This window comes from Streptomyces sp. NBC_00503 (genome assembly GCF_036346895.1).
Lineage (GTDB): Bacteria > Actinomycetota > Actinomycetes > Streptomycetales > Streptomycetaceae > Streptomyces.
In genome coordinates this window covers 6,640,971-6,867,192 of the sequence record NZ_CP107855.1, presented here as the reverse complement: position 1 = coordinate 6,867,192, position 226,222 = coordinate 6,640,971, and the positions used below count along the sequence as shown (strand labels likewise).

General features: G+C 72.2%; 203 protein-coding genes, 2 tRNA genes, 5 pseudogenes and 2 riboswitches (2 of these 212 only partly in view). Of the genes and pseudogenes, 96 read left to right on the top strand and 114 right to left on the bottom strand.

The features are described from left to right. On the top strand, positions 1-415 hold the end of the coding sequence (locus tag OG490_RS31290) for a class I SAM-dependent methyltransferase (protein WP_330299625.1). Its footprint begins 575 nt before the window's first position; only the last 415 of its 990 coding nucleotides appear in the window; its start codon lies off the left edge, out of view; it ends in the stop codon at positions 413-415. A gap of 49 nt (positions 416-464) precedes the next feature. Here the strand turns inward: OG490_RS31290 and OG490_RS31285 are convergent, their stop codons facing one another. After that, the gene (locus OG490_RS31285) at positions 465-1,073 is read right to left on the bottom strand and encodes a GNAT family N-acetyltransferase (RefSeq protein ID WP_330299624.1); all 609 of its coding nucleotides are present in this window, start codon (positions 1,071-1,073) and stop codon (positions 465-467) included. 87 nt (positions 1,074-1,160) lie between these two features. After that, positions 1,161-2,243 carry a magnesium/cobalt transporter CorA gene (corA, locus tag OG490_RS31280; RefSeq protein ID WP_330299623.1) on the bottom strand — a complete coding sequence of 361 codons (1,083 nt, stop codon included), beginning with the start codon at positions 2,241-2,243 and terminating at the stop codon, positions 1,161-1,163. A 125-nt stretch (positions 2,244-2,368) separates the two neighbouring features. Between corA and OG490_RS31275 the strand changes: the two genes are divergently transcribed. Beyond that, complete coding sequence (locus OG490_RS31275) at positions 2,369-2,953, top strand: hypothetical protein (RefSeq protein ID WP_330299622.1); 585 nt, start codon at positions 2,369-2,371, stop codon at positions 2,951-2,953. A 78-nt stretch (positions 2,954-3,031) separates the two neighbouring features. On the opposite strand, the gene OG490_RS31270 is transcribed toward OG490_RS31275, so the two are convergent. After that, complete coding sequence (locus tag OG490_RS31270; protein ID WP_330299621.1) at positions 3,032-3,424, bottom strand: TOBE domain-containing protein; 393 nt, start codon at positions 3,422-3,424, stop codon at positions 3,032-3,034. 146 nt (positions 3,425-3,570) lie between these two features. Here OG490_RS31270 and OG490_RS31265 point away from each other — a divergent pair, with 146 nt between their 5' ends. Further along, the gene (locus OG490_RS31265; protein WP_330299620.1) at positions 3,571-3,987 is read left to right on the top strand and encodes a VOC family protein; all 417 of its coding nucleotides are present in this window, start codon (positions 3,571-3,573) and stop codon (positions 3,985-3,987) included. Positions 3,988-4,167: 180 nt separating this feature from the next. Beyond that, positions 4,168-6,561, top strand: coding sequence for an excinuclease ABC subunit UvrA (locus OG490_RS31260; RefSeq protein ID WP_330299619.1), 2,394 nt, complete (start codon positions 4,168-4,170; stop codon positions 6,559-6,561). Positions 6,562-6,607: 46 nt separating this feature from the next. Here OG490_RS31260 and OG490_RS31255 read toward each other — a convergent pair whose 3' ends face one another. Beyond that, complete coding sequence (locus OG490_RS31255) at positions 6,608-7,504, bottom strand: LysR family transcriptional regulator ArgP (protein ID WP_330299618.1); 897 nt, start codon at positions 7,502-7,504, stop codon at positions 6,608-6,610. 70 nt (positions 7,505-7,574) lie between these two features. On the opposite strand from OG490_RS31255, the gene OG490_RS31250 reads away from it, so the two are divergent. From OG490_RS31250 to OG490_RS31240, 3 genes are all read left to right on the top strand, one after another. Then, positions 7,575-8,246: a LysE/ArgO family amino acid transporter gene (locus OG490_RS31250; RefSeq protein WP_330299617.1), complete on the top strand. Its 672-nt coding sequence runs from the start codon at positions 7,575-7,577 to the stop codon at positions 8,244-8,246. Between the two features lie 111 nt (positions 8,247-8,357). Further along, complete coding sequence (locus OG490_RS31245; protein ID WP_330299616.1) at positions 8,358-9,413, top strand: NUDIX hydrolase; 1,056 nt, start codon at positions 8,358-8,360, stop codon at positions 9,411-9,413. Positions 9,414-9,441: 28 nt separating this feature from the next. Further along, positions 9,442-10,368 carry an ADP-ribosylglycohydrolase family protein gene (locus tag OG490_RS31240; protein ID WP_330299615.1) on the top strand — a complete coding sequence of 309 codons (927 nt, stop codon included), beginning with the start codon at positions 9,442-9,444 and terminating at the stop codon, positions 10,366-10,368. An 11-nt stretch (positions 10,369-10,379) separates the two neighbouring features. Here OG490_RS31240 and OG490_RS31235 read toward each other — a convergent pair whose 3' ends face one another. The 4 genes from OG490_RS31235 to OG490_RS31220 all read right to left on the bottom strand — a co-directional run bounded on the left by OG490_RS31235 (position 10,380) and on the right by OG490_RS31220 (position 13,261). After that, entirely contained in the window at positions 10,380-11,033 is a 654-nt protein-coding gene (locus OG490_RS31235) for a DUF1326 domain-containing protein (RefSeq protein WP_330299614.1), read from the bottom strand. 169 nt (positions 11,034-11,202) lie between these two features. Beyond that, complete coding sequence (locus tag OG490_RS31230; protein ID WP_330299613.1) at positions 11,203-12,039, bottom strand: DUF2182 domain-containing protein; 837 nt, start codon at positions 12,037-12,039, stop codon at positions 11,203-11,205. Between the two features lie 108 nt (positions 12,040-12,147). Continuing rightward, the gene (locus OG490_RS31225) at positions 12,148-13,014 is read right to left on the bottom strand and encodes a PhzF family phenazine biosynthesis protein (RefSeq protein ID WP_330299612.1); all 867 of its coding nucleotides are present in this window, start codon (positions 13,012-13,014) and stop codon (positions 12,148-12,150) included. A 10-nt stretch (positions 13,015-13,024) separates the two neighbouring features. Then, entirely contained in the window at positions 13,025-13,261 is a 237-nt protein-coding gene (locus OG490_RS31220; protein WP_330299611.1) for a hypothetical protein, read from the bottom strand. An 88-nt stretch (positions 13,262-13,349) separates the two neighbouring features. Here OG490_RS31220 and OG490_RS31215 point away from each other — a divergent pair, with 88 nt between their 5' ends. Further along, positions 13,350-14,345 (top strand): ArsR/SmtB family transcription factor, encoded by a 996-nt coding sequence (locus OG490_RS31215; RefSeq protein ID WP_330299610.1) that lies wholly within the window; start codon positions 13,350-13,352, stop codon positions 14,343-14,345. Positions 14,346-14,679: 334 nt separating this feature from the next. On the opposite strand, the gene OG490_RS31210 is transcribed toward OG490_RS31215, so the two are convergent. The 4 genes from OG490_RS31210 to OG490_RS31195 all read right to left on the bottom strand — a co-directional run bounded on the left by OG490_RS31210 (position 14,680) and on the right by OG490_RS31195 (position 16,371). Continuing rightward, on the bottom strand, positions 14,680-14,841 hold the full coding sequence (locus OG490_RS31210; protein ID WP_330299609.1) for a hypothetical protein: 162 nt from the start codon (positions 14,839-14,841) through the stop codon (positions 14,680-14,682). Between the two features lie 13 nt (positions 14,842-14,854). Continuing rightward, on the bottom strand, positions 14,855-15,253 hold the full coding sequence (locus OG490_RS31205) for a hypothetical protein (RefSeq protein WP_330299608.1): 399 nt from the start codon (positions 15,251-15,253) through the stop codon (positions 14,855-14,857). Between the two features lie 11 nt (positions 15,254-15,264). Next, positions 15,265-15,849, bottom strand: a complete 585-nt coding sequence (locus tag OG490_RS31200; protein WP_330299607.1) for a DUF6585 family protein — start codon at positions 15,847-15,849, stop codon at positions 15,265-15,267. Between the two features lie 445 nt (positions 15,850-16,294). Beyond that, positions 16,295-16,371, bottom strand: a tRNA-Pro gene (locus tag OG490_RS31195). A 154-nt stretch (positions 16,372-16,525) separates the two neighbouring features. On the opposite strand from OG490_RS31195, the gene OG490_RS31190 reads away from it, so the two are divergent. Continuing rightward, positions 16,526-17,227 carry a transketolase gene (locus tag OG490_RS31190; protein WP_330299606.1) on the top strand — a complete coding sequence of 234 codons (702 nt, stop codon included), beginning with the start codon at positions 16,526-16,528 and terminating at the stop codon, positions 17,225-17,227. A gap of 11 nt (positions 17,228-17,238) precedes the next feature. Next, a complete protein-coding gene (locus tag OG490_RS31185; RefSeq protein WP_330299605.1) occupies positions 17,239-18,138 on the top strand; it encodes a transketolase family protein in 900 nt (299 codons plus the stop codon). A gap of 74 nt (positions 18,139-18,212) precedes the next feature. Here the strand turns inward: OG490_RS31185 and OG490_RS31180 are convergent, their stop codons facing one another. The 9 genes from OG490_RS31180 to OG490_RS31140 form a co-directional block, all read right to left on the bottom strand. Then, a complete protein-coding gene (locus OG490_RS31180) occupies positions 18,213-18,608 on the bottom strand; it encodes an MmcQ/YjbR family DNA-binding protein (RefSeq protein ID WP_330299604.1) in 396 nt (131 codons plus the stop codon). 114 nt (positions 18,609-18,722) lie between these two features. Next, positions 18,723-19,301 (bottom strand): GAF domain-containing protein, encoded by a 579-nt coding sequence (locus OG490_RS31175; protein WP_330299603.1) that lies wholly within the window; start codon positions 19,299-19,301, stop codon positions 18,723-18,725. A 20-nt stretch (positions 19,302-19,321) separates the two neighbouring features. Next, positions 19,322-19,933, bottom strand: coding sequence for a GTP-binding protein (locus OG490_RS31170; RefSeq protein ID WP_330299602.1), 612 nt, complete (start codon positions 19,931-19,933; stop codon positions 19,322-19,324). Further along, a complete protein-coding gene (locus OG490_RS31165) occupies positions 19,911-20,249 on the bottom strand; it encodes a DUF742 domain-containing protein (RefSeq protein WP_330299601.1) in 339 nt (112 codons plus the stop codon). Before OG490_RS31165 ends, OG490_RS31170 begins: the two co-directional genes overlap by 23 nt. Positions 20,250-20,359: 110 nt before the next feature. Continuing rightward, on the bottom strand, positions 20,360-20,788 hold the full coding sequence (locus OG490_RS31160; protein ID WP_330299600.1) for a roadblock/LC7 domain-containing protein: 429 nt from the start codon (positions 20,786-20,788) through the stop codon (positions 20,360-20,362). Between the two features lie 65 nt (positions 20,789-20,853). After that, on the bottom strand, positions 20,854-22,761 hold the full coding sequence (locus tag OG490_RS31155) for an ATP-binding protein (protein WP_330299599.1): 1,908 nt from the start codon (positions 22,759-22,761) through the stop codon (positions 20,854-20,856). Positions 22,762-23,085: 324 nt separating this feature from the next. After that, positions 23,086-24,297, bottom strand: a complete 1,212-nt coding sequence (locus tag OG490_RS31150; RefSeq protein ID WP_330299598.1) for an MBL fold metallo-hydrolase — start codon at positions 24,295-24,297, stop codon at positions 23,086-23,088. Positions 24,298-24,447: 150 nt separating this feature from the next. Beyond that, positions 24,448-25,233 (bottom strand): SGNH/GDSL hydrolase family protein, encoded by a 786-nt coding sequence (locus OG490_RS31145; protein WP_330299597.1) that lies wholly within the window; start codon positions 25,231-25,233, stop codon positions 24,448-24,450. Between the two features lie 204 nt (positions 25,234-25,437). After that, positions 25,438-26,463: a LysM peptidoglycan-binding domain-containing M23 family metallopeptidase gene (locus OG490_RS31140; protein ID WP_330299596.1), complete on the bottom strand. Its 1,026-nt coding sequence runs from the start codon at positions 26,461-26,463 to the stop codon at positions 25,438-25,440. 2 nt (positions 26,464-26,465) lie between these two features. Next, a riboswitch (cyclic di-AMP (ydaO/yuaA leader) is annotated at positions 26,466-26,676 on the bottom strand. Between the two features lie 314 nt (positions 26,677-26,990). Here OG490_RS31140 and OG490_RS31135 point away from each other — a divergent pair. Continuing rightward, the gene (locus OG490_RS31135; protein WP_330299595.1) at positions 26,991-27,797 is read left to right on the top strand and encodes a tyrosine-protein phosphatase; all 807 of its coding nucleotides are present in this window, start codon (positions 26,991-26,993) and stop codon (positions 27,795-27,797) included. A 47-nt stretch (positions 27,798-27,844) separates the two neighbouring features. Here OG490_RS31135 and OG490_RS31130 read toward each other — a convergent pair whose 3' ends face one another. The 15 genes from OG490_RS31130 to OG490_RS31060 form a co-directional block, all read right to left on the bottom strand. After that, positions 27,845-29,269 carry an aspartate aminotransferase family protein gene (locus tag OG490_RS31130; RefSeq protein WP_330299594.1) on the bottom strand — a complete coding sequence of 475 codons (1,425 nt, stop codon included), beginning with the start codon at positions 29,267-29,269 and terminating at the stop codon, positions 27,845-27,847. Continuing rightward, positions 29,266-30,294: an adenosyl-hopene transferase HpnH gene (hpnH, locus tag OG490_RS31125; RefSeq protein WP_330299593.1), complete on the bottom strand. Its 1,029-nt coding sequence runs from the start codon at positions 30,292-30,294 to the stop codon at positions 29,266-29,268. Before hpnH ends, OG490_RS31130 begins: the two co-directional genes overlap by 4 nt. A gap of 5 nt (positions 30,295-30,299) precedes the next feature. Further along, complete coding sequence (locus OG490_RS31120; RefSeq protein ID WP_330299592.1) at positions 30,300-30,980, bottom strand: phosphorylase family protein; 681 nt, start codon at positions 30,978-30,980, stop codon at positions 30,300-30,302. Then, positions 30,980-33,070, bottom strand: coding sequence for a squalene--hopene cyclase (shc, locus tag OG490_RS31115; RefSeq protein WP_330299591.1), 2,091 nt, complete (start codon positions 33,068-33,070; stop codon positions 30,980-30,982). Before shc ends, OG490_RS31120 begins: the two co-directional genes overlap by 1 nt. 115 nt (positions 33,071-33,185) lie before the next feature. Continuing rightward, positions 33,186-34,280: a polyprenyl synthetase family protein gene (locus OG490_RS31110; protein ID WP_330299590.1), complete on the bottom strand. Its 1,095-nt coding sequence runs from the start codon at positions 34,278-34,280 to the stop codon at positions 33,186-33,188. A gap of 95 nt (positions 34,281-34,375) precedes the next feature. After that, positions 34,376-35,749, bottom strand: coding sequence for a hydroxysqualene dehydroxylase HpnE (gene hpnE / locus OG490_RS31105; RefSeq protein WP_330299589.1), 1,374 nt, complete (start codon positions 35,747-35,749; stop codon positions 34,376-34,378). Between the two features lie 100 nt (positions 35,750-35,849). Continuing rightward, on the bottom strand, positions 35,850-36,818 hold the full coding sequence (gene hpnD / locus OG490_RS31100; protein WP_443065897.1) for a presqualene diphosphate synthase HpnD: 969 nt from the start codon (positions 36,816-36,818) through the stop codon (positions 35,850-35,852). Next, positions 36,815-37,726, bottom strand: a complete 912-nt coding sequence (hpnC, locus tag OG490_RS31095; RefSeq protein ID WP_330299587.1) for a squalene synthase HpnC — start codon at positions 37,724-37,726, stop codon at positions 36,815-36,817. Before hpnC ends, hpnD begins: the two co-directional genes overlap by 4 nt. 347 nt (positions 37,727-38,073) lie before the next feature. Next, positions 38,074-38,856 (bottom strand): ABC transporter ATP-binding protein, encoded by a 783-nt coding sequence (locus tag OG490_RS31090; RefSeq protein WP_330299586.1) that lies wholly within the window; start codon positions 38,854-38,856, stop codon positions 38,074-38,076. Then, a complete protein-coding gene (locus tag OG490_RS31085) occupies positions 38,849-39,778 on the bottom strand; it encodes an ABC transporter permease (RefSeq protein WP_330299585.1) in 930 nt (309 codons plus the stop codon). The genes OG490_RS31090 and OG490_RS31085 overlap by 8 nt, the downstream gene beginning before the upstream one ends. 96 nt (positions 39,779-39,874) lie before the next feature. Continuing rightward, positions 39,875-40,747, bottom strand: a complete 873-nt coding sequence (locus OG490_RS31080; protein ID WP_443065995.1) for a glycosyltransferase family 2 protein — start codon at positions 40,745-40,747, stop codon at positions 39,875-39,877. Positions 40,748-40,755: 8 nt separating this feature from the next. Beyond that, entirely contained in the window at positions 40,756-41,535 is a 780-nt protein-coding gene (locus tag OG490_RS31075) for a CDP-alcohol phosphatidyltransferase family protein (RefSeq protein WP_330299583.1), read from the bottom strand. Further along, on the bottom strand, positions 41,513-42,574 hold the full coding sequence (locus OG490_RS31070; protein ID WP_330299582.1) for an iron-containing alcohol dehydrogenase family protein: 1,062 nt from the start codon (positions 42,572-42,574) through the stop codon (positions 41,513-41,515). Before OG490_RS31070 ends, OG490_RS31075 begins: the two co-directional genes overlap by 23 nt. Then, positions 42,562-43,314 carry a phosphocholine cytidylyltransferase family protein gene (locus OG490_RS31065; protein ID WP_330299581.1) on the bottom strand — a complete coding sequence of 251 codons (753 nt, stop codon included), beginning with the start codon at positions 43,312-43,314 and terminating at the stop codon, positions 42,562-42,564. The genes OG490_RS31070 and OG490_RS31065 overlap by 13 nt, the downstream gene beginning before the upstream one ends. Beyond that, positions 43,311-45,104, bottom strand: a complete 1,794-nt coding sequence (locus tag OG490_RS31060) for a DUF5941 domain-containing protein (protein WP_330301138.1) — start codon at positions 45,102-45,104, stop codon at positions 43,311-43,313. Before OG490_RS31060 ends, OG490_RS31065 begins: the two co-directional genes overlap by 4 nt. 532 nt (positions 45,105-45,636) lie before the next feature. Between OG490_RS31060 and OG490_RS31055 the strand changes: the two genes are divergently transcribed. After that, positions 45,637-46,875 carry a bifunctional class I SAM-dependent methyltransferase/N-acetyltransferase gene (locus OG490_RS31055; RefSeq protein ID WP_330301137.1) on the top strand — a complete coding sequence of 413 codons (1,239 nt, stop codon included), beginning with the start codon at positions 45,637-45,639 and terminating at the stop codon, positions 46,873-46,875. Between the two features lie 167 nt (positions 46,876-47,042). Further along, positions 47,043-47,642, top strand: a complete 600-nt coding sequence (idi, locus tag OG490_RS31050; protein WP_330299580.1) for an isopentenyl-diphosphate Delta-isomerase — start codon at positions 47,043-47,045, stop codon at positions 47,640-47,642. Between the two features lie 29 nt (positions 47,643-47,671). Here the strand turns inward: idi and OG490_RS31045 are convergent, their stop codons facing one another. Together OG490_RS31045 and OG490_RS31040 are read right to left on the bottom strand one after the other, a co-directional pair. Further along, positions 47,672-48,193 carry an ATP-binding protein gene (locus OG490_RS31045; RefSeq protein WP_443065994.1) on the bottom strand — a complete coding sequence of 174 codons (522 nt, stop codon included), beginning with the start codon at positions 48,191-48,193 and terminating at the stop codon, positions 47,672-47,674. Positions 48,194-48,323: 130 nt separating this feature from the next. Then, a complete protein-coding gene (locus tag OG490_RS31040; RefSeq protein WP_330299578.1) occupies positions 48,324-49,055 on the bottom strand; it encodes an HdeD family acid-resistance protein in 732 nt (243 codons plus the stop codon). A 93-nt stretch (positions 49,056-49,148) separates the two neighbouring features. Between OG490_RS31040 and OG490_RS31035 the strand changes: the two genes are divergently transcribed. After that, positions 49,149-49,982 carry an enoyl-CoA hydratase/isomerase family protein gene (locus OG490_RS31035; RefSeq protein ID WP_330299577.1) on the top strand — a complete coding sequence of 278 codons (834 nt, stop codon included), beginning with the start codon at positions 49,149-49,151 and terminating at the stop codon, positions 49,980-49,982. Here the strand turns inward: OG490_RS31035 and OG490_RS31030 are convergent. Both OG490_RS31030 and OG490_RS31025 read right to left on the bottom strand, forming a co-directional pair. Beyond that, on the bottom strand, positions 49,957-50,595 hold the full coding sequence (locus OG490_RS31030) for a DJ-1/PfpI family protein (RefSeq protein ID WP_330299576.1): 639 nt from the start codon (positions 50,593-50,595) through the stop codon (positions 49,957-49,959). The two genes, OG490_RS31035 and OG490_RS31030, sit on opposite strands and share 26 nt — an antisense overlap. An 82-nt stretch (positions 50,596-50,677) precedes the next feature. Beyond that, a complete protein-coding gene (locus tag OG490_RS31025; RefSeq protein WP_330299575.1) occupies positions 50,678-51,640 on the bottom strand; it encodes a GlxA family transcriptional regulator in 963 nt (320 codons plus the stop codon). A gap of 168 nt (positions 51,641-51,808) precedes the next feature. Between OG490_RS31025 and OG490_RS31020 the strand changes: the two genes are divergently transcribed. The 3 genes from OG490_RS31020 to OG490_RS31010 all read left to right on the top strand — a co-directional run bounded on the left by OG490_RS31020 (position 51,809) and on the right by OG490_RS31010 (position 55,242). Further along, positions 51,809-53,095 (top strand): SLC13 family permease, encoded by a 1,287-nt coding sequence (locus OG490_RS31020; protein WP_330301136.1) that lies wholly within the window; start codon positions 51,809-51,811, stop codon positions 53,093-53,095. Positions 53,096-53,127: 32 nt separating this feature from the next. Continuing rightward, positions 53,128-54,765 carry an ABC-F family ATP-binding cassette domain-containing protein gene (locus tag OG490_RS31015; RefSeq protein ID WP_330299574.1) on the top strand — a complete coding sequence of 546 codons (1,638 nt, stop codon included), beginning with the start codon at positions 53,128-53,130 and terminating at the stop codon, positions 54,763-54,765. 240 nt (positions 54,766-55,005) lie between these two features. After that, positions 55,006-55,242 (top strand): hypothetical protein, encoded by a 237-nt coding sequence (locus tag OG490_RS31010; RefSeq protein ID WP_330299573.1) that lies wholly within the window; start codon positions 55,006-55,008, stop codon positions 55,240-55,242. A 71-nt stretch (positions 55,243-55,313) separates the two neighbouring features. Here the strand turns inward: OG490_RS31010 and OG490_RS31005 are convergent, their stop codons facing one another. The 5 genes from OG490_RS31005 to OG490_RS30985 form a co-directional block, all read right to left on the bottom strand. Further along, positions 55,314-56,099 (bottom strand): SDR family NAD(P)-dependent oxidoreductase, encoded by a 786-nt coding sequence (locus tag OG490_RS31005; RefSeq protein WP_330299572.1) that lies wholly within the window; start codon positions 56,097-56,099, stop codon positions 55,314-55,316. An 85-nt stretch (positions 56,100-56,184) separates the two neighbouring features. Further along, positions 56,185-57,366, bottom strand: a complete 1,182-nt coding sequence (locus OG490_RS31000) for an MAB_1171c family putative transporter (RefSeq protein WP_330299571.1) — start codon at positions 57,364-57,366, stop codon at positions 56,185-56,187. Beyond that, complete coding sequence (locus OG490_RS30995; protein WP_330299570.1) at positions 57,356-57,901, bottom strand: hypothetical protein; 546 nt, start codon at positions 57,899-57,901, stop codon at positions 57,356-57,358. Before OG490_RS30995 ends, OG490_RS31000 begins: the two co-directional genes overlap by 11 nt. Before the next feature lie 258 nt (positions 57,902-58,159). Continuing rightward, positions 58,160-60,688: a Tex family protein gene (locus OG490_RS30990; protein WP_330299569.1), complete on the bottom strand. Its 2,529-nt coding sequence runs from the start codon at positions 60,686-60,688 to the stop codon at positions 58,160-58,162. Positions 60,689-60,824: 136 nt separating this feature from the next. Continuing rightward, the gene (locus OG490_RS30985; protein ID WP_330299568.1) at positions 60,825-61,688 is read right to left on the bottom strand and encodes an SCO6745 family protein; all 864 of its coding nucleotides are present in this window, start codon (positions 61,686-61,688) and stop codon (positions 60,825-60,827) included. Between the two features lie 171 nt (positions 61,689-61,859). Between OG490_RS30985 and OG490_RS30980 the strand changes: the two genes are divergently transcribed. Next, positions 61,860-63,377: a M1 family metallopeptidase gene (locus OG490_RS30980; protein WP_330299567.1), complete on the top strand. Its 1,518-nt coding sequence runs from the start codon at positions 61,860-61,862 to the stop codon at positions 63,375-63,377. Positions 63,378-63,420: 43 nt separating this feature from the next. Here the strand turns inward: OG490_RS30980 and OG490_RS30975 are convergent, their stop codons facing one another. Then, positions 63,421-64,308: an oxygenase MpaB family protein gene (locus tag OG490_RS30975; RefSeq protein WP_330299566.1), complete on the bottom strand. Its 888-nt coding sequence runs from the start codon at positions 64,306-64,308 to the stop codon at positions 63,421-63,423. A 228-nt stretch (positions 64,309-64,536) separates the two neighbouring features. Here OG490_RS30975 and sph point away from each other — a divergent pair, with 228 nt between their 5' ends. Then, positions 64,537-65,535 carry a sphingomyelin phosphodiesterase gene (gene sph / locus OG490_RS30970; RefSeq protein ID WP_330299565.1) on the top strand — a complete coding sequence of 333 codons (999 nt, stop codon included), beginning with the start codon at positions 64,537-64,539 and terminating at the stop codon, positions 65,533-65,535. A 113-nt stretch (positions 65,536-65,648) separates the two neighbouring features. Here the strand turns inward: sph and OG490_RS30965 are convergent, their stop codons facing one another. From OG490_RS30965 to OG490_RS30945, 5 genes are all read right to left on the bottom strand, one after another. Continuing rightward, complete coding sequence (locus OG490_RS30965) at positions 65,649-66,443, bottom strand: alpha/beta fold hydrolase (protein ID WP_330299564.1); 795 nt, start codon at positions 66,441-66,443, stop codon at positions 65,649-65,651. A gap of 191 nt (positions 66,444-66,634) precedes the next feature. Beyond that, a complete protein-coding gene (locus OG490_RS30960) occupies positions 66,635-68,293 on the bottom strand; it encodes a bifunctional aspartate transaminase/aspartate 4-decarboxylase (RefSeq protein WP_330299563.1) in 1,659 nt (552 codons plus the stop codon). Positions 68,294-68,348: 55 nt separating this feature from the next. Further along, positions 68,349-70,052, bottom strand: coding sequence for an aspartate-alanine antiporter (gene aspT / locus OG490_RS30955; RefSeq protein ID WP_330299562.1), 1,704 nt, complete (start codon positions 70,050-70,052; stop codon positions 68,349-68,351). Positions 70,053-70,094: 42 nt separating this feature from the next. Next, positions 70,095-71,777 carry an aspartate-alanine antiporter gene (gene aspT, locus OG490_RS30950; RefSeq protein WP_330299561.1) on the bottom strand — a complete coding sequence of 561 codons (1,683 nt, stop codon included), beginning with the start codon at positions 71,775-71,777 and terminating at the stop codon, positions 70,095-70,097. A gap of 139 nt (positions 71,778-71,916) precedes the next feature. After that, positions 71,917-73,749 (bottom strand): AMP-dependent synthetase/ligase, encoded by a 1,833-nt coding sequence (locus OG490_RS30945; protein ID WP_330299560.1) that lies wholly within the window; start codon positions 73,747-73,749, stop codon positions 71,917-71,919. A gap of 119 nt (positions 73,750-73,868) precedes the next feature. Here OG490_RS30945 and OG490_RS30940 point away from each other — a divergent pair, with 119 nt between their 5' ends. Together OG490_RS30940 and OG490_RS30935 are read left to right on the top strand one after the other, a co-directional pair. Then, complete coding sequence (locus OG490_RS30940; RefSeq protein ID WP_330299559.1) at positions 73,869-74,597, top strand: MerR family transcriptional regulator; 729 nt, start codon at positions 73,869-73,871, stop codon at positions 74,595-74,597. Between the two features lie 10 nt (positions 74,598-74,607). Beyond that, positions 74,608-75,195 carry a maltokinase N-terminal cap-like domain-containing protein gene (locus OG490_RS30935; RefSeq protein ID WP_330299558.1) on the top strand — a complete coding sequence of 196 codons (588 nt, stop codon included), beginning with the start codon at positions 74,608-74,610 and terminating at the stop codon, positions 75,193-75,195. A 57-nt stretch (positions 75,196-75,252) separates the two neighbouring features. Here the strand turns inward: OG490_RS30935 and OG490_RS30930 are convergent, their stop codons facing one another. The 6 genes from OG490_RS30930 to OG490_RS30905 all read right to left on the bottom strand — a co-directional run bounded on the left by OG490_RS30930 (position 75,253) and on the right by OG490_RS30905 (position 82,639). Continuing rightward, positions 75,253-77,424: a 3-hydroxyacyl-CoA dehydrogenase NAD-binding domain-containing protein gene (locus OG490_RS30930; protein ID WP_330299557.1), complete on the bottom strand. Its 2,172-nt coding sequence runs from the start codon at positions 77,422-77,424 to the stop codon at positions 75,253-75,255. A 51-nt stretch (positions 77,425-77,475) separates the two neighbouring features. Continuing rightward, positions 77,476-78,690 carry an acetyl-CoA C-acetyltransferase gene (locus tag OG490_RS30925; protein WP_330299556.1) on the bottom strand — a complete coding sequence of 405 codons (1,215 nt, stop codon included), beginning with the start codon at positions 78,688-78,690 and terminating at the stop codon, positions 77,476-77,478. Between the two features lie 57 nt (positions 78,691-78,747). After that, a complete protein-coding gene (locus OG490_RS30920; protein WP_330299555.1) occupies positions 78,748-79,890 on the bottom strand; it encodes an acyl-CoA dehydrogenase family protein in 1,143 nt (380 codons plus the stop codon). Positions 79,891-79,899: 9 nt separating this feature from the next. Beyond that, a complete protein-coding gene (locus tag OG490_RS30915) occupies positions 79,900-80,925 on the bottom strand; it encodes an LLM class F420-dependent oxidoreductase (protein WP_330299554.1) in 1,026 nt (341 codons plus the stop codon). Beyond that, positions 80,925-82,130: a CaiB/BaiF CoA transferase family protein gene (locus OG490_RS30910; RefSeq protein ID WP_330299553.1), complete on the bottom strand. Its 1,206-nt coding sequence runs from the start codon at positions 82,128-82,130 to the stop codon at positions 80,925-80,927. The genes OG490_RS30915 and OG490_RS30910 overlap by 1 nt, the downstream gene beginning before the upstream one ends. 104 nt (positions 82,131-82,234) lie before the next feature. Next, positions 82,235-82,639, bottom strand: a complete 405-nt coding sequence (locus OG490_RS30905) for an MmcQ/YjbR family DNA-binding protein (protein WP_330301135.1) — start codon at positions 82,637-82,639, stop codon at positions 82,235-82,237. 311 nt (positions 82,640-82,950) lie between these two features. Here OG490_RS30905 and OG490_RS30900 point away from each other — a divergent pair, with 311 nt between their 5' ends. Further along, a complete protein-coding gene (locus OG490_RS30900) occupies positions 82,951-84,156 on the top strand; it encodes a saccharopine dehydrogenase family protein (RefSeq protein WP_330299552.1) in 1,206 nt (401 codons plus the stop codon). Between the two features lie 173 nt (positions 84,157-84,329). Here OG490_RS30900 and OG490_RS30895 read toward each other — a convergent pair whose 3' ends face one another. Continuing rightward, positions 84,330-85,010 (bottom strand): endonuclease V, encoded by a 681-nt coding sequence (locus OG490_RS30895; RefSeq protein ID WP_330299551.1) that lies wholly within the window; start codon positions 85,008-85,010, stop codon positions 84,330-84,332. Between the two features lie 26 nt (positions 85,011-85,036). Here OG490_RS30895 and OG490_RS30890 point away from each other — a divergent pair, with 26 nt between their 5' ends. After that, the gene (locus tag OG490_RS30890) at positions 85,037-85,336 is read left to right on the top strand and encodes a YciI family protein (protein ID WP_330299550.1); all 300 of its coding nucleotides are present in this window, start codon (positions 85,037-85,039) and stop codon (positions 85,334-85,336) included. Between the two features lie 66 nt (positions 85,337-85,402). Here OG490_RS30890 and OG490_RS30885 read toward each other — a convergent pair whose 3' ends face one another. Further along, positions 85,403-86,317, bottom strand: a complete 915-nt coding sequence (locus tag OG490_RS30885; protein ID WP_330299549.1) for an MBL fold metallo-hydrolase — start codon at positions 86,315-86,317, stop codon at positions 85,403-85,405. 99 nt (positions 86,318-86,416) lie between these two features. Between OG490_RS30885 and OG490_RS30880 the strand changes: the two genes are divergently transcribed. The 4 genes from OG490_RS30880 (at position 86,417) to OG490_RS30865 (ending at position 90,468) form a co-directional block, all read left to right on the top strand. Next, complete coding sequence (locus OG490_RS30880; protein WP_330299548.1) at positions 86,417-87,340, top strand: AraC family transcriptional regulator; 924 nt, start codon at positions 86,417-86,419, stop codon at positions 87,338-87,340. A gap of 216 nt (positions 87,341-87,556) precedes the next feature. Continuing rightward, positions 87,557-88,000, top strand: coding sequence for a (4Fe-4S)-binding protein (locus OG490_RS30875; RefSeq protein ID WP_330299547.1), 444 nt, complete (start codon positions 87,557-87,559; stop codon positions 87,998-88,000). Between the two features lie 166 nt (positions 88,001-88,166). Then, positions 88,167-88,583: an SsgA family sporulation/cell division regulator gene (locus OG490_RS30870; RefSeq protein WP_330299546.1), complete on the top strand. Its 417-nt coding sequence runs from the start codon at positions 88,167-88,169 to the stop codon at positions 88,581-88,583. A 202-nt stretch (positions 88,584-88,785) separates the two neighbouring features. Next, positions 88,786-90,468, top strand: a complete 1,683-nt coding sequence (locus OG490_RS30865) for an ABC-F family ATP-binding cassette domain-containing protein (RefSeq protein WP_330299545.1) — start codon at positions 88,786-88,788, stop codon at positions 90,466-90,468. Between the two features lie 11 nt (positions 90,469-90,479). On the opposite strand, the gene OG490_RS30860 is transcribed toward OG490_RS30865, so the two are convergent. Then, positions 90,480-90,959, bottom strand: coding sequence for an ATP-binding protein (locus OG490_RS30860; RefSeq protein ID WP_330299544.1), 480 nt, complete (start codon positions 90,957-90,959; stop codon positions 90,480-90,482). 271 nt (positions 90,960-91,230) lie between these two features. Here OG490_RS30860 and OG490_RS30855 point away from each other — a divergent pair, with 271 nt between their 5' ends. From OG490_RS30855 to OG490_RS30845, 3 genes are all read left to right on the top strand, one after another. Then, complete coding sequence (locus OG490_RS30855) at positions 91,231-92,082, top strand: helix-turn-helix domain-containing protein (RefSeq protein ID WP_330299543.1); 852 nt, start codon at positions 91,231-91,233, stop codon at positions 92,080-92,082. A gap of 58 nt (positions 92,083-92,140) precedes the next feature. Beyond that, positions 92,141-92,392 carry a hypothetical protein gene (locus OG490_RS30850; protein ID WP_330299542.1) on the top strand — a complete coding sequence of 84 codons (252 nt, stop codon included), beginning with the start codon at positions 92,141-92,143 and terminating at the stop codon, positions 92,390-92,392. Positions 92,393-92,559: 167 nt separating this feature from the next. Then, positions 92,560-93,531 carry an acyl-ACP desaturase gene (locus tag OG490_RS30845; RefSeq protein ID WP_330299541.1) on the top strand — a complete coding sequence of 324 codons (972 nt, stop codon included), beginning with the start codon at positions 92,560-92,562 and terminating at the stop codon, positions 93,529-93,531. Positions 93,532-93,644: 113 nt separating this feature from the next. Here the strand turns inward: OG490_RS30845 and OG490_RS30840 are convergent, their stop codons facing one another. Next, positions 93,645-93,893 carry a WhiB family transcriptional regulator gene (locus OG490_RS30840; RefSeq protein WP_330299540.1) on the bottom strand — a complete coding sequence of 83 codons (249 nt, stop codon included), beginning with the start codon at positions 93,891-93,893 and terminating at the stop codon, positions 93,645-93,647. A gap of 134 nt (positions 93,894-94,027) precedes the next feature. Here OG490_RS30840 and OG490_RS30835 point away from each other — a divergent pair. Further along, positions 94,028-94,663: pseudogene (locus tag OG490_RS30835) on the top strand (TetR/AcrR family transcriptional regulator); the annotation flags it as partial. 106 nt (positions 94,664-94,769) lie between these two features. Here OG490_RS30835 and OG490_RS30830 read toward each other — a convergent pair. Then, positions 94,770-96,227 (bottom strand): MFS transporter, encoded by a 1,458-nt coding sequence (locus tag OG490_RS30830; RefSeq protein WP_330299539.1) that lies wholly within the window; start codon positions 96,225-96,227, stop codon positions 94,770-94,772. Then, complete coding sequence (locus OG490_RS30825; protein ID WP_330299538.1) at positions 96,224-97,120, bottom strand: alpha/beta hydrolase; 897 nt, start codon at positions 97,118-97,120, stop codon at positions 96,224-96,226. The genes OG490_RS30830 and OG490_RS30825 overlap by 4 nt, the downstream gene beginning before the upstream one ends. Positions 97,121-97,278: 158 nt before the next feature. On the opposite strand from OG490_RS30825, the pseudogene OG490_RS30820 reads away from it, so the two are divergent. Further along, a pseudogene (locus tag OG490_RS30820) lies at positions 97,279-97,632 on the top strand (leucine-rich repeat domain-containing protein); the annotation flags it as partial. Positions 97,633-97,706: 74 nt separating this feature from the next. On the opposite strand, the gene ligD reads toward OG490_RS30820, so the two are convergent. Then, positions 97,707-98,726 (bottom strand): non-homologous end-joining DNA ligase, encoded by a 1,020-nt coding sequence (gene ligD, locus OG490_RS30815; RefSeq protein ID WP_330299537.1) that lies wholly within the window; start codon positions 98,724-98,726, stop codon positions 97,707-97,709. A gap of 75 nt (positions 98,727-98,801) precedes the next feature. Here ligD and OG490_RS30810 point away from each other — a divergent pair, with 75 nt between their 5' ends. Next, entirely contained in the window at positions 98,802-99,908 is a 1,107-nt protein-coding gene (locus OG490_RS30810; RefSeq protein WP_330299536.1) for an ATP-dependent DNA ligase, read from the top strand. A 46-nt stretch (positions 99,909-99,954) separates the two neighbouring features. Here OG490_RS30810 and OG490_RS30805 read toward each other — a convergent pair whose 3' ends face one another. The 4 genes from OG490_RS30805 to OG490_RS30790 form a co-directional block, all read right to left on the bottom strand. Further along, positions 99,955-101,379: an NAD(P)/FAD-dependent oxidoreductase gene (locus tag OG490_RS30805; RefSeq protein ID WP_330299535.1), complete on the bottom strand. Its 1,425-nt coding sequence runs from the start codon at positions 101,377-101,379 to the stop codon at positions 99,955-99,957. A gap of 179 nt (positions 101,380-101,558) precedes the next feature. Continuing rightward, positions 101,559-103,661: an MDR family MFS transporter gene (locus OG490_RS30800; protein WP_330301134.1), complete on the bottom strand. Its 2,103-nt coding sequence runs from the start codon at positions 103,659-103,661 to the stop codon at positions 101,559-101,561. A gap of 132 nt (positions 103,662-103,793) precedes the next feature. Then, the gene (locus OG490_RS30795) at positions 103,794-105,149 is read right to left on the bottom strand and encodes a 6-phospho-beta-glucosidase (protein WP_330299534.1); all 1,356 of its coding nucleotides are present in this window, start codon (positions 105,147-105,149) and stop codon (positions 103,794-103,796) included. A gap of 54 nt (positions 105,150-105,203) precedes the next feature. Continuing rightward, positions 105,204-106,193 (bottom strand): helix-turn-helix domain-containing protein, encoded by a 990-nt coding sequence (locus OG490_RS30790; protein ID WP_330299533.1) that lies wholly within the window; start codon positions 106,191-106,193, stop codon positions 105,204-105,206. A 223-nt stretch (positions 106,194-106,416) separates the two neighbouring features. Here OG490_RS30790 and OG490_RS30785 point away from each other — a divergent pair, with 223 nt between their 5' ends. The 3 genes from OG490_RS30785 to OG490_RS30775 all read left to right on the top strand — a co-directional run bounded on the left by OG490_RS30785 (position 106,417) and on the right by OG490_RS30775 (position 108,882). Then, positions 106,417-107,085 carry a helix-turn-helix domain-containing protein gene (locus tag OG490_RS30785; RefSeq protein ID WP_330299532.1) on the top strand — a complete coding sequence of 223 codons (669 nt, stop codon included), beginning with the start codon at positions 106,417-106,419 and terminating at the stop codon, positions 107,083-107,085. A 64-nt stretch (positions 107,086-107,149) separates the two neighbouring features. Beyond that, a complete protein-coding gene (locus tag OG490_RS30780; protein WP_330299531.1) occupies positions 107,150-107,707 on the top strand; it encodes a toxin-antitoxin system, toxin component in 558 nt (185 codons plus the stop codon). Beyond that, positions 107,704-108,882 carry an MAB_1171c family putative transporter gene (locus tag OG490_RS30775; RefSeq protein ID WP_330299530.1) on the top strand — a complete coding sequence of 393 codons (1,179 nt, stop codon included), beginning with the start codon at positions 107,704-107,706 and terminating at the stop codon, positions 108,880-108,882. Before OG490_RS30780 ends, OG490_RS30775 begins: the two co-directional genes overlap by 4 nt. A 64-nt stretch (positions 108,883-108,946) precedes the next feature. On the opposite strand, the gene OG490_RS30770 is transcribed toward OG490_RS30775, so the two are convergent. Together OG490_RS30770 and OG490_RS30765 are read right to left on the bottom strand one after the other, a co-directional pair. After that, positions 108,947-109,723, bottom strand: coding sequence for a bestrophin-like domain (locus OG490_RS30770; protein ID WP_330299529.1), 777 nt, complete (start codon positions 109,721-109,723; stop codon positions 108,947-108,949). A gap of 46 nt (positions 109,724-109,769) precedes the next feature. Then, on the bottom strand, positions 109,770-110,354 hold the full coding sequence (locus tag OG490_RS30765) for a hypothetical protein (RefSeq protein ID WP_330299528.1): 585 nt from the start codon (positions 110,352-110,354) through the stop codon (positions 109,770-109,772). Between the two features lie 400 nt (positions 110,355-110,754). On the opposite strand from OG490_RS30765, the gene OG490_RS30760 reads away from it, so the two are divergent. The 4 genes from OG490_RS30760 to OG490_RS30745 are packed head-to-tail and all read left to right on the top strand — an operon-like array spanning position 110,755 to position 115,648. Then, positions 110,755-112,122, top strand: a complete 1,368-nt coding sequence (locus OG490_RS30760) for a M20/M25/M40 family metallo-hydrolase (protein WP_443065993.1) — start codon at positions 110,755-110,757, stop codon at positions 112,120-112,122. Further along, a complete protein-coding gene (locus OG490_RS30755) occupies positions 112,119-113,654 on the top strand; it encodes a YfcC family protein (RefSeq protein WP_330299526.1) in 1,536 nt (511 codons plus the stop codon). The genes OG490_RS30760 and OG490_RS30755 overlap by 4 nt, the downstream gene beginning before the upstream one ends. A 39-nt stretch (positions 113,655-113,693) precedes the next feature. Beyond that, positions 113,694-114,989 carry a sensor histidine kinase gene (locus OG490_RS30750; protein WP_330299525.1) on the top strand — a complete coding sequence of 432 codons (1,296 nt, stop codon included), beginning with the start codon at positions 113,694-113,696 and terminating at the stop codon, positions 114,987-114,989. Continuing rightward, the gene (locus OG490_RS30745; RefSeq protein WP_330299524.1) at positions 114,977-115,648 is read left to right on the top strand and encodes a response regulator transcription factor; all 672 of its coding nucleotides are present in this window, start codon (positions 114,977-114,979) and stop codon (positions 115,646-115,648) included. Before OG490_RS30750 ends, OG490_RS30745 begins: the two co-directional genes overlap by 13 nt. Positions 115,649-115,664: 16 nt before the next feature. Here OG490_RS30745 and OG490_RS30740 read toward each other — a convergent pair whose 3' ends face one another. The 4 genes from OG490_RS30740 to OG490_RS30725 all read right to left on the bottom strand — a co-directional run bounded on the left by OG490_RS30740 (position 115,665) and on the right by OG490_RS30725 (position 121,563). Beyond that, positions 115,665-116,159 carry an isochorismatase family protein gene (locus OG490_RS30740; protein WP_330299523.1) on the bottom strand — a complete coding sequence of 165 codons (495 nt, stop codon included), beginning with the start codon at positions 116,157-116,159 and terminating at the stop codon, positions 115,665-115,667. Then, entirely contained in the window at positions 116,086-117,306 is a 1,221-nt protein-coding gene (locus OG490_RS30735; protein WP_330299522.1) for a glycosyltransferase 87 family protein, read from the bottom strand. The genes OG490_RS30740 and OG490_RS30735 overlap by 74 nt, the downstream gene beginning before the upstream one ends. A 194-nt stretch (positions 117,307-117,500) precedes the next feature. Beyond that, positions 117,501-119,216, bottom strand: a complete 1,716-nt coding sequence (gene metG, locus OG490_RS30730; protein ID WP_330299521.1) for a methionine--tRNA ligase — start codon at positions 119,214-119,216, stop codon at positions 117,501-117,503. 238 nt (positions 119,217-119,454) lie between these two features. Next, entirely contained in the window at positions 119,455-121,563 is a 2,109-nt protein-coding gene (locus OG490_RS30725; protein ID WP_330299520.1) for a hypothetical protein, read from the bottom strand. A 314-nt stretch (positions 121,564-121,877) separates the two neighbouring features. On the opposite strand from OG490_RS30725, the gene OG490_RS30720 reads away from it, so the two are divergent. Beyond that, positions 121,878-122,405: a sigma-70 family RNA polymerase sigma factor gene (locus OG490_RS30720; protein ID WP_330299519.1), complete on the top strand. Its 528-nt coding sequence runs from the start codon at positions 121,878-121,880 to the stop codon at positions 122,403-122,405. A gap of 854 nt (positions 122,406-123,259) precedes the next feature. Beyond that, positions 123,260-123,958 (top strand): annotated as a pseudogene (locus OG490_RS30715) (IclR family transcriptional regulator domain-containing protein); the annotation flags it as partial. Between the two features lie 417 nt (positions 123,959-124,375). Here OG490_RS30715 and OG490_RS30710 read toward each other — a convergent pair. Further along, positions 124,376-125,995 (bottom strand): serine/threonine-protein kinase, encoded by a 1,620-nt coding sequence (locus OG490_RS30710; RefSeq protein ID WP_443065992.1) that lies wholly within the window; start codon positions 125,993-125,995, stop codon positions 124,376-124,378. A gap of 224 nt (positions 125,996-126,219) precedes the next feature. On the opposite strand from OG490_RS30710, the gene OG490_RS30705 reads away from it, so the two are divergent. After that, entirely contained in the window at positions 126,220-129,423 is a 3,204-nt protein-coding gene (locus OG490_RS30705; RefSeq protein ID WP_330299517.1) for an NACHT domain-containing protein, read from the top strand. Between the two features lie 15 nt (positions 129,424-129,438). Here OG490_RS30705 and OG490_RS30700 read toward each other — a convergent pair whose 3' ends face one another. Then, positions 129,439-130,578: an agmatine deiminase family protein gene (locus OG490_RS30700; RefSeq protein ID WP_330299516.1), complete on the bottom strand. Its 1,140-nt coding sequence runs from the start codon at positions 130,576-130,578 to the stop codon at positions 129,439-129,441. A 331-nt stretch (positions 130,579-130,909) separates the two neighbouring features. Here OG490_RS30700 and OG490_RS30695 point away from each other — a divergent pair, with 331 nt between their 5' ends. The 4 genes from OG490_RS30695 (at position 130,910) to OG490_RS30680 (ending at position 135,385) form a co-directional block, all read left to right on the top strand. Further along, entirely contained in the window at positions 130,910-131,467 is a 558-nt protein-coding gene (locus tag OG490_RS30695) for a TetR/AcrR family transcriptional regulator (protein WP_371619860.1), read from the top strand. A 202-nt stretch (positions 131,468-131,669) separates the two neighbouring features. Continuing rightward, positions 131,670-132,848, top strand: coding sequence for an agmatine deiminase family protein (locus OG490_RS30690; protein ID WP_330299514.1), 1,179 nt, complete (start codon positions 131,670-131,672; stop codon positions 132,846-132,848). Positions 132,849-132,917: 69 nt separating this feature from the next. Further along, on the top strand, positions 132,918-133,625 hold the full coding sequence (locus tag OG490_RS30685) for an urease subunit gamma (protein WP_330299513.1): 708 nt from the start codon (positions 132,918-132,920) through the stop codon (positions 133,623-133,625). Then, on the top strand, positions 133,622-135,385 hold the full coding sequence (locus OG490_RS30680) for an urease subunit alpha (RefSeq protein WP_443065896.1): 1,764 nt from the start codon (positions 133,622-133,624) through the stop codon (positions 135,383-135,385). The genes OG490_RS30685 and OG490_RS30680 overlap by 4 nt, the downstream gene beginning before the upstream one ends. A 59-nt stretch (positions 135,386-135,444) precedes the next feature. Here the strand turns inward: OG490_RS30680 and OG490_RS30675 are convergent, their stop codons facing one another. Both OG490_RS30675 and OG490_RS30670 read right to left on the bottom strand, forming a co-directional pair. Further along, positions 135,445-136,014, bottom strand: coding sequence for a GNAT family N-acetyltransferase (locus OG490_RS30675; RefSeq protein ID WP_330299512.1), 570 nt, complete (start codon positions 136,012-136,014; stop codon positions 135,445-135,447). Continuing rightward, on the bottom strand, positions 136,014-136,586 hold the full coding sequence (locus OG490_RS30670) for a TetR/AcrR family transcriptional regulator (RefSeq protein WP_330299511.1): 573 nt from the start codon (positions 136,584-136,586) through the stop codon (positions 136,014-136,016). Before OG490_RS30670 ends, OG490_RS30675 begins: the two co-directional genes overlap by 1 nt. Before the next feature lie 315 nt (positions 136,587-136,901). Here OG490_RS30670 and OG490_RS30665 point away from each other — a divergent pair, with 315 nt between their 5' ends. The 7 genes from OG490_RS30665 (at position 136,902) to OG490_RS30635 (ending at position 144,623) form a co-directional block, all read left to right on the top strand. Then, positions 136,902-137,915 (top strand): agmatine deiminase family protein, encoded by a 1,014-nt coding sequence (locus OG490_RS30665; protein ID WP_330299510.1) that lies wholly within the window; start codon positions 136,902-136,904, stop codon positions 137,913-137,915. A 115-nt stretch (positions 137,916-138,030) separates the two neighbouring features. Next, a complete protein-coding gene (locus OG490_RS30660) occupies positions 138,031-139,785 on the top strand; it encodes an ABC transporter substrate-binding protein (protein WP_330299509.1) in 1,755 nt (584 codons plus the stop codon). After that, positions 139,782-140,741, top strand: coding sequence for an ABC transporter permease (locus OG490_RS30655; protein ID WP_330299508.1), 960 nt, complete (start codon positions 139,782-139,784; stop codon positions 140,739-140,741). Before OG490_RS30660 ends, OG490_RS30655 begins: the two co-directional genes overlap by 4 nt. After that, positions 140,738-141,592 (top strand): ABC transporter permease, encoded by an 855-nt coding sequence (locus OG490_RS30650; protein ID WP_330299507.1) that lies wholly within the window; start codon positions 140,738-140,740, stop codon positions 141,590-141,592. The genes OG490_RS30655 and OG490_RS30650 overlap by 4 nt, the downstream gene beginning before the upstream one ends. Next, entirely contained in the window at positions 141,589-142,584 is a 996-nt protein-coding gene (locus OG490_RS30645; protein ID WP_330299506.1) for an ABC transporter ATP-binding protein, read from the top strand. The genes OG490_RS30650 and OG490_RS30645 overlap by 4 nt, the downstream gene beginning before the upstream one ends. After that, positions 142,581-143,387 carry an ABC transporter ATP-binding protein gene (locus tag OG490_RS30640; RefSeq protein WP_330299505.1) on the top strand — a complete coding sequence of 269 codons (807 nt, stop codon included), beginning with the start codon at positions 142,581-142,583 and terminating at the stop codon, positions 143,385-143,387. Before OG490_RS30645 ends, OG490_RS30640 begins: the two co-directional genes overlap by 4 nt. Before the next feature lie 90 nt (positions 143,388-143,477). Continuing rightward, positions 143,478-144,623, top strand: coding sequence for an agmatine deiminase family protein (locus OG490_RS30635; RefSeq protein ID WP_330299504.1), 1,146 nt, complete (start codon positions 143,478-143,480; stop codon positions 144,621-144,623). A 129-nt stretch (positions 144,624-144,752) separates the two neighbouring features. On the opposite strand, the gene OG490_RS30630 is transcribed toward OG490_RS30635, so the two are convergent. Next, the gene (locus tag OG490_RS30630) at positions 144,753-145,847 is read right to left on the bottom strand and encodes a hypothetical protein (protein WP_330299503.1); all 1,095 of its coding nucleotides are present in this window, start codon (positions 145,845-145,847) and stop codon (positions 144,753-144,755) included. A gap of 168 nt (positions 145,848-146,015) precedes the next feature. Here OG490_RS30630 and OG490_RS30625 point away from each other — a divergent pair. Then, positions 146,016-146,237, top strand: a pseudogene (locus OG490_RS30625) (SDR family NAD(P)-dependent oxidoreductase); the annotation flags it as partial. 169 nt (positions 146,238-146,406) lie between these two features. On the opposite strand, the gene OG490_RS30620 reads toward OG490_RS30625, so the two are convergent. The 3 genes from OG490_RS30620 to OG490_RS30610 form a co-directional block, all read right to left on the bottom strand. Then, complete coding sequence (locus OG490_RS30620) at positions 146,407-147,303, bottom strand: phosphatase PAP2 family protein (protein ID WP_330299502.1); 897 nt, start codon at positions 147,301-147,303, stop codon at positions 146,407-146,409. A gap of 186 nt (positions 147,304-147,489) precedes the next feature. Beyond that, positions 147,490-148,176 (bottom strand): class F sortase, encoded by a 687-nt coding sequence (locus OG490_RS30615; RefSeq protein ID WP_330299501.1) that lies wholly within the window; start codon positions 148,174-148,176, stop codon positions 147,490-147,492. A 136-nt stretch (positions 148,177-148,312) separates the two neighbouring features. Beyond that, on the bottom strand, positions 148,313-148,804 hold the full coding sequence (locus OG490_RS30610) for a hypothetical protein (protein WP_330299500.1): 492 nt from the start codon (positions 148,802-148,804) through the stop codon (positions 148,313-148,315). A 552-nt stretch (positions 148,805-149,356) separates the two neighbouring features. Here OG490_RS30610 and OG490_RS30605 point away from each other — a divergent pair. Both OG490_RS30605 and OG490_RS30600 read left to right on the top strand, forming a co-directional pair. After that, entirely contained in the window at positions 149,357-150,106 is a 750-nt protein-coding gene (locus OG490_RS30605) for a hypothetical protein (protein WP_330299499.1), read from the top strand. Between the two features lie 152 nt (positions 150,107-150,258). Then, positions 150,259-150,408, top strand: coding sequence for a hypothetical protein (locus tag OG490_RS30600; protein WP_330299498.1), 150 nt, complete (start codon positions 150,259-150,261; stop codon positions 150,406-150,408). A gap of 70 nt (positions 150,409-150,478) precedes the next feature. Here the strand turns inward: OG490_RS30600 and OG490_RS30595 are convergent. Further along, positions 150,479-150,566, bottom strand: a tRNA-Leu gene (locus OG490_RS30595). A 169-nt stretch (positions 150,567-150,735) separates the two neighbouring features. Continuing rightward, a complete protein-coding gene (locus OG490_RS30590) occupies positions 150,736-151,197 on the bottom strand; it encodes a hypothetical protein (protein WP_330299497.1) in 462 nt (153 codons plus the stop codon). A gap of 228 nt (positions 151,198-151,425) precedes the next feature. Here OG490_RS30590 and OG490_RS30585 point away from each other — a divergent pair, with 228 nt between their 5' ends. Then, positions 151,426-152,643: a low temperature requirement protein A gene (locus OG490_RS30585; RefSeq protein WP_330299496.1), complete on the top strand. Its 1,218-nt coding sequence runs from the start codon at positions 151,426-151,428 to the stop codon at positions 152,641-152,643. Here OG490_RS30585 and OG490_RS30580 read toward each other — a convergent pair. Continuing rightward, the gene (locus OG490_RS30580; RefSeq protein ID WP_330299495.1) at positions 152,627-153,568 is read right to left on the bottom strand and encodes a beta-ketoacyl-ACP synthase III; all 942 of its coding nucleotides are present in this window, start codon (positions 153,566-153,568) and stop codon (positions 152,627-152,629) included. The two genes, OG490_RS30585 and OG490_RS30580, sit on opposite strands and share 17 nt — an antisense overlap. A 204-nt stretch (positions 153,569-153,772) precedes the next feature. Here OG490_RS30580 and fdhD point away from each other — a divergent pair, with 204 nt between their 5' ends. Beyond that, the gene (gene fdhD, locus OG490_RS30575; RefSeq protein WP_330299494.1) at positions 153,773-154,606 is read left to right on the top strand and encodes a formate dehydrogenase accessory sulfurtransferase FdhD; all 834 of its coding nucleotides are present in this window, start codon (positions 153,773-153,775) and stop codon (positions 154,604-154,606) included. Positions 154,607-154,742: 136 nt separating this feature from the next. On the opposite strand, the gene OG490_RS30570 is transcribed toward fdhD, so the two are convergent. The 3 genes from OG490_RS30570 to OG490_RS30560 form a co-directional block, all read right to left on the bottom strand. Further along, a complete protein-coding gene (locus tag OG490_RS30570; RefSeq protein WP_330299493.1) occupies positions 154,743-155,015 on the bottom strand; it encodes a hypothetical protein in 273 nt (90 codons plus the stop codon). Between the two features lie 167 nt (positions 155,016-155,182). Beyond that, positions 155,183-155,614, bottom strand: coding sequence for a (2Fe-2S) ferredoxin domain-containing protein (locus OG490_RS30565; RefSeq protein ID WP_330299492.1), 432 nt, complete (start codon positions 155,612-155,614; stop codon positions 155,183-155,185). Positions 155,615-155,623: 9 nt separating this feature from the next. Then, on the bottom strand, positions 155,624-156,697 hold the full coding sequence (locus OG490_RS30560; RefSeq protein WP_330299491.1) for a bile acid:sodium symporter family protein: 1,074 nt from the start codon (positions 156,695-156,697) through the stop codon (positions 155,624-155,626). A 170-nt stretch (positions 156,698-156,867) separates the two neighbouring features. Here OG490_RS30560 and OG490_RS30555 point away from each other — a divergent pair, with 170 nt between their 5' ends. The 7 genes from OG490_RS30555 to OG490_RS30525 all read left to right on the top strand — a co-directional run bounded on the left by OG490_RS30555 (position 156,868) and on the right by OG490_RS30525 (position 166,189). Continuing rightward, positions 156,868-157,719 carry a LysR substrate-binding domain-containing protein gene (locus OG490_RS30555; protein WP_330299490.1) on the top strand — a complete coding sequence of 284 codons (852 nt, stop codon included), beginning with the start codon at positions 156,868-156,870 and terminating at the stop codon, positions 157,717-157,719. Positions 157,720-157,928: 209 nt separating this feature from the next. Then, positions 157,929-159,752, top strand: a complete 1,824-nt coding sequence (locus OG490_RS30550; protein ID WP_330299489.1) for an AMP-dependent synthetase/ligase — start codon at positions 157,929-157,931, stop codon at positions 159,750-159,752. A 133-nt stretch (positions 159,753-159,885) separates the two neighbouring features. Beyond that, on the top strand, positions 159,886-161,148 hold the full coding sequence (locus OG490_RS30545) for an ABC transporter substrate-binding protein (RefSeq protein WP_330299488.1): 1,263 nt from the start codon (positions 159,886-159,888) through the stop codon (positions 161,146-161,148). Between the two features lie 16 nt (positions 161,149-161,164). After that, positions 161,165-163,969, top strand: coding sequence for an ABC transporter permease subunit (locus OG490_RS30540; RefSeq protein ID WP_330299487.1), 2,805 nt, complete (start codon positions 161,165-161,167; stop codon positions 163,967-163,969). Then, positions 163,966-164,757 (top strand): ABC transporter ATP-binding protein, encoded by a 792-nt coding sequence (locus tag OG490_RS30535; protein ID WP_330299486.1) that lies wholly within the window; start codon positions 163,966-163,968, stop codon positions 164,755-164,757. Before OG490_RS30540 ends, OG490_RS30535 begins: the two co-directional genes overlap by 4 nt. Positions 164,758-164,906: 149 nt before the next feature. Next, positions 164,907-165,755 (top strand): aldo/keto reductase, encoded by an 849-nt coding sequence (locus tag OG490_RS30530; RefSeq protein ID WP_330299485.1) that lies wholly within the window; start codon positions 164,907-164,909, stop codon positions 165,753-165,755. An 8-nt stretch (positions 165,756-165,763) separates the two neighbouring features. Next, a complete protein-coding gene (locus tag OG490_RS30525) occupies positions 165,764-166,189 on the top strand; it encodes an RICIN domain-containing protein (protein WP_330299484.1) in 426 nt (141 codons plus the stop codon). 46 nt (positions 166,190-166,235) lie between these two features. Here OG490_RS30525 and OG490_RS30520 read toward each other — a convergent pair whose 3' ends face one another. Together OG490_RS30520 and OG490_RS30515 are read right to left on the bottom strand one after the other, a co-directional pair. Then, entirely contained in the window at positions 166,236-166,976 is a 741-nt protein-coding gene (locus tag OG490_RS30520; RefSeq protein ID WP_330301132.1) for a class I SAM-dependent methyltransferase, read from the bottom strand. A 17-nt stretch (positions 166,977-166,993) separates the two neighbouring features. After that, the gene (locus OG490_RS30515; RefSeq protein WP_330299483.1) at positions 166,994-167,299 is read right to left on the bottom strand and encodes a 4a-hydroxytetrahydrobiopterin dehydratase; all 306 of its coding nucleotides are present in this window, start codon (positions 167,297-167,299) and stop codon (positions 166,994-166,996) included. A gap of 314 nt (positions 167,300-167,613) precedes the next feature. Between OG490_RS30515 and OG490_RS30510 the strand changes: the two are divergent. Both OG490_RS30510 and OG490_RS30505 read left to right on the top strand, forming a co-directional pair. Then, a pseudogene (locus OG490_RS30510) lies at positions 167,614-167,979 on the top strand (FAD-dependent oxidoreductase); the annotation flags it as partial. Between the two features lie 9 nt (positions 167,980-167,988). After that, complete coding sequence (locus tag OG490_RS30505) at positions 167,989-168,786, top strand: helix-turn-helix domain-containing protein (RefSeq protein ID WP_330299482.1); 798 nt, start codon at positions 167,989-167,991, stop codon at positions 168,784-168,786. On the opposite strand, the gene OG490_RS30500 is transcribed toward OG490_RS30505, so the two are convergent. Then, entirely contained in the window at positions 168,772-169,194 is a 423-nt protein-coding gene (locus tag OG490_RS30500) for a hypothetical protein (protein WP_330299481.1), read from the bottom strand. The genes OG490_RS30505 and OG490_RS30500 overlap by 15 nt on opposite strands. Before the next feature lie 303 nt (positions 169,195-169,497). Here OG490_RS30500 and OG490_RS30495 point away from each other — a divergent pair, with 303 nt between their 5' ends. The 4 genes from OG490_RS30495 to OG490_RS30480 all read left to right on the top strand — a co-directional run bounded on the left by OG490_RS30495 (position 169,498) and on the right by OG490_RS30480 (position 173,849). Next, on the top strand, positions 169,498-170,499 hold the full coding sequence (locus tag OG490_RS30495) for a hypothetical protein (protein ID WP_330299480.1): 1,002 nt from the start codon (positions 169,498-169,500) through the stop codon (positions 170,497-170,499). Continuing rightward, on the top strand, positions 170,496-171,056 hold the full coding sequence (locus OG490_RS30490) for a toxin-antitoxin system, toxin component (RefSeq protein ID WP_330299479.1): 561 nt from the start codon (positions 170,496-170,498) through the stop codon (positions 171,054-171,056). The genes OG490_RS30495 and OG490_RS30490 overlap by 4 nt, the downstream gene beginning before the upstream one ends. Before the next feature lie 103 nt (positions 171,057-171,159). Then, positions 171,160-172,668 carry an NAD(P)/FAD-dependent oxidoreductase gene (locus OG490_RS30485; RefSeq protein WP_330299478.1) on the top strand — a complete coding sequence of 503 codons (1,509 nt, stop codon included), beginning with the start codon at positions 171,160-171,162 and terminating at the stop codon, positions 172,666-172,668. After that, complete coding sequence (locus OG490_RS30480) at positions 172,665-173,849, top strand: MAB_1171c family putative transporter (RefSeq protein ID WP_330299477.1); 1,185 nt, start codon at positions 172,665-172,667, stop codon at positions 173,847-173,849. Before OG490_RS30485 ends, OG490_RS30480 begins: the two co-directional genes overlap by 4 nt. A 108-nt stretch (positions 173,850-173,957) precedes the next feature. Here the strand turns inward: OG490_RS30480 and OG490_RS30475 are convergent, their stop codons facing one another. Beyond that, positions 173,958-175,466 (bottom strand): peptide MFS transporter, encoded by a 1,509-nt coding sequence (locus OG490_RS30475; RefSeq protein ID WP_330299476.1) that lies wholly within the window; start codon positions 175,464-175,466, stop codon positions 173,958-173,960. Between the two features lie 148 nt (positions 175,467-175,614). Continuing rightward, on the bottom strand, positions 175,615-176,526 hold the full coding sequence (locus OG490_RS30470; RefSeq protein WP_330299475.1) for a bifunctional 5,10-methylenetetrahydrofolate dehydrogenase/5,10-methenyltetrahydrofolate cyclohydrolase: 912 nt from the start codon (positions 176,524-176,526) through the stop codon (positions 175,615-175,617). A gap of 28 nt (positions 176,527-176,554) precedes the next feature. Next, positions 176,555-176,648, bottom strand: a riboswitch (ZMP/ZTP riboswitch). A gap of 92 nt (positions 176,649-176,740) precedes the next feature. On the opposite strand from OG490_RS30470, the gene OG490_RS30465 reads away from it, so the two are divergent. Both OG490_RS30465 and OG490_RS30460 read left to right on the top strand, forming a co-directional pair. Further along, the gene (locus tag OG490_RS30465) at positions 176,741-177,502 is read left to right on the top strand and encodes a methyltransferase domain-containing protein (RefSeq protein WP_330299474.1); all 762 of its coding nucleotides are present in this window, start codon (positions 176,741-176,743) and stop codon (positions 177,500-177,502) included. Positions 177,503-177,714: 212 nt separating this feature from the next. Beyond that, positions 177,715-179,289 (top strand): RNA polymerase sigma factor, encoded by a 1,575-nt coding sequence (locus OG490_RS30460; protein ID WP_330299473.1) that lies wholly within the window; start codon positions 177,715-177,717, stop codon positions 179,287-179,289. Between the two features lie 18 nt (positions 179,290-179,307). Here OG490_RS30460 and OG490_RS30455 read toward each other — a convergent pair whose 3' ends face one another. The 5 genes from OG490_RS30455 to OG490_RS30435 form a co-directional block, all read right to left on the bottom strand. Further along, positions 179,308-181,113 carry a vWA domain-containing protein gene (locus tag OG490_RS30455; RefSeq protein ID WP_330299472.1) on the bottom strand — a complete coding sequence of 602 codons (1,806 nt, stop codon included), beginning with the start codon at positions 181,111-181,113 and terminating at the stop codon, positions 179,308-179,310. Next, positions 181,110-182,171, bottom strand: a complete 1,062-nt coding sequence (locus OG490_RS30450) for an ATP-binding protein (RefSeq protein ID WP_330299471.1) — start codon at positions 182,169-182,171, stop codon at positions 181,110-181,112. The genes OG490_RS30455 and OG490_RS30450 overlap by 4 nt, the downstream gene beginning before the upstream one ends. Positions 182,172-182,268: 97 nt before the next feature. Further along, on the bottom strand, positions 182,269-182,718 hold the full coding sequence (locus tag OG490_RS30445; RefSeq protein ID WP_330299470.1) for an SRPBCC family protein: 450 nt from the start codon (positions 182,716-182,718) through the stop codon (positions 182,269-182,271). Positions 182,719-182,761: 43 nt separating this feature from the next. Beyond that, entirely contained in the window at positions 182,762-184,840 is a 2,079-nt protein-coding gene (locus OG490_RS30440) for a phage holin family protein (protein ID WP_330299469.1), read from the bottom strand. A gap of 207 nt (positions 184,841-185,047) precedes the next feature. Further along, positions 185,048-185,452: a hypothetical protein gene (locus OG490_RS30435; RefSeq protein WP_330299468.1), complete on the bottom strand. Its 405-nt coding sequence runs from the start codon at positions 185,450-185,452 to the stop codon at positions 185,048-185,050. Between the two features lie 140 nt (positions 185,453-185,592). Here OG490_RS30435 and OG490_RS30430 point away from each other — a divergent pair, with 140 nt between their 5' ends. From OG490_RS30430 to OG490_RS30420, 3 genes are all read left to right on the top strand, one after another. Next, positions 185,593-186,378 (top strand): MBL fold metallo-hydrolase, encoded by a 786-nt coding sequence (locus OG490_RS30430; RefSeq protein ID WP_330299467.1) that lies wholly within the window; start codon positions 185,593-185,595, stop codon positions 186,376-186,378. 26 nt (positions 186,379-186,404) lie between these two features. Then, complete coding sequence (locus OG490_RS30425) at positions 186,405-187,040, top strand: DedA family protein (protein WP_330301131.1); 636 nt, start codon at positions 186,405-186,407, stop codon at positions 187,038-187,040. A gap of 147 nt (positions 187,041-187,187) precedes the next feature. Next, on the top strand, positions 187,188-187,913 hold the full coding sequence (locus OG490_RS30420; protein WP_330299466.1) for a DUF4232 domain-containing protein: 726 nt from the start codon (positions 187,188-187,190) through the stop codon (positions 187,911-187,913). 34 nt (positions 187,914-187,947) lie between these two features. Here OG490_RS30420 and OG490_RS30415 read toward each other — a convergent pair whose 3' ends face one another. The 3 genes from OG490_RS30415 to OG490_RS30405 form a co-directional block, all read right to left on the bottom strand. Continuing rightward, positions 187,948-189,126, bottom strand: coding sequence for an MBL fold metallo-hydrolase (locus tag OG490_RS30415; protein WP_330299465.1), 1,179 nt, complete (start codon positions 189,124-189,126; stop codon positions 187,948-187,950). A 109-nt stretch (positions 189,127-189,235) separates the two neighbouring features. Then, complete coding sequence (locus OG490_RS30410; protein WP_330301130.1) at positions 189,236-190,468, bottom strand: aminotransferase class I/II-fold pyridoxal phosphate-dependent enzyme; 1,233 nt, start codon at positions 190,466-190,468, stop codon at positions 189,236-189,238. 143 nt (positions 190,469-190,611) lie between these two features. Further along, positions 190,612-191,211: a TIGR03086 family metal-binding protein gene (locus tag OG490_RS30405; RefSeq protein WP_330301129.1), complete on the bottom strand. Its 600-nt coding sequence runs from the start codon at positions 191,209-191,211 to the stop codon at positions 190,612-190,614. A 281-nt stretch (positions 191,212-191,492) separates the two neighbouring features. On the opposite strand from OG490_RS30405, the gene OG490_RS30400 reads away from it, so the two are divergent. Beyond that, on the top strand, positions 191,493-192,329 hold the full coding sequence (locus tag OG490_RS30400) for a methyltransferase domain-containing protein (protein ID WP_330299464.1): 837 nt from the start codon (positions 191,493-191,495) through the stop codon (positions 192,327-192,329). Positions 192,330-192,380: 51 nt separating this feature from the next. Here OG490_RS30400 and OG490_RS30395 read toward each other — a convergent pair whose 3' ends face one another. Then, positions 192,381-193,199 (bottom strand): SGNH/GDSL hydrolase family protein, encoded by an 819-nt coding sequence (locus OG490_RS30395; protein ID WP_330299463.1) that lies wholly within the window; start codon positions 193,197-193,199, stop codon positions 192,381-192,383. Then, on the bottom strand, positions 193,186-193,755 hold the full coding sequence (locus OG490_RS30390) for a PadR family transcriptional regulator (protein ID WP_330299462.1): 570 nt from the start codon (positions 193,753-193,755) through the stop codon (positions 193,186-193,188). The genes OG490_RS30395 and OG490_RS30390 overlap by 14 nt, the downstream gene beginning before the upstream one ends. 132 nt (positions 193,756-193,887) lie before the next feature. Here OG490_RS30390 and OG490_RS30385 point away from each other — a divergent pair, with 132 nt between their 5' ends. Further along, positions 193,888-194,304 carry a nuclear transport factor 2 family protein gene (locus OG490_RS30385; RefSeq protein WP_330299461.1) on the top strand — a complete coding sequence of 139 codons (417 nt, stop codon included), beginning with the start codon at positions 193,888-193,890 and terminating at the stop codon, positions 194,302-194,304. Here OG490_RS30385 and OG490_RS30380 read toward each other — a convergent pair. Beyond that, positions 194,301-196,286, bottom strand: a complete 1,986-nt coding sequence (locus OG490_RS30380; protein ID WP_330299460.1) for a DUF5107 domain-containing protein — start codon at positions 196,284-196,286, stop codon at positions 194,301-194,303. The genes OG490_RS30385 and OG490_RS30380 overlap by 4 nt on opposite strands. A gap of 111 nt (positions 196,287-196,397) precedes the next feature. Here OG490_RS30380 and OG490_RS30375 point away from each other — a divergent pair, with 111 nt between their 5' ends. Further along, the gene (locus tag OG490_RS30375) at positions 196,398-196,952 is read left to right on the top strand and encodes a DinB family protein (RefSeq protein ID WP_330299459.1); all 555 of its coding nucleotides are present in this window, start codon (positions 196,398-196,400) and stop codon (positions 196,950-196,952) included. A gap of 69 nt (positions 196,953-197,021) precedes the next feature. Here OG490_RS30375 and OG490_RS30370 read toward each other — a convergent pair whose 3' ends face one another. After that, positions 197,022-197,921, bottom strand: coding sequence for an arginase family protein (locus OG490_RS30370; RefSeq protein WP_330299458.1), 900 nt, complete (start codon positions 197,919-197,921; stop codon positions 197,022-197,024). 4 nt (positions 197,922-197,925) lie between these two features. Next, entirely contained in the window at positions 197,926-198,501 is a 576-nt protein-coding gene (locus OG490_RS30365; RefSeq protein ID WP_330299457.1) for a GNAT family N-acetyltransferase, read from the bottom strand. 34 nt (positions 198,502-198,535) lie between these two features. Here OG490_RS30365 and OG490_RS30360 point away from each other — a divergent pair, with 34 nt between their 5' ends. Further along, entirely contained in the window at positions 198,536-199,255 is a 720-nt protein-coding gene (locus OG490_RS30360; RefSeq protein ID WP_330299456.1) for a hypothetical protein, read from the top strand. A gap of 19 nt (positions 199,256-199,274) precedes the next feature. Here OG490_RS30360 and OG490_RS30355 read toward each other — a convergent pair whose 3' ends face one another. From OG490_RS30355 to OG490_RS30340, 4 genes are all read right to left on the bottom strand, one after another. After that, positions 199,275-201,260: a dipeptidyl-peptidase 5 gene (locus OG490_RS30355; protein ID WP_330299455.1), complete on the bottom strand. Its 1,986-nt coding sequence runs from the start codon at positions 201,258-201,260 to the stop codon at positions 199,275-199,277. Continuing rightward, positions 201,260-202,603, bottom strand: coding sequence for a M20/M25/M40 family metallo-hydrolase (locus OG490_RS30350; protein ID WP_330301128.1), 1,344 nt, complete (start codon positions 202,601-202,603; stop codon positions 201,260-201,262). Before OG490_RS30350 ends, OG490_RS30355 begins: the two co-directional genes overlap by 1 nt. A gap of 49 nt (positions 202,604-202,652) precedes the next feature. Next, positions 202,653-203,486, bottom strand: coding sequence for a M55 family metallopeptidase (locus OG490_RS30345; RefSeq protein ID WP_330299454.1), 834 nt, complete (start codon positions 203,484-203,486; stop codon positions 202,653-202,655). Positions 203,487-203,664: 178 nt separating this feature from the next. Continuing rightward, positions 203,665-204,108: an SRPBCC family protein gene (locus tag OG490_RS30340; protein ID WP_330299453.1), complete on the bottom strand. Its 444-nt coding sequence runs from the start codon at positions 204,106-204,108 to the stop codon at positions 203,665-203,667. 253 nt (positions 204,109-204,361) lie between these two features. Here OG490_RS30340 and OG490_RS30335 point away from each other — a divergent pair, with 253 nt between their 5' ends. From OG490_RS30335 to OG490_RS30325, 3 genes are all read left to right on the top strand, one after another. Next, a complete protein-coding gene (locus OG490_RS30335) occupies positions 204,362-205,423 on the top strand; it encodes an Rv2578c family radical SAM protein (RefSeq protein WP_330299452.1) in 1,062 nt (353 codons plus the stop codon). A gap of 135 nt (positions 205,424-205,558) precedes the next feature. Continuing rightward, positions 205,559-207,136, top strand: coding sequence for an alpha/beta hydrolase (locus tag OG490_RS30330; protein WP_330299451.1), 1,578 nt, complete (start codon positions 205,559-205,561; stop codon positions 207,134-207,136). Between the two features lie 58 nt (positions 207,137-207,194). Then, entirely contained in the window at positions 207,195-207,722 is a 528-nt protein-coding gene (locus OG490_RS30325) for a RidA family protein (protein WP_330299450.1), read from the top strand. On the opposite strand, the gene OG490_RS30320 is transcribed toward OG490_RS30325, so the two are convergent. Beyond that, the gene (locus OG490_RS30320; RefSeq protein WP_330299449.1) at positions 207,715-208,272 is read right to left on the bottom strand and encodes a HEAT repeat domain-containing protein; all 558 of its coding nucleotides are present in this window, start codon (positions 208,270-208,272) and stop codon (positions 207,715-207,717) included. The genes OG490_RS30325 and OG490_RS30320 overlap by 8 nt on opposite strands. A gap of 415 nt (positions 208,273-208,687) precedes the next feature. On the opposite strand from OG490_RS30320, the gene OG490_RS30315 reads away from it, so the two are divergent. From OG490_RS30315 to OG490_RS30265, 11 genes are all read left to right on the top strand, one after another. Beyond that, a complete protein-coding gene (locus OG490_RS30315) occupies positions 208,688-210,523 on the top strand; it encodes a 3-hydroxyacyl-CoA dehydrogenase family protein (protein ID WP_330299448.1) in 1,836 nt (611 codons plus the stop codon). A 166-nt stretch (positions 210,524-210,689) separates the two neighbouring features. After that, positions 210,690-211,538: a TetR family transcriptional regulator gene (locus OG490_RS30310; protein WP_330299447.1), complete on the top strand. Its 849-nt coding sequence runs from the start codon at positions 210,690-210,692 to the stop codon at positions 211,536-211,538. Positions 211,539-211,963: 425 nt separating this feature from the next. Next, complete coding sequence (gene ccrA, locus OG490_RS30305; protein WP_330301127.1) at positions 211,964-213,301, top strand: crotonyl-CoA carboxylase/reductase; 1,338 nt, start codon at positions 211,964-211,966, stop codon at positions 213,299-213,301. A gap of 86 nt (positions 213,302-213,387) precedes the next feature. Then, complete coding sequence (locus tag OG490_RS30300) at positions 213,388-215,493, top strand: protein meaA (RefSeq protein ID WP_330299446.1); 2,106 nt, start codon at positions 213,388-213,390, stop codon at positions 215,491-215,493. Beyond that, positions 215,490-216,464 carry an HpcH/HpaI aldolase/citrate lyase family protein gene (locus OG490_RS30295; RefSeq protein ID WP_330299445.1) on the top strand — a complete coding sequence of 325 codons (975 nt, stop codon included), beginning with the start codon at positions 215,490-215,492 and terminating at the stop codon, positions 216,462-216,464. Before OG490_RS30300 ends, OG490_RS30295 begins: the two co-directional genes overlap by 4 nt. A gap of 4 nt (positions 216,465-216,468) precedes the next feature. Continuing rightward, entirely contained in the window at positions 216,469-216,981 is a 513-nt protein-coding gene (locus OG490_RS30290; protein WP_053681718.1) for a MaoC family dehydratase, read from the top strand. A 4-nt stretch (positions 216,982-216,985) separates the two neighbouring features. Further along, entirely contained in the window at positions 216,986-218,191 is a 1,206-nt protein-coding gene (locus OG490_RS30285) for an acyl-CoA dehydrogenase family protein (RefSeq protein WP_330299444.1), read from the top strand. A 185-nt stretch (positions 218,192-218,376) separates the two neighbouring features. Then, positions 218,377-219,033 carry a phosphatidylserine decarboxylase gene (locus tag OG490_RS30280; RefSeq protein WP_328301641.1) on the top strand — a complete coding sequence of 219 codons (657 nt, stop codon included), beginning with the start codon at positions 218,377-218,379 and terminating at the stop codon, positions 219,031-219,033. A gap of 70 nt (positions 219,034-219,103) precedes the next feature. Further along, positions 219,104-219,886: a CDP-diacylglycerol--serine O-phosphatidyltransferase gene (gene pssA / locus OG490_RS30275; RefSeq protein WP_443065991.1), complete on the top strand. Its 783-nt coding sequence runs from the start codon at positions 219,104-219,106 to the stop codon at positions 219,884-219,886. A 261-nt stretch (positions 219,887-220,147) separates the two neighbouring features. Continuing rightward, positions 220,148-221,629, top strand: a complete 1,482-nt coding sequence (locus tag OG490_RS30270; protein WP_330299442.1) for an AlkA N-terminal domain-containing protein — start codon at positions 220,148-220,150, stop codon at positions 221,627-221,629. A 19-nt stretch (positions 221,630-221,648) separates the two neighbouring features. After that, positions 221,649-222,176: a methylated-DNA--[protein]-cysteine S-methyltransferase gene (locus tag OG490_RS30265; protein ID WP_330299441.1), complete on the top strand. Its 528-nt coding sequence runs from the start codon at positions 221,649-221,651 to the stop codon at positions 222,174-222,176. A 10-nt stretch (positions 222,177-222,186) separates the two neighbouring features. On the opposite strand, the gene OG490_RS30260 is transcribed toward OG490_RS30265, so the two are convergent. The 3 genes from OG490_RS30260 to OG490_RS30250 form a co-directional block, all read right to left on the bottom strand. After that, complete coding sequence (locus OG490_RS30260; RefSeq protein WP_330299440.1) at positions 222,187-222,615, bottom strand: hypothetical protein; 429 nt, start codon at positions 222,613-222,615, stop codon at positions 222,187-222,189. Between the two features lie 55 nt (positions 222,616-222,670). Beyond that, on the bottom strand, positions 222,671-223,171 hold the full coding sequence (locus OG490_RS30255) for an NUDIX hydrolase (protein ID WP_330299439.1): 501 nt from the start codon (positions 223,169-223,171) through the stop codon (positions 222,671-222,673). A gap of 63 nt (positions 223,172-223,234) precedes the next feature. Then, positions 223,235-225,004: a BCCT family transporter gene (locus OG490_RS30250; RefSeq protein ID WP_330299438.1), complete on the bottom strand. Its 1,770-nt coding sequence runs from the start codon at positions 225,002-225,004 to the stop codon at positions 223,235-223,237. Positions 225,005-225,148: 144 nt separating this feature from the next. On the opposite strand from OG490_RS30250, the gene OG490_RS30245 reads away from it, so the two are divergent. Then, positions 225,149-226,222, top strand: partial view of a glycerate kinase gene (locus OG490_RS30245; RefSeq protein WP_330299437.1) — the 5' portion only. Its footprint extends 75 nt past the window's final position; 1,074 of the gene's 1,149 nt are visible here — the first part of the coding sequence; it begins with the start codon at positions 225,149-225,151; its stop codon lies beyond the right edge, outside the window.

The following is a 226,222-nucleotide window of genomic DNA, read 5'->3' as shown; positions in this document are numbered from 1 at the left end:
CCTGGTCGGAGCCGCCGGCACCGTGATCGGCGTCGACCTCACGCACGCCATGCTCACGGCGGCCGCCCGCGAGGGCCGCGGCGGAGCGGCCGCGGGGCTGCTGCTGGCCGACTGCGCGCGACTCCCGCTGCCCGCCGCAGCCGTGCACGGCATCTTCGCCGCCGGGCTCCTGGACCACCTGCCGCATCCGGACGCCGCACTGCGCGAATGGGCCCGGGTCACCGCGCCCGGCGGAGAACTGCTGCTCTTCCACCCCTCCGGCCGCGCGGAACGCGCCGCCCGCCACGGCCGCGCCGTCAGCCCCGACGACCCGCTGGCCGAGCCGAACCTCCGGCCGGCCCTCGAAGCGGCGGGCTGGCACCTGGCCACGTACGAGGACGCCGCCACCCACTTCCTGGCCCGGGCCCAGCGGTAGGGCCCAGCGCTAGGGGGCCGCGGTCACATCGCCGTCCGCCCCGCCCCGCTCAGGCGGTGGTGCGGCCCGCCGTCACGCGGGCCTGCAGCGCGCGCTTGGCGTCCGGCCATTCCGGGCGCGTGATGCTGTACACCGCGGTGTCGCGGATCCATCCGTCCGGCATGAGCATGTGGTGGCGCAGCACCCCTTCGTGCGTGGCGCCCAGACCGGCGATCGCCGCCCGGGACTTGGCGTTGCGCACGTCCGTCAGCAGCTCGACGCGGTTCATCTCCATCGCCTCGAAGGCGTGGGTCAGCATCAGCAGCTTCGCCTCCGTGTTCACACCGGTCCGCTGGCTGGACGCCCCGAGGAAGGTCCAGCCGATCTCCAGCCGCCGGAACTTCGTGTTGATCACCATCAGCCGCGTAGAGCCGAGGACCCGGCCCGTGCGCGCGTCCACCGTCGCGTACGGGATCTGCGTGCCCTCCGCGCGCGCCTGCGCGCCCTGCTCGATGAAGCCCCGCACCTCGTCCGGGTGCGGGACGATCGTCACCGCGAGCTCCCAGAGGCTCCCGTCACGGATCGCCTCGCACAGCCCGTCGTGGTGCCGCGGCTCCAGCGGCTCCAGCCGCACCCGCTGTCCGGCCAACACCGCGTTCGCCACTGCCTGCTGGTCCATGTCCCCGTCCCACCTGCCCGTTCACCGTGATCCCCTGTTCTGGCGGACCCTACCCGGCGGCGGGATCCGGCCACACGAGGATTTCGCTCAGAGCCAGCCGTTGCGCCTAAAGCCCCGGTGGATGACGAAGCAGGCGACGGCCATCACGGCGAGGGTGATCGGGTACCCGTAAGTCCAGTGCAGTTCGGGCATGTTGTCGAAGTTCATGCCGTAGACCCCGCAGACCATCGTCGGGACGGCGACGATCGCCGCCCAGGCGGTGATCTTGCGCATGTCCTCGTTCTGCGCGACGGTCACCTGCGCGAGGTGCGCCTGGAGGATGGAGTCGAGCAGGGCGTCGTAGGCGCTGATCTGGTCGGTGGCGCGGGTCAAGTGGTCGGCGACGTCACGGAAGTACGTGCGCATCTCCGGCGGGATGACCGCTATCGGCTGCGTGCTCAGCTGGTGGAGCGGCCGGCTCAGCGGGGCCACCGCGCGGCGCAGTTCCAGGAGTTCGCGCTTGAGCTGGTAGATCCGGCCCGCGTCGCCGCGGCCGTCGTACTCGCTGAACACCATGGTCTCGACGGCCTCGATGTCGCTCTGCACCGCGTCCGTGACGGCCACGTACTCGTCGACCACGTGGTCGACGATGGCGTGCAGGACGGCGACCGGCCCCTTGGCCAGCTGCTCGGGGGCGGCCTCCAGCTCCTCGCGGACCGACCCGAGCGTGCCGCGGCCGCCGTGCCGGATGGTGATGACGAAGCCCTCGCCGGCGAAGGCCATGAGCTCGCCGGTCTCCACGACCTCGCTCGTCGCGGTCAGCTCCACGTGCTCCACGTAGCTCACCGTCTTGAAGACGGCGAAGAGGGTGTCGTCGTAGCGCTCGATCTTGGGGCGCTGGTGTGCGTGGACCGCGTCCTCGACGGCGAGCGGGTGCAGGCCGAACAGCTCGGCGAGGCCTGCCAGTTCTTCCTGCGAGGGCTCGTGCAGGCCGATCCAGACGAACCCCTCACCCGTCTTGCGGACCCGGCGCAGTGCCTCGCCGGCGTCGGCGGTGCCGTCCTGGCGCTCGCCGTCCCGGTACACGATGCAGTTGACCACGGCGCTGCCGAGCGGGGAGCGGGCCGGGTGGCTGAGGTCGACGGCGCGGTGGTACCCGCGGCGCACGGCCCGGCGCAGATTGCTGAACATGGACAACGTCGTACTCCCCTTCGGCGGATCACCGGCCAGTCTGCCACCGGCTCCGCGGCGCCCTGCGTCCGGGCAGGTGCGGAAACGTTTGTGCGGCTCCCGTGCACGACCCCTATGCTGCCGCGGTGACCACACCCCCCGGCAGACCCGCACGCCTTCGGCCCGCCGCGCTGGCGAGCCTCCTCCTGATCGTGCTGGGTGTCCTGCCCATCTGCGGATTCCTCGGATGGAAGTACTGGCAGCTGGACCGCGAGGGCGATTTCACCGCCGACCCCCGCCCGTGCGCACTGCTGTCCCCGGAGACCGTGCACCGGCTGGTGCCCACCTCCTACGGCGGCCGGGACGAGAGCGGTTCGTGCAGTTGGTCCGCCCCGCGCGCGGAGGGCCCGAACCGGGGCGGAATCTTCCTCCAGCCCTTCCGCGTCACCGAGAGCCTCGCCGTCAAGGACCTGCGCGAAGAGCGCGAGAACCTGCTGGGCTGGGAGCAGACCACCCCGGCGGCCGTCCCGGGCGTGGGCGACGAGGCGTTCATCCGCTTCCGCACGCCCGATCCCGAGCACCGCGCGACCGCGCAGGTCTGCTTCCGCCTGAGCAACGTGATGGTCATCCTGACCTACACCCGGTCCGACTCCGACCGCGAGGCCGCCCGCACGGGAGCCGTGGACGCGGCGCGCGAGGCCGCCGCTCTGCTCCGGGAATCCGTGCGCTGAGCCGCCGGGAATCTGTGCGCTGAGCCGCCGTGGGGGGACGGCGGGACAGCGCACCCCTCTCGCCCGGAGCGCCGCCCCTTACGCCCGGTCGATGAACACGCTCGTCGACTTCACCCGGGCCGTCGCCCGCGCCCCGACCTCCAGCCCGAGCTCCTCCACCGCTTCCCGCGTCAGCAGCGACACGACGCGGTGCGGCCCTGCCTGGATCTCCACCTGCGCGTCGACCGTGCCGAGCTTGACCCCGGTCACGATGCCGGGGAAGGCGTTGCGCGCCGAGGTGTACGGGGCTTCGTCGCCCTCGGCACCCTCCTGCGCGACCTCCACGCAGAACGCGGCCAGGTCGGGGCCGTCCACCATGCGCCGCGTGCCCTCGCGGCGCGTCGGGAACCGGTCCGCGTCCGCCCATCGCCGGGCCGTGTCAACGCTGACGCCGAGCAGCCGAGCCGCCTGGCCGATCGTGTAGGACTCCATGTCAGCAGCCTATGCCCTGCGCGCGGGCTCTTCGCAGGCCAGGGGCGCCGGGACCAGTCGTCACCGTGATCTCCATGCGGCCGGCCGGGGCAAGCGGTCAGGAATGGAGAAGCCTTTCCGGACCGGCCGCCCGTAGCGTGAAACCCATGGAAATCAACCTTTCGCAGTGCTTCATCGCCGTCGACGACCACGACAAGGCGCTCGGCTTCTACCGTGACGCCCTCGGCCTGGAGGTGCTCAAGGACGTCGGGTTCGGCGGGATGCGCTGGGTGACCGTGGGCTCCCCCGCGCAGCCGGGCGTGGAGATCGTCCTCGAACCGCCGCTGGCCGACCCCAACGCCTCGGCCGCCGACAGGGAGGCCATGGCGGAACTGCTCGCCAAGGGCCTGCTGCGCGGCGTGATCTTCTCGACCGACGACGTCGACGCCACCTTCGACCACATCCGCGCCAGCGGCGCCGAGGTCCTCCAGGAGCCGGTGGACCAGCCGTACGGCGTCCGCGACTGCGCCTTCCGGGACCCGGCCGGCAACATGATCCGCTTCAGTCGGCCCCGCGCACAGTGAGCGGCTGCGCCACCGCGAACTGACACGCCACGACCGCTGGTTGACCCGACGCCCCGCCCTCGTGCAACCGCGGGACGGTGTCGGTCGTACGGGCGTTGCGCCGCCCCGGCCGACACCGCCGATCGGGTAAACAGAGGAATGTCGCCGCGCACGCGGCCCCGTCGAGCTGATGGAGAGACGATGAGCAAGGCCAGGAAGACGGACAGCCGGTCGGACAGCCACGACGTGATCCGTGTGCACGGCGCGCGCGTGAACAACCTCAAGGACGTCAGCGTAGAGATCCCCAAGCGCCGGCTGACGGTCTTCACCGGGGTCTCCGGCTCGGGCAAGAGCTCACTGGTCTTCGGCACCATCGCCGCCGAGTCGCAGCGGCTGATCAACGAGACCTACAGCGCCTTCGTGCAGGGGTTCATGCCCACGCTCGCGCGCCCCGAGGTCGACGTGCTCGAAGGGCTGACCACGGCCATCTCGGTGGACCAGCAGCGGCTGGGCGGCGACCCCCGCTCCACGGTCGGCACCGCCACCGACGCCAACGCGATGCTGCGCATCCTCTTCAGCCGGCTCGGGAAGCCGCACATCGGTGCGCCCCAGGCCTTCTCCTTCAACGTGGCCTCGGTCCAGGCGAGCGGTGCCTACAAGGTCGACCGCGGCACCGACCGGACCAAGACCGTCAAGCGGACCTTCAGCCGCACCGGCGGCATGTGTACGCGCTGCGAGGGCCGGGGCGCGGTCTCCGACATCGACCTCACCCAGCTCTACGACGATTCCAAGTCGCTCGCCGAAGGTGCGTTCACCATCCCCGGCTGGAAGTCCGACAGCTTCTTCACCGTGCGGGTCTACGCCGAGTCGGGCCTCCTCGATCCCGACAAGCCGATCCGCAAGTACACCAAGCGCGAGATGCAGGACTTCCTGTACCGGGAGCCGACCAAGGTGAAGGTCGAGGGTGTGAACCTCACCTTCGAGGGGCTGATCCCCAAGATCCAGAAGTCCTTCCTGTCCAAGGACAAGGAGGCGATGCAGCCGCACATCCGGGCGTTCGTGGAGCGGGCGGTCACCTTCACCACCTGCCCCGACTGCGAGGGCACCCGGCTCACCGAGGGGGCCCGGTCCTCGAAGATCGAGAAGATCAGCATCGCGGACGCCTGCGCGATGCAGATCAGCGACCTGGCCGCATGGGTACGGGGCCTCGACGAGCCCTCGGTCGCCCCGCTGCTCGACGCGCTGCGGCGGACGCTCGACTCGTTCGTGGAGATCGGCCTCGGCTACCTCTCGCTCGACCGGCCCTCGGGCACGCTGTCGGGCGGCGAGTCCCAGCGCGTCAAGATGATCCGCCACCTCGGCTCCTCGCTGACCGACGTGACCTACGTCTTCGACGAGCCCACCATCGGCCTGCACCCCCATGACATCCAGCGGATGAACGGCCTGCTGCTGCGGCTGCGGGACAAGGGCAACACGGTGCTCGTGGTGGAGCACAAGCCGGAGACCATCGTGATCGCCGACCACATCGTCGACCTCGGCCCCGGCGCCGGCTCGGCGGGCGGCACCGTCTGCTTCGAGGGCACCGTCGAGGGGCTGCGGACCGGCGGCACCATCACCGGCCGCCATTTCGACGACCGGGCCGCCGTCAAGGAGACGGTGCGCAAGCCCACCGGCACGCTGGAGATCCGCGGCGCCACGGCGCACAACCTCCAGAACATCGACGTCGACATCCCGCTCGGTGTGCTCGCCGTGGTCACGGGTGTGGCCGGATCCGGCAAGAGCTCGCTCGTGCACGGCTCGCTGCCCGGCCGGTCGGGGGCGCTCGGCGCGGAGGTGATCTCGGTCGACCAGGGCGCGATCCGCGGTTCGCGGCGGAGCAACCCGGCCACGTACACGGGACTGCTCGACCCGATCCGCAAGGCCTTCGCCAAGGCCAACGGGGTCAAGCCCGCCCTGTTCAGCGCCAACTCCGAGGGCGCCTGCCCCAACTGCAACGGCATCGGGGTCGTCTACACCGACCTGGCGATGATGGCCGGCGTGGCCACCACCTGCGAGGTGTGCGAAGGCAGGCGCTTCGACGCCTCGGTCCTGGAGCACCACCTCGGCGGCCGCGACATCAGCGAGGTACTGGCCATGTCGGTGGCCGAGGCCGAGGAGTTCTTCGCCGCGGGTGAGGCCGCCACCCCGGCCGCGCACCGCATCCTCGTCCGGCTCGCCGACGTCGGACTCGGCTACGTCACCCTCGGCCAGCCGCTCACCACGCTGTCGGGCGGGGAGCGGCAGCGGCTCAAGCTGGCCACGCACATGTCCGAGAAGGGCGGGGTCTACGTCCTGGACGAGCCGACGGCCGGCCTCCACCTCGCCGACGTCGAGCAACTGCTCGGCCTGCTCGACCGGCTCGTCGACTCCGGGAAGTCGGTCATCGTCGTCGAACACCACCAGGCGGTGATGGCGCACGCCGACTGGATCATCGACCTCGGCCCCGGCGCGGGCCACGACGGCGGCCGGATCGTCTTCGAAGGCACCCCGGCCGACCTGGTCGCCGCCCGCTCCACCCTCACCGGCGAGCACCTCGCGGCCTACGTCGGCGCCTGAGGCACGGCCGGGTACGGCCTGCTGCGGCGGGGGAAACTCACAAGACCTAGTGAAGTGCCCCCGCCGCCGCCTGCGCGATCACCGACGCCACCGTCGACAGCGCGGGCGAATCGAGCTTCCACTGCTGCCAGTACAGCGGTACGTCGAGCTTGCGCCCCGGCGCGATGACCACCAGCCGCCCCTGCTCCACCAACGGCCCCGCCTGCGGGTCCGGCACCATCGCCCAGCCCAGCCCGGCGACCGCGGCGTCGCAGAACCCCTCCGAGGTGGGCACGTAGTGCCGTACCTCCGAGGCGCCGGACCCCTCGTCCCCCGTCAGCATCCGCACGAAGCGGTCCTGGATCAGGTCCCGCCGGTCGAAGACGACCACCGGGGCCACCCGCAGGTCCCGGTCCACCCTCCCCTTCAGGTGCCGGGCCGCGAACCCCGGGCTCGCCACCGGCAGGTACCGCGCGAGCCCCAGCTTGCGCACCGTGCACCCCGCCACCGCCTCCGGCTGCGAGGTCACGGCCGCCATCACGCGGCCGTCCCGCAGCAGCTCGGTCGCGTGCCCCTCGTCCTCGCGGTGCAGTTCGAAGCAGACGGGCGGATCCTGCGGCACCCGGGTCAGCGCGGGCAGGAACCACGTGGCCAGCGAGTCCGCGTTGACCGCGATCGGCAGCCGCACCGGCCCAAGGCCCCGCGCCATCCCGAGTTCGGCCCGCGCGTCCCGCTCCAGCCGGGCCAGCTGCCGCGCGAAGCGCAGGACGACCTCCCCGGACTCGGTCGCGCGCACCGGTTTGGTCCGCATCAGCAGCACCCGCCCGGTCCGCTGCTCCAGCGCCTTGACGCGCTGGCTGACGGCGGAGGGGGTCACGTGCAGGGCGGCGGCCGCCGCGTCGAAGGTGCCCCCGTCGATCACCGCGAGCAGCGTCCGCACCTGGTCCACAGGCAGTTCATCCATCACAGCGGCTAATGCTAGATAAGAATCTTTAGCTGTACTATGCACGCCACGCCCGCCTACGGTCGAAGGCATGACACACGGCATCATCCCGGCGGGCCTCGCGGGCTTCGGAACCGGACTTTCCCTCATCGTGGCCATCGGCGCCCAGAACGCCTTCGTCCTGCGCCAGGGCGTACGCCGCCACTCGGTCCTCGCCGTGGTCGCCATCTGCGCCCTCTCCGACGCGGCCCTTATCGCCCTCGGCGTGGCCGGAGTCGGCGCGTTCGTCACCGCCTGGCCACCCGCGCTCACCCTGGTCGGCCTCGTCGGCGGGGCCTTCCTGATCTGCTACGGGATCCTCGCCGCCCGCCGGACGCTGCGCCCCGCTCCCGGCGCCGCCCTCGGGGCCGAGGGGGCGGACTCCGCCTCCGGTCCCGCAGCCGACACCGGTTCCGGCACCGGTTCCGGTTCCGGCACCACCCGGGCCGCCGTGCTGACCTGCCTGGCCATGACCTGGCTCAACCCCCACGTGTACCTGGACACGGTGCTGCTGCTCGGCTCCCTCGCTGCCGACCGGGGCGACCTGCGCTGGGCCTTCGGCATCGGAGCGGGTCTGGCGAGCCTGGTCTGGTTCGGCGCGCTGGGCTACGGTGCCCGGCTGCTCAGCGGCCTGTTCGCCCGGCCCTCGTCCTGGCGGGTCCTCGACGGGCTCGTGGCGGCGACCATGGTCACGATGGGCGGCCTGCTCCTGGCCCGGGCCTGAAGCCCGCCCGCCAGCCCGCCCACCCGCCCGCCGCAATCTCCGGCTCCGGCTCCCGCCTGGAACAGAATGGGGCTGCCCAGCAGAGCCGACCCCGTACCTCCAGGAGACCCCGTGCCGGACGCCCCCTCCCCACCCGACTCGGTCCGGGCCTACTACGCCGCGCAGTCCGCTCCCCTCATGGCCGCCACCGGGATCGTGCTGGACTCCCGCGGGCGGGTCCTCGTACTGACCACCTCGTACAAGACGGAACGGGAACTCCCCGGCGGGGGCGTCGAGGACACCGAGACCCCGGAGGAAGGGCTGGCCAGGGAGCTGAAGGAGGAACTGGACCTGAGCATTCCGGTCGGGCGGCTGCTCGCCGTGGACTCCCGCCCGCCGGGACCCCTCGGGCGCTCCCTCGTCGTCCACGCCCACCTCGTCGGACCACTGACGCCCGAGGAGGCCTCCGCGATCTCCTTCCCGGACGGCGAGGTCACCGAGGCCCACTGGCTCACCCCGGACGAGGCCTACGAGGCCCTGCCCGCCCGGGTCGCGCCCCGGCTCCGCGCCGGACTGGCCGCCCTGCACACGGGCTCCCTCGCACACCTGATCGACGGCGTCCCCCAGCCCGGATCCCCGGCCGGACTGGATCCGCAGCGCCGGGCGGCCCTGGAACACGCGGGCGCCTTCGACACCGCCGGCCACCGGGCCGCCCGCCCCAAGGCCCTCACGGCGGCGAGCGTGCTGTTCACCGATTCCGATGGCGCGGTGCTCCTGGTGCAGCCCGCGTACGGGGATCCGGACCACTGGCACCTGCCGGGCGGCGGCATCGACAGCGACCTCGGCGAGATCCCGCGGGCCGCCGCGCACCGCGAGGTCCGCGAGGAACTCGGCCTCGACGTCCCGCCGGGCCGGCTGCTGGCCGTCAACTGGTCCCACCGGCCCGGCTATCCGGCCCGCATCCGCTTCCTCTACGACGGCGGCACCCTCGACGCCCGCACCCTGGCCCGCATCCGGCTGCCCGCATCGGAGCTGCTCCAGTGGCGCACGGTCCCCCGGTCCGATCTCCGCTCCTTCGTGAAACCGGCCCTGCGCCGCCAGATCAAGGCCTGCCTCAAGGCCCGCGCCAAGGCCACCGGCCCCCTGGAACTCCACGCGGGCCGCCCGGTCGAAAACCCGGGTGCATGACCCGGAACCCCCCTGCCACCATGCGCACATGTCACTGTCCGACGAACCCGACCCGGCACGCGACTCCCTCGAAGGCCTGGCCCTCGGCGACGCCTTCGGCGAGCGCTGGTTCCCGCGCCTGCGCCGAGGCCAGACGGCCCTGGCCCAGATCCGGGAGCGCAGGACGCCCGAGGAGTCCCCGTGGAAATGGACGGACGACACCGCGATGGCGCTGTCGGTCCACCGGATCCTGACCCTCCACGGAGCCGTGCACCAGGACCAGTTGGCGGAGGCCTTCGCAGCGGCGTACCTCGACGACGCCTACCGCGGCTACGGGTACGGCATGCACCAGCTGCTGCCCGAGCTCGCGCGGGACCCGTCGAGCTGGCGCACCCGGGCACGGACCCTGTTCGGCGGTGAGGGCAGCCTCGGCAACGGAGCCGCGATGCGGGTGGCCCCGCTGGGTGCCTGGTTCCACGAGGACCTTGACGAGGTGGCGGAGCAGGCGGCCTTCTCCGCGGAGGTCACGCACGCCCACCCCGAGGGCATCGCGGGAGCCGTGGCCGTGGCCCTGGCCGCCGCACTGGCGGCCCGCAGCCGCGGCGCAGCCGCGCCCCTGCCCCCGGCTCTGCTGCACGAGGTCGCCGACCGCACTCCGGCGGGCCCCGTGGCCGAGGGGCTGCGCCAGGCCGCCGCCCTCCCCGGCGACACCGCCCCGAGCCGGGCCGCCGAAATCCTGGGCAACGGCCTGCGGATCCGCGCGAGCGACACGGTCCCCTTCGCCCTGTGGTCGGCCGCCCACCACATGGACAGCCTCACCGACGCCCTGTGGACCACCGCCGAGGGCCTCGGCGACGTGGACACCACCTGTGCCATCACCGGCGGCACGGTCGCCGCCCGTACGGGCACCGCCGCCGCCCCCGCCTCCTGGCACTCCCGCCGCGAGCCGCTCCCGTCCTGGCTCGCGGCCTCGTAGCCTGGTAGCTGCTAGTTCGGGCCGGTCCAGTCGAAGGTGATGTGCTTGCTGGACTGGCCCTCCCGGCTCCAGTGGAAGCCGAAGGCGTCGGCGCGGTCCGCGGTGGAGCGGCCCCAGGTCGCCACCTGTCCCGGGCCGGTCTCCGCGCCCGGCAGGTTGGTCGACTGGACCCGCGCGCCCTGCGGCGTCGTCGGGCCGGTGAGGGCCACGGCGCTCGCCTCGACCCGGCCGGGGATCGTGGCGCGCCAGCCGCCGAGGTCTTCGTCGACGTCGATCTGGATGGGGGCGAAGTCCATGCCCCGCATCTCGGCGTCCATCATGGTCACCATCTCGGCGGGCCAGCTGCCCGCCTGGCCACCGAAGATCATCTGTAGGGCTTCGCGCTGCCCGTCGTCGGCACGCTCGTCGAGGAACACCGCCGCGTACGTGTCGGTGTGCTCCGCCCAGATGTTGCCGGCGAAGGAGCCGAGCATCAGCACGTTGAGGCCGTCCAGGCGCACCTCGCCGTAGTTGCCCTCGCGGATGTGCCAGGCGAGGACGCCGTCGCATTCCCCGTCGGTGGGCAATTGGGCGAAGGAGCAGGGGCAGGGGATGTTGCACCTGCAGGTGTCGAACCAGTCCCCGGCCGCGTGCCATCTCGGGACGGTCACTGTCGTCGCGGACATCTCATCACCTCCGTACGGCCCTGCCCCGGGCAGGCAGTACGTGGTCGGCAATGCCCCGCCGGACATCACCACGGGCGCTCGGCGGCACGGGTCATCACATCGATTCTCCTCCTTTCCCCGAGATCGGAAAACCTGAGGGCGCTGGAGGCCGCGCGGACGCGGCCGCCGCTCAGAGCCGGCCCGCCATCCGGTTCATCTCCTCCATCGGGGGAGCGTTCTGCAGGCCCGGCAGCAGCCAGTCCTGGAAGGGGGCGAGAGCCGCCAGGACGAGGAAGGCGATCCCGATGGCCCGGGCGAGCCAGGGGCCCCGCCGCCACAGCTTCTCCAGGAAGATCACCACGGCGACGGCCGCCATGGCCGCCACGTTCATCACGCCGAGCGGGATCAGGACGAGCATCAGCCCCCAGCAGCAGCCGACGCAGTACACCCCGTGGTGCGCGCCGACCCGCAGGTCCTTCGCCCACGGCCGGAACCGCGAGTACCGCAGCAGCTGGAACATCGGATTGCGGCAGTGCCGCAGGCAGACCCGCTTCAGCGGCCCGAACTGGTGCAGCCCCGCGAGGAGGAAGGCTCCCGCCCCGATCCAGCGGCCCACCTGCGGATCACCGCGCACCAGGTCCCCGGTCAGCGCCAGGGCGCCGTACGCGAGCAGTCCGAAGCCGGTCCAGGCCAGCAGGTACCCGATGACGAACTCGGCGACGTACAGCGCGCGGACCGCCGGAGCCGCCGGGCGGCGGCTGATCCCCCGCACCCAGGTGATGGCGACCGGGGCCACCGACGGCAGCATCATCGCCGCCATCATCACGACCCACAGCAGCAGGAAGAGCGGGAGCGCCAGGCCCATGGTGCCGGGCTCCATCCCCATCTGCCGGGCCTGCCCGATCGTGAGCACCCACGCGAGTACGGCGATCAGCACCATCAGCGTCCAGCCGACCGCCAGATCACGCCGGGGCAGAAGGACTCCGGGCCCGGCCGGCACGGGCCCTTCGAGACGGACGTGCGGCATGGCGGGCCTCCCGGGGGCGCCGTTGCCCGAGGACACCTCCAGCTCAGCACAGAACCCGCGGGGCAGCCATGCAAGGGGATCGCGGCAGAGCCTTCGACTGGTCGGCTTCTACACCGGCGGGAGCTCGTGGAGGCGTCCCTCCGCGACGAAGGCGACGGTGCCCCCGACGCGCACGGAGCGGATGTCCTGGCCGTGGCCCTGCGCGCTGACGGCCATTTCACTGGGGCGCCCGGTGAAGCGTCCCTGATGCAGGAGGGTCCGCTCGCCCGCGCCGATGCGGCCGTGGCGGCGCAGATAGGCAGCGGCGCAGCCCGCGCCGCTTCCGGTGGCGACGTCTTCGAGGATTCCGTCGTTGTTCCAGTGCCGCCCCTCCAGGGCGGCGGCGTCGAGGAGGTAGGCGAACTGGGCGCCGAGGCGGGCCAGGGGCGCATCGAGCGGCGTGGTGACGCGGGCGCGGGCCAGGGCGGCGCCGCGTACGGGGAGCACCAGGTAGCGCAGGCCGGTGGAGACGATCTCCGGGGGCAGGGCGGGGTCCAGGTCGGCCGGTTCGAGGGCGAACAGGGCGGCGAGGCCGTGCGGGTCGGGGCGGCCGAGGAACTCGGCGCCGCCCTGGCCGAGGAGGCTCGCGTACTGGCCAGGGCCGCGTCGTTCGGTGGCGACCTCCACCGTCCGGACCGGCAGGCGCAGGGTCCAGGTCTCGTGGTCAGAAGTGCCGTGGAGGGCGTGCAGGACAGCGGCGGCGCCGATGAGGGGGTGGCCGGCGAAGTCCAGTTCCTCGGTGAGGTCGAAGACGCGCGCCCGCCGGGTGCGCTCCGATGCCCCGTCCCGGAACAGGAACACGGACTCGAAGTGCCGCAGTTCCCGGGTGATGGTCTGCATCTGTGCGCCGGTCAGCGCCTCGGCGTCGGGGAACACCGCGAGGCTGTTCCCGCTGTAGGGGCGGTCCGTGAAGACGTCGACATGGTGATAGCGCACGGGGCCGACGTTACCTGGGGAGTTCGCGTGCGGTCCGCAGCGGTGAGAGCAGGAGGGGGAGGGCGAGCAGGGTGACGGCCGTGCCGGCCTGGCTGACGGTGTCGCCGATCCAGAAGCGGCGGAAGTCCGCCAGTCGCCAGAGGGCGGGGCGGCCGCCGGAACCGCCCGTACCGCTGTCCTTGGTTCCTTCGCCGGTGTCGCCGGCGTCGTTGGCCTCGTTGGCGTCGTTGGTGAGAGAGATCGTCATGACGGCGAACACCATCACCCTGGGCGGGGCAGCCATTGTTTTAGTCTGGGTGAAAACGTCATCCAGGCGGGGCGGGCGGGGCGCGGGCATGCGCATGGGCATGGGCATGGGCGAGGTGCTCTTCGGGGTGGACGACATGGCCAACCTCAGGTTCGCGATGTCGCCGTTGTGGGAGACCGCCGCCAGTCTGCGAGCGGTGGCCGATCCCGGGCGGCATGCCGTCCATCTGCCGCGGATCAAGCAGGCGTTGGCTCTCCGGCAGGACCGGAGCCTCGCCGCGAAGACAGGGTCGCTGCACGCCCTGGTGGCTTCGGACGGCACGGTGCGCAGCTTCCTGACGCCGCCTCCACGCTGTCCGCTGGCCGAGATGGAGGAGGAGCTCGCCGTGCTCGCGTCCCTCCCGGCCGAGGGGGTGCGCGCCGGGCTCGAAGCAGCCGGTCGGCGCACGCCGCTGACCGACTTCGAGCGGCGGCTGGCCGAAGACCCCGGACGGGTCCTGCCCGAACTGGCCGACGCCGTGCTCGCCTGGTGGCAGGCAGCCGTACGACCGCACTGGCCTCGGATCCGTGCCGTACTGGAAGCCGATGTCGCATACCGGACCCGCCAGCTCGGCGAGGACGGCATCCGGGAGGTGCTCGCCCACCTCCATCCCGCGCTGCGGTGGGCGGACGACCGCCTGGTGTCCGCCGACCTGCCGGCCGGGGAACTCCGCCTGGCCGGGCACGGAATCACCCTGGCACCCAGCGCGTTCGCGGTCCGCTGCCACCTGCTGGCCGGACTCGGCGGGGCACCGCCGTGTGCGATCTACCCGTCGCGCGCAGTGGGCACCTTGTGGGAACGGCGTGACGCCGCCGGGGACGGCCTGGCGCGCCTGCTGGGCCACAGCAGGGCACGGATCCTCGCCCACACGAGCTCACCGTCCACCACGACCGGGCTGGCCGGACGGACCGGCCTGAGCCTGGGCGCGGTCTCGCAGCACCTCGCCGTACTGCGCGATGCGGGCCTGGTCACCAGCCACCGCTACCGGCGCGAGGTCCACTACAAGGCGAGCGACCTCGGCATCGCGCTGCTGGACCGGGCCTAGGTCGTCTCTTTCGGATCTTGTCGGTCTGGTCCGCGTCGTCCGGTGGCGTGCCTCGGCGCGCTGCCGTGGCTCCCGCGTACTGGACGTACTCGGGTGCCGCGGCAGTGCGCCGAGGTGCGGTGCCGGGCGGCGCGGACCCGGCAAGATCCGAAAGAGACGGCCTAGTGCTGAGGCCGGAAAGGTTTGCCTGCCCGTGCCGCCCGGTGCCGTGCCTCGCCGCACCCCGACGAATGGCGGACCAGCACGCCCGCCGGCACCCCCGATGAACAGGACGCCGAGCAGGCGATCCGCGACCACATGACCTCCATGCCTGCCACCTCTGGCGCTGTGGCCGCTACTGCCGGGCCACGAACAGCGCGCACACCCCGCCCAGTGTGATCAGAATCGGCAGCACCCATGCGGTGGTCAGCAGGAACGCCACCACCCCGAGGGCGATAGTGAGCACGGCCAGCACCATGCTCTGCACGTCGATGCCCGTCGTCGTCCCGTCGGTCATGTGGTACTCCCCCTCAGCTGATGGCAGGTCCGTCACCGCACAGGGCGCGGATCGAGCCGGTGGCCTTGTCCATGTCGTCCCGGTCGAGCCACTTCCAGCCCGAGCCTTGCAGGAGGTCGTCGCCGATCCGGTCGGCGTCGGCCCGGACAGCGTCCTGAGCCGTGCCGCGATAGTCCTCGGCGGCGTCCCGCAGATCCTTGATCTCGTCCTCGATCGAACCGCTCGCCGAGCTCAACGCGCTGAACTTGCCGCACACTTCAGCCCGGTCCGTCGGCCAGTCCACGAGCGCGGCGATGACGAAGAGCACCACCGCGAGCACGAAGATGAACCGGACGGTGGACCGGTTCTCCCGGACGGTGTCCCGGGGATCGCCCCAAGGCCGGGGCGACGAGGAATCCTGCTGGTCCGTCACGAACGGCCCACTCAACCCTGGGCCTTGAAGCGCTGGCACACATTGAGGAACAGATTCACGTTGGCGATGTTCTGCAGCCCCGAGCTGTCCACGGTGGTCCGCCGGAGCTTCTTGTTGAACAGCAACGTGCCGTCGTAGGCGGAGATGTCCGTGATCTCCGACCAGGCAGCCGCATGCTTCCGTCCGGCCACCCCCTGCCGGTCGACCTTGTACGGCCCGAAGTCCACCGTCTCACCGCGCTCGATCCGCGCGAGCACGCCGGGCAACTGCACCCGCGTGACGCACTCCTCGATGTGGTCCCCCCAGAACCTCGGCCAGAGGAACGCCGTGCCCTCGACCACCGAGGTGACCCCGAGAGCCTGCTTGTCCTCCTTGAGGAAGACCCGGATTCCGGGTCCGATGTTCAGTGCGACACCGCCCGGGTCCAGCAGGGTGTAACGCGCGTCACCCCGGGTGCTGAAGTACCGCAGGACCCGCAGGGTCCCCCAGTCGTACGCGGCCTCGAAGAGGTCGTCCCCCCGGGATACCCGCGCGGTCCGCGCGACCACACCGCCGTCGTACAAGTAGAGCCGTGACTCATTGTGCTTCTTGGCCACCCAGCTCTGCTTCCGCCGAAACGTCCGCCGCCACTCTCCGAGCCCACGCCCGGCGGCAAGCGCCGCCGCTTGCGGCGTCGGCTGTTCGTAAGTGTCCTTCTCCTCCACGAGGCCCCCCGATTACCGAAGTTGACGATGTCTCACGTTAGCCATGTTGCCATGGAGACGAAGAGCCGCCCTCTGACGGATGAGGGAACGGCCTGCGACCTGCGTTTCCGCACGGCCTACCCTTCAGTGCACGGTGCACGCCCTCGATACCCGGGCTGTCATGCAACGGCAGCGGCTCGGACAGGGCAGGCCACCGCCGGCCGGCCGCGCTGCCGCCCGCCCGCGCGGCCACCGGCTTCACCACAGAGGAGACCCGGCGGCGACCACCGGCGTTCCGGGCATGGAAAAGGCCGCCCTCCCACGGATGAGAGAACGGCCTCCGACCTGCGTTTCCGCATGGTCGGGACGACAGGATTTGAACCTGCGACCCCTTGACCCCCAGTCAAGTGCGCTACCAAGCTGCGCCACGTCCCGATACCCGTTGACCTGGGGTTTCCCCTGGTTGAACGCGCAGGAGAACGATACCGCACTTCACGGGGTGGTCGCGCGCACGTTTCGTCGCCGCGTCGGAGGAGGGCGGCGAGGGGGGGCTTGACCTCAATCGTGCTTGAGGTTGGACGATCGGTCCATGACACAGGCAACCGCGGACACCGGGTTCCGCTACGAGGACCTCGCACCGCTCATCACGCTCATGACCGGCGACGACAAGCACGGTCCCGCCGCCTCGTCCACGCTCGACGCCCTGTGGGTGCTCTACGACCGGGTGCTGCGGGTCGGGCCCGACCGTGTCGAGGACCTGGGGCGGGACCGGTTCCTCTTGTCCAAGGGGCACGGACCGATGGCCTACTACGCCGTCCTCGCCGCCAAGGGGTTCATCCCCGTCGACTGGCTGAGCGGTTTCGGCACCTACGGCTCCCCGCTCGGGCACCACCCGGACCGCACGCTGATCCCCGGGGTGGAGATCGGCAGCGGCTCGCTCGGGCACGGGCTGCCGCTCGCCGTCGGGAGCGCACTCGGACTGCGGGCGCAGGGCCTGACCGACCCGGCCGTGTGGGTGCTGATCGGCGACGCCGAGCTGGACGAGGGAAGCAATCACGAGGCCATCGCGTACGCCGGCCCGGCCGGGCTGGAGCGACTGCACACGATCGTGATCGACAACGACTCCGCGACCCACGGCTGGCCCGGTGGCATCGCCTCCCGTTTCGAGGCGGCCGGCTGGTCGGCCGTCACCGTGGACGGCCGGGACCACGCGGCGCTGCACGCCGCCTGCACCGCACCGCATCCGGGTCGGCCGCACGCCGTGGTCGCCCGCGTCGAGAAGAAGCAGTAGGAGGGGAAGCCATGGACACCATGCGCGAACGGTTCGTCTCGGTCACATCGCACGTACTCGACGAGGATCCCCGGCTGGCGCTCGTGCTCGCCGAGATCACGATGGACGGCTTCCGCCCCGCCCGGGCCCGTCACCCCGACCGGGTGCTCAACGTGGGCATCCGCGAACAGCTGCTGATCGGCGTCGGCGGTGGACTCGCGCTCACGGGCCTGCGGCCCGTCGTGCACACCTTCGCCAGCTTCCTCGTGGAACGCCCGTTCGAACAGATCAAACTCGACTTCGGACACCAGGGCACGGGCGGGGTCCTGGTCAGCGCGAGCGCCAGCTACGACTCGTCAGCCAGCGGCTTCACCCATATGGCACCCGGCGACGTGGCCCTGCTGGACACCCTGGACGGCTGGACCGTCCACGTCCCGGGCCACCCCGACGAGGCCGAGGCACTGCTGCGACACGCGTACGCGGCCGGGGACGAAAAGGTGTACGTCCGGCTCTCCGCGCAGTCGAACGCCACGGCCCGCCCCGTCACCGGCCCGGGCTTCCAGACCGTACGGGAGGGACGCGCGGGTGTCGTGGTCGCCGTCGGGCCGCTGCTCGACAACGTCCTCGCCGCGACCGAGGGCGCGGACGTGACCGTCCTGTACGCGCCGACCGTACGACCCTTCGACGACGCGGCGCTGCGCGCTGCCGCCGAGCGTGCCGGGACCGACGTGGTCCTGGTCGAGCCGTACCTGGCGGGGACCTCGACGGCGGCCGCCAACGAGGCGCTGGCAGAGGTCCCCCACCGGGTTCTCGGCCTGGGCGTCGCCCGCGCCGAGCTGCGCCGCTACGGCACGATGGACGAGCACACGGCTGCCCACGGACTGGATCCGGCCTCACTGCGTGCACGGATCTCCGCCTTCATCCGTACGTGAGCAGACCCGGTCCGCCAGGCCTGCCGGTCTGCCAGACCTGCCGGACCGCCGCGTCGCCGCCGCCGCCCGCCCGCCTACCCGCCTTCCGCCGCGCCCGCGCCCGAGACCAGTTCGGGGTGGGACGCGGCGAGGCGCTTCGGGGCCACCTGGAGCCAGGAGTCCGTGAGGATCGAGCGGAGCTCACGGGTGTTCTCCACAGCCGCGAGGCGGACCCGGACCCAGGCGTAGTTGTCGTCGTGGCCGGGCCGTATGAAGAACTTCTCCGGCTCCGCCTCGATCAGTTCGGCCCGGTCCTCCTTGGGACACTTCACCCCGATCGAGGTGTCGTCGTCGGCCAGCGAAACGAAGATCTTCCCGCTCTTCCCGTCCTTGCCCCCGACCCGGAAGGTCGGCATGCCCCAGGCGAGCTTCTCGCTGCTGCCCGGAAGCGACAGTGCGATCGTCCGGACGTCGTGCGCCGTCGTGGCCATCCCCTCGACCCCTCTCCAGTCCTCTCGAGCCCCTGGTGATCCCTCGTCTTCGACGGTAGCCCCCGCCACTGACAACGACCCGGCCCCCGCGCGCCCCCGCCCTCCGGGCCGCCCTCAACCGCACCGGTCGCCCCGGCGTTGCCCCTCCCCCGCCCGGTCGTCCTCCCGCGCCTGTACGAGCTCCACCAGCTCCGCGGCCAGCGCCTTCACCGTCGCCAGCCCCGCCAGCCCCCACCGCCTCGGCACCAGGTCCACCGCGCACACCGTCCCCAGGACGATCCCGCGCCTGTCGATCAGCGGCGCGCCCACGTAGGAGCGCACCCCGCTCTCGTCCACGACGGCGTTGCCCGCGAAGCGCGCGAAGTCCCGTACGTCCTCCAGCACGAGGGCGCGGCGCCGCACCACCACGTGCGGGCAGTAGCCCCGGTCCCGGGTGAGCACCCGCGCCGGGTAGCCGCTCGCCGGGGCGTCGGCGGCGTGGTGCAGTCCGGCGAAGAACTGCCGTTCCTCGTCGATGAAGTTGATCCCGGCGTAGGGGGCCGCGAGTGCGTCCGCGACCTGCCGGGCGAAGGCGTCCAGTTCGCCGTCCGCCCGCTCCCCCAGGCCCAGTTCGCGCAGCCGGACCACCCGCGCGGGCGCCTCCCGGTCCACCGGCGTGAGCAGCAGGTGCCCGGTCGATTCGTAGTAGGTCATGGTGTCTCCCCCGAATCCCGTTACTCCGAATATTTCGAAGCGTTCGAATGGTTCGCATCGTTCGACAGCAGGTGGTGGACCAGGGCGGCCAGTGCCCCCGTGCCGGAGCCCGGCAGCCGCGCGTCGCACCGTACGACCGGCACGTCCGGCCCGAGCCCCACCGCTTCGCGCACCTCGTCGGCGGCGTAGCGGTGGCCGCCGTCGAACTCGTTCACGGCGACGATGAAGCCGATCCCGCGCCGCTCGAAGAAGTCCACGGCGGGAAAGCAGTCGGCGAGGCGGCGCGTATCGGCGAGCACCACCGCGCCCAGCGCGCCCGCGCACAGCTCCTCCCACAGGAACCAGAAGCGCTGCTGGCCGGGCGTCCCGAAGAGGTACAGGACGTGCCGTTCGTCCAGGGTGATCCGGCCGAAGTCCAGGGCCACGGTCGTGGACCTCTTCGCCTCGACCCCGTCCAGCGGGTCGGCGGCCTCGCTCAGCCCGCTCAGCAGCTCCTCCGTGCTCAGCGGCTCGATCTCGCTCACCGCGCCCACGAAGGTGGTCTTGCCCGCCCCGAAACCGCCCGCGACCAGGATCTTCAGGGTCGCGGGAGCCCCGTGGGGGGCCGGTTCAAAGCCGTTTGCGCAGGCCATCGAGCACCGCCCGGAGCAGGGACTGGTCATCGGCGGCGAACGATCCGCCGCTCGGGAAGCGCGGCGCCCGCACCGTCACGGCCCCGTGTTCCATCAAGTCGGACAGGAGCACCTTGACCACCACCGCGGGCAGTCGCAGGTGCCCCGCCACCTCGGCGACGGTGACGGCGGCCGCGCCGGCGCACAGCCGGAGCGCGAGCGCGTGCTCGGCTCCCAGCGGTGCGCGCGGGCGCACGCCGGTCGCCGTCACCAGCGAGAGCAGGTCGAGGGCGACGGCCGCCCGCGTCCGCCCGCCGCTCGCCGTGTAGGGGCGCATCACCCGTCCCGCCGAATCGTCCAGCCACGGACTGTCACGCGGCGCCCCCGATGCCGTGGTCCCCTTGGTCCCGGTCCCCTGCGTCCCTGCCCCCCTCGTCCCGGCCCTCATCACTCCGCGTCGGCGGCGAGCCGCCTCGGCGGCGCAGCCAGGTACGGGCGCACGCTCTTGACCAGCATGGCCATCTCGTAGCCGAGCACGCCGGCGTCGGCCTCCCGGTCCGCCAGTACGGCCAGGCAGGTGCCGGACCCCGCCGCCGATACGAAGACGAGGGCGGTGTCGAGCTCCACCACCACCTGGCGGACCTCGGCGCCGTCCGCGAACCGGGATCCGGCGCTGCGGCCCAGCGAGTACAGCCCGGAGGCGAGCGCCGCCAGGTGGTCGGCGCTGTCCGCGTCGAGCCCGTGCACACAGGTGACGAGCCCGTCCGCGGTCAGCAGCACCGCGCTGCGCGTGTACGGAACCCGTTGGACCAGGCCGCTGAGCAGCCAGTCGAGGTCCGAGAGCCGACTGGTCGTGGTCGCCACTTCGCCGCCCATGGGGGTGCGCTCCTTAGCTGCGGGGTGAGTCGGGTGGGTTGAGCGGGTCGGATGAGAGGCCGGGGTCACGTCTGGTTCTCCGACTGGGCGAGACCGAAGCCCCGTTGGAAGGCGGCCATCAAACCGGGGTCGTGCACGGGCTGTTCTGCGCCGGATCCGTCGGCCGGCCGGGGTACGGGGGCCTCGCGCAGCTGGGGCGCGAGGTGGTGCTGGGCCCGCCGCCGGGGCAGTGGCGGCCGCTCCCCACCGACCCGGGCGGCCGGCACGGACGGCATCGCGAGGGTCGGCGCGACAACCGGCGCGGAGGCCGGAGCGGGGGCCGCGGCGACGCTCGGCGCCGGGGCGGCGGAGGCCGCCGGAAGCGCGGTCAAGGTCCGCTCGGCGAGGGTCTCGGCGGCCGCTTCCGCAGCCGCGTCGCCCACCCGAGGCGCCGTACGGGGCTTCGCGCCGGGCACCTCAACGGCCCATCCGGGCACGACCGGTGGGACGGCCCGGGTCGGTGCGACGGGACCGGAAGGCGGGACGGGACCGGACGCGGAATCGGGCCCGGACGCCGGGACGGGCCGGGGCACGGAGACGGGTTGGGGCCCGGAGACGGGTTGGGGCACGGAGACGGGCCGAGGCGCCGGGGCGGGTCGGGGCCCGGAGACGGGGGACGGCTCCGGCCTGGGCAGGCCCACCCGTACCGGCTCCAGCGGCGGCGGCGCGCCCGCCCCCTCGCCGGATCCCCACGAGGTGGCCCGCGAGCCGCCCAGCGCGTCGGCGGCGCTCGGGACCTCCGCCCCCAGCAGCTCCTGGGGCAGGACCAGGACGGCCAGCACCCCGCCGTAGATGTTGGACTTGAGCTCCACGGCGATCCCGTGCCGCCGCGCCAGCGCCGAGACCACGAACAGGCCGATCCGGCCGTCCGCCAGCAGGTGCCGGACGCTGATCTGGTCGGGGTCTCCGAGCAGGGCGTTCATCCGGTGGGCTTCCTCGGGCGGCATGCCGAGCCCCCGGTCCTCCACCTCGACCGCGATACCGGCGGTCACCCGCTCCGCGCGCACCACGACATCGGTGTCGGGGGCGGAGAACACGGTGGCGTTCTCGACGAGTTCGGCGAGCAGGTGCACGACGTCGGCGACGGCGTGGCCGCGTACGGTGCCGCCCGCCGGGGGCACCACCTTGACCCGGGTGTACTGCTCGACCTCCGCGACCGAGGAGCGCAGTACCTCGCTCAGGTCGATGGGCCGGGTCCACTGGCGGCGCGAGGCGGCGCCGCCGAGCACGGCGAGGTTCTCGGCGTGCCGCCGGATCCGGGTGGCCAGGTGGTCGACGTGGAAGAGCTCCTTGAGCAGGTCCGGGTCCTCGACCGTGTCCTCCAGGTCGTCCAGCAGCGAGATCTCGCGGTGGACGAGGGACTGGAGGCGGCGCGCGAGGTTGACGAAGACCTCGACCTTGCGGTCGCTGTCGGACGGGGCGACCGGGCCGCCGAGGCGGACCAGGGTCGCGTGGGCCTGTTCGCGGGCTCCGCGCAGCTCCTGGGAGAGCAGCCAGAACTCGTCCACGCCCGCCGTGTCGCCGCCCGGCCCCGAGCCGCCGGACCCACCGCGCACCGGCCGGGCGGGCACTTCCCCGCGCTCCAGCCGCTCGGCGGCCGTACGCAGCTCCTGGCGCCCGCGGACGCTGGAGCGGCGCAGGGCCTCGCAGCGGTCGCGGACGGAGTTCGCCGCGCGCTGCGCGCCGAGCAGAGCGGCGGCGAGCGCGCCGACCACGAGCAGGGCGCAACCGGTGAGCACCGGCCAGAGCCTGGCGTCGCGGGCGCCCGCGCCCCCGCCGAGCTGGAGCGTGAAGATCACCGCGGCCGCGCCGCTGAGCCCGGCGGCGAGGGTGGGGAGCACGGCGGAGCGGACCAGCTGGGGGCGTATCTGCCGGCCGGGACCGGTGACGGCGTGTCTCGACGGGGCGTGGCGGGCGGCGCGGAGTCCGGACATCTGCGTCCTCGGTCAGTGGGGCCCGGCCCCGGGCGTCCCGGGATCCGGTGTTGATCACCGGATACCCACGCTAGACCGCACGATCCCGCCCTGGACGGCCAGTTGGGGAACTTGCCCCGGGTGCTTCCCGCTCCCGATGGAGCGCTCGTACGCAAGCCCGAATGCGCCGTGGGCGCACACGCCCCGGCGCCGAAGGCGCACGCGACCGCCCCTCCAGGCGCACCCGTGCCCCCCCCCTGCACCCATGCACCCATGCACCCATGCACCGAGCGGACCCTCCCGCATCAGGAGGGTCCGCTCGGCGCGATCAGAGAACCCGCGGCCCTACGAGCCCACCGCCTCCGACTCCTCGCGGCCCGCCGCCGGGGCGACCGCCTTCGGGAGCTCCGGCTCGGCAGCGGGTACGGGCTCGGGGGCGGGAGCCGGCCCGGCCGCCACGAACGGCCGCCACCAGGCCCCGGCGGGCGCGTCCGCCGCGCCCGGTTCGAACGGCTGGCCCGGAATCGGCAGGGCGATCGCCGCCCCGGCCCCTTCGGCCGCGGCCACGGTGCCCTCGCCCGGCTCGTCCCACGGGTGCGGGGCCAGGTTGAAGGTGCCCCAGTGGATCGGCAGCATCGTGCCGTGCGGTGCCCCGCCCTGGAGGTCGAGGTGGGCGCGCATGCCCTCCTCCGGGGTCATGTGGATGTCGGGCCAGTACTCCGAGTAGGCCCCGATCTGGATCATCGTGGCGTCGAACGGGCCGTGCGCGGCGCCGATCTCCTTGAAGCCGGGGAAGTACCCCGTGTCTCCGCTGTGGTACACCCGGTGCTCGTCGCCCGCGACGACCCAGGAGGCCCACAGGGTGAACTGCTGGTTGCGCAGGCCGCGCCCGCAGAAGTGGCGGGCCGGGGTGGCCGTCAGCGAGAGCCCGGCGACCTCGGTGGTCTCGTTCCAGTCGAGCTCTCGCACCCGGTCTGCCGGGACGCCCCAGCGCTCCAGGTGGGCTCCGACGCCGAGCGGGACCGCGAAGACCGTGTTCGCGCCGGCCAGTTCCTTGATCGTCGGCAGGTCGAGGTGGTCGTAGTGGTCGTGTGAGATCACCACGACGTCGACCTCGCCCAGCGAGGCCAGCGGGACCGGCACCGGGTGCAGCCGCTTGGGCCCGGCGAAGGGGAAGGGGGAGCACCGGTCGCCCCAGACCGGGTCGAAGAGCACCCGGCGCCCGTCGATCTCGGCGAGCACGCTGGAGTGCCCCATCCAGGTCAGCCGCAAGCCGCTGACCGGCGGCTTCGCCAGCTCGGCGAGGGTCGTCGGGTAGACCGGGATGGGCGCGCCGGGGTTGCGCCGGAGCCGCTGCTCCTTGTGGAAGTAGATCTTGGCGAACTCCGCCATCGAGCCGGACGGCCTGGTCCGGGCACCGACGGGATTCTGGAACACGCCGTCGGCGAAGTTCGGCGAGCTCCGGATCCGGTCCAGCCGGGCACCGGAGGGGTCGGCTCCGAAGGCTTCGGGCCGCAGGGCGCGCAGCCGTGGACGCAAGGGACGGGAGCCGGTCAAGGCGCCTCCTGGGAGGGGTGGGGACAAGACGTTCTCATGGCTTACCACCATCCCAACGCACGGCACTGCCGAAGGATTCCATTTCGCGCCCCCGAACGCGCCCCGGCCCCAGCCCCCGTCCCCGCCCCGCCCGCGCACTGGCGCCCGTACCTACAGCGGCAGCAGGTCGGGCCGCTTCGGCTCCACGTGGTCCCCGGAGGACTCCCCGCGCAGCCGCCGCCCGATCCACGGCACCAGGTACTCGCGCGCCCACTGGATGTTGTCGCGGGTCACGTCCACCGAGCCGCGCGGCCGCATCGGCGGCCACGGCTGGTCCGGGTCGGCCGGGGTGTCCAGGCCGAGGACCTGGGCGGCGCGCAGGGCGACCCGCGTGTGCCCCTCGGGCGAGAGGTGCAGCCGGTCCTCGTCCCAGGCCCGCCGGTCCTGTACGGACTTCAGCGACCAGAGGTCGAGCACGGGGCACTCGTACCGGTCGGCGATGGAACGCACGTGCGCGCTGTACGTCGCGATCTTGCCCCGCATGTGCTTGAGGACCGGCACGTCCCGCGTGTCGAAACCGGTGGTGATCATGACCTGGCCGACCGATCCGGCGAGGTCGGCGACCGCCGTCTCGAACCGCTGCGCCACGTCGTCCGGGTCGCTGCCGGGCCGGATGATGTCGTTGCCGCCCGCGCAGAAGGTCACCAGGTCGGGGGCGAGCTCCTTGGCCCGGGGGACCTGCTCGTCCACGATCTGGTCCAGGAGCCGGCCCCGGACGGCCAGGTTCGCGTACCGGAAGTCGTGCTCTTCGCGCTGATCGGCCAGGAGTACGGCCAGCCGGTCCGCCCAGCCGAGAAACGTTTCCCCGGGTCCCGGGTCCCCAACGCCTTCGGTGAAGCTGTCCCCGATCGCCGCGTACGAGCCGATGGTCTTGAGTGTCGTCGTCGTCGCTGCCACGGGACCACATCCTTCACCCCGGCGCCCGACCTACGCGACCGTAGCCAAGGTTTGACGGACCGTGATCTTTACCACCCGCCGCACGAGGAATAGCCGGTGGAACGGCAAATGGACGGAGAACGGGACGGAAGAACGCGCGTGGGGCCGGGACCCCCCTCGGGTCCCGGCCCCACGCGTGTTCCCACCGGATGCGGCCAGGTGCCGTCAGATGCTGACGCCCTTGGACCGCAGGTAGGCCAGCGGGTCGATGTCCGAGCCGTACGAGGGGCCCGTGCGGATCTCGAAGTGGAGGTGCGGGCCGGTCACGTTGCCGGTGGCACCGGAGAGACCGATGTGCTGCCCGGCGGTGACGCTCTGGCCGACCGAGACGGACAGCTGGGAGAGGTGGCCGTACTGGCTGTACTTGCCGTCCGCGTGGCGGATGACCACCTCGTTGCCGTACGCGCCGCCCCAGCCGGCCGAGACGACCGTCCCGGCGCCGACGGCCTTGACGGTGGTGCCGGTGCTCGCGATGAAGTCCACACCCGTGTGGTAGCCGCTGGACCACATGGAACCGGCGAGCTTGTACGGGGTGGAGATGCCGCCGCCGACCGGGGCGACGAACCCGGCGGAGGCCGGGGCGGCCTGCTGCTGGGCGGGGGCCGCCTTGGGGGCGGGCGCGGCCGGGGCTTCGACCGCCGACCCCTCGGAGGCGCCCTCGTCCGAACCGGCCGCGTCCGAGGAGGACCCGCCCTCGGAGGAGTCGTCCTGCGCGGCGTCCGAGGAGTCGTCCGACGAGGTGTCAGCCGAGGCCTGGGAGGCCCCTTCGGCCGGCGCCGGCTCGGAAGCCCGGGCCGCGCCCGCGGCGCCGAGGGTCAGCTTGAGGCCCGGGTGGATCAGCGACGGGTTGGAGCCCACGGCCTCGCGGTTGTCCGCGTAGAGCCGCTCCCAGCCACCGGTGAGGTGCTGCCGCTCGGCGATCTTGGAGAGGTAGTCCCCCGGCACGACCGTGTAGACGGTGGAGGCGGCCTGCGCCGCGGCCGGAGCGGCCTGGAGCGTGGCCGGAACCTGGGCGACCCGCGCCGCCTGGACCGGCGCGGCGGCGGTCGCCGCGGCCGGGGCGCCGGCCGCGTGGGCGCCGGCGGCCCCGAGCAGCGGGAGCGCGAGGGCCGCGCCACCGGTGCCCGCAACGGCGAAACCGCGGGATATGGAGCGGGACTTCGGGCGGCGGTGCTTACCCGTTGCGGTCATGGCGAATTCCTCTCCGACGCCTGCGAGGTGAGCTGTCGGGTTCGGACGGGAGATGTCCGGCCATATCAGTGCCGGTGAACGGCGCATGTATGACTTCACCCCGAGCTGTCCCGTTGTAAAGATCCGATACGGAAAGATCCGATGCGGATCGGGAGCAGCGGCTTACCTGGTTCCCCCGCTCCTGCCTCGCGCGTGAATAGTCGGGTGCGGTTGCCGGACGGCGGCAGGATTAGGCGGTCCGTCCGGATCGATCGCGAACGTAATCGAGTCCGGCCGCACAGAACAAGTCACGAATTACCTGAATGATTCTCAGGAATGGCGGCCCGCAGGAATTCCGGTCACCCTGCGTCCATTCCGAGCCTTCAACAGCCGCCCCGACAGGGCAATTCGGCATTGACGATCAGGCACTCACGGTCACCGTATGATCTGGCTCACGGGGAGGCGTCCGATCTCGCCTCTCGCTATGGCAAGTTGTTCCCAACCAGCGTAATTCGGACACCCTCGACGACCACACAGAGGAGGCCCCTGTGACCCAGCGGATACCCCAGACCTCACAGTCGGACCCGGAACTGACCGGCGTGCGCAACTTCCGTGACGTGGGCGGGCTGCCGACCACGGACGGGCGGAAGGTCAAGCCGGGACGACTGTTCCGAAGCGGACATCTCGCACATGCCACCGAAACCGGGGCGGAGTTCCTCGGCTCGCTCGGGCTGCACACCGTCTTCGACTTCCGCAACGGCGCCGACCACGCGCTGGAGGGCCCGGACGTCGAGCTGCCCGGCGTGCGCAACGTGAACATCCCGCTGTCGGACCCGGCCGACGGCCGGGAGTTCTGGAAGATGGTCCGCGACGGGGAACTCGGCCAGCTCCACGAGGTGCTGGGGGACGGCAAGGCCGCCGAGCGGATGACCCGCTCCTACCGCGGGATCATCAGGACCCGCACCGCCGAACACAGTCGGGTGCTGCACGCCCTCGCCGAGGACAGCGTCCCGGCCCTGATGCACTGCGCGGCCGGCAAGGACCGGGCCGGCCTGTCGATCGCCGTCACCCTGCTCGCGCTGGGCGTGGAGCGGGAGGCGATCGTCACCGACTACCTGGAGTCGAACGCCCCGCACAACCGCTACCGGGTCCGCCGCAGCAGTGACGCGGCCGAGGCCCGCACCCCCGAGGTGATGGAGCTGCTCGCCCCGCTCTTCGACGCCCGCGCCCAGTACCTGACCGCGGCCTTCGAGACCATCGACGAGGAGTGGGGCGGGGTGGAGCGCTACCTCGCCGAGGGTCTCGGACTCACGCCCGAGACCCTCGACAGGCTGCGCGACCAGCTGCTGGACTGACGCCCCGCGAGGCGGGCCGTCGCGCCGACCGGATCACCTGAACCGGATCACCGGTTCGCGACGGCCTGCTTCACCAGCGTCCGGCCGAAGTCCCACATCAGCGCGCCCCCGCCGTGCGCCTCGTCCATGACCTCGCGGAAGGCCCCGACGAACCGGTCCACGTCCGCCTCGTCCACGATCAGCGGCGGAATGAGCTTGATCACTTCCAGGTGGTCCCCGGACACCTGCGTGAGGATCCGGTGCTTCTGCAGCAGCGGCACCACGACCATCTGCGCGAACAGCCCCTTGCGGGCCGCCTGCAGCATGGTCCACCGGCTCCGCAGCCCCAGTGAGGACGGCCGGCCGAACTCGATGCCGATCATCAGGCCGCGCCCCCGTACCTCGTGGAGCAGTTCGTACTCGTCCACGAGCGCGGCGAGCCGGCCGCGCAGCAGGTCGCCCATGGCGCGGGCGTTGGCCACCACCCCCTCGTCCTCCATGACCGAGAGCACCGCGAGCCCGGCCGCCATCGCCTGCGCGTTGGAGCCGAAGCTCGCGGAGTGCACGAGCACCCGGTCCATGGAGGAGTAGACGCGTTTGAAGATCCAGTCCTTGCCCAGGGTGGCACCGACCGGTACGTAGCCTCCGCTGAGGGCCTTGGCCACGCACACCAGGTCCGGTTCCACTCCGGCCTCGTGCTGGTAGGCGTAGAACTCCCCGGTGCGTCCGAGGCCCGTCTGCACCTCGTCCGCGATCAGCAGGGCCTTGTGCCGGTGCAGCAGCTCCTGCGCGGCGAGCAGGAATCCGGGCGGGGCGGCGAGCACCCCCTTGCCCTGGATCGGCTCGACCACGAGGGCCGCCACGTCCCCCTTGCGCAGTTCCCGCTCCAGTGCGGCCAGGTCGCCCAGCGCGATCCCGGTGTCGGGCAGCAGCGGGCCGAATCCCTCCCGGAAGCCGCCCTCCCCGTTCACCGAGAGCGAGCCGGCCGTGAGCCCGTGGAAGGCGTGGTCGCAGTAGAGGATCCTGGGCCGCCCGGTGGCGTACCGGGCGAACTTCAGGGCGGTCTCCACCGCCTCGGTGCCGCTGTTGCCGAAGAACACCCGGTCCAGGTGCGGGCTGTAGGAGAGCAGCTTCTCCGCCAGCAGCCCGGGCAGCGGCTGGCAGTCGAAGCGGGTGAGGTCGGCGAGCTGGGCGTCCAGGACGTCGTGCAGGGCCTGTCTGACCACCGGGTGGTGGCGGCCCAGGCCCATCACCCCGAACCCGGCGAGCATGTCGAGGTAGTCGTTGCCCTCGGCGTCCCAGAAGTGGGCTCCCTCGGCCCGCTCGTAGACCTTGTCGAAGCCGATGGTGTGCAGCATCCGGGGCAGTTGGTGGTTGAGGTGACGGGCGTGCAGCTCGTACCTTTCCCCACCGCGCGCGGCCAGCAGTGCGCCGAGGTCGAAGCCCCCGGCCCGGTCCGCCCGGCCTCCCTCCCCCGCCCGGCCCCCGCTCATGCCGAGGTGCCCCGGCCGCCCACCGTCTCCCGCGCCGCGCGCAGCGACTCCTTCAGGGAGCCCATGGTGGCGAGGACCGCCGTGGGCTCGTACCCGCAGTGCGCCATGCAGTTCGCGCAGCGCGGGTCCTTTCCGCGGCCGTACTTGCTCCAGTCCGTGTCCTCGACGAGTTCCCGGTACGAGGGCACGTAGCCGTCGCTCATCAGATAGCAGGGCCGCTGCCAGCCGAAGAGGGAGTAATTCGGAATGGCCCATGCGGTGCAGGGGAAATCGACCTTGCCTTCCAGGAAGTCCAGGAAGAGCGGGGAGTGGTTGAGCCGCCAGCGCCGCCGGTTTCCGCCCGCGAAGGCCTTCTTGAAGAGTTCGCGGGTCTGTTCCACGCCGAGGAAGTGCTCCTGGTCGGGGGCCTTCTCGTAGGCGTAGGCGGGCGAGATCATCATTTCGTCGACCTGGAGGTCGTCATTGAGGAAGTTGAGGACCTCGATGATGGTCTGCGGGGTGTCGGTGTTGAAGAAGGTGGAGTTGGTGGTCACCCGGAACCCGCGCTTCTTCGCCTCCTTGATGGCCGCGACCGCCTCGTCGAAGACCCCTTCCTTGGCCACGGACTCGTCGTGGCGTTCGCGCAGTCCGTCGATGTGCACGGCGAAGGCGAAGTAGGGGGACGGGGTGAACTTCTCGATCTTCTTGCGGAGCAGCATCGCGTTGGTGCAGAGGAAGACGTACTTCCGCTTCGCCACGAGCTGGCGCACGATCTCGTCGATCTGCGGGTGCATCAACGGTTCGCCGCCGGCGATGGACACCATCGGCGCGCCGGACTCCAGCACGGCGCCGACGGCCTGGGCCACGGGCATGCGCTGCTTGAGCACCCCGGCCGGGTGCTGGATCTTTCCACATCCCTCGCAGGCCAGGTTGCAGGCGTAGAGAGGTTCCAGCTCGACGATGAGCGGGAACTTCTCGCGCTTGCGGAGCTTCTGTTCGAGCAGGTACGTCCCGACCCTGATGGTCTGTCGCAGTGGCATGGCCATCTGGCTCACCTCCTGGGGAGCAGCAAAGAACGGTGCCAGTCATAAAACGCGGGCAGTACGGCACGCAGTACGCGAAAGGCCGATATTCCTCCGCGAACAGTGCCAATACGGACGAGCTCATGCTCCGGAGCGTCCACGATCACCCGGACGGCCGCAACCGGGCGGTCCGCGCCGGGTCCGCCGGGTCCGGCGGAGCCTCCCCGGGCCGCGGTCCACAGGGTGGCCGCCGATTCCATGTCGACCCCGATGGCGCCGGTGGCGCGCAGTTCCGCGCGCTCCTGGCCCCGGACGACGTGGTCGGATCCGGTCAGTGCACCGAGGTGTACGGTCCGGCCGGGTACGGCCCGGGCCAGCGCCTCGGCGAGCAGGGCGGTACCGGCGCAGGCGACCGTGCCGCGCGGGTCCCGGGTCTCCTCGGCGACGATCAGGTCGCCGGGGCTCATGCCGGGCAGCAGCCCGGCGCAGAATCCGGTGGCCAGCACCGCGGCCCCGCGCAGCGCGGGCCCGGCCAGGGCGCGGCCGACGGCGCGTTCGGCCGCGCGGGGGCCCATGCCGGTGCGCAGGACCTCGTAGCGCTCCGGCGCGCCGGCCGCGCTGCCGCTGCGCAGGGCCGTCCGCTCGATGCGCAGCGCACAGGCGACGAGCAGCGGGGGCGGGCCGGTGGCGGCTTCGCGGTCCGGGCGCATCAGGCCCCCTCGCCGGCCGGGGAGGCCGCGGGGTGCGCGTCCGGGGCTTCGGCGGGGTGTGCGGCCGGGGAGACGGGCACGGCCGGGAACACGCCCGGATCCGCGTACCGGCCGTCCGGGCCGAACGGCTCCCCGTACAGGTAGCGGCCGAGCGCCGTCAGCGGGAACACCTGTCGGTACAGGTGGTAGTTGATGGAGAAGTCCCAGGGGAATCCGGTCCCGGTGAAGTACGGCTCGTCCCAGGTGCCGTCCGCGCGCTGGGTCCCGACGAGGTACGCGATGCCCCGCCGGACCGCGTCCCCCTCGCGCTCCCCCGCCGACAGCAGGGCCATCAGCGCCCAGGCCGTCTGCGAGGCCGTCGAGGGGCCCTTCCCGGCCCAGGACGGGTCCTTGTAGGAACGCTGGTCCTCGCCCCACCCGCCGTCCTCGTTCTGTACGGATTCCAGCCAGCCCACGGCCCGCCGGATCGCGGGGTGCGAGGGGGCGAACCCGGCGGCGGTCAGGGCCGGGACCACCGAGCCGGTGCCGTAGACGTAGTTGGTGCCCCAGCGGCCGAACCAGCCGCCCTCCTGCTCCTGTTCGGCGAGCAGCCAGGCGATTCCGCGCCGGGTGCGGGCATCGCCCGCCTTGCCCTCGACGGCGAGCATCTCGACGACGTGGGCGGTGACGTCCGCCGACGGCGGGTCGATCACCTCGCCGAAATCGCAGAAGGGCAGCTTGTTGGGCAGGGGGCTGGTGTTGTCGGCGTCGAAGGCGCCCCAGGCGCCGTTCTTCGACTGCATGCCCAGATTCCAGGACACCCCGCGGGCGATGGCGGCTTCGAGGCGCGCCGGGTCGGGGTGTTTGACTCGGCGCAGCGCGAGGACCACCTCGGCGGTGTCGTCGATGTCGGGGTAGTTGTCGTTGTGGAACTCGAACGCCCAGCCGCCCGGGGCCAGTTGGGGGCGGCGCACGGCCCAGTCGCCGCTGCGCACGATCTCCTCGCCGAGCATCCAGTCGGCGGCCTTGACCAGGGCCGGGTGGTCGGGGCTCAGTCCGGCGTCGGCCAGAGCGATGGCGGCCAGGCAGGTGTCCCACACCGGGGACTGGCAGGCCTCGATCATCCGGGCCCCGTCCGCGCGCCAGACCGCGAACCGGTCCAGGGACTCCAGCCCGGCCCGCATCACCGGGTGGTGCAGGTCGTAGCCGAGCAGGTGCAGGGCGATGACGGAGTACACGGCGGGCGGCTGGATCCCGCCCCAGCAGCCGTCGTTCTCCTGGCGCTCCACGATCCAGCGGCCGGCGCTCGCCATGGCCGCCTTGCGCAGGCGGCGCGGGGCGAACCGGCGGTAGACGTGCAGGGCCTTGTCCATCCGCTGGAAAGCTCCGCCCCAACTCGCGAGCGGGGAGAGCCTCTTGACCGGGTTCGGGTTCCGCGCGTCGGTGTGCAGCTCGTCCAGCGCGAAGGGGGCCGGGCGGACCGGGCGCAGCGCGGAGACCACGGTGAGCGGGACGATGGTCTGCCGGGCCCAGCAGCCGAAGTCGTAGATGTTCAGCGGCACCCAGGGCGGCAGGAAGACCAGCTCGGGCGGGAGTTCGGGCAGGTGGTCCCAGTTCCACCAGCCGAACAGCGCCAGCCAGATGCGGGTGAAGACACGGGCGCCCGCGATTCCCCCGTGGGCGCGGATCCACGCGGAGGCGCGGGCCATGTGCGGGGCGCCCGGGTCGTCCCCGGCGAGGCGCAGGGCCACGTAGGCCTCGATGGTGGCGGAGAGGTCCGGGGGGCCGCCGTGGAAGGTGGCCCAGGTTCCGTCGCTCTGCTGTTCTCCGCGGATGAACAGTCCGGCGGCGTGCGTGGTCGCCTCGTCGCGGATCCCGAGGAACTGCCGCAGCAGCAGGTCCTCCGCGTCCATGGTGACGTTGGTCTCCAGGTCGCCCTTCCACCAGCCGGCCTCGTCCTGCCGGTCGAGCAGGTTGCGCACCGCCCTCGCCGTCGCCTCGTGCGCGTCGCGCAGCGGGCCCGGCGGGGTCCCCTCCTGTGTGGCGCCCTCGCGGATGGCGCTGTCCGATGCGGCTGCGGTGGGGCCGCCGCCGTCGGTCGTCGCTGTCATGGCTTCCCCTTTGTGTGCAGTGTCCTCTGCTGTCCTGGGGTTCGCCGTCGGCCGGTACTACTGGCAGGCAGTACCGGCCGGCGACTGGCGAGTCATATGCGCGTACGGGTGGCGATCACCTCTTGCGCACGACGACGAAGTCGGCGAGGGCCACGAGCTGGTCGCGCACCTTCTGGTCCATGTCCACGTCGTCGAGAGCCTTGATCGCCACCGCGTGCTGGCGACGTGCCTCGTCGGCGGTCCACTGGCGGCCGCCGGCCGCCTCGATGAGCGCGGCGCGGGCGGCGAACTCCTCCTCCGAGAAGTTCTCGAAGTCGTTGCTCTTGGCGTCGGCGGCGAGCAGTTCGGCGAGCTCTTCGCAGGCCGGTCCGCCGGCCGCGAGGGCGGCGACGACGGGCAGGGACTTCTTGCGCTGGCGCAGGTCGCTCCAGGTCTGCTTGCCGGTGGACTCCGGGTCGCCCCAGATGCCGAGGAGGTCGTCGACGGCCTGGAAGGCCAGGCCGAGGTGGTAGCCGTACTCCTCCAGCTTGTCGGCCGTACGGTCGTCCGCGCCGCCGAGCACGGCGCCGATGGAGACCGCGCAGGCGAGCAGGGCGCCGGTCTTGTTGCCCTCCATCTCCAGGCATTCCTCGACGCTGACGCTCTCGCGGTGCTCGTAGGAGATGTCCTGGGCCTGGCCGTCGATGAGCTTGCGGCTGGCGGTGGTCAGGCGCATCGCGGCGCGCCCGGCCTCGACGGTGCCGAGCTCCAGGAGCACCTCGTTGGCCAGGGCGAACAGGGCGTCGCCGACCAGGATCGCGAGGGCCGGTCCGTGGACCTTCCACACGGTGTCGCGGTGGCGGCGCTGCTCGTCACCGTCCATCAGGTCGTCATGGAGCAGCGAGAAGTTGTGTACGAGCTCGACCGCGACGGCTCCCGGGATGCCCACCTCGGCCGCGGCGCCCGCGGCCTCGGCGGAGAGCAGGGCGAGGGCGGGTCGGACGGCCTTGCCGCCGTCGCCGTCCGCCGGGTTTCCGTAGGCGTCGATCCAGCCGAAGTGGTAGGCGGCGACGGTGTCCATGGGCGCGGCGAGCCGGTCCACGGCGGCGCGGAGCACGGGCGTCGAGAGCGTACGGCCGCGTTCGAGGAGGGCGAGCGTGTCCGCCTTCTCCCCGCCGGCCGGGCCCGCACTGGCGTCCGTGTTCTCGACGGCCGGATTCCCCGGGTTCACTGGCTCTCCTCTGGTTCCTGTACGTACTGCGGTGCTTGGTGCTGCGGTGCCGGTAGCGGTGGTACCGATCGAGCCGGTGGTGCCGGCGGTGGTGGTCATGCCGCCTCCTGCAGGGGGTGTTCGCGGTGGCGGCCCAGCGCGGCGAGTGCGGCCTGGGCCGCGCTCAGTCCGCTGCGGACGGCGCTCTCCATGGTCGCGGGCCAACCGGTCGCGGTCCACGCACCGGCGAGGTAGAGCCCCGGCGTGTCGGTCCGCGGGCCGGGCCGCAGGCGGCCGACGCCGGGGGTGGGGGCGAAGGTGGCGGTGCGCTCCCGGGTGACGAAGAAGTCCCGTACCTTGGCGCCGCGCGCCGCCGGCAGCAGCCGTTCCAGCTCGGGCAGGTACTTGGCGCGCAGTACGGAGACGGGCTCGTCGATGTCCTCGTGGGCGACCGACTGGGACAGGGCCAGGTACTGGCCGCCGTCGGGGAGTCCGGAGGACTCGGTGCGGTCGAAGACCCACTGGACCGGGGAGCCGAGGGCCGCGAAGAACGGCTGCTTGACCACCTTGCGGTCGTAGACGACGTGGACGTTGAGGATCGGCGCGGTGCCGATGTCGAGGAGCTTGTCGGGGTCGGCGAGCGCGCCGGCCGGGAGCAGCCCGTGCGCCTCGCGCTGCGGGACGGCGAGGACCACGGCGGCGGCGTCCAGGGACCCGCCCTCCGTGTCGACCCGCCAACCGCCGTCTTCGGTACGGGAGATGCCCGTGACCCGGGTGCGCAGTTCGGTCCGTACCCCGGCGGCGTCGAGGGCGCGGCGGGCGAGGCCGTCGTGGAGGTCGCCGAGCGGTACGCGGGCCCAGCCGATGTCGGCCGCGCCGTTCTCGGAGAGCAGCCCGGTCTTGAAGACCATCGCGGCCAGGCCCAGCGAGGACTGTTCGGCGGTGGCGTTGAGGGTGGCGATGCCGACGAGGTCCCAGAGCGCTTCGATGGTGCGCGGGGACTGGCCGTAGCGGCCGAGCCAGGTCGCGAAGTCCAGGCCGTCGAGCGCCGGATCGGCGGGGTCGAGGCGGCGCAGGGCGAGGGCCGCGCGGCCGACGCTCGCCCGTTCGGCGAGGGAGAGGTGGGGGTAGCGGGCGAGGGAGCCGGCCAGGTGCAGGGGCACGGGCAGGGCGCTGCGGCGCAGCCGGCCCAGGCGGGGGCCGCCGGGGTGGGCCACGTCGAGCACGGGTACGTCGAGCCGGTCCTGGAGGGGGGCCAGGTCCGCACCTTCGATGCGGTCGAGGAACCACCGGTAGGCGGTGCAGCAGCGCAGGTAGACGTGCTGGCCGTTGTCGACGGTGAGGTCGCCGCGCTTGAAGGAGAAGGCGAGGCCGCCGAGTCGGGGCCGGCCTTCCAGCAGGGTCACGCGCAGGCCCGCGTCGGCGAGCTCCAGCGCGGCGGTGACCCCGGCGAGCCCGCCGCCGACCACGACGGCGTGGTTCGCTGTCATACGTCCTCCTCTGTCACCGCGACAGACGCGACCGGGGCGCGTCGGGTTGCCCCGGCCCGCGCCGCGGCCGCGCCCGGCCGCACCGGCCCGCGGGCCGCCATCAGAGCCGCCTCCGGTTGCTCTGGCGCGAGATGGTCCGTGCGTCGAGCCCGGAGAGCCCGCGGACGGCCACGTACGCCTTCTCGTGCGGCGGCAGCGAGACGCGGCCCCGGAGCACGGCCTCGGGCTCGCGCTCGATGCGGTCGAGCAGCCGCCGGTAGATCCCGGCCATCGCGGCGACGCAGGCGCCGCTGCGCCGGTCAAGCAGGGGCAGCAGCCGGTAGCCCTCGACGAACAGGGCGCGGGCGCGCCGGACTTCGTGGTGGACGAGTCCGGCGAAGTCGGCGCCGGCGGACATCCGCTCGCTGTGGAAGCCCTCCGAGCAGCCGAACTTGGCGAGGTCCTCGGCGGGCAGGTAGGTGCGCCCGTTGCCCGCGTCCTCGCGAACGTCCCTCAGGATGTTGGTGAGTTGCAGCGCGAGGCCGAGGGTGTCGGCGTACTCGCCGGCCCGGGCCGCGTCGGGTGCGCCGGGGGTGGTGCCGAACACGCCGAGCGAGAGCCGGCCGATGGCTCCGGCGACGCAGCGGCAGTAGACCTTGAGGTCGTCCCAGGTCTCGTAGGTCTCGCCGCGCACGTCCATGAGGACGCCGTCGATGAGTTCGTCGAGCCCTTCCAGGGGGATGGGGAAGCGGCGCGAGGCGTGGGCGAGGGCGACGGCGACCGGGTCGGTGTCGTCCTCGTCGATCTGCTCGGCGCGGATCCGGCCGAGCAGGGCGCGGGTCTCCTCCAGCCGGGCCAGTTTGACCTCGGGGGCGAGCGTGCCGTCGCCGATGTCGTCGACCCGCCGGGAGAAGGCGTAGAGCGCCGACATCGCTTGGCGTTTGTCGGCGGGCAACAGCCGGATTCCGTAGGCGAAGTTGCGCGCCTGCGAGCCGGTGACGGCCTCGCAGTAGCTGTAGGCCGCCAGTACGGGCGCGGTCGGAGCGCCGGGTGCGGACGCGTGTGTGGGGCCCTCCACGGTTGGGCTCACCCCTTTCTCGGCGCTGTGCGCAGGACGGCGGCCACCTCGCGGAGCAGGCCGCTCTTGGTGGGCTTGGGCGGGCCGGGGAGTACGTCGAAGCCGGCGTCGGTGACGGCTCGCAGGGCGGCGCGCCCTCCTCCCACGAAGCCGGCGAGCAGCAGCCGGAGTCTTCCGTGGACGCTACCCACGAGCGGCGTGCCCTCATTGAGGAGGTCCCGCGCGCGTTCGGTTTCGAAGGCGACGAGCGCGCGTACGGATGCTCCGGCGGTCGGGGCTCCCAGGTCGGATTCGGACACGCGGAAGCGCCGCATGTCCTCGCCCGGGAGGTAGATGCGGTCGCGGGCGAGGTCCTCGGCCACGTCCTGGAGGTGTTCGGCGATCTGCAGGGCGGTGCAGACGGCGTCGGAGCGGCGGATCCGCTCGGGGGTGCTGGTACCGGTGAGGCCGAGGACGAGGCGGCCGACGGGGTTGGCGGAGAGCTCGCAGTAGCCGACCAGGTCGCCGTACGTCTCGTAGCGCGCGACCCGCTGGTCCTGCCGGTTGGCTTCGATGAGCCCGAGGAACGGCTCGGGGGTGAGCCCGTGGTCGCGCACGACGGGTTGCAGGGCGAGCATCAGGGGATGGCGCGGGGGGCCGTCCGTGCCGCCGAAGACCCGCTTCAGGTCGGCCTCGAAGGCGTCGAGCATGGCGAGCCGGTCGTCCACGGCGGCGGGATCGAGGCCGAGCAGTACGGCGTCGCGGCCGCCCGGGGCGAGATCGCCGTCGCCGATGTCGTCGACCAGGCGGGCGTAGCCGTAGACCGCCATCAGGCCCCGGCGCCAGGCGCGGGGCAGGAACGCGGGGGCGACGGGGAAGTTCTCGCTGCGGGCCTTGTCGAGGGTGAGGCCCTCGGGGCTGATGCCGTGCTCCGGGGTCACCGCCCGCCGCCCGCGGCGGGCACGGCCGTCGTGCCTGGGGGCCGGAGAATTCCCGTAGCCATTGCCGTCACATCTCCCGTTCTACACTGCCAAGCCAATGCATCCCATTTCGGACACGCCGCCGGACTTTCCCGGGGTGCCTCAGGCTATTCACCTGTGGGGAATCGTCCCCTCTTGCCCGCGATTGAGGACTGGCCCAGCTTACGCTGTACAACGCCGCGACGGCTCGACGGGTATTCACTCCGCCACTGATGTCGCCACCGCCGCCGGAATAAACTTCACGGCAACCCCACGGCATGCCGCGACCCCCGCCGCGCGAAGCGGCGGGGGCCGGTGGCCGGGCTCCGTCAGCTGGTCGCCTTCTCGTACGCCGCGACGACTTCCTCGGTGGGTCCGTCCATGAGGAGTTCGCCCCGCTCCAGCCACAGCACCCGGTCACAGGTGTCGCGGATGGACTTGTTGTTGTGACTCACAAGGAAAACGGTTCCCGCGGTCTTGCGCAGTTCGCGGATGCGTTCCTCGGAACGCACCTGGAACTTCCGGTCACCGGTGGCCAGCGCCTCGTCGATCATCAGGACGTCGTGGTCCTTCGCGGCCGCGATGGAGAAACGCAGGCGCGCCGCCATACCGGATGAGTAGGTGCGCATCGGGAGGGAAATGAAGTCGCCCTTCTCGTTGATGCCCGAGAAGTCGACGATGCTCTGGTAACGCTCTCTGATCTGCTCGCGGCTCATGCCCATCGCGAGACCGCCGAGGACCACGTTGCGCTCGCCGGTGAGGTCGTTCATCAGCGCGGCGTTGACGCCCAGCAGCGAGGGCTGGCCGTCGGTGTAGACCTTGCCGGCCTCGCAGGGCAGCAGCCCGGCGATGGCGCGCAGCAGCGTCGACTTGCCCGAGCCGTTGGAGCCGATGATCCCGATGGCCTCGCCCTGGTACGCGGTGAAGGAGACTCCGCGCACGGCGTGGACGCGGCGAACGCCCGGCGAGTCCCCCTTGCGGCGGCGGATTATCTTGCTGAGCGCCGCCGTGGCACTGCCCTTGCCGGAGCTGCCGGTGTTGACCCGGTAGACGATGTGCACGTCGTCGGCGATGACGGTGGGGACGTGTCGCCCCTGGTTGTTCTCAGCCACGGCCGTAACGCTCCTCAGCCTTCCAGAAGTACACGAAGCCGCCGAAGCCGATCACGACGGCCCAGCCGACGGCGAAGGCCCAGACGTGCGGCGGCAGGTTTGAGTGGCCGTACCCGTCGATGAGCGCGTAGCGGATCAGGTCCATGTAGATCGCCGCCGGGTTCCACTGGAGCAGCTCGGCGATCCATTCGGGCTTGCCCTTGAGCATCGTGCCGATCGAGAACATGACGCCGGACGCGTACATCCACGTACGCGTGACGAACGGCATGAGCTGCGCGAGGTCGGGGGTCTTGGAACCCATCCGCGCGAAGATCAGGGCGAGGCCGGTGTTGAAGGCGAACTGGAGCACCAGAGCCGGGATCACCAGGAGCCACGACAGCTTCGGGTAGTTGCCGAAGCCCATCACGACGATGAACACGACGATCATCGAGAACAGCAGCTGCTGGAGCTGCTGGAGCGAGAAGGAGATCGGCAGTGAGGCCCGCGGGAAGTGCAGGGCGCGGACCAGGCCGATGTTCGCGGGAATGGCCCGGACACCTGCCATGAGCGAGCTCTGGCTGAAGGTGAAGACGAAGACGCCGATCACCAGGAAGGGGATGTAGTCGTCCTTGTGGATGCCCTTGCCGGCGTTCAGGATCAGGCCGAAGATCAGGTAGTAGACCAGGGCGTTGAGCAGTGGGGTCGCCACCTGCCAGATCTGGCCGAGCTTCGCCTCGCTGTACTGGGCGACCAGCTTGGCCCTGGAGAACGCCAGGATGAAGTGGCGCCGGTCCACCAGCTCCCGGATGTACTGCGGCAGCGTGGGGCGGGCCCCGCTCACGGACAGCCCGTACTTCCTGGCGAGCTCCGCGGGGCTCAGCCCCGCGTCTTCGGACGGCGGCTTGCTCGTGGCGAGGGCGCCATCCTGAGTTGTGTCACTCACAAGATGAAACTTTCCGTCTTCATGATGCGGCAGAAGGTGGCATCGGGCCTGAGGCGATGGGGTCGTGATCGCGCCATGTTCTCAGACGCGGGGGGATCAGATGACAGGCGGTCGGCCCAGCCGGGTCAGCCGCCAGACCGTACGCCACCTCATGGGGCGCCGGGGTCCGCAGGGGGTGGTCCACCCCTCCTTGAACCCGCCGAACCAGGCCTTGAGCGCCGGCATCGAGGGCCTGCGCAGGAGCGTCAGGAGGAGCCAGACGCCCACGTAGACCGGGACCAGCGGGGCGGGAAGGTTGCGGCGGGCGAGCCACACCCGGTTGCGGGCCACCATACGGTGGTAGACCGCGTGCCGGGAGGGGGCCGTCGTGGGGTGCAGGAGCACCATGTCCGCGCGGTAGTCGATCTGCCAGCCGGCGTCGAGCGCCCGCCAGGCCAGGTCGGTCTCCTCGTGGGCGTAGAAGAACTCTCCCGGCAGGTCCCCGACCTGCTCGAACACCTTCGTGCGGACGGCATTGGCGCCGCCCAGGAAGGTGGTCACGCGCGAGGAGCGCAGCGGGTCGGCGGCGCGCAGCCGGGGCACGTGCCGGCGCTGGGTCTCGCCGGTCTCCGGATCGGCGATCCGGAAGCTGACGATCCCGAGCTCGGGGTCCTCGGTGAAGGCCTGCCGGCACAGCTCGGCGGTGTCGGTGCGCTCCAGCAGCCCGTCGTCGTCGAGGAAGAGCAGGGCGTCCACCTCGCGTCCGCCGGGTCCGAAGGCCTCGATGCCCACGTTGCGGCCGCCCGGGATGCCCAGGTTCTCGGGCAGCTCGACGGCGCGTACGCCCTCGGGAAGCCCGGTGAGCTTCACGCCCTGACCCACGACGGCCACCTCGACCGGGGGCCCGTCCTGGCGGGCCACGGAGTCGAGGAGCGCCTTGAGCTCGTCGGGCCGGTTGCCCATGGTGATGATCACGGCGCCCAGCCGCATCGGCGTCGTCACTTGAGCCTGCTGGAGGCCATGATCGACACCAGGTGCAGAACGGTCTGGAGCAGCGCGATGCCCGCCAGCACGGCGACGCCGAGCCGGGAGAAGTACAGGTCGCCGCGGACCTGGTCCAGGACGGCCAGCAGCACGATGAGCATCGACGCCTCGATGCCGAGGACGAGCCGGTGGAACTTGAGCGCGGCCGCGGCCCGGCGGGCGAGGGCCATGCCGGAGGAGCGCGGCTCGGCGGCCGACTCCTGGACCGGCGGCTTGCCGGTCTGGTGCCGGGCGACGCCGACCAGGTCCGTCTCGGCCTTGATCAGGATCGCGCCGAGCGCGGCGAGGGTGCCCAGGAAGGCCCACAGCCAGTCGATCCGGCCGGTGCCCCACAGGTCGCTGGCGCGCAGGCCGAAGCCGACCAGGACCGCGGCGTCGCACAGGTAGGCGCCGACCCGGTCCATGTACACGCCGGAGAGCGAGTACTGCTTCTTCCAGCGGGCCACCTCGCCGTCGACGCAGTCGAGCAGCAGGTAGAGCTGGACCATGACCAGGCCGAGCACGGCGCCCCAGACGCCGGGCACCAGCAGGGCCGGGGCGGCGAGGACACCGGCGAGCGTCATCAGGTAGGTCAGCTGGTTGGGCGTGACCTTGGTGCCCACCAGGACCCGGGTGATGCGCAGGGAGATCTCGCGCATGTAGAGGCGTCCGCCCCAGTGCTCGCCACTGCGCCGGTCCTTGACGCCCGGCGGGTGGACGACGGGCCGGAGTTCAGCTACGGATGGTCTGGGCATAGTCGGCGTATGCGTCCCTGATCTCGGCTGCGGACAGGTTGAGGTGCTCCAGGATCGTGAAGCGTCCCGGACGGGTCTGGGGTGCGTACTCCACGGCCGTGACGAACTCGTCCACGCTGAACCCGATCTCCTCGGGCCGCACGGGCAGGCCGTGGCGCCGCAGCACCTCGACGAAGAGCCCGGACTGCTCGGCGGACCCCCGCAGGTGCATCGCGAAGGCCGCTCCGATGCCGACCTGCTCGCCGTGGAGCGCGGAGCGCCCCGGGAAGAGCAGGTCGAAGGCGTGGCTGATCTCGTGGCAGGCGCCGGACGACGGGCGGGTGTCCCCGCTGATCGCCATGGCGATGCCGGAGAGCACGAGCGCCTCGGAGAGCACGGTGAGGAACTCGTCGTCGCCGCATCCACCGGGGTGGCGCAGTACGGACTCGCCGGCGGTACGGGCCATGGCGGCGGCCAGGCCGTCGACGGGCTCGCCGGTGACCTTGTGCGAGAGCTCCCAGTCGGCGATGGCCGAGATGTTGGAGATCGCGTCGCCGACGCCGGCGCGGATGAACCGCACCGGGGCCTCCCTGATGACGTCGAGGTCGACGACCATCGCGATCGGCATGGGGACTCCGTAGGAGCCCCGGCCGTTGTCGTTGTCCAGGATGGACACCGGAGAACAGATGCCGTCGTGGGAGAGGTTGGTGGCGACGGCCACCATGGGCAGCCCGACCCGCGCCGCGGCGTACTTCGCCACGTCGATGATCTTGCCGCCGCCCAGGCCCACGACGGCGTCGTAGCGGCGGCCCTTTATGTCGTCGGCGAGCTTGACCGCGGAGTCGATGGTCCCGTCGACGACGGCGTACCAGTCGGCGTGCGGCAGCACGGGCTCCAGCTTGGCGCGCAGCACCGCACCGGAGCCTCCGCTGATCGCGATGGCGAGCTTTCCGGACGCGGAGACGCGCTGGTCGGCCAGGAGGCCGGCCAGATCGTCCATCGCCCCCCGGCTGATGTCGACGACAACAGGCGAGGGGATCAGCCGCGTCAGTACAGGCATGCGATCGTCCGGCCCTTGGCGAGGTCGTCGTGGTTGTCGATCTCGACCCACTTGACGTCGCCGATGGGGGCCACGTCGATCGTGAAGCCGTCGTTGACGAGCTGCTGGTAGCCGTCCTCGTAGTAGAGGTCGGGGTCGCGCTCGAAGGTGGTCTTCAGGGCCTCGGCCAGCGCCTCGGCGGCCTCCGGCTCGATGAGGGTGACGCCGATGTACTCGCCGGTGGCGGTGGCGGGGTCCATCAGCTTGGTGATCCGCTGGACGCCCTTGCCCTCGGCGGTGATGACCTTCATCTCCTCGTCGGCCAGGTGCTTGACCGTGTCGAGGGCGAGGATGATCTTCTGGCCCTGGCCGCGGGCGGCGAGCAGGGTCTTCTCCACGGAGACCGGGTGGACGGTGTCGCCGTTGGCAAGAATCACACCCTGCTTGAGGACGTCACGCGCGCACCACAGGGAGTAGGCGTTGTTCCACTCCTCGGCCTTGTCGTTGTCGATCAGCGTGATCTTGACCCCGTACTTGGCCTCCAGGGCCTCCCGGCGCTCGTACACGGCTTCCTTGCGGTAGCCGACGACGATGGCGACCTCGGTGAGGCCCACCTCGGCGAAGTTGCCGAGGGTCATGTCGAGGACCGTGAGGCTCTCCTCGTCGCCTTCGGGGCCCACGGGTACGAGGGCCTTGGGCAGGGTGTCGGTGTAGGGACGCAGGCGGCGTCCGGCACCGGCAGCGAGGACGAGGCCGATCATGCTGGTTCTCCTTCATCATGTACGGCGGGTGCCCCGGAGGAAACCCAGAAGCGGATGCTCTCCACGAGCACCACGAGTGCCACGAACACGGCCAGGGCCGTGAGCGCGACGGGGAAGTCGGTGGCGCGCGATGCCAGGACGGAGGCCAGGACCGTGGTCAACAGGACCCGGCCCTCGTGCCCGCCGGTCGTCCGCACCAGCCAGTGCGGGGGCGCGCCGGTGCCACCGCGGATGCGGTACACCGTGTCGTAGTGATGGTAGGCGACCGCCGCGACCAGTCCGAATGCCGCCGGAAGGGCCCCGGGTACGTCCGCCTTGGCGGCGAGGATCAGCACCGTGGTGTATTCGGCGGCCCGGAAGACGGGCGGGACGAGCCAGTCGAGGGCGCCCTTGAGGGGGCGGGCCACGGCCGCGCCGGCGAGGACCGCGTAGAAGACGGCGGCGACGACCACCTGGCGGGAGCCGAACGCGTACGCCCAGGCCGCCCACAACAGGGCCCCCGAGCCGATCACGGCTGCGGCGATCCCGGCGCCGGGGGCCATCCGGCCCACGATGCGGCCCGTGAACTCGGCGATCGGGCCCGAGTCGGCGAGGTCGGCCAGCGCCTGCGCAGCCCGGTCGGTCCGCTTCGCCTTGCGGGTCAGCGAGCGCAGGACCCGGCCGGCGGTGGTGTAGAGCGCGCCGAAGGCACAGCCGACGAGGAGGGCGTAGAAGACGATCCGGGGGCTGGTCACGGCGGTCAGCACCGCGATCATGGCCCACCGCTCACCGATCGGCAGGATGATCATCCGGCGGACCCAGACCGTCCAGCCGACGCTGTCGAGCCTGCCGGAGAGGGCCGCGGTGGGGCTCGTATTGGCCGTGGCGTCGTGGTTGGCCTCGTTGAAGGCGAAGTCCACGACGTGCCGGCAGGTCATGAGGATCATGGCGCCGAGGGCCAGGGCCCATACGTCGTCGCCGTTCCTGGCCGCGCCGAGCGCGAGGCCCGCGTAGAAGGAGTACTCCTTCGCGCGGTCGAAGGTGGCGTCGAGCCAGGCGCCCATCGTCGAGTACTGGAGCGCGTACCGGGCGACCTGCCCGTCGACGCAGTCCAGGACGAAGGAGACGAGGAGCAGCACACCGGCGGCGACGTAGCCCCCGCGCTCGCCGGTCGCGGCGCAGCCGGCCGCGATCAGGGCGGTGATCAGGGAGGCGGTGGTGATCTGGTTCGGGGTCAGGCCCCGGCGCGCGCACCAGCGGGCGATGTAGCGCGAGTACGGGCTGATGAAGAAGGTGGTGAAGAACCCGTCGCGGGACTTCACGGCGGTGCGCAGCCGGACGGCCTCGCCGTCGACGGCGGCCACGGCGGCGCTCGCCGCGTCGCGCTCGGCGGCGCTCGCGGGGACGGCGGCGACGAGGGTTCCGAGGTCGGGGCGCTGGACGGCGGTGCCGTCGGCCTCGACCGCGGCGGCGAGCAGGTCCGGGTACGGGCCGCCCTGCTGCTCCGGCGAGGTCACGGCGAGGGCCGCGGCCCGGTCGAGGGCCGCGCGGGCGCCCGGCTGGACCGCGAAGGCCCCGGTGACGGCGCAGGCGTCGAACCGCGGATCGGTCAGCGCGAGCCGCAGGGCGTGCGCGTGCCCGACGAACCCGCCGTCGACGAGGGCGACCCGCTGATCGGCGGGTACGAGGGCCAGCGCGGCGGCGGTCTCCTGCGGGGTGGCCGCGGGCCGCACGTCGAAGCCGAGGGAGCGCAAATCGTCCGCGAGCGGCGATCCGGGGACCGGCAGGCCGGTAAGGATGACGGTCGGCAGACGAACTCACTCCTTGCGCGAACACACGAAACGGGACGTGTCCCAGGACGCACCAGGTGGGGCGGCCGCACGTCGGCAGAGGCTATCGGATGAACGGAAGCCGGGGTTCACCGCCCGTTTACGCCCCGATAAGCCGAATATCCCGGGGCCATGGCCCTCGGCCTGATCATCATTGACGAGAACGCCGGGGGACTCAAACCGTCGCGGTGTTAGCCTGATCGCAGACGTGTGCGAATACCGGCATTGCGTCCCAATCCGTGTGAAACATCACGAATACCGGAAACGAACGAGGAAGAGGTGGGTTGATGACCGTCGTAGAGGTCGCGGCCACGGGCGGCGACGAACTCCGGTCCATCCCCACCTCCTTCCGGGCATCCGGCCGGGCCTGATCTCACCGACGGGCCGGTCGGCCGGAGCCCCCGTTCAAGGGTTCACGTTGACCGATACCACCGATACCACCGACAACGACGACAACACCGACCTCTTCGACCGCACCGACCCCTTCGACGACGACCTCTTCTTCGAAGCCTTCATCCGGCTGCACCGCGGACTGCCCCGGCAGTCCCCCGGCTCCGAGGCCACCACCCGCCACCTGCTGTCCCTGTGCGGACCGCTGCCCGATCGGCCGCGCGTCCTGGATCTGGGCTGCGGTCCGGGCCCGAGCGCCCTGCTGCTCGCCGCGGAAGCGGGCGACCGGGGCGCCGATGTCACCGCCGTCGACCTGAACGACGGATTCCTCGACGAGCTCCGCACCGCCGCGGCGGCCCGCGGGCTCGCCGACCGCGTGCACGCCGTCAAGGCGGACATGGCCGACCTCCCCTATCCGGATGGTTCCTTCGACCTCCTCTGGTCCGAGGGCTCCGCCTACAACATCGGCTTCGCGAGCGCGCTCGCCCGCTGGAAGCGGCTCCTCGCACCCGGCGGCACCCTCGTGCTGAGCGAATGCGAATGGACCGTCCCGGAGCCCTCCGCCGGGGTCCGCGCCTTCTGGGACCCGCACTACGCGCTGCGCTCCACCGCCCGCAACCTCGCCGCCGTCCAGGCCGCCGGGTACCAGGTGCTCGGCGTCCACCGGCAGCCCGACTCCGACTGGGCCGCGTACTACGGCCCCCTCGGCGAGCGGGTGGCCGCCGCCCCGGAGCCGGCCGGGCCGCAGGCCGCGGCCGCGCTGGGCTTCGTCACCGAGGAGCTCGACGTACGGGCGCGGTACGGGCACGAGTACGGGTACACGGCCTACGTCCTGCGCCCGGCGACGGCCGGGGACGGCGGCGCCTGGCCCACCCGCCCGGAGACCGCGGCCGACACGGCCGCCGTGCACGCACTGAACTCGGCCGCCTTCGGGACCCCCGCCGAGGCGGACCTCGTGGACGCGCTGCGGGTGGACGGCTCCTGGCTGCCCGGCCTCTCCTACGTGGCCGAGGGCCCGGACGGGTCGGTCGCGGCGCACGCCCTGCTCACCCGGTGCGAGGTGGACGGGGTCCCCGCGCTCGCGCTCGCCCCGGTGGCCACCGACCCGGCGCTCCAGCGCTCGGGCGCCGGCAGTGCGGTCGTAGGGGCGGTGCTCGCGGCGGCCAAGGAGCGCGGGGAGTCGCTCGTACTCGTCCTCGGGCATCCCGCGTACTACCCGCGCTTCGGTTTCGCACCGGCTTCGCGCTTCGGAATCCGGGCGCCTTTCGAGGTTCCGGACGAGGCGATGATGGCGCTGGTGCTGGATGATTCCGTGCCGGTTCCGGCGGGCACGATCACATATCCGGCCCCGTTCGGAATCTGACGCACGGCCGAATCGGCGGACGCCGCCGAATCGGGCGCGTTCGCCGAATGGTTCGTCCCCCGCCGCTTATCACGTGGCGGGGGGCGGACATGCGCGGATCACCGAAGTGGGGACAAACCTCTTTTGTACGGCAGACTGAAGGCCGAAGTCCGAAGCGAAGGATGGGTATGCCGACCACACCAGCCACCGCCGCGAACAGCGCGTCCACCGGCACCGGCACTCAAGAACCGATCATGCTCGAACTGGTCGACGAGTCCGGCAACACCATCGGCACGGCGGAGAAGCTCTCCGCTCATCAGGCCCCCGGTCTGTTGCACCGGGCGTTCTCCGTGTTCCTCTTCGACGAGAAGGGCCGGCTCCTGCTCCAGCAGCGCGCCCTCGGGAAGTACCACTCCCCCGGAGTCTGGTCGAACACGTGTTGCGGTCACCCCTATCCCGGGGAGTCGCCGTTCGCGGCGGCGGCCCGGCGGACCCACGAGGAGCTGGGGCTGTCGCCCTCCCTGCTCGCGGAGGCGGGGACCGTGCGCTACAACCATCCGGACCCGGCGTCGGGGCTGGTCGAGCAGGAGTACAACCACCTGTTCGTGGGACTCGCGCAGTCGACCCTGCGGCCGGACCCGGAGGAGATCGCGGACACCGCGTTCGTGACCGCCGGGGAACTGGTGGAGCGCAACGCCGAGGAGCCGTTCTCGGCCTGGTTCATGACGGTGCTGGACGCCGCCAGGCCCGCGATCCGCGAGCTGACGGGCGACGCGGCGGGCTGGTAGGACCTGGCCCAGGTACGCCGGTACGCCGGTCAGCTCGCCGGAACCGGCGGGGCGGCGGGTGCCTGGGCGGCGGGTGCGGTGAGCGGCAGGGCCGCCCAGATCACCTTGCCGCCCGTCGAGGTGTGCTCGACGTCGCAGACCCCGCCGGCCTCCAGGGTGATCTCCCTGACGAGCAGGAGCCCCCGGCCGCCGGTCTGGCCGAAATCGGCCTCCAGCGCCTTGGGCCGGTACGGGTGGTTGTCCTCGACGGCCACCCGTACCCACTCCCGGCCGATCGCGACTTCGACCGCGACCTCCGGCGAGAGCAGGGCCGCGTGCCGGACCGAGTTCGTCACCAGCTCGGAGACGATCAGCAGCAGGGAGTAGACCAGGTCCTGATCGGCCGGCACTCCCTGGCGGCCGAGCAGGTCACGGACCGCCCGGCGCGCCTGCGGAACGGATTCTTCTAGAGCGGGAGCGGTGAATCGCCACACTCCCTCGTACGCGAGGGGGGCGGCCGGAGCCTCCGGCTCACCCCCCATGACTGGCGGGACGCTCCCGCTGACATCCATCTCCCGGCCCCCGTCTTCACGCTCGATCGTCTCCACACGTCAAGAGTGGGGACCGGACTGGTCCGGACCGGACCGCTGACCAGAAGTCAGCGTCATTCGGACACTTTCTGACCGTTGGCGTATGACAGAGTCAGTTGTTCGACTGTTCCTGATCTTCCGATCGACGCTTCTCGGCCGCCTCGCGCACCTTGTCCGGCTCGCCTGCCTTGTCCGCCGCGGCATCCGCAGCCCCGGCCGCCGCCCCGGCCGCCGCCCCGTCCGTCGTCGTGGGCTCGTCCCCGTCCTTGACCAGGCCCAGGATGCGGCGCGCACCCATGCCCAGCGCGATCAGGCTGAGGCCGTCGAAGAGCAGCGCGAGGGAGAAGAAGGTTCCGATCACGTACAGACTGCTGCCGGGCCAGTTGGACAGGATCAGGAAGCCCAGCAGGATCCCGAAGGCACCCTGGACCAGGGTCAGCCCGAAGTGCGCGCCGCGCACCACGAGGGCGCCGACCAGCCGGAAGACCCCTCCGGTGAGGAACAGCAGCGCGGCAAACATCGTCAGCGCCTCGGCGCTCGCCTCCGGGCGGCGCAGGATCACGAACCCGGCCGCCATGTTGATCGCGGCGACGATGACGGCGAGCCAGAAGTAGTTGCTCTTGCGCGACTGGAAGGCCTGGAGCAGCCCCACCACTCCGCCCGCCAGCAGCAGCCAGCCGAAGAGGAACATCGTGGTCAGGGTGGCGACGCCGGTGTAGACGAGGCCCACCAGCCCGGCCAGCACCAGCAACACCCCGAGCAGGGCCATCACTCCGAAACTACGGCTGACCTGCTTCTTGTCAGCCTGGTTCTCCCGGGGGCCACCGGAACGGTCTGCGCCCATGGACACGCCACCTCCTCGCACCCCCGAACGGATTCCCCCGCTACCCCGGATCTCTTGATCATAGGTTTGACCGTCCGGGATAGCATCCGGCGCATGGACGCAGCCCCGGGCGCAGCCCTCCTCTCCTCGGTCTCCGAAGGTGTCGCCACCGTCGTGATCTCCCACCCCGCCAAGCGCAACGCCATGACGGCGGCGATGTGGAGCGGGCTGCCGGAGCTGCTGGCCGGGCTGGCGGCCGACCCGGCCGTACGGGTGCTCGTGCTGACCGGAGCCGGTGAGACCTTCTGCGCGGGGGCGGACATCTCCTCGCTGACCGGGGACGACGATCCGCAGGCCCTGGCCGTCGCCGCGGAGGAGGCCCTGGCCGCCTTCCCCAAGCCCACGCTGGCCGCGATCCGCGGCTTCTGCGTGGGCGGCGGCAGCCAGCTGGCGGCCGCCTGTGATCTGCGCTTCGCGGAGGAGGGCGCCTCCTTCGGCGTGACCCCGGCGAAGCTGGGCATCGTCTACCCGGCCTCGTCGACCCGGCGGCTCGCGGCGCTGGTTGGGCCGGCCGCCGCCAAGTACCTGCTCTTCTCCGCTGAGTTGGTCGACGCCGACCGGGCGCTGCGCACGGGCTTCCTGGACGAGCTGCTCCCGGCCGGCGAACTGGCCAAGCGGGTGGCGGAGTTCACCCGGATCCTGACCACCCGTTCGCAGCTCACCCAGGCTTCGGCGAAGGAGTTCGCGGACGGCCGCACGGACCGGGACGCGCACTGGGCGGCGCAGGCCGCGGGCAGCGGGGAGATGGCGGAGGGCGTCGCCGCCTTCCTCGGGCGGCGCGCGCCGGCCTTCACCTGGAGCCCGGAGCCGGGCCCCGCCCCGGGGTCGGGGCTGGGCCCGGGCCCGGCCGTGGCTCCGGTGCCTACCGGGATCCCGTCGGCGGAGTGAGCGCGCGGAGCCTCGCGACGAGTTCGGCCGGAGCCTTGTCCGGGGAACCGGCGTCGTAGGGCGGCTGCGGGTCGTACTCGGTCATCAGCTGCACGGTCTGCGCGATCTCGTCCCCGGCGATGCGGCCGAGGAGCGTGAGCCCCATGTCGATCCCGGACGAGACCCCCGCGGCCGTCACGTACTTCCCGTCGAAGACCACCCGCTCGCCGGTGGACTGAACCCCGAACGGCGCCAGCTGGTCCAGGTACAGCCAGTGGCTGGTGGCCCGCCGGCCGTCGAGCAGGCCCGCGGCGGCGAGCAGCAGCGAGCCGGTGCAGACGGAAGTGGTCCAGGTGGTGGTGGCGTCCACGGCCCGCAGCCAGTCGAGCACGGCGGGGTTCTTCATCTCCAGCTCGGGGTGCGGACCGCCGGGCACGATGACGATGTCCGGCCGCGTCACCTCGCCGAGCCCCTTGTCGGCGACGAGGGCGAGGTTCCCGTTGTCGGTGCGGACGGGGCCGGGCCGCTCGGAGACGAAGACGGTCTCGGCACCCGGCAGGCGGCCGAGGGTGTCGAAGGGGCCGATGGCGTCGAGGGCGGTGAAGCGGTCGTAGAGCAGTACGGCGATCTGCATGGCTCCTCCGGAGCGGGTGTCGGGTGTCAGGTGTCAGGTGTCAGGTGTCAGGTGTCGGTCGTTTTTCGTTGTTCGTCGGTCGTCAGCGCGGGGCGCCGAACCGTCTGCGGTACTCCGCCGGCGACTGGCCCAGGGTCTTGACGAAGGCCCGTCGGAGGGCCTCCGGGGTCCCGTACCCGCAGGCCCGGGAGATCTGGGCCACCCCCTCGGCGCCCTCCTCCAGCAGCCGCCGCGCGTGTTCGACCCGCACCCGCTCCACGTACCGCCCCGGCGTGACCCCCGTCTCCGCCTGGAAGGCCCGCGCGAAGTGCCGCGGCGACAGCGCGGCCCGTTCCGCCAGCGCCTCCACGGTCAGGTCCTCCCCCGGGTGCTCCGTGATCCAGTGCTGCACGTCCCGCAGCGGCTCCCGCCGCGCCGTCTGAGCGGCCAGCTGCGCGCTGAACTGCGCCTGGTTTCCGGGCCTTCGCAGGTAGACCACCAGGTGCCGGGCGACCGACAGCGCCAGTTCCCGCCCGTGGTCCTCCTCCACCAGCGCCAGCGCGAGGTCGATCCCCGCGGTGACCCCGGCCGAGGTGGCCACCGAACCGTCGCGGACGTAGATCGGGTCCGGTTCGACGGTGACGGCCGGGTAGTCCCGGGCCATCTGCTCGCACACGTACCAGTGCGTCGTCGCGCGCCGCCCGTCCAGCAGGCCGGCCTCGGCCAGCAGCAGTCCGCCCGTGCACACCGACACCAGGCGCTCCGCGTGCCCCCCGTACGCGCGCAGCCAGTCGGTGAGCCTGGGCTCGAAGTCCCCCCGGTAGTGGCCGCCCGGCACCAGCAGCGTCGTACCGGCGCCCGGCCGCTCCCCCTCCAGCTCCCCGTCGGGTGCCAGCGTCAGCCCGCTGTTCGTGCGGACCGGTGCGCCGTCCAGGGAGGCGGTCCGGATCGCGTACCGCGCCGGTCCCGGGTGGCGCTCGGCGCCGGAGAACACCTCCACCGGCCCCGTGACGTCCAGGCTCTGCACCCCGTCGTAGAGCAGCACGAGCACATTTCGCAACGACATGACCTCATCGTGTGACACCCCGGCCATGGCCGCAATGACGGGCATCCCACCTATTCGGCCATGATGCGATCCTGTCGTGGTCCCGCCGACACGCCGCCCCGACCACCCGAGCCGTACCGCCCGCGCCTCAAAGCCACCCCCGCCGCCCTCCCCGCTCCGGAGCCCCTCCTGAACGCCCTCGCCGCCACCTGCCTGTCCGTTGCCCTCCTCTTCGGCGTACTGGCCTTCGCCGTCGTGCGCCCGCGCGGCCTGCCGGAGGCCGCCGCCGCCGTACCCGCGGCCGCGCTGCTCGTCGTACTCGGTGTCGTACCGCCCGCCGACGCCTGGGCACAGCTGCGCGATCTGCTGCCGGTGGTCGGTTTCCTCGCGGTGATCCTGGCGCTGGCCCAGCTCTGCGCCGACGAAGGGCTGTTCCGGGCCGCGGGCGCCGCCGTGGCCCGGCACGCGGCCGGGCGCGGGCCGGTGGCGCTGCTTGGCGGGGTGTTCGCCGTGGCCTCGGTGGTCACGGCGACGCTGAGCCTGGACGCGACGGTGGTGCTGCTGACCCCGGTGGTGCTGGCGACGGCCGCCCGGCTGGGGGCCCGGCCGCGGCCGCACGTCTACGCCACCGCACACCTCGCGAACTCGGCTTCGCTGCTCCTGCCGGTCTCCAACCTCACCAATCTGCTCGCCTTCGCCGCGAGCGGACTGTCCTTCACCCGGTTCGCGGCGCTGATGGCCCTGCCGTGGCTGGCGGCGATCGGAGTGGAGTACGCGGTCTTCCGCCGCTATTTCCGGGCCGACCTGGCCGCCGCCCCGGAGCACGTGCCCGAGGCCGCGGAACCCGCGCCGCTGCCCCGGTTCGCGGCGGGCGTGCTCGCGCTGACCCTGGCCGGCTTCGCCCTCGCCTCCTTCGCCGGGGCGAGCCCCGCCTGGGCGGCCCTCGCGGGCACGCTCGTCCTGGCCGTACGGGCACTGCGGCGCCGGGAGACCACGCCGGTCCGGATCCTGGCGTCGGCGGCCCCGGCCTTCTGCCTGTTCGTGCTGGCGCTGGGGGTGGTGGTGCGGGCGGTCGTGGACCACGGGCTCGGGGACGCACTGGACCGGGTGACGCCCACCGGGGACTCGCTGCCGGCGCTGCTCGCCGTGGCGGCCGTGGCCGCCGTGCTGGCCAACCTGATCAACAACCTGCCCGCGGTGCTGGCGCTCCTGCCGGTGGCGGCGGTCGGTGGTGCGGGGCCGGTGCTGGCGGTGCTGATCGGGGTGAACATCGGGCCGAACCTGACCTATGCCGGGTCGCTGGCGACGCTGCTGTGGCGGCGGATCCTGCACGCGGACGGGGCGGGATCCGCCGGTCCGGGCGGGAGCCCGGTGCGGCTCGGGGAGTTCACCCGGCTCGGTGTGCTGACCACCGTGCCGGCTCTGGTCGCCGCGGTGGCGGCGCTGTGGGCCGCCCTCCGCGTCCTCGGCACCTGAGCCTCCGGGGCGGCGGATAGGATCGGGAAATCATGACTGCAACCCTCGTCGCCAAGAAGCTCACCGCCGCGCACGGTGAGCACACGCTCTTCGCCGATCTCGACCTCGTCGTCGCGCCCGGCGACGTCATCGGACTCGTCGGCGTCAACGGCGCCGGGAAGTCGACCCTGCTGCGGATGCTCGCGGGTCTCGACGCTCCCGAGACCGGTGAGCTGCGGCTCTCCCCGCCCGGCGCCGCCGTGGGGCACCTGCCGCAGGAGCCGGAGCGGCGCTCCGGCGAGTCGGTGCGCGAGTTCCTGGCCCGGCGGACCGGCGTGGCCGCCGCCCAGGCGGAGCTCGACGCGGCGACGCAGGGTCTCGTGGACGGGACGCCGGGCTCGGACGACGCGTACGCGGACGCCCTCGACCGGTGGCTGAACCTCGGAGGCGCCGACCTCGACGAGCGGGCCCAGCAGGTGGCCGACGACCTCGGGCTGTCCGTCGGCCTCGACCTGCCGATGACCGCTCTGTCCGGCGGCCAGGCCGCCCGCGCCGGGCTCGCCTCGCTCCTGCTGTCCCGCTACGACGTCTTCCTGCTCGACGAGCCCACCAACGACCTGGACCTGGACGGTCTGGAGCGCCTGGAGCAGTTCGTGAAGGGCCTGCGCGCCGGCACGGTCGTGATCAGCCACGACCGCGAGTTCCTCACCCGCACCGTCACCAAGGTCCTCGAACTGGACCTGGCCCAGCAGCAGATCAACCTCTACGGCGGCGGCTACGACGCCTACCTGGAGGAGCGCGAGCGGGCCCGCAACCACGCCCGCGAGGAGTACGACGAGTACTCCGACAAGCGCTCCGCCCTGGAGGACCGGGCCGCGATGCAGCGCGGCTGGAGCGACAAGGGCGTCAAGAACTCCAAGCGCAAGGCCACCGACAACGACAAGTCCGCCAGGAAGGCCGCCGCCGACGCGAGCGAGAAGCAGGCCTCGAAGGCCCGCCAGACGCAGCGCGCGATCGAGCGGCTCGAAGTGGTCGACGAGCCGCGCAAGGAGTGGGAGCTGCGCATGGAGATCGCGGCGGCGCCGCGCTCCGGCTCGGTGGTGGCCACCCTGCGCGAAGCGGCGGTCCAGCGCGGGGACTTCGCGTTCGGACCGGCCAGCCTCCAGATCGACTGGGCGGACCGGGTCGCCATCACCGGCGCCAACGGGGCCGGAAAGTCGACCCTGCTGGCCGTGCTCCTGGGACGCCTCGCCCCGGACTCCGGATCCGCCACGCTCGGCTCGGGCGTGCGGGTCGGCGAAGTCGACCAGGCCCGCGGCCTGTTCCTCGGCGAGGAACCGCTCATCGACGCCTTCTGTGCGGCCGTGCCCGACACCGAACCGGCCGAAGTGCGCACCCTGCTCGCCAAGTTCGGCCTGAAGGCGGCGCACGTGACCCGTCCGGCGGCCACCCTCTCCCCCGGCGAGCGCACCCGCGCCGCCCTGGCGCTGCTGCAGGGCCGCGGGGTGAACCTGCTGGTGCTGGACGAGCCCACGAACCACCTGGACCTTCCGGCGATCGAGCAGCTGGAGTCCGCCCTGGAGGCCTACGAGGGCACCCTGCTGCTGGTCACCCACGACCGCAGGATGCTCGACGCGGTCCACGTGACCCGCCGGCTCGAAGTCGCGGGCGGCAAGGTCACCGAGCTCTGACCGGAGCGCGCCCCGAGGTGCCGACCGCCCCGAGGGCGACTAGCGTGTCCGAGTGAGAGCCGCAACCGCGGAGCACGCCCCCTCGGCCGGATTCCACGTGGCCGAGGAGCAGCGATGCGCTTCCGCATTTCCGGCGGCCCTGTATCCGATCCGCGGTGCGCATGCTCGTCCTGCAGCCCGCGGTTCCATCCCCCTCATGCCCGGAGGGTCGGGGAGGGTGGAAGGAAAGGGAAAATTCTCATGTTTGCACTGCGAACGAAGCGCCTCTTCGCGCTCTCCGCTGCCGGTCTCCTGATGGCCGGCGGAGCCGCGCTCGGCGCGGCAGGTACCGCTTCGGCGGCAGCCCCGACCCAACACGTCAGCTACGTCGCGGGCGGCTGGGGCCACGATGACGATCACGGCTGGCACCACGGTGGCTGGAACTGGGACGACGATGACGACAACGGCTACGGAGGTCACGACCACGGCGACTGCTGACTCGTCCCCCTGCACATCAGGCGTGCGCGGCCCGTCACCGAGCCGCGCATCGCGCTGTCGCGGCGCAGTGGTCAGCTCCCGTCCCCCGTGTCCGCCGGGGGGCGGCGCTTGCGGGCCATTTTGCGGGCCACGAAGGTGCGCGGGAGGTGGCGCACGGCCAGGGCGTACGCCTGGTAGCGCAGGCCGGTGATGCTGACCGGGCGGCGCAGGGCCAGGTCCTTGAGGGCTCGGGCCACCACGTCGGACGGCTCCAGCCACACCGCGTCGCGCAGGGCGCTGACGTCGGATCCGGCGCGCTGCTGGAACTCGGTCCGGGTGAATCCGGGGACCACCGCGAGCACGCGCACCCCGTAGGGCTCCATGTCCACGCGCAGCGACTCGCTGAAGGCGGTGACCCAGGCCTTCGCGGCCCCGTACGTCCCGGTCGGCAGGAGTCCGGCGACCGAGGAGACGTTGAGCACCGCGCCCCGGCGGCGTTCGCGCAGGCCCGGGAGGAGGGCGTGGGTGAGCCGGAGCGGGACCTTGACCAGCAGGTCGAGCATCCGCTCCTCGTCCTCCACCGGGTTGTACGGGAAGGGCGCGGGGAGGCCGAAGCCCGCATTGTTGACCAGAATGTCCACGGGCCGGTCCCGGTCGGCGAGCCGGTCGGCCACGGAGCGCAGGTCCTCGGGGTCGAGCAGGTCGGCGGGCAACACCTGGCAGACGACGCCGAATTCGCGGCCGAGCTCGGCGGCGACGGCTTCGAGGCGGCCCTTGTCGCGGGCCACGAGGACGAGGTCGCAGCCCTTGGCGGCGAAGCCGCGGGCGAAGGCCGCGCCGAGTCCGGCGCTGGCCCCTGTGATCAGTACGGTGCTCAAGAGACTTTCACTTCCTGGCGGTTGAGCTCGTGGTGCGGGTGCGGTCTTGCGATTTACGGGTGGTTACGGTTGCTCTGCGGCGGGCTCATGGGGCGAAGGCGGCCGTGGCGGGCGAGGCGTAGGCCCGCGCGACGTCCACGAGGAAGCGGGCCTCGCTGTCCAGGCAGTCCCCGTCGGCCGAGGTCTGGAGGGCTGCGGGGAGTTCCAACGGGTTCGCTTCGCCGCGCTGTTGCGGGATCCCGGCCAACTTCGCCTGCCGGGCCTCCTTGAGTACGCAGGCCAGCGCGGCCGCGGGGCGCCCCGGTTCGGGGACCCCGTTCCCGGCGACGTGGCCGCGGGCGAGCTCCGGCACGCCCGGAGCCACGTACTCCCCGAGGATCAGGATGGCGTCGCGGGTCTCGATGACCTTGCGGTAGACGAGCAGGTTGCGCGGGACCGGGGGCCACAGCAGTTCCAGGACCCGGCCTGCGCGCGGCTTGTTGAGGGCGACGTGCGGGACGGCGTGGACCAGGTCGCGCCAGAGCGGCCAGAGCCGCCAGGCGGTGGCGATGTCGGCGGCCGTGCCGCGCAGGGTGAAGAGCGTCGGGACCAGGATCGCGGCGGCGCGCAGCAGGCCGTGCACGTTCATCAGCAGCGGGTTGGCGGGCATCGCCCAGGTGGCGCCGAACAGCGCCTTGAGCAGGTACACGAACCAGAACACCCCGGCGAGGGCGGTACCGAGACCGAACAGCCGCAGCCCGACGGCCAGTCCGCGGCTTTCGGCGCGGCGGCTGTAGCGCCAGCAGACCGATACGCAGATGGTGTTGGCGAGCAGGTGCGCGGACATCAGCACCAGCCAGTAGGCGAGCGAGGGCACCGGGGAGCCGACGGGCGGGATGGTGTGCGTGCCGTGCGGCGGTGCGACGGCGTCCAGGACGACGAGTGCGGTCAGCCAGACCACGGTGCCGGCGCCGGAGGCGATCTGGAGCCGGCGGCCCCGGGTCGCGGCGGCCACGAAGTAGAGCACGGCGCCCGCGGAGAGGACGCCGATGAGGTTGCGGACCAGCCCGATGGTGTGGGCGTAGCCGGGGTCCTGGCTCATGGCGTAGGCCACCACGTCGGGGAGGTTCAGCGTCATCGCGGCGGCGGCGGTGGCGACGGCGAGCCACAGGCCGCGCTGGTGCGGGGAGCGCAGGGCGCCGGGGGCGCGCAGCAGGACGGCCACCCAGAGGCAGACGACGCTGGGGACGGCGAGGGCGTCGCCGAAGGCGGTGAGATCAGATGCCATGGCGGCCGTGCCCCCGCCTCTGGCGCTCGTAGCCCATCGCGGACTCCAGCCTGGCCAGGGTGGTCCGGGCCTCGTCTCCGTCGCCGTGGTGCGGGCCGGGGGTCGCCGTCCGGATGCGGATCATGCTGGCGAGCATCTCCGCCTCCTGCTCCTGACGGGTGGTGTAGTTGGTGCGCCCGAGGATGACGGGGACGCCCCCTTCTTCCCCACCGGCTCCGGTGGCCCCTTCGGCCTCCCCGTCCAGCGAGTTGTGCCCGAAGAGGATGTGGCCGATCTCGTGGAGCACGATGTGCTCCTGGTGCAGCGGGGTGGTCTGGGCCTCGTAGAAGACGTAGTCGACGCTGGCGGTGCCGACCCACAGGCCGCACACCCCCGACTCGGCCGCTTCCTTGGGCAGCGGGTGGAGCCGGATGGGCCGGCCCCGCTGCTCCGCTATCCGGTCGCACAACCCGTCGAGGGAGAAGGGGTGTGCCAGCTCAAGACGGCCGAGAATCGCCTCGCAGCGTTTACGCAGACTCGGTTGCGGGTGGCGCATGTGTTCCCTCTTCGGACCCTTTCTCGGGCAGCGTCGGTAGGCGTGCGTGGGCAGGGGCATGACGTCCTTTGCCTTCAATGCGTCCTCGGGAGTGCGGTCCTGAGGGGAAACACGGAAGCCCGTCCGCCAAAAGACGAACGGGCGTTCCGTCATGCCTACAGATCTTGCAAGGAAGTTGGCAAGGTATGTCCGTATGTGACGCGCCTATTCGGCCAGTCCGTCACACGCTGCCACGAACACCGCCTGCCGCGAGGACGTCTACCGCTTGCGGCCGCCGCCCTGACCGTCGGGGCCGGAGAGACCGGCACGGCGCAGCGCGTCGGCCATGGCGCTGTTGGAGGGGGCCGGGGCGCCGCCGCCCTGGCGCTGACCGCCGCCCTGGCCGCCCTGGCGCTGGCCCCGGCCGCCGTCGCGGGAGCCGCCCTGGCCGCCACTCTGGCCGCCGCTCTGGCCACCACCCTGACCGGCCTGACCGCCTTGCCGCTGGCCGCCGCCCTGGCCGCCCGCCGCGCCGCGCTGCTGCGGCGGTCGGCCGCCGCCGCGCCGCTCACCGCGCTCCGCACGGCCGTCGCGGTCCTCGCGCTGCTTCGGCGCCCCCGGGCCGCCGCGCTCGGACTCGTCCTCCAGCCGCAGCGTCAGCGAGATCCGCTTGCGCGGGATGTCCACGTCCATGACCTTCACTCGGACGATGTCGCCCGGCTTGACCACGTCCCGCGGGTCCTTGACGAAGTTCTTCGACAGCGCCGAGACGTGCGCCAGGCCGTCCTGGTGCACGCCGATGTCGATGAAGGCGCCGAAGGCGGCCACATTGGTGACCACGCCCTCCAGGATCATCCCGGGGGCCAGGTCGCCGATCTTCTCGACGCCCTCCTTGAAGGTGGCCGTCTTGAAGGCGGGACGCGGGTCGCGGCCCGGCTTCTCCAGCTCGCGCAGGATGTCGGTGACCGTCGGCAGACCGAAGGCCTCGGTGACGAACTGCTCCGGCCGCAGCGAGCGCAGCACGCCGCCGTTGCCGATCAGGGCCGCGACCTCGCTGCCCGCCGTCTTGCCCATCGAGCGGACCACCGGGTACGCCTCGGGGTGCACGCTGGAGGCGTCCAGCGGGTCGTCCCCGTCGCGGATCCGCAGGAAGCCCGCGCACTGCTCGTACGCCTTGGGGCCGAGCCGGGCCACGCCCTTGAGCCCCTTGCGGTTGCGGAAGGGGCCGTTGGCGTCGCGGTGCGCCACGATGTTCTCGGCGAGTCCGCCGCTGATGCCCGACACCCGCGAAAGCAGCGGCGCGGAGGCGGTGTTGACGTCCACGCCGACGCCGTTCACACAGTCTTCGACGACCGCGTCGAGCGAGCGCGAGAGCTTCACCTCGGACAGGTCGTGCTGGTACTGGCCGACGCCGATCGACTTCGGGTCGATCTTGACCAGTTCGGCGAGCGGGTCCTGCAGCCGGCGGGCGATGGAGACCGCGCCGCGCAAGGACACGTCCATGTCCGGGAGTTCCTGCGAGGCGAAGGCGGAAGCCGAGTACACGGAGGCGCCGGCCTCCGAGACCATCACCTTGGTGAGCTTCAACTCCGGGTGTCGGGTGATCAGTTCACCGGCGAGCTTGTCGGTCTCGCGGGAGGCGGTGCCGTTGCCGATGGCGATCAGCTCGACCGCGTGCTCCTTGGCGAGACGGGCCAGCTTGGCGAGCGCGTCGTCCCACTTGTTGGCCGGTACGTGGGGGTAGATCACCTCCGTGGCGACGACCTTGCCGGTGGCGTCCACGACGGCGACCTTCACGCCGGTCCGGAAACCCGGGTCGAGGCCGAGCGTGGCACGGGTGCCGGCGGGGGCGGCGAGCAGCAGGTCGCGCAGGTTGGACGCGAAGACCCGTACGGCCTCGTCCTCGGCGGCGGCGCGCAGCCGCGTCCGCAGGTCGATGCCGAGGTGCACCTGGATCTTCGTCCGCCAGGCCCAGCGGACGGTGTCGGCGAGCCACTTGTCGCCGGGCCGGCCGCGATCGTTGATCCCGAAGCGGCGCGCGACCATCCCCTCGTACGTGGACGGGCCGGGTACCTCGCTCGGTTCCTCCGGCTCCAGGGTGAGGTCGAGGACGTCCTCCTTCTCGCCGCGGAGCATGGCCAGGACGCGGTGCGAGGGCAGCGCGGTGAAGGGTTCGGTGAAGTCGAAGTAGTCGGCGAACTTGGCGCCCGCCTCCTCCTTGCCCTCGCGGACCTTCGCAGCGAGCCGACCGCGGCCCCACATGCGCTCGCGCAGTTCGCCGATGAGGTCGGCGTCCTCGCCGAACTTCTCGGTGAGCAGGGCGCGGGCGCCTTCCAGGGCGGCCGCCGGGTCGGCGACGCCCTTGTCCGCGTCCACGTACCCGGCCGCCGCGGCCAGCGGATCCACCGAGGGGTCCGCGAGCAGGCCCTCGGCGAGCGGCACCAGGCCGGCCTCGCGGGCGATCTGGGCCTTGGTGCGCCGCTTGGGCTTGAAGGGGAGGTAGATGTCCTCCAGCCGGGCCTTGGTGTCGGCCGCGTTGATCCGGGCCTCCAGCTCGGCGTCGAGCTTGCCCTGCTCCCGTACGGAGTCGAGGATCGCGGCGCGCCGGTCCTCCAGGTCGCGCAGGTAGCGCAGCCGCTCCTCGAGGGTGCGCAGCTGGGCGTCGTCGAGCATCTCGGTCGCTTCCTTGCGGTAGCGCGCGATGAACGGCACGGTGGAGCCGCCGTCGAGCAGCTCGACGGCGGACTTGACCTGCCGCTCCCGTACGCCGAGCTCTTCGGCGATCCTGCCTTCGATGGACATGGTCACTGTGCGGTCCCGCCTGCCTTCGTACGTATGCGTGGTGCGCGCTGTCTGCTGCGTGCTGCGTCGGAAGGCTGCCAATTGTGGCAGGTGGCGGCGGCCGACGTCGGGAGCCTTGTCCGTCCCGGGAGTCCCGGGGGTCTCAGGCCTTGCCGAAGAGGTCCCCGGGGAAGGCTCCGGCGGCGACGGCCTTCTTGGTGAAGCCGCCGCCGATCTCGGCGAGCCGGGCGAGTCCGGCCGCGCCGAGGTGCTCGTACGGGGCCGCGTCGAGCCGGTCGGTCTCCAGCTCGAGGGCTTCGCGCACCTCCTGGCCCCGGGCGGTGAGCTCCCCGTCGGCGTCGAGGATGCCGCGCCCGCGCAGCCGGTCGGTGGCGGCGTCCAGGTCTGACTGGTCCCAGCCGCGGATGGACTTGAGGTACTTGGGGGTCATGCCGCGGCCGGTTGCCGTGTGGCTGATCAGAGCCTCGACCGGGTCCAGGTCCGCGACGAGCAGGGCGACGAGGTGGCCGTCGCCGCGGTGCTCGCGCAGGAGGGTGGTGGCGTGCCACAGCTTGAGGTGCGGTTCCTCGGGTACGGGGAGGTCCGCGTGGGCGGAGTAGAGGGTTCGGGCGTGCCGGGTACAGCCCTCGGTCGCGCGCATCGCCAGTTCGGCGGCCTCGGCGAGCGCCGCGGACTCCAGGGTCTCGTCGCCGAGGAGCCGGCGCAGCGTTGCGTCGACGGCCCGCAGCCGGGCGGCGAGGACCGCTCCGGGGGTGGCGGCGTCCCAGACGGCCGGCAGGTGCCGGGCGATCAGGTCGTGGCGGTAGTTGTAGAAGGTGGAGGTCACCGTGCCGGCGGCCACGGCGCCCATCGCGGCGGATCGGGAGGCGAGGTTGACGGCGACGCGGTCCGTGATGCCGAGGGACTCGAACTCCTTGCCGAGGTCCGGCGAGAAGTAGACGGTGGCGTGCAGCGGGTTGATAGCTCCGTGCCAGGCGTGACGGGCGGCGCGCGGGGGAAGAGTCATGCCCGGCAGGTTAGCGACTGCTTAGTACGCTGCAAAAGAGGGGGCCCGGCCACACCCGCTGTGACGGCCGAATGGCGATCGTGTGACAGCAGGAGCCATGGACATGACGTGGGGCCGCGGGCGTGAATACGGTCGAACGGAAGCCACTCCCCTACCCATTGGAGTTCCCAGGTGCACCGCAAAGTCATCGCCCCGAGCGTGCTCGCCGCTTCCCTTCTGCTGGTGATCCCGGCGTCGGCTGCGAGTTCCGGTCCGGGCGCCCCGGGTATCGGCGATCCCTACTACCCGGCCAGCGGCAACGGCGGTTACGACGTATCCCACTACGACCTGCGCCTGCAGTACCAGCCCAAGACCGACCTGCTGGAGGGCACCGCCACCCTCCTGACCACCGCCACGCAGGACCTGTCCCGCTTCAACCTCGACTTCGGCCTCGACGTCAGCGAGATCCGGGTCAACGGGGTCAAGGCGAAGTTCGCCAAGTCCGGTACCCAGGAGCTGGAAGTCACCCCGGCCGCCGCGCTCCAGCGGGGCCGCCAGGCGACCGTGGTGGTCAAGTACGCGGGCAAGCCCTCGGAGTTCAAGGTCGACGGCTGGTCGGCCTGGCAGCGCACCCCTGACGGCGGCATCGCCGCACAGGAGCCCGACTCGGCGATCTGGTGGTTCCCGAGCAACGACCACCCCCTCGACAAGGCCACCTTCGACATCTCGGTGAACGTGCCCGACGGCACCCAGGCCATCAGCAACGGCGTTCTGCAGTCGCAGAGTTCGCGGCTCGGCTGGACCCGGTACAACTGGCGCTCGAACAAGCCGCAGGCCACGTACCTCGCGACCCTGGCCATCGGCAAGTTCGACATCACCACCGACAAGACGGCGAGCGGCCTGCCGATCCTCAACGCGTACAGCAAGGACCTCGGCGACAACGCGGGCGCGGCGCGCGCGAGCGTGGAGCGGACCGGCGAGGTCGCGGAGTGGCTGGAGGGGGTCTTCGGCCCGTACCCCTTCAACGCGCTCGGCGGCTACGTCCCGAACGTGCCCTCCGGCTTCGCCCTGGAGACGCAGACCCGGCCGTTCTACAGCCCCCGGCAGTTCGCGAACGGCGCGAACGTCTCGGTGGTCGTGCACGAGCTGGCCCACCAGTGGTACGGCGACAGCGTGTCCGTCGACAACTGGAAGGACATCTGGATCAACGAGGGCTTCGCCCGCTACAGCCAGTGGCTGTGGTCGGAGAAGGAGGGCGAGGGAACGGCCCAGGAGCTCGCGGACTGGACGTACCAACTGCGTCCGGCCGAGGACCCGTTCTGGCAGGTGAAGCCGGGTGACCCGGGTGCGGAGAACCAGTTCCACGGGGCGGTCTACGACCGCGGGGCGATCGCCGTCCAGGCGCTGCGCAACCAGATCGGCGACGAGAAGTTCTTCCAGATCCTCAAGGGCTGGCCGACCGAGCACGCCTACGGCAACGCCAAGGTCGGCGACTTCGTCCGCTACGCCGAGAAGGTCTCGGGCAAGCCGCTGGCGCAGCTCTTCGAGACCTGGCTCTACACCCCGGGCAAGCCGGCCTTCGCCCCGCCGACGGCCCCTGCGGCCAAGTCCTCCACGGCCCGCGCCCTCCAGTCCCCGGCCAAGCCGGCCGCCGAGCCGAAGTCCTGGAAGAAGATCGAGGCGACGAACACCGTCCACGACGCCCACTGACACCAAACGCTCATGGCCCTACGGGGCTGCGCGCCGGCGCCCCTCAGCGGGCGTCGGCGCGCCGGTGCGCGGCGCGGGCCGCGCGGGCGATCGGCAGGTACCGCAGCCGCTCCGGCAGGAGGGGTACGAGGGTGCGTGCGGCCCAGCTGAGCAGGCGCAGCCGGCGCTCCTGCGACGGGGTCCATTTCAGGCCGATGGCGGCGCGCGCCTCGGGCGGCATGTAGCCGACGGTGACGAAGGCCCGGAAGTGCAGGAACGTCGGCCGGAGCACCGGCCAGGCCAGGCGCAGCAGGAGCCGGACCGGCAGCGGGCCGCCCTCGGGGCGGGGCAGCGGGGTGTCGGTGGCGACGAGTTCGAGGGCGACCTTGGTGGGCTCGATCTCCTCGGCCAGCATCCGGCGGTAGTAGGGCCAGTACTCCTCGATGGTCTGCGGCATGTCCCGGTCGTGGAGGCCGAGGATGCGCCCGACCTGGAGCCATTCGCGGTAGAGCTGGCGCTCCTGTGCGGGGGTGAAGCGGCGCAGCAGGTAGCGCCCGGCGTAGAGGTAGACGGGGAAGCCGGTGGCGTGCACCCAGGCGTAGCAGGCGGGGTCGAGGGAGTGGTAGCGCCGCCCCCTGGTGTCGGTGCCCTGGATCTCCTTGTGCAGTCGGCGGACCCGGCGCCCTTCGGCGACGGCGTCCGCTCCGCCGTACACCCACAGCTGGACGGAGCGCAGGGAGCGCTCGCCGCGGCCCCAGGGGTCGGTGCGGAAGACGGAGTACTGGTCGACTCCGGCCCCGATCGCGGGGTGGGCGACCTGAAGGGTGAAGGCGGCGGGGAGCATCAGCAGCCCCCGGACGTCACCGGCGATGGTCCAGAGCACTCCGCCGGGCGGCGGGGGCTCGGGGTCGCTCCGCCCGCCGGTCGTGTCCGGCCGTATCTCCGTGGTCACGTACGCACCCCCATGAGTCCCATCCGTCCCACCTGTCACTCCAGTATGACCGGGTCACGGGCCCTTCCCCCGGTGGGCGCGGCCCGGCCTCCCCCGGCCGGACCTGCGCGGCGAAGGCTGATGGCCGTGATGCGGACAGAAAGTCTTGTCGCGGGTGTTACCCAGAGGTAACCGCGGCTGCTTGGATTGCGGAGCCGATCTTCCCCCACAGGAACGAGGGAGACCTCCATGCCCCACAGCCAGCCCCGCAAGGTCCGCGCCGCCGCCGCGGTCGTCGCCGCGATCGCCGCGGGGGCGCTCGCCGCCACCACGGCTCCGGCCGCCACCGCCGCGGAGAGCGCCACCGCGCCGCAGCTCAGCGTTCTGACGTACAACACGTTCCTGATGAGCAAGAACCTGTACCCGAACTGGGGCCAGGACATCCGGGCCAAGGAGATCCCCAAGGCCTCCTTCTTCCAGGGCCACGACGTGGTCGTGCTCCAGGAGGCCTTCGACAACGGCGCCTCCGACGCGCTGAAGTCCAACGCTTCCGCGCAGTACCCGTACCAGACCCCCGTGGTGGGCCGCAGCAAGAGCGGCTGGGACGCCACGGGCGGCGCGTACTCCTCCACCACCCCGGAGGACGGCGGGGTCACGATCCTCAGCAAGTGGCCGATCCTGCGCAAGGAGCAGGTGATCTACAAGGACGCCTGCGGGTCCGACTGGTACTCCAACAAGGGCTTCGCCTACGTGGTGCTGAACGTCAACGGCACCAAGGTGCACGTGATCGGCACGCACGCCCAGTCCACCGACACGGGCTGCAAGGCGGGCGAGGCGGCGGCGGACCGCGCCCTCCAGTTCCGCGGCATCGACGCCTTCCTCGACGCCAAGAACATCCCGGCGAACGAACAGGTCGTCGTGGCGGGCGACATGAACGTCGACTCGCGCAGCCCGGAGTACGCCTCCATGCTCGCCAACGCCGACCTGGCGCCCTCCGACACCCGCACGGGGCACCCGTACTCCTTCGACACCGCGCTGAACTCGATAGCGAACTACCGCTACCCGACCGACCCGCGCGAGGACCTGGACTACGTGCTCTACCGCAAGGGCAACGCCCGCCCGGCGAACTGGGACAACAACGTGGTCAAGGAGGAGTCGGCGCCCTGGACGGTCTCCAGCTGGGGCACCTCCTACACCTACACCAACCTCTCCGACCACTACCCCCTGATCGGCCGCGTCGCCCCGTAACCAGGCACCCTGGTCCGCCGATCGCGGACCGTCCCCCGCCTTACGGCGACACCGCGCCCCCTTCCGGCCCCACAGGGCGGGAAGGGGGCGCTCTCGTGCGCGCGCCCGCCGGTTCAGAGGCCGGCGAGGAACTCCCGGACGGCGGCCGCGCTGCCGTCCGGGTCGGCCTGGAGGACGAAGTGGTCGGCGTCCAGGGCACGGTACGCCGTCCCGGGGCGGCGCTCGGCCATGTCGAGGGCCTGCGGCGTGGGCAGTGCCTGGCTGCGCAGGCCGTGGATCAGGAGCGCGGGGCAGTCGGTGGCGAGCCACTGCTTCCAGTGGTCGCCGTGGACGAGGTTCTCGGAGTCCACGGTGTCCTGCGGGTGGAACGGCAGCCGCCAGCCGGAGCCGTCCGGCAGGCGGCGCAGGCCCGGGGCGACGGCGGGGGCCAGGGGGCCGCAGGCGGCGAGGAGGTCCTCACGGGTGGCGGCGGTGTAGGGGAAGTTCAGCACGAAGGCGAGCGGGCTGGTGCCGTGGTCGGGGAGGTCCACGGGGCCTTCGACATTGATGAACGCCTCGACCAGCGAGGGGTGTTCGGCGGCCAGGTGATAGCCGTTGATCCCGCCGAGGGAGTGGCCCAGGACGACGGCCCTGTCGATGCCGAGGTGGTCCAGGAGGGCTACGAGGTCTGCGAGGTAGCCGGCGCGGGTGTAGTCCTCGGCGCGGTCGGAGTCGCCGTGGCCGCGCTGGTCGGGAGCGATCACCCGCCAGTCGGGGCCGAGGGCCGCGGCGAGGGCCGTGAAGGAGGAGCCCTCGGACAGGTGGCCGTGCAGGGCGAGGAGTGGGCGGCCGGTTCCACCGAAGTCCAGGTAGGACAGGACGCGGCCGTCGATGGTCAGGGCGGCGCGGGCGGGCTGCTGGATGGACATCTGGTGTTCCCCTCGATCGGTCCGGTTGGCGTGATCGCAACTATACAACCGTCTATGACACTTGTTCAAGACGGTTGTATGAATTGATGGTCCGCCCACACCGAGGGGGCCCGTCAACGACGAAGGGGCCCGTCAACGACGAAGGTGCCCACCGAGATCCGGCGGGCACCCTCAGGCCAGGGGGAGGCGGGTCAGCCGGAGGCCTTCGAGCGCTGCCACTCGCTCGCGTAGTCCTGGAAGATCTCCCGCAGGTGGTGGCCGATCTTCAGGTAGTCCAGGTCGTCCAGGTTGGCCAGCGAGACGCGCACCGACCACTGCGGGCCGTCGAAGCCGCCGCCGTTGAGGAGGACCACCGAGGTCTGTTCGGCCAGCCGGAACAGCGGGTCGACCGGCTCGTAGTTCTTCTCCAGGAAGTCCGCGAAGTCCTTGCCGTGGACCCGCTCCGCCTCGGCCAGCAGGTCGAGTTCGATGTAGTACCCGGCGCGCTTGTCGTCCGCGGAGATCTTCATCTCGGCGCCCTCCAGGAGGAGGTCGAGCCTGCGGTGGACGATCTGGCGGATGCGCTCCTTGTAGGCCTGGCCCTCGTCCAGCATGTCGAAGAGCGAGAAGAGCATCATCATCGTCTGCTGCGGCAGCGAGAGGCCGGCCGTGTGGTTGAGGGCCACCGAGCGGGAGTCCGCGACGAGCCGGTCGATGAACCGGATCTTCTCCGGCTCCAGGGAGAGCGTGCCGTACCGCTTGGCGAGGCGGTCCTTCTGGTCCTGCGGGAAGCGGGCGATCATCTCGTCGATGACGTTGTCGTCGTGCAGGCCGATGACGCCGAGCCGCCAGCCGGTGCAGCCGTAGTGCTTGGAGTACGAGTACACGAGCAGGGTGTTGCGCGGCAGGTCGGCGGCGATCGAGCGGAAGCCGGGCACGAAGGTGCCGTAGACGTCGTCCGTGACGATCAGCAGGTTCGGGTTGCTGGTGGCGACGATGTCCTTGATCTGGTTCGCCACCCTGTCGCTCAGCGCGAGCGAGGGCGGGTTGCTCGGGTTGACCAGGCAGACGAGCTTCACCGAGGGGTCGGCCAGCTTGGCGACCTCCTCCTGCGGGTAGCGCCACTGCCGCACCCCGGTCTCGGCGAAGAGGCTCGCGGAGACGTTGACCACCTCGAACTCGAAGGTGTCGAGCTCGGGGATCTCGATGTACGGGGTGAACACCGGGGTCATCAGGGCGATCTTGTCGCCCTTCTCAAGGACCCCGTTCTTCATCAGCGAGTCGAAGATGTAGCACATGGCGGCGGTGCCGCCCTCGGTGGCGAAGAGCGAGAGGTTATTGCCCCCGGGCGGCCTCTTGTCGAACATCTCGTCGGCCACGTAGCCGCGTACGATCTGCTCCGCGTGGGTCAGCATCCGGTCCGGGACCGGGTAGTTGTCGCCGGTGATGGAGTCGGTCAGCTCGTGCACGAAGGCGTCCTTGTCGAACGGCCAGCGCGAGAGGGCGTACTGGACGCAGGCGGAGAGCATCTCCACGCCCGGCAGGTCCGGGTGGCGCCGCGCCCAGGAGTCGAACCGCTCCCCGATGCCCTGCTTCTCCGGCATCCCGCCGAGGTTGTCGGCGGTCCACACCCGCCGGGACTCCTCAAGGGCGAAGTAGCCCAGCGCGTAGAAGGCCTCGCGCGGCCCGGTGGCGATCCAGTTCGGGTTGCCGCGGCCCGCGTTGAGCATGGCGCGCGCGGTGGTGTCCTTCTGGCCCGGCTTGTCGGCCTGGGCGGCGGTGGCGAGCTGGATGAACTTGTCCTTCAGCTCGAACGGGCTGAGCTGCGCGAAGGACTGGATCTCCTCGCGGCTGAAGCTGGTCTCCGGCACGGTGTTCGTTCCTTTGCGTCGAGGGGTTCAGTCGAGGGGGTTCAGTCGAGGGGGTTCAGTGGTTGAGGAGGACGATGACGGCGCCCCAGATGGTCAGCAGCACGTTGCTGACCGCATAGGGGATCGTGTAACCGAGCGTCGGCACTTGCGATTTGGACTGCTCGTTGACCGCGCCGATCGCCGCCGTGGTGGTCTGGCCGCCGGCCAGGACGCCCATCAGGATCGGGAAGCGGATCTTCTGGATGTGGTGGCCCACGAGGAAACCGACCAGCAGCGGGATCAGCGTGATGACCGCGCCCCAGAGCAGCAGCCCCCAGCCGGCGGTCGCCAGCCCGCTGGTGAAGCTGGGCCCGGCGTTGAGGCCGACGACCGCGACGAACAGGCACAGTCCCAGGGTGTCCATGAACCACTGGGCGCCCGGCGGGACGTTGCCGTACGTCGGGTACCTGCCCCGGATCCAGCCGAAGACCAGGCCCATGATGAGCGCGCCGCCCGAGGTGGACAGCGAGATCGGGACCCCGCCCGCGGTGAGCGCCGGGATGCCGAGGCAGCCGCCGAGGAAGATGCCGGCGCCCACCCAGATCATGTCGGTGGCGAAGCTGGTCGGCACCGGCTTGCCGATGGCCTTGCCCGCGGGGTCCACCAGCCGCTTGGGGCCGGAGAGGATCAGGGTGTCGCCGCGCTCCAGCTGGGTGGAGAGCCGGTAGGGGAACTCGGCGCCGGAGCGGAAGAGTTTGTCGATGTAGACCCCGACCATGAAGGGCTCGGCGCGCAGCTCGGCGATGGTCTTGCCGAGCTGCGCCTTCTCCGAGGCGACCACGTGCAGGTTCTCGGTCTGGTAGCCGAGCAGCTCCACGTCGTCCGCCTCGGCTCCGATGTGGGTCCGGGCGTCGAAGTCGACGAGCGATCCGCGCAGGGCGCTGACGGCGACGATGTCGCCCTCGTGGAGCCGGGTCTGCTGCGTGTGGTCCAGGATCTTCCCGTCCCGGCGGATCCGGGTGAGGTAGATGCGGTGGCCCAGTGCCTTCTGCTGGGTCTCGAAGTCGTCGATGGTCCGGCCGACGAGATCGGGCCGCTGGATGGTGTAGGCCCGCAGGACGATCTCGTAGTAGCCGTCGTGCAGGTCGGGGTTGTCGCTGGGGGCGTCCAGTTCCTTGGCGAGCTGGGCGCTCTCGGCGGCGAGGTTGCGCCGGTAGAGCCGGGGCAGCACGTTGGCGAGGAGCATCGCGCAGAGGATGGTTCCGAGCGGGTAGGTGACGGCGTAGGCCACCGCGACCAGGTTCTGCTGCTCCTTGATCTGGTCCCCGCTGAGTCCGGGCAGGTTTCCGATCGCGTCCTGGGCGACGCCGATGACGGCGGACTGGGTGAGGGCGCCGCCGAGCAGGCCGGCGCCGAGCCCCGGGCCGTAGCCGAGCATCACGGCGAAGCCCCAGGAGACCAGCAGGCCGGTGACGCAGACGATCACGGCGTTGAGGACCTGGGGCAGGCCGTCCTTCTTGAGGCCGCGGAAGAACTGCGGGCCGACCTTGTAGCCGAGGGCGAAGAGGAACATGGTGAAGAAGAGGTTCTTCACGGTCCCGTCGATGGTGATCTTGAACTGGGCGCCGAAGACCAGGCCCATGACGAGGCAGCCGGTGACGGCGCCCAGGCCGATGGCCTTCCAGCGCAGCTTCCCGACGAGGAAGCCGAAGGCCACCGTGATGAAGACGAGCAGTTCGGGATGGGGCTTGAAGATGTTCCGGCTGAGGAAGTCGATCATGCGGATGCCCGTCGTGAGGGGAAACGGCGTGCTGGCGTGCGGTCAGGCCCCCAGGACCCCGACGAGGATCGGACCGGTGAGCGGGAGCAGGAAGTTGGACAGGGCGTAGGTGATCGTGTAGCCGAGCATCGGGACCGAGCTCTGGGCGACCTGGGTGACCGAGGTGATGGCGGGCGTGGAGCACTGCTGTCCGGCGATGGCGCCGATCAGCAGCGGCTTCTCGATCTTCAGCAGCTTGCGTCCGACGACCAGCGAGAGCGTGGCCGGTACGAGGACCATGGCGATCCCCGCGAACGGCAGCAGGGCCCCGTACTCCTTGAGCAGCGGCCAGGCCTGCGGGCCCGAGGTCAGTCCGGTGCAGGCGATGAAGACGGCGAGCCCCATGTCCTTGATGGTGGTGGCGGCTTGGGGCGGGAAGGCGCCGAAGGTCTGCCGGCGGGAGCGGAACCAGCCGAAGAGCAGACCGGAGATCAGGCAGCCGCCGCCGGTGCCGAGCGAGAGCGGGACCCCGCCGAGTCGGACCACGAGCTGGCCGATGAGCGAGCCGAGCGCGATGCCGAGGCCGAGGTAGATGAAGTCGGTGGAGTCGTTCTTGGCCACCGTGCCGATCTTCGCGACGATCCGGTTCAGGCCCGAGCGGGCGCCGACGAGGGTGACGACGTCACCGCGTTCGACGACGGTCTCCCCGTTGGCCGGCAGGTGCTGTTCGCCGCGGAGCACGTCGGTCACGTACACGCCGCTGCGGGCGAACTCCGGGTGCGTGGAGCGGATCGAGTCCAGGGTCTTGCCGGCGACCGAGGGGTCCGTCATCGCGACCTGGCTGGTGGCGAGCGGGGTGTCCACGCCCGGGATGCCCGGGGTCTCGGGGCCGATGACGCGGCCCGCCGCGATGGCGTCGGCCCGGCGGCCGACGACGAGCACCAGGTCGGAGAGGACCAGTTCGAGGTCCGGGGCGGGGGTCAGGCTCTTGGAGCCGCGCTGGACCGCCTCCACGGTGACCCGCCCGCCGAAGGCCGACTCCAGGTCGCCCACGGTGCGGCCGTCGGCGAGCGTGACCAGGTGGGTCCGCCCGACCAGGCCGGGCAGCGCCTCCCGCTCGTCGCTCTCCAGACCGCCGCCGCCGCTCCCGCGCATCTTCTCCCACAGTTCGCGCGAGGCGTCCCGCAGGTTGATGCGGAGCAGCATCGGCATGATCTGGCTGGTGTAGATGACGATGGTGACCAGGCCGAAGAGGTAGCAGACGGTGTACGCGGTGGCCACGTGGCCCTGGTACGTGGAGATCTGCTCGGCGGTCAGGTCGGGGAGCTTGCCGATGGCCTCGGTGGCGGTGCCGACGACGGCGGATTCGGTGGCCGCGCCGGCGAGGATGCCGGAGGCCGTGCCGACGTCGAGGTCGAAGACCTTGGCGAGGAGGTAGGCGAGGCCGAGCACGCTCACGAGCTCGATGAAGCAGAGCGCGAAGAAGCGCAGGCTCTTGCGGTTGAGGTTGGCGAAGAACTGCGGTCCGGCCATGTAGCCGAGGGCGAAGATGAAGAGCGCGAAGAAGATCGTCTTCACATCGGCGTCGAGCTCGATCTTGGCCCAGGCTCCGAGCAGCAGCGAGACGATCAGCGTGCCGCAGATGCCGCCGAGGGTGATCGGGCCGACGCGGACCTTGCCGAGGAGGTAGCCGAGGGCGAGGCAGAGGAAGAGGGCGAGTTCGGGGTGGTCACTCAGCACACCCATGGGCGGTCAGCCTGCCTTGCAGGGCGAAGGGGCGAATGCGCGGCATATCCACATTCCCTCACCCTTGTCCGGTGGGCAGCCGACTGCCCACCGGACTGGGCCATCCGGGTTACAGATCCTCCTACGAGGTCTACGAGGCCTACGAAGCCTCGTGCGGCTCCGCGTACAGCCCCTCGATCAGGGCCCCGTACTTCTCCCGGATCACGCGTCGGCGCAACTTCAGCGAAGGGGTCAGCTCCCCCGACTCCGGTCCCCACTCCTCGGTCAGCAGCCGGTAGCGCTTGATCTGTTCGGTGCGGTTGAGCCGGGCGTTGGCTGCCTCGACGGCGCGGGCGATCTCCTCCCGCACGGCCGGGTGCGCGGCGAGCTCGCCGGGCGTGGCGGCCTCGATCCCGTGGGCGGCGGCCCAGGCCGGGGCCAGCTCGGGGTCCAGGACGAGCAGGGCCACGAGGTAGGAGCGGCCGTCGCCGTGCGCCAGCGCCTGGCCGATCAGCGGGTGTTCCTTGAGGGTGTTCTCCACCAGGGCCGGCGAGACGTTCTTGCCGTTCGAGGTGATGATCAGTTCCTTCTTGCGGTCGGTCAGCCAGAGGAACCCGTCCTCGTCGAGCCGTCCGATGTCCCCCGTCGGGAACCAGCCCTCCTCGTCCGAGGCGCTCTCCACCGACCCGTCCGGCCGCAGGTAGCCGCCGAAGACGGTGGCCCCGCGCGTGAAGATCTCCCCGTCCTCGGCGAGCCGCAGCTCCAGCCCCTCCAGCGGCCGGCCCACCGAGCCCAGCCTGAATCCGTCCGGGCTGTTGACCGTGCACACCCCCGAGGTCTCGGTGAGCCCCCACGCGTCCATGATGGTGATCCCCCAGCCCGCCCAGAAGCGGACCACGTCGATCGGCATCGGGGCGGTCGCGCTCGCCGTCCAGACCAGGCGGTCCAGCCCGGCCAGGTCCAGCAGCGGATCCAGCACCCGCTCCTTCGCGGCGGCGTACGAGGCTTCGAGTCCCGCCGGTACCTCCTCGCCGCGCTCCCGGTGGCCCGCGCGGGCGCGCGCCAGGTCGTTCGCGGCTTCGATGGCGCGGCGCTGCTCCTCGGGGAGCCGCCCGAGCACCGCCCGTACGGAGGCGGCCAGCTTCTCCCACACCCGGGGCACGCCGAAGAACTGCACCGGGTGCAGCTCGCGCACCGCGACCGATACGGCGGCCGGGTCGGAGCACAGCCGGACGTGGGCGGCCCGCAGCAGCGGCAGGTAGATCCCCAGGATCCGCTCGGCGATGTGCGCGAAGGGGAGGTAGCAGATGTGCTCGGCGTGCTCGGGGAGTGCCACGTTCCGGTCCAGCCGGACCGCCTGCAGCATGATGTTGCGGTGGGTGAGGCGGACGCCCTTGGGGTCGCCGGTGGTGCCCGAGGTGTAGACGACGGTCAGCGGGTCCTCGGGACGGGCCTCCTGCCAGGCCTTCTCGAAGGCCTCGGGGCGGTGCGCGCCCGCGCCGCCCGCCCGCAGGGAGCCGTAGCTGCGGTGCGGTCCTGCCTGCGCGGCCTCGGCCACGACGAGCCGCTCCAGCGGGACCCCGGGGTCGGTGAGCAGCGGTTCCCACCGGGCCAGCTCGCGGGCGCCCTCGACCACGGCGAGCCGAGCCCGGCTGTGGCGGGCGATGTGGGCTATCTGCTCCGGCGCGGAGGTCCCGTAGACGGTGACGGGGACGGCCCCGAGGTGGACGAGGGCCAGGTCGCTGAGCCAGTGCTCGGGGCGGTTGCCCATCATGAGCAGCACGTGCTCGCCGCGCTCGACGCCGAGGGCGGCGTAGCCGGAGGCGAGGACGGCGACCTCGCGGCGGACGTCGGACCAGCTGAGGGTGGACCAGCCTTCGCCGTCCCGCCAGGAGAGGGCGGGGAGATCGCCGTGCTCGGCGGCGTTGCGCGCCAGCAGGACGGGGAGGGTCAGCTCTTCGGGAGGTGCGGGCAGTCGCAGTTCTGTGGTCATGGGCAGCTCCTGGCCGTTTCACATCGTTGGTGCGACAGCAATACTGTTGAACACGAACCGTGTGCCGATCAGAGACGTGCCGATCAGAGAAGCCCTGATCGCAGAGCGAGGCGGAGACCATGACCACCCAGGCGCCCGAGCCGACTTCGCTCACCGTCGACGAGCTGGCGGCCAGGGCGGGCGTGACCGTCCGCACCGTACGGTTCTACAGCACCCGGGGCCTTTTGCCCCCTCCTGTGATCGGACCTCGTCGGGTGGGCCGCTACGGCCCCGAACACCTCTCCCGGCTGGCCCTGATCGAGGAGTTGCAGCACCAGGGCATGACCCTGTCGGCCTGTCAGCGCTACCTCGACGCCCTGCCCGACGACCTGAGCGCGCACGATCTGGCCATCCACCGGGCGATGGTGGCCACCTGGGCTCCCGACGCGGCCCTGGAGTCCTCCCTCGCGGACCTGGAGAAGCGGGCCGGCCGGACGCTGACGCAGACCGACATCCGGCGGCTGACGGCCATGAACGTGCTGGCTCCGACCCCGGAGGGGTTCCGGGTGGACGTGGGGCTGCTGCGGCTCGGGGTCGCGCTGCTCGACGTACCGATCTCGCACGAGACGATCCTGGTCGCGCGCGAGATGCTGCTGGAGCACGCGCGGACGGCGGCGCACCAGCTGACCGCGCTGTTCCGGGACGAGGTGTGGGGGCCGTTCACGCAGGGCGAGAGCGATCCGGAGCGGGTGGAGTCGATGAAGGCGCTGTCCGCCCACATGCAACCGATGGTGGTGCAGGCCCTGGTGACGGCCTTCCAGCGGTCTCTGAAGGAGGAGTTGAAGGCCGCGTTCGCCCCGGAGGAGTAGGTTTCGGGTCATGGCGATGATCTACAAGACCACGATGAAACCCGGCAAGCTGGAGCTCCTTGCCGCCTGGCTGCCGACGCAGTCCTGGTACCTCCCCACGGGGAGCGCACCGGATCTGGCCCGCGCGGGCGGCTTCCGGCTCGACGATCCCGAGGGCGAGGTGGGCATCGAATTCATGGTGGTCACCGACTCCTCGGGCGGCCTGCCGACCGCGTACCACGTCCCCGTCACCTACCGCGGGGCGCCGCTGGAGGGGGCGGAGGCCGGCCTGATCGGCACCTCCGAGCACGGAGAGCTCGGGCTCCGCTGGGTGTACGACGGCCCGCACGACCCGGTGCTGGTGGAGCGGCTGCACGCACTGTTCCAGGGCCTGGCCGAACCGCAGGCGCAGAGCCTGAGCAACACCCCGGACCGCGACGTCACCGCGCGGTACGAGGGATCCGGCGTCCCCGGCGCCGAGGACGGGCCGGCGCTCACCGTGGTCCGCGTACTGCGCGACGCCGCGGCGGCGGGCCGTCTCGGCGAGGTCACCGCGGGCTGGACCGACCCGGACGGGACCGCCCACCGGGGCGTGTTCGCCTCCCTCGACGCACGCTGACCGGCGCGTCGGCGCGGGCCGGCCGGGGCTGCCCCGGTCGGCCCGCGCCGCACCCGCTCAGTCGGCGTACGTCTCGCCGCGCCCGGCCTTGGCCACCAGCGAGGCGGGCGGGGCGAACCGCTCCCCGTACTGCGCGGCCAGCTCCTGCGCGCGGGCCACGAATCCGGCGAGGCCGCCCTCGTAGCCGTTGATGTACTGGATCACGCCGCCGGTCCAGGCCGGGAAGCCGATGCCCATGATCGAGCCGATGTTGGCGTCGGCGTACGAGGTCAGGACACCCTCGTCGAAGCAGCGGACGGTGTCCAGCGCCTCGGAGAAGAGCATCCGCTCCTTCATGTCCTCGAACGGGATCTCGTACCCCCGCTTCGTGAAGTGCTCGCGCAGCCCCGGCCAGATCCCGGCGCGCTTGCCGCTCTCGTCGTACGCGTAGAAACCGCCCCCGCCGCTGCGCCCGGGACGCCCGAACTCGTCGACCATCCGGTCGATGACGGTGTCGGCGGGGTGCTCGGCCCAGGACCGGCCCTCGGCCTCGAAGGCCTTGCGGGTCTCGTTGCGGATCTTGCGCGGCAGGGTGAGCGTCAGCTCGTCCATCAGAGAGAGGACCTTCGCCGGGTACCCGGCCTGGGCCGCGGCCTGCTCGATCGAGGCGGGCTCGATGCCCTCGCCGACCATCGCGACGCCCTCGTTGATGAACTGGCCGATGACGCGCGAGGTGAAGAACCCGCGGGAGTCGTTGACCACGATCGGGGTCTTGTTGATCTGGCGTACGAGGTCGAAGGCGCGGGCGATGGCCTCGTCGCCCGTCCGCTCGCCCTTGATGATCTCGACCAGCGGCATCTTGTCCACCGGCGAGAAGAAGTGCAGCCCGATGAAGTCGGCGGGACGCGAAACCCCTTCCGCGAGGCCCGTGATGGGCAGCGTGGAGGTGTTCGAGCAGAGCAGCGCGTCGGGGGTGAGGAATTCCTGGATCTCCTGGAACACCTTGTGCTTGAGGGCGGTGTCCTCGAAGACGGCCTCGATGACGGCGTCACAGCCCGCCAGGTCGGCGGGCTCGGCGGTCGGGGTGATCCGGGCCAGCAGCTCGGCGCGCTTGGCCTCAGTCGTACGGCCCCGGGACAGCGCCTTGTCGAGCAGCTTCTCGGAGTAGGCCTTGCCCTTCGCGGCGGCCTCGGGGGTGACGTCCTTGAGGACCACCTCGATGCCCGCGCGGGCGCAGGAGTACGCGATGCCCGCGCCCATCATCCCGGCTCCGAGGACGGCGACCTTGGTGACCTTGCGCGGGGCGACGCCCTGCGGGCGGCTGCGGCCGGCGTTGACGGCCTGGAGGTCGAAGAAGAACGCCTGGATCATGTTCTTGGCGGTCTGTCCGGTGACCAGCTCGGTGAAGTAGCGGGCCTCGATGGTCAGCGCGGTCTCGAAGTCCACCTGGGAGCCCTCGACGGCGCAGGCCAGGATGTTGCGCGGGGCCGGGTACGGGGCCCCGCCCAGCTGCTTCTTCAAGTTGGCCGGGAAGGCCGGGAGGTTGGCGGCGAACCGCGGGGTGGACGGGGTGCCGCCCGGGATGCGGTAGCCGGGGACGTCCCAGGGCTGCTTCGACTCCGGGTTCGCGTCGATGAAGGCGTGCGCCTTGGCGAGCATCTCCTCGGGCGTGGCGGCCAGTTCGTGGACCAGGCCGTTGTCCAGGGCGCGCTGGGGGCTGTACTGGGTGCCCTGGAGCAGCACCTTCAGCAGCGCGTCGGCGATGCCCATCAGGCGGACGGTGCGGGTGACGCCGCCGCCGGCCGGGAGCAGGCCGAGGGTGACCTCGGGCAGGCCGATCTTGGAGCCGGGGGCGTCGAGGGCCACACGGTGGTGGGAGGCCAGGCAGATCTCGTAACCGCCGCCCAGGGCCGCACCGTTGATGGCGGCGACCACGGGCTTGCCGAGGGTCTCGATGCGGCGCAGCGAGCTCTTGATCTGGGTGCCGGTGTCGAAGGCGAGCTGCGCGTGCTCCGGCCGCAGCTGGATCATGTCCTTGAGGTCCCCGCCCGCGAAGAAGGTCTTCTTGGCGGAGGTGAAGATGATGCCGCGGATGGAGTCCTTCTCGGCCTCGGCGCGATCCGCGATGGCCGCGATGGAGTCCTTGAAGGCCTGGTTCATGGTGTTGGCGGACTGGTTGGGGTCGTCGAGGACGAGGGTGACGACGCCGGTCTCGTCCTGTTCCCAGCGGATCGTGGTGGACTCGCTCATTTTCGCTACTTCCGTGTCGGGGTGGGATCAGGGATCTGGGATCAGGACGGATCAGAGGCGTTCGACGATGGTGGCGACGCCCATGCCGCCGCCGACGCAGAGGGTGACGAGCCCGTAGCGCTTGTCCTGGCGCTCCAGTTCGTCGACGACGGTGCCCAGGATCATCGCGCCGGTGGCGCCGAGCGGGTGGCCGAGCGCGATGGCGCCGCCGTTGACGTTGACCTTGTCGAGGGAGACGCCCATGTCCGTGACGAAGCGGAGCACGACGCCCGCGAAGGCCTCGTTGATCTCGATCAGGTCGATGTCGTCGATGCTCAGCCCGGCCTTGGCGAGGGCCTTGCGGGTGGCGGGGGCGGGGCCGGTGAGCATGATGGTGGGCTCGGAGCCGGAGACGGCGGCCGAGACGATCCGGGCGCGGGGGGTCAGGCCGTTGCGGGCGCCCGCCTCGCGCGAGCCGATGGCGACGAGCGAGGCGCCGTCGACGATGCCGGAGGAGTTGCCCGCGTGGTGGACGTGGTCGATCTTCTCGACCCAGTGGTACTTCTGCAGCGCGACGGCGTCGAAGCCGCCGAGCTCGCCGATGTCGGCGAAGGAGGGCTTGAGCCGGGCGAGGGAGTCGGCGGTGGTGCCGGGGCGGACGAACTCGTCGTGGTCGAGGACGACCAGGCCGTTGCGGTCGGTGACCGGGACCACGGACTTGGCGAAGCGGCCGTCCTTGATGGCGGCGGCGGCCCGCTCCTGGGACAGGGCCGCGTACTCGTCCACGTCCCGGCGGGAGAAGCCCCCGAGGGTGGCGATCAGGTCGGCGCCGATGCCCTGGGGGACGAAGTTGACGTCCCAGTTGGTCATCGGGTCGTTGAACCAGGCTCCGCCGTCCGAGGCCATCGGGACGCGGGACATGGACTCGACGCCGCCCGCCAGGACGAGATCCTCCCAGCCGGAGCGGACCTTGGCGGCGGCCATGTTGACGGCCTCCAGACCGGAGGCGCAGAAGCGGTTCTCCTGTACGCCGGCCACGGAGTCCGGCAGCCCGGCGGCGATGGCCGCGATCCGGGCGATGTCGGAACCCTGGTCGCCGACCGGGCCGACGACGCCGAGCACGATGTCGTCGATGGTGGCGGGGTCCAGCCCGGGGTTGCGCTCGCGCAGGGCGTGGATGAGGCCGACCACCAGGTCGATCGGCTTGGTGCCGTGCAGGGAGCCATTGGCCTTGCCGCGGCCGCGCGGGGTGCGGATCGCGTCGTATACGTAAGCTTCGGTGCTCACTGGTCAAGCCTTTCGGGGGTGCGGAGGCGAGGAAAGGTCGAGGGATACAGGGGGAGGTCAGCCCAGCAGCGAACGGCCGATGATCTCCTTCATGATTTCGGTCGTACCGCCGTAGATGGTCTGGATGCGGCCGTCGGTGAAGGCCCGTGCGACCCGGTATTCGGTCATGTAGCCGTATCCGCCGTGCAGTTGCAGGCAGCGGTCGGCGACCCGCTTCTGGAGTTCGGTGGCCCACCACTTGGCCATCGAGGCGTGGACGTGGTCCAGTTCCCCGTTGGAGTGGTCGGTGATGCAGCGGTCGAGGAAGGTACGGGTGACCGCGCACTCGGTGGCCATCTCCGCGATCTCGAACCGGACGTGCTGGAGCTTGGAGAGCGGGCGCCCGAAGGCCTCGCGCTCCTTCACGTACTGCGTGGTGATCTCCAGCAGGTACTCGGCGGCGGCGATGCCCGCCATCGCGATGCCCATCCGCTCCTGCGCGAGGTTGGTCATCAGGTGGACGAAGGCTCCGTTGAGCTCCCCGAGCAGGTTCTCCTTCGGGACGCGCACGTCGTTGAAGAACAGCTCCGCGGTGTCCTGGGCCTTCTGGCCGATCTTGTCGAGGTTGCGGCCGCGCTCGAAGCCCTCGGTGCCGCGCTCGACGACCAGCAGCGACATGCCGTGCGCCCCGCCCTCGGGGGTGGTCTTGGCGACCACGATCACCAGGTCGGCCAGGATCCCGTTGGAGATGAAGGTCTTGGAGCCGTTGAGCACCCAGTGGTCGCCCGCGTCCTCGGCGGTGGTCCGGATGCCCTGGAGGTCGGAGCCGGCGCCCGGTTCGGTCATCGCGATGGCGGTGATGATCTCGCCCGAGCAGAAGCCGGGCAGCCAGCGGCGCTTCTGCTCCTCGGTGGCCAGCGAGGTCAGGTACGGGCCGATGATGTCGTTGTGCAGGCCGATCGCAAGTCCGGCGGCGCCCGCCCGGGTGAACTCCTCCGCGATCACCGCCGCGTACCGGAAGTCGGTGTTCCCGCCGCCCCCGTACTCCTCCGGGACGGCCAGGCCCAGCAGCCCCTGCCGGCCGGCGGCCAGCCAGGCCTCGCGGCTGACGATCCCGTCCTTCTCCCACTGCTCGTAGTGCGGCAGCACCTCCTTGGTGAGGAAGGTGCGGACGGTCTCGCGGAACGCCTCGTGGTCGGCGTCGAAGATGCGGCGTTGCATCAGGGCCCCCTAAAGCCAGCTCTTGACGGTTTCGATCGACTTGGCCGGCTCGGGGCCGACGGGAGCGACGTTGAGCATGGTCACTCCGGCGGCCCGGAAGGCCTCGATGCGCTCGCGCACGTAACTCTCGGGTCCGCACAGCGTGGTGAGCTCGCACAGCTCGTCCGGGACGGCGGCCGCGGCGTCGCGCTTGTGCCCGGAGAGGTACAGCTCCTGGATCCGGCGGGCCGCGTCCCCGTATCCGTAGGCGACGGCCAGGTCGTTGTAGAAGTTCTTTCCGACGGCGCCCATGCCGCCGACGTACAGGGCGATCTGCGGGCGGGCGAGGTCCCGTAGGGCCGCGGCGTCCTCGCCGATGGCGAGCAGTCCGCCGGCCACGACCTGGAGCGCGCCCAGCTCGGGCGCGCGCAGGGCCGCGCCCTCGGCCAGCGCGCTCCCCCACACCGCGTCCGCCTTCTCCGGCACGAAGAGGGTGGGCAGCCAGCCGTCGGCGATCTCGGCGGTCATACGGACGTTGGCGGGTCCCAGCGAGGCCACGTAGACGGGGATCGCGGGGCGGACCGGCCGGGTCAGCATCTTCAGCGGCTTGCCGTGCCGGCCGCCCTTGTCCGGCGGCAGCGGCATGTCGGTGATGCCGTGGTGGTCGATGGTCTCGCGGCGCCAGATCCGCCGGCACAGCTCGACCGTCTCGCGGGTGCGGCCGATCGGCCTGTCGTACGGCTTCCCGTGCCAGCCCTCGACCACCTGCGGGCCCGACGCCCCGAGGCCGAGCATGGCCCGGCCGCCGGACATCGCGTCCAGGCCCGCCGCCGTCTGGGCGATGAGCGCGGGGGTGCGCGAGTAGACGTTGAGGATGGCCGAGCCGATCTTCATCCGCTCGGTGCGGGCGGCCAGGTACCCCATGATCGTCGGGGCGTCGAACCCCCAGGCCTCGGCCACCCACACGGCGTCGAGACCGGCCGCCTCCAGCCCGGCCGCCGCGTCGGCGGCCCGGCGGGGGTCTGCGGCGTAGTCGAGCATCATCGAGAGTTCCATCAGCCGTCCTTCCCCAGCAGGGCCGGTACGTCCCAGTCGGCCGCGACGGACTCCGTGTGCGCACCCGGCAGCGCGGGGCCGCCCACCGCGGGGGCCGGGGTGGCGGAGAAGCGCGGCGCGGGGGCGGGCTGGGTGATCCCGGCGGCCTCGACGAAGGTGGACCGGGCGGACAGGTGCGGGTGGTGCGGGGCCTCGCGCAGCGAGAGCACGGGGGCCACGCAGGCGTCGGTGCCCTCGAAGACCGCCGTCCACTCCTCGCGGGTACGAGCCTTGAAGCGCGCGGCCACGGCCTCGCGGAGCTCGCCCCAGCGGGCCAGGTCCTTGCGGGCGGGGGCCTGGCCGGAGATGCCGAGCAGCTCCACGAAGGTGTCGTAGAACTGCTGCTCCAGCGCGCCGACCGCCATGTACCCGCCGTCGGAGGTCTCGTAGGTGCCGTAGAAGGGGCAGCCGCCGTCGAGGAGGTTGGCCCCGCGCCGGTCCTGCCAGCCGCCGGCCGCGAGCATGCCGTGGATCATGGCGGTGAGGTGGGCGGTCCCGTCGACGATGGCCGCGTCGACCACCTGGCCGGTGCCGCCGGGGGTGCGGGCGTGCTGGAGGGCGGCGAGGACGCCGATGACCAGGTAGAGGGAGCCGCCCGCGTAGTCCCCGACCAGGTTGGCGGGGACGGCCGGGGGCTCGCCGGGGCTGCCGATCATCCCGAGGGCGCCGGTGACGGCGATGTACGCGATGTCGTGCCCGGCGGTGTGGGCCAGCGGGCCGTCCTGGCCCCAGCCGGTCATCCGGCCGTAGACGAGCTTCGGGTTGCGGGCGTGGCAGTCGGCCGGGCCGACGCCGAGCCGCTCGGCGACCCCGGGGCGGAAGCCCTCGATGAGCACGTCGGCGCGCTCGACCAGGTCGAGGACGCGGGAGGGGCCGTCGGCGGACTTCAGGTCGACGAGGACGGAGCGCTTGTTGCGGTTGGTGATGTCGTAGGCGGGGTTGACGGCGAGTCCGCCGCCGCCGGGGCGGTCGACCCGTACGACGTCCGCTCCCAGGTCGGCGAGGAGCATGGCGGCGAACGGGCCCGGCCCGATGCCCGCCAGCTCGACGACGCGCACGCCCGCGAGCGGGCCGTTGCCGCTCCCGGAGCCCGTGGAGCCGGAGCCCTCGGAGCCCCCGGGCGCGGTCCCCGGCACGTCCCCCGGCACGGTCCCTGTCACTGCCATCGAGCCCCCAGCATCCGGTGGCGCCACTGCGGCCACTGTGTGACACAACTGATGTAACACCAGTGATGCTAGGAACCTGTTCCACTCAGCACAAGAGCAAGCGCTTAGCCGGTTGGCCCGTTTCGCGCGTCGAGCTCCTTCAGGTGCCGCTTGAGGGCGACCGTCCGGTAGCTCTCCTCCACCCACTCGCAGAGCACCTCGGCGGAGGGCGACCCCTTGTCCCCCAGCGGCACGCTGACCCAGCCCGCCCTGCCCAGCCCGTACCCGGTCGGCTCCGCTCCGGGCGCGGTCATGGCGTGGCCGTGCAGCGCCTCGTCCTTGAGTTTCACGGAGATTCCGGGCGGCCGCGGGCCGTCCGCGTTTCCGAGGAAGACGAAGATCTTCTTGTTGACCTTCACGACGCAGTCCTCGGGGCCCCAGGGAAACTCCTCACCGGCCTCCGGCAGCCCCCGGGCGAACTCCCGGACCGCCTCCCACTTGCGCACCGCTGCCTTCATCGACGCCTCCATTGACCACTCGCCGCTCACCACTCACCGCTCACCACGCGCAACGGGCCGCACCCCACGTCGTACCACGGCTCATCGGGGGCCGCACCCGCTCGCGCGGACGGACGGGTTCACGCCGAATCCGCCGCGCCGCCATCGGCCGGACCACCGCGCCGCGACCGGGCCCACGCCCGGGACCGGCCCCGGGACCGGCCCCCAAGCAGCCCCGGGGCGCGGCCCGTTCACCGCGGCTCGCGCCACCCGCCCGCACGGACGGCGGTCGCGGGCGCTAGCCTCAGCCACCACCGACACCGACACCGCCCGGGAGACGCCCGATGAACGCAAGTGTTCGACACGAGCCGCGCACCGAGGCACGGGAGTACGACGTCGTCCTCTTCGGCGCGACCGGGTTCGTAGGCGCGCTGACGGCCGAGTACCTCGCCGTGCACGCCCCCGCCGACTGCCGGTGGGCCCTCGCGGGCCGCGACCTGGCCAAACTGGAGCGGCTGCGCGAGCGGCTGACCGCCCTCGATCCGCGCTGCGCGGACCTGCCGCTGCTGCGCGCGGACGCCCAGGACGCCGGAGCGCTGCGCGAACTGGCCGCCTCCACCAGGGTGCTGGCCACGACCGTGGGACCGTACGTCTGGTACGGGGCCGAGCTCGTGGCCGCCTGCGCGGCGGCGGGCACCGACTACGCCGACCTCACCGGTGAGCCCGAGTTCGTGGACCGGATGTACGTCGAGCACGACGCGCGGGCCCGCGAGACCGGCGCCCGGATCGTCCACGCCTGCGGCTTCGACTCGATCCCGGCCGACCTCGGGGCGTACTTCACCGTCGGACACCTCCCGACCGGGGTCCCGCTGACCGTGGACGGGTTCCTGCGCTCCAACGCCCTCTTCTCGGGCGGCACCCTGACCACGCTGCTCACCGCGATGGGCCGCGGGCCGCAGAACCTGGCGGCCGCCCGCGCCCGCCGGCTGCACGAGCCCCGGCTGCTGGGCCGACGGGTACGGGGGCCCGTGGGCGCACCGCGCTTCAGCCGGGAGACCGGGGCGTGGGCCCTGCCGCTGCCCACGCTGGACCCGCAGGTCGTGGCCCGCTCGGCGGCCTCGCTGGAGCGCTACGGCCCCGACTTCCGCTACCGGCACTACGCCTCCGTCCGCCACCTGCCCGTGGCCGTGGGCGGTACGGCGGCGGTCGGCGCGACCGTCGCGCTGGCGCAGATCCCGCCGGTGCGGCAGTGGCTCGCGGACCGGTGGGAGCCCGGCCAGGGCCCGGACGCGGAGCGGCGGGCGCGCAGCTGGTTCACCGTGCGGTTCGTGGGCGAGGGCGGCGGCCGCCGGGTCTTCACCGAGGTCTCGGGCGGCGACCCGGGGTACGGGGAGACCGCGAAGATGCTGGCGGAGTCGGCGCTCTGCCTGGCCTACGACGCCCTGCCCGAGCTCTCGGGCCAGCTGACCACCGCGGTGGCCATGGGCGACGCCCTGCTGGACCGGCTCCAGAAGGCGGGCATCCGCTTCCGGGTCGCGTCCAGCGGGTGAGGGCAGGTCCAGGCCGTCTCTTCCGGATCTTGTCGGTCGAGCCCGCGTCGTCCGGTGCCGTGCCTGGCTGCGCTGCCGGGGCTCCCGTGTACTGGACGTACTCGGTTGCCCCGGCAGCGCGGCGAGGTGCGGTGCCGGACGGCGCGGGCCCGGCAAGATCCGGAAGAGACGGCCTAGGCGGTGGCTTCTCGCAGGGCGCGCCGGCACAGCGAGTCGGCGTGCCGGGTGGTCTCGGGGATGCGGAAGCGGGGGCTGAGCGCGAGGGCGTGCGCGCAGGCGTTGTCCAGGGACACCCGGTGCCCGACCGAGACGTAGACGGGCTTGATGCCGTCCTGGGTCCGCAGCGCCCGCCCGACGACATCGCCCTCGGCCGCGCGCAGCGGGGACCACTCGCCGCGCTGGGCGCCCGGCTCCCCGTAGGTGAAGGTGAACGGGTTCTTCGCGACGCCGATGGCCGGCAGCCCCGTCACCACGCCGAGGTGGCAGGCGAGGCCGAAGCGGCGCGGGTGGGCGAGTCCGTATCCGTCGCAGACGACGAGGCCGGGCGTGACGGTCAGCGCGTCCAGGGCGGCGAGCACGGTCGGCAGTTCGCGGAAGGCGAGCAGTCCGGGCACGTAGGGGAAGCTGACGCGGCCCACGGAGGTGGATTCCTCCACGACTTCGAGGGTGGCTCCGTCCAGGACCACGGCCGCGGCGGCGACCAGGTCGCGCTCGTCGTCGTAGGCGACGTCCACTCCCGCGATCAGCCCGGTGCCGGGCGGCGGCCCGGTCCCGGTGAGCACCACCCGTCCGCGGAGTTCGTCTTGTATCGCCTTGGCCTCGGCCTCGTCGGCGGGGGTCTTCGCACTCGTCATAGTGGTGCGAGAGTAGCCTGACGATCATGTTCGTCATGGAGCTCACCTACACCGCGCCCGTCGAAGCCGTCGAAGAGGAGATGGACGCGCACATCGCCTGGCTGGACGGCTACTACGCGGCGGGCATCTTCCTCGCGTCGGGCCGCAAGGTCCCGCGCGACGGCGGAATGATCCTGGCCGGCGGGGTCTCCCGCGCGGAGATCGAGAAGATCGCCTCCCAGGACCCCTTCCTGCTGGCGGGCGTCTGCACCTACCGCATCACGGAATTCATCGCGACGAAGACCTCGGCGGACCTGTCGACGGTCCGGGAGAACCCGGCGGTCTGAGGCCGGGCCCCTGCCGACTCCGGCAGGGGCCGGGCAGAGGCCGACAGGGGACGGCCACCGCCGTCCTCACTCACCCGCCCACCGGCCCAGCGAGAACCCGTCGCCGTTCCGGCGGACTTCCACGGCTCCCGAGCCGCCGAAGTGCGCCGGAACGACCAATTCGCCCTCGTCCGCGGCGCGTTCGAGAATGCGTCGGCGGCTCGACGCCGCCGCCCGCTCGTCCGTGCAGAAGCAGCTGTTGCAGGCGGGGTCCAGGATCTGCACCGGGCTGTGCAGGAGGTCGCCGACGAAGACCGCACGGTCGCCGCCGGAGGTGAGCCGCAGCACGGACGATCCGGGGGTGTGGCCGGGAGCGGCTTCCAGGGTGAGGTGTTCGTCGATCCGGTGGGCGCCCTCCCACAGCACGGCCTGCCCGGCCCGGTGGACGGGGGCGATGCTGTCCTCGTAGATCAGCCGGTCGTCCTCGCGAAGGCCGTTCCCGTACGCGTTGCGGGGACCGAAGTGGAAGTCGTCCGCGGCCGGGATGAGGTACTGGGCGTTGGGGAAGGCCGGCACCCACTCCTGGCCCTCCGCCCCGGCGCTGACGGTGTTCCAGCCGACGTGGTCACCGTGGATGTGGGTGTTGACGACGACGTCCACGTCCTCGGGCCGGACACCGGCGCGGGCCAGGCTGCCGAGGAAGTCTCCCTGCCGGTGGTGGAACAGGGGCGATCCGGGCCGCTCGCGGCCGTTGCCCACCCCGGTGTCCACCAGGACGGTCCGCCCGCCGCTGCGCAGCACCCAGGTCTGGAGCGTGAGCACCGCCCTGCCGGTGTCGGGTTCCCAGTGGTCCGGCGCCAGCCAGTCCTCGTTGTCCTTCCAGGTCCGGGCCGTCGAGTCCGGTACGAGGTCACGGGCGGGGGTGAAGGCCCCGTGCCACTCCACGACCCTGCTGATCTCGACATCACCCAGGACGATGCTCTGCTTGCTCTCGCTGCTCATGCCTCAACCATAGGAGCGCAGTCTGAGCGGATCAATGCCTGTTCGGCTCATCTGAATACGCGGAGCTCTCATCGTTGACACCGCAGATATCCTGACGCCATGGATGTGGTGAGCGACGCGATCTCCGCCGTACGCATCGGACGGCCCTCCTCCAACCGGGTGCGGGTCGACGGAAGCTGGTGCGCGCGGTTCGCCCCGTACGAGGGCGCGGGCTTCCACGTGGTGATGGAGGGCAGCTGCTGGCTGCTGCCGGACGGCGGTACGCCGATCACCCTGGGCCCCGGCGACGCGGTGCTCCTGCCGCACGGGGCGGGACACGTGATCGCCGACTCCCCCGCCGACGCGGCGACCGTGGAGCAGGCGGTGCCCTTCGAGCGCTGGGCCGCCGCAGGGCCGCCGCCCCGGACCCCGGCCGGACCCCGCGAGGTGGAGATGCTGTGCGGCAAGTACCGGCTCGACCGGAGTCACGCGCACCCGCTCATGCAGGAACTCCCGGAGGTCGTCCACCTGCCAAACCGGGTCGGCGCCAACCTCGAACTCCGCTCCGCCATCGACCTGTTGGGGCGCGAGCTGGACGGGCAGCGGCCCGGCGCCTGCATCGCGGTCCCGAGCCTGCTCGACCTGCTCCTCGTCTACATGATCCGCTCGTGGATGACCGAGGGCGCGGCCGGCGGCGCTCCGGCCGGGGCATGGCCGGCCGTGCTCGGCGACCCGGTGACCGCCGCCGCCCTGCGGGCCCTCCACTCGGACCCGGCCGCCCCGTGGACCAATGACCTCCTGGCCGCCGAGGCGGGCGTCTCCCGTCCGACCCTGGCGCGCCGGTTCGCGACCCTCGTGGGCCGGTCCCCGATGGCGTACCTCACCTGGTGGCGCCTGACCTACGCCGCCGCCCTGCTCCGCGACACCCCGGACTCGCTGGCCACGATCGCCCACCGGGTCGGCTACGGCACCCCGTACGCCCTCTCGCACGCCTTCAACAGGGAGTTCGGAACCACCCCCGGGCGCTACCGCACCGGGCACTGACCCACGGCCCGCCGCTACGCATGCACCCTCACCCTCGGCTGCCTAGTGCTGTGGCCGGAAAGGTTTGCCGGGTTGCGGTGTCCGGTGCGGTGCATCGCAAGGCGGAGGGCCACGTCTCGTACTGGACGTACTTGCGTGGTCCGACAACGCGGCGAGGTGCCGTGCCGGGCGCCGCGACCCGGTGAACCTTTCCGGTCACAGCACTAGGCTTGTCCCATGCCTTCCGAGGAGCCCGGATCCCGCCCCGCCCCGCAGGCCCGCCCCAAGGTCTACGAGGGTGAGCGCGTCACCGTCAGTTACGACGCCCACCGGTGTCTGCACGCCGCCGAGTGCGCCCGCGGACTGCCCGCCGTCTTCGATCCGGCGCAGCGCCCCTGGGTGCGGCCCGACGGGGACGAGCCCGAGCGGGTGGCCGAGGTGATCCGGCGCTGCCCTTCGGGAGCGCTCCAGTACCGGCTGGCCGAAGGGCCGGCCGAGGAGCCCGACCGGCCGACCAGCGTCGTACGGTCCGGCGCGGGGCAGCTGGTGCTGCGCGGGGAGCTGGCCGTGACCACCCCGGACGGAGCAGTGCACCCGGAGACCCGGGTGATGCTTTGCGCCTGTGGAGTGAGCGGGAACCAGCCTTACTGCGACCACTCCGGCCCCTGCGGGCAGGGCTGAGGACCCGACGCCCCCATCACCCTGTGCGATCACACAGAAAGGATCAGGCCATTCGGTGACACAGCTCACGCAACCTCGCGTGCACTGATTCGCCATTTCCGGCGTCTATCCCGTTGCCGGGTCCCACCCACGACCCGACAAGAGATCTGCCGCAAGGGAGCGAGCCTTGATCACTGTCATCGAGCAGGCCGTGCAGGCCCGACTGGTCGCCACCGCGCCGAAGGTCGACACCGTACCGGTCACGTTCTGCTACGACCGGGCCGACCCCTTCGCCGTCCGCATGGCCTTCCCCGCGCCCGCCACCCTGGAGGGCGTAGAGGTCTCGTGGACCTTCTCGCGCGAGCTGCTGGAGGCCGGACTCGACCGCCCGGCCGGCTGCGGTGACGTACGTGTGCGCCCGTACGACGCCGACCGGACCACCGTGGAGTTCCACGCTCCCGAGGGCGTCGCGATCGTGCTGATGGTGACGGCCGACCTGCACCGGTTCCTGGAGCGGGTCTCGACGGTCGTGCCACCCGGCCTGGAACACCTGTATCTGGACATGGACCAGAGCCTGGCCGAGCTGATGCGCGACTCCTGCTGACCCACGACCCGATGACCCCGCTCACCTAATTCGTTTGCGGGCGGTTCCGGCCGCCCGTAGCTTCGTAGACGCCCCATCGCCGTCGAAACGGAGCAGGACGTTGCTCTTCTGAGGTCCGAGACACCGACCACCGTCAGGCCATCGCCCACGGCCGGCTGTCTCCCCGAGTTGCACTCACCATTCACGCAACCTGGAGGCCTCCATGAGTCCTGCTCCCTCTTTCATCACCTGCTCCGACCTCTTCTTCGCCTGGCCCGACGGAACCCCCGTCTTCGAAGGCTTCCAGCTGACGGTCGGACCCGGCCGCACCGGCCTGATCGGGCTCAACGGCTGCGGGAAATCCACCCTCCTCAAGCTCATCTCCGGAGAACTGACCGTCTCCGAAGGCCAGTTGACCACCTCCGGGACGGTCGGCTACCTCCCGCAGACCGTCACCCTCGACACCGCCCTACGGGTGGACGAGGCTCTCGGGATCCACACCACCCGGGCCGCCCTGCACGCCATCGAGGCGGGCGAGGCCACGGAGGCGAACTTCGCGGCCGTCGCGGACGACTGGGACGTGGAGGAAAGGGCCCTGGCCACCCTCGACCAGCTCGGGCTCGGACGGATCGGGCTCGACCGCACGGTCGGCGAACTGTCCGGCGGCGAAGGCGTGTTGCTGCGCCTGGCCGCCCTACTGCTGGCCCGACCGGACGTCCTGCTGCTGGACGAGCCGACCAACAACCTCGACCTGCGGGCGCGCCGAAGGCTGTACGCCGCGGTCGAATCCTGGTCCGGGGTACTGGTCCTGGTCAGTCACGACCGGGAGCTGCTGGAGCGGGTCGATCAGATCGCCGACCTCCGGGACGGCGAAGTGCGCTGGTACGGCGGCAACTTCACGGAGTACGAGGAGATGCTCGCGGCCGAGCAGGAGTCGGCCGAGCGGCTGGTCCGGGTGGCCGAGGCCGACGTACAGCGCCAGAAGCGCGAACTGTCCGACGCACAGCTCAAATTGGCCCGTCGCAAGCGGTACGGGCAGAAGATGAACGACAACAAGCGCGAGCCGAAGATCGTCATGGGCGCCCGCAAGCGCGCGGCGCAGGAGTCGGCCGGCAAGCACCGCATCATGCACGCCGAGAAGCTGGCGCAGGCCAAGGAGCGGCTCGACCACGCGGTCGAGGCGGTACGGGACGACGCCGAGATCCGGATCGAACTCCCCGCCACCCGGGTCCCGCCGGGCCGCCGCGTCCTCACCCTCAGCGGGCTGCGCCCGGTCCACGGAGCCGGGGTGGCGGGCGAGTGGGAGCTGCGCGGTCCGGAACGGATCGCGCTGGTGGGCCGCAACGGCTCCGGCAAGACGACCCTGCTGCGGACGATCGCGGGGGAACTTGCCCCGCTGTCCGGCGAGTCGAAGACGCACGTGCCCACGCGGTTCCTGCCGCAACGGCTCGACGTCCTGGACGACGACCGCTCGGTCGTGGAGAACGTGGCGCGCTTCGCCCCGCACGCCACGAACAACCTGATCCGGGCCCGGCTCGCGCACTTCCTGTTCCGGGGCGCGCGAGCGGACCGGGCGGCCGGCACACTGTCGGGCGGCGAGCGGTTCCGGGCCACCCTGGCGGCGCTGCTGCTCGCGGAGCCCGCTCCGCAACTGCTGATGCTGGACGAGCCGACGAACAACCTGGACCTGGCGAGCGCCCGGCAGTTGACGGACGCGCTGGATTCCTACGAGGGCGCGCTCCTGGTGGCCAGCCACGACGTGCCCTTCCTGGAGTCGATCGGCATCACGCGGTGGCTGCTGCTCGACGGAGACGGAGACGGAGACGGAAGCGGAGACGGATCCGGCGTCGGGCGGATGCGGCCGACCACGGCCGAGGAGGTGCGGGAGTCCCTGTGGCACATGTGACGGTCCACGGTCTAACGCGGGTTCGGCAGCGGAAGCGGGAGTAAGGCCCAGGACTTGGTGCCCCCCATGGCGGTGAGGACGGGGGTCAGGCCCCAGTCCCCGCCGCACGCCTCGACGACCGCCGAGAGCAGCCACATCCCGCGGCTGCGCCGCCGCCTGCACTCCTCGCTCGCCGCGGGCGAGGAGTGCGCCGGGTGCTGGTCGTAGACGACGAGCCGGAGCGCGTCGAACTGCCAGCGCACCTTGAGCGTCATCTCCTTGTCCGGTGTGAACCGGTGGGCGCAGGTGACGAGTTCGGAGACGGCGAGCGCCGCCGTGTCGCACAGGTCGGGCAGCCCGTGCCGGGTGAGCAGGGACCGTACGGCGCCCCGGGCGCTGCCCGCGCAGTAGGCGCCGCCGGGCAGGCCTATGGAGTAGCTCAGTTTCTCCGCCTCGGGCGGGACCTGCCGGAACTCGTGGACCGACCGCAGGCCGCGGAGAGTGCCCGTCATCGTGCTGCTCCAAGGTTCTGAATGCGTGGGGCCTGAGGCCCGCGGCCCGATCAGGGGTCGTCTGGTCGTACGCCCCGTGATCAAAGCCGTGTGGTCACAGCCGTGTGGTCATACAAGGCCTCGAGGTCGCCCCGTGTGAGACTTGCGCTACCGACCGTAGCGCAACGGGGTGCACAGTGCTACTACTTGTATGACGACTTGATGTTTTCTCATGGCATTTCCGGATTCATGGGGTCTTTCCGCATGCCCCCGACCGGAGGAGAGGGGACCCGTGCCACCGAGGAGTACGCCGACCGCGCGACAGCAGCGCCTGGGCTCCGAGCTGCGAAGACTCCGCGAGCAGTCGGGCACGACGGTGCAGCAGGCCGCCGCGCTCCTGGGTGTGGACCGCACCCGGATCCCGAACATCGAATCCGGCCGGATCGGCATCAGTGCCGAGCGTGTCCGCACCCTCGCGTTCAACTACGACTGCCCCGACACCGGGCTGGTCGACCTGCTGGCCTCGATGGCGCAGGAACGGGACAAGGGGTGGTGGGAACAGCACCGGGGGATGCTGCCGCCCGCGCTCCTGGACATCTGCGAACTCGAGCACCACTCGGTCGAGTTGCACACCGCCGTGACCACGCACATACCCGGGCTGCTGCAGACCGAGGCACACGCGCGGGCCGTCTTCGACACCGCCGACCCGCCGCTGCCGGAGCCTGATCTGCAGGCGCGACTGGCGCTGCGGATGCAGCGCCAGCGGGTGTTCGCGCGCGAGGCGCCGCCGCTCTACGAGGCGGTCGTGCACGAGGCCGCGCTGCGGATGCAGTTCGGCGGCCCCAAGGTGGCCCGGGCCCAGCTCGAGCACATATTGAAGCAGTCGGAGCGGGCGCGTACGACCGTGCGCGTGATTCCGTTCACGGCCGGCGGGTTCCCTGGCGCCGGCCAGTCCTTCACATACGCCGCGGCCGTGATCGGCGAGCTGGACACCGTGCAGCTCGACAGCTCGCACGGCTCGATGTTGCTGGATTCGCAGATGAAGCTGCTCCGCTACCGCGGGCTGCTGGAGCGGCTGCGGTCGCTGGCGCTGCCGGCCTCCGAGTCCCGCGATTTCATCCACGCCATCGCACAGGCCCTCTGACCGGCTGCCCGGCTGACTGACCACCTGACCGGATCCGACGAGGAGACGAGAGAACGACATGAGCGCGACCACCACACCCCTGACCACTCCGGCGACGGCGCCGGCGGCCACCCCGGCGGCGTCCGCCATCGCGTGGGGCGAGGCCTTCTGCAGCGAAGGAGCGAACTGTTTCCGCTTCGGGCTCGACGCCGAGGGGAAGGCCTACATCGGCACCACGGAGTCCGCCGCGTACGTCACCGACTCGATCGACGCCCTCCGCGCACTCATCTCCGCCGTCAAGGCGGGAGCCGCGGACCACCTCCTTGCGTGACTTTGGGCCCTCCGAAACCCCCTCTGAGCCCTTTTAAACTGCACAGATAACGGGATGTAACCGGACATATGCCTGGGTGGGGCTTGGCTGGCCTTGATGTCGCGCTTAACCTACGACTCCGTAGGCTACGGAACCGTAGGTAATTCGCTTTGCACTCAGGAGTACCCGTGACGATCACCTCTCCCCACCTCGGCAGCTCGGAGGCGTGGACCGACGCCAAGCTGCTGTTCGCGCTGGAAGAGGTGGTCGAGCAGGAACTCAACCGCCATCTGAAGGTCACCAAGGACTGGATGCCCCACGAGTACGTCCCGTGGAGCGACGGCCGCAATTTCCCCGGCTTCTTCGAGGACGGCGAAGCCTGGGATCCGCAGCAGTCCAAGGTCACCGAGATCGGCAAGATCGCGCTCGTCGTGAACCTGCTGACGGAGGACAACCTCCCCAGCTACCACCACGAGATCGCGTCCCTTTTCGGCCGCAACGGCGCGTGGGGCACCTGGGTGCACCGCTGGACCGCCGAAGAGGGTCGCCACGGCATCGTGATGCGCGACTACCTGCTGGCCTCGCGCGCCGTGGACCCGGACAAGCTCGAAGCATTCCGGATGCAGCACATGTCGGAGGGCTTCGAGTCCGACAACCGCCACTCGATGCTCCACTCCGTGGCGTACGTGGCCTTCCAGGAGCTCGCGACCCGCATCTCGCACCGCAACACCGGCCACCAGTCCGGTGACCCGGTCTGCGACCGCATGCTGGCCCGTATCGCGCAGGACGAGAACCTGCACATGATCTTCTACCGCAACCTGCTGGGCGCGGCCTTCGAGCTCGCCCCGGACCTGACGATGCAGGCCGTACGGGACGTCGTGGTCGACTTCCGGATGCCCGGACACGGGATGCCCGGGTTCGAGCGGATGGCCGCGCAGATGGCGATCGGCGGGGTCTACAACCTGCGGATCCACCACGACGACGTGCTGAGCCCCGTGATCCGCTTCCTGAAGATCATGGACATCGACGGTCTCGGCCCGGAGGGCCAGAAGGCCCAGGAGGAGCTGGGGCTCTTCATGAACGGCCTGGACTCCGAGGCCCGCAAGTTCGACGAGCGCCTGGCCGCCCGTGCGGCGCGCATCGCGGCCCGCAAGGCCTGACGGCACCAGCCGCAGACCACAGCCGTAGACCACAGTCATAGCTGACGCGAAACCCCGGCAGAGCACCGCTCTGCCGGGGTTTCGCGTCCCGCCACGGCGGGCGGCGGAGGCGATCAGGGACGGAGCGGGCGCAGGGCCTGGCGCTCTGATTCCGAGAGGCCGCCCCAGACGCCGAAGCGCTCGTCGTTGGACAGGGCGTACTCGAGGCAGGCCTGGCGCCCCTCGCACGCCCCGCAGAGCCGCTTCGCATCGCGCAGCGAGGAGCCGGGCTCCGGGAAGAAGAACCCGGGCCCCGTCTGAGCGCACAGGGCGAGCTCGTACCAGGCGGGGGCGGCGAGGGTGGCGGCGTTGTTCATCGACATGCCGCAGAGCCTGGTCGGCCGCGATGGACGTCCGATCAACGACTGATCAACACCCGTTCACGCGGCGGCCTCCGACACCAGCCGCCCCACAGAGTGAACGACCGTGCGTGCGACGAGTTCGGTACGATGGGGACATGGCAGACGGACGCGTGGAGCGCGGAAACCAGACGCGGCGAACCGTCCTGGACCGGACGATGAGCCTCGCCTCGACGGACGGCCTGGAAGGCCTCTCCCTGGGCCGGATCGCCACGGATCTGGGGCTCAGCAAGAGCGGCGTCTTCGCCCTCTTCGGCTCCAAAGAAGACCTGCAGCTCGCCACCGTGCGGGCCGCCAGGGCCGTCTTCGTCGAACAGGTCGTCCGGCCGGTACGGGACGAACCCGTCGGGATCGCCAAGGTGTGGCACCTGTGCGAGAGCTGGCTGGACTACTCCGGGCGCCGGGTCTTCCCCGGCGGCTGCTTCTTCTACTCCGCCTCCGCCGAGTTCGACTCGCGCCCCGGGCACGTCCGCGACGAGGTCGCCAAGAACCGCGACGACTGGACGCGCTACGTGGAGGGGTTGCTGGACGAGGCCCGGCTGGCGGGCGGGTTCCGCGAGCCGGCCGATGTCACGGACGTGCAGCAGCTCGCCTTCGAGATCATCGCCCTGATGGAACTGGCCAACGCGCACTCCGTACTGCACGAGGACGCCGTGGGCTACGGGCGGGCCAGCCGCGGCATCCTCGCCCGGCTGCGCGCGGCGACGGCCGCCCCGGAGGAACTCCCGGAACGGCCGCCGGCCATCGATTTCCCGCTCTTCGGCGCCGGCGCTCCCGCGGCCGACGTTCTCGCCGCCGACGTTCTCGCCGCCGACGTTCTCGCCGTGAGCGCCCCCGCCGTCAGCCCCCCTGCCGATTCGGGCCGCTGACGCGCATCCAGCAGCCCGCGAGGGCCGCGCCCAGCGCGGTCAGTGCGGTGAGCAGGAAGACTCCGCGCCAGTGGTCCCCGGCGCCCGCCCCCGTACCCGTACCCGCTCCGGTGAGCAGGGCCGCGGTGGCGGCGACGCCGAGCGCGCCGCCCAGCTGCCGGGCCGTCATCAACAGACCGGTGCCGGCCGCGAAACGCCCCGGCGGAAGGCCTGCCGAGGCGGCCGTGGAGAGCGCGGTCACGACCACTCCGATGCCGAGTCCGCCGAGCAGTCCGGCCGGCAGGAAGATCTGGGCGTACGAGGACGAGTCCTCGACCCAGCCCCACAGCAGCAGGGCGTTGGCGGCGAAGAGCAGCGATCCGACGGTGACGGCCGCCCACTGGAGCCGGGCGGGGACCCGGCGGCCGACGACGAGCGCGCCGACCATGGCGAACACCGCGCCGGGGGTGACGCCGAACCCGGCCTGCAGGACCGAGTAGTTCCAGCGGCCGATGAGGTAGGACGGGCCGGTCAGCAGCCATGCGTACATGGCGGCGCCGAAGAGCACGGCGCCGATGTTGGCGCGGGCGAAGAGCGGGTCCCGCCACAGGTCCCGGTCCACGGCCGGGGCCGGATGGCTGCGCGAGCGGCGCAGCGCGAGACCGCTGGCCAGGGCGCCGCCGACGACGAGGACGAGCACCTTCGGGTCGGTCCAGCCCCACTCCGCGCCCTGGGACAGCCCGGCGACCACTCCCCCGATGCCGAGGGCGAGTGCGACCGTACCGATGGGGTCGGGCAGGCGGTGGCCGGTACGCGGCTCCTTGGGGATCACCCGGGCGGCGGCCCAGCAGAGCGCGAGGCCCAGCGGCACGTTGACGAGGAAGATCGCGCGCCAGTCCCACCACTCGACGAGCAGTCCGCCGATGCTGGGCCCGACGGCGGCCGCGAGACCACCGGCCGCCGACCAGGCTCCGAGGGCCGCGGCCCGCCGGGCGGGCGGGGTGTGGGCGAGTACGAGGCCCAGCGCGGCCGGAATCATCCCGGCGGCGGCAGCCCCCTGGAAGGCGCGGGCCAGGACGAGCAGATCGGCGCTGGGGGCGGCGCTCGCGGCGAGCGAGGTGAGGGTGAAGGCGAGTGCGGAGCCGATGAACAGCACGCGCCGGCCCAGGGTGTCCGCGAGCCGGCCCGCTGCGGCGAGCAGAGCGGCGAACAGCACGGCGTAGGCACTGACGACCCAGGTCAGACGGGCCAGCGGCACCTGGGGAAAGGCGTGGCGCAGATCGGGGAAGGCGACGTTGACGACGGTGGCGTCGAGAAAGGCGAGGAAGGTGACGGCGGAGGCCAGCCCCAGAATCCGCCCGGCCCCCGGCGCATGAACAGAAGCGGGAGCGGGAGCAGGAGCGGGAGCGGGAGCGGGAGTGCTGTCGGCATCGGGCCGGGTGGCGGTCATCGGGCGCCCGCCGAAGTCGCGGTCTCGGTCGGGGCCGGCGCGGGGGTGCGGACCGCCTCCTCCGCGAGGAAACCGGCGGCGGCAGCGATGATGTCCGGATCGGCCAGGATCCGCCGGTGGCCGAGCCCTTGGGTCTCGATCAGACGGGCCCGCTCCCCGTAGGCCGCCGCGAGGGCGCGGGACTGCGAGGGTGCCACGGTGTCGTCGTCGACGTCGTGCACGAGCAGGATGTCCGAGGGGATCTCCTCGGGGTGGCGGCATGCGTCGAAGCGGGGCCAGACATCGGGCTCGGCGGGGAAGAGGCGGCGCTGGACATGGCGCCTCAGCGCGTCCTCGACGGCCTGGTTCACCCCCAGGTTGGCGCGGAACTGCGTCGCGAGGTAGTCGAAGTCGGCCACGCCCCCGATGCCCACGATCCGGTCGGCCCGGATCCCGTCCCGCAGGGCGAAGAAGGTGGCGACCACCCCGAAGGAGTGGGCCACGACGGCCGAGAAGTCCCCGTACTGCGCGTGCAGTTGCCGGATGATCTCGCGCTGCCGCAGGATCGTGGTGGCCCGGCCTCCGGACTCGCCGTGGCCGGGGGCGTCGAAGGACACGACGGTCCGGCCCTGCGCGCGCAGGGCCTCGACGAAGCCGGTGAACCGCGAGGCGCGCGAGGTCCAGCCGTGCACGACGAGGACGGGCCGCCCGCCCTCACCCCAGCGGTAGGTGGTGACGGGTATCCCGTCCACGACGATCCGCCCGGTCACGGCCCGAGCCATGACCTCCGCTTCGCCGGCCCGCACCCGCGGCCGTCCGAGCGGCCGCACGAACAGCGCGAACGCCACCCGCCCGACCGGGCCCGGGGCTACCCGGGCAGTGATGTTGAGGGTGGTGCTCAGGAGTGAAGCCATGGGATGCATGCCCGGTTCTCCGGATCTCCTCAGAGTGGCCACAAAAATGGCGAGGTCAAGACGTCAAGGAACTGCCCAGATATTAGCACGACCGTTCGTGTTCTTTTTTGGTCACGGCCACCCCGGGCGACTCCACGTGGTTGCGATTGTCAGCCGCGGCGCAGCACAACCGGCTCACCGCCCTGCCCGGTGCCATCGGCCGGCTCCGGAGCCTGCGTGAGCTGTGGCTTCGGGGCAACGCGATCGAGCACTTGCCGTCGTCCGCCGCCGCGCTGCACGAACTGCGCCACCTGGACCTGCGCGAGAACTCCCTGGCCGGAGTGCCGGAGGCATTGGCGGCCCTCCCGCGGCTGCGCCATGTCGACCTGCGGAGCAACCGCCTCGGCCGACTGCCCGGCTGGCTCGCCGAGATGCCGTCGCTGGAGAAGCTGGACCTGCGTTGGAACGAGGTCGACCCCTCCCTGCCGCTCCTCGGCGAGCTGGAACGGCGGGGGTGCGTCGTCCTGACCTGACGGAGGGGACATCCCCTCCCGCCGACCGGAGCATCGGCGTGCGGATGCCGAGGCGTTCGCAGGTGGGGGACGGGTCAGTCCTCGTGCTTCGCGCGGCTCGGCTGGACCCGCTTCGGTTCGCCCGGCATCTTCGGGTAGTCCGGGGGGTACGGCATGTCGCCCAGGCCGTGGTCGTGTTCGTGGCGGTCGGCCAGTTCCAGGGCCGCCTCCAGGGAGAAGGCGTGGTCGTCCATGTCCGCGTGCAGATCGCCCAGTTCCGCGAAGCGCGCCGGCATCGTCACGATATCGAAGTCGCGCGGCTCCGCCGCGTCCACTTCGTCCCAGCGCAGCGGTGCCGAGACGGGGGCGTGCGGGTGCGGCCGGATGGAGTAGGCCGAGGCGATGGTGCGGTCGCGCGCCGTCTGGTTGTAGTCGACGAAGATCCGCTCTCCTCGCTCCTCCTTCCACCATGCGGTGGTGACCTTCCCCGGCATCCGGCGCTCCAGATCGCGGCCGATCGCGATCGCGCACCTGCGGACCTCGGTGAAGGTCCAGCGCGGCTCGATCGGAACGAAGACGTGCAGGCCTCGCCCGCCCGAGGTCTTGGGCCAGCCGCGCAGCCCCAGCTCTTCCAGCAGCGCGCGCAGTTCGTGCGCGACCGCCACCGCGTGGTGGTAGTCGGTGCCCGGCTGCGGGTCCAGGTCGATGCGCAGTTCGTCGGGACGGTCCGTGTCGTCCCGGCGCACCGGCCAGGGGTGGAAGGTGAGGCAGCCCAGATTGGCGGCCCACAGGACGGCGGCCGGCTCGGTCGGGCAGATCTCGTCGGCGGTGCGCCCGCTGGGGAAGGCGATGTGGGCGGTCGGGATCCAGTCGGGCAGGTTCTTCGGGGCCCGCTTCTGGAAGAAGGACTCGCCCTCCACCCCGTCCGGGTACCGCTCCAGGGTGGTGGGCCGGTTGCGCAGGGCGCGCGTGATGCCGTCCGCGACGGCGAGGTAATAGGAGGCCACGTCCCTCTTGGTGAGGCCGCGCTCGGGGAAGTACACCTTGTCCGGGCTGGACAGCCGGACCGCCCGGCCACCCGCCTCCAGCTCGATCGCATTGCCCGCAGCACCCATGTCCGCCACGGTAGGCGGGCCCGCCCGGGCCCGCACACCGAGCGGGCCCGGGCGTACCACCGCAGAATCGGAGGCATGGATCTGCCGGTGATGCCGCCCGTGAAGCCGATGCTGGCCAAGTCCGTGGCCAAGATCCCGCCGGGCATGCAGTACGAGGCCAAGTGGGACGGCTTCCGCGCGATCGTCCACCGCGACGGTGACGAGATCGAGATCGGCAGCCGCACCGGGAAGAGCCTGACCAGGTACTTTCCCGAGCTGGTGGGAGCGCTCAAGGCCAATCTGCCCGACCGCTGCGTCGTCGACGGCGAGATCGTCCTCATCCACGGCGGGCGGCTCGATTTCGACCGGCTCAGCGAGCGGATCCATCCCGCCGCCTCCCGGGTGAAGATGCTCGCCGAGACGACTCCGGCCGCCTTCGTCGCCTTCGATCTGCTCGCGCTCGGCGACGAGGCCCTGCTCGACACCCCGCTCGCCGACCGTCGTACCGCCCTGACCCGGATGCTCTCCACTTCCCGTCCCCCCGTGCATCTCGCGCCCGCGACCACCGACCCCGCGCTCGCGCAGGAGTGGTTCGAGCGATTCGAGGGCGCCGGGCTCGACGGGGTCGTCGCGAAACCCCTCGATCTTCCCTACCGGCCCGATGCCCGCCTCATGTTCAAGATCAAGCACGAGCGTACGGCCGACGTCGTCATCGCAGGATTCCGTTTCCACAAGAGCGGTCCGATTGTCGGATCGCTGCTCCTGGGCCTGTACGACGCCCACGGAGTCCTCCAGCACGTGGGCGTCTGCGCCGCCTTCCCCATGAAGCGCCGCGCCGAACTGATCGACGAACTCGCACCACTGCGAATGCCCGATCCCGAGGGCCACCCATGGGCCGCCTGGGCCGAGGAGGCCGCCCACGAGAGCGCCCGACTCCCCGGGGCGCAGAGCCGCTGGACGGGCAAGAAGGACCTGTCCTGGGTACCGCTGCGCCCCGAGTGGGTCTGCGAGGTCGCGTACGACCACATGGAGGGCGACCGGTTCCGGCACACCGCGCAGTTCCGCCGGATGCGGCCCGACCGGGCGCCCGCGAGCTGTACGTACGCCCAGTTGGAGGAGGTCGTCGGCTACGACCTCTCCGAGGTGCTCGGGCCCACTCGGCCCACGCAGCCCACGCAGCCCCCTCGGCCCGCCGCCGGCTGAGCCGGGGCGGGTCTGGGCCGGGCAGCCACGGCGCGGTCGCCGTCGCTCAGCCGGTCGTCAGTTTCTCCCACTCCGGCCGGCTCGGGCCGGCCTCGTGGGGGACGTAGTCGGGGTGCTCCGACAGCCAGCGCGCCACCCGCGCCCGGATCTCCGGGTCCGCGTAGGCCCGCTCGGGCGGGTCGGCCAGGTGCCGGACCCTGGCCCGTGCCCGCATCACCTCCGGATCCTCCAGCGCGCAGTCGAACAGTGCCGCCACGTCCCGGGCCGTCCCCGCCCGGGCGGCCCGGGTCGCGAACCGTTCCCCGATGGCCCCGTCCGCGACGACCTGGAAGTCGAACCACGGCTTGAGGGTGCGCACCGCCCACCCGTGGTACTCGGCCGCGAACTGCTCCGATCCCGGGTCCTGGTGTGCCGTACGAGCCACCCGGTGCGCGGCCCACAGGGTGAGCGAGGTGCCCTGGCCGAGCGTCGGGTTGGTGTGGGTGACGGCGTCGCCGACGGGCACGAGTCCGGTCACCACCGGCCCCCGCTCGTCGACGAGGGCGCTCCAGCGGTTGTCGAGCCCCGCCGTGGCCAGTACGTCCGACAGCGGTTCGGCGCCCAGTCCCAGCCAGGCCGCACCGGGCGGGAAGGAGCGTGCGGCGGCCTCGAAGACGGCGGGGTCGCGCAGCGCGGAGCGCGTGGCGTCGGCCGTGTGCACGAACAGGGTCACGGCGAACACCCGGTTGTCGGCCGGGAAGACGGCGCAGCCGGCGAAGCTGCCGCCGGTCACCGCCCAGGGCCGCCGCGGCCCTTCCTCGCGGCCCTCGGGCAGCCGGTACCAGCGGCAGAAGTAGGCGAGGCCGGTGCGGTGCCGCTCCACGGTGCCGGGGCGGCAGCCGATGGCCGCCAGCCAGCGTTCGGCTCCGGCGCGCCGTCCGCCCGCGTCCACGACGAGATCCCCCGCGTACGTTCCTTCCTGCGTGGACACCCCCGTCACGCGCACTCCGCAACCCCCGCCCCGGGCGGCCCGGCTCCCGCCGCCCTTCTCCCCCGCCGCGATCAGCCCGCTCACCGGCTCCCCGTACCGGCAGACCACTCCCGGTTCGGCTCTCAGGGCCGTGGCCAGCGCGCTCTCCAGGACGATGCGCCGGGCCTGGAGCATCACGAGGTCCTCGTCGCCGGGCCGGGCGGGAGGTCGCACCTCGAACCAGTCCAGCTCGTGCCGCTCGCGCGCGCCCAGCCGGAGCATCTCGGCGTGCACGTCGGGCAGTTCCTCGCGCAGCACGTTGCGTGCAGCACCGAGCAGCGCGTGCGGCTGGTTGGCCTGCGGTACGGTCGGCCTGCGCCAGCCGAAGAAGTCCCGGTCGAGCGCGGTGCCGGGGGCCCTCGTATCGCGTTCGAAGAGCTCGGCGGTATGTCCGTGGCGTGCCGCGAGCAGCGCGGTGGCCAGCCCTCCGACTCCCCCGCCGACAACCAGCACATGTGCCATTGCGCCCCCCTGAGCCGATGAACGTACGACGATCAGACCGCCGGAAGCCTGCACGGGCAGGGCCTGTCCGAAACCCGCACAGTTGTCCTATCCGAAGGCCGGCCCACCCGCGCGGCCACCCGCGCGGCCACCCACGCGGCCACCCGCCCGGCCATCCCGACGCCCGAAGGGCCGCGCCCCTACGGTCGCCCCGCCATCGCGCGCGGCGCGAAGTTGCCGTCGCCCAGGTCCTCCGCCAGCAGCCGCTTGGCGATCGCGTCCGCCGCCGCCCGCAGTTCCGCGCTGCGCGGCCGTCCGCGGTCCTTCTCCAGCTGGTCGCCCAGCCACTGCGCCCACGCGGCCGAGATCACTCCCGCCTCGCGCTCACCTGCCGGCGTGTGCGCGTAGAAGCCGTTCTGCCGCGTCAGGTAGCCCTCCTCCACCATCCGTTCGAAGACCGGGAGCAGCACTTCCGGGGGCAGGTGGCGGCGCGACGCCATGAATCCGAGGCTCGCGTGGCCGACCGTACGGGTCATCAGGTCCACCTGCATGACCGCCCACGCCCCCGCCATGTCCAGCCGCGTGTCCGAGGCGTCCACGATCCCGCGCGCCGTCTCCGCCCCCATGCCCCTCACCAGCTTGCCGACCGCGAGCTCCAGCAGCTTCGACGAGTCCCCGGAGGCGGTGGCCGGCGAGCCGAAGCCGTCGCCCATGTCCGTGGAACCGGCCCGGGCGCTGTCGCGCAGCTTGACCTGCTTGAGGAAGAGCGCGACGACGAAGCCGACCAGCGCCACCGGCACGGTCCACAGGAACACCGTCTGCAGGGTGTCCGCGTACGCGCCGATGACCGGTCCGGCCGCCGCCTGATCGAGCCCGTGCACGCCCTGCGGGCTCTGCGCCGCCTTGGCCAGGGCCTGTGGATCCTGCCCGGTGGTGCGTGCGGCCTCCGTGACCGCCGTGGTCAGCGCGGGCTTGAGGGTGTTGGCGTAGATCGTGCCGAAGACGGCGGTCCCGAAGGCGCTGCCGAGGGTACGGAAGAAGGTGACGCCCGAGGTGGCGGTGCCGAGGTCAACATAGTCCACGGTGTTCTGCACGGCGATGGTCAGCACCTGCATGCACAGGCCGATGCCCACGCCGAGCACGAACATGTAGAGCGATTCCAGCCAGGCGTTGGTCTGCGGGCCCATCAGGGACAGCAGGTAGAGCCCGAGCCCCATGACGGCGCAGCCCACGATCGGGAAGATCCGGTACTGGCCGGTCTTGCTCGTGACGTTGCCGCTGAAGACCGAGGCGATCAGCAGGCCGATGACCAGCGGCAGGGTCCGTACGCCCGAGACGGTGGCCGAGTCCCCGTCCACGTACTGCAGGTACGTCGGCAGGAAGGTCATCGCGCCGAGCATCGCGAAGCCGACGACGAAGCTGAGGACCGAGCAGACCGCGAAGACGGGGTTGCGGAAGAGCCGCATCGGCAGCATCGGCTGCTCGGCCCGGCTCTCCACCAGGCAGAACAGCACCAGTGCCACGACGCCGCCCGCGAAGAGCCCCATGATCAACGGCGAGGTCCAGGCGTACTCGTTCCCGCCCAGGCTCGTGGCCAGGATCAGCGCGCTCGCGCCGATCGCGACCATCGCGATGCCCAGGTAGTCGATGACCGGCTTCCCCACGGCCCGCACCGAGGGGATCGTCCTGGCGGCCGCCGCGACCACCAGGATCGCGATCGGGACGTTGACGTAGAAGGCCCAGCGCCAGGTCAGATGGTCGGTGAAGAGTCCGCCGAGCAGCGGCCCGATCACCGTGGCGACGCCGAAGACGGCGCCGATCGCGCCCTGGTACTTGCCGCGTTCGCGCAGCGGGACCACGTCGGCGATGAGCGCCATGGAGGTGACCATCAGTCCGCCGGCGCCGATGCCCTGGACGCCCCGCCACACGATGAGCAGGGTCATGTTGCTCGCCAGGCCGCACAGGAACGATCCGGTGATGAAGACGATGGCGGAGAGCTGGAAGATCAGTTTCCGGCCGAAGAGGTCGCCGAACTTGCCGACGAGGACCGTCGCGACCGTCTCCGTGAGCAGGTAGGACGTCACGACCCACGACATGTGGTCCCCGCCGCCGAGGTCCGCCACGATCGTGGGCAGCGCGGTTCCCACGATCGTCTGGTCGAGCGCGGCCAGCAGCACTCCCAGCATGATCGTGCCGAAGACGACGTTGCGCCTCCGCCGGTCGAGCACGGGGGGTGCGGTGGCGGGTACGGCGGAGGCAGTGGTCACATCTCGCACTCTCACAGCGCGCCCGCCCGGCCGCATGCGGCGTTGACCCGTACGGGTGTACGGGGCCACGTGTACGAGCCGGGTCCACCGGCTCAGGTCCACGGGCCGGGCGTGCAGGTCCACCGGCTCAGGTGCACCGGCCGGGCGCGCAGTTCCACCGGCGCCCCGTCAGCGCAGGTACCCCAGCCCCCGGTGCTCCGCCCCGTACCCGTCCATCAGCCGCCGGGCCACCCCGACCGAGTCCACCAGCGGGTGCAGCGCGAAGGCCTTGACCGCCGCGGCCCTCGATCCGCTCGCCGCGGCCTCCAGGACCTCCCGCTCCACGGCCTTGACCGAGGTCACCAGCCCCACCGCGTGCAGCGGCAGCGGATCGACGGCCACCGGATGCGCCCCGTTGGCGTCGACCAGGCAGGGCACTTCGATGACCGCCTCCGCGTCGAGCGCCGCGAGCGTGCCACGGTTTCGGACATTGAGGATCAGGGTGGCGCGCTCGTCCCGGGCGATGGCCCGCATCAGGGCCAGGGCCACCTTCTCGTAGCCGCCGGACTCCAGGTCGCTCTCGTCGCGCTCGCCGACCCCCGCGACCTCGCGGTTCTCGGCCATGTACGTGGCTTCGCGCTCGGCCCGGGTCCGGTCCCAGGCGCTCAGCGCCGCCCCGGCGGCCAGATCCGGCCGCCCCGCATCGGCGTAGAACCCGCGCTGCTGGTCGCGCAGGAACGCGCCGCGCGTCTGCTTGACCTCCTGGTAGGCCCGTACCGTGTCACGGTTGAAGTAGTAGTAGTGCAGGTACTCGTTGGGGATCGCCCCGAGCGAGCGCAGCCACTCGGCCCCGAACAGCCGGCCCTCCTCGAAGGACTCCAGCGCCCCGGTGTCGGCCAGCAGCCGCGGCAGCTCGTCGCGCCCGCCGATCCGCAGCCCGCGCACCCAGCCCAGGTGGTTGAGGCCGACGTAGTCGATCCAGGCCTCCTCGGGCCGGGCGCCGAGCAGCCGGGCGATGCGCCGCCCGAGCCCGACCGGCGAGTCGCAGATCCCGATCACCCGGTCACCGAGCTCCTCGGCCATGGCCTCGGTGACCACCCCGGCCGGGTTGGTGAAGTTGATGACCCAGGCGTCGGGGGCGATGCGGGCCACCCTGCGCGCGATCCCACGGGCCACCGGTACCGTCCGCAGGCCGTACGCGATCCCGCCCGCGCCCACCGTCTCCTGGCCCAGCACCCCTTCGGCCAGCGCGATCCGCTCGTCCGCGGCCCGCCCTTCGAGCCCGCCGACGCGAATGGCCGAAAACACGAAGTCGGCTCCGCGCAGGGCCTCGTCGAGATCGGTGGTGGCCGTGACGGCCGGGGGGTCGGCGGCCCCGGAGGCGGCCGCCTGGTCGGCGAGGACCCGCGCCATGGCGCCAAGCCGGCCGGAGTCCTCGTCGTAGAGGGTCACGTGCGACACCCTGCCTTCGGCGTGGTCGCCGAGCAGGGCTCCGTACACGAGCGGTACCCGGAAGCCGCCCCCGCCGAGGATCGTCAGCCGCACGCCCTTACCGCCTTTCGCAGTGCCACGTTTCGTGGCACCAGTGTCTCCCGCCGGTCAGTCCACCGGCGAGGGAACGGCCCGCAGCCGCGGCGCCTGATGCGCGGTCACACCCGCGGAGCCCCGGACCGGACCCGTCGGCAGGCCCTGCGGCGCCGAGAGGATCAGTGTCATCCGGGTCAGCCCCATGCTCTCGAGCATCCGGCTGGATTCGGCCACCATCCGGCAGCGCACCAGCCCCCAGCTCGGGTCCGGGTGGCGCACCGAGCGCACCGCCCCGTCCTGCTCGGCGGCCTCGACCCCGTTGGTGGTCAGCCAGTGCGGCACCCCGTAGCGGTAGGCGGCCTCCATGAACGGGTCGCGGGCCACCTCCTGGCGGATGCTGCGCAGCCCCTCGTCGTCCGGGGAGGCCATCAGCGCGGTCGCGAACCGGGCCAGCAGCGGTACGCACCAGGCCGGTTCGTGGTCCTCCAGCACGGCCGCGGCGTCCGGGTGGAACAGCACGAAGCGCAGGAAGTTGTCGTCCGGCAGGGCCGTCGGGTGGGGGCGCACCGACTGGAAGAGCCGGTCGAACGCCGAGTTGGTGAGGGCCACGTCCCAGCGGTGGTCCACCAGGAAGCTCGGGTAGGGGACCGATTCCATCAGGGCGGCGTAGTCGCACAGGTAGTCGCGCTGGGCCGGGTCCTCGGGCAGCCGGTTGTCCTCGGCGGCCCGCCAGGTGGGCGGCGGGTCCCGGTCGACCATGACTCTGAAGAGCCAGAAGCACTGCCGCTCGCTCATCTCCAGGGCCTCGGCCAGGGCGAGCAGTTTGCGGTCCGTCCACTCCTTGACCAGGCCGCGTTCCCAGTTCCCGTACGCACGTACGCTGATGCGCAGACGCGCCGCCAAGTCCTCCTGGCTCAGCCCGAGTTCCTCCCGGCGCTGGCGCAAAATCTCCTTGCGCCGCTCCGAGCGCACGGCGCCGCGTGCGGATTCCTCGCCCGCCAGGCGCTCTCCACCGGCGTGGGCGAGGCCATCGGACAGGCCCACCGCTGCGAGATGTGGCACCGAGAGCTCCCCCTCTTAATACGGTCTGGATCTTCATTTCCGTGTGGCGATCCTGCTACCGACTTCATTGGAGTGTCAACTATTGTGGCAATTCCAGCCTCTTGACAGCTCATTCCCGCCACAGCTGTGGCACGTTCTAGCCGTACGGAGTGAGAGCGGATAGATTCCAGAAGCCGACCCACGTGCCCGCACCCCGACCTCGCGCGATCTAGGAGAACCACTGGTGACAGACGGCTTCCCGGCTCCCGTCGCGGTGGCCAACGCGCACCTGGCAGCCACCGTCACGCGCGTCGCCGAACTCGCGGGCAAGATGGGCCGCGACCTGAGTCAGGTCTTCGACCTGCGCCGCCTCTCCGAGGCCTCCGGCGTACCCGCCGACGTGGTCCGCACCCTGCTCGACGGCCGGCCCGCGGGCGAACCCGATCTCCAGACCCGGTTCCTCCAGCGGCTCGACCTGCTGCGGCGCACCCGTGTCAAGCCCAACGGCCGCCGCTACACGCAGCAGGAGATCGCGGACGGCGCCGCCATGTCGCGCCAGCAGGCCGGGGCCCTGATCAACGGCGACCGCCGGCCGACCATGGAACACTGTGACGCGATCCAGCGGTTCTTCGGAGTGCACGCCGGCTTCCTCACCGCCCACGACTCGGACGCCCTGACCGACGCGCTCCAGCGGACCGAGCAACAACTGCTCCAGGACTTCGCGGGAAGAGCCCGGGAAACCGTACCCGTCACGCCGGCTTCGACCGGCGATCCGCTGGCAAGACTTCTCCAGAACCACGGCGTACGCGGCATCGCCTGGCGGGCCGCCCAACTGCCCAGCGACAAGCACCGGGACAAGGTGACCGAATGGCTGGACATGCTTCTCGAAAGCGTCAAACCGAACGAATCCTGACCCAGTCGAAAGTCTGGGTCTGATCCTTGAGTCCTGATCCGGATCCGCGCCGACGGGGAGAACGGTGAGCATAGGCAGAGAGCAGCGGCGGTTGTGCGGGGAACTGGTGGCCGGCATCACGCTGACCGCGCCCGTGGAACCTGTGGACCTCTACGCCGCCCTCTGCGAGGGCATGAGCAAGCACCGCGGCCGCCGGGTCGAGTTCCGGATGGCCTCGTTTCCGCCGGGAACGGCCAGCGGCCTGTGGCTCGACATGGCGGACCGCGATCTCGTGGTCATCGAGGAACGCACCGCACCCGACCACCAGCTGGTGATCCTCGGTCACGAGCTGTGGCACATGAAGGCCGGCCACTGCAGCCACCACGTCGACGGCGCCGCCGTCGCCGCCCGGCTGCTGTCGCACGAGGCCGACATCGAAGAGACCGTGCGGCGCGTGGCCGCGCGCACGCGCGCCGACGTCCAGGAGGAGACCGAAGCCGAGACCTTCGGCCTGCTGCTGGGCAGCAAGTGCCGGACCTGGCTGGCCGGATCGGCGAGCCACCGGGCACCGGCACAACGTGATCAGCTGGCGGGCCGCATCGAGGCATCGCTCGGATACCGGGGGCACAGGAACGACCGTTGAACGGCCAGGATTACTACATACCGGCGGCCGCCATGGGGACGGCGCTCGCCTTCAAGTTGCCGGCCCTGCGCAACAACTGGCGCGACCCGCTGCTCCGATCGGTCTGCGCCCTGCTCACCCTGGCAGCCGCGATCTTCACCTTCGCCGCCCCGCCCACCATCGAGGCGGTCAACCGATGGACGGGCATCCCCAATTTCACCGCCCCGCTCGTCTACTGCCTGATCACCGCGTTCAGCGCCGCCTGCCTCGTGCTGATCGTCAACTGGCGCGGTGGCCCGCCCGAGCAGACCCGGCGCTTCTCGCGCCGCTGGATCCTCGGCTATGCCGCCGTGATCGTCGCGCTCACCCTGCTCTTCGCCCTCGGCGAGACCCCGGTGGAGCGGCTGCGCGACTTCGACACGTACTACGCCAACACCCCGTTCATCCGGGAACTCATCGCGCTCTACCTAATAGCGCACAACGTGGCCGCCTTCGTGATGGTCGCCATGTGCTGGCGGTGGTCCCTCCAGGTGCGCGGCTGGCTCCGCGCCGGCCTGATGATCATCGTCGTGGGGTACGTCTTCAACCTCAGCTACGACGCCACCAAGATCACCGCCGTCGTCGCGCGCTGGAGCGGCCACGACCTGGACTGGCTGAGCACCTCGGTGGCGCCGCCCCTCGCCTCCGCCGGGGCCAACATCAGCGCGATCGGCTTCGTGCTCCCACTCGTCTGCCAGAGGGTGTCGGACAGCCTGCGGCACTGGATCACCTACCGGCGCCTGGGCCCGCTCTGGAACGAGGTCCGCACCTCCGGTTCGGACGCCCCCGTGAGCGTCCCGATGTCCTGGTGGTCCGCCGCCGACCTCCGGGTGATCCAGCGCGAGTCGGACATCCACGACGGCTTCCTGCACCTCGGCCCGTACTTCGACCCGCGCCACCGGGACGAGGCCCTCGCGCGGGCCCTGTCCCGCGGCGCCGACGAGGAGAGCGCGCGGGCCGTCGCCGACGCGGCCATGGTCGCGGCGGCCGTACGGGCCCGCCGCGCCGACCCCGAGGGACGGGTCATCGGAGCCAGCGAGGAGGGGGCCCCGCCGGCCGCCGACGGGCCGCGCGACCTCGTACGGATCTCGCACGCCCTGCGGAACTCGCCGGTGGTGGCCGAGTTCCGGCGGCAGGCGGCCCTGTCGGGGGTCTGAGCGGAAACGTCCGGGGTCAGAGCGGGAACGTCCGGAGTCCGACCGGAAACGTCCGGGCCCGGGCTCAGCCCCCGGCGGCCATGCTCAAAGCCGGGAACAGGTCCTGGAACGGCGCCGCCGAATCGATCCCGTCCCGGCCGAAGGGCGCGTCGAAGCTCCACACCATGAACAGCAGGAACACGATCAGCGCACTGAACAGGCCCGCCAGCAGCAGCTCCCGCCCCGACCGCCGGATCTGCAGGGTGAAGATCAGCCCGACCGTGACCAGGCCGCCCACCACCAGCCCGAACCACACCACGCCCGGCAGCGTCGACTCGTCGCTCTGCGTCCGCTCGTGCCGGGCGTCGTCGGCGGCCGCGATGTGGTCCAGCAGCGGCTGGTAGGCCTGGGCCTGGAGTTCGTTGCCCGGGTTCTGGTGGGTCACGTCGCCGCGCAGCTTGCCGAGCAGCTCACCGCCCTCCGGGGAGGCGGGCGCCCCGGCGATCAGCCGCGGCCAGTCCACGCTGACGGTGTGGGAGACGTACGCGTTGACCTCGCCCCTGATCCGGTCGCGGACCGGGGCCGGGTAGACGTCGGCCCGCTGGGTGACCTCGTACAGGGACTGGGCCTCGCGGCGGACGCTGTCCTCGGCGGCGCCGCGCGCCTCCCAGACGCCCGCGATGGCCAGGCCGAGCACGATCGCGTAGACCACGCCGACCATCATCACCATGTACTCGATGACGTCGGGGGTCTCGCTGGTGTCCTCGTCAACGGCGACCCGGCGGTGCCGGAGCGCGGTGAAGGCGAGGACGAGGGCGCAGACGAGCGCCATGGCGATGGCCAGGACCAGCCATTCGGACACGAGGGTTCTCCGTAGGTTCCGTAGGTTGAATGAACGGACGAAACGTTCAGCTGCGGCTCTTGGAACGCGGTCGCAGCGCGACGGCCGCGAGGACCGCCGGGGTGGTCACGACGACCATGAGCATCACGGTGGACATACCGTCCGGGCCGCGTCTGGCCAGTGCCGAGGAGTGGTACGGGCGCACGTGGAAGCGGCTCGCGGGCCCGGCCAGGGCTGCGCCCCGGACCGGAGCCGCCCCTTCGCCCGGCGCGGGCCCCGCGCCCCCCGGGCCGTCCACCGCGGCCTGCGGGCGCTCCGCCACCCCAGCCGCTGCCTCCGCCGTCGGCCCGGGCGGCGGCTGCGCCACCACGCCCGGCTGCGGTGCCGCGCCCGGCCGTGGAGCCGGGAGCAGGAGCGGGCTGCGCCCCGGATGGAGCACGGTCGGCGCCACCGCGCCGGGCAGGGTCACCCGTACCGACGGCCGCACGGAGGGCTTCGCCGCGGGCGGCGCGGGCTTCGATTTGGCCGGAACACACAGGTCGACCCGGGCTCCGTGCCCGCCGCGGCCGTCTCCGGCGACCTCCACGTGACCGTGCAGCGGGCAGAGCGCCGCCACCAGGCCGGCCCCGGCGAAGTACTGCCAAGCGGTCACCGCACGTTCTCCCGATTCCGCAGCAGGGATGAGGGTTACGCCTGAAGAAACGATCACCGCGGGGGTTCGATACGCGTGGGACAGGTCAAGATCGCCCCACGAAGGCTCGGTTCGAGCCACCCCGTCGCCCGGCACGCGCTCCGGCTCGCACCCCCTCCCGCACCCCTGTCCGCGCCCTCCGGCCCGCGGCGACCGCCTCACCCGTCCGGCCCAGCCCGCCACGCGGCCGCCGGGGCCCCGCCCGATGATCGGAGAACCGATTCCGCGGCTCGGCGGGGTCTCCCCGGGAGCACAGGGACGGTGGCGGGTGGAAACGGACGGCGGGCACGGCGGCAGTAACAGCGGCGCGAGCGGGCAGAGCAGCTCCGGCCGGGATCTCGAAGGCCAGGTGGACGCCCTGATGGACGGCCTGCGGGCCGACCTCGAACGGCTCGCGTCGATCCCCTCGATCTCCTTCCCCGGATATCCGCCGGAGCCCGTGGAGGAGGCGCACGACCTGATCGTCGCCCTCCTGCGCGAAGCCGGCGTCCCCTCCATCGAGCGGATCGACCTCCCCGACACCGCCCCGGTGATCTACGGCGAGATCCCGCCCCCGCACCCGGACGCCCCCACCGTGCTGCTCTACGGGCACTACGACGTCCAGCCGGCCGGCGCCGCCTCCCTCTGGCTCTCCCCGCCCTTCGAACCGACCCCGGTCCCCGGCGGCCTGCGGGCGCGCGGCATCGCCGACGACAAGTCGAACGTGATCGCGCACCTGGGCATGTTGCGGGTCTACGGGGGCCGCCCGCCGGTCGGGATCAAGCTGGTGATCGAGGGGCAGGAGGAGTACGGCAGCCCCTTCGACGACTACCCACCCACCGATCCGACACGGTTCGCCTGCGATGCCATGGTCATCGCCGACCTCGGCAATCTCCGGCCGGGCACCCCGACCCTGACCACCGGTCTGCGCGGGGCCTGCGAGGTGACGGTGGAGGTGCACACGCTCGCCGAGCCGCGGCACAGCGGGGAGTTCGGCGGCGCCGCCCCGGACGCCCTGCTCGTCCTGCTCCGCGCGCTCGCCACCCTGCACGACAAGAACGGCGACGTCGCCGTGCCCGGGCTGCGGCGCGATCCCTGGGACGGAACGACCTACACCGAGGAGGAGTTCCGCGAGCTCGCCTCGGTCCTCCACGACCTGCCGCTGATCGGCACCGGCTCGCTCGGCGAGCGGCTCTGGAGCGGTCCGGCGATCACGGTCATCGGTCTGGACGCGCCCAGCGTGGACCATGCCGCCTCGGCCGTCGTCCCGTACGCGCGGGCCAAACTGAACCTCCGATTCCACCCGCGCCAGGACCCGAGGGAGGCCCGCGCCCTGCTGGTGGCGCACCTGCGGGCGCAGGCCCCCTTCGGCATCCCGCTCACCGTCACCCCCGGCGACACCGGCCCCGGTTTCGAAGCGAAGACGGGCGGGCCGGCGTACCGGGCGGCGCTGACCGCGCTCAAGGAGGCCTGGGGCACGCAGGCCTCGTACGTCGCCACGGGCGGCTCGATCCCGCTGGTGAACGGCCTCGCGCAGGCGGCCCCGGGCGCGGAGGTGCTGCTGTTCGGCGCGCAGGACAGCATGTGCAACCTGCACGCGCCGAACGAGCGGGTGCTCCTGTCGGAGCTGCGCAACACGGTGGTGGCGATGGCCGCCTTCGTACGGGAGTACGCGGCCGACTTCGAACCGGCCCCGCCCCCGGCACCGCCGGCGCCCCACGCCCCGGCTGCCCCCGGAGGCGCACGGTGACCACCCCGGCCCCCGCCCCCGCCGCGCCCGCTCCGCAGGAGGAGCCGCCCGCGAAGAAGTACTCCTTCCCCAGTGCCCTGACCGTGCTGGCCATCGTCACCGTCGCGATCTGGCTGCTGGCCTTCCTCGTACCGGCCGGGCAGTACGACCGCAACGACAGCGGCGCCCCCGTCTCCGGCACCTACCACCGGGTCGACACCACCCAGAGCTTCACCGACCGTCTGAACGACCTGTTCCTCTCCCCCGTCAACGGCCTCTACGGCATCCAGGACCCCACCACCCACCAGGTCGGGCCCACCTTCAGCGGTGACCTCTACGGCAGCGCGGGGGTCTTCCTCTTCGTGCTGGCCATCGGCGCGTTCATCACCGTCGTCTTCGCCACCGGCGCCCTCGACCGCGGCATCGCCCGCCTCGCCCACCGGCTGCGCAACCGCGGCGCGCTGCTGATCGCCGCCGTGATGGTGGTCTTCTCCGTCCTCGGCACCGTGGAGGGCTTCGCCGAGGAGACCCTCGGCTTCTACGGGCTGCTGGTGCCGATGATGCTGGCCCTCGGCTACGACCGGCTGGTCGCGGTCGGCGCCTCCATCCTCGGCGCGGGCGTCGGCGTGCTCTGCTCCACCGTCAACCCGTTCGCGACCGGCGTGGCCTCCTCTGCCGCCGACATCTCGCTGGGCGACGGGATCGGGCTGCGGTTCCTGATGTGGATCGTGCTGACCACCGTGACCGTCCTCTACGTCATCCGGTACGCGCGGCGGGTCCAGAAGGATCCGGCCAAGTCCCTGTGCGGGTTCCTGCCCGGCGACCGGGAGCAGAAGGCCACCGGCGAGGAGGAGGCGGAGCCCGAGCTGACCGGCCTGCACAAGACGGTGCTGGTGCTGCTGGTCCTGGTCTTCACCTTCATGATCTTCTCGGTGGTGCCCTGGTCGAGCGCGCTCACCGGCAAGGCGGACGCCACCCCGTACGGCTGGGAACTGGACTGGTCCTTCGCGCAGCTCGCGGCGCTCTTCATCTGCGCGGCCGTGCTGATCGGCCTGGTAGCCCGGATGGGCGAGGCGAAGCTCAGCTCCACGATCATCCAGGGCGCCGCCGACTTCATCTCCCCGGCCCTGGTCATCATGCTGGCGCGCGGGGTCACCGTCATCATGAACAACTCGAAGATCACCGACACCGTGCTCCACTCCATCGAGGGCGTGGTCGAGGGAACTTCCTCCGGGGTCTTCGCGATCATCGTCTTCCTCGTCAACCTCCCGCTCGCCTTCCTGATCCCCTCCACCTCCGGTCACGCCACCCTCACCATGCCGATCCTGGCCCCGCTCGCCGATTTCGCGGGCGTCTCCCGCGCACTGATGGTGACGGCCTGGCAGTCGGCGAGCGGCTGGATGAACCTGTGGGTCCCGACCACCGCCGTGACCATCGGCGGTGTCGCGCTGGCCAAGGTCGGCTACGACAAGTACCTGCGCTTCGTCTGGCCGTTGCTCGGCATCCTCTTCGTGCTGATCTGCGGGTTCCTGGCCCTGGGCGCCGCGCTGTAGCCGAGCTGTAGCCACGTTGCAGCCCCTAGGCTGGGGCGTATGTCCGAATCGGAGGATCCGTCCATAGCCGTGTGGGCCGCCCTGCGGCGGCCCGCGCGCTTCCTGCTGCAGTCCTGGTGGCCCTGGCGCTGCTGGGGATACCTCGGGACCGGATTCCTGCTCGGGTACCCGGCCCTGGTCGTGCTCGCCGTGCTGGTGGGCCTCGGGGTGCTGACGGCCGTCGCCGGGATCGGACTGCTGCTGCTCGTCGGAGCCGTGGCCGCGGTGGTCCCGCTCGGGCGCCTCGAGAGGCGCAGGCTGCGCTTCGTGGAGCCGCTGCCGGTTCCGGATCCCCACACCTGCCTGGCCGGGGCCCGGCCGGCCGCGTGGCTGCGGACCAGGCTCCGGGAGCGGGCGACCTGGCGGGAGGCCGGCTACGCGGCCCTGCTCGGGCTGGTCTTCGCCCCGGCCGGGTTCGGGGTCGTCGCCCTGCTCGCCTTCTCCCTGATCCTCGTCGCGACCCCCGTCATCGCCTGGGCCATCGCCCCCGACCAGGTGATGCTGATCCCCGGCGAGCCGGTCTCCGGCCCCCTGGAGGCCCTGGGCGGAACCGCCGCCGGGCTGGCCGGGCTCGTCCTCGCCGCCTACGCCGGAGCCCTGCTCGCCGGGTTCCAGGTCAAGACCGCCCGGCTGCTGCTCGGTCCGCGCGAGGAGGACCACCGGGTGCTGGAGCTGACCCGCTCCCGGGTCCGCCTCGTCGACGCCTTCGAGGCGGAACGGCGCCGCATCGAGCGGGACCTCCACGACGGGGCGCAGCAGCAACTGGTGGCGCTGAGCATGACCCTGGGACTGGCCGAGATGGAGCTGCGCAAGGTTCCCGGGGCGGCCGGGGCCGCCGCACTGGTGGCCCGCGGCCGCGGCGAGGCCGGGCTCGCGCTGACCCAGCTCAGGGATCTGGTCCGGGGAATCCACCCGCAGGTGCTGACCGACCACGGGCTCGCGGCGGCCGTCGCCGAGGTGGCGCTGCGCCATCCGCTACCGGTGAGCGTGGACCTGGCCGCCGTGCCCCGGCTGGCCGACTCCGTGGAGATCACCGCGTACTTCACGGTCACCGAGGCGCTCGCGAACGCGGCGAAGCACAGCGGCGCCTCGCGGGTGGCCGTCGCCGGTAGGGTCGAGGGCGACCGGCTCACCCTCACCATCAGCGACGACGGCCGCGGCGGAGCGGATCCCGGCGCGGGGGCGGGCCTGGCGGGTCTCGCGGACAGGGTGGCGATGTTGAAGGGCAGGCTGGTGGTCTCCAGTCCGGTGGGCGGACCGACCGAACTCCGGGTGGAGGTACCGTGCTCCGGCTGATCCTCGCCGAGGACTCGGTCCTGCTGCGCGCCGGGCTGACGGAACTCCTCACCCTCGGCGGCCACGAGGTCCTGGCGGCCGTCGGCGACGCGGACGAACTGCTGCGCGCGGTGTCGGCGCAGCGGCCCGACGCGGTCGTGACCGATGTCCGGATGCCGCCGGGCTTCCGCGACGAGGGCCTGCGGGCCGCGCTCGAACTCCGTGAACGGGACCCCTCGTTGCCCATACTGGTCCTCTCGCAGTACGTGGCCACGGCCTACGCGACCCAGTTGCTCACCGCGGTCTCCCCGACCGGCGGCTCCGCCGGGCTGGGATACCTGCTCAAGGACCGGGTCGGGGAGGTGGCGGAGTTCCTGGACGCCCTCCAGCGGGTCGCGGACGGCCAGACGGTCATCGACCCGGAGGTGGTCCGCGTCCTGCTGAGCGCCCAGAACGCCGACCGGCCGCTGGCCCGGCTGACCCCGCGGGAGCGGGAGGTGCTGGCCCTGATGGCGGAGGGCCTGAACAACCAGGCCCTGGCGGCCCGGCTGTTCGTCACGGAGGCGGCCGTCGTCAAGCACGCGAGCAGCATCTTCATGAAGCTCGACCTCGACCCGACGGAGGGCAACCGCCGCGTCCTGGCCGTCCTCGCCCACCTCCGGGGCGCGCGGACCCCGTAACCCGGCCCGGTCGGCTTCAGGCCCGGGTGTAGGCGGCCGTGTCGCGGACTTCGCCGAACCTGGGGAAGATCCGCTCGACGGTGAACTCGTGCTCGTCGGCGGCGAATCCGGACATCGCGTCGGCGACGAACTCCACCTCGTAGCCGTGGTCGCTCGCGGCCCGTGCACTGGACTCCACCCCCATCGTGGTGACCAGCCCCGCGAACACCAGGGTGTCCACGCCCAGTTCGCGCAACCGGTCGTGCAGATCCGTTCCTTGGAACGCCCCGACGGTCTGCTTGACGACCGTGACGTCTCCGGGCAGCACCAGCCCGTCGGCGAAGCCGCTGCCCGGCGGCTGCTCGGCCACGCCCGGCCGGTCCACCCGGACCAGGACCACGGGGCGCCCGCCCGCCCTGAACGCCTCGGCCAACCGGTGGCAGCGTTCCAGCACTTCGTCACCGGAGTACGGCGCGAGGGGCAGGGCGATGATGCGCGGCATCAGGTCGACGAGGATCAGCGCGGAGTTCATGGGAGCGATCGTAGGCCAGGGTCCGGGGCCGCCCCGGCACGGTGAACGAGCGGGCCCAGAGGCACAGGAGCACCGGGAGGGCGAGGTAGCCGAAGCGGGCGGCCGGGGCCAGGGCGAAGGCGAGGGCGAGGCCGATCGCGAGACGGTCGGCGGCGGCCACCACCGTGCCCGGCGGCCTCACCACCAGGGACACCGCGACCGCGAGCCCGCCCGCCACCAGCAGGGCCACCGCCATGTACCAGCCCCACGGGCCCAGTTCGGCCAGCAGGTGCCCCGGCAGGGGGCTGCCCGCCGGGGTCGCCACCTCGGCCCGGCCCATGGGGAAGGCGAACACCTGCCGCCACAGCTCCGCCGGCTGGAGCAGCACGCCCGGCAGGATCAGCGCGGCGGAGCCGAGCACCGCCACCAGTGCGCAGCGCACCGCCGCGCCCCGGCCCCGGCGGACGGCGAGCAGCGCGACCGCCACCGCCACCGCGGGCAGCGCCGTCCACTTCAGGGCGCACGCTCCGGCGAGTACCGCCCCGGCCAGGACGGGCCGTCCGGCGCCGGCGGCCGCCAGCGCCAGGCACAGCAGCCCGGTCAGCGGCAGGTCCACCCCGCTCACCACCAGCGGCAGGGCCACCACCGGGGAGGCCACCAGCAGCGACAGCCTTCCCGAGGCCGCACCGCCGAGCAGTCGGCGTCCGGCCCACATGCCTGCGAACAGGGCGGCCGCGCACCAGAGCCGGGCATCGCCGAGGGGGCCGCCCAGGAGGGCGTGCGGGATGCCGAAGACCGCCATGCCGGGCAGGTACGGGGTGTACTCCTCGACGCCGGCCGGGTGGTCCACGTAGAGCCGCCCGGACTCCAGCAGGAGCCGGCCGGAGCGCTCGATGACCAGCACCTCGGACTGGCCCTGCCCGCTCAGCACGAGCCAGAGGAGGGGTACGGCGATCGCGCCCGTCAGCGCGGCGGCCGCGGCTGCTCGTGGCCGCCGCACGGCGAGGGCCGCCGCGGTGAGGTATCCGGCGGCCGCGCACCAGCCCCAGAGCCGGTGCGGGCCGAGGGAGGAGAACAGCGGGAAGGACAGCGCCCAAGCGGCTGCGAGCAGCGGGCCGGCTGTCCGCCAGGACGCGCGGGAGGGAAGGGATGCACGGGGAGAGGGCATGGGTTCATTGCAGCCGCCGGGCACCTGCCCGGTCTGCACGGTCAAGTGGACGGTCCGTGGTGGGGTTTCCCCTACCGTGACCCCTACCGTGTCCCTGCCCTGCCCGCGACCGCGCGGGGGAACGCCGCAGGGGCGCGACCCCAACGGGTCGCGCCCCTGCGTCAGTTCACTCGGTGCCGTCCGGCTCCGGGGGCTCAGGCCTCCGGGTTGCCGCCGAACCGCTCGCGGTAGGACTCCAGGTCCTCTTCGGTGACCCTGGCGAAGAGGACCGGCGGCACGGTGAACGGCGTCCCCGCCGGTACCGCGTCCAGGGACTTGGCCTGCTCCGGGGTGATCCACGCCGCCGTGTCCCCGTCGAGGGCGAACGCGGAGCGCATGGCACGCGCCGAGGCCGGGATGAAGGGCTCGGAGACCACCGAGTAGAGGTGGATGAGGTTCATCGCGGTGCGCAGCGTGAGCGCGGCGCCGTCCAGGTCGGTCTTGACCTCGAGCCAGGGGGCCTTCTCGTCGAGGTAGGAGTTTCCGGCCGACCACAGGGCGCGCAGCGCGGCGGCCGCCTTGCGGTACTGGAGGGCCTCCATGTGACCCTCGTACTCCGCCAGCAGCTCGGCGATCTGCTCGCCCAGCTTGGCCTCGACCTCGCCGGCCGGGCTGCCCGCCGGAACCTCGTCGCCGAAGCGCTTGAGGGAGAAGGTCAGTACGCGGTTGACGAAGTTGCCGAGGGTGCCGCCGAGGTCCTTGTTGACCGTGGAGGCGAAGTGCTCCCAGGTGAAGGAGGAGTCGTCGGACTCGGGGGCGTTGGCGATGAGGAAGTAGCGCCAGAAGTCGGCCGGCAGGATTTCGAGGGCCTGGTCGGTGAAGACTCCGCGCTTCTGCGAGGTGGAGAACTTGCCGCCGTAGTACGTCAGCCAGTTGAAGGCCTTGACGTAGTCGACCTTCTTCCACGGCTCGCGGGTGCCGAGCTCGGTGGCCGGGAACATCACCGTGTGGAACGGGACGTTGTCCTTGGCCATGAACTGCGTGTAGCGGACGTCGTCGGCCTCGTACCACCACGACTTCCAGTCGCGGTTGGCCGGGTCGGCGTCGGCCCACTCCTTGGTCGAGGCGATGTACTCGATCGGGGCGTCGAACCAGACGTAGAACACCTTGCCGTCGGCGGCCAGTTCGGGCCACGTGTCGGCGGGGACCGGGACGCCCCAGTCGAGGTCGCGGGTGATGGCGCGGTCGTGCAGGCCCTCGGTCAGCCACTTGCGGGCGATGGAGGAGGCCAGCTGCGGCCACTCCTCCTCGTGCTCCGCGACCCAGGCCTCGACCTCGCCCTGGAGCTTGGACTGGAGGAGGAAGAGGTGCGTGGTCTCACGGACCTCGAGCTCGGTGGAGCCGGAGATGGCCGAGCGGGGCTCGATCAGGTCCGTGGGGTCCAGGACGCGGGTGCAGTTCTCGCACTGGTCGCCGCGGGCCTTGTCGTAGCCGCAGTGCGGGCAGGTGCCCTCCACGTAGCGGTCCGGCAGGAAGCGGCCGTCGACCGGCGAGTAGACCTGCCGGATCGCGCGCTCCTCGATGAACCCGTTTTCCTGGAGCTGGCGCGCGAAGTGCTGGGTGATCTCGCGGTTCTGCTCCGAAGAGCTGCGGCCGAAGTAGTCGAAGGACAGCTCGAAGCCGTCGTAGACCGCCTTCTGGGCGTCGTGGGCCTGCGCGCAGAACTCGGCGACCGAGAGGCCGGCCGCCTTGGCGGCGAGCTCGGCGGGGGTGCCGTGCTCGTCGGTGGCGCAGATGTAGAGGACGTCGTGGCCGCGCTGGCGGAGGTACCGGGAGTACACATCCGCCGGAAGCATCGACCCGACCATGTTGCCCAGGTGCTTGATCCCGTTGATGTAGGGAAGCGCGCTGGTGATCAGGTGTCGAGCCATCCTCGGATGCTCCATTTCATATATGCCGGTTACAACGTGACGTGCGGTTCATCGTATCGAACCGCCGAAACGCCACGTGCCGCATTTCTTCGGGCGTGGACGGGGGTGGCCGCGGGCGGCCGTAACGCAAAAGCGAGGGTGGTGACCTCTGCGTCACGGCCCTCGCGCTGCGGCCATGGTACAGCGGGGACAGGTGGGACCCGACCGCCGTCCAAGGGCCGGCGCTCCTGATCGTGCTTCAGTCCCTGCCGCCCGCGCCGCCGTCGATCGCGGTGATCCGGGCGCCGCTCGCCAGGCTGCCCGCCAGGGCGACCGGAGCGCTCTGCGGACCGTCGAGGGGCACCGTGAGGAACCGGCCGCTCGCCTCCGCCCGGACGGCGCCCTGCGCCGTGATCCCGGTGACCTCGCGGCTGCCGGCCGCCAGCAGGTACCAGCGGCCGGCGGGCGAACGCCACCGGGTGCCCGCGAGCAGGTGCTGGCCGAAGCGCCCGCACGCGGCGGTCGAGCGGGCCCGCGCCACGTCCTGCGGGGGCCCGGCGGGCGGCCGCAGCTGGACCAGGACGTCGCCCGGACCGGCCCAGCCGGAGGCCCGGGTGCAGGACCAGACCGCCCGCCCGGCGCCGTCGGGGAGCTCGGAGTCGGCGAAGTCCCAGATGTTGACGGCCCGCACCGAGGCGCCGCGCAGCTCCCGCAGCCGGCAGGCGACCGCCGCCCAGGCCGCCCGCGCGGCGGGGCCGGTGGCCTCGCGCGGCTGGCGGGCGGCCACCGCGGCGGGCCCGTCGGGCAGCGGTGTGTAGGTGAGGTGTACGGGGGTCAGGGCGGCGCCCGGGTCGGCGAGGACGAAGGCGTGCTTCTCGACGATGCGGGCGGAGGAGGTCAGCTCCAGCGCGGGCCAGGAGTCGCAGGCCCCGCCCGTACGGGGTACCGCGGTCTCCTCGGTGACCCCGTCGGCCGATACGGCCAGGGGCCTGGCCTCGTCCCCGGCCCGGAGCAGGTCGCGGGTGGCGGCCTTCGCGATCCACGGCGCGAGCAGGTACCGGGCCCGGCCCCCGTCGCCGCCATCACCGCCGGACCGGCTCAGGACCAGCGCGGCGGCGGTGGTCACATTGGCCTCGTCGGTACGGGCGAACGCGAGCTCCCGTCCGCGCGGCCCGTCGGCGGCTTCGGCGTAGCGCACCACCCGGTCCGCGTCGAGCAGCAGGACCACGGCCCGCCCCGCGGTGTCCCCCGCGTACAGGAGCTGCGGCGCGCGGCCCGGCGGGTCGGTCGCGGTGCCCGGCGCGGCGGTGACCGCCACCTCGCGGGGCCGGGCCGCCCAGGCGGCCAGGGCGCGGGCGAGGAGCTGCCGGTCGGCGGTGCGCCCGCCGCGCGCGGGCCAGGCGGTGAAGTCGACCCGGGCGGTGTCCGCCCAGGCCTCGGCGGGCACCCGGACCAGCCGGGCGGGATCGAGCGCTCCGGCGACGGCCGGTCCGGCGAGCGGGGTCGCCTCGGGGCGCGGCGGCGATCCGTCGGCGGCCAGGATCCCGGCGGCCAGGGCCAGCGCGGCCACTACTGTCCAGGCCGCGCGGGTCCGGCGGCGCCGGCGCAGCAGGTCGGTGGGGCGGGCGCTGACCACGCTGGCGTCGAACTCCGGTCCGCTCGGCCCCCGCAGGAGCGTTTCACCGGGGCCTCCCCCGGTTCCGGTCCCCTGCGGCCCCGGCCCGTCGTTCCACCCATCGATCCATCCGGCGGCCCGGCCGCCGGGCCGGTCGCCGGGCCGGTCGCCGGGCCGGTCGCCGGGCCGGTCGCCGGGCCGGTCCGCATCCCGATGCGCGGGCGGACCGACCGCCAGTGCCTCGCGCATCGCGTCCGCCGGGTCCGCCACCCCGGCCGCGCCGAGCAGCCGGACGGCAGTCTCCTCGGGCAGGCCGTCGACGCGGTGGAGGACGAAGGCGGCCCGGACCGGTCCCGGCGCCTGCCCCAGCAGCCGGGAGGCCTCGTCGATCCCGCCCGCCGGGGGCCACAACCGCAGCCCCCATACGAAGGGCGGGACCGGGGGCCATCCCAGCGCGGCCGCGGTGACGCGGGCCCGGCCGGTCGGGGCCAGGCTCGCGCGCAGGACCCGTACCCGTACCTCGGCGAGCGGACTGCCCGGGCTGTCGGGGCCGGCCGGGGCCCCGGTGCTGCCGCGCCCGCCGCGCGGCAGGGCCCGCTGGACGGCCTTGTGCGCCAGGAGGACCCGGGTATGGCGGCCCAGGGAGACCGGGAGGGTCACGTAGGCGAGCCGCACCAGTTGGGGGTACTGCTCGACGAGAACGGCCTCGGCCTGCTCCACGGCGGTGGAGCGGAATCGCTGTGTTGTGCCCACGATCCGACAAACGAGTGAATCTTGGGATGGTCACACGCTGTGCCCCTGCGGCGGAGGTGCGAAACGTCCGCACGGGATTGCGGCATATGCGTTTGCGCTGGTTGAACGCACGCGCGGTCGCCTTCGATCACCGACCGATCATCACCGAACGTAATTCCTCCAGCTTTCGTCTCTGCGCCCTCCGAGTGCGCCCGCGCTGATTTCCTTGGGCCGCGCACACGGGATGGGGTGGAGCGGTGAGCGATGGCAGCGGACCGGAGGAGTCCGGTGGCGGGGCCGTGGGTCTGCCGAGCCGGCGAAGGCGGCCGACTCCCATGACCCAGTGGGATTCGACGGCACGTTTGTCGTACTGGGCCTTCCACGCCGACCGGCGCCCGGCCTACATGCGGTTCGCGTACCTGCAGCTGGGTACCGACGCGGCAGCCGAGGAGGCGGTCGACTCGGCCTTCGACTCGATCATGGGCGAGTGGCTGCGGATGCTCCACATGGACCGTCTCGACGCGTACGCATGGACCGTGCTCAAGCAGCGGATTGCGGACCGCCAGTACCACCGCACCCCCTGGCCGGAGCCGATGGACATCAGTGCCTTCGAGGCCGCGCTCAAGGAAGCCCCCGTGGAAGCCGACCAGTACGAGGTGCTCACCGACACCATCCGGTTCTACTCCGCCGTCTCCCGGCTCGCCGAACGGCAGCGCGACACCGTGCTGTTGAGGTACGGGCTCCAGTGCACCCCGGGCGAAGCCGCCGCCATGATGGGCGTGGACGAGGCCACGGTCCGCTCGCAGCTCGGCCAGGCGCAGCGGCGCCTCGCCCGGCTGCTCGACACCTCGGCCGAGTCATGAGCCGGGGCACGAGCCGCGGGACCAGGCGCGAGGACGGCGGACTCCCGCGCTCCCTGGACGAGTTCCTGGCGCGGGCCGGCGTACGCGACCGCTATCCGCACTACGACCTGGGCGCGGCGGAGGCCCGGCTGCTGCGGGGCGACGGCGGCGTCCGCAGCGACCGCTCCCTGGCTCCGGCGTCACCGCAGCCGGTCCCCCGCCGGCGCGGAACCCACGGCCGGCGCCGGTCGTTGGGCTGGTGCGACCCCGCGCGGGACGTGCCGCTGGACTCCGAGCGGGCGGGACACGACCTCAAGGCCGCCTGTCTGGCTTCCGTCTGCGCGCCCAAGGCCCGGGAGCGGCTCGACGCGTTCGAGACCGGCGGGCACGCCGATCTGCCCGGAGCCGTGGTCTTCGGCTGTCTGCTCCACCTGGCCGGACTGCGCGAAGGAGCCCGCTTCTGGTGGCAGTTCGCGGCCGGATCCGGCCGGTCCCGGACCACGCACGCCGCGTACTGCCTCTTCCTCGACCACTCCCGGCGCGGAGAGCACCACGACGCCCGGATCTGGGCCCGCGAACTGGGCCGCCGCCGCTTCCGCCCGGGCGGCCCCCGGGACCTGCGGGAGGTACGGCTGTGCGCACAGGCGGCCGTCCTGCGCTACGTCGACCAGCTCGACGACCCCGACCTGGGCCCGGTGCCGCTGCCCAAGCCGGGGCTGTCCCGGGTGCTGGACGCCTTCCTGCCCCCGTCGGCCGCTCCGGTACGGCCGCCCGAGGACCGGCCCGCGAAGAGGCCGGGCGCGGGCCCGCTGCGCCACCCTTCGCTGACGGCCGCGGCCCGCGGCACCGTCGTACAGCCCGGCGGCGGCGAGGCCCTGGCGCAGGCCCGCCGCGCCCTGGCCCTCGTACGCGTCCTCGAACGCCGGCCGCTCGGCGTACGGACCGGCCGGCTGGGGCGGGAGGCCGGCCTGGCGGAGGCGGAGCTCGGGCCGCTGCTTTCGATGCTCTGCGAGGAGGGGTACGCGTACCGGCCCGGCGTCGGGGTCTACGCCCCCGGACCGGCCCTCGGCCGGGGCCTCGCGGGCCAGCTCCAGCACACCCTGTCCCTGGCCAGGGACAGTGCGGGCGCGGCCGTGTACCTCAGCCGGTACGCGGAGGGGGAGGTCCGCATCACCCAGATGGCGGACGGGCCCGGCACCCCGCCCGTGCGGGAGTGGGTGGACTTCCGGGACGCCGCGCACGCCAGCGCGGTGGGCAAATGCCTGCTGAGCCAGCTCGACCACGACGGCCGCGCCGACCACGTGGCCCGCCACCGGCCCGCCCGGCTCACCGAGCGGACCATCACCGACAGCCGGGCCCTGTTCACGGCGCTCGACGCGGTGGCCCCGGGCGCGCCCGTCTTCGACCTGCGCGAATACTCCCCCGGCGTGGTCTGCGCGGCGGTGCCCCTCGCGCTCGGCGACACGGTCGGCAGCCTCGCGCTGTCGCTGCCGGGCTCCCACGCGCACCGGCTGCGGCCGGCCACCGAGGCGCTGCGGCGCAAGGCCGTCCCGGTCCTGCTGGCGCTGCTGCTGGCGGGGGCGATCCCGCCCGACGCCGCCCCCGGAGCGGACCCCGTCACGGACCCGGCCTCCGATGCCGGGCACGGCCGGGACGCGGGCACCGCCCCGGGCGCGGACCCGGACGCCACGGAGCCCCGGGAGCCGGGGCCGCAGCCCGCGGCGGATCCGGCGGCCGACCCGGTGCCGGTCTCCGCGGAGACGCTGCGCCACCTGCGCAGGCTCTTCCGGACTCCGCTGACCCGGGCCGCCCAGGAGGCCGACGGGCCGCACCTGGTCAGCGACAGCGCCTCGGAGGCGGCGTACCTCTTCGACGCACCGCCGGACGGGGACTTCCCGGGCCTGGCGCTCCCCCGCACCTTCGCTCCGCTGGTCCCGGGCAGCCTGCGGACGGCCGACGGCCTGGTGGTGCTGCGTACCTGAGCGGCGCCGTCAGGGGCTGGTGGAACCGGGCGGGGCAGACGCGCCGGGGGCAAAGGTGGCGACGAGGATGTCGAACTGGTGCTTCGCCTCGACGCGTTCACCCACCGGCGCGGAGACCCAGATGTCGTACATCCGGCCGTTCTGGTCCCAGCAGAGGTCGTAGGTGTACCGGGGCCCCTCGGCCGCGCTGAAGCCGTTCCAGGTGAACTCCCACAGTGCGGCGGGCTGTTGCTGATGGGTCGTGGAGACGACCTTGCCGTCCCGGTAGCCGGGGTTGGTGTCCGGGCCGTTCGCGTGGGACTGCCGCATCACGCCGAGCGGCCCGCCGGGCACCGGCATCTTGACCCGGATCCCGATGCGGAAGGCGCCGTCCGGGGAGACGTAGAAGACGCGTTGGTCGTCGGTGGCCCGCTGGTATCCCTCGGGTACGGCGACGCCGAAGCCCTGCGGGTCCCGGACCGTGTGGTACCCGGCGGGCAGCGCGCCCGGCACCGTACCGGGCTGCGGCGCGCTCAACGCCGGGCTCCCGCCCGGGCTCGCGCTCGCCGCCGGACTGCTGGAGGGCGACTGCGGCGCGGACGCGCCGGGGACCCCGGTCGGGACCTCCCGCGCGGATGCGGCATCCGGCTTCCCGTCACCGAACAGCGAGGTGGCGGCCACCGACCCGGCGGCAGTCAGGACCAAGGCCGCCGCGATCAGTCCGAAGCGCAGGACAGGGCGCGCGGTCGCGGGCTGGCGCAACGTCAACTGATCAACAACCGGAGCCTTTTCGGTGGTGTCACGGCCAGTGAGCGCCCCGTCCACGGATGCCCGGCCCACGGCCGTCCGGTCCGCAGGGGCCCGGTCCGCAGGCACCCGGTCGGCGGTCGCGAGGCCGCCGCTCCCGCCGGCCAGGTAGGCCGACAGCAGCCGCTCCGCCTCGGGCGCAGTCGTCCGGCGCTCCGGATCGCGTTCCAGCAGGCCCCGGATGACCGGGAGCAGCGGGCCGGCCTGCGAAGGCGGCCGGATCTCGGCGGACACCACGGCGTGCAGGATCCCGCCCAGCGAATCGCGGCGGAAGGGCGACTCCCCGGCCATCGCGGCGCACAGCAGCGTGCCGAGCGACCACAGGTCGGAGGCCGGGCCGGCCTCGGCGCCCTGCATCCGTTCGGGGGCGGTGTATTCGGGTGAGCCGACGAAGCCGCCCGTCTCGCTGATCGTGGTGGCTCCGGAGAGGCGGGCGATGCCGAAGTCGGTGAGCACCACGCGGCCGGTGCCCGCCTCCATGAGGACGTTGGCCGGTTTGACGTCGCGGTGGAGGACGCCCCGGCCGTGGGCCGCGGTCAGGGCGCCGAGCAGGGCGAGCCCGGTCCTGGCTGCCTCGACCGGGGTGAGGGTCTTCCCGGCGGAGATCAGGCCGGCGAGCGAGCCGCCGTCGACCAGTTCCATGACGATGCACGGGTGCCCGTCGTGCTCGATGACGTCGTGGACCACGACGACGTGGGGGTGCCTGACAAGCGCGACGGCGCGCGCCTCGCGCAGGGCTCCGGCCGCCACACCGCCGTCCTCGTCGCCCTCGCCCACATAGAGCACCTTGACGGCGACCGGCCGCCCGAGCAGTTCGTCGGCGGCCCGCCAGACCGTGCCCATCCCGCCCCGGCCCAGCCGCTCTTCCAGGCGGTACCGCCCGGCCACCACGACACTGCCGCGCACCTCGTCCTGTGCCACCGCTCCCCCTCACCTGGTTCCGGGCCCATGATGCCGCAGCCCGCCCCCACCCGGCCCGGCTCTGCGCACGCGTATACGCCGGTGGGGCGACATCTCGGCACCTTAAGATCGTGCCGGCACCGATCACAGCTCTACGGGGGGCACACGTGGAACCCACAGCCATCGGACTGAAGCTGGCATCGTCCGTCATCGGCCCGCTCGTGAAGAAGTTCTTCCTCGCGGACGCCCCGGGAGCGGGCCTGGTCGACAAGCCGATCCGCCTCAGCGGCTACGTCTCCTTCAAGGGCGAGAAGCGCACCCTCACCGAGTCCGACGTGCGCGGCCTGGCCGCCACCCTCGTCGAACAGGCCCTGCGCACGGACGAAGGCCGCATCCCGGCGGACGAACAGGAGGCCGTCACCGACGCCCTCGCCTCGACGCTGCACGCCCTCGGCGACCTCACGATCACCGATGTGGACGCCGTCCGCCTCGGCCCGGAGGCCTTCGCCCGCGAACTGCGCCGCGCGGGCGGCCGGCCGGAGCGCCACCTCTCTGCCGACGCCACCCACTTCTACGAGGCCCTGCTCGCCCTCGCGGCCCGCCACATCCTGGAGTTCTTCACCCGGCGCAGCACGTTCGTCGCCCACGCGCTGGTCCGCCAGACCCGGGATCTGGACGAACTGACGGCGAAGACGGACGAGTTGATCCGGCGGACGCCGCTGCCCGACGCCGCGGACCTCGCGTTCGAGGCCTCGTACCTGCCCTACATCGCGAAGAAGCACGGCAAGCTCACCATCTACGGGATCGACCTCAAGAACTCCCCGACCCGGTGGCCGCTGGACGTGGCGTACCTGAGCCTGGAGGCGGCGCCCCTGGGCGGGGCTGCGGCCGACTCCCCCGAGGACGTGGAACAGGGCGCCCGGCCCCTGATGCACCGGCCGCCGGAATCCCAACCCGCGGACCAGGTGCTGGCGCGCAAGCACCGAGTCCTCCTGCGCGGGGAGGCGGGCTCGGGCAAGACGACGCTCATCCAGTGGCTGGCCGTCTCCGCCGCACGCGAGGAAGAGGGGCAGCCCGCATACCTGCGCCACCGGATCCCCTTCGTCCTGCCGCTGCGCACGCTCTCCCGCCACGGCGGCCCGCTGCCCACCCCCAAGGAGTTCCTCGGCGCGATCGGCTGTCCCCTCGCCGGCACCCAGCCCGCCGGGTGGGAGCACCGGGTGCTCGGCGCCGGGCGGGGACTGGTCCTGATCGACGGCATCGACGAAATCCCGGAAGCCGAGCGGGCAAGGACCCGGCGCTGGCTCCGCGATCTGACCGAGACGTACGACGGCGACAACCGCTGGCTCGTCACCTCCCGGCCCTCGGCCGTGGGCCAGGACTGGCTCGCCGAGGACGGGTTCACCGAACTGGCGCTGTCCTCCATGGGCCCGGCCGACATCGCCGCCTTCATCCGGCGCTGGCACGCGGCCGCCCGCACGGGGACGGCCGAGGACGCGGACCTCGACGGATACGAGGCCCAGCTACTGAGAGATGTCCGCAGCAAGCCGGACCTGGGCCTGCTGGCCACCAACCCCCTGATGTGCGGGCTGATCTGCGCGCTCCACCGCGACCGGCACGGCTATCTCCCGCACGGGCGCAAGGACTTGTACGAGGCCGCGCTGTCGATGCTCATCAGCCGCCGCGACCGGGAGCGCGACATGCCGGTCCCCGACCTCCGCGAAGAGCCCCAACTGGACCTGCTGCAGCGGCTCGCGTACTGGCTGGTCAAGAACGGCCGTACGGAGATCGACCGTTCACAGGCCGAGGACATCATCGCCCGGGCCCTGCCCGCGATTCCCGAGGCGGCCGCCATGGGCGACGCCGTGGCCGTCTTCGACCACCTCCTCCTGCGCAGCGGCCTGCTCCGCGAACCGGCCCCCGGGACGGTCGACTTCGTCCACCGCACCTTCCAGGACTTCCTCGGAGCGCGGGCCGCCGTGGAGGAGGGCGACTTCGGCCTGCTCACCGCCCACGCCGCCGACGACCAGTGGGAGGACGTCATCCGCATGGCGGTCGCCCTCGCCCGGCCGCGCGAGCGCGTCGCGCTCTTCCAGGACCTGCTGTCCCTGGGTGACCGCACCGACGACCGGCGGAGCCAGGCCCGCGTCTACCTGCTCGCCGCCGCCTGCCTGGAGCACGCCACGACGCTGGATCCGGCCGTTCGGGAGGCGGTGGAGGAACGCATGGCCAGGCTGATCCCGCCGCGCAGCGAGATCGAGGCCCGGGCGCTGGGGGAGGTGGGTCCGCTCATCCTCGGCCTGCTGCCCGGCCCCGAGGAGCTCGACCCGCTGGACGCCTACTACTCGGTGATCGCGGCCTCGCACACCGGATCGGACACGGCCCTGGATTTCCTCGGCCGGTTCGCCGAGCACCCGTTCCTCTCGCTCCGCAGCCAGCTCATGTGGGCGTGGTCCCGCTTCGACAGCGCCCGGTACGCGGACGAGGTCATCGCCCGGCTGGATCCGATCTCGCTCGACTACACGGTGACGTCCGACGAACAGCTGCAGCATCTGGAGCGCCTGGGAGTCCTGCCGGGCCTCCTGGACGTCAGGGCAGGCGTTTCCACGGACGCTCTGGGCTCGTACCTCTCCCGGCACGCGGTGACAGATCTCAAGATCGTCGACCACCCACTGACGGATCTGGGGTTCCTGGCCGGACAGCCGGGGCTCGAATCCCTCGAGCTCTCCGGCTGCCAGCGCCTCGTCGATCTCTCCCCTCTTGGGGGCCTCCCGCTCCGGGACCTGACCATCGACTCCTGGGCACCCATGGATCTGCACGTATTGACACGGCTGGCGGAGCTTTCGAGTCTGACGGTCAACGATCCGGCCGACATGACCTGGTCCCTGGAAGCCCTGCATCCGAGTGCGCCGCTTCGGGTCCTGCACCTGCTCGGGGAGGTCGGCTCCGAGGGCGGCCTGAGGGGACTGGGCCGCTTCACGGAACTCACCTCCTTCGGCATCGGGTTCGGCCGGCTCTCGACCGAGGACTGGCAGGAGCTCGCCCGTCTTCCCAGACTCCAGATCCTGACCCTGGACGCGACCTCGTTCGCGACGCTTCCCGGTGGCACGGTCCTGGCCCACGTCGTCGCAATCCACCTCAGTGACATCCACGGGACATGGGTCACGCAGCAGGCGTTGAACCGGCTGCCACGCGCCTTCCCCGCCCTGCGCTCCTGTCGGTTCATCGGCGACATGACGGACGGGGGTTCCATCGACGTCTCGCCTCTGGCTGAGCTCCCCGGCCTGGAGTGCTGGATCAAGGCCCCCCGGTCCCGTCTCGACGGTCTCGACTCCCTGCCCCCTTCCGTGAGGGTCGAGACGGTCGAGTGACCCCGCCACCCCCGACTACGCCGCCGGCTTCCCCGGCTCGTCGTGCGTGGAGCAGTGGATCCCGCCGCCGCCCGAGGCGATGGTGTCGATCTTCACCATGACGACCTCCCGCTTGGGGAAGTGCTCCTGGAGGATGCTCTTCGCGCGGGCGTCCGCCTGGGCGTCGCCGAATTGCGGCATGAAGAGGGAGCCGTTGGCCACGTAGAAGTTCGCGTACGTGGAGACGAACGCGTCGCCGCGGCCGGTGATCTTCTCCAGGTCGGGCTGCGGGAGGTCGACGACCTCCAGCTTCTTGCCGCGGGCGTCCGTCGCGTCCTTGAACACCGACCGCGCCTGGTCGGCCGCGCGGGACCAGACGTCCGGCGGGGAGTCCGCGTGCGCCTGGTCCAGCAGGACCACGCCCGGCTCGGTGAACCGTACGAGGCTGTCGACGTGCGCGTCCGTGATGTCCTGGCCGCGGACTCCGGCGAGCCAGATGACCTTCTTGATGCCGAGGGTGCTCTTCAGCTCGGCTTCAATCTGGTCGCGGCTCTTTCCGGGGTTGCGGTTCTTGTTGACCACGGAGCTCTCGGTGACCAGCAGCGTGCCGACGCCGTCGGTCTCGAAGGAGCCGCCCTCGGCGACCAGCGGAGCCTGCACCCGCTGGATGCCGTACTTCGCGAGCAGCAGCTTGCCGACCTGACCGTCGTTGCGGTGTTCCTGCTTGTTGCCCCAGCCGCTGAAGTTGAAGTCGATGCCGAGCAGCTTGCCCGGCTCCTCCACGAACACCGGTACGGTGTCGCGCGCCCAGAGGTCGTCGACCGCGAGCGCAATGACCTCGACCTGCGATCCGCAGGCCTTCTGCGCCGCGGCCACCTGCTCGGGGCGGGCCATCATCACGACGGGCTCGTACTCGCCGACCGCGCGCGCCACCCGGGCGATGTCCTCGCGGACTCCGGGGAGCATCTCGCCCCAGACCCGCTCCAGGGCCGGCCAGGACATGAAGGTGCGGGCGTGGCTCTCCCACTCGGCACCGAAGCGACGGCCGTCGGCCGTGTCTCCGGGGGCGGGTGAGTTCTCGGCCTCGCCCGGGTCGGAGGGAGCGCAAGCGGCGGCTCCGAGGGCGATCGCTCCGCCGATTCCGGCGAGGGAGCGCAGTGCGGTGCGGCGGGACATGGGGGGATTCAACACAGGAAGCTCCGGCATGCGACTGGGGGCTACAGGGGGCGCTGGGGGACGCCACTGAGCAGGCTGTCCGCCCATGAGTAGCGGTTGGCCCAGCTCTAGCGTGCGCGCGCAGCGGACGGGCGGCGACACGGCCCGTGCCTCGAAAACGGATCTCGAAAGTGGATCTCGAAAGCAGGATGCGCAATGACGGAATGCGGCATTTGCCGATCCGACCGGCCCCACTGTTGCACTGACTAGATATTCAGTCAATCCACCCCTCACCCGAGGGGCCGGGCTGCGGGTAGGGTGTCGGATCGTGGCTGACCGTCGAACAGCAATCATGGAAGGGGCCGCGCGGGTCATCGTCCGGCGCGGCGTCCGAGGCCTGCGCGTGGAGGAACTCGCCGCGGAGGCCGGGGTGTCCACGGCCCTGATCTACTACCACTTCAAGGACCGCGCGGGGATCCTGCGCGCGACGCTGGAGTTCATCAACGACCGCGCGGCGCGGTACACCACGGAGCGCGATCCCGGCGAGGAGCCGCTGGACGCCCGGGGCGAGCTGGAGCAGACGCTCCTCCTGGAGCTCCAGGACACACCCGGGGTGCGGGAGAACAGCACGGCCTGGGGAGAGCTCCGGGCCAGCGCGGTGTTCGACCCCGACCTGCGGGAAGACCTCGCGCGGGCGACGCTCGTATGGGTCCAGGAAGTGGGCGAGCTGCTCGGCCGCGTCCGCCCCATGGCCGGCGCGGCGGCCCTCGCCGGCACCGCCGAGCGGCTGACGGCCCTGGTGGAGGGGCTGAGCTCGCGCTGGCTCAGCGGCAGCCTGCCCCTGGAGCACGCCCGCGAGCTGATGTCTTCGGCCATCGACGCCGAGCTGGACCGCCTCGCCCGGACCTGATCCGGCCGCCCGCCCCTGACGGGCACCCCGGCCGCCCTGCGGCGGCCCGACAGGGCCCCGCCCCACTCGCGACCCTCCCGATCACACCCCCGACCAGCCCCTGGGCCCACCCACGCCATGAAGCTTGACTGAATTTTCAGTCAGTGACAGAGTGCGAGCCGTGGCCGAAACCGGCACGCACCCCTGATCTGGAGAAATACCGATGAGCGACTCCCCCGGCGCCAGCCGCTCCCTCGTCAGCCGGCTCTTCGGAGCCGCGCCCTCCCGTCGGCGCGTCCTGGGCGCCGCAGGCCTCGGCGCGGCGGGTGCGGTGCTGGGCGGTTCGGCGGCCTCGATGGCATCGGCGGCGCCCCGGCCCGCGAACCCGGCGCTGCCGCGCTGGTGGGTGGACCGCGACGACGTCCCCCACGCGCGCACCTGGATGTCCTGGCCGTCACGTTCGTCCATCTGGGGCGGCCGCGCGCTCAGCGGGGTCCAGGAGGACATCGCGCTGATCGCCAAGACCATCGCGCGCTACGAGCCCGTCGTCATGTGCGCGCCGGACTCCTACACGGCCGCCACGGCCCGTTCCTGGTGCGGCCCCGCGGTCACGGTGCTCACCTCGATCCCCACCGACGACCTCTGGATGCGCGACATCGCCCCCGTCTTCCGCCGGGACGGCCGCGGCGGGCTCGACGCGATCGGCCTGAACTTCAACGGCTGGGGCAACAAGCAGACGCACGCCTACGACGCCGACGTCGCCGAACTCGTCGCGCACGACGGGTACCTCCCCTTCAGCAGGACCGACTTCGTCGGCGAGGGCGGTGCGATCGAGACCGACGGCGACGGCACCGTGATGGCCACCGAGAGCAGCCTGGTCAACAAGAACCGCAACCGGGGCATGAGCCGGGCCGAGATCGAGGAAGCCGTCCTGCACGCCTACGGCGCGGACAGGATGATCTGGGTGCCCGGGATCAAGGGCAAGGACATCACCGACGACCACATCGACGTGACCTCGCGGTTCATCGGGCCGGGCGTCGTGATGGTGCAGGTGCCTCCGGCGGACCGGGGCGACGTCTGGGCGCGCGACGCCCGCCAGCAGCTGTCGATCCTCTCCGAGGCCACCGACGCCCGGGGCCGGCGGCTGAAGGTCGTCCAGGTGGCCGGTCCGGACACCGTGCGGTCCAAGAACCCGCAGTTCGTGGACTCCTACCTCAACTTCCACGTGGTCAACGGGGCTGTCATCACCGCCCAGTTCGGCGACCGGGAGAAGGACGCGGCGGCCAAGCAGACCCTGGCGGCGGCCTTCCCCGGCCGCACCGTGGTCCAGCTCGACGTGGACCGCCTGATGGCCGGCGGCGGCGGCATCCACTGCTCCACGATGCACGAGCCGCTCCCGTAGGCCGTCCCTTTCGGACCGCCGCCCCGCGGCCGGCCCCCGGCCGCCCGATCCCTTCACAGATGAGGCCGCATGCGACTGACACCGACCGAGCGGGACCGGCTGCTGATCTTCACGGCGGCCGAGCTGGCCCGTGCCCGACGCGCCCGGGGCGTGAAGCTCAACGTTCCCGAGGCGACCGCGCTGATCACCGACACCGTGTGCGAGGCGGCGCGGGACGGCCGCAGGCTGGCCGAGGCGATCGCCGCGGGACGCCACGTGCTGAGCGCCGACGAGGTGCTGCCCGGGGTGCCCGACGTGGTCACCTCGATCCAGGTCGAGGCCGTCTTCGACGACGGTACGAGGCTCTGCGTCATCGACGACCCCTTCCGGCAGGAGGGTTCCCTCGGGGCCGACGCCCCCGGCGCCGGGCTGCCCGGGGACGGCGCCGGCTACGAGCCCGCCGAGGCGACGATCCGGCTGCGCGTGCGCAACACCTCCAGCGTGCCGATCAGCGTCACCTCGCACTTCCACTTCTTCGAGACGAACCCGCGCCTCGCCTTCGACCGGGGCGCAGCCTACGGCTCCCGGCTCGCCGTGCCGGCGGGTTCCTCGGTCCGCTTCGACGTCGGCGCCACCGTGGAGGTGGAGCTCGTACCCATCGGCGGGGCGCGCGTGGCCATCGGTTTCGCGGGGCTGGTCGACGGCCCCCTGGACGCGCCCGGCGCCCGCGAGGCCGCCCTGGCCAAGGCCCGTGCCACGGGGTACCTCACCGAATACCAGGAGGAGCAGCAGTCATGAGCGCCAGTGTCTTCGACTCGGCGGGCTGCCACGGCCGTCCGGGCGCCGCCCCGGCCGACAGCATCGATCCGCACGACTACATGGCGGTCCACGGCCCCCGGGCCGGGGACCGGATCCGGCTCGGGGACTCCGGGCTCATCGTGCGCGTGGAGTCCGATTCCCAGAAGCCCGGGGACGAGTTCCTGGCCGGCTTCGGCAAGACCGCCCGAGACGGCCTGCACCTCAAGGCCGCCGCCGTCCGCGAGACGTGCGACATCGTGATCAGCAACGCCCTGGTCATCGACGCCGTCCTCGGGATCCGCAAGACCAGCATCGGCATCCGGGAGGGCCGCATCCACGCGATCGGCCGGGCCGGGAACCCGGACACCCTGGACGGGGTGGACGTGGTCGTCGGTACCGGCACCACGATCGTCTCCGGCGAGGGCATGATCGTCACCGCCGGGGCCATCGACACCCATGTGCACCTGCTCTCCCCGCGCATCATGGAGGCCTCGCTGGCGTCCGGTGTCACCACGATCATCGGCCAGGAGTTCGGCCCGGTCTGGGCGGTCGGCGTCAACTCCCCGTGGGCGCTCAAGCACGCCTTCAACGCCTTCGACGCCTGGCCCGTCAACATCGGCTTCCTGGCCCGCGGTTCCTCCTCCGACCCGGCCCCGCTGATCGAGGCCCTGGCCGAGGGCGGAGCCTCCGGCTTCAAGGTCCACGAGGACATGGGCGCCCACACCCGCGCCCTGGACACCGCCCTGCGCGTCGCCGAGGAACACGACGTTCAAGTCGCCCTGCACACGGATGGGTTGAACGAGTGCCTCTCCGTCGAGGACACCCTGCGCGTCCTGGACGGCCGCACCATCCACGCCTTCCACATCGAGGGCTGCGGCGGCGGACACGTCCCCAACGTCCTGAAGATGGCCGGCGTTCCCAACGTCATCGGCTCCTCCACCAACCCGACCCTGCCCTTCGGCCGGGACGCGCTGGCCGAGCACTTCGGCATGATCGTCTCGGCCCACGACCTCAAGGTCGACCTGCCCGGCGACGCCGCCATGGCCCGCGACCGGATCCGCGCCGGAACCATGGGCGCGGAGGACATCCTGCACGACCTCGGGGTCATCGGGATCACCTCCTCGGACGCCCAGGGCATGGGCCGCGCGGGCGAGACCGTACGCCGTACGTTCGCCATGGCCGGGAAGATGAAGACCGAGCTGGGCCCCCTGGACGGCGAGGGTTCGTACGGCACGGCGCAGAGCGGCGACGACAACGAGCGCGTGCTGCGGTACATGGCGAAGCTGACCATCAACCCGGCCATCGCCCACGGCCTCTCGCACGAGGTGGGCTCGATCGAGGTCGGCAAGCTCGCGGACCTCGTCATGTGGTGGCCCCAGTACTTCGGCGCCAAGCCCCAGTTGGTGCTCAAGGGCGGTTTCCCGGCCTACGGGGTCACCGGCGATCCGAACGCCTCCACGGACCGCTGCGAACCGCTGGTCCTCGGACCGCAGTTCGGCGCGTACGGGGCCACCGCGGCCGACATATCCGTGGCGTTCGTCGCGGAGGCGGCCGTCCAGAACGGCGACCTGATGCCTACCCGGCGGCGTCGCGTCGCGGTCCGCGGGACCCGGGGCATCGGACCGAAGGACATGCTCCGAAACGCCCGTACCGGCAGTGTCGACGTACACCCCGGCACGGGTCTGGTGTCGCTGGACGGCGAACCGCTGGTCTCGGAGCCGGCCGACTCCATCTCGCTCAGCCGCCTGTACTTCCTGTAGGCCCTTTCGTTCAAGTGGGGCCGTCGAGGCCCCACTTGAACGAAGGCACCCCAAGAGCCCTACGGGGTCCGGCGGAAGTCCAGCATGCAGAACACCTTGTCGTACCGGCGTTCGCCGACGGCCACGAAATCGGGCAGCCGCCCGTACTCGGTGAAGCCCAGCGAGGCGTAGAGCCCCAGGGCGCGCTCGTTGTCCCCGCGCGCGTCCAGGGTCAGGACCTCGATGCCGGCCGTCCGGGCGTCCTCGATCAGGGCGGCCGTCAGCGCCCGGCCGATGCCGCGGCCGTGGATCCCGGGGTCGACCGCGACCTTCTCCAGGTCCGCGTGCGGCCGGTGGGTGGGGCGCGCGTAGCGCTGCCAGTACCCCAGCCCGACGAGCCGGGGTCCGAGGTAGGCGGCGCGCAGGGCCGCGTCCCCGGCCCGTACGGCGGCTACGACGTGTTCGAGGAGCTCCGTGATCTCTTCGGGCGCGGGCGGCTCCACCCAGCCCAGGGCCGCTCCCCCGGCCACCAGCTCGGCCAGGATCCGGTGCGCCTGCGCGCCGGACCGGGCCGCCCGCTCGGGGTCGCAGGCCAGTTCCAGGGCGTCCAGGAGGACAAGCTCCGCGGGCCCGTCGGTCGCTGCGGGCATTAGGCGTCCAGCTCCGCGTCGATCGCGTCGGCGAGGAGGCGGCGGGCGTGTTCCAGGGGCAGGGAGCCGCTGAGCCAGCGCACGCTGAGGCCTTCGAGCAGGGCCGTCAGCCGTTCGGCGGCGGCCGCGTGCTGCGGGGCGGTGCCGATGGGGCGGGCCTGGGCCAGGAGGTAGGAGATCTCGTGGACCCAGCTGTGCGTGGCCTTGGCGACGTCCTCGCGCAGGTCGGGGTCGAAGACGGCGCTGGCCCTGAGCTCGCCCCAGGCCGTGCTGTTCTCGCGGACCTCCGGGGTGTCCTGGAGTTCGAGGAGGAGGACTTGCGTCAGCTCGGCGCGGGGGCTCTCGGGCTCGTCCAGGCCCGCTTCGCGCTCGGCGGTGTAGCGCTCGGCGCGGTCGCTGATGAACTCCAGGGTCCGGCGCAGGATCCCGGCGCGGTCGGTGAAGTGGTAGTAGATCAGTGAGGTGGACACGCCCGCCTCGGCTGCCAGCTCCCCCACGCGGAGCCCGCGCACGCCGCGTCGCGCGATCACTCGCGTGGCGGCTCTGAGTATTTCGGTTCGACGGTCTGACACGAGGGGTCACTCTACCCGTCGGGTCCGCCACCTGGGGCTTTTTCCTGACCGTAACATCAGGGGCGATATTTCCGGTGAATATGTCGCGATCATGCGCATTCACATCCCCCTCTCCCCCTCACCTCCCCTCGGGGTGGGAGAGGGGGATCGACCCGCCCGATACCCGGCATGGCCGATTCCGCATCAGCTTGGCCAGAACCATTGACTGAATTTTCAGTTCGGTGGAGGATGCGGGCACATCATCACACCTCTTGCCCGCGGCGATCGCGTGTCCCCGTCGCGAATACTGACTAAATTTTCAAACAGGAGAAGATCATGACTACCTTCCGGATGCCGGCCGAGTGGACCGACCACGAAGGCTGCCTGATGGCCTGGCCGACACGGCAGGAGCTGTGGGGCGACGTCTTCGCCGAGGTCAAGGCGGAGTACGCCCGGGTCGCCTCGGCGATCGCCGAGTTCGAGCCGGTCACCATGGTCGCCCTGCCCGGCAGCGGCGCCGAGGCCCGCGAGCTGTGCGGCGAGGGCGTCACCGTGATCGAGCTCCCGATCGACGACTCCTGGTTCCGCGACTCCGGACCGATCTTCGTGCTCGGACAAAACGGCGAGCGGGCGGGCGTCGACTTCCGCTTCAACGCCTGGGGCGGCAAGCACTTCCCCTACGACACCGATGACAAGATCGCCGGCGCCCTGCTGGACCACTTCGGCGTGGACCGCATCGACTCCCGGATGATCCTCGAGGGCGGGGCGATCACCGTGGACGGCGAAGGCACCCTGATCACCACCGAGCAGTGCCTCCTGCACCCGAACCGCAACCCGGACCTGACCAAGGAGGAGATCGAGGCCGAGCTGATCGCCCGCCTCGGTGTCACCAAGGTGATCTGGCTCCCGTACGGCGGCCTGCTGGACACCGAGACCGACGGTCACGTGGACGGCGTCGCCGCCTTCGTCGCCCCCGGCAAGGTCCTCGTCTCCCTCCCGAGCGACCCCGCCCACCCCGACTACGAGCGCATGCGTGTGAACCGCGCCGTCCTGGAGTCGGCCACCGACGCCGCCGGGCGCCCGTTCGAGATCATCGACCTGCCGCAGAGCAACCTCGTCGAGGTCGACGGCAGGGAGACGGAGGTCGGCTACCTCAACTTCTACATCGCCAACGGCGGCGTCGTCGTACCGGTCGCCGACACCCCCGAGGACGAGGGCGCGCTCGCGGTCATCGCGGCCGCACTGCCCGGCCTCAAGGTCGTCGGCGTCCGCTCGCGCGTGATCGCGTACGGCGGCGGTGGCGTCCACTGCATCACCCAGCAGGTACCCTCCGCCCACCCCACCGCCTGACCGGCTCGCCCCCTTCGCCGCGCACGGGCCGGCGGCCCGCATCCGAGTCCCCTCCTCGCCCCGGTCGGCCGCCCGCCCCGTACCTCCCCCGCCCAGCATGGAAGAGAGAGCACCGATGCCCAGATCCCTGCCCTGGTCCAGAGCCGCCAGCTCCGCGCGCAACCAGCCCGACGGCACCCCGTCCGCCCGTACCGGGTCCGGCGCCACCCCGTCCGCCCGGACCGGGTCCGCCCGTACCCGGTCCGCCCGCCGCCGGTACGCGCTGCCCGTCGCGGCCCTGGCCGCCGTCAGCCTGGTGGCCGCCTGCTCCGGCCCGCCCAAGGGCGGCGCGCCCGCGAACGACGCCGCCTTCAAGCTGTCCGCCGGCACTCCGGCCGCCGCCGGTGAGCTGGACTCCTTCACCTGGGCGCTCTACGCGGAGCCCCCCACGCTGGACTACATCTCGGCCTTCGACTACCCGCAGAACACGATCCTGTCGAACGTCTGCGAAAGCCTGATGAAGTGGACCCCGCAGCTCACCATGGCTCCGGGGCTGGCCGAGAAGGCCACCAATGCCACCCCGCTGACCTGGGTCTACGATCTGCGCCCGAACGTGAAGTTCCACGACGGCTCCACCATGACCGCCGACGACGTGGTCTTCAGCCTCGGCCGCCAGATGAACCCGGACCTCGGGGCCGCCTGGAACAGCCAGTTCGTCAACGTCGAGTCGATCAAGAAGACCGGACCGCTCCAGGTCACGGTCGCCCTGAAGCAGCCCGACTCGCAGTTCCCCCAGTACATGGCGACGGCCGCCGGCGCGGTGGCCTCCAAGGCCGGCGTGGAGAAGGCCGGCGAGAACTACGGCACCGCGGGCAGCCTGGACTGCACCGGCCCCTTCAAGCTGGGCACCTGGAACAAAGGCCAGTCGATCGAGCTCCAGCGCTTCGACGACTACTGGGGCACCAAGGCCAAGTCCAAGAAGGCCGTCTTCACCTTCCTGACCGACCCCTCCGCCCGGACGAACGCCATGCTCAACGGTGAGGCGGACGGCGGCTACCTGATCCCCACCGAGAGCTACGACCGGCTGCGCAGGAGCGGCGCCGGAACGCTCTACTTCGGCGAGGGCCTCAGCACGGTCAACGTCAACGTCACCAGCATGAAGGGCGCCCTCGGCGACGTCCGCGTCCGCCGGGCCCTGGCACTGGCCCTGGACCGCCGCGGCTTCGTCAAGGCGGGCCTGGGCGGCGCGGGCACCATGACCACCTCGCTCACCGCGAAGGGGGTCTGGGCCACGGCCCCCGAGAACCTGCGCAAGGCCGCCTTCGACGGGCTGCCCTCGGCCGACCAGAACATCGAGGCCGCGAAGAAGATGATCGAGGAGGCGGGTGCCACCGGCAAGACGGTCACCATCGCCACCAGCTCGATCGGCCAGGACGTCTCCCTGCTGGCCACCGCGGTCCAGGACGCCGGCACCAAGATCGGGCTGAAGGTCGAGCTGAAGACCATCGCCCCCAACGCCTTCACCTCGCTGTTCACCGACGCCAAGGCGCGCGAGGGCCTGGACATGTTCCCGGAGACGTACTACGACTCCATCACCGACCCGATGGACCTGCTCAGCAACTTCCAGACCGGGGCCTACCAGAACTACGCCGGCTACAGCGACGAGGCCTACGACTCGCTCGTCGACAAGGCCCGCGGCGAGTACGACCCGGCCAAGCGCTTCTCCGCGGCCGTCGAGCTGCAGAAGAAGGCGGCCGACCAGCTGCTGTGGATCCCGGTCGCCGAGTGGCCGACCGCCGTCTTCCTGAACAAGCGGATCACCGGCGCACCGACCACCATCTCCTACCTGTACTACCCGTGGGCCGCGGACGTCGGGGCGGCCGCGCGATGAGTTTCCTCCGCTTCGCCGTACGGCGGCTGGCCGAGATGGCAGCCACCCTGCTCGCGGCCTCCTTCATCATCTTCGGCGCCCTGTACCTGGCCCCGGGCAACCCGGCGAGCTTCCTCCTGGGCGGCCGGTCGGCCTCCCCGGAGGCCCTGCAAGCGATCAACGATCACTACCACCTGGACGACCCGTTCGTGGTCCGCTACGGGCGCTGGCTCGGCCAGGTGCTGCACGGCGACTTCGGCCGCTCGATCACCTACCGCACCGACGTGTCGCGGCTGCTGGCCGACCGGCTGCCCAACACCCTGATGCTGATCACGATGGCGCTCGTACTGGTCCTCGTGTTCGGCCTCATCCTGGGCTGGATCGGCGCGGTCCGCGGCGGGCTCCCCGACTCGGCGATCCTGGTGACCACCACCTTCGCCATCGGCACCCCGTCCTTCGTCGCGGCGGTCATGCTCCAGGGCCTGTTCGCGGTGAAGCTGCACTGGTTCCCCACCGGGGGCACCGGTGACGGGTTCGCCTCGATGCTGTGGCACCTGACCCTGCCGGCCGTCGCGCTGGCGCTCTACCTGATCGGCATGCTCGCCCGGGTCACCCGGGCCGCGATGCTCGACGTCCTGGGCCAGGAGCACGTCACGGTCGCCCGCAGCCGGGGCGTGTCCGAGCGCCAGGTCATCCGGCGCCACGTGTTCCGCAACGCCCTGGGCACCGTGCTCACCACGGGCGGGCTGATCGTCTCCACACTGCTGGTCTGCACCGTCCTGGTGGAGTCGGCGTTCAGTGTGGGCGGCATCGGCCAGCTCCTCGAACTGTCCACCACCACCAAGGACTTCCCCACCGTGCAGGCCATCTCCCTCATCATGGTCGCGCTGTTCATGACGGTGAACCTCGTCGTGGACCTGCTCCATCCGCTGGTCGACCCCCGGGTCGCACTCGGCCCCGCGAAGAAGGCCGCGTGAGCTCCGTCCTGGTGCGCCGGCCGGGCCTGTCCCGGATCCGGACCTCCCGCGCCCCCCTCTCCCTGCTCTGTCTGGGCTTCGTCGCCGTCGTCGTGATCGTCGCGGTGTTCGCCCCCTGGATCGCCCCCTACGATCCCAACGCCATCGACCTGGGCAACGCCCTCGCGGGACCCTCCGCCGACCATCTCCTGGGGGTCGACGCCTCCGGCCGGGACACCCTGTCCCGGCTGGTCCTGGGAGCCCGTACCTCGCTCCTGGGCCCGCTCGGCGTCGTCGCCTTCTCCACCGCGGCCGGTGTCGCGATCGGCACCGCCGCCGCCTGGCGGGGCGGCTGGCTCGACTCGGTGCTCTCCCGCAGCACCGAGCTGGTCTTCGCCTTCCCCGGCATGCTGCTGGCCATCCTGATCGTCTCGGTCTACGGCGAGGGGCTGCTGGCCCCCGTCATCGCCCTGGCGATCGCCTACCTCCCCTACGTCAGCCGGCTCACGCGCTCCCTCGTACTGGCCGAGCGCGCCCGCCCGTACGTGGAGGCGTACCGGGTGCAGGGCCACTCGGGGCTGCAGATCTGTCTGCGCCACGTCATCCCCGGCATCGCACCCGTGGTGCTGGCCCAGTCCACGATCAACTTCGGCTACGCCCTGATCGACCTGGCGGGCCTGTCCTTCCTCGGGCTGGGCGTACCCGCCCTGACCCCCGACTGGGGCCGCATGGTCTTCGACGGCAACGTCGCCATCCAGTCCGGCTACCCGCTCTCGGCGATCGTGCCGTGCGTGGCCATCGTGCTCACCGTCGTCGCCTTCAACGTGGTGGGCGAACGCTGGGCCGACAAGGTCGCCAGGAGGGACCGATGAGTACGCTGAACACCCTCGACATCCAGGGGCTGCGGCTCACCCTGCCGAACACCGTCCGGCCCGTCCTCGACGGGGTCGACCTCACCGTCGGTGCCCGCGAGACCGTGGCCCTCGTCGGTGAGTCCGGCTCCGGCAAAACCCTCACCTCGCGCAGCGTGCTCCGGCTGCTGCCCGAGAAGGCCCGGACGCAGGGCACGGTCCGGGTCGTCGGCGACGACGTCCTGACGATGACCCCGGGGCAGCTGCGGGTGCTGCGCACCAGCACGGCGGCCATGATCTTCCAGGATCCCCGGGCGGCCATCAACCCCATGCGGCACGTCGGCGACTTCCTCACGGAGAGCCTGCGCCTGAACGCCAAGATGGCCAAGGACGCCGCCGAGGAGCGGGCGGTGACCATGCTGGAGGCCGTCGGCCTCACCGGCGCGGCACTGCGCAAATATCCCGGACAGCTCTCCGGCGGCATGCTCCAACGGGTCATGATCGCGGCCGCGTTGATGGGCGATCCCGCCCTGATCCTCGCGGACGAGCCCACCACCGCGCTCGACGTCACCACCCAGGCCGAGGTGGTCGCCCTCCTCGGTGATCTGCGCGAACGCTTCGGCACCGGGCTGCTGTTCGTCACGCACGACCTCGGCCTCGCCGCCGCGATCAGCGACCGCGTGTACGTGATGTACGCGGGCCGGATCGTCGAAACGGGCCCCGCCGACGACCTGTTCACCCGGCCGCGCCACCCGTACACGGTGGCGCTCCTGAACTCCACGCCGCGCCTCGACGCCCCGCGCGGGCGGCTCGCCGCCATCGAGGGCAGGCCGCCGAGCCTGCGCGAGGAGCTCACCGGGTGCCCGTTCGCCGCGCGTTGCGTGTTCGCGACCGACGTGTGCACCCGGCAGGCCCCGGAGCTGCTGCCGTTGGCCACCGAGCCGGCCCGTCTCGTCTCCTGCCACCACAGCGACGAGGTCGCGGCGAAGGAACGGAAGGAACTCCACCCATGACGACCACGACGAAGACCGTTCTGGAGGTCTCGGGCCTGCACCGGGCCTACGGGAGCGTCCAGGCCGTGGACGACGTGTCGTTCCGGCTGTCCGAAGGCGGCTCCCTGGGCATCGTCGGCGAGTCCGGTTCGGGCAAGACGACCACCGCGCGCATCGTCGTGGGCCTGGAGCGGGCGGACAGCGGCCGGGTCCTGATCCACGGCCGCGACCGGGGCGAGATCCGGCGCGGCAAGGCGGGACGCCTGGAGCGGGCCCGCGAGATCCAGATGGTCTTCCAGGACCCCTTCCTGTCCCTGGATCCCCGCATCACCGTGGGCGGGGCCATCCGGGAGACCCTCAAGCTGCACTTCCCCGGCACCGACCACACCGGCCGGATCACCGAACTGCTCGACCAGGTCGGCCTCGGAGCACGCGAGGCCGACGCGCTGCCCCGGCAGCTGTCGGGCGGACAGCGCCAGCGCGTGGCGATCGCCCGCGCGCTGGCGGTCGAACCGTCCGTCCTCGTCCTCGACGAGGCGGTCGCCGCCCTGGACGTCTCGGTGCAGGCGCAGATCCTGAACCTGCTCTTCGACATCCGCGAACACACCGGCATCGGCTACCTGTTCATCACCCACGACCTCGGCGTAGTGCGCTGTGTCACCGACGACGTGATCGTCATGCGGCACGGCCGGATCGTCGAGGCGGGTCCGACGGCACAGGTACTCGCCGACCCCCAGCACCCTTACACGCGCCTGCTCCTGGAGTCCGTACCCCGCCCGGGGTGGGACCCGCGGAGCATCGCCGCCGCGCGCCGCGCCCTGTGAGGGGGGCCGTGGGTGCGTCGGCGCCCACGGCCCATCGGTTCACCACTGCACGCATTCGCGCATCCACGCATGACTGATCGGAGATCAGAGATGAACGAGCACGTCGTACGGACCCTGGACAGACGCGGTTTCCTGGCGGCGGCCGGCCTCACAGCCGCCGGCGCCGCACTGGCGACGGTCGGCGGGCAGGCCTTCGCGGCCGTCCGCCCCTCGGCCGCCGCCGCAGCGGGCGGCTTCGCCGTCCCGATCGACACCGTCCGGCACACCCGGACCTGGATGGCCTGGCCCGACTCCTCCGCCATCTGGGGCAACAAGCTCTCGGGTGTGCAGGCGAACATAGCGCTCATCGCGAAGACCATCGCGAAGTACGAGCCGGTCGTGATGTGCGCCAACTCCGCGAGCGTCGCCAAGGCGAAGAGCGCCTGCGGTTCGGCGGTCACGGTCATCGGCACGATCCCGGTCGACGACTGCTGGATGCGCGACACCGGTCCGGTGTTCCGCACCAACGGGGCGGGCGGCCTGGACGCGTTCGGCACCAACTTCAACGGCTGGGGCAACAAGCAGACCCACGCCAAGGACGCCCTGGTCGCCGGCCGCGTCGCGGCCTACGCCGGGGTTCCGTTCAGCGCGGCCGGGTTCGTCGGCGAGGGCGGCGCGGTGGAGACGGACGGCGCCGGCACGCTCATGGCCACCCGCAGCTCCCTCATCAACTCCAACCGCAACCCCGGCAAGACCCAGGCCCAGTTGGAGGCGGCCCTGTGCGCCGCCTTCGGCGCGTCCAAGGTCGTCTGGTTCAAGGGCATCGTGGGCAAGGACATCACCGACGACCACGTCGACGCCACGTCCCGCTTCCTCGCCGAGGGGGCGGGCCTGGTGCAGATGCCGCTCGCGAGCGACACCGACGCCTGGTCGAACGACGCACGTGCGCAGTACCAGATCCTGTCCACCACCGTCGACGCCCAGGGCCACACGGTCGTGGTCACCAAGCTCCAGGGCCCCGACTACAACAAGATCCGCTCCACCAACCCGGACTTCGTCGGCGCGTACGCCAACTACTACGTGTGCAACGGCGCGGTCATCTCCCCGCAGTTCGGCGACTCCACCGCGGACGCGGCGGCCAAGGCCACCCTCCAACGGGCCTTCCCGGGCCGGGTCGTCGAGCAGCTCAACATCGACAGCCTGGGCGGGGGCGGCGGCGGCATCCACTGCGTGACCCAGCAGCAGCCGGTCGCGTAACGGTCCGGCGGACCGCCAGGCCGCCGGACCGTGGAAACAACTCCGGCCCCCTGCTGTTCGCAGGGGGCCGGAGCGGCTCGACCCCGATCAGCCGGGCTCCCCGGCTCCCCCGGTCCTGCCCGCCGCCGGTCAGTTCTGGCGCAGGGGCGGCATCGGCAACGGGATGGAGTAGGCCGTCGCACCCGCCCCGACCCCGCCCTCGCAGGTGTTCGGCGGCTGGGTACCGGTTCCCCGCGTCGAGGGCTTCTCGGCGGCCCAGAACATGTAGCCGAGCAGGCCGGCGGTGGTTCCCGCCCCCTTGGGCGCCGCGGACTGGGTGAAGGAGCCGGTCGACTTCTGCAGGGAGCTCGCGAAGGAGGTGCACTCGGGAAGGGACTTCGACTGGTCGCTGATGTACAGCCCGCCGGTGAACTTGGCGGGAGCCAGCGGCGGCACGGGCGGAGAGTAGGTCGCCTTGCCGTCGATGTGTTCCTGCCAGTTGGCGATCGCACCACTGGCGGAGGGCTGGCGGGCGGGGACCATCGCGTTGGCGTAGTCGAGGACCGGTACGTCGGTTCGCAGCCAGTCGGCGGTCGCCTTGCGGTTGATGCCGATCAGCCAGCGGTCACCGGCGGCGGTGTCGATCGTGAGGCGCGCGGTGCGGTCGGCCCCGGAGGCGTCGTAGGGGTGCCGGGAGCGGTAGGCGTCGATGAAAGCCTGCAAACCCGTCAGGTTCGGATTGGTGTTCTGTTCGTAGTCGATCTCGATGCCCGCACCGAGCCGGGTGGCGGCCTCGGCGGCGTTCTGCCCGAGCTGCGCGGCGTTCTCGGTCAGTGCCGCGTCCCATGCACCGGTGTAGGTGATGCCACCGATGGAGAGCATCACGCGGATGCCGCGGGAGGTGAAGTACTGGACGATCTCGGGGGTGATCCCGCGGGGGATCCCGTCGACGGTCGTGGCGTCGTTCGTGCGGTGCAGCAGTTTCTGCGGTTCGACGAAGCTCAGGACGACCAGGTTCACCGAGGGGCGGCCGTCGCCGCGGTCGATCAGCCAGTGGTTCATGGAGTCGAACTCCGCGACCGTGCGGACCCTGCCCCAGATGCAGGCGTCGTCGCTGCAGTGCCAGGCACCGTAGACCTGCGGACCGGTCGCGACGGCGGCGGCGCTCGCGGTCGCGACGGGGGCGGGGGTGGATATGACAAGACCCAGGAGCAGGACGAGAGCACCGAGGATTCTCTGACGCATCAATACCTCCGAGGAGGGAGCGGCCCGAGTGGGGGGTGGCGGCCGAGCGTCAGAATGTCAGGTACATACCAAGTCCGGCAAGGGCTCGACCACGAACCCCGCCCCCGGGTCCGGCAGCACGCCGATCGCAACGTTTGCGCAAGTCGGTCACCGCCGGATCACGGAGGAATGACAGCAACCCTGATCACCGGAGCGAACAAGGGTCTCGGGTTCGACACCGCCCGCCAGCTCATCGCCGCCGGCCACACCGTCCATCTCGGCAGCCGGGATGCGGAACGCGGGCGACGGGCCGCCGAGCAGCTCGGCGCGCGGCCGGTTCAGCTGGACGTCACCGACGATGCGTCCGTCCTGGCCGCAGTACAGGTGGTCGAGGCCGACGGAGGACTCGATGGCCGGCGCTGCGGCCGGGCCGGTGGTGTGTGCGTGGGCACGGCCCGTGCAGCCGGTGGCGAGAGCGGTCAGTGCGGTGGCGGTGGCCCGCGCGGCGGTGAACCGGAGGGGGCGGGAGATCGGCACGGCGGGCGAGGGGATGCGGGGCGGGCGCGGCCGCAGTGCAGCCTCAGTGACGCGGCGCCCTCGTGCGCGCCGCGGCCGTCCGCGGCAGGGCCAGGAACGGCGGGCCGCCGAAGTCCATGCCGCGCAGCAGGGTGAGCATCGTCAGGGCGGTGATCGCGGAGGCGGCCGAGGCATAGGACTGCGCGGCCAGGTACGCCTCCCAGTTCGCGTCCTCGACCAAGCCCGCCCGGCCGGCGTCGCGGGCGTACAGGACGGTGAACAGGACCCCGAGGGCCAGCCCGGTGACCGCGAGGAAGCCGAGGACCAGTGCCGCGACCCTCATGAGTAGCACCCGCCCCGCCCGCCCCTCGGGCAGCGGGGCCGCCCTGCCGAGCCACGCCATTGCGGCCAGGGCCACAGAACCGAAGGTCAGCGCGATCAGGTCCCCGCCGATGGTGTCGCTGAGGCGGTGCCAGTGCGCGGAGACGGTGTTGGCCCCGATGCTCACCGCCCACAGCGCCCCGAGCAGTGCGACGAGTCCGCGCCAGCGCGGGGCCACCACGATCAGCAGCGCGAACAGGCCGGCCATGGCGATCGTCGTGTGGCCGCTGGGGAAGCTGTTGGTCACCTCGCCCGTCTGCCCGTACAGCAACGGCCGGGCCACCACGTACCGCTTGAGGACCTCGGCCGTGCCCAGGCCGCCGATCAGCGTGAACAGGGAGGCCGGCACCAACAGCCAGCGCCTCCGTACGGCCCCGATGAGCACGATCAGCACGCAGAAGAAGCCGAGCGAGCCCATGGTGATGGCTCGCAGCCGCCCGTTGGCCGCGGCCCGCTCGTGGCGGTCCGCGTACTCCAGGGTTCCACGCAGCGCCGCGTCCTCGAAGCGCTGTCCCGTGCCCGTCCGCACCATCGACCAGTACACGGCCACGAACAGCACCAGCGCGACCAGAGCGGTCAACGCTGCCCTGCGCCGTACCTCATGAGCCCGAGCGTCACGTGATGGATCACTCCGCAGCATCCTGCGCCCCTTCGAAGGTCTGATGGTGAGGGACCACGTTTTCGTTCTTCCGCCGTGCCCGCACTCCGCAGGCGCCCGTACGGTGGATCCCTCCGAGCGGGAGGCGGCACGCGGGTACGGCGTCGACTACCGCCGGGTGGAGACGGCGGCCGGGCCGGCGAGGTGGGCGTAGACGACGGTGTTGGCCCGGTAGCCGGTGGCCTTGCTGTACGTGCCGCCGCAGGTGATCAGGCGTAGTTCGGGCCGGGCGGCGGGGGCGTAGACCTTGTCGTCGGGGAAGGCGTCGCGGTCGTAGAGCTCGGTGCCGTCGACCACGAAGCGGGCGGTGGTGCCGTCCGCGCGCAGGATCTCGACGGTCGAGTCCTTCTTCAGGGCGCCCAGGTCGTAGAAGACGGCGGGCCCTTGCCGGGTGTCCACGTGGCCGGCGATCAGGGCGGTGCCCGTGGCTCCCGGCTGGGTGCCGCCGGTGTACCAGCCGGCGAGGTTCTTCTCGTCGGGCGGCGGGGTGTCGAGGGTGTTGTCGGGCAGGAGCGAGAGGCCCGTGAGGGGCGCGTCGACACCTATGGAGGGGATCCGTATCCGTACGGGCGGCGAGGCGGCCATCGGGCGGACCGGGACCTGCTTCGCGGCGGGACCGCTTCCGATGACCTCCCCCGCGATGCGGCGCGGCGCGTCGAGCAGGCGCTGCTCGGTGGAGGGTCTGGGCGGCGCGTCGGTCCCCGTGTCCACGCCCAGGAGGTAGATGCCTGTGGCGAGCGAGGCGGCGGTCAAGGTGGCGGCCGGCCAGAGCCGCCGCCGGGGCTGACGGGTCACGGGTGTCTCCCCCCGGTGGATGCGGAGGCGGCCCCGGCTCCTTGGGCACAAGGTCGGCTCTTTCGGATCTTGTCGGACCCGGCAAGATCCGGAAGAGACGGCCCAGGAGCCGAGGCCACCGATGAATGACCGGGTGTCAGGACTCCTGGCCGGCGCGGCGGCGCATCATCCATGCCCCGCCGATCGCGGCCGCGCCCAGCGCGCCGATCCCGGCGGTCGTCGCGGCGGTCGAGTCTGCGGCGCCGCCGGAGCCGGCCTTGACGGCTCCCTTGGGCGAGTTGCCCGTCACGGTCAGCGTGCCGGTCGCGGTCTTGCCGTCGGCGCACTTGACGCTGACGGTGTGGGCTCCGGGCTTGGCGGTGTGGGGGATGGTGAACTGGCCGACGGCGTCTTCCTTGTGCGTGGTGGGGGCGACCTTGAACTCGGCGGCGCCGACCGAGGAGGCATTGCCGGTGCCGGTGCCCCCGGTACCGCAGGCGGTGGTGTTCACGGTGACGGTCGCACCCGGTGCGGCGGAGCCGGGCACGATCTCCAGTCCACCCCCGGTGGCGGCGAAGGAGGCACCGGCGCAGACCCCGAGTGCGGCGCAGGCCAGGGCGGTTGTGGTCGCTATGCGGTGGATGGACATGAGGGGGCCTCCAAGTGCGGGACGGAGATGCGGAATTGCTTCCGCGTCAGGTGCGGCGGGGATCGCACTCGCAGTCAATCCCTGCCTGCTGCGGTCCGCATTTCAGGACGAATGGAAGACCGATCCGGTTTTCGGCGTGTCGTCGGGACGCCAGGAAAAGGTGCAGATGGAAGCCCTGTCGGGGGAGTTGGGGATTTCAGTGGTATCGCGCAAATGGGTGACCTTCGCCTCCGCTCCCGCAGGCGGGGGCGACACACCGACCGTCGCACGGCGCCAGCGATCGGTCACACACCGTTGCGCATGCCGGCGGATGCGACAGCTCGGAAATCCTGACGGCCGACTCACGAAAGGTGAATTCACCGGCGACAAACGGCCTCAACCATCAATAATCTCGCCAGAAGCCGTAAAGGACGTGTCCACGACATGAGGCCCAGATCGGGGCCCACCGGTAAAGCGCACAGGAGCAGCACATGGCTCACACCCGCACCCCCAACCTCGCGTTGCGCCTGCGCATGGCCGGTCGTCGGCGAGACCGTCCGCCTCGACTACACCGTGACCGGCAACAACCCGACCACCAGCCTGACCACCGGTGTCCTGCACCTCACCGCGGACAAGCCCACCTTCGGCACCCTGCTCTCCGCTGCGACCTGCACCCCGACGGCGAACGAGTCGAGATTCTTCGACTGTCCCACCGCGGCGGACGACTCCCAGATACCGAGCACCCCCACCGACAACGCCTTCGTGGTCAACTTCAACCCGGACATCAAGAAGGGCGTCACCGCCCACTTCCAGATCTCCTTCACCGTCCAGCCCGCCGCCGCCGGCCAGACCTTCAACCTCAATCTCCTGTCCGGCTCCTTCGGTACCCAGGCCGCTCCGACCCCGATCGCGGTGGCCGGCTCCGAGGCCGACCTCGCCGTCGGACTGACCGCCAACCCGAACCTGCGCCTCCTCGACCCGGCCGTCGACTACCGGATGACCTTCACCGACAAGGGCCCCGGCGCCGTCCAGTCCGGTACGGTCACCGCCCAGCTGCCGTCCGCCGTCACCGCGGTCAGCGGACTGACCGACGGCTGCACTTACTCCGCGACCACCGACAAGGTCACCTGCCCCACCGGCACGATCGCCAACGGAACCACCCAGGCCCTCACCTTCACCGCACACCTCGGCGTACTCACCCTCGGCCTCCCCCTCAAGGCCACCGCCCAGCGCACCACCAGCACACCGACCGACCCCAACGCCGCCAATGACACCGCCACCGCCAACTGCCTCGCCGTCACCGGCCTGATCATCATCTGCTGACCCCTGCCGATCCGCGGGCCCCGGCCGTCCCCACCAGGCCGGGGCCCGCGGATCGGCTGCCCAGGACCGTCTTCGGCCCGCCACGCTCCCGCGCGGCGCAACGGGCTGCACACAAGACCCCGGCGACGGACGAGGACCGCGGCACCCGGGCCATGCCCCTGACGCCGTCGGGCAGTGATGAGCTGCGCATCCCGCGCTTCGTCTTTCCCTGGCCCGCCGCGATCCACCCCGAGGTGGAGAGCGCCGAAGTCGACACCCTCGAATTCGCGGCCGCCTACGGGCTCGCGCCCGACTCCCTGTGAGCGCACAACGACAGAGCCGGTCGAAGCGACATGATGTCGCTTCGACCGGCTCTGTTCGGTCCGAAGACCTTGGTGTCCGAGGGGGGACTTGAACCCCCACGCCCGATAAAGGGCACTAGCACCTCAAGCTAGCGCGTCTGCCATTCCGCCACCCGGACTAGGTGGTCGGCCCCGGTTTCCCGCGGCGACATGGACAACAATAGCAAAGGTTCGGCGGGGTTCCGACCAGGTATTTCGTCGGGGCCGAGTTCGACGCGCCGCGCTGACCTGCGGGCATGTCCGGGGGGCGGCCTGCGGGCACTGCGAGACGGTCCGTCTCGGCGAGCACTAGGAGCCGGCGTTGGCCCGCTCGCCGTTCAGCAGGTCTTCGCCGTGCTGCCAGGCGTAGAGCGTGTGGCCCTCCAGGTAGCCGTAGTAGGTGCCGCAGCGCAGGGTCGCCCGGCTCCGGGCGTCCCTCGGGAACCAGTCCGCCTGGAGCTGGACCTCCTTGGCGTTCCCGGCGGGCTCCGGCGTGCACTGCGCCGGGGGCTTGCCGTCCGGGAGGGCCGCCTCCAGGAGGCGCTCGCCGCCCGTGGTCTTCATCGAGTACTTCACCGACTCCGCGCCGTCCGGCAGCCAGCGCGGGACGGAGACGCGCGCCTTCTTCGCCTCGGCGCCCGTGGCGTAGGAACTCGTCTCCTGGTGCCGGTTGTCCAGCCACTCGTTCGCGGCGGGCACCGCGATCGCGGCGGCGATCCCGAGGGCGGCGACGACTCCGGCGGTGGTCAGGAGGATGGTCCTGCGGCTCATGCGGCGTTCGCTCCCATTCGCTCGGCTTGCGCCGGTTGCTCTCTGATTGCCTGGTTCCATCCTCCGGGCCGACGCCCGCGGATCCGTCAGCCCTTCGGCCGGGATCTCCGTACCTCTCCGGTCTGACGCCCCCCCGAGGACTCCCGGATTCTGATACCGGCTGGACACCGGGGTTCCCAGACGGTCGGATGGGCGCCGCATGTTCGAGCACAGGGGGGAACCACACATATGGAAACCGAGCATCGCGTCAGCACGCTGGAGCTCTTCTTCGACCTCGTCTTCGTCTTCACCATCACCCAGCTGACGGTGCTGCTCTCCGACGACCTCACGCTGCGGGGCGCCGGACGGGTGCTGCTGATCTTCACGGTGCTGTACTGGATGTACGGCGCCTACGCGTACCTGACCAACCAGGTGCCGCCGGACCGGCCCGCGCGGCGGATCCTGATCCTGCTCGCGATGAGCGCCTTCCTGGTGTGCGCGCTCGCCGTGCCGACCGCCTTCGGGGACGGCGGCGTGGCCTTCGGACTCGGCTACTTCGCGGTCGTGGTGCTGCACAGCGTCCTGTACAGCCAGGCCTACGGGCGCAGCGTGCTCTGGTTCGCGCTGCCCAACGGGATGTCCGCCCTGTCGGTGGCGGCGGCCGGGCTGTTCGACGGGCCTGCGGCCCTGGGTCTGTGGGGGCTGGCGCTGGTGTTCCAGTTCGCCACCCCGGTCATCTCGCGCTGGGCGGCGGCCGGCGGGGCCGAGGCCTCGGCCGGGACCACCATGGACGACCAGCTCGGCGGGATCGGCGCCGCGCACTTCGTGGAGCGGCACGGGCTGCTGCTGATCATCGTGTTCGGCGAGTCGGTGATCGCGATCGGCATCGGGGTCGGCTCGCTGCCGCTGACCTTCGGGATCGCCGGGGGCGCCTTCCTGGCGCTGGCCGTGGGGGCCACCCTGTGGTGGATGTACTTCGTGCGCGACGAGGGCCGCGCCGAGCACGTTTTCGCGAACACCCCCACCGAGCGGCGTTTCAAGCTGGCGCTGCGCGCGTACTACTACGCCTTCATCCCGATGCTGCTGGGCATCGCCGGGTTCTCCGCGGGCGTGAAGAAGAGCATCGGGCACCTGGGCGAGCAGCTGCCGGCCGGGCCCGCTTTCGCCCTCGCGGGCGGGGTCGCCTGCTATCTGGCCGGGGACGTCGCCTTCCGGCTGGTGCTGGGGATCCGGCCCGTACGGTTCCGGGCGCTCGCGGTGGTGCCCGTACTGGCGACCGCGGCGGCGGGGATGCGGCTCGGCGGTGCCTGGCAGCTGACCGGGCTCGTGCTGGTGCTCCTGGCCTCGCTGACGGCGGAGGCCCGGAGCTGGGGGCGGACGTCCTCGGGAGAGACGCCCGCCGGGGTGGCCCCGGCGGAGCCGGAAGGCTCCGCCGGAGCTGCCGCCGGGGTTACGGGCAGCGGATGACCTGGCCCGCGTAGGACAGGTTGCCGCCGAAGCCGAAGAGGAGGACCGGCGCCCCGGAGGGGATCTCGCCGCGCTCGACCAGCTTGGACAGGGCCATCGGGATGGATCCGGCCGAGGTGTTGCCGGAGTCGACGACATCGCGGGCGACGACCGCGTTGACGGCGCCGATCTTGGCCGCGAGCGGCTCGATGATCCGCAGGTTCGCCTGGTGGAGGACGACCGCGGCCAGCTCCTCGGGGGTGACCCCGGCCTTCTCGCAGACCTTGCGGGCGAGCGGCGGGAGCTGGCTGGTGGTCCAGCGGTAGACGGACTGGCCCTCCTGCGCGAAGACCGGCGGCGAGCCCTCGATGCGGACGGCGTGGCCCATCTCGGGGACCGAGCCCCACAGGACCGGGCCGATGCCGGGTTCCTCGCTGGCCTCGACCACGGCCGCACCGGCTCCGTCGCCCGTCAGGACGCAGGTGGTGCGGTCGGTCCAGTCGGTGATCGCGGTCATCTTGTCGGCACCGATGACCAGGGCACGGGTGGCGGCGCCGGCCCGGATCGCGTGGTCGGCGGTGGCCAGGGCGTGCGTGAAGCCCGAGCAGACGACGTTGATGTCCATGACGGCGGGATGGCCGCCCATGCCCAGCTTGGCCGCGACGCGCGCGGCCATGTTGGGGGAACGGTCGATCGCGGTCGAGGTGGCGACGAGGACGAGGTCGATGTCGTCCGGGCTCAGGCCGGCGCTCGCGAGCGCCTTGCCGGCGGCCTGGTAGGCCAGCTCGTCCACCGGCTCTTCGGGACCGGCGATGTGCCGGGTCTTGATCCCGACGCGCGAGCGGATCCACTCGTCGTTGGTGTCCACCATGGCCGCGAGGTCCTCGTTGGTCAGCACTTTGGCGGGCTGGTAGTGCCCTAGCGCCACCACGCGTGAACCGGTCATGGGCGGGGTCCCCCCTTGTAAGGCAGTCAGGATGTTCCAGCTTTGCCTGCTACCGGCGGGTACGGGGGCGCGTGACCCGACAGGATTCAGTGCCCTGAATTTGGAGCTTCCCGAGGATCGTCCAGCCGGGACGGTGCCCGAAGCGGATCCGGGAGAATGGGGTCGTCAGGCGTAGGACGAAGACAGAACTGGTGGGCTGATCACATGGGACGGGTCACCGAACGCCGTCGTGTCGTCCGGATCCGGAACGGCGTCGCGGGCACCCGGGCGGACACCCTGGTGGCCGAAGAACCCCTGGAAATAAGGCTGAACGGCAAACCGCTGGCGATCACGATGCGCACCCCGGGTGATGACTTCGCGCTCGCGGTGGGCTTCCTGGCGAGCGAGGGCGTGGTCGCCTCGGCGTCGGACGTCCAGGCCGTGACCTACTGCGAGGGCGCGACCGAGGACGGAACCAACACCTACAACGTGGTGAACGTACAACTGGCCGCCGGCGTTCCGGTGCCGGACATCACGCTGGAGCGCAACGTCTACACCACCTCCTCGTGCGGCCTGTGCGGGAAGGCCAGCCTGGACGCGGTGCGCACCGCGACCCGGTACCCGGGGCTCGCGGACGATCCCGTACGGATCCCCGCGCGGCTGCTCGGAGAGCTGCCGGAGCGGCTGCGCGCGGAGCAGAAGGTCTTCGACCGCACGGGCGGGCTGCACGGCGCCGGGCTGTTCTCCGCGGAGGGCGAGCTGCTGGACGCGCGGGAGGACGTGGGCCGCCACAACGCGGTGGACAAGATCATCGGGCGGGCGCTCCAGGCCGGCCTGCTGCCGCTGGCGGGCTCGGTGCTCCTGGTGTCCAGCCGGGCCTCCTTCGAGCTGGCGCAGAAGGCGGTCATGGCGGGCATCCCCGTCCTGGCGGCCGTGTCGGCGCCGTCCTCGCTGGCGGTGGACCTGGCGCGGGAGTCGGGACTGACGCTGGTCGGGTTCCTGCGGGGCGGGGACATGAACATCTACGCGGGCGAGGAACGGATCGTCCTGCCGGGGTGACCCCCGGCGCGGGGTCGGGCCCGGCGGGGGCAGGCCTTGCGGGGGCAGGCCTGCCGGGGCGGACCTGCCAGACGGGCGGGCCCGGGGGCGGCCCTGCGGGGGCGGGCCCGGGTGTGCGGCCCGCCCCCGCGGAGGATCACTTCGAAGCCACGGCACCGGCGCCGGTGTGCGGGGTGCCCGGCTTCGCCTGGACGGTCTGGCTGGCCGGGTTGTCCTCGGACGCGGGCCGGATCCTGTGGCCCGCCACGTGGTCCGTGCCCGGGGCGGCCTCGATCGTCTTCTGGTACGAGGCCTTGCCCTGGTCGCCGTGGCCGCCGCCGTCCGCGGCGTGGGCGACCCCGCCGCCGAGGGCGAGGGTGCCGAGCAGGAGTGCGGCCGAGGTGGCGGCGATGCGCTTGCTGATCTTCATGGGGTGCTCCTTCGTCGGGGGTGCTGGGCTGACACCCCTGAAGCTAGGAGAACCGGGCATTTCGCCGCTCTAACGCCTTTCGGGTCCGCGCACCCTTCCCGCTTACCCCGCCCCGACCGGGAGTTCGCACTCCGGTCCCGACCGGGGGTCCGCGCTCCCGTCCCGCGTCAGCGCCCCCGGCGGCCGCGGCGGGAGGCCGGGGCCGAATCCTTCGGGGCCGGGGGGTCGATGCGGTGGAGGTCGAGGGTCGCCGGGACCGGGGTGGCGCCGGGGCCGCCGGATTCGGCCCAGGCGATGATCTCGTCGGTGGCGGTGTCGTCCAGGGCCCAGCCGAACCAGGCCGCGCGGGCGCCCCGGCGGCGGGCTTCCGTGGTGGGCTGCACCACGATCACGTTGGCCTGCGCGCACGGGCCGAGACAGTCGGTCGTACGGACGGCCAGGCGCCCCTCGGAGGCCGCGGCGGCCTCGCGCAACCGGGCCAGCTGACCCGCGTGGTCGGTGCCGGGGTTCTTGCGGGGGTCCCCGCAGCAACAGCCGCGGCAGACCACCAGGGTGCAGGGGCGCGGGGCGTTGGCGGAATGCGGGCGTATCCAGGTCACCGCCGCACGTTACCGGGCCTGCGGGGCCGGGTGTTGAGCGGCGCGGGAGACCTCCGCCACACGGTCGGCCGGGAGTTCGCCGGGTTCGGGGGCTTCTGCGGCCTGCGGGTCCTGCGGGTCCTGTGCGCGGCGGCGGGCCAGGACCGCGCAGACCATCAGCTGCATCTGGTGGAAGAGCATCAGCGGCAGCACCGCGAGGCTCGCCTGCGGACCGAACAGCACGCTGGCCATGGGGAGTCCGGCGGCCAGGCTCTTCTTCGACCCCGCGAACTGGATGGCGATCCGGTCCTCGCGGGTGAATCCGAGGCGCTTCGCCCCGTACCAGGTGGCCAGCAGCATGACGGCGAGGATCACCGCCTCCACCGCCATCAGCGCGCCGAGGCGCGGGACGCTGACCTGGTGCCAGATCCCGGCGACCATGCCCGCGCTGAAGGCGGTGTAGACGACGAGCAGGATCGAGCCGCGGTCCACGTAGCCCAGCACCTTCTTGTTGCGGACCAGGAAACCCCCGACCCAGGGGCGCAGGGCCTGGCCGAGGGCGAAGGGCAGGAGCAGCTGCAGGACGATCTTCAGCACCGAGTCGAGGGAGAACCCGCCCCCGTCGTTGCCGAGCAGGGCGGCGGCGAGGACCGGGGTGAGGAAGATGCCCAGGAGGCTGGAGAAGGAACCGGCGCAGATCGCGGCGGGGACGTTGCCCCGGGCTATCGAGGTGAAGGCGATCGAGGACTGGATGGTGGAGGGGACCAGGCAGAGGAAGAGCAGGCCGCTGTAGAGCGGGGGCGTGAGGAGGGTGGGGACCAGGGTGTGGGCGGCGAGGCCGAGGAGGGGGAAGAGGACGAAGGTGCAGGCGAGCACGGTGAGGTGGAGCCGCCAGTGGCGCAGCCCGTCGAGGGCCTCGCGGGTGGAGAGCCGGGCACCGTAGAGGAAGAAGAGCAGGGCCACCGCTCCGGTGGAGGCGCCCTCGGCCACGGGGGCGGCCGCGCCGCGGGCGGGGAGCAGGGCCGCGAGCCCGACGGTGGCGAGCAGACCCAGGATGAAAGGGTCCACGGGGAGCCAGGAGGGGATGTGCGGGCGGCGGCGCATGGGGGTGCTCACTTGCTCTGGTCGGGCGGTCGGGCGCGGAGGGGGCGGGTCGGGACGGACCGGGCCCCTTCCCATCCTCCGGGGTCGACGGTGATCGGGAAACCTGCACACTGCACTGACTGCCATCATGGAACGCGATAAACACCACTCCCAGCCCTAGGCTGGACGACATGTACGACCCCGTTCAGCTGCGCACCTTCCTCACCGTCGCGCAGACCCTGAGCTTCACGCAGGCCGCGGCGCGGCTCGGCGTCCGGCAGTCCACGGTCAGCCAGCACGTACGGCGGCTCGAGGAGGCCACCGGCCGGCCGCTCTTCCTGCGCGACACGCACAGCGTGGAGCTCACGGAGGACGGCGAAGCGCTGCTCGGCTTCGCCCGCACGATCCTGGAGGCGCACGAGCGCGCGTCGGCCTTCTTCACGGGCACCCGGATCCGGGGGCGGCTGCGCTTCGGCGCCTCCGAGGACTTCGTACTGACCCGGCTGCCGGAGATCCTCGAAGGGTTCCGGCACGAGCACCCCGAGGTGGAGCTGGAGCTCACGGTGGAGCTGTCCGGGACCCTGCACGAGCGGCTGGACGCGGGACGGCTGGACCTCGTACTGGCCAAGCGGCGCGGGGACGGGGACGAGCGGGGCCGGCTGGTGTGGCGGGACCGGATGGTGTGGATCGGGGCGGAAGGGCTGCGGGTGGATCCCGACCGGCCGGTTCCGCTGATCGTCTTCCCGCCGCCGGGGATCACCCGGGCCCGCGCGCTGGACGTGTTGCAGGCGGACGGCCGGCCGTGGCGGATCGCCTGTACGAGCGGCAGCCTGAGCGGCCTGATCGCGGCGGCGCGGGCGGGTCTGGGCGTGATGGCCCACACCCGGGGGCTGATCCCGCCGGGTCTGGTCCGCGTGGGCGGGCTGCCGGACCTGGGGCCGGTGGAGTTCGCGCTGCTCCAGGGCCGGCGTCCGACCCCGGCCTCGGACGCCCTGGCCGCCGCCGTCCTCGCGGGCGGCGACCGCCTCAGCCGCCCGGCCTGACCGGCCGCAGGCCCGCCCATGGAGTCCCGGTGCGTGGCTCGCGCAGATCTCGTGGAGATCGGCAGGCCCCCTCCCCGATCGCTGTGGGCACCGCCCTGACCAGTGGTGATGTGTTCGCAACGGATGTGCCGACTGCCCCCCGCCGGACTCCCCCGTGGGGTAGCGTCACGGCGCCGCGCGGGGCGTAGCCGCGGGGAGAGGAGCGGGCCTTGCGCGAGTTCAGCGTCCCATCCGTGGTCACGGGCGCGCCGGTCGGCGGGCTGGCCGACGTGGTCTTCCAGCATGCCCGGCAGGACCCGGACCGGGTGGTGCTCGGGCACAAGACGAACGGGGTCTGGGGGGACGTGACCTCCCGCGAGCTGGCCGAGGAGGTACTGGCGCTCGCGAAGGGGCTGCTGGCCCAGGGGATCCGGTTCGGGGACCGGGTCGCGATCATGTCCCGCACCCGGTACGAGTGGACCCTGTTCGACTTCGCCCTGTGGGCGATCGGCGCCCAGCCCGTCCCCGTCTACCCCAGCTCCTCCGCGGACCAGGTGCACTGGATCCTGTACGACTCCGAGTGCACGGCCTGCGTGGTCGAGGACGAGGACCAGGCGATGACCGTCGGGTCGGTGATCGAGCGGCTGCCGCGGCTGCGCCGCCTGTGGCAGCTCGACGCGGGTGCGGTGGAGGGTCTCGTGCAGGACGGGCTCCAGGTCGCCGAGGACGTGGTGCACCGGCACCGGAGCGCGGTGACCCCCGACGCGACGGCCACCGTCATCTACACCTCGGGGACCACCGGCCGCCCCAAGGGCTGCGTGCTGACCCACGGCAATTTCATGTTCGAGGCCGACACCATGGTCAACCGCTGGGAGTCCGTGTTCCGGGCCGGTCCCGGCGAACAGCCCTCCACCCTGCTGTTCCTTCCGCTCGCGCACGTCTTCGGGCGGATGGTGGAGGTGGCGGCCGTCCGCGCCCGCGTGAAGCTCGGACACCAACCGGTGCTGGCGGCGGCCGAGTTGCTGCCGGACCTGGCCGCGTTCCGGCCGACGTTCGTGCTCGGGGTCCCGTACGTCTTCGAGAAGGTCTTCGCCGCCGCCCGCCGCAAGGCCGAGGCGGAGGGCCGGAGCGGGCCCTTCGACCGGGCGGTGGACGTGGCCGTGCGCTACGCGGAGGCGCGCGAGCAGAAGGCCTTCGGCATCGGGGGCGGCCCTTCGGCCAAACTGCGCATGGAGCACCAGCTCTTCGAGAAGCTGGTCTACGGGAAGGTCCGCGACGCGATGGGCGGCCGGGTGCGGCACGCCATGTCGGGCGGCTCCGCGATGTCGCGCCGGCTCGGGCTGTTCTTCGACGGCGCCGGGATCACGGTGTTCGAGGGGTACGGGCTCACGGAGTCCTGCGCGGCGGCCACCGCGAACCCGCCGGGAGCCACGAAGTACGGCACCGTCGGCCGGCCGATCCCCGGCAGCACGGTGCACATCGCCGAGGACGGGGAGGTGTGGCTCAGCGGCCGCCACATCTTCGCCGGGTACCTGAACGATCCGCGGGGCACGGACGCCGTCCTTCAGGACGGCTGGCTGGCGACGGGGGATCTGGGGCGGCTGGACGAGGACGGGTACCTGACGATCACCGGGCGCAAGAAGGAGATCCTGGTGACCTCCAACGGCAAGAGCGTGGCGCCGACCGCCCTGGAGGAGCGGGTCCGTTCGCATCCGCTGGTCTCGCAGTGCGTACTGGTGGGCAATGACCGGCCGTTCATCGCCGCCCTGCTCACCCTGGACATGGAGGGGGTCGCGCACTGGATGGCGATGCGCGGCCGCCCGCAGCTGCCCGCGGCCGATCTGGTGCTCGACCCCGACCTGACGGCGGAGGTCCGGCGGGCGGTGGTGGCGGCCAACACTCTGGTCTCCCAGGCCGAGTCGATCCGCACCTTCCGGGTGCTGGGTGAGCAGTTCACCGAGGAACGGGGCCTGCTGACGCCCTCGTTGAAGCTGAAGCGGCGGGCGATAGAGAAGGCCTACGCGAAGGAGGTCGCGACCCTCTACCAGTCCTGACGGGCAGCCGCCCGCGCGCACCTCACCAGCCCGAAACGTTATTTGACGGGCCGTCACTTTACTTGCCATTGATATTGACGATGCGTCAGGTCGCGCACAGAATGCGGGGATTCCGACCGGAGGGGATCCACACATGTTGCGACCGATCCGTACCCTGGCCGCCGCGGCGGCGGCGCTCGCGCTCGTCTCCGCCTGCAACTCCGCCTCCAAGAGCACCTCCCCCGGCAAGCCGGGAGCCGCCGGCGACTCCCGCGGGGTGAGCGCCGACTCCATCAAGGTCGGCGGCATCGTCTCGATGACCAGCGCCAGCGGCTACAGCAAGAAGGACACCGATCTCGGGGCCAAGGCCCGCTACCTGAGAGCCAACGCCGAGGGCGGGATCAACGGTCGCAAGATCGACTACATCGGCGCCGAGGACGACGGCCAGGACCCCGCCAAGAACCTGGCGGCGGCCCGCAAACTCGTGCAGCAGGACAAGGTGTTCGCGGTCTCCCCCATGAGCTCGGTGACCTTCTCCGGCGCCGACTTCCTCGAACAGGAGAAGGTGCCCACCTTCGGCTGGGGCACGCTCCCCTCCTTCTGCGGCCCCAAGTACATCTACGGGTTCAACGGCTGCCTCGTCCCCACCCCCGGCGGCACCCTCAACCAGACCTGGCCCGAGGGCATCGGCAAGGTGCTCGGCGGGGCCCAGGGCAAGACCGTCGCGATCATCGCCAACGACAGCGACGCCGGGAAGTTCGGCGTCCGCACCTTCCAGCAGGGCTTCACCAGCGCCGGTTTCAAGGTCTCCTACGCCAAGGCCTCGGTCCCCGCCACCGCCGTGCCCAGCGACTGGTCGGCGTACGTCAAGGAGCTCCTCGCCGGCAGCGACGGCAAGGCACCCGACGCGATCGTCTCCGTCATGCAGACCCCCAACAACATCGGCCTGTTCACCGCGCTCAAGCGCAGCGGGTACAAGGGGCTCCTCTCCGACCCGACCGACTACGACCCGGGCCTGCTCGCCAAGGACGCCACCAAGCAGGCCCTGGACGGCGTGTACGTGCTGCTGCAGTTCGAGCCCTTCGAGTCCACCGACCCGAAGATGGTCCAGTTCAAGGCCGACATCAAGGCCGCCAACGGCGGGCAGGACGTCCCCCTCAACATGCACATGATGACCGGGTACATGTCCGCCGACCTGTTCGTGTCCGTCGCGAAGAAGGCCGGCAAGGACCTGACCGTCGAGTCCTTCCAGGCCGCCGCGCAGGGCTTCTCCGACAACGCCACCCTGGTCGGCGACCGCTCGGAGCCCAAGGGCCAGAAGGACAGCTTCGGCTGCGGGGCCCTCGTCCAGCTGAAGAACGGGGCGTACGAGGTCTCCGTACCGTTCAAGTGCTACGAGCCCATCCCCTTCAAGTAAGGGAACGGGAAACGGCATGGGAGATCTGCTCGCCTTCGTACTGAGCGGTCTGGTGTCGGGCGCCCTGTACGCGCTGCTGGCCACCGGGCTGGTGCTGTCGTACTCGGCGTCCGGGCTGTTCAACTTCGCGCACGGGGCCACCGCCTACCTGTGCGCGCTCACCTTCTACGAACTGCACTCCGGGCTGGGCTGGCCGGCCGTCCCGGCCGCCCTGCTGGTGGTGCTCGTCCTGGCACCCGGGCTCGGATGGGCCCTGGACCGGTTGATGTTCCGGCGGCTCGCGCAGGTCGGCGAGACCGCGCAGATCGTGGCCACCATCGGGCTGCTGGTGGCCCTGCCGGCGGCCGGGCTGTGGGCGGTGGAACTGCTGGAGGACGCGGGCGCGCCCGTGAAACCTGCGGAGAACCAGTTCGGGCTGCCGGGGGTGGGGCCCAGCCCCGCGAAGGCCTGGCAGCTCACCTCCGACGTGGGCATCGACTCCGACCAGCTGATCACCTGGGTGGCGACGGCCGTGGTGGCCGTCGCCCTGTGGGTGCTGATGCGTCACACCCGGCTGGGGCTGCGGCTGCGGGCCGCCGTGGACAACCGCTCGCTCACCGAGCTCCGCGGGATCGACGCCGACCGGCTCTCGTCGGTGGCGTGGATGATCGCCTCGGGGCTGGCCGGGCTCGCGGGGGTGCTGGCGACCCCGCTGCTCGGCCTGTCGGCGCACGACTTCACCCTGTTCCTCTTCGTCTCGGCCACCGCCGCCGTCATCGGGCGGTTCGCCTCCGTACCGCTCGCCTTCGCGGGCGGGCTGGGACTGGGAGTGCTCCAGAACCTGGTCGTCGGCTACGCGTCCTTCGCCGACTCCATCACCGGATTCAGAACGGCCGTGCCCTTCCTGATCCTCTTCGGCGGGCTGCTCGTGCTCGCCCGGCGGGCGCGGACCGCGGGCACGGCAGCGGTGGACGTGGCCCCCGTGGACCATCTGGCCGGGGCCTCGTGGGCTCGACGGTGGGGGGTGTGGGCGGGCGGCGGCGCCGCGTTGTGCGTGGCCCTCTACACCGTGACCACCCCCTTCTGGAGCGGACTCCTGGCCCAAGGGCTCGCACTGGCCCTGGTGTTCATGTCCTTCACCGTGGTGACCGGACTCGGGGCGATGGTCTCGCTGGCCCAGGGCACCTTCGTCACGGGCGCCGCGCTGGTCGCCGGGCTGCTGATGAGCCACGGGTGGCCGTTCGTGGCCGCGCTGGCGGTCGGCACCTGCGTGGCCGCCGTACTGGGGGCACTGGTCGCACTGCCCGCGCTGCGGCTGGGCGGGCGGTCCCTGGCGCTGGCCACGCTGGCACTGGCGTTCCTGGCCGACCAGGTGCTGTTCCAGATGCGGTGGCTGCGCAACGGCGACTCCGGCTGGTCGATCCCCCGGCCGGTGTTCGGACCCGTGGACCTGTCCGACGACCGGGCCATGGGAGTGGCACTGGTGGTCCTGGTCGCGGTGGTCGCCGCCGGGCTGAACGCACTGCGCGACTCCCCGTCGGGGCGGGCGATGCTCGCCGTACGGTCCGCTCCCGCCGCGGCCATGGCCTCCGGGGTGTCCGTGCTGCGGACCAAACTGCTGCTCTTCACGCTGTCCGCCGGGCTGGCCGGGTTCGGGGGCGTGCTGTACGCCTCCTACAACACCCGGATCACGGCCACCGACTTCACCGCGATGACCGGTCTGGTGTGGCTGGCGGTGGTCGTGGCGGCGGGGGTCCGGCGGCCCCAGTACGCGGTGGTGGCGGGGCTGGTCTTCGCCGTTGCTCCGCGGGTGATGGCGGACTACGTGACGGAGTCGGCGCATCTGCCGGTGATTCTGTTCGGGCTGGCGGGGTTGGCCTTGGCCAATGATCCTGACGGGTATTGCGCGGCCATTCCTGTGCGGGTGGCTCGGCGGCGGGTCGGTGCCTTGGCCGCTCCCGCAGCCGGAGCCGTTCCCGCGGCCAGGGTCGGCGGCGGGGCCGGGGTGGGCCCTGCGGGGCTTTCCCCCACCCCGCCCCTTCCCGCTGCGCCGGTTGGTGCGGCTCCGCCGCGTGGCGGGGCTTCGCCCCGGACCCCTTCGGGGGCTCCGCCCCCGGACCCCCGCGCCTCAAACGCCGGCGGGGCTGGATTTCCCGCCCTGGAGCTGCGCAGCGTAACCGCCGGGTACGACGGTGGGCTCGTGCTGCACGGGGTGGACCTCGTCGTGCGGCGCGGGGAGATCCTGGCCGTGCTCGGGCCCAACGGGGCCGGGAAGTCCACCGCCTGCCGGGTCGCCGCCGGGGCGCTTGCCGTCTCCGGCGGGTCCGTCCACGTGAACGGGCGGGACGCCACGCGCGACGGGGCCGTGGGCCGTTCCCGGGCCGGGGTGCTGCTCGCGCCCGAGGGGCGGGGGATCTTCCCCGCGCTCAGCATCGAGGAGAACCTGGCCCTGTACCTCGCGGACCCCGCCGAGCGGGACGCCGTCTACGCGCGGTTCCCCCGGCTGCGGGAGCGGCGGGGGGTCGCCGCCGGGGCGCTGTCGGGCGGGGAGCAGCAGATGCTGGCCCTGGCACCGCTGCTCCAGCGGCCGCCCGAGGTGCTGATCGCGGACGAGCCCTCGCTGGGGCTCGCGCCGCGCGTGGTGGACGAGGTGTACGGGCTGCTCACCGAGCTCCGCGACGCGGGGACCGCGCTCCTGCTGGTGGAGGAGAAGGCGGCCGAGATCCTCGGGATCGCCGATACCGTCGCCTACCTCTCCCAGGGCCGGGTCTCCTGGTGCGGCCCGCGCGCCGAGGTGGAGACGGACCGGCTGACCGAGGCCTACCTGGGGATGGGCGGATGAGCACGGGTACGGGTACGGGCACGGGCGGATATGTACTGGAGGCCGCCGGGGTGAGCGTGCGGTTCGGCGGGGTCAGGGCGCTGGACGGGGTCGATCTCGGGATCCGGGCCGGTGAGGTGTGCGGGCTGATCGGGCCGAACGGGGCCGGGAAGACCACCCTGTTCGACGTCCTGTCCGGGATCCGGCGGCCCGACCGGGGCCGGATGCTGCTCGACGGGGTGGACATCACCCGGCGCTCCCCCGTCTGGCGGGCCCGGCACGGGATGCGCCGGACGTTCCAGCGCCAGCAGTTGTTCGGGCAGCTCAGCGTGGCCGACAACGTGCTCGTCGCGCAGGAGTGGCGGGGCGGGGGCGGCGGTTTCGCCGCCGATCTGGTGGCGTCCCCGACCCGGCGCCGCCGCGAGCGGGAGCGCCGGGAGCGGGCCGCGCGGGTGCTGGCCGACTGCGGGATCGGCGCGCTCGCGGCCTCGTACGCCGGTGGTCTGCCGGTGGGTCGGGCCCGGATGGTGGAGCTGGCCCGCGCCGTGGCCGATCCGCCGCGGGTGCTGCTGCTGGACGAGCCCGCGTCGGGCATGTCGGCGCCCGAGCGCGAGCAACTGGCCGTCGTCGTGCGCCGGCTCGCCGAGGAGGAGGGCTGCGCGGTGCTGCTGGTCGAGCACAACGTCGCCTTCGTGATGGACCTCTGCACGCGCGTGGTCGTCCTGGACCTGGGGAGCGTGCTCGCCGAGGGCACGGCCGCCGAGGTACGGGGCGACGCGCGGGTCCGGGAGGCGTACCTGGGGGCGTAGTCCCGGCCGTACCTGTTCCCGCCGTACGGGTTTCACCCGTTCGGCGGGAATAGGCCACGCGGGAGTCCGGTTGTCGCCGGTCGTACGGGTGCCCGCACGCGTGCCCGTACCGACGACGACCCGACGACAACCAGAGGGAACGACCCGACGTGAACCAGGTCCCCGGCATCAAGCTCAACAACGGCACGATCATGCCCCAGCTCGGCTACGGCGTCTGGCAGGTCCCGGACGCGGAGGCGGAGCAGGCCGTCGGGACCGCGCTGGAGGCGGGCTACCGCAGCATCGACACGGCGTCCATCTACGGCAACGAGACCGGCACCGGCAAGGCCATCGCCGCGTCCGGGGTGCCGCGCGAGGAACTGTTCGTCACCACCAAGCTGTGGAACGGCAAGTCCGAGACCTGGGGCCGGGACAACGTGCTGCGCGAGTTCGACTCCTCGCTCGCCAAGCTGGGCCTCGACGACGTCGACCTCTACCTGATCCACTGGCCGCGCCCCATGCGCGAGGACTTCGTCGCCATCTGGAAGACCTTCGAGGAGATCGCGGCGAGCGGCCGCGCCAAGGCCGTCGGCGTCTCGAACTTCCGCCCCGCCGACCTGGAGCGGCTCGGCGCCGAGAGCTCGCTGGTTCCGGCCGTGAACCAGATCGAGCTGCACCCGCTCCTCCCGCAGGGTGAACTGCGCGCCCTCCACGCCCGCCACGGCATCGCCACCGAGGCCTGGTCCCCTCTCGGCCAGGGCAAGGACCTCCTCACGCTGCCCGCCGTCACCGCGATCGCCGCCAAGCACGGCCGCTCGGCCGCGCAGGTGGTGCTGCGCTGGCACCTGCAGCTCGGGAACGTCGTGATCCCCAAGTCCGTGACCCCTTCGCGGATCCGCGAGAACCTGGACGTCTTCGGTTTCGAGCTCGACGCCGAGGACATCGCCGCGCTGGACGCGCTGGGTGCCGGCTCGGCGGGCCGCCGGATCGGTCCCGACCCGGCCGAGTTCGACTTCTGAGCCCCGAGATGAGGGCGCCGGACGGCGTGTACCTGGTCCGCAACCTGGCGAGCGGGCTGCTGCTCCAGGTGGAGGGCGGCAACCGGGTGTGCGTCGGTCCGGCCGACGGGCCGGAGCCGGCCCGGCAGTGGGAGATCAGGCCCGTCCACAGCGGCGGCGGGATCTTCCACCTGGTCAGCGTCCACAACGGCAAGCGGCTCGACGTCGCGAACGCCTCGACCGAGAGCGGTGCCCGGGTCCAGGTGTGGAAGGCGAACGCCTTCGGGGCCCAGGAGTGGGTCGTCGAGGAGCACCTCGACGACCCCGGTGTCGTCTCCCTGATCGCCGCGATCAGCGGTCTGCCCCTGGAGGCCGACGCCGAGGGCCGGGCCCGCCAGGCCGAGGACACCGACGCGCCGTCGCAGTGGTGGCGCCTGGAGCGCGTGGACACCTGAGCGGCCGGGCGGCCGCGCGCCCCGGTCCCGTACGGACCCGCGCCCGTCAGTCCCGTACGAAGCTGCGCAGGCGGTACGTGGGGTCCGCGCGCGGGGAGTCCGGGGCCGGCAGGCGTGTCAGCCGGTCCGCGAGCTCCTGCGGGGTGGTGCCGCGCGGGCGGACCCGGGAGGCGTAGCGGCCGGCCAGCAGGGCGGCGGCGCTCCGGCGCGGGCTCACGCCCTGGCCGTGCCCGGTGAAGCGGGCTTCGGCGCCGGGGCGCAGGCCCGCCGCGGCCGCGTGGGCGGTGACCTCCGCCGTGGAGTCGGCGGGGGCACGGGTGAGGTGCGGCGCGAGCAGCGCGTCGATGTCGCTGCCGACGTCGTGGGCGGAGTCCTTGTCGACGGTGGCGACGAACACCCCGCCGGGGCGCAGGACCCGGGCCGCCTCGGCGATGACGGCGGCCACCGCGCCCGGTTCGCGCAGCAGGTGCAGCAGCCAGACCGCGGTCACCGCGTCGAGGGAGCCGGAGCGGACCGGGAGCCGGGTCGCGGAGGCGAGGACCACCGGGACTCCCCGGGAGAGGGCCATGGCGGCCATCCCCTGCGAGGAGTCCACGCCGGACACCCGCGCCCCGGGGCGGCCCGAGGCGATCCTGGTGGTGACGATGCCGGTGCCGCAGCCGAGGTCGAGCAGGGTCGCTGTGGCCGGCGGGAGGAGGCCGAGGACCGCCGCGGCGGCGGCCTCGGCGCGCGGGACTCCGCCGCGCGTGGCGTCGTAGGCCTCGGCTTCGGCGTCGTAGTCGAGCAGCGACTTCGGTACCGCCATCAGGCGGCGCCGTGGGCGGGGGCGAGGGACTCGACGCGCTCGGCGAGGGCGAAGTCGGCCTCGGTGACGGAGTCTGCGGCGTCGTGCGTGTTCACGGAGACGCGGACGGTGTTGTAGCCCAGGGTGAGGTCGGAGTGGTGGTTCAACTCGTCCTGCACGACGGCGATGTGGCTGACGAGGGCGCTCGCCGCGAAGTGGCTGCTCAGCCGGTAGGTGCGGAAGATCCGGTCGTCCTCGAAGGCCCAGCCGGGGAGTTCCCGCAACCGGTCCTCGATCTCCTTCTGCGAAAGCGGCTCTCTCGACATCCACAGGCTCCTTCCCCGTAGTGCGCACGCCCCGGCGTACGCGGCTGCCCGATTGACCTGACGTGGAGTCAAGGTTCCCACAGCTGACGCCCAGGGGAAGGTTTCGCGCCATAGTGCGTGCGGGTACTTCCGCGCCTTCCGTGCCCACCGTGCCGCCCCTGTCCTCCTGCGCCGGACGTGACCGTTACTGCCGGTAATACCGCTGGGTACCGCCGGACACCGAGGGAGCATCATCGTGACGCGCCCAGGAAACTCCAGGCGCACGTTCATCGCGGGGGCCGCGGCCACCGCAGGCGCGCTGTCCGCCGCGGGGGCCACAGCCTGAGGGGACCGGCACACCGAACCCGACCAACCAGGACCAGTTGCTGATCCACCCGACCGGCACCCTCCGCAACCGGCCGAGCGCGGGCACCCGCATCCCCAACTTCTTCCTCAGCGGGGACTACGTGGCGGTCGACATCGACCTCGCGACGATGGATGGCGCCAACGCCTCGGCCCGGGCGGCCGTCAACTCCCTCCTGGACCGGGACGGTTCGACGGCGGCGCGGTGCACCGTGCGGCCGCTGTACCGGGCTCCGGAGGTGGAACCCCTCAGGCGGCACGACCTGTGGCGCTACCGGCTCGGCCTGCGCAACGCCTTCGACCTGGGCCGACCCGGCCGCGGGCCCCGACTGGGCTAACTTCATGCCATGACGACTGCGACGGTGGGCGCCCTGTTGCGCACCTGGCGGGAGCGGCGCGGGTTCAGCCAGCTGGAACTGGCGGGCCGCGCCGACTCCTCCTCCCGGCACATCAGCTTCGTGGAGACCGGCCGGTCCCGGCCGAGCGAGGAGATGGTGCTGCGGCTCGCCGACCGGCTGGACGTGCCGGTGCGGGACCGCAACGCCCTGCTGCTGGCGGCCGGTTACGCGCCCCGGTACGCGCACACCCCGATGGACGACCCCTCGATGACGGTGCTGCGCGAGGGTCTGGAACGGCTGCTGACCGGCTACGAGCCGTATCCGGCACTGGTGGTGGACGCCACGTACGACGTGGTGGCGGCCAACCGGGGCATCATGATGCTGCTGGACGGAATGCCCGAGCACCTGCTGGCCGGGCCGCTCAACGCCATGCGGCTGACCCTGCACCCGGAGGGCCTCGCCCCCCGGATCCACAACCTCCGGGAGTGGCGGGGGCACCTGCTGGCCCAGATGGAGCGGCAGATCGCGCTGGCCCGCTCGGAGCCGCTGCGCGCCCTGTACGAGGAGGTGGCGGCGTATCCGCTGCCCCCGGCCTCGGAGCGGCCGGGCGACAGTGAACCGGACGAAGCAGTTCCGTACATCGCGCTTCCGCTGCGGATCGAGCACGACGGGCAGCTGCTCTCCTTCGTCTCCTCCATCTCCACCTTCAACACTCCGATGGACGTGACCGTCGCCGAGCTGGCCATCGAGACCCTGCTGCCCGCCGACCCGGCGACGGTGAAGTACCTGAGGTCACTGGCGCCCTGAGTCCGCGCGCAAGGCGAGCTGCTGCAGGAGCGCGAAGCCCGCGACGGTGAGCGCCTGCGCCGGGATCCACACCGCCCCCGCGGTGGTGGGCGCGAACCAGACGACGAGGGCTACCAGACTGAGCGCGGCCCAGGCGTAGTTGGCTTCGATGACGAGCCGGACGGGGAGGACCGGGGGCTGCCGGCGCGATGCCAGCAGGCCGACGCCCGCCCCGTAGAACACCAGGAACACCCCGAGCCCCAGCACCAGCCCCTGCCCGAGGCCGAGCAGCCGGCCGAGGGGCGCGGAGAAGGCGACGTAGGCGAGCCCGTTGCCCGCGGTGACGACCGAATCGAGGGCGAGGAAGCGGCGCAGCGCGGCCTGGGGGACGGCGGTACGGGCTACGGCGGTGAGCAGGGTTGCGGACATGGCGGATCAGCCTCCGTCGAGGGTCGTTCGGGCTGGTGGAGTACGGATGACCCGGGTTCCGGAGCCGAGTGCGCGGCGCCGGAACCCGATGGCTCCACTGTGCCGCCGGAGCTCTCGCCGGGTCGATTACCCCAGGGGTAATGGGCGCCTGGCGGCAGGCGGAGGCCTGGCTTCGGCCCCACATTTCTTGAGCCGGACGGAAGGAAATGTTGGGATCGTCCTGTTCCACCACGGAACCGAGGGCTACGCTTCACGCAGAGCAACCGATGCGAACCTTCTCTCTACTTGACGGAGAAACACCCGGTGCGTGCCACGGCCCGACCCGACCTCACCGCGGCCCGGGGCCGCGTCGTGGCGTTGGCGGAGCAGCGCGGCCAGGATCCGGAGCGCGTGCTCGCCGTGGAGCGGCTGAGCCGCCTGTCCGGGGTGGAACCGACCCGCATCCCCCGGGTCCTGGCCGGCACCGCCGCCGAACTGCCCCTGTACGAGCGGGTGCACCAGCGCTTCCTGCGGCTGCGCGCCACCCGCCGCGACAAGCACGGCCGGGAGTGGCCCCTGGCCGCCATAGCCGAGGACTTCGACGCGCCCGGCGCCTCCCTCGGCCCGCTCAACGCGGGCACCGGACTGCCCCGGCTCGGCCACGCGGCCGGAGTCCAGCGGTTCTTCGGGGTCTACGCCGGCTTCCTGCTCGCCGACAGCAAGAGCGCGGTGGAACGGGCCCTGGCCACGAGCGGAAGCAGTCCGACCGGCTCCGCCACCGGCGGCGCGGACGACCTCGAACACCTCTCGTACCTCACCGGCATCACCCCGCAGGCCATCCGGCTCACCCTCGACGGCAACCCGCCCCGGATCCCGCTCAAGGAGCAGGTCCGCCTCCGGTTCGAGCACCTGCGCCGCACCCGCCCCCGGGAAGACGGCCAGCCCCACTCCCTCTCCGCCATCGCCGGCTCCTTCGACGCCTCGGGCCAGTCCCTGACCCGCCTCGCACAGGGCGAGGGGCTGCCCAACCTCGCGGCGGCCGCCGGGATCCAGCGCTTCTACGGGGTCGAGGCCGGTTTCCTGCTGGCCGACGACGCCGAGGCGCTCGCCGCCGCCCTGGCGGAGATCGAGCGCGAGCTGGAGTCCGCGGAGCGGCCCGCGGAGAACCCGATGCTCGCCGTGATGCGGGCCCATGACGTGCGCAGCATCGTCACCCGGGCGGGCAAGCTCTCGCCGGGTGGCTGGAAGTCGCTGGCCGACCACCTGGACGACCTGCTCGCCCGCGAGGGACAACTGGGCCGCCCGGCCGAAGGGGAAGCGCCATGAGGACCACACGTGCCATGCGCAAGCTCGGCGCCGACCTGGTGGCGGGCGCCCGCCTGTCCCCGAACACCGAGGCCGCCGGCATCATCGCCGGGCTGTGCGGCGCCTACGGCCGCGACCGCGACCGGCCGGTGCTGTTCCGGTTCGCTGCCTTCCCGCCCGACACGGCCAGTGGGCTGTGGCTGGAAATGGAGGACCGCGACCTCCTCGTCATCGAGGAGCGCACCCGGCCCGAGCACCAGCTCGTCATCGCCTGCCACGAGCTGTGGCACCTGGACGAGGGCACCTGCGACCGGCACGGCGCCGGCATGGCGGTCGCGGCCCGGCTGTCGGAAGGCGGCGGCAGCCTGGCGGAGCTGCTGCGCTCCGACGGCGGGCTGGGCTCCGTCGTCCGGCAGGCCGCGGCCCGCGCCGACCGGGAGGATCCGGCGGAGATCCGCGCGGAGACCTTCGGGCTGCACCTCGGACTGATCCTCAAGACGTTCCTTCCACCACCCCGGGAAGAGCAAGTCCCCGAAGCGTTCGAGCGCATCAAGACCTCGTTCGGCTGGGGAGGTTGAGCGCGGCTCCGGTGTCCGCACCCGGCGGTCGGCCTCCGCCCCACCGCCGACGCGCTTCCTCCGCCGATGCGTTTGTGCACGGCCCGACAGAGAGCACCACACGATGACCCAGTCTTCCCCGCACCGCCACGCCGTCGTCATCGGCGGCAGCCTGGCCGGCCTGCTCGCGGCAGCCGTCCTCGCCGAGCACGCGACGGTCACGATCATCGAGGCGGACACTCTGCCGGAGGGCCCGGAGCCGCGCCGCGGACTCCCCCAGGCCCGGCACACCCACCTGCTGTGGTCGGGCGGCGCGCGCGCTGTCGAGGAGATCCTGCCCGGAATCACCGATGACTGGCAGGCAGCCGGGGCCGTCCGCCGCAGCCTGCCCACCGGTCTGGTCGGCAAGACCGCCCGGGGCTGGCTGCCGCGCCACGGCGAGATGCAGTTCAGCATCTCCTGCAGCCGCGACCTCCTCGACTCGGTGATCCGCTCCCGCGTCATCGAACTGGCTGGGGTCACCACCCTCCAGCAGAGCCGGGTCCGCGCCCTGGAGGGCGGTGCCGACCGGATCACCGGGGTCCGTGTGGACACCCCGGGCGAGGAGAACCGGCTGGTCACCGCCGATCTCGTGGTGGACGCGAGCGGCCGCGGCTCGCGCGCCCGCACCTGGCTGGAGGCGCTCGGCGTGAGCGGCCTCGAGGAGGCCGGGGTGGACTCCGGCCTGGTCTGCGCGACCCGCGTCTTCGAGGCACCGGAAGGCGCCCACGCCATGGGGTTCCCCATCATCGACGTGCGGTCCGACCCGCGGATGCGCGTACCCGGCCGGACGGCGACGATCGTCCCGATCGAGAACGGCCGGTGGCAGGCCACTCTCTCCGGCACCCACGGCGGCCGGCCCACCTCCGACCCGGAGGCCTTCCTCTCCTTCGCCAAGGGGGTCCGCGACCCGATCGTCGGCGAACTCCTCGAGGGCAGGAGGCCGCTGACCGGCGTCTCCGTCACCCGGGGCACCGCCAACCGCCGGATCTTCTTCGAGAACGCCGAACTCCCCGACGGCTTCTTCGCCGTAGGCGACTCGGTCGCCACCTTCAATCCGCTCTACGGCCAGGGCATGACGGTCGCCGCCCAGGGCATCCTCGCCGTCCGTACGCTGCTGCGCGCCAAGGGTCTGGCCCACCCCTCCATCGGCATCGGGGCGCAGCGCGCCATCGCCCCGCGGGTGGCCGCCGCCTGGGACCTCGCCACCTCGCAGGACATCAAGTACCCGGGTGCCACCGGCATGCAGCCGCGCGCCGGGGCCGGACTGCGCGGCGCGTACGTCGACCGGCTGATGACCGGTGCGACCACCACAAAATCGCTCACCGCCGCCCTGCTCCAGGTCGTCACCATGAACCGGGCGCCCGCGTACTGGCTCCGCCCCGCCGTGGTCCGGGAGGTGCTTCGGGCCTCCGGGCGCGGCGCCCTGAAGGCGGCTCCGCTGACCGCCGCGGAGCGGGCGGTCGCCGGCCTGGACCTGGACGGTCCGGCCGCGCCGCCGGTGCCCGCCCCGGCAGCCGGGACCGCACGGACCGCCCGGACCGTCGGGACCGGGACCGCGGGCCCGGCCGGCCCCGTAGGACGCGCGCGATGATGGACAGCCTCGTCCTCCTCGTCCCGGGCACGGTGATCGTCACGGCGCTGATCGTCAAGGCGCCGACCTTACGCCGGGGTTGGGACCAGCCCCCCGTACGGGCCGTGTACACCCTGCTCGTCGTGGGCGGGCTCGCCGTCTTCCTCTCGACGCCTCCGGCCATCGTCGCCGTCAACAGGCTGACCGGGGTGGTGAACTGCGCCGCCCCACTGGTCTACAGCCTGCTCACCGCCTTCTCGGGCGCCTGCATCGTGCTGATCCTGCACTGGAGCGGCCCCGCGACCCCGGCCGTGCGCCGGGCCACGCGGCTGACCGTGGCCGCCTACGGCGCCGTGACCGTGGCGATCGTCGTGTTGTTCGCCAAGGGCGAGGCACCGGTCGAGCAGCTGCGGGCCCTGGACACGTACTACGCCAACACGCCGTGGCTGCGCGAGATGATCATCTGCTATCTGTCGGCGCACACCGTGGGCAGCACCGCGCTCACCGTGCTGTGCCGGAAGTGGCTGCGCCGGCTGGATCCGGCGATGCGGCCGCTGCGTACGGGACTGGCCCTGCTCATGTTCGGCGGAGCGTTCGACCTGGCCTTCCTCGCCCTGAAGTGGACCGCGGTGATCGCCCGCTGGCGCGGTGGGGACCTGGACTACCTCTCCACGTACGTGGCACCCCCGGTGGCCGCCTCCGCGGCCCTGCTGGTCGGATCCGGGTTCATCGCACCGCTGGTCGGCGAATCGGCGCCCTGGCGGGACTACAGCCGCTACCGGCGGCTGCGGCCGCTCTGGGCGGCGCTGCGCGGATTCTCCCCGTGCGGGATGCGGCCCGTGCCGCTGACCTGGTGGTCCCCGGTCGGGATCCGGCTGATCCACCGCGAATCGGTGATCGACGACGGGATCCTGGCGCTGGTGTGCTGGTTCGACCCCGCCGTGCGCGCGCAGGCGTACGAGGCCGCGCGCGCCCAGGGCCGGCCCGAGCGGCACGCCGCCCTGGTGGCGGACGCGGCCATGCTCGCGGCCGCCTGCCAGCGCCGGGCGGCGGCCGAACGGGCGGGCGGGCGCTGGAGCGAGGCGGCGCCGGGCCGCGAGGCTCCGTACCGCCTGGACTCCCGGCCGCTGACCGAGCTGGCCCGGGAGTTCGACGTCTCCCCGATCGTCGCGGAAGTACGCCGCCGGGCCGCGGGGGTCTGACCGGGCCCGCTGGGCCCACCGGGTCCGCCCCTCGCGGCTCCATAGGCCTCCCTGAGGCCTCAGGGGGCCTGCGCCTCCCCCGGGGGCTCGCGGAGGCCGTACCCCGCGTCAGGCGGCCACCAGGACGGCCTCGGGGCTCTGTGACCCCTTGGCGGCCTCTCCCGTGAGCACCTTGAGCCGCTTGGTGAAGAAGACCATCACCGCGCCGGCCGCGATCACCATCGCGCCCTGCCACAGGAAGTTCCAGCTCTGGCCGATGACCGCGTCGAGCCGGGGCAGCTGCGCGCCGATGGCGTCTCCGGTGGCGGCCGCGAGGAACCAGACGCCCATCATCTGGTTGGTGAAGGCCCGCGGGGCGAGCTTCGCGGTGACCGACAGGCCCACCGGGCTGAGGCACATCTCGCCCATCACCTGGATCACGTAGACGCCCACCAGCCACATCAGCGAGACCTTGACGCCCTTGGAGGCGATGGCGGCGGCGCCCGACATGACCACGAAGGAGGCGCCGGTCAGCAGCAGGGCCAGGCCGAACTTGAACGGGGTGCTCATGCGCTTGCCCCGGCGGACCCAGAACACGGCGAAGAGCGGGGCCAGGACGATCACGAAGAGGGAGGGCAGCGACTGGGTCCAGCTGGCCGGGATGTGCCAGCCGAGCAGGGACAGGTCGGTCTTCTGGGCGGCGAACAGGTTCAGCTCGTTGCCCATCTGGTCGTAGACCAGCCAGAACAGCGTGGCGGCCAGGAAGAGCCAGACGTAGGCGCGCAGCCGGGTCCTCTCGACCGCGTCGACCTTGGGACTGCGGTACATGGAGAGCAGCACTCCGGCGGGGACCACCACGGCGACGATCGTGAGCACGAAGGTGATGTTGTCGATGCTCAGGGCGTGCGCGGCGACCAGCAGGCCGATCAGGACGGCCGTGAAGACCAGCCCGTACGAGGAGGTCCTGCGCACCTTGGCGCGCTCGGCGGGGGTCAGCCGGACCACGGGCTCCTCGCGCAGCTGGCCCGCGAGCCTGCGGCCGCCGAGGACGTACTGGACCAGGCCGAGCGCCATGCCGACGGCGGCGGCGCCGAAGCCGAGGTGCCAGTTGACCTCTTCGCCGAGGTAGCCGACGACGAGCGGGGCGATGACGGCGCCGAGGTTGATGCCCATGTAGAAGATCGAGTAGCCGGCGTCGCGGCGCTGGTCGTCCTCGGGGGCGTACAGCCGGCCGACGAGGGCGGAGATGTTCGGCTTGAGCAGGCCGGTGCCGATGACGATGAGGACCAGGCCGGGCCAGACGAAGACCGGGTTCGGGACGGCCATCAGGACGTGGCCGGCCATGATGACCACGCCGCCCCACAGGACGGCCCGGCGGGCGCCGAGGAAGCGGTCGGCGATCCAGCCGCCGGGCAGTGCCAGCAGCGAGATCATGGCCATGTAGACGCCTTCGACGGCTTCGGCGGTGCCCTCGTGGAGGCCCATTCCGCCGTGCCCGCGGGAGGCCGCGAGGAAGTGCACGAGGATGGCGACCATGCCGTAGAGGCTGAACCGCTCCCACAGCTCGGCGAGGACCAGGGTGGCGAGCCCGCGCGGGTGCCGCTGCCGCTTCTCGTGCATATCCATCGATGCGTTCACATATTCATTGCAACGGTGGGGCGGGCGGTCCGGATCGGCCTTTCGGCCCGTTACCCGCGGAAACGGAACACCCCGGACCGTAGGGCCCGGGGCGTTCGTCGTACGGTCGCACCCGCCGCGGCGGGACGAAGGTCGATCAGAGGGTCGCTCAGAGGTCGGCGAGCGCCAGACCGGCCTGCGCGGCGGCCGCCTGGACGGTCTGCTCCAGCAGCACCGCGATGGTCATCGGGCCGACACCGCCCGGCACGGGGGTGATCAGCGAGGCGCGCGCGGCGGCCGACTCGAAGTGGACGTCGCCGACGTTCCCCTCGTTGTACCCGGCGTCCAGGACCACCGCGCCCGGCTTGATGTCCTCGCCCCGGATGAACTCGGCCTTGCCGACGGCGGCGACCAGCACGTCCGCCTGGCGCACGATGGACGGCAGGTCCACGGTGCGGGAGTGGCAGTAGGTGACGGTGGCGTTCTGCTCCAGGAGCAGCATCCCGGCCGGCTTGCCCAGGATGGCGCTGCGGCCGACGACCACGGCGTGCTTGCCGGTCAGGTCCACGTCGTAGGCGGCGAGCAGGCGCATGATGCCGCCGGGGGTGCAGGAGACGAAGCCCGGCAGGCCGAAGCCCATGGCGGCGAAGGAGTGCATGGTGACCCCGTCGACGTCCTTGCCGGGGGCGATGGCCTCGAAGGCGGCGCGCTCGTCGATGTGGTGCGGGACCGGGTGCTGGAGCAGGATGCCGCTGATCTCCGGGTCCTCGGAGAGCGCGGTCAGGGTGGCGACGAGCTCCTCGGTGGTGGTCCCGGCCGGCAGCTCCACGTGGCGGGAGGTGATCCCGGCCTTGGCGCAGCGGTTCTGCTTCATGCGGACGTAGGTGACGGACGCGGGGTCCTCGCCGACCAGCACGGTCGCCAGACAGGGTGCGGTGCCGGTGCGCTCGGTGATCTTCGCGGCGTACTCGGCGGTCTGCTCCGAGATGCGGCGGGCGAGGGCGGTGCCGTCCATCAGCCGGGCGGTCTGCGCGTCCGTGGCCGTCGGCTGCGTGTTCACGGTCGTCTGGGCAGTCGTCATGGGGTCTCCTGAGCGTCGCTGCGGGATCGCGGTTCGCCCAGGCGCGCGGCAGTCGACGTACGGGAGTACGCCGGGCCGCTCCCCGGTGGTGATCCACCCGAACGCCAGTCACGGCCCGCCGCCCAGTGTAGGCGAAACCCCGGCGCTTCCTTCGGGGCCCCCGGGCCGTGCCAATCCGGTGGATGACCCGCGCCCGAGCTGGGAGGATCGAGACATGACGCGCACTTTCGACCATCTCGTCGCGGAAGCCGAGTCCGTATCCGTGGACGGCTGGGACTTCTCCTGGCTCGACGGCCGAGCCAGCGAGCAGCGGCCCTCCTGGGGCTACCAGCGCCTCCTCAAGGAGCGCCTGGCCCGTGTCAGCTCCGCTCTGGACATCCAGACCGGCGGCGGGGAGGTGCTCGCCGGAGCCGGGCCGCTGCCCCCGCTGATGGCCGCCACCGAGTCCTGGCCGCCGAACATCGACAAAGCGACCCGGCTGCTGCACCCGCTCGGCGCGGTGGTGGTCTCGGACAGCGACGAGCCCCCGCTGCCGTTCGGCGACGAGGCGTTCGAGTTCGTCTCCAGCCGGCATCCGGTGACGATCTGGTGGGAGGAGATCGCGCGGGTGCTGCGGCCCGGCGGCACGTACTTCTCCCAGCAGGTCGGTCCGGCGAGCGTCTTCGAGCTGGTCGAGTACTTCCTGGGCCCGCAGCCGGAGGCGGTCCGACGCGGCCGCCACCCCGACGACGCGGTCGCAGACGCCACGAAGGCGGGGCTGGAGGTGGTCGATCTGCGCTCGGAGCGACTGCGGACGGAGTTCCACGACATCGGAGCCGTGATCTACTTTCTACGGAAGGTGATCTGGATGGTGCCCGGCTTCACGGTCGGGCAGCACCGGGACCGGTTGCGCGAGCTGCACGAACAGATCGAACGCGAAGGCCCGTTCATCGCGCACACCGCCCGATTCCTCATCGAGGCCCGCAAAACGGGCTGAGAAATGGGCGGACGCAGCCACCGCCGATCGGTTGCCCGGTCACAGCGTGGCGCAGGTCACTCAATTCAGCGCGTAACGAATCTACTCGGGCGTGCGATGAACCGACAGGTGTCCTCGTGCGGCTCGGAATACAAACCCCCCTCGGGTCTGTTTCCCGAGTTCGCGCGATGATGTCCCGCCACCCCTTATCTGTTCGCAACGAGAGGCTCCTTGTGTCGCTCAGCCCGTCCCGTACGTTCCCCACGGAGATCGCCGAATCCGAGGCCCTGGTCGCTCTTGTCGAGCGCGGCCGCGAGCAGGGTCACATCAACGGTGATGACGTGCGCCAGGCCTTCGAGGCCGGCCGCATCCCGGTGGACCAGTGGAAGCGGGTCCTGCGCAGCCTGAACCAGGTCCTCGACGAGGAAGGTGTCGCACTTCACGTCAGCGCGGCGCCCGCGACGAAGGCTCCCGCCAAGAAGGCGCGCAAGGCGGCCGCCGCTCCGGCCCGCGCCGTCGCCAAGAAGGCTGCCGCCCCGCCGCGCCTGATCGGCGCGCGCAAGACGGCCGCTCCGGCCACCGCCGCGGCGATATCCGACCCGTCGGCCTCCGGCACCGAGGAGGAGGTGGCGGCGGAAGCCGCCGCCGCACCGAAGAAGCGGACGGTCAAGAAGACCGCCGTGAAGAAGACCGCCGTGAAGAAGACGGCTGCCACGAAGAAGGGCGCCAAGGACGGCGACGAGGGCGATGCCCCCGTGGCCGAGGGCGAGGACTGGGCAGCCGAGGACCTCGACGAGGGCGACGAGAAGGAGACGCCCAAGACGGGCGGCAGCGCCGGCTTCGTCCTGTCCGACGACGACGAGGACGACGCCCCGGCGCAGACGGTCATGGTGGCCGGCGCCACCGCCGACCCCGTCAAGGACTACCTCAAGCTCATCGGCAAGGTGCCGCTGCTCAACGCCGAGCAGGAGGTCGAGCTCGCCAAGCGCATCGAGGCCGGTCTCTTCTCCGAGTACAAGCTCGAAGAGGAGGAGGACCACAAGCCCGCGTTCAAGCGCGAGCTGGAGATCCTGGTCGAGGACGGCCGCCGCGCCAAGAACCACCTGCTGGAGGCCAACCTCCGCCTCGTGGTCTCGCTGGCCAAGCGCTACACCGGCCGCGGCATGCTCTTCCTGGACCTGATCCAGGAGGGCAACGTCGGTCTGATCCGCGCCGTGGAGAAGTTCGACTACACCAAGGGCTTCAAGTTCTCCACGTACGCCACCTGGTGGATCCGCCAGGCGATCACGCGCGCCATGGCCGACCAGTCGCGCACCATCCGCATCCCCGTCCACATGGTCGAGATCATCAACAAGCTGGCCCGTGTCCAGCGCCAGATGCTCCAGGACCTCGGCCGGGAGCCCACTCCGGAGGAGCTGGGCAAGGAACTCGACATGACCCCCGAGAAGGTCATCGAGGTCCAGAAGTACGGCCGCGAGCCGATCTCCCTACACACCCCGCTGGGTGAGGAGGGCGACAGCGAGTTCGGTGACCTCATCGAGGACTCCGAGGCGGTCGTGCCGGCCGACGCGGTCTCCTTCACCTTCCTCCAGGAGCAGCTCCAGTCGATCCTGGGCACGCTCTCGGAGCGCGAGGCGGGCGTGGTCTCCATGCGCTACGGCCTCAACGACGGCCAGCCGAAGACCCTCGACGAGATCGGCCGCGTGTACGGGGTCACCCGTGAGCGCATCCGCCAGATCGAGTCGAAGACCATGTCGAAGCTCCGTCACCCGTCGCGTTCGCAGGTGCTGCGCGACTACCTCGACTAAAAATCGGGGCCGCGCCCCTCAGGCCAGTCGGAAGACCGGCCCGCGGGGCGTGAACGGCAGGGAGGCGCCCTGCGGAACCAGGAAGGCGTGCTCGCGCCGGATCCGCAGGGTGTCGGTCCACCCGTCCGTGATCACCAGCACCGGGGCTCCGGGCGGGAAGTCCTGCGCCCGCAGCAGCAGGTCGATGCCCGGCTGCAGCACGGTCCCGCCCCGGCCGCGCACCTTCACCCGGCCCGCGATCTCGCTCGGGGGCAGATAGCCCGCGTCGTACGGCGCCGCGTCGCAGAACACGACGCGGGCGGCCGGAACGTCGCGGGCTTCGGCGTACGAGGCGATGGCGCCGAGCGCCTTGCCGAGCAGGGCGGTGTCCATCGACGCCGAGGTGTCGAGCACCACGCCGAAGGTGCAGCGGGCCGTCTCCTCGGCCGGGAAGTACCGGCCCGCGCGCGGGATGTCCGGGGTCGAGGCCTGGCGGCGGGCCGGCCGCGCGAAGCTGCGTACCGGGTCCGGTCGGGGCACGTACTCGTCGAACCAGCGGGCCAGGCGCGCGTCCCACGGCACCGGAGGGTGGGCCAGGGCCCGGATCTCCTGGATCAGCCCGGCGGGAAGCAGGCCGCGCTCCCCGTATTCGTGCAGGTCGAAGCCCTGGACCAGGCCGCGCCGGTAGAACTCGTCGAGGTCCGTGTACGGTCCGCTCCCCGGGTGGACCAGCGGCTCGCCCAGGATGTCCCCGCGGCCCTTTCCGCGCAGGGTGGCCAGCCGGCGCATCCGGCGCAGGTCGCCGGTGATCCGGTCGTAGACCTCCTCCACGGAGAGGTCCCGCAGCTCCGGGTCGTACAGCAGCCCCTCGGGCATCTCGCCCACGCCCATCTCCACGAGCCAGCCGTTGACCACGTAGTCGGCGGCCACGTTGTGCAGGTACGGATCACGGGCGCCGCGGCGCTCCCCGTGGCGCAGGGCGGCGTGCAGCATCTCGTGGGCCAGGATGAACCGCCACTCCCCGTCGGCGAAGGTGCGCAGCGGATTGATGTAGATCTCCCCGGCGGACGCGCTGACGGCCGCGATGTCGATGCCCTGGGCGCGGGCCAGCTCGGCGTCGGCGACGAGCCGCAGGCCCGCGGCGAGGCCGCCGAGCAGCGGGTAGGACGAGACGAACCAGTTCAGGGCGCGTTCCCAGGGCTGCGGCCGGTGTCCCTCCCGGCCGGCGGCCAGGTCCATGGTGGCGGACACGGACCGGGTCAGGGCGTGGGCGAAGCCGGTCTGCCAGTCGGGGACCGACGCGCTCCAGTGGCTCCAGGTGTCCAGGATCTGGTCGGGGGCGCCGGGAGCACTTGTCCCGCAATCCCCGTACCGCTCCGGGACCCCGTCCCGGCGCCAGGCGCCGGCGAGCTGCTCCTCGTCGCCGCCCGGGTACTGCTCGGGCAGCCGGTCGGGGGCCCGGCCCATGGAGAAGGTCAGCAGGAAGCGGTTGACGACCACGCAGCGGGCGGCGAGGTCGGCGCGGTCGGGCTGCGGCCGGTCGGCCTCCTCGGAGGCGGGGACGTGCCCGAAGCCGAGGTGCAGCAGGCAGTGGGCCAGGGCCCAGGCCCACTCTGCGGGCGCCGCGCGGCGGGTGGGGTGGGCGTGGATGACGCCGTTGGAGGTGACCACGGCGAGGCCGGCGGCGGTGCAGTGCCCGCACTTCTCGCTGCGGCAGTGGGTGGCCGAGACGGCGTTCAGGGCGGGGTTGTGCCGGACGGCCGCCCGCCCGGCCTCGTAGGCGAGGGTGGCCGGATCGGGCTTGGCCTGCTGGGACTTCGGCTGGTTGGCCTTGCGGGTGGTCACCGGCGGGCCTCGACCAGGCGGGGCATGTCGCGGGCGGCCTCGATGAGGAACCAGGCGGGCAGCACCGGCTGCCCGTCGGCGTCGTCGGCGATGACGGTCTGGGCCACCTCGACGGAGATCTCGGCGAGCTGCACCAGCAGGGACTTGGCGCGGTAGGCGGTCTGCCGGAGCGCGGGAGAGACGTGTTCCTTGCGGGCCGGGAGGTCCTTGACCAGGCGGCCGCGGAAGGCCTCGGCGAGGTAGTACAGCAGGTCCCGGTCCTCCAGGCGGCGCGGCCAGCTCGCGTCGCCCTTGATGACCGCCTCGATGCCGAAGGTGTGGCGGACGATCTTGGCGTAGCCGCGGAAGGAGACGGCGTGCGCGGGGGTGAGGGTGCCGTGCGCGAGCACCCCGAGGGTCTGCTCGTCCAGGTCCGGGCCGAAGGAGTGCAGGGCGTCGGAGAGCATGTGCCAGGAGCGGGGCGTGGAGAAGGGCTCCTCGCTCTTGGGCGGCTGCGACCACAGGTGGTCGGGGCGATCGGTGAGGTAGTCGGTGACCCAGGGGTGGATGTCGTTCTCGCCGGCCCACACCAGCCAGTCCCCGGCGGAGGCCCGGAGGTGGACGTGGGTGAGCCGGTTGACGAGCGCGGAGGCGATGGGCCGGGCCAGGGCGTTGTCGGTGGCGCGGTTGCCCGCACCGATGACTATGGAGCCGGCCGGCAGCTCGTACGAGCCGATCCGGCGGTCCAGGATCAGCGAGTAGAAGGCCTTCTGGACGTCCGGGCTCGCGGCGTTGAGCTCGTCGAGGAACAGGCAGTACGGCTCCTCGCGGGCGATGGCCTCGGGCGGGCAGAACACCGAACGCCCGTCACGGATCTGCGGTACGCCGATCAGGTCCTCGGGCGCGAGCTGCGTACCGAGCAGGCTGACGCACTCCAGCCCCAGCGAGTCGGCGAACCTGCGCACGAGCGAGGACTTGCCGATCCCGGGTGCGCCCCACAGGAACACGGGCCGAACGGTGGCGAGTCCGAGGAGCAGTTCGGGGAGCTGGGCGGGGGTGACGGTGACGGCAGCCTGCACGGGGAGATTTCCTCATGATCGGGTGTGTGGTGCGCCCAGTGTGGGCGCACCGTGTGTCCCGTAGCACCCGGTTTTCCCGTCGGCGTCAGGCGGCCCGTCAGGCGGCGGAGTGCTCCAGCAGGTGCTTGAGCTTCTCCTCGCTGCGGGGCATCTCCTTGCGGACCATGGGCTTGACCGCGAGCGGGACGAGGGCCCTGCCCAGGCCGTGGCCCTCGAAGTCGACGGCCAGGGTCACGCGCGAGCGGGTCCCGCCGTCGAGGGGTTCGATGTGGCCCCGCACGTCCGGGCGGACCGGCCCGTCCAGGCCGTGCATGTGCCAGCTCCTCGGCGGATCGAGCTCCAGGACCTGCATGACGGTGGGAACGCGCCGCTTGCCGATCTGCCGCGTGACCATCACCTTCGACCCGACCTGGACGGGGAGATCGCCCATCGGGACGGCGGAGACGGCGCTGTCCTGCCACTCCGGCAGGTGCGTGGGATCCGTGACGTACGCGTAGACGTCCTCGGGACTGCGGTCGATGTCGATGCTCTTGCTGATCGCGGACATGGCGACTCCCTGGAGCCCCCCTGGCTGGCCTCCTCCTTCCAAATTACGCCGCGGGCGCGGAGGCCGCGCCACTCCCGTGGCCGGTGACCGGGACCTGGGGGCCGTCCGCCTCGCGGAGCCAGCCCCGCAGCACCTCGTGCACCGACTCCGCGCCCACCAGCTCCGCGCCCGGCCCGGGCTCCGGCTCCGCCAGCTCCACCGGCCACATCAGGAACGGGTGCCCCTGCTCCCCGCCCAGGCCCCCGTGCGAGCCGATCTGCTCCTCGAAGGCGTGCACCGCACCCGTCAGCGGGTCGTACGCCGAGTTCACCATCACGTCGGCCACGTGCGGGAAGGAGTCCGTGCGCCGCACCGCCTGCGCCGCCCCCGGCCCGAACTCCGCCAGCAGCTCCTCCGCCGCGCCGGGCACGTCGAGCCGCGCCTCGGCCCCGCCCGGCCCCAGCACCACCCCGTCCACCAGCAGGAACCCCACCCCCGGATGGGAGGCCAGGGTCGCCAGCAGGGCCGGGTACGCGCGCTCGATCCGCTCCCTCGACGCCCGGCCGGGCAGGTCCGGAAAGGAGATCAGCCCGAGGTTTCCGGACGCCAGTACCACGGGGTCCGGGCCCCGCCCGGGGCGGGCCTCCCCGTCCTCCTCCTCGACCGGCCGGTGCAGGGCGGCCCGTACCGCGGCACGCGCCTCGGCCCCGCTGTGCGTCCGGCCGGCCTTGCGGGACACGGGCAGCCCGCAGCCCGCGCGGACCAGGTCCTTCAGGGTGAGCCCGTACCGGCCGAGGAAGGTCTCCCCCGGGCTCTGGCCGTGGTCCGAGAGCAGCACGATCCTGTAGTCCCGGGGCGCGTGCTCGGCGACCCGGGCGATCAGGGCGAGGCTGCGGTCCATCCGGGCGAGCACCTGGTCGGTGTCGCGGCCGCGCGGGCCCGAGTGGTGGGCGACCTCGTCGTAGGCGACGAGGTCGGCGTAGACCGCGGCGCGCCCGGCCAGCATGTCGCCGATCACCGCCGCGACCACCACGTCCCGCTCCACCACCGTCGCGAAGGCGCGGATCAGCGGGTACAGCCCGCCGCGGCCGACGCGCGGCCGCTCCCCGCGCAGGCGGCCGCGCAGGGACTGGGTGATCTCCCGGCCGACCTCGGCGGTGAAGGACAGCGCGGTGCGCACGGAGTTGGCCGGGTCGGAGAAGTACGCGAAGTAGCCGGCGCGGGAGCGGTTCTCGGGGCCCCGGCGCGCGGAGACGGACAGGACCAGGGCCAACTGGCCCGCGCCGCCGCTGAAGAGGTTGCCGCGGCTGGCTCCGTCGAGGGTGAGCAGGCCTCCGTGTCCGGTGCGCTCGACCGCACGCCGCTGGAGTTCGGCGGCGCTGGTGGGCCGGTTGCAGACCATGACCTCGCCGGTGTCCTTCTCGTACCAGCGGAAGGCGGGCACGTCGAAGTTGGAGCCGTGCAGGATGCCGAGCTGGCTGGCGCCGGTCTGGCTGGACCAGTCGGTCCGCCAGGACCTGATGCGGTGGGTCCGGTCGAGCCAGTCGGCGACCGTGGGCATCAGGCCGCTGCCCGCGGCGTTGCGCAGCATCTCGTACCCGACCCCGTCGAGCTGGAGGAAGACCAGGCCGGGCGCGTGCTCGCCGGCTCCGGGCGCGCCCTCGCGGCGCTGCCTGCGGCGGCGCCGGTCGGCGAGCCGGTAGAGCCGGCGGCGGTAGGCCTCGTCGTCCCGTACGGCGAGGGCGGTGGAGGTGGCCGATGCCACGGCGGACATGACGGCCGCGACCACCACGGCCGTCTCCGGGGCCACGTCGCCGCGCCCGGCCGGGATCAGGCTGAGGGCCATCAGCAGCAGGGAGCCGTTGAGGAAGAACACGAGCAGGCCGAGCACCAGGGCCGGTACGAGCAGCAGGGCACGGACGAGAACCGGCCAGACCAGGGCGCTCAGGAGGCCGAACGCCCCGGCGCCGAGGGCCGCCGTCAGTCCTATCTGCGTGATGCTGTCACGGTCCCCGCCCTCGGGCTGGAGCCTGAAGTCGGGAAGGATCCCCGCGAGGGCGAGCATCGTGAGGGTGGACACCGCCCAGACGATGACCACCCGCAGCGCGGTGCCGCCCGCGCTCCGCCACCGGCCTCGCAACACGCCGCACCCACCTCACCACCGTGGCCCGCACCGCGCCGCCGAGCCCCCGTCCCACTTGCTCCAGGCTCGCACAGCGGGGCCGTCACGGCCGGATGACACGGGTGGCGCACGCGCGTACGGAAGGTGGCGCGGGGTGTACCGGGGCGGCTCCCGCGCGCAACTGTCCCTGTGGGGTCGGTCCGTGGGGGTCGGTCCGCCGGGGGCGGTCTACGTGCCGTCGTAGCCGGCGGTGGGCATGGAGAGCCGGCGGTGTACCTCGGCCTTCATCGCGGAGGTGTACCGCGGCTCGTCGAGACCGGCGGTTTCCAGCCGTACGCCGCGCCGCTCGCACTCGGCGGCGAACTCGTCCACGGAGCGCAGCGCGCGGTCCAGGACCCGGTGGTTGGCGGCGACGAACAGGTCGACGCGGCCCGCGTCCACATCGCTCCAGAGCCCGCAGTGGTCGGGGCGCAGCCCGTAGACGAGGAGTTCGCGCGTGATCACGTACCCCTGCCCGGCGGCCCAGCGGGCGCACATGGCGTGCTGGCTCCGGGTGTCGACGGCGAAGGGATCGGCGTCCAGATCCTCAAGCGGGGCCAGGCTGGCGATCGCGGCCACGCGCAGCTCATCCATGCCGCCCGACCCTACTCCGATCCGCGGCCGGGGAGGAGGGGGCGTGGGAGTCCGGTTCCGGGCGATTGCGCCGGGCAGCCTTTAGGCTCGGCGGAGTCGGGAACGGGCGGGGCAGGGGCGGGAAGGCGGAGGGGGAACGGATGCCGGTGGAGATCACCTGGTGGGGTCATGCCACGTGCACGGTCGAGGACTCCGGGGTCCGGCTGCTGACGGACCCGCTGTTCGCCCGGCGTCTGGCCCATCTGCGGCGCCGTCGCGGGGCGGTGCCCCCGCCGCAGGCGTCGCTCGCGGACGCGGTGCTCGTCTCGCACCTGCACTCCGACCATCTGCATCTGCCCTCGCTGGCACGGCTGGCGGCCGGGACCCGGCTGCTGGTGCCGCGCGGGGCCCGGCGGGCGGTGCCGGGACTGGCGCGGATCGCGGACCTACGGGGGCTGGCGGTGACGGAGATGTCGCCGGGGGACGGGACCACCGTGGCGGGCTCCGCCGGAGAGGTACGGGTTCGGGCGGTCAGCGCCTCCCACGACGGGCGGCGGCTGCCGTTCGGGCCGCGGCTGGCCCCGGCGCTCGGGTACGTGGTGGAGGGCGCGGCGCGGACGTACTTCGCCGGGGACACCGGGCTGTTCGACTCGATGGTCCAGGAGGTCGGGCCGGTGGACGTGGCCCTGCTGCCGGTGGGCGGCTGGGGCCCCTACCTGGGCCCCGGACACCTGGATCCGGCGGGCGCCGCGCGGGCGCTGGCCCTGCTGGCGCCGGCGGCCGCCCTTCCGGTGCACTGGGGGACCTACTGGCCGATCGGGATGGACGCGGTGCGGCCGCACGAGTTCCACTCGCCGGGCGAGGAGTTCGTACGGCATGCGCGGCGGGAGGCCCCGAAGGTGGCCGTCGTGGTGCCGGCGCACGGTGAGCGGGTGCGGCTCCCGTGACCACGGCCGCAACCGTGTCCTCGACCCTGCACCAGCTCGCGCAGAGCGCGGCGCAGGTCCCCGGCGAATCCACCCAGCAGGCCATCGGCTACCCGACGTTGTTCGTGCTGGTGGCGCTGGGCGCGCTGGTGCCGGTCATTCCGACGGGCGCGCTGGTCAGCACCGCGGCGGTGGTGGCCTTCCACCAGGACTCGCTGCCCTTCGGCCTGTTGCTGGTGTTCGGGGTCTCCTCCCTGGCCGCGTTCGCCGGGGACCTGGCGCTGTACTGGCTGGGCCGGCGCGGGGTCTCCTCCCGCAACGGCTCGCGCTGGCTGGAAGCCCTGCGGCGGCGGGCCTCCCCCGAACGCCTCGCCCAGGCCCAGCGCAAGCTGGACGAGCACGGAGTACTGGTCCTCGTGGTCTCCCGGCTGCTCCCGGGCGGCCGGATCCCGGTGATGCTCGCCTGCCTGCTGGCGGAGCTCCCGCTGCGCCGCTTCGCCCGCGGCGACGCCCCGGCCTGCCTGGCCTGGGCGGCGACCTACGGCCTGATCGGCATCCTGGGCGGCTCGCTCTTCTCGGACCCCTGGAAGGGTGTGGTCCTGGCGGTGGCCCTCACCGTGGCCATCAGCGCGGCCCCGTCCCTGTGGCGGCGCCTGCGCGGCGGGAGCAGCTTGCGCGGCTGACGCGGCCGACCGGAGCACGGAACGGCGACCCCCATGTCCTGAGTCCGTAACGGTTGCCCGGGGCAAGGACTCCGGCGATCGCGGCGGGGCATGAACGGGGCGGTCGACCAATCCAATCCAGCCATATGAAGGCACACGGGGGCCATCATGCGCACTGTCCGCACCAGTTGGAAAACCTACGCCCTCGGGGTCACGGCCGTCGCCGCGCTCCTGTCGTCGGCGGCCTGCCAGTCCGGCACCCCGGGCGACGGCAAGAGCCCCACCGCATCCGGCAGCCCGAGCGCGACCCGCACGCCCACCCCCTCCGCGACCCCGAGCGCGGCGGGCACCGCGAGCCCGGGCGGCGGGACCACGCCCGGCGCCTCGCCGAGTCCCGGCAAGGCCTCGGGCGGATCCGGCGGATCCGGCGGAGACAAGAACGCCGCCGTGGCGTGCAACGACAACGACCTCTCGATCACCCTGTCGACCTACCGCCAGGACTCGGGGCAGCACCTCCTGATCACGGCCACCAACATCACCGGCAAGGCCTGCACCCTCTACCACTATCCGCGCGTCGGCTTCGGCGCCACCATCGAGGGTCCGCTCGCCGCGGTGGGGCCCAAGCCGCAGGCGATCGCCACGATCGGGCCGAAGGAGAAGGCGTACGCGGGCCTGTTCGTCTTCCGGCCGGGCGAGGCCACGGTCACCGTGACGGCGGTGTCCCTGGGCTACCAGGACCGCGCCTTCGACAGCAACCGGGACGTGGCCATGCTCGACCACGCGGTGTCCAAGGAGATCGACTCCCTCACCGTCGGCTCCGGCGCCCGGATCACCTACTGGAACCGGGACCTCAAGTCGGTCGAGGACTTCATGTTCAGGTCGGGCAACAGCTAGGCCGTCTCTTTCAGATCTTGTCGGTCAGGTCCGGTCACAGGACTCCCGACCCGCCGATCGGGAGGTCCCACAGGTGCTCGCGGGGGCGGCCGGTGCGGGACCAGGCGGCGCGCGTGCGGTGCAGGGGTTCCATCACCGGCTCGGCGGACAGGGCGAAGGTCGCCCAGTGCATGGGGGCCATCCGGCGCGCCCCCACGTCCAGGCAGGCCTGGACGGCTTCCTCCGGGTCGGCGTGGACGTCCCGCAGCCACCACCGCGGGGCGTACGCGCCGATCGGGAGGAGCGCCAGGTCGATGCCGGGATGGCGGCGGCCGATCTCGCCGAACCAGTGCCCGTAGCCGGTGTCGCCGGCGAAGTAGACCTTCTTCGGGGTCTCGGCCCGCAGGTCGGTGAGGATCCAGCCGCCCCACAGGGTGCGGCAGGCATCGAGCAGGGACCGCTTGGACCAGTGGTGCGCGGGGACGAAGTCGAAGCGTACGCCGCCCAGTTCGGCCGACTCCCACCAGTCGAGCTCGGTGACCCGGGTGAAGCCCCGGCGCCTGCACCAGCGCGCGAGGCCGGCCGGGACGAAGAGCGGCGTGTGGCGCGGGAGCCGCTTGAGGGTCGGGGCGTCGAGGTGGTCGTAGTGGTTGTGGCTGATCACCACGGCGTCGACCGGCGACAGTTCCTCCCAGCGCACCCCGACCGGGGTCATCCGCGCCGGGGTTCCGAGGATCCGGCGGGACCAGACGGGGTCGGTCAGCACCGTCAGCCCGCCGACCCCGAGGATCCAGCTGGCGTGCCCGGCCCAGGTGACGGACACCGTCCCGGTGGTCGGGGCGGGCACCGGGGCGGGCTCGTAGGGCAGGTCGGGGATGCCGCGCAGCCCGTCGGGGGCGGGCCGGAAGGCGCCTTCGCGGGCGAGCCGGGCGAACGCGCGCAGGCCGGGCAGCGGGGTGGTCAGCCGGTCGGAGAACGAGCGGGGCCACAGCCGGTGCTCGCCCAGCGGGCGCACCACGGGAGCCGGCGCCACCGCCGGGCCCGGCGCGGGAGCCGGATCGGACGCCGCTGGCGGAACGGAAGGCGCCGGCCGCACCGGCGGGTGACGGACGAAGGAGGCGGCGGCGGTCCGGGCGGGCGCGGAGCCGGCGGCGGGAGCCGGTGCGGCTGCTCCGGGCACGACACCGGGGGCGGGTCCGGGCGCGGCACCGGGGGCGCCCGTCTGATCCCTCATCGAGAAGTCTCCGTTCACCGGCGGGTGCCGGACAGCCAGGTCGTCTCTTTCGGCCCAGGTCGGACAGGCCAGGTCGGACGGCCCACCCGGATGGCTCGGTCGGAACGGCTCAGTCGGACAGTCCCGCCAGGACCGACCGGAGCCGGTCGAGCGAGCCCCGCACGTGGTCCAGTTCCAGGGGGTCGGTCGCGGTCAGCGCGGCGAGCCGCTCCTGCGGGGTGGCGCCCAGCAGCGGACCGGTCGACAGCCGGACGCGCAGGGCGACGGGTTCGTCCGCGAACCGCTGCCCGCCGGGGGTCGGCGCGCCGAGTCGCCCGCCCAGCCAGTCCTCCAGTTCCATCGCGTCGCCCACGCCCTGGCGGGCGAGCCCGGCGCGCAGCGGAGTCAGGTCGGCGTACAGGTGCCGGCCGGCCTGCGGGGGCCGGGCGAGCGCCCCGACGGCCAGCAGTTCCCGGTGCGCGGCGGCGGCCACCGCCCCGTGCAGGGCGGCTGCCGCGGCGGCGCGGCCGGCCACGGGGGCGGGTTCGTCGAGGGCGTGCGCGGCGGCTCCGGCGACGGGGCCGGCCACGAAGGCGCCGGTCGCGGTGAGCACGTCGAGGCTGCGGGCCCGCAGCCAGGTGCCGCGCGGGGTGCCGGGGAAGCGGACGACGGCGGCGGGCCAGCCGGCGGGCAGCAGTGCGCCGGAGAGGTCGAGGAGGACCGCCACTTCGTCGGGCAGCATCTCGGCGGGGCTGAGCACCACCATGTCGTGCGGCCGGTGGACCGGCCGGTGGACGGTGTCGCGCCAGGTCTCGTCGCTGACGACGAACAGCCCGGCCGACGCGGCGGCCTCACAGGCCTCCCGCAGCAGTTCGGGCGGGGGCACGGTGGCCGTCGGGTCGTCGGCGACGGAGAGCAGCAGGATGCGCGGGTCGCCGCCCTCGGCGCGCACCCGCCGCACGGTCTCCAGCAGTGCGTACGGGTCCGGTACGCCGCCGCATTCGGCCGGGGTCGGCACGTGGTAGGCCCGCCGTCCCAGCAGCCGGACCTGTGGAGTCCACCAGGCGGGACAGGGGCGGGGCAGCATGACGTCCCCGCCGTACGCGCCGAGCAGCGCGAGCAGCAGGGCGGGGGCGCCGGGTCCGGCGGCCACGTTGTCGGGGTCGGTGGGCAGTCCGCGCCGCCCCCAGTGCCGGGCCGCGGCGGACCGTACGGGCACTCCCCCGCCCGGGGGCTCGGGTGCGGAGCGCCAGGCGGCTGCCGCGAGGACGGCGGTGAGCTCGGGCAGCACGGGCAGGCCCGGCTGCGGGGCGGGCGGTCCGTAGCGGACCGGGCCCCGGCCTTCGGCCGTCGTGCGCTGGATCCCCGACACCGCGCGCCACCTCTTCCTGCCGTACCCGCGCTCGCCAACCATGCCTTTATACGGTTATTCGCCCCGCCCCGCCCGTTATGGCCGCCGGGCCGGGAAGCCACGGAACGGGCTGGCCCAGCCGCACCCGTCCGGGATCAGCCGTCCCTCCCGAGCAGCCCGAGCAGTCGGGTCTGGGCGTTGGCGCCCTGCGGCACCTCCAGCGGCGCGGCGAACATGCCGCTGGCGGCCAGCCCGTCCGCGTAGGGCATGACCTCCTTGATGGCGAACTCGACGAGACCGTCGGGCAGCCGGTCGTCGGCGCCGATGGCCCGGGAGAGGTCCCAGGCGTGCACGGCGCAGTCGACGGTGAGTTCGGAGCAGTACGCCGACCCGAGCGCGGGTCCGTAGGACAGCCGGACGGTGCGGTCCAGGGCGCCGGGGGTGTTGAAGGCGGCGTGCGCGGCGACCGAGGCCCGGTCCCAGGCGTCGACCGGGTCGGTGCCGAGGACGTCGCCGGAGAAGGCGTCGGCGAGCTCCTCGACGGTGCGGCCCTCGGCGACCAGCGGCGGGATCCACAGCTGTTCGGCGGTGACGTGGTTGACCAGATCGCGCACGCTCCACTCGGTACAGGGCGTCGGCGCGTCCCACTGGTTGTCCGCGACGGCGCGCACCCGCTCCCCGAAGAGGCGCAGGGCCTGTGCGTGCCGGTCGAGAGGTGAGTCCGGTACGCGCGGGTCCACCGCCTGCGGCACCATCGGCGAGCCCGCCGCCTGCGGGTCCGCCGTCCGTGAGCCCGCTGCCTGTGAGCCCGCTGCCTGCGGGTCCGGTACTTGGTCCGGCATGACGCTCACCGTCCTTCGCCAGGGTCGCCCCCTCCCCCGGGTTCACTCTCCTCGCACCCGCCACACTCTGCCACCGACCCGCCCAACCCCCTTGGCACGCAAGGATGTCGTCCACATGTCAATACACGTATCTCATATCCCGAACTGATCCTTTACGGTGGCAGCATCGCTTCGACGACGAAGGAGACCCGGCCATGAACGCCGCGCAGTCCACCAACGCCCCGCACGAGACCGCCGTCTACACCCACGGACACCACGAGTCGGTGCTGCGTTCGCACCGCTGGCGCACGGCGCAGAACTCGGCCGCGTACCTGATCGGCGAGGTGCGTCCGGGCATGTCCGTCCTGGACGTGGGCTGCGGTCCGGGCACCATCTCGGCGGACCTGGCGGAGCTGGTGGGGCCGCAGGGCCGGGTCACGGCGGTGGACGCCGCGCAGGACGTGATCGAGCAGGCCGCCGCGTACGCGCAGGAGCGCGGCCTGACCAACATCGGGTTCGCCACGGCCGATGTCCACGCGCTGGACTTCCCCGACGATTCCTTCGACGTGGTCCACGCCCACCAGGTGCTGCAGCACGTCGGGGATCCGGTCCAGGCCCTGCGCGAGATGCGCCGCGTGTGCCGGCCGGGCGGGATCGTGGCCGTGCGGGACGCGGACTACGCGGCGATGACCTGGTACCCGCAGACCCCGGGGCTGGAGGAGTGGCTGGACCTGTACCGGCGGGTGGCCCGCGCCAACGGCGGCGAGCCGGACGCCGGACGCCGCCTGCGCTCATGGGCGCGGGCGGCGGGCTTCACGGACGTGACCTGCACGGCGACGTCCTGGTGCTATGCGACCCCGGACGAGGCCGCATGGTGGTCCGCACTGTGGGCGGACCGTACGAACACCTCGGCCTACGCCGGCATCGCGACCGGCGGCGGGCACGCGACCGAGGCGGAGCTGGCGGCCATCGCGGACGCCTGGCACACCTGGGGTGCCTCCCCGGACGCCTGGTTCTCGGTCCTGAACGGCGAGATCATCGCCCGCGCCTGACCCCCGCGGGCCTACGTGGCTGCGCGGCCACGTGGCTGCGCGGCCGCCTCGTTACGCGCCCACGGAGCCGTCCGCGGAGTCCCGTACGGGCAGCAGCGCGGGCCGTTTGGCCGTGCGCCCGTCTCCGGAGGAGCGCCCGCGCAGCCGGCGTCCGATCCACGGCCCGAGGAACCCGACGGCCCACCGCACCTCCCCGACCGCCCCGCGCAGCCCCTTCGGCCCGAGCGGCGGCGGGCCGGGCAGCGGACGGGTCCAGGAGTCGTCGCTGCCCGGCAGCTCCAGCGACCGGGCGAGCCCGGCGGCGATCCGCGCGTGCCCGAGCGGAGAGGCGTGCAGCCGGTCGAAGCTCCACATCCGCGGGTCGGCCGTGGCGGGGTGGGAGCCGAAGTCGGCGAGGGCGACCCCGTGCCGCTCGGCGGCCTGCCGGACCCGGTGGTTGAGCGCGATGAGCCGCGGGGACAGGCCCCTGGCGAGCGGGATCAGCCGGGTGAGGTCGGGGAAGGTGACGGTGGCGACCCGGGCACCCTGCGCGGTGAGCGCGGCGAACATCGCCTCCAGGTCTCCCGCCACCTCGTCGGCGTCGAACCCGGGCCGCAGGAGGTCGTTGACCCCGGCGACGACGGTGGCCAGGTCGGGGCGGAGCGCGAGGGCCGGGGCGAGCTGCTCCGCTCGGACGGCGCCCGCGAGGCGTCCCCGTACGGCCAGGTTGGCGTAGCGGACCTCCGGGTCGAGCCGGGCCGCCATCAGCTCGGCGAGCCGGTCGGCGAATCCGCGCAGCCCGGTGGCGTCGTCCCCGTCGCCGACGCCTTCGGTCTGGCTGTCGCCGAGAGCCACGTACCGCAGGGGGTGGCTCCGCTCATCGCTCGGCACGCGGTGCCCGCCTCTCGCTCAGAATCTTGGTGGTGCGCTCGTACCAGGCGCGGTTGGCCCGCTCGAACTCCAGGCCGCGCAGGCAGGTGAGGTAGGGGCCGATCCGCTCGCCGTGGCGCAGGAACTCCTCCTCGGCGCGCTCGCCCCGCATCTTGAGCAGCAGGGAGTCGAACATCTCGATCTTGGTGTCGGCGAAGGCGATCCGCTCCGCGAGCTGCGCGATCAGCGACTCGGTGTCGACGTAGCCGGCGGCCTGGATCTTCACGAGCAGGTCGTCGCGGATGAAGGCGTGCTTGGTGTCGGCGGCCGCGAAGCGTTCCAGCTCGGCCATTCCCGCGGCGGTGACCTGGAAGAGGCGCTTGTTGGGGCGGCTCTCCTGGACGACCTCCCGGCCCGCGATGAGCCCTTCGCCCTCCAGCTTGGACAGCTCGGCGTAGACCTGCTGGGGCAGCGCCTGCCAGAAGTTGGCCACGCCCATCCCGAAGGATTTGGCCAGCTGGTAGCCGCTCAGCTCCTCGTCGAGCAGGGCCGCGAGCACGGCGTGTCGCAGGGCCAACGGTCCGCCTCCTCATGTCCGTCCACCGATGCCTGACCACCGGTGTCTGTTCACCGGTGTCTGTTCACCGGGGCGGGACTCATGATAGTCAAGAATCTGACTAATCACATCGTTGACTATCCAGGAGAGTTCATGAGCACCGTGGACCGTTTCCGCGCCGCCGTCGACCACCGCGACCTCACCGCCCTGGAGGCCCTGTTCACCGAGGACGTCCGGCTCTACAGCCCCGTGAAGTTCACGCCCTTCGAGGGCAGGAAGATGGTGATGGGCCTCTTCGGAGTCCTCATCCGCACCTTCGAGGACCTCCGCTACGTCGGCCGGTTCGAGGGCAGCGTGGAAGCCGCCGGCGACGGGGCCGAGGGCCCGGCGGCGGTCCTGGCCTTCCGGGCCACCGTGAACGGCAAGCAGATCAACGGCATCGACATGCTGCACCTCGACGCCGAAGACATGATCAAGGAGATCACCGTGATGGTCCGCCCGCAGTCGGCGGTCCAGGCCCTCGGCGAAGCGGTGCTCGCGGGCCTGGTCGCCGACGGGCTGGTGGCCTAGCCCTTCCAGCCCTGGTGCTCCGGCGGGCGCATCCGGAAGTTGTACGGGCGCGGCAGCGGGCGGTCCGTGAGCGCGGACCAGACCTCCGAGAGGATCTCCTCGCCCTCGCGGAGGTCGGGGAGTTCGAACCCCTCCTCGAAGACCCGCCGGGCCGCGCCCACATGGCCCTCGGCCGCCAGCAGCCGGGCCGCCGCGAGCCGGAAGCGCCCCTCGTCGCGCAGGGCGGGCCGCAGCCGGTCCCACACCGCGCGGGCCTGCGGGAGCAGCCCCGCCGCCAGGAGGGCGGTGAGGGCCTCCCGGCCCAGCGCCGATTCGGCGGCCAGCCAGCCCTCGCCGCCCCGGCTCTCCTGAGCCAGGTCCTCGAAGGCCTCGGCGTACCAGCGGGCCGCCCGCGCCCGGTCCCCGGCCAGGCCGTCGGCGACCGCCAGGCACCTCAGCAGCGGCCACCGCGAGGGGGCCAGCGCCAGCCCGCGCTCCCAGCTGCGTACCGCCTGGGCGATGTCCCCGGCGTGCCACTGCGCGACCCCGAGGTGGTACTCGGTCAGCGGGTCCGCCCGGGCCGTCTCCAGCATGTCCCGCCAGTGCGGGGCGACCAGGCTCGGGCCGGGCGGCGCCACCCGGCGCGGCGCGGGGAACACCCCGCTGCGCCAGAGCTCCAGCCACGGCTCCTGCTCCTCGCCGAGCGTGTCCTCGGGGAAGGGGGTGCCGGGCAGCTTGTACCCGCCGCACCGCACCTCCAGGGCGCCCCAGCCGGAGCCGGCCGCCAGCCGCTCCCCCGGCTCGGTGTCGGCGCACCCGCGCCACGCCTCGTAGGCCGCGTCCACGGCCGCCCCGGGGAGCGCGGCCTCCAGGGCCGCCCCGGCCGCGCCCCGAGCCGCCGCCCAGTCGTCCCCGTGCACGGCGGCCGGGTCCGCTGACAGCGCCCCGTAGGCCTCCAGCCAGCTGAACTCGGCCCCGGCCTCCAGCCGTACGTGCTCCAGCTGGGTCCGGGCCAGCCCGGCCTGGATCTCCGCGTACCCGGTCGTGCCCGGCTCGGTCAGCCACTCCTGCCAGCGCCGGCCGCCCTCGCCCGCGCCCCAGACGAAGAGCTTGCGGCCGCGCAGCCGGTCCGTCGAGGTCTGTACGAGGCCCCGCCCGTCCCCGTCGAGGGAGGCGATCCAGGGCCGGGCCCCGGTCTCGACCTCGTAGAAGAAGTCGGCGGGGTACTCGCTGCGCAGCGGGTACGTGCGGTCGGCGCCCTCCCAGGCCGGTACGGGGATGCGCCGCAGGGAGCGCTCGTACCCGAAGTGCCAGGCCTGGTCGGCCGGGGCCAGGACCCGGGTGTCCGGGCCCTCGGGCACGGCGATGTTGGACCACCAGTAGACGGGGGCGGGCCGCTCGTGCGGGTTGCGCAGGCGGACCCCGACGTAGAGGAACTCCGACTCCTCGGGCAGCCACAGGTCCACCTGGAACGGCAGGTCGCGCAGCCGCTCCCATTCCCACAGCCGCACCATCACGCCCCCGTCGGGCGCCGGGACCAGGGCGGCGTGCAGCGGGGCGCAGGAGAGGGTGGTGTGGCCGGTGGCGCCGATGTTCCACTCGATGCCACCGGAGAACCAGGCGCCGTTGAGGGCGAAGTTCGCGGGCTGGAACACTGGGTTGCGGTAGAGCAGTTCGCGTCCGGAGGGCAGGTGCACGAGCGAGTGGATCCGGCCGCCGAGTCCGGGCAGGACGGTGACGCGCAGATGTGCGTTCTCGATGACGATCGTCTCGATGTCCCGCTCCGCGCGCCGCCGTTGGTAGCCGTCCCGGATCCGGACGGGCAGCAGCGAGCGCAGCGGCTCGTACCCGATCTGGCGGGCCATGTCGCGCGGCAGGCCCTCGCGCGCCCGCTCGTCGAGCACGTGCACCTCGTCGAAGGCGCGCAGGGCGGGCAGCGGGTTCTCGGGACCCAGGGGTGCGGCGGGGAGGGTGAGTACGGAGCGGCTGACGGTGGTGGCCATGGGGAAATGGAACACGCCGCGGCGGCCGGTGCACAGGGATTCGGCGCATCACCACCGGTCAGGATTACGCAAAGCCCTTCCGGGTGCGGACCGTTGATCGACAATGGGCGCATGAGCGAACGCAGCAGAAGGGCCGAGTTCTTCGGCGGGGCCGAGTCCGAGAGCGAGTTCAGGGGACGCCCCACCACCGGTGACGAGCGCGTGATGCTCACCGCGATGCTGGGCGCACAGCGTGCGACGCTGGAGCTCAAGTGTGCCGGTCTGGACGAGGAATTGGCCGTCCGGTCGGTGGAGCCGTCCACGCTGTCACTGCTCGGGCTGGTGCGCCACCTCGCGGACATGGAACGCCGCTGGTTCCGGCAGGTGCTGGCCGGCCAGGAGGTCGTGGCCCGCTTCTCCTCGGCGGAGGATCCCGACGGGGACTTCGACGGAGCCGCGGCCCGGCCCGCGGTGGTCGAGGGCGCCTGGGAGGCGTGGCGGGCGGAGGTGGCCTTCGCCGAGCGGTTCGCGGCGCAGGCACCCGACCTGGAGGTGTCGGGGAAGGACGGGTGGCTGGGCGAGGTCTCGCTGCGCTGGGTACTGATCCACATGATCGAGGAGTACGCGCGCCACAACGGCCACGCGGACCTGTTGCGCGAGCGCATCGACGGCGCGATCGGGGTCTGACCGCGGGGGCGCCGGCCGGGGACGGCCGGACGGGCGTCCCCGGCCCCGGCCTCGGCCGCGGCCCCGGCGTTACGCGAAAGCCCCCGCCACCAGGTCCGCGAGCAGTGCGCCCGCGCGGCCTTCGGGGTCCAGGTCCGGGTCGTAGATCGTGACGTTGAGTCCGACGCAGCGCGGTGAACTGATCAACACCCCGAGCAGCTCGGCGAGTTCGTCCGGGATCAGCCCGCCGGGGTCCGGGCTGTCGACGGCCGGCATCACCGACGGGTCGAGTACGTCGGCGTCCAGGTGGACCCAGAACCCGGCCGTGGCCGGGGGCTGCAGCCCGGTCAGGGCCGTCCGCGCCACCGGCCCGGCGCCCCGGTCGCGGATCGCGCCGACGGTGGCGGCGAAGATCCCGGCGGCGCGCAGCTCGGGGAGGTCGGGGTCGCCGTCGCGCAGCCCGAAGAGCCGTACGTCCTCGTCGCGCAGGTAGGGCGCGAGGCCCTCCAGGTTCGCGAGTGCGGCCTGGCCGCGCCCGGTGGCCAGGGCCAGCTCCTCGCCGGCCGCGGCCCCGACGGGCCCGTTGACGGCCTCGTTGCCGGGGTGGCGGAAGTCCGCGGAGCCGTCGATGGCGGCCATCCCGTACCGCCCGAGGCGGCGCATGGCGAGCGAGGCGCCCAGCTGGATGGAGCAGTCGCCGCCGAGGACCACGGGGAACTCCCCGGACCGCAGGTGGGCCTCGATCCGGTCGGCGAGGGTGACGGTGTACGCGGCGAGGGGCCCGGCGTGGAAGACCCCGTCCCCCTCCTTCCACTCCCCGCGGTCGTAGCGCGGCGGGACGACCACCCCGCCCTCGCGCGCGCCGAGCCGGGCCAGCAGGCCCTGTTCGCGCAGGGCCCCGGCCAGCTTGTACACGCCGGGTACGGTGCCCGGCGCGGGAGGCCGGAGACCGAGGTTGGACGGTGCGTCGAGGAGTACGAGGGTTCGCATGGACTCATCCTGTGCGATGCGGGGCCCGGGGACGAGGCATTTCGGCCGTGATCGCCCAGCGTTCGTGGTCCCGCCAGGCGCCGTCGACGTGGAGGAAGTCCGCGGAGAGGCCTTCCAGCCGGAAGCCGCGGCCGCGCACCAGGGCGATCGAGGCGGTGTTTCCCGGCTGGATGTTGGCCTCCAGGCGGTGCAGGCCGAGGCCGTCCGCCGCGAAGGCGCGGCCGAGTACCAGGTCGAGGGCTTCGCCGAGCAGCCCGCGGCCCGCCGCGTGCGCGAAGGCCCCGTAGCCCAGGGCGCCGCACTGGAAGGCGCCCCGAACGATGTTGTTGATGTTGACGAAGCCGGCGATGGCGCCGGTCTCCCGCTCGCAGACGAGGAACCCGGCCTTGGCCTTCGCCGCGCCCTCGATCAGCGGGGCCGCGTACGGCTCGTACTCCTCGACCGTGGCGGGCGGGCACAGCCAGGGGTGATGGAGCCGCCGGCTCTCGCGCACGCGGGCGGTGAACTCCGCTCCGTCCGCGAGCCGGAAGGGGCGCAGCCCCACCCGGGGGCCCTCGGCGAGGTAAGGGAAATCGACCACGCCCCCAGGGTAGGTGCATGGCACCATCACCGTTGTGATCAACGAAGAGAACGACGGAATCCGCCTGCTGGCAGCCCTGAACAACGCGGAGTGGTGCGACGCCGTGTGCCGCGCGCACGGGCTGGAGAGCTCGCTCGGCGAGGGCGTCTGGATCAGCCCGCGGCGGACTCCGCCCTACTACCCCGACGCGGTGACCCTCAGCACGGAGACCTCCGAGGAGACGGTCCTGACCTGGATCGACACCGATGCACCGGGCTCTTCGGTGAAGGACAGCTTCGCCGTCCTGGACCTGGCTCCGGACGGCTTCGAGGTCCTCTTCGACGCCCAGTGGATCCACCGCCCGGCCGCGGCCCCGGCCCCGGCACCCTCGCCCTTGCTCGACTGGACCCGGGTCGACTCGGCCGCAGAGCTGGAGGCCTGGGAGGCCGCCTGGGACGGGGAGGAGAGCACCGGCCTGTTCCGCCCGGCGCTCCTCACCTCCGGGATCGCCTTCCTCGCCGGCCGGGATCCGGACGGGCGGATCCGCGCCGGCGCCGTCGCCAACCGCACGGGCGAAGTGGTGGGCCTCTCCAACGTGTTCACCGCCGACGGCACCCCGGACGACGCCGCCTGGAGCGGCTCCCTCGCCTCGATCGCCGGGCTGTGGCCGGGCCTGGCCGTCGTCGGCTACGAGTCCGGTGACGACCTCGGCACCGCGGTCCGGCACGGCTTCCGCCCGGTCGGCCCGCTGCGCGTCTGGCTGCGCACCGGCTAGGCCGTCGCGGGCCCGGGGCTCACGGCTCCAGGACCAGCCTCGGCACGTCCGTCCGCTCGATGCCGAACACCTGACTGTACAGCGACAGTTCCGACTCCAGGGCCCGGACCATGGACTCCGCGCGCCGGAAGCCGTGGCCCTCGCCCTCGAAGGTCACGTAGGCGTGCGGCACCGAGCGGCCGCGCATCGCGTCGAGCAGCCGCTGGGCCTGCGCGGGCGGGCAGACCGGGTCCTCCAGGCCCTGGAGGAGGACGAACGGCGCGGTGATCCGGTCGGCGAGGGCCACCGGGGAGCGTTCGCGGCTGATCCTCTCGAGGGTCCGCGGCGGGCCGGCGAGACCGTCGAGGTAGCGGGACTCCAGGTCGTGCGTCTCCTCGGCGAAACCGCACAGGTCCAGCACGGGGTAGATCACCGCCGCGCAGGCGTAGAGGCCGGTGGAGGCCAGTGAGGCCGCCGCCGTCCAGCCGCCCGCGCTGCCGCCGCGGATCGCGAGCCGGTCGGGGTCCGCGGTGCCCTCCGCGGCCAGACCGCGGGCCACGGCCGCGCAGTCCTCCACGTCGACCACGCCCCACTGTTCGCGCAGCCGCTCCCGGTAGGCGCGTCCGTAGCCGGTGGATCCGCCGTAGTTGACCTCGACGACGCCGATGCCGCGCGAGGTGAAGTAGGCGATGTTCAGGTCGAGTACGGGCGGCACGTGGTCGGTGGGGCCACCGTGCGCCCACACCACGTACGGGGGGAGCTCCCGGGCCCGGGCCCGCAGCTCCGGATGGTGCGGCGGGTAGACGTGGGCGTGGATCTGCCGGCCGCCCCGGCCGTGGAAGGTCCGGCTCTGCGGCTCCGGGTAGTACGCCGGGTCCACCGGATCCGCCCTCCCGCCGCCCACCACCCTGGCGTGCCCGGTGGCGGTGTCCAGCTCCACCACCTCGTACGCGCTGCGCGGGCTGGCCGCGACCCCGTAGACCCGGCTTCCGAGGACGGCGAGCGTGGGCTGCCAGGCCGTCCACGGACCGGCCGCGTCGACCAGGTCTCCGCTCTCCGGGTCGAGTACGCCCAGCACCGAGGAGCCCTGGCCGTGCAGCACGGCGACGAGCCCGCCGGGGAGCGCGGCGATCCAGCGCAGTCCGGGCTTCCACAGCGGCCCGCCGAACTCCTCTTCCCGGGGGCACAGGTTGACGGCGCCGCCCGTGTCGGGGTCCACCCGGTAGGGGTTCCACCAGCCGCCCCGGTCGCTCACCGCGAGGAGGGTCCCGTCACTGGCCCACTCGACCTGCGCGACGGCCTCCTCGGGTCCGCCGAGTACGGTACGGGGCTGCGCGAGCCGCCCGTCCGCGGTGACCTCGGCGAGCCTCAACTCGGTGCCGTCCCAGGGCATCCGGGGGTGGTCCCACACCAGCCAGGCGGCCTGCCGCCCGTCCGGGGAGATCCGCGGGCCGGTGGTGAACCGGTACCCGTCGTCGGTCAGCTCCCGCACCCGGGAGCGGTCCTCGGCGGCCGATCCGTCCAGCGGTACGGCGGCCAGGACCCGGCGCACATCGGTCGGCCCGGGTCCGGTGAACTCTTCGAGCACGCACCAGACTTCGCCGCCGCGCAGCACAGGGTCGGCCCAGCGCAGCCCGCCGCCGACCGCCGAGACGGGGGTCAGCGGGCGCGGGCCGGGGCTGGCGGACCTGTCGGGTTCGTACGCGTACAGCCGCTGGTCGGTGAAGTGCGAGAACACCACCAGCGGTCCGCCCGTGGGGCGTTCGGTGCCCGCCCAGGGCCGGCCCCCGTACTCGGTGACCCGGCTGCGCGCGTTCCACGGCGCGGGCAGCACGGAGACGGGGTGGCCGCCGTCGGCCGACCGCCGGACCAGCGCGCGGCGGCCGCCCTCGGCCGGCCGGGGCTCGGTCCACCACACCTCGGAGCCCACCGTGCCGACGTACTCGGGCCGCCCGTCGAGGGAGGCGGCGAGCGCGGCGTCGATGGGCGAGGGCCAGCTGCCGTAGGGAGCGGTGCGGAGCTCCATCAGAGGGTGCGCAGCGCGTGGTCGAGGACGCGCACACCGAAGTGCAGGGCGTCGACGGGGACCCGCTCGTCCACTCCGTGGAAGAGGGACCAGTAGTCGAAGCCGGGCGGCAGTTTCAGCGGGGAGAAGCCGTAGCCGGTGATGCCGAGGCGGGAGAACTGCTTGGCGTCGGTGCCGCCCGCCATGCAGAAGGGCACCACGTGCCCCTCGGGGTCGAACCGCTCCACGGACTCGCGCAGAATCGCGTAGGTCCGCCCGTCCACGGGGGCTTCGAGGGCCACCTCGCGGTGGTGGAAGTCCCAGCGCACGTCGGGGCCGGTGAGCTCGTCGAGGGTGGCGATGAACTCGGCCTCGCCGCCGGGCAGCATCCGGCCGTCCACGAAGCCGGTGGCCGTGCCGGGAATGACGTTGAGCTTGTAACCGGCGCTGAGCATGGTGGGGTTGGCGCTGTTGCGGACAGTCGCCTCGACGAGGCCCGAGGCCGGGCCGAGCTCGCGCAGGACGGCGTCGAGGTCGAAGCCGGGGGCCCGCGGATCCACCGACAGCCCCTGGAGGGCGGACAGTTCGGTGATGCAGGCGACGACCGTGTCGGTGAGGCGGACCGGCCATCTGTGCTCCCCGATCCGGGCCACGGCGGCGGCGAGCCGACTGACGGCATTGGCCCGGTTGGGCTTGGAGCCGTGCCCGGCGGTGCCGGTGGCCGTCAACTTCAGCCAGGCGGTCCCGCGTTCACCGGCGGCGATCGGGTAGAGGGGGGGCCGTCCGGGTCCGGGGTGCACGGTGAAGGCACCCGATTCGCCAATGCCCTCGGTACAGCCTTCGAAGAGTTCCGGATGCCGGTCGGCGAGGAAGCCGGCTCCGTCGATCGCACTGTCCTCCTCGTCGGCGGTGTAGGCGATCACGATGTCCCGGCGCGGCTTGCAGTCCAGCCCCCGCTCGGCGGCCCGCGCCCAGGCCCGTACGACGGCCAGCACCATCGCGTCCATGTTCTTCATGTCCACGGCGCCGCGGCCCCAGACCACCCCGTCGCGGATCTCGCCGGAGAAGGGGTCCACTCTCCAGTCGGCGGCCTCGGCGGGGACCACGTCGAGGTGGCCGTGGACCAGGAGGGCGGGGGCTGTGCGGTCGGTCCCCTCGATCCGGGCCACCACGTTGCTGCGGCCCGGGGTGCGCTCCAGGATCACCGGCTCGATTCCGGCGGCCGCCAGCCGCTCGGCGACGTACTCGGCGGCCGGCCGCTCCCGGCAGTCGCCGCCGCCCCGGTTGGTGGTGTCGATGCGGATCAGGCCGGAGGTGAACTCCACGGCCTCGTCGAGCGCCGTCCGGTCCACCGGGGAGTCCATCCGGTCCACCGGGGAGTCCAGGACCGCGCCGGGGTTGGGGTCGGACATGTCAGCCATACTGCTCCTCCACCGCTGCCGAGACGATCGTCGTGACCGCCTTGAAGGTCCGGATCCCCTCATACATGGTCGCGCTGGTGTACGCGACCTTGCGCATCCCCGACCGCGCGACGCCGGGCACCACCGTGGCGGCCATCGCCAGGTGCTCCGCGTCGAACTCCACCTCGACCGTGAAGGGGCCGCCGCGCACGGGTTCGTGACGGACCGCCAGGGCCGCGGCCGCCTTGGCGGCGGCCCGGATGTCGGCGGCCGTGCGGGCGGGGGTGCGGCAGACGGCGGCGTAGCGCGAGACGTGGTCCTTGACGGCGACGGTCACCGCGTCGGGGGCGTATCCCGCGGCGTCCACGCAGGTCAGGTCGTCTCCCGTGACGAGCACGACGGGGACCCCGTACTCGGCGACGACGTGCGCGTTGAGCACGCCTTCGCTGGCCCGGATCCCGTTCAGCCAGACCCCGGTGATGGAGTTGGCGAGGTAGGTGTGGGCGAGGACCCCTTCGGCTCCGGCTCCGGTGTGGTAGCCGACGAAGGCGATGCCGTCGACGTCCCCGTGCTGGACGCCCTCGACCATGGAGAGGGATTTGTGGCGGCCGGTGAGCATCTCGACGCGTGCGTCGAGGCGCTCCAGCAGCAGGTTGCGCATGGTCCAGTGGGCCTCGTTGACGAGGACCTGGTCTGCGCCGCCGTCGTAGAAGCCGAGTACGGCGGCGTTCACGTCGGAGGTGAACATCGTCCGGCAGCGTTCCCACTGCGGCGTCCCGGGCAGCACGTCGGCGGGCCAGGTGACGCCGGTGGCGCCTTCCATGTCGGCGGAGATGAGGATCTTCATCGGGCCCCCGGGCGGTCGGTAGCGCTCAGACCCCCACCCTAACCGCCCGGCCCCACAGGACCCCGGGGCCACGCCCGTGGGCGCGCCGGACCGCGCGGCCGCGGGCCGGCGCGTCCGGTTCACCCGATCCGGTGAGGCCTGGACCTTCCCTTCCCCGCCTCACCGGCAACGGCGTTGCTCAGCCCTGGACTTCGGCGGCCAGGTTGGCGAGGAAGGTGTCGTAGATACGGGCCAGGCCCTTGGGGGCGAAGGTGCGCTCGAAGAAGCCGCCGATGCCGCCGGCGCCGTTCCACACGGTGGTGACCACGGCCTTGGACTGGCCCTCGCCGGCCGGGGTGACGGTCCACGTGGTGACCATGGAGGAGTTGCGGTCCTTCTCCACGAGCTGGCCGTCGGTGGGCTCGCTGACCTCGAGCAGGCAGTCGCGCACGCGCTTGCTGGTGGCCTGGAGCTTCCAGTGGACGAGGGTGCCCTCGCCGTCGCCGCCCTCGCGCACCTCGTACTCGCTGAAGTGCTCGGGCAGCAGCTTCCCCCGGGTACCGGTGTAGTCGGCCAGCGCGTCGAACACGGTCTCCGCGTCCGCCGTGATGATGCGCTCCGTGGTGGCCTCGACCTGCGCCATGGGTGCTCCTCCAACAGTGGTGATTCCAAGCGTGGTGATCTCGTCGCGGCAAGCCAACCACCTCAGGGGCGGGCGCCCAAATCCGGGTGGGAAGGGACGGCGAGCCCAGACCCGACGGGACGGCGGGCCCGGACCGGACGGGACGGCGGACCTGGACCGGACGGGACGGCGGACCCGGACCCGAAAGCCGTCCCGCACGATCATGGGAACGTTTGTTCTATTCTCGGGAGCGAGCCACCTAGGGAGCCGCACCATGCGCTGGGACAGCCTGAGCAACGAACCCCCCGAGGACGGGGACGAGGGGAGCCGGACCGCCGGGCCCGCCGCGCTCTTCGGCGCCGCCGCCGTCGTCACCCGCACCTTCGACACCCCCGAGTTCCGCGGGATCACCTTCCACGAGGTGCGCGCCCGCTCGATCCTCAACCGGGTCCCCGGGGCCTCGCGGATGCCGTTCGAATGGACCGTGAACCCCTACCGGGGGTGCAGCCACGCCTGCGTCTACTGCTTCGCGCGCAAGACCCACAGCTATCTCGACCTCGACACCGGCATCGGTTTCGATTCCCAGATCGTCGTCAAGACCAACGCCCCCGAGCTCCTGCGCCGCGAGCTCGCCGCCCGTCGCTGGACCGGCGCGCACATCGCGATGGGCACCAACGTGGATTGCTATCAGCGCGCGGAGGGCCGTTATCGCCTCATGCCCGGGATCATCGGGGCGCTGCGCGACCACGCCAACCCCTTCTCCATCCTCACCAAGGGCACGCTGATCCTGCGCGACCTCCCCCTCCTCCAGGAGGCCGCCGCCGTCGCCGACGTCGGGATCTCCGTCTCCGTCGGCTTCACCGACACCGCCCTGTGGCGGACGGTCGAACCCGGCACCCCCTCCCCCGCCGCCCGGCTGCACGCCGTGCGCACCCTGACCGACGCGGGCATCGAGTGCGGGGTCCTGATGGCCCCGGTGATCCCCTTCCTCGGGGACTCCCCGGAGCAGCTGCGGGACACCGTCCGGGCCGTCGCGGAATCGGGCGCGACCTCCGTGACACCCCTGGTACTCCATCTGCGGCCCGGGGCCCGCGAGTGGTTCACGGCCTGGCTGGGCGAGCACCACCCCCACCTGGTCGAGCGGTACGAGCGGATGTACGCGGGCGGCTCGTACGCGCCCACCTGGTACCAGCGCATGATCACCCGGCAAGTCCACGAGCTCGCCGCCGAATTCGGCATCGGTCCGGGCGGCAGCGGGCGGGACCGCGGGACCCTCCTGCCGGAGCGGCCCGCCGAGCCCGCGCCCGCCGGACCCACCCAGCTGAGCCTGCTCTGAGGCCGCGCACGCGCGCCCGTACGACCGTACGACCGACTGAAGGGTCATCACATCGGGCCAATAGGCCGCCCAATCCCCCTTTCCGGGCGCGGGTTCCGGGACGATTCCGCCCAGAACCCTCGGCTGGGAGGCCCCATGAGCCCCGTGAACCGTCCGCCCCTGAAGAAGCGCGCCGCCGTCCTGCTGGCGGTCACCACCGTCGCCGCCGCCCTCGCGACCCCGATGACGGCCGCCGCGCCCGCCGCGCCCGCACCCGCGCCGGCTCCCCTGAAGTGGTCCAACTGCGCCACGTCCCGCTACCCGACGCTCCAGTGCGCCTCCCTCAAGGTCCCCCTCGACCACGACCGGCCGGACGGCCGGCAGATCTCCCTCGCCCTGACCCGGGTCCCCCACACCGCCGCCCGCTCCCAGGGCCCGCTGCTGGTCAATCCGGGCGGCCCCGGCGGCAGCGGCCGCACCCTGGCCGGCTACATCGCCTCCGCGCTGCCCAAGGACGTCGCCGGCCAGTACGACGTGATCGGCTTCGACCCCCGGGGCGTCGGCAAGAGCGAGCCCGTCCTGGACTGCGGCGCCGGGCACTTCACCCCCGTGCGGCCCGACTCCGTCCCCCTGGACGAGGAGACCGAGCGCGCCAACCTGGAGCGGGTGAAGTCCTTCGCCGAGTCCTGCCAGACCAAGCACGCGGACGTGCTCCCGTTCATCGGCACGGTTTCGGCGGCCCGGGACCTCGAGGTGCTGCGGGGCGCCCTGCGCGCCGACAAGCTCAGCTACTTCGGCTACTCCTACGGGACCTACCTGGGCGCGGTCTACGCCAAGCTGCACCCCGACCGCATCCACCGCCTGGTCCTGGACTCCGTCGTCGACCCGGCCGGGGTCTGGTACGAGGACAACCTCGCCCAGGACCAGGCCTTCGACGCCCGCCACAAGTCCTTCCTGGCATGGGTGGCCCGGTACGACTCCACCTACCACCTGGGCACCGACCCGGCGGAGGTCGAGGCCCGCTGGTACGAGATGCGCTCGGCGCTGCGCACCACCCCGGCGGGGGCCAAGGTGGGTCCGGCCGAGCTGGAGGACACCTTCATGCCGGGCGGCTACTTCAACGGCTACTGGCCGCACCTGGCCGCGGCGTTCTCCTCGTACTCCGTGGACAACGACCCGAAGCCGCTGGTGGCGGCGTACGAACGGTTCGGCGCGGTGGAGCCCTCCGCGGGCAACAGCTACAGCGTCTACACGGCCGTGCAGTGCCGGGACTCGGCGTGGCCCAAGGACTGGAACACCTGGCGCGCCGACATGTGGCGCACACACGCCAAGGCGCCCTTCATGACCTGGAACAACGCCTGGTACAACGCCCCGTGCGCGTTCTGGCCGACCGAGCCGCTGCAGGCCCCGGACGTCACCAACACCGCCCTCCCGCAGGCGCTCCTCTTCCAGGCGACCGAGGACGCGGCGACCCCCTACGAGGGGGCGGTGAGCATGCGGCGCAAGCTCGCGGGCTCCGCGCTGGTGGTCGAGCAGGGCGGCGGCAACCACGGGATCGCGCTCAGTGGCAACAAGTGCCTGGACGAGAAGCTGGCTTCGTACCTGCTGACGGGCAAGGCCGCGGACGCCAGCTGCCCCGCCCAGCCGGCCCCCAAGCCGCTCCCCGCGACCCGCGCGGTCCCGCCGTCGGCGGGCGGCGCGGCGCTGCACGGCCTGCTGGGCTTCCGGGGCTGAACGACGGGCACGGGCGGATGGGCCACGGCCGTTGGCCCGTTCGGGCACAATCGCGCCCATGACCACCAGTAGCAGCAGCCACCTCACCCGCGTCTCCGAGCCGGAGGGCGTCGCCCCGGGCACCGGATACAGCCACGTCGTCTGGGGCACCGGGCGGTTCGTCGCCGTCTCCGGGCAGTGCGCCTTCGACGAGAAGGGCGAGGTGGTCGGCGAGGGCGACGCCGCCGCCCAGGCCCGGCAGGTGTTCGAGAACCTGCGCCGGTGCCTGGCCGCGGCCGGGGCGACCTTCGACGACGTGGTGAAGCTGACGTACTTCGTCACGGACGTCGCCCACCTCCCCGCGGTCCGCGCGGCCCGTGACGAGGTGATCGCGGCGGACCGCCTCCCGGCCTCCTCGGCGGTCCAGGTGGCGGCGCTGTTCCGGCCCGAACTGCTCCTGGAGATCGAGGCCTTCGCGATCCTCCCGGAGCCGAAGCGGGCCGAGACCGCGACCGGGTCCCAGTCCGAGGCCGAGTCCGGGACCGGATTCAGGACCGGCCCCGGCGCCGGGTTCGGAACCGGCTTCAAGACCGGGTTCGCTAGCTGATCTCCAGCCGCCGCAGGGCCGCGGTCGCCGCCACCGCCAGCCGGGGGTGCGACTGGGCCCGTACGAGGACCTCGTGGGCGCGCCGATCCGCCAGCGCGCCCAGCCCCTCCACGCAGGCCAGCGCCACCCGCCAGTACGGGTCGTTCGGCGCGAGCAGCCGCGACAGGGTGCTCATCAGCGCCGGGGCGGATTCGGGGGCGCGCAGCGCGGCCAGCAGCCGGACCGGGTGCAGGGCGTAGGCCGTGCGCAGTTCGTTGGTCGCCAGGGCTGCCGCCGCGCGGGCGGTGCGCGGGTCCCCGAGGACGGCCAGTGCCTGCGCCGCGGCTTCGCAGCGCGGCGGGTCCCGGTGGTTGAGCAGCAGGACCAGGGCTTCGAAGGCCCGCCGGTCCCCGGCCAGGCCCAGTCGGTACGCGGCCAGTTCCCGGGCCCACAGCGGCCGGCCGGCCTCGGACAGGGAGGCCGCCAGCTCGTCGGGGTCCGAAGCGACCAGTTCGGCGTACTCCGGGGCCCCGGCCGATTCCGCCCGCAGGCGCTCCAACACGTCGTTCACCCGGCCACCCTAGGGGGCCGCGGCGGCCCGTACGCGCGGTTCCTTGAGGGCCGGTTGATCGATGATCGATGATCGGTACATTTGAGCGGCGCAGGTCACATGTGCGCACTCTGGCGGACGAGTTACCGGAGGGTTACTGTCCCTACAACACGTACGAGGACGGCCTGGTGACGCAGCCACCTCGTACCAGTCGGTTCTGCACGACCTCCGCACCACCTCACGGCGTGACCCCGGGACAGGGCTCCGCCGCTTGTGCCCCACGGGCCGTTCCCCCTGGACACCCTCCTTCCGGAACCTCCCGGCCCGGGCTTCTCCGCACGGCCTTCCGTACGGCCTCCGCGCGCCCTGCGTGTCTTCCCGAGCGCCGCAGCGCCGCGCCCCCTCAGTCGTCACCCTCTTCCACTGGAGTCCCGCGATGGACCTTCCGTCCACGTCCAGTCAGTCCTCCTCCCCCTCCACCGAGCCCGCCCGGCCCGCCCTGCAGACCATCGCCGTCGTCGGCCTCGGCACCATGGGCACCGGCATCGCCGAGGTCCTCGCCCGGGCCGGCCGCGAGGTCATCGGCATCGAGATCAGCGACACCGCGGCCCGCCGCGCCACCGCGACCCTCGCCGCCGCCACCGCCCGCTCCGTGACCAAGGGGCTGCTCACCGAGCAGGAGCGCGAGGGCGTGCTCGCCCGTTTCCGCACCTTCTCCGAACTGGGCGCCGCCGCCGAAGCCGATCTCGTCATCGAGGTCGTCCCCGAGTCCTACGAGCTCAAGCAGCGGATCTTCCGCGAGCTCGACGCGATCGTGCGGCCCACGGCGATCCTGGCCACCGGCACCAACGCCCTGTCGGTGACGCGGATGGCCGCCGAGTCGCAGCGCCCCGAGCGCGTGGTCGGGCTGCACTTCTTCAACCCGGCCCCGGCGATGAAGCTGGTCGAGGTCGTCTCCAGCGTGCTGACGGCCCCGCCGGCCGTCGAGGCGGTCACGACGCTGGCCCGTGAGCTCGGCAAGGAGCCCGTCGCGGTCGGCGACCGCCCCGGCTTCGTCGCCGACGGCCTGCTGTTCGGCTACCTCAACCAGGCCGCCGCGATGTACGAGGCGAAGTACGCCTCCCGCGAGGACATCGACGCGGCGATGCGGCTGGGCTGCGGCCTGCCGATGGGCCCGCTCGCCCTGCTCGACCTGATCGGCGTGGACACCGCGCGCACCGTCCTGGAGGCCATGTACGCCGCCTCCGGCGACCGGCTGCACGCCCCGGCCCCGATCCTGGGCCACCTCGCCGAGGCGGGCCTGACCGGGCAGAAGTCCGGGCGCGGGTTCTACACGTACGAGTCCGCGGGCAGCCAGGTCATCGTCCGCGACCTGCAGACCCCGCCGGACGGCGACCTGGTCCGGGCCAGCCGCCCGGTCTCCACGGTCGGCGTGGCCGGTTCGGGCACCATGGCGAGCGGGATCGCGCAGGTCTTCGCGCAGGCCGGCTACTCCGTGGTGCTGGCGGCCCGCAGCCAGGAGAAGGCGGACGCGGCCAAGGCCGCCATCGCCAAGTCCCTGAGCCGCGCCGTGGACCGGGGCCGGCTGACCGCGGACGCGGCCGCGGCCACCGTGGGACGGATCACGGCTGCGGGTTCGCTGGAGGCCTTCGCCGAGGTGGATCTGGCCGTGGAGGCCGTCGCCGAGGACCTGGCGGTGAAGCAGGAGCTGTTCCAGAGCCTGGACAAGGTCTGCAAGCCGGGCGCGGTGCTGGCCACCACGACCTCCTCGCTGCCGGTGATCGCGATCGCCCGCGCCACCTCGCGGCCCGAGGACGTGATCGGGATGCACTTCTTCAACCCGGCTCCGGCGATGAAGCTGGTCGAGGTGGTCCGGACCGTCCTGACCGCCGACGACGTGCACGCCACGGTCCGCGGGATCTGCGCCAAGGTGCGCAAGCACCCGGTGGACTGCGGGGACCGCGCCGGTTTCATCGTGAACGCGCTGCTGTTCCCGTACCTCAACAACGCGATCAAGATGGTCGAGCAGCACTACGCCGGGATCGACGACATCGACGCGGCGATGAAGCTGGGCGCCGGCTACCCGATGGGGCCCTTCGAGCTCCTGGACGTGGTGGGCCTGGACGTGTCGCTGGCCATCGAGCAGGTCCTGCACAAGGAGTTCCGCGACCCGGGCCTGGCCCCGTCCCCGCTGCTGGAGCACCTCGTGGCGGCGGGCTGCCTGGGCCGGAAGACCGGCCGCGGATTCCGTGAGTACGCCCCCCGCCGGTAACCGGCGGCCGGCCCCTGAGCCGGATGCGTGGGGAGGGCTGCTCGGGTCTGCCGGACCCTCACGGCAGGCCGTACCTTCCGGGCCCAGTGCGGGCCCTCCCCCGCATCCACCCCTGTCCCAGCCCCCTCGGGAGCGCTCTCCGGCGCGGATGAAGTACTTTCGCTCTATGTCCCAGCCCGTCAAGACCTCGCCCCGCGCTTCCTCGGCCTCCGATGCCACGGAGAGCCCGGCCGGCACCAAGGCGGCCGCCCAGCGGCTCAAGATGCGCCGTGAGCTGGCGGCGGCCGCGATGGAGCTCTTCGCGACCAAGGGGTACGAGGCCACGACGGTCGACGAGATCGCCGCGACGGCCGGAGTGGCGCGCCGGACCTTCTTCCGGCACTTCCGCTCCAAGGAAGAGGCGATCTTCCCGGACCACGACGACACCCTGACCCGCGCCGAGGCCGTCCTCGACGTGGCCCCGGCGCACGAGCACCCGCTCGACACGGTGTGCCGGGGGATCAAGGAAGTCATGAAGATGTACGCCGCCTCGCCGGCGGTGTCGGTGGAGCGCTACCGGCTCACCCGCGAGGTGCCGGCGCTGCGGGAGCGGGAGATCGCCTCGGTGGCCCGGTACGAGCGGCTCTTCACCCGCTACCTGCTGGCCCACTTCGACGAGACCGACCACCACGACGGCAACGACGACCCGCTGCTGGCCGAGGTGGCCGCCTCCGCGGTGGTCACGGCCCACAACCACGTGCTGCGGCGCTGGCTGCGGGCGGGCGGCCAGGGGGACGTGGAGGCGCAGCTGGACCACGCCTTCTCGATCGTGCGCAAGACCTTCGGCACCGGGATCGGCGCGGGGCGCACGCTGGGCTCGGCCCAGCCGGCGCACGGTTCCGATTCCCCGGCCGCTCCGGCCCCGGCCGCGGCCTCGGTCCGTACGCAGGGCGAGGTGCTGGTCGCGGTGGCCCGTACGGACGCTCCGCTCGACGAGGTCATGCGGACGATCGAAGAGGCGCTCAAGCAGAGGTAGCAGAACACAGCAGTAACGCTCGTCACAGCGGCCGCTCCCGTTCCGGGGGGCGGCCGTTTCGTTTGTCCGGGTTGCCCCTACTCACGGGTAACTCTGATCGATCATCGCTCATCCGCGCAGGTCAATCGGCAAATGAGAGAAAGTTTTGGCACGCGGTGCCTTGCTGAGTGACACGGGGTGCCATACGTTGAATCTCGTCCGGATGTCCCCGCGGTCCAGCCCACTCGGCACGGACCGCGCCCCGGATGCCTGCGTCACCAGGCCCCCGCACAGCCCCACCACAGGCAACGCGCAGCAGCACCCCAGCCGAATCGACGGCGCCCCAGAACATCGCACGACACCGCTCGACCCCCCTCAGCTCCGCCGCTCCACACCACCCGTTTCCCTGAGCGCACCCTCATCAGCGCATGGCCGGAGGCAACACCGTGAAGGACATCCTGGACGCGATCCAGTCGCAGGCCGCGACGGCCGCCGACTTCGCGGCCCTGCCGCTCCCCGACTCGTACCGCGCGATCACCGTGCACAAGGACGAGGTGGAGATGTTCGCCGGGCTCACCACCCGCGAGAAGGACCCCCGCAAGTCCCTGCACCTGGACCAGGTCCCCGTGCCGGAGCTCGGCCCGGGCGAGGCCCTGGTGGCCGTCATGGCCTCCTCGGTCAACTACAACTCCGTGTGGACCTCGATCTTCGAGCCGGTCTCCACCTTCAGCTTCCTGGAGCGCTACGGGCGCCTGTCGGAGCTCACCAAGCGCCACGACCTGCCGTACCACGTCATCGGCTCGGACCTCTCGGGCGTCGTCCTGCGCACCGGCCCCGGCGTGAACGCCTGGAAGCCGGGCGACGAGGTCGTCGCGCACTGCCTGTCGGTCGAGCTGGAGTCCTCCGACGGCCACAACGACACGATGCTCGACCCCGAGCAGCGCATCTGGGGCTTCGAGACCAACTTCGGCGGCCTGGCGGAGATCGCACTCGTCAAGTCGAACCAGCTGATGCCCAAGCCCGACCACCTCAGCTGGGAGGAGGCCGCCTCCCCCGGCCTGGTCAACTCCACCGCCTACCGCCAGCTGGTCTCCCGCAACGGCGCCGGCATGAAGCAGGGCGACAACGTCCTGATCTGGGGCGCCAGCGGCGGGCTCGGCTCGTACGCCACCCAGTTCGCGCTGGCCGGCGGCGCCAACCCGATCTGCGTGGTCTCCAGCGCGCAGAAGGCGGACATCTGCCGGGCGATGGGCGCGACCGCGATCATCGACCGCAGCGCCGAGGGCTACAAGTTCTGGAAGGACGAGCACACCCAGGACCCGAAGGAGTGGAAGCGCCTGGGCAAGCGCATCCGCGAGCTGACCGGCGGCGAGGACGTGGACATCGTCTTCGAGCACCCGGGCCGCGAGACCTTCGGCGCCTCGGTCTACGTCACCCGCAAGGGCGGCACGATCGTCACCTGTGCCTCGACCTCGGGCTACAACCACGAGTACGACAACCGGTACCTGTGGATGTCGCTGAAGAAGATCGTCGGCTCCCACTTCGCGAACTACCGCGAGGCCTGGGAGGCCAACCGCCTGGTCGCCAAGGGCAAGATCCACCCCACCCTGTCGAAGGTCTACTCCCTGGAGCAGACCGGCCAGGCCGCCTACGACGTCCACCGCAACCTCCACCAGGGCAAGGTCGGCGTCCTCGCGCTGGCCCCCGAGGAGGGCCTGGGCGTGCGCGACCACGAGATGCGCGCGACGCACCTCGAAGCGATCAACCGCTTCCGCGACATCTGATCCTTCGCCCGATCCGTCCGACCGTCTGATCCGTACGACCGTCTGATCCGTCTGAGATCGTTCAAGGGCCAAAGGGACAGCCTGAGATGACAGAGCGCCAGAAAGACCGTCCGTGGCTCATGCGGACGTACGCCGGCCACTCCACGGCCGAGGCGTCCAACGAGCTGTACCGCCGCAACCTCGCCAAGGGCCAGACCGGCCTGTCGGTCGCGTTCGACCTCCCGACGCAGACCGGCTACGACCCCGACCACATCCTCGCCCGCGGCGAGGTGGGCCGGGTCGGGGTCCCGGTCTCCCATCTGGGCGACATGCGGCGGCTGTTCCAGGACATTCCCCTGGAGCAGATGAACACCTCGATGACGATCAACGCCACCGCCATGTGGCTGCTGGCGCTCTACCAGGTGGCCGCCGAGGAGCAGGGCGCGGACATCGCCCAGCTCCAGGGCACCACCCAGAACGACATCGTCAAGGAGTACCTGTCGCGCGGGACGCACGTCTTCCCGCCCGGCCCCTCGCTCCGGCTGACGACGGACATGATCGCGTACACGGTCAACCACATCCCGAAGTGGAACCCGATCAACATCTGCTCGTACCACCTCCAGGAGGCCGGAGCCACGCCGGTCCAGGAGATCTCGTACGCGATGTCGACCGCGATCGCGGTGCTGGACTCGGTGCGCGACTCGGGCCAGGTCCCGCCGGAACGTTTCGGTGAGGTCGTCGCCCGCATCTCCTTCTTCGTGAACGCGGGCGTCCGCTTCATCGAGGAGATGTGCAAGATGCGCGCCTTCGGCCGCATCTGGGACAAGGTCACCCGCGAGCGCTACGGCATCGAGAACGAGAAGCAGCGCCGCTTCCGGTACGGGGTCCAGGTCAACTCCCTGGGCCTGACCGAGGCGCAGCCCGAGAACAACGTCCAGCGGATCGTGCTGGAGATGCTCGCGGTCACCCTGTCCAAGGACGCCCGCGCCCGCGCCGTGCAGCTGCCGGCCTGGAACGAGGCTCTGGGCCTGCCCCGGCCCTGGGACCAGCAGTGGTCGCTGCGCATCCAGCAGGTCCTGGCGCACGAGAGCGACCTGCTGGAGTACGAGGACATCTTCGCCGGGTCCCACGTGATCGAGGCCAAGGTCGAGTCCCTGGTGGCCGAGTGCCTGGCCGAGATCGACCGGATCCAGGAGATGGGCGGCGCGATGGCCGCCGTGGAGTCCGGGTACCTCAAGGGCGAGCTGGTCTCCTCGCACGCCGAGCGGCGGGCCCGGATCGAGGCCGGCGAGGACAAGATCGTCGGCGTCAACTGCTTCCAGCAGACCGAGGAGAACCCGCTCACCGCCGACCTGGACGGCGCCATCATGACGGTGGACCCGGCGACCGAGGCGCTGACCGTCGAGCGGATCGGCCGCTGGCGCGCCGAGCGCCAGGAGTCCTCGGACCGGCAGGGCGAGGGCGACCCGTTCGTCTTCCCGACGGTGATGCAGGCCCTGGACCGGCTCAAGGAGGCCGCCGCCGGGACCGAGAACCTGATGGAGGCCACGCTGGAGTGCGCCCGCGCCGGTGTCACCACCGGCGAGTGGTCCAGCGCCCTGCGCGAGGTGTTCGGGGAGTTCCGGGCTCCGACCGGGGTCTCCTCGGCCCCGGTGGCCGTGACCGCCGAGGAGGGGACCCCCATGGCCCTCGTCCGCGCGAAGGTCTCCCGTACGGCCGACGAGCTCGGCTCCGGCCGGCTGCGCCTGCTGGTCGGCAAGCCCGGCCTGGACGGGCACTCCAACGGCGCCGAGCAGATCGCCGTGCGGGCCCGCGACGCCGGTTTCGAGGTGGTCTACCAGGGGATCAGGCTGACCCCCGAGGAGATCTCCTCCGCGGCGCTGGCCGAGGACGTGCACTGCGTGGGACTGTCCATCCTGTCCGGCTCGCACAGCGCTCTCGTGCCGGACGTGCTGGAACGCCTGCGCGCGGCGGGGGCGGGTGACATCCCCGTCGTCCTCGGCGGCATCATTCCGAATGCCGACGCCATCGCGCTGAAGGCCGCCGGGGTCGCCGCGGTCTTCACCCCGAAGGACTTCGGCATCACGGAGATCATCGGCCGTATCGTCGACGAGATCCGCAAGGCGAACAAGCTCCACCCGCTCGACGGCGGCGAAGGCACCGTCGAGGCCGACACCACAGACATCGTTGCAAGCACGGAGGTCCCCGCATGACCACGCCCTCTTCCCCGGTCAACCGGCTGCGGCCGCGCCGCTCCTGCCTCGCGGTTCCGGGTTCCAACCCCCGGTTCCTGGAGAAGGCCCAGGGCCTGCCGGCCGACCAGGTCTTCCTCGACCTCGAGGACGCCTGCGCCCCGCTCGCCAAGGAGGGTGCCCGCCACACGATCGTGGAGGCGCTGAACCAGGGCGACTGGACCGGCAAGACCCGTGTGGTGCGCGTCAACGACTGGACCACGCACTGGACGTACCGCGACGTGATCACCGTCGTCGAGGGCGCCGGTCAGAACCTCGACTGCATCATGCTGCCGAAGGTCCAGGACGCCCAGCAGGTCGTGGCGCTCGACCTCCTCCTGACCCAGATCGAGAAGACCATGGGCTTCGAGGTCGGCAAGATCGGCATCGAGGCGCAGATCGAGAACGCCAAGGGCCTGGTCAACGTCGACGAGATCGCCGCCGCGTCCCCGCGGCTGGAGACCATCATCTTCGGCCCGGCCGACTTCATGGCCTCGATCAACATGAAGTCCCTGGTCGTGGGCATGCAGCCGCCCGGGTACGGCGCGGACGCCTACCACTACATCCTGATGCGGATCCTGATGGCGGCCCGCATGCACAACCTCCAGGCGATCGACGGCCCCTTCCTCCAGATCAAGAACGTGGACGGCTACCGCGAGGTCGCCGGGCGCGCGGCGGCGCTGGGCTTCGACGGCAAGTGGGTGCTGCACCCGGGCCAGGTCGACGCGGCCAACGAGGTCTTCTCCCCCTCCCAGGAGGACTACGACCACTCCGAGCTGATCCTCGACGCGTACGACTGGTGCACCTCCGAGGCCGGCGGCAAGAAGGGCTCGGCGATGCTCGGCGACGAGATGATCGACGAGGCCAGCCGCAAGATGGCCCTGGTCATCGCGGGCAAGGGCCGCGCCGCGGGCATGGAGCGCACCACCAAGTTCGAGATCCCGGAGGCGTAGCACCATGCAGTTCGGACGCACCTACGAAGAGTTCGAGATCGGCGCGGTCTACAAGCACTGGCCCGGAAAGACGGTCACCGAGTACGACGACCACCTCTTCTGCCTGCTGACCATGAACCACCACCCGCTCCACATGGACAGCAACTACGCCGAGAACACGACCGACTTCGGCAAGAACGTGGTCGTGGGCAACTACATCTACTCGCTGCTGCTGGGCATGTCCGTGCCGGACGTCTCCGGCAAGGCGATCGCCAACCTGGAGATCGAGTCGCTGCGGCACGTGGCGCCGACCTTCCACGGGGACACGATCTACGGCGAGACCACGGTCCTCGACAAGACCCCGTCGAAGTCGAAGAACGACCGCGGCATCGTCTACGTGGAGACCAAGGGCTACAAGCAGGACGGCACCCTCGTCTGCGTCTTCCGGCGCAAGGTGATGGTCCCGACCGAGACGTACATCAAGGAGCGCGGCGGCGAGCAGCCCGGCCGCCCCACGCTGAAGGAACAGGGGAAGTAGAACCATGAGCCGACTTGCCCAGACCGCCGGCCTGACGGACGACCAGAGGGACATCCTCAAGACCGTCCGGGAGTTCGTCGACAAGGAGATCATCCCGGTCGCGACCCAGCTGGAGCACCGGGACGAATACCCGCAGCAGATCGTCGACGGCCTCAAGGAACTCGGCCTCTTCGGCCTGATGATCCCGGAGGAGTACGGCGGCCTGGGTGAGTCGCTGCTCACCTACGCGCTGTGCGTGGAGGAGATCGCGCGCGGCTGGATGTCCGTCTCGGGCATCATCAACACGCACTTCATCGTGGCGTACATGCTCAAGCAGCACGGCACGCAGGAGCAGAAGGACCACTTCCTCCCGCGGATGGCGCTGGGAGAGGTGCGCGGCGCGTTCTCGATGTCCGAGCCGGGGCTGGGCTCCGATGTGTCGGCCATCACCTCCAAGGCGGTGAAGGACGGCGACGAGTACGTCCTGAACGGCCAGAAGATGTGGCTGACGAACGGCGGCACGTCCACGCTGGTGGCCGTCCTGGTCCGCAGTGACGAAGGACACCCGGAGGGCACCGCCCCCCACAAGTCGATGACGACCTTCCTGGTGGAGAAGGAGGCGGGCTTCGGCGAGGTCCGTCCCGGCCTGACCATCCCGGGCAAGATCGACAAGATGGGCTACAAGGGCGTCGACACGACCGAGCTCATCATGGACGGACTGCGCATTCCGGCCAATCGGGTCCTCGGGGGCCAGACCGGCCGAGGGTTTTACCAAATGATGGACGGGGTCGAGGTCGGCCGCGTCAACGTGGCGGCCCGTGGCTGCGGCGTCGCACAGCGTGCTTTCGAGCTCGGTGTCTCGTATGCCCAGCAACGTCACACTTTCGGCAAGGCCATCGCCGAGCACCAGGCGATCCAGTTCAAGCTGGCCGAGATGGCTACCAAGGTCGAAGCCGCCCATGCGATGATGGTCAATGCAGCACGCAAAAAGGACTCCGGGGAACGAAACGACCTCGAAGCAGGGATGGCGAAGTACCTCGCCTCCGAGTACTGCAAGGAGGTGGTGGAAGACGCGTTCCGCATCCACGGCGGCTACGGCTTCTCCAAGGAGTACGAGATCGAGCGTCTCTACCGCGAGGCGCCGATGCTGCTCATCGGTGAAGGTACCGCCGAGATCCAGAAAATGATCATCGGGCGACGCCTGCTTGAGGAGTACCGACTGCAGGGCTGAAAGTACCTTTTGCGGCGAATCATCCAGTGGTTTTCCGCAAAAGAATCACTAGCAGTCACTGGCTTGCGGTCATCGACTCGGCTTCTGGCTTGCCCAGTTGTTGCGTGCAACCGATAGCATTCCAGTAAAGCCGCCGTCACGTCCCCGTGTTTCCGGCGCGGCATCACCCGCTACGAAGGTCATCCATGCCCCACAGCCAAACCTCTGCACCTCGCGTCGGCCTCCTCGGTGGACGCCTCGCGCGCGGAGCATCGCCGTGGCTTCTGCCGACCGTCGCCACCGCCGCTCTCAGCCTCACCCGGGCCCGCAAGTCCGGACGCTGGGCGGCAGTGGCCGTGCCCACCACCGCTCTCGCGGCGGGCATGCTGTGGTTCTTCCGCGACCCCGAGCGTGAGATCACGCAGGGCCGGGTCATCTCCCCCGCCGACGGAGTGGTGCAGAGCATCATGCCGTGGAAGGACGGACGGACCCGGGTCGCGATCTTCATGAGCCCGCTGAACGTCCACGTCAACCGCGCGCCCCTCGCGGGCACGGTGACGTCCGTGGAGCACGTTCCCGGTGGATTCGTTCCGGCGTTCAACAAGGAGAGCGAGAACAACGAGCGCGTTGTCTGGCACTTCGACACCGAGCTCGGCGACATCGAGATGGTGCAGATCGCCGGCGCCGTCGCGCGACGCATCGTCCCGTACCTGCCGGCCGGCACCAAGGTGGAGCAGGGCGAACGCATCGGTCTGATCCGCTTCGGCTCCCGCGTCGACATCTACCTCCCCGAGGGTGTCGAGGTCGCGGTCGAGGTCGGACAGGCCACCACCGCGGGGGTGACCCGAATTGACCGTGACTGACCCTGAGACTCCTGCCACCGGCTGGGTGCCGGAGGCCTCCGCCTCCGAGGAGGAGTCCGCCGAGGACGACATGCCGCTCTCCCTGCGGCTGTCGATAGCGGACACCCTCACCCTCGGTAACGCGACCTGCGGATTCATGGCGGTGTACTTCACCACCACCGGGATCCTCATCCCGCACCTCACCGGCAGCGGCGAGTCGGGCATGGCCCGGCACAGCGCGGCCACCGCGGTGATACTGATGCTCCTCGCGGCCGTCTTCGACCTCTTCGACGGGATCGTGGCCCGCAAGCTGCGCAGCTCGCCGATGGGTGCTGAGCTGGACAACCTGTCCGACCTGATCAGCTTCGGTCTGGCGCCCGCGTACTTCGTGCTCGTCTACGGCCTGGTCGCCGACGACGCGCACCAGAAGATGTCGGCGCTGGCGGCGATCGTCGTCCTGCTGGCGGTCGTCCTGCGCCTGGCCAGATTCAGCTGCGTGACGATGAAGGACGGCATGTTCCAGGGCATGCCGAGCCCCTTCGGCGCGCTCACGGTCGTCTCGATCGTGCTGCTGGAGCTGCCGTTCGTTCCGACGCTCCTCGCGATCGTCGGTGTGGCCTGGCTGATGGTGAGCCGGGTCGAGTACCCCAAGCCGCGGGGTGTCCTCGCGGTGGCGATGCTGAGCTGGATCGTCGGGGCGATGGGGCTGCTGGCGGCCTGGGCGTTCGACGCCCCGGGCGGCGCGCTGCTGCTCCAGACGGGCTGCGCGCTGCAGATCGCTCTGGCGGCGACCATCCCGCTGTTCGCGACGACCCGTCGCGCGAACACGTTCCGCCACAACCGCCGCGAGGCGAGGGCCACCCAGGCCCGCTAGCCGCGGCTGTACGCGTACGAGAGGGCCCCCGGCCGCCGAACAGGCACCGGGGGCCCTTTCGCATCCGCGGGGGTCCTCACACCCCCGCCGAAGCCTTGCCCGACTCCTCCACCGAAGTCTCGCCCCGGCCGTCCATCGCGCGCCCACCCGCCGCCCATCCCGGCCCGCCTGCCCTGGCCCGCCCGCCCGGCCACCCCGGCTCGTAGTCTTGATGTCGGAAAACCGCCAGCCCCCCGGACCTCGCGCCGGAAGGATGGAGCCATGTACACCGACACCGAGCGCTGCGTGCGGGCCGTCCGGTCCAAGGACGCCCGCTTCGACGGATGGTTCTTCACCGCGGTCAGGACCACCGGGATCTACTGCCGCCCGAGCTGCCCGGCGGTGCCTCCCAAGGTCGAGAACATGACCTTCCTGCCCAGCGCCGCCGCCTGCCAGCAGAGCGGGTACCGGGCGTGCAAGCGGTGCCGTCCGGACACCTCCCCCGGCTCCCCCGAGTGGAACGCCCGCGCCGACGCCGTCGCCCGCGCCATGCGGCTCATCCAGGACGGGGTCGTCGACCGGGAGGGGGTCCCGGGGCTGGCCGCCAAGCTGGGGTACTCCGCCCGCCAGGTGGAGCGCCAGCTCAACGCCGAGCTCGGCGCCGGCCCCCTGGCCCTCGCCCGGGCCCAGCGCGCGCAGACCGCCCGGCTGCTGATCGAGACCTCCGAGCTGCCGATGGGCGACATCGCCTTCGCCGCCGGGTTCTCCTCGATCCGGACCTTCAACGACACCGTCCGCGAGGTCTTCGCCCTCGCCCCCAGCGAGCTGCGCGCCCGGGCCGGGAACGGCAGCCGCCAGGACGCCCGGGTGCCCGGCACCATCAGCCTGCGGCTCCCCTTCCGCACCCCCCTCAACCCCGACAACCTCTTCGGGCACCTCGCCGCCACCGCCGTACCCGGCGTCGAGGAGTGGCGCGCGGGCGCGTACCGCCGCACGCTGCGGCTCCCGTACGGCACCGGGGTCGTCGCCCTCACCCCGCAGCCCGACCACATCGGCTGCCAGCTCGCCCTGACCGACCTGCGCGACCTCACCATCGCCATCAGCCGCTGCCGTCGCCTGCTGGACCTCGACGCCGATCCCGAGGCCGTGGACGAGCAGCTGCGCGCCGATCCGCTGCTGGCCCCGCTCGTGGACAAGGCTCCCGGGCGTCGGGTGCCCCGTACGGTCGACGCGGAGGAGTTCGCCGTACGCGCGGTCCTGGGCCAGCAGGTGTCCACGGCCGCGGCCCGTACGCACGCGGCCCGGCTGGTGGCCGCCCACGGCGAGCCGGTGGCCGATCCCGACCCCGAGGGCGGGCTGACCCACCTGTTCCCGTCCTCGCAGGCGCTGGCCGGGCTCGATCCGGAGGCGCTGGCCCTGCCGCGCAGCCGCCGGGCCACCCTCACCACGCTGGTCTCGGCGCTCGCCGACGGCTCCCTGCCGCTGGGCATCGACAGCGACTGGGAGACGGCGCGGGCCCATCTGAACGCGCTGCCCGGTTTCGGCCCGTGGACCACCGAGATCATCGCGATGCGGGCGCTGGGCGACCCCGATGCCTTCATCCCCTCCGACCTGGGGATCCGGCGGGCCGCGAAGGGGCTCGGGCTGCCGTCCACGCCCTCGGCGCTGACGGCCCGCGCGGCCCACTGGCGGCCCTGGCGCGCGTACGCCGTCCAGTACCTGTGGGCCACCGAGGACCACGCCATCAACTTCCTGCCCGCCTGAACCGAGGAGCACGAACACCATGTCCGGCAACAGCACAGGCCCCGCGTCCACCGGCCGCAGGCAGCACACCGTCGTCGACAGCCCCTACGGGGAACTCACCCTGGTCGCCACCGACGGCTTCCTCAGCGGCCTCTACATGGCCGGCCAGCGCCACCGTCCGGCCGAGGAGTCCTTCGGCGAGCGGGTCGCGGCCGGGGAGGAGCCCTTCCCCGAGGTGGTGCGGCAGCTGACCTCGTACTTCGCCGGGGAGCTCACCGAGTTCGACCTCCCGCTCCGGCTGGAGGGCACCGAGTTCCAGCGCAGCGTGTGGGAGCAGCTCGTACGGATCCCCTACGGGCAGACCTGGTCCTACGGGGAGCTGGCGGCCCGGCTCGGCAAGCCGAACGCCTCGCGGGCCGTGGGCCTGGCCAACGGGAAGAACCCGGTCGGCATCGTCGTGCCCTGCCACCGCGTCATCGGGGCGTCCGGCTCCATGACCGGCTACGGCGGCGGCATCGACCGCAAGGTGCGCCTGCTGGCCTTCGAGTCGGGGGTGGACCAGCTCTAGGCCGGGGTCCCTAGATCACCACGAGCGGGACCAGCAGTGCGAAGCCGGCTCCGGCCTCGACCGCGTAGGCGTACAGCGACGGGTGCTGGACGGGGGCCGCGAGCAGGACCACGCTCTGCTGGGCGGTGGCCGCGCCCACCCATTCGGCGTCGGCCCCGAGGCCGCCCTGGTACCAGCCCTCGCAGGAGCCGGGGCCGGTGACGGCGAGGACGTCGTCCTCGCGGCGGTAGAACGCCTGCCAGCCGGCGGCCGGCACGGACCAGGCCTCGAAGTCGGTGAACTGGGCCCAGCCGCCGTCGCGGATCGCGGTGTCGAACATCCAGACCGGCACCCCCTCGGGGGTGACCTCGCCACCGGCCTGCTGGTCGGTGGTGAAGTGGACCATGGGCAGCGCGTCGGGCCCGTCGGCCGTGCTGGGCCAGGCGTACATCGTGATCATCTGCTGAATTCTGTCCTGCTCGGTGTAGGCAAGGGATAACGAGCGGGCGGCCGGTTCAAGAGCCCTGCGGCCTGCGGCCGTTCTCCAGTTCCGCGGCGCCCTCGCCCGACTGCAGGACCCGGTGGGCCTCTACGATGCGCGGTCCCAGCGCTCCGAGCAGATAGTCCGTCAGCTCGGCCGGTTCGACCAGCCGCCACGAGATCAGCTCTTCCTCCTGGAGCTTGATGGAGGTGAGCTGCGCCGCGTCGAGCACGCCGCCGTCATAGACGTACGCCACGAGCGGCGGCCGGGCCGGGCCCAGGGTCCAGTCCACGGCCAGCAGCCGGCCGAGCGGCAGGTCGAGGCCGATCTCCTCGGCGCTCTCCCGGCGGGCGGCCGTACGCGGGGATTCGCCCCGGTCGGACTCGATGGTGCCGCCCGGCAGCACCCAGCCCTCCCGGTAGTTGGGCTCGACGACGAGCACCCGGCCCCTGTCGTCCCGGTAGAGCACGGCCGCGCCGGCCAGCACCCGGGGCAGGCTCGCGATGTAGGTGGCGTAATCATCCGTGGTGGTCACGCCGCAACCCTACCCAGCCGCCCCGGGTGATCGGGGGGCACGCTTCGGGGTCACGCCTCGGGCTCACGCTTCGGGGGTGCTCCCGCCGGTCCCGCCGCTGGTGCCCGGGCCGCCGGACGGGCCGCCCGTGCCGGCGTCCTCGCGGTCGCGGTTCTTCGACTCGGCCAGGCGGCGCAGGCGCGGGTGGCGGGCCGGGCCCTGCTCGGTGATGGCGTCGCCGACCATGGCCTTGACCGCGTCACGCAGGCCGTGGAGCGCGTGGTGGCGGACGGGGCCCGCACCCGGGTCCTCCCGCAACTCCTTCACCAGGGCCCAGCAGAGCACCAGCATCACGATGACGAACGGCAGCGCGACCAGGATGGTGGCCGTCTGGAGGGACTTCAGGCCGCCCGCGACCAGGAGTACGGCGGCCACCGCGGCCATCAGCACGCCCCAGGTGACCACGAGCCAGGTCGGCGGGTGCAGCGAGCCGCGGCTGGTGAGCGAGCCCATGACGAGGGAGGCGGAGTCGGCGCTGGTGACGAAGTACGTCATCACCAGGGCCATCGCGATCCAGGAGGTGAGCCCGCCGAGCGGGAGCGCGTCGAGCATCGCGAAGAGCGAGGCCTCGGTGCCCTCCTTGAGCTTGGAGGCCATGTCGGCGGCACCGGTGGAGTCGAGGCGGATCGCGGTGCCGCCCATGACGCAGAACCAGATGACGGTGGCGCCGCTGGGGATCAGCAGTACGCCGATGAGGAACTCGCGGATCGTGCGGCCGCGGGAGATGCGGGCGATGAAGGTGCCGACGAACGGGGCCCAGGAGAGCCACCACGCCCAGTAGAAGATCGTCCACGCGCCCAGCCAGGCGCTGTCGGTGAAGGCGCCGGTACGGGTGGCCATGGGGAGCAGCTCGTGCAGGTAGCTGCCGATGCTCGCCGGGATCACGTCGAGGACGTAGACGGTCGGGCCGAGGACGAAGACGAAGATCATCAGGGCCGCGGCGAGCACGATGTTGATCGTGGAGAGCCATTTGACGCCCTTGTGCAGGCCGGAGAAGGCCGAGAGCACGAAGGCGGCGGAGAGCGATCCGATGATGATCAGCTCGACGGTGGTCGAGTCCTCGATCCCGGTGGTGATGTTGAGCCCCTTGGCGACCTGGAGCGCGCCGAGGCCGAGGCTGGTGGCGGTGCCGAAGACGGTCGCGAAGACGGCGAGCAGGTCGATGGCCTTGCCCTGCCAGCCGTTGGCCCGCTCCTCGCCCATGAGGGGGACGAAGGCGGAGCTGAGGCGGTTGCCGCGGCCCTTGCGGAAGGTCGCGTAGGCCAGGGCGAGGCCGGCGATGCCGTAGATCGCCCAGGGGGTGAGGGTCCAGTGGAAGAAGGAGTAGTCGAGCGCCGCGCGGGCCGCGTCCCCGGTGCCGGGTGCGGCGCCGCTGGCGGGCGGCGGGTTCAGGTAGTGGGTGAGCGGCTCCCCCACCCCGTAGAACATCAGACCGATTCCCATGCCCGCGCTGAACATCATCGCGATCCACGCGAGGTTCGTGAACTCCGGCTCCGAGTCGTCCTTGCCGAGCCGGATCCGGCCGAAGCGGCTGATCGCGAGCACCACGCACATGACCAGGAACACGTCGGCGGCGATCACGAACAGCCAGGCGAAGTTGTTCAGCACCCAGGCCAGGGCCGTGCTCGACGCCGTGTCGAAGGAGCTCTTGCCGAGCGCCGCCCAGGCGACGACGGCCAGGACGGAGATCACTCCGATGGCCACGACGGTACGGTCGGGAGTGCCGTCATCCGGGCCTTCGGACCCCCCACCCGGGGAATTCGGACGTGCCTGTTCCAGTGAATCCGCGCTCATGCGGCCACACTATGCAGGCGTATATCCGTATTTAGGGGCATGGCGCGCCGGGTGTGGCCCAGGCCACGCATGGGCATAGGAGGATCCTCCGGATAGGCTCATGGGTGGCGCGACTGCACTGTTCGATAGCAAGGGATTAGCAAGGTGACGGACGGAGCAGTAACTGAGACCGCGCGCGTGCTCATCGCCGCGGACAAATTCAAGGGCTCGCTCACGGCCGTTCAGGTCGCGGAGCGGGTGACGGCCGGCCTTCGCAAGGCCGTACCCGGCGTGGAGATCGAGACCCTCCCCGTCGCGGACGGCGGCGACGGTACGGTCGCGGCCGCTGTGGCGGCCGGTTTCGAACGCCGGGAGGTACGGGTCACCGGACCCCTCGGTGACCAGGTCACGGCCGCTTTCGCACTGCGCGAGGGCACCGCGGTGGTCGAGATGGCGGAGGCCTCCGGCCTCCAGCTCATGCCGGCGGGTGTCTTCGCCCCGCTGACGGCGACCACCTACGGCTCCGGCGAACTGCTGAAGGCCGCACTCGACGCGGGCGCGACCTCCATCGTCTTCGGTGTGGGCGGCAGCGCCACCACCGACGGCGGCGCGGGCATGCTGGCCGCACTGGGCGCGATCTTCCTGGATGCGAACGGTGAACCGGTCGGTCCGGGCGGCGGCGCGCTGGCGGCTCTGGCCTCGGCCGACCTGTCCGGCGTCGACCCCCGCATCAAGGAGGTCGACTTCGTCCTGGCGAGCGACGTGGACAACCCTCTGACGGGTCCGAAGGGCGCTCCGGCGATCTACGGCCCGCAGAAGGGGGCGTCGCCCGAGGACGTGGCCACCCTGGACGCGGCACTGGCCCACTTCGCGGTGGTCCTGGAGAAGTCGATCGGCTCCCTGGCCGCCGAGGCGGCGGTTTCGCCCGGCGCGGGCGGCGCCGGCGGCATCGGCTACGGGGCACTGCTGCTCGGAGCCTCGTTCCGTCCCGGCATCGAGCTGATGCTCGAGGTGCTCGGCTTCGCGCCGGCACTGGAGCGGGCGACGCTGGTCATCACCGGCGAGGGCTCGCTGGACGAGCAGACCCTCCACGGCAAGGCTCCGGCCGGTGTCGCGGCGGCTGCCCGTGCGGCCGGCAAGCCGGTCGTCGCGGTCTGCGGCCGCCTGCTGCTCACGCAGGAGGCCCTCCAGGCCGCCGGCATCCAGCGGGCCTACCCGCTGACGGACCTCGAGCCGGAC

Excerpts from the sequence above, each read along its gene's own strand:
- OG490_RS31285 (WP_330299624.1), bottom strand. The coding sequence starts at position 1,073 with ATGGACCAGCAGGCAGTGGCGAACGCGGTGTTGGCCGGACAGCGGGTG.
- corA (WP_330299623.1), bottom strand. The coding sequence starts at position 2,243 with ATGTTCAGCAATCTGCGCCGGGCCGTGCGCCGCGGGTACCACCGCGCC.
- OG490_RS31270 (WP_330299621.1), bottom strand. The coding sequence starts at position 3,424 with ATGGAGTCCTACACGATCGGCCAGGCGGCTCGGCTGCTCGGCGTCAGC.
- OG490_RS31265 (WP_330299620.1), top strand. The coding sequence starts at position 3,571 with ATGGAAATCAACCTTTCGCAGTGCTTCATCGCCGTCGACGACCACGAC.
- OG490_RS31260 (WP_330299619.1), top strand. The coding sequence starts at position 4,168 with ATGAGCAAGGCCAGGAAGACGGACAGCCGGTCGGACAGCCACGACGTG.
- OG490_RS31255 (WP_330299618.1), bottom strand. The coding sequence starts at position 7,504 with ATGGATGAACTGCCTGTGGACCAGGTGCGGACGCTGCTCGCGGTGATC.
- OG490_RS31250 (WP_330299617.1), top strand. The coding sequence starts at position 7,575 with ATGACACACGGCATCATCCCGGCGGGCCTCGCGGGCTTCGGAACCGGA.
- OG490_RS31240 (WP_330299615.1), top strand. The coding sequence starts at position 9,442 with ATGTCACTGTCCGACGAACCCGACCCGGCACGCGACTCCCTCGAAGGC.
- OG490_RS31235 (WP_330299614.1), bottom strand. The coding sequence starts at position 11,033 with ATGTCCGCGACGACAGTGACCGTCCCGAGATGGCACGCGGCCGGGGAC.
- OG490_RS31230 (WP_330299613.1), bottom strand. The coding sequence starts at position 12,039 with ATGCCGCACGTCCGTCTCGAAGGGCCCGTGCCGGCCGGGCCCGGAGTC.
- OG490_RS31220 (WP_330299611.1), bottom strand. The coding sequence starts at position 13,261 with ATGACGATCTCTCTCACCAACGACGCCAACGAGGCCAACGACGCCGGC.
- OG490_RS31215 (WP_330299610.1), top strand. The coding sequence starts at position 13,350 with ATGCGCATGGGCATGGGCATGGGCGAGGTGCTCTTCGGGGTGGACGAC.
- OG490_RS31210 (WP_330299609.1), bottom strand. The coding sequence starts at position 14,841 with ATGACCGACGGGACGACGACGGGCATCGACGTGCAGAGCATGGTGCTG.
- OG490_RS31190 (WP_330299606.1), top strand. The coding sequence starts at position 16,526 with ATGACACAGGCAACCGCGGACACCGGGTTCCGCTACGAGGACCTCGCA.
- OG490_RS31185 (WP_330299605.1), top strand. The coding sequence starts at position 17,239 with ATGGACACCATGCGCGAACGGTTCGTCTCGGTCACATCGCACGTACTC.
- OG490_RS31180 (WP_330299604.1), bottom strand. The coding sequence starts at position 18,608 with ATGGCCACGACGGCGCACGACGTCCGGACGATCGCACTGTCGCTTCCG.
- OG490_RS31175 (WP_330299603.1), bottom strand. The coding sequence starts at position 19,301 with ATGACCTACTACGAATCGACCGGGCACCTGCTGCTCACGCCGGTGGAC.
- OG490_RS31170 (WP_330299602.1), bottom strand. The coding sequence starts at position 19,933 with ATGGCCTGCGCAAACGGCTTTGAACCGGCCCCCCACGGGGCTCCCGCG.
- OG490_RS31165 (WP_330299601.1), bottom strand. The coding sequence starts at position 20,249 with ATGCGCCCCTACACGGCGAGCGGCGGGCGGACGCGGGCGGCCGTCGCC.
- OG490_RS31160 (WP_330299600.1), bottom strand. The coding sequence starts at position 20,788 with ATGGGCGGCGAAGTGGCGACCACGACCAGTCGGCTCTCGGACCTCGAC.
- OG490_RS31155 (WP_330299599.1), bottom strand. The coding sequence starts at position 22,761 with ATGTCCGGACTCCGCGCCGCCCGCCACGCCCCGTCGAGACACGCCGTC.
- OG490_RS31140 (WP_330299596.1), bottom strand. The coding sequence starts at position 26,463 with ATGACCGCAACGGGTAAGCACCGCCGCCCGAAGTCCCGCTCCATATCC.
- OG490_RS31130 (WP_330299594.1), bottom strand. The coding sequence starts at position 29,269 with ATGAGCGGGGGCCGGGCGGGGGAGGGAGGCCGGGCGGACCGGGCCGGG.
- hpnH (WP_330299593.1), bottom strand. The coding sequence starts at position 30,294 with ATGGCCATGCCACTGCGACAGACCATCAGGGTCGGGACGTACCTGCTC.
- OG490_RS31120 (WP_330299592.1), bottom strand. The coding sequence starts at position 30,980 with ATGCGCCCGGACCGCGAAGCCGCCACCGGCCCGCCCCCGCTGCTCGTC.
- shc (WP_330299591.1), bottom strand. The coding sequence starts at position 33,070 with ATGACAGCGACGACCGACGGCGGCGGCCCCACCGCAGCCGCATCGGAC.
- hpnE (WP_330299589.1), bottom strand. The coding sequence starts at position 35,749 with ATGACAGCGAACCACGCCGTCGTGGTCGGCGGCGGGCTCGCCGGGGTC.
- OG490_RS31080 (WP_443065995.1), bottom strand. The coding sequence starts at position 40,747 with ATGCGGCTGGGCGCCGTGATCATCACCATGGGCAACCGGCCCGACGAG.
- OG490_RS31075 (WP_330299583.1), bottom strand. The coding sequence starts at position 41,535 with ATGCCCAGACCATCCGTAGCTGAACTCCGGCCCGTCGTCCACCCGCCG.
- OG490_RS31070 (WP_330299582.1), bottom strand. The coding sequence starts at position 42,574 with ATGCCTGTACTGACGCGGCTGATCCCCTCGCCTGTTGTCGTCGACATC.
- OG490_RS31065 (WP_330299581.1), bottom strand. The coding sequence starts at position 43,314 with ATGATCGGCCTCGTCCTCGCTGCCGGTGCCGGACGCCGCCTGCGTCCC.
- idi (WP_330299580.1), top strand. The coding sequence starts at position 47,043 with ATGCCGACCACACCAGCCACCGCCGCGAACAGCGCGTCCACCGGCACC.
- OG490_RS31045 (WP_443065994.1), bottom strand. The coding sequence starts at position 48,193 with ATGGATGTCAGCGGGAGCGTCCCGCCAGTCATGGGGGGTGAGCCGGAG.
- OG490_RS31040 (WP_330299578.1), bottom strand. The coding sequence starts at position 49,055 with ATGGGCGCAGACCGTTCCGGTGGCCCCCGGGAGAACCAGGCTGACAAG.
- OG490_RS31035 (WP_330299577.1), top strand. The coding sequence starts at position 49,149 with ATGGACGCAGCCCCGGGCGCAGCCCTCCTCTCCTCGGTCTCCGAAGGT.
- OG490_RS31030 (WP_330299576.1), bottom strand. The coding sequence starts at position 50,595 with ATGCAGATCGCCGTACTGCTCTACGACCGCTTCACCGCCCTCGACGCC.
- OG490_RS31025 (WP_330299575.1), bottom strand. The coding sequence starts at position 51,640 with ATGTCGTTGCGAAATGTGCTCGTGCTGCTCTACGACGGGGTGCAGAGC.
- OG490_RS31015 (WP_330299574.1), top strand. The coding sequence starts at position 53,128 with ATGACTGCAACCCTCGTCGCCAAGAAGCTCACCGCCGCGCACGGTGAG.
- OG490_RS31010 (WP_330299573.1), top strand. The coding sequence starts at position 55,006 with ATGTTTGCACTGCGAACGAAGCGCCTCTTCGCGCTCTCCGCTGCCGGT.
- OG490_RS31000 (WP_330299571.1), bottom strand. The coding sequence starts at position 57,366 with ATGGCATCTGATCTCACCGCCTTCGGCGACGCCCTCGCCGTCCCCAGC.
- OG490_RS30995 (WP_330299570.1), bottom strand. The coding sequence starts at position 57,901 with ATGCGCCACCCGCAACCGAGTCTGCGTAAACGCTGCGAGGCGATTCTC.
- OG490_RS30985 (WP_330299568.1), bottom strand. The coding sequence starts at position 61,688 with ATGACTCTTCCCCCGCGCGCCGCCCGTCACGCCTGGCACGGAGCTATC.
- sph (WP_330299565.1), top strand. The coding sequence starts at position 64,537 with ATGCCCCACAGCCAGCCCCGCAAGGTCCGCGCCGCCGCCGCGGTCGTC.
- OG490_RS30965 (WP_330299564.1), bottom strand. The coding sequence starts at position 66,443 with ATGTCCATCCAGCAGCCCGCCCGCGCCGCCCTGACCATCGACGGCCGC.
- aspT (WP_330299562.1), bottom strand. The coding sequence starts at position 70,052 with ATGATCGACTTCCTCAGCCGGAACATCTTCAAGCCCCATCCCGAACTG.
- aspT (WP_330299561.1), bottom strand. The coding sequence starts at position 71,777 with ATGGGTGTGCTGAGTGACCACCCCGAACTCGCCCTCTTCCTCTGCCTC.
- OG490_RS30945 (WP_330299560.1), bottom strand. The coding sequence starts at position 73,749 with ATGACCACAGAACTGCGACTGCCCGCACCTCCCGAAGAGCTGACCCTC.
- OG490_RS30940 (WP_330299559.1), top strand. The coding sequence starts at position 73,869 with ATGACCACCCAGGCGCCCGAGCCGACTTCGCTCACCGTCGACGAGCTG.
- OG490_RS30935 (WP_330299558.1), top strand. The coding sequence starts at position 74,608 with ATGGCGATGATCTACAAGACCACGATGAAACCCGGCAAGCTGGAGCTC.
- OG490_RS30930 (WP_330299557.1), bottom strand. The coding sequence starts at position 77,424 with ATGAGCGAGTCCACCACGATCCGCTGGGAACAGGACGAGACCGGCGTC.
- OG490_RS30920 (WP_330299555.1), bottom strand. The coding sequence starts at position 79,890 with ATGCAACGCCGCATCTTCGACGCCGACCACGAGGCGTTCCGCGAGACC.
- OG490_RS30915 (WP_330299554.1), bottom strand. The coding sequence starts at position 80,925 with ATGGAACTCTCGATGATGCTCGACTACGCCGCAGACCCCCGCCGGGCC.
- OG490_RS30910 (WP_330299553.1), bottom strand. The coding sequence starts at position 82,130 with ATGGCAGTGACAGGGACCGTGCCGGGGGACGTGCCGGGGACCGCGCCC.
- OG490_RS30905 (WP_330301135.1), bottom strand. The coding sequence starts at position 82,639 with ATGGAGGCGTCGATGAAGGCAGCGGTGCGCAAGTGGGAGGCGGTCCGG.
- OG490_RS30900 (WP_330299552.1), top strand. The coding sequence starts at position 82,951 with ATGAACGCAAGTGTTCGACACGAGCCGCGCACCGAGGCACGGGAGTAC.
- OG490_RS30895 (WP_330299551.1), bottom strand. The coding sequence starts at position 85,010 with ATGACGAGTGCGAAGACCCCCGCCGACGAGGCCGAGGCCAAGGCGATA.
- OG490_RS30890 (WP_330299550.1), top strand. The coding sequence starts at position 85,037 with ATGTTCGTCATGGAGCTCACCTACACCGCGCCCGTCGAAGCCGTCGAA.
- OG490_RS30885 (WP_330299549.1), bottom strand. The coding sequence starts at position 86,317 with ATGAGCAGCGAGAGCAAGCAGAGCATCGTCCTGGGTGATGTCGAGATC.
- OG490_RS30880 (WP_330299548.1), top strand. The coding sequence starts at position 86,417 with ATGGATGTGGTGAGCGACGCGATCTCCGCCGTACGCATCGGACGGCCC.
- OG490_RS30875 (WP_330299547.1), top strand. The coding sequence starts at position 87,557 with ATGCCTTCCGAGGAGCCCGGATCCCGCCCCGCCCCGCAGGCCCGCCCC.
- OG490_RS30865 (WP_330299545.1), top strand. The coding sequence starts at position 88,786 with ATGAGTCCTGCTCCCTCTTTCATCACCTGCTCCGACCTCTTCTTCGCC.
- OG490_RS30860 (WP_330299544.1), bottom strand. The coding sequence starts at position 90,959 with ATGACGGGCACTCTCCGCGGCCTGCGGTCGGTCCACGAGTTCCGGCAG.
- OG490_RS30850 (WP_330299542.1), top strand. The coding sequence starts at position 92,141 with ATGAGCGCGACCACCACACCCCTGACCACTCCGGCGACGGCGCCGGCG.
- OG490_RS30840 (WP_330299540.1), bottom strand. The coding sequence starts at position 93,893 with ATGTCGATGAACAACGCCGCCACCCTCGCCGCCCCCGCCTGGTACGAG.
- OG490_RS30830 (WP_330299539.1), bottom strand. The coding sequence starts at position 96,227 with ATGACCGCCACCCGGCCCGATGCCGACAGCACTCCCGCTCCCGCTCCC.
- OG490_RS30825 (WP_330299538.1), bottom strand. The coding sequence starts at position 97,120 with ATGGCTTCACTCCTGAGCACCACCCTCAACATCACTGCCCGGGTAGCC.
- ligD (WP_330299537.1), bottom strand. The coding sequence starts at position 98,726 with ATGGGTGCTGCGGGCAATGCGATCGAGCTGGAGGCGGGTGGCCGGGCG.
- OG490_RS30810 (WP_330299536.1), top strand. The coding sequence starts at position 98,802 with ATGGATCTGCCGGTGATGCCGCCCGTGAAGCCGATGCTGGCCAAGTCC.
- OG490_RS30805 (WP_330299535.1), bottom strand. The coding sequence starts at position 101,379 with ATGGCACATGTGCTGGTTGTCGGCGGGGGAGTCGGAGGGCTGGCCACC.
- OG490_RS30800 (WP_330301134.1), bottom strand. The coding sequence starts at position 103,661 with ATGCGGCCGGGCGGGCGCGCTGTGAGAGTGCGAGATGTGACCACTGCC.
- OG490_RS30760 (WP_443065993.1), top strand. The coding sequence starts at position 110,755 with ATGGACGGCCTGCGGGCCGACCTCGAACGGCTCGCGTCGATCCCCTCG.
- OG490_RS30750 (WP_330299525.1), top strand. The coding sequence starts at position 113,694 with ATGTCCGAATCGGAGGATCCGTCCATAGCCGTGTGGGCCGCCCTGCGG.
- OG490_RS30740 (WP_330299523.1), bottom strand. The coding sequence starts at position 116,159 with ATGAACTCCGCGCTGATCCTCGTCGACCTGATGCCGCGCATCATCGCC.
- OG490_RS30735 (WP_330299522.1), bottom strand. The coding sequence starts at position 117,306 with ATGCCCTCTCCCCGTGCATCCCTTCCCTCCCGCGCGTCCTGGCGGACA.
- metG (WP_330299521.1), bottom strand. The coding sequence starts at position 119,216 with ATGGCTCGACACCTGATCACCAGCGCGCTTCCCTACATCAACGGGATC.
- OG490_RS30720 (WP_330299519.1), top strand. The coding sequence starts at position 121,878 with ATGACCCAGTGGGATTCGACGGCACGTTTGTCGTACTGGGCCTTCCAC.
- OG490_RS30710 (WP_443065992.1), bottom strand. The coding sequence starts at position 125,995 with ATGGGCACGGTCTGGCGGGCCGCCGACGAACTGCTCGGGCGGCCGGTC.
- OG490_RS30700 (WP_330299516.1), bottom strand. The coding sequence starts at position 130,578 with ATGTCCCGCCGCACCGCACTGCGCTCCCTCGCCGGAATCGGCGGAGCG.
- OG490_RS30695 (WP_371619860.1), top strand. The coding sequence starts at position 130,910 with ATGGAAGGGGCCGCGCGGGTCATCGTCCGGCGCGGCGTCCGAGGCCTG.
- OG490_RS30690 (WP_330299514.1), top strand. The coding sequence starts at position 131,670 with ATGAGCGACTCCCCCGGCGCCAGCCGCTCCCTCGTCAGCCGGCTCTTC.
- OG490_RS30685 (WP_330299513.1), top strand. The coding sequence starts at position 132,918 with ATGCGACTGACACCGACCGAGCGGGACCGGCTGCTGATCTTCACGGCG.
- OG490_RS30680 (WP_443065896.1), top strand. The coding sequence starts at position 133,622 with ATGAGCGCCAGTGTCTTCGACTCGGCGGGCTGCCACGGCCGTCCGGGC.
- OG490_RS30675 (WP_330299512.1), bottom strand. The coding sequence starts at position 136,014 with ATGCCCGCAGCGACCGACGGGCCCGCGGAGCTTGTCCTCCTGGACGCC.
- OG490_RS30665 (WP_330299510.1), top strand. The coding sequence starts at position 136,902 with ATGACTACCTTCCGGATGCCGGCCGAGTGGACCGACCACGAAGGCTGC.
- OG490_RS30660 (WP_330299509.1), top strand. The coding sequence starts at position 138,031 with ATGCCCAGATCCCTGCCCTGGTCCAGAGCCGCCAGCTCCGCGCGCAAC.
- OG490_RS30655 (WP_330299508.1), top strand. The coding sequence starts at position 139,782 with ATGAGTTTCCTCCGCTTCGCCGTACGGCGGCTGGCCGAGATGGCAGCC.
- OG490_RS30645 (WP_330299506.1), top strand. The coding sequence starts at position 141,589 with ATGAGTACGCTGAACACCCTCGACATCCAGGGGCTGCGGCTCACCCTG.
- OG490_RS30640 (WP_330299505.1), top strand. The coding sequence starts at position 142,581 with ATGACGACCACGACGAAGACCGTTCTGGAGGTCTCGGGCCTGCACCGG.
- OG490_RS30635 (WP_330299504.1), top strand. The coding sequence starts at position 143,478 with ATGAACGAGCACGTCGTACGGACCCTGGACAGACGCGGTTTCCTGGCG.
- OG490_RS30630 (WP_330299503.1), bottom strand. The coding sequence starts at position 145,847 with ATGCGTCAGAGAATCCTCGGTGCTCTCGTCCTGCTCCTGGGTCTTGTC.
- OG490_RS30610 (WP_330299500.1), bottom strand. The coding sequence starts at position 148,804 with ATGTCCATCCACCGCATAGCGACCACAACCGCCCTGGCCTGCGCCGCA.
- OG490_RS30600 (WP_330299498.1), top strand. The coding sequence starts at position 150,259 with ATGCCCCTGACGCCGTCGGGCAGTGATGAGCTGCGCATCCCGCGCTTC.
- OG490_RS30590 (WP_330299497.1), bottom strand. The coding sequence starts at position 151,197 with ATGAGCCGCAGGACCATCCTCCTGACCACCGCCGGAGTCGTCGCCGCC.
- OG490_RS30585 (WP_330299496.1), top strand. The coding sequence starts at position 151,426 with ATGGAAACCGAGCATCGCGTCAGCACGCTGGAGCTCTTCTTCGACCTC.
- OG490_RS30580 (WP_330299495.1), bottom strand. The coding sequence starts at position 153,568 with ATGACCGGTTCACGCGTGGTGGCGCTAGGGCACTACCAGCCCGCCAAA.
- fdhD (WP_330299494.1), top strand. The coding sequence starts at position 153,773 with ATGGGACGGGTCACCGAACGCCGTCGTGTCGTCCGGATCCGGAACGGC.
- OG490_RS30570 (WP_330299493.1), bottom strand. The coding sequence starts at position 155,015 with ATGAAGATCAGCAAGCGCATCGCCGCCACCTCGGCCGCACTCCTGCTC.
- OG490_RS30560 (WP_330299491.1), bottom strand. The coding sequence starts at position 156,697 with ATGCGCCGCCGCCCGCACATCCCCTCCTGGCTCCCCGTGGACCCTTTC.
- OG490_RS30555 (WP_330299490.1), top strand. The coding sequence starts at position 156,868 with ATGTACGACCCCGTTCAGCTGCGCACCTTCCTCACCGTCGCGCAGACC.
- OG490_RS30545 (WP_330299488.1), top strand. The coding sequence starts at position 159,886 with ATGTTGCGACCGATCCGTACCCTGGCCGCCGCGGCGGCGGCGCTCGCG.
- OG490_RS30540 (WP_330299487.1), top strand. The coding sequence starts at position 161,165 with ATGGGAGATCTGCTCGCCTTCGTACTGAGCGGTCTGGTGTCGGGCGCC.
- OG490_RS30535 (WP_330299486.1), top strand. The coding sequence starts at position 163,966 with ATGAGCACGGGTACGGGTACGGGCACGGGCGGATATGTACTGGAGGCC.
- OG490_RS30525 (WP_330299484.1), top strand. The coding sequence starts at position 165,764 with ATGAGGGCGCCGGACGGCGTGTACCTGGTCCGCAACCTGGCGAGCGGG.
- OG490_RS30515 (WP_330299483.1), bottom strand. The coding sequence starts at position 167,299 with ATGTCGAGAGAGCCGCTTTCGCAGAAGGAGATCGAGGACCGGTTGCGG.
- OG490_RS30505 (WP_330299482.1), top strand. The coding sequence starts at position 167,989 with ATGACGACTGCGACGGTGGGCGCCCTGTTGCGCACCTGGCGGGAGCGG.
- OG490_RS30500 (WP_330299481.1), bottom strand. The coding sequence starts at position 169,194 with ATGTCCGCAACCCTGCTCACCGCCGTAGCCCGTACCGCCGTCCCCCAG.
- OG490_RS30490 (WP_330299479.1), top strand. The coding sequence starts at position 170,496 with ATGAGGACCACACGTGCCATGCGCAAGCTCGGCGCCGACCTGGTGGCG.
- OG490_RS30485 (WP_330299478.1), top strand. The coding sequence starts at position 171,160 with ATGACCCAGTCTTCCCCGCACCGCCACGCCGTCGTCATCGGCGGCAGC.
- OG490_RS30480 (WP_330299477.1), top strand. The coding sequence starts at position 172,665 with ATGATGGACAGCCTCGTCCTCCTCGTCCCGGGCACGGTGATCGTCACG.
- OG490_RS30470 (WP_330299475.1), bottom strand. The coding sequence starts at position 176,526 with ATGACGACTGCCCAGACGACCGTGAACACGCAGCCGACGGCCACGGAC.
- OG490_RS30465 (WP_330299474.1), top strand. The coding sequence starts at position 176,741 with ATGACGCGCACTTTCGACCATCTCGTCGCGGAAGCCGAGTCCGTATCC.
- OG490_RS30445 (WP_330299470.1), bottom strand. The coding sequence starts at position 182,718 with ATGTCCGCGATCAGCAAGAGCATCGACATCGACCGCAGTCCCGAGGAC.
- OG490_RS30435 (WP_330299468.1), bottom strand. The coding sequence starts at position 185,452 with ATGGATGAGCTGCGCGTGGCCGCGATCGCCAGCCTGGCCCCGCTTGAG.
- OG490_RS30430 (WP_330299467.1), top strand. The coding sequence starts at position 185,593 with ATGCCGGTGGAGATCACCTGGTGGGGTCATGCCACGTGCACGGTCGAG.
- OG490_RS30420 (WP_330299466.1), top strand. The coding sequence starts at position 187,188 with ATGCGCACTGTCCGCACCAGTTGGAAAACCTACGCCCTCGGGGTCACG.
- OG490_RS30415 (WP_330299465.1), bottom strand. The coding sequence starts at position 189,126 with ATGAGGGATCAGACGGGCGCCCCCGGTGCCGCGCCCGGACCCGCCCCC.
- OG490_RS30405 (WP_330301129.1), bottom strand. The coding sequence starts at position 191,211 with ATGGTGCCGCAGGCGGTGGACCCGCGCGTACCGGACTCACCTCTCGAC.
- OG490_RS30400 (WP_330299464.1), top strand. The coding sequence starts at position 191,493 with ATGAACGCCGCGCAGTCCACCAACGCCCCGCACGAGACCGCCGTCTAC.
- OG490_RS30385 (WP_330299461.1), top strand. The coding sequence starts at position 193,888 with ATGAGCACCGTGGACCGTTTCCGCGCCGCCGTCGACCACCGCGACCTC.
- OG490_RS30380 (WP_330299460.1), bottom strand. The coding sequence starts at position 196,286 with ATGGCCACCACCGTCAGCCGCTCCGTACTCACCCTCCCCGCCGCACCC.
- OG490_RS30375 (WP_330299459.1), top strand. The coding sequence starts at position 196,398 with ATGAGCGAACGCAGCAGAAGGGCCGAGTTCTTCGGCGGGGCCGAGTCC.
- OG490_RS30370 (WP_330299458.1), bottom strand. The coding sequence starts at position 197,921 with ATGCGAACCCTCGTACTCCTCGACGCACCGTCCAACCTCGGTCTCCGG.
- OG490_RS30355 (WP_330299455.1), bottom strand. The coding sequence starts at position 201,260 with ATGGAGCTCCGCACCGCTCCCTACGGCAGCTGGCCCTCGCCCATCGAC.
- OG490_RS30350 (WP_330301128.1), bottom strand. The coding sequence starts at position 202,603 with ATGGACTCCCCGGTGGACCGGACGGCGCTCGACGAGGCCGTGGAGTTC.
- OG490_RS30345 (WP_330299454.1), bottom strand. The coding sequence starts at position 203,486 with ATGAAGATCCTCATCTCCGCCGACATGGAAGGCGCCACCGGCGTCACC.
- OG490_RS30340 (WP_330299453.1), bottom strand. The coding sequence starts at position 204,108 with ATGGCGCAGGTCGAGGCCACCACGGAGCGCATCATCACGGCGGACGCG.
- OG490_RS30335 (WP_330299452.1), top strand. The coding sequence starts at position 204,362 with ATGCGCTGGGACAGCCTGAGCAACGAACCCCCCGAGGACGGGGACGAG.
- OG490_RS30330 (WP_330299451.1), top strand. The coding sequence starts at position 205,559 with ATGAGCCCCGTGAACCGTCCGCCCCTGAAGAAGCGCGCCGCCGTCCTG.
- OG490_RS30325 (WP_330299450.1), top strand. The coding sequence starts at position 207,195 with ATGACCACCAGTAGCAGCAGCCACCTCACCCGCGTCTCCGAGCCGGAG.
- OG490_RS30315 (WP_330299448.1), top strand. The coding sequence starts at position 208,688 with ATGGACCTTCCGTCCACGTCCAGTCAGTCCTCCTCCCCCTCCACCGAG.
- OG490_RS30310 (WP_330299447.1), top strand. The coding sequence starts at position 210,690 with ATGTCCCAGCCCGTCAAGACCTCGCCCCGCGCTTCCTCGGCCTCCGAT.
- OG490_RS30300 (WP_330299446.1), top strand. The coding sequence starts at position 213,388 with ATGACAGAGCGCCAGAAAGACCGTCCGTGGCTCATGCGGACGTACGCC.
- OG490_RS30295 (WP_330299445.1), top strand. The coding sequence starts at position 215,490 with ATGACCACGCCCTCTTCCCCGGTCAACCGGCTGCGGCCGCGCCGCTCC.
- OG490_RS30290 (WP_053681718.1), top strand. The coding sequence starts at position 216,469 with ATGCAGTTCGGACGCACCTACGAAGAGTTCGAGATCGGCGCGGTCTAC.
- OG490_RS30285 (WP_330299444.1), top strand. The coding sequence starts at position 216,986 with ATGAGCCGACTTGCCCAGACCGCCGGCCTGACGGACGACCAGAGGGAC.
- OG490_RS30280 (WP_328301641.1), top strand. The coding sequence starts at position 218,377 with ATGCCCCACAGCCAAACCTCTGCACCTCGCGTCGGCCTCCTCGGTGGA.
- pssA (WP_443065991.1), top strand. The coding sequence starts at position 219,104 with ATGCCGCTCTCCCTGCGGCTGTCGATAGCGGACACCCTCACCCTCGGT.
- OG490_RS30270 (WP_330299442.1), top strand. The coding sequence starts at position 220,148 with ATGTACACCGACACCGAGCGCTGCGTGCGGGCCGTCCGGTCCAAGGAC.
- OG490_RS30265 (WP_330299441.1), top strand. The coding sequence starts at position 221,649 with ATGTCCGGCAACAGCACAGGCCCCGCGTCCACCGGCCGCAGGCAGCAC.
- OG490_RS30260 (WP_330299440.1), bottom strand. The coding sequence starts at position 222,615 with ATGATCACGATGTACGCCTGGCCCAGCACGGCCGACGGGCCCGACGCG.
- OG490_RS30250 (WP_330299438.1), bottom strand. The coding sequence starts at position 225,004 with ATGAGCGCGGATTCACTGGAACAGGCACGTCCGAATTCCCCGGGTGGG.